Consider the following 170,168-nt stretch of genomic DNA (forward strand, 5'->3'; position numbering starts at 1 on the left):
GCCGTTTTCGGGCCTTTGCTACGTGCCGGTCGAATTTCAACAACACATCCCAGTGGATTCCGCACAATTTGCAACGAGCCAATCATGACTAACGCGGCACTCTCGGCTCTTATCGAGCGCGTCAAGGCGGAAGCGGCGACGCGCACGCCGGCACATCAACCCTTGTCGCGACCTGCGCTGCAGCTACCAGGCGATTCGGGCCGCGTGCGCGCGCGCGGCTTGCAGCAGACGTCCGCTTCTCCGGCAGACGTCGGTGTCGAGCGATTCATGCTTGGCGATAACGACGATTTTATCGACGAAGCGTACCGTTATCTGCTCGGCCGCGAATCCGACGATTCGGGCCGACGGCATTACAGGGCGCAACTGGCGAATGGCGTTAGCCGGCTTAGTATCGCAGCGAAATTGCGGCTGTCGCGCGAGGGACGCAACCGAGGTACAGGCACGGACGGGCTGAAATGGGCAATGGCGCTCACGGCCTTTGACAGCGCATTGCGTCCGCTGCGCATGAGCTTCGTGACGCGCTCGGCGATGCGGCGTCTCGAACGGCGCGTGTCGAAACGCGCAGCGCTACTCGAATGCTGGCGCGCAATTGAAGATATCGAGGCGCGGCTTGATGAGCACAAGGCGCACGTGGAGACTTCAATAGAAACCGCCGTGGCGACTGCAAGGGCAGCTGTTGCGAAGGCCGCGCAAGACGAGTCGCTCGTTTCGCAGCAAGTGCTCGACCGATACTACCTCGCATTCGAAGACGCTAACCGCGGCTCTCAGGAGAGCGTCTCGGCCAAGCTCGCCGTCTATAACGACTGGCTCGGCACCCGCGTACCGGGGCGCCGCGGCCTGCAACATGCAATAGTCGACATCGGGTCTGGGCGTGGCGAATGGCTCGCGTATGTATCGGCAAAACATTTCGACGCGGTGGGGGTCGACGCGAACCCCGTTATGGTCGACATGTGCACGGCGCGTGGGTTCGACGTGCAATGCATGGACGCGCTCGGCTATTTGCGCAGCCTTCCTTCCCGATCGGTCGGCGCGGTCACGGGCTTTCACATCATCGAACATTTGCCGTTCGACTATCTTTATGCGCTCGTTGCGGAATGCAATCGCGTGCTGGTGGACGGAGGGTCGGTGCTGTTCGAGACTCCGAACCCGGAAAACGTCCTGGTCGGCAGCCACACGTTCTATCACGACTTCACACACCGTAACCCGGTCACGCCGTCTGCCATCACGTTCCTGCTTCAGTATCACGGCTTTGACGACATCGACATCATCAGAAGCAGCCCGTATCCGGAAGAAGCGAAAGTTCCGGGCAACGACCCGCTTACGGAGCGTGTGAACGGCCATCTGTGCGGACCGCAGGATTTCGCCGTAACTGGACGCAAGGCACGCGCGGCGGGAGATCTGGTTTGAAGATACTTGTGACGGCCAATCTGGTGCCGTTCATCCACGGCGGTGCGACTTATCACGTCAACGGGGTCGTGGACGCATTGCGGCAAGCAGGACACTACGTCGAATTGCTGAAGCTGCCGTTTCGCTTCTCGCCGGAAGCCGACATTGCGCGCGCGATGAAGCATGCCTCGTCGCTCGATTTTGTGCAGCCCAACGGCGTGTCGATCGATCGCGTGATCAGCCTTCAGTTCCCGGGATATGGCATCGCCCATCCCAATCATTACGCGTGGGTCATGCATCAGCATCGCGCCGCGTACGAACTGTACGATCCCGCGCGGTCGACACCGGAATTCGACGCATTGCGCGAGCAGATCATCGCCTTCGATAACGCGTCGTTGACGCGCGCCCGAGCCGTGTTCGCGAATTCGGGGCGGGTCGCGGAGCGCTTGAAGCAGTTCAACGGCATTGGCGCGCAGCCGCTTTATCATCCGCCGGCGCATACCGGGCATTTCCGGTGCGACGACGCGTTGCCATACGTCTTCTTTCCCAGTCGGCTCGAGACGCTCAAGCGCCAGCACCTGGTGATCGAGGCGGCCCGACACATGCGCTCGTCGCTCAAGATCGTGCTTGCGGGTGACGGAGGCCAGCGCAAAGCGTACGCGGCATTGATCGAACGGCTCGGCGTGGGTGATCGCGTTGCGCTGATCGGCCACGTTACGGAAGAAGAGAAGCGTGCCTTTTATGCGCGTGCGCAAGCAGTCGTTTTTCCCGCTTTCGACGAAGACTACGGCTATATCACGCTCGAGGCGATGCTTTCCTCCAAGCCCGTGCTGACTTGTGCCGACGCGGGCGGCCCGCTCGAGTTCATTTGCCACGGCGACAACGGCTGGATCGAGGAACCCGCCGCCGAGGCGCTTGCCGCTCGTCTCGACTGGATCGCCGCGCATCCGCGCGAAACGGCTGAAGCGGGCGCGCGGGCGCTCGAGACGTGGTGCTCGGCTGACATTTCCTGGGAGCGAGTGGTCCAGGTACTGACCGCCGCATGAGCGAATCGAATCATGAAAATTGCAATTGTTGCACCCAGCCCGGTGCCCTTTGTCATCGGCGGTGCCGAGAATCTGTGGTGGGGCCTTGTCAACGCGTTCAATGCGCAGCCCGGCGTACAGGCCGATCTGCTGAAGGTGCCGAGCCCCGAACGGAACATGGGCGAACTCCTGTCGAGCTATCGTCATTTTTCTTCGCTCAATCTCGATCACTTCGACATGGTGATCAGCACGAAGTACCCGGCCTGGGCAATTCGTCATCGCAACCATGTCGTCTATCTGCAGCATACCCTTCGCGGCCTGTACGACTGCTATCCGGAGCGTATGCCGACCACATTCGATCGGCAGCTGCTGCTGTCGCTCGGCATGCCGGAGCGCATCGTTCGGGCGCTTGCGGAGTACCGCGCGCATGACGTCGAGTTCGATGAACTGCTGGAAGCGCTCGACAGCGCCTTCGCGCGCGCGCCCGAATCGATGTGCTGGGCGTTTCCGGGCCCTGTGACTCGTGCGGCGATCCGACTTCTCGATGCCGTTGCCATGCGTCCCGATAAGATCGGGCACTATGCGGCCATTTCGCGCGTCGTGGCAAAGCGGGACGGGTACTTTCCCGAGGGCGTCGACGTCGCCGTCCATCATCACCCGACGAATCTTCAAGGGCTTGTTGCAGGTCCGCAAGAGACGATCTTCAGCGCGAGCCGGCTCGATCCGCTGAAGCGAATCGACATCATCATCGAAGCGTACAAGGCGAGCCGGCTTGACGTGCCGCTGCACATTGCTGGCAGCGGGCCCGACGAGGCGCGATTGCGCGCGGCTGCGAGCGACCACCCCGGCATCCGGTTCCTGGGGCGCGTGCCTGATGCCGTATTGGCGCAGGAGTACGCTCGCGCGGTCTGCGTGCCATTCGTCCCGCGCGACGAGGACTACGGGCTGATCACACTGGAGGCAATGCTGGCAGCAAAACCGGTGATCGCGACGACCGATTCCGGCGGCCCGATGGAATTGATCGAACATGGCCACAGCGGGCTGATCGTCGAACCGGACGCGCGTGCGCTGGCTGATGCGATGCGGGTGCTATGCGGCGACCTGGCGCGTGCAAGGGAGATGGGGCTGGCGGCCCGATCGCATGCCGCGAGACTTGACTGGGATACGTTGTGCAAGGCACTGCTCGAAGGCGCTCATACAGCGGCAGCCAAAGCGGCAATGGCGGAACCTGCAGCTCAAATAAAGGTGAATGGGGCGACGGGCAGTACCGCGCCGGCGATTGTCGCGCGCCGCGCGAAGCCCGTGCTTGGCGTGCTCAATACCTATCCGATCGCTCCCGTCGTAAGCGGCGGCAAACTTCGCCTCCACGGCCTGTATTCGCACGTGGCGGACGACTTCGACGTGCGCTTCGTCAACCTCGCTTCGCCGGATACGAGACGCCACGTCCGTCACCTGAAGGATGGCTTCAGTGAGGAACTGGTGCCCAAATCAAGCGACTTCATCAAACTGGAGGGCGAGCTGGGAGAAACGCTCGGCGCATCGGTCGAAGATCTGACCGCGGCAATGCATCCCCGCAGCGCGCCGCAGTGGCTCGATGCCATCGACCGGCTGGCCCGGACAGCGGAATTGATGGTGTGTTCGCACCCGTATGCGCTGCCCGCACTGCGCGAGGTCTCGTCCACTGCGTTCGTTTACGAGGCGCACAACGTGGAGGCCGATCTGAAGCGCGACATTTTCGGCTCGCATCAGTGGGCAGTCGATCGTGTCGCAGCGCTGGAGAGACAGGCCGTACGTGAGGGGGTGCTCGTCACGGCGTGCTCCACGCAGGATCGAGACCGGTTGCATTCGCTCTATGAGCGCGTGGACGCCGCGAATCTGATTGTAGTGCCCAACGGCATCGACGTCGGTACAACGCCTTTCCGTCAGAGTGCTATAGCTCAGCGAAGCCGCGCGAAGCTCGGTATAGACGGCCCGCTCGCGCTCTTCATGGGAAGCGCTCATGGCCCGAATGCCGACGCCGCGCGTGTCATTTTCGAGGCCGCTGCCCACCTTCCGCATGTGCAATTCCTGCTGCTCGGCTCCGTGTGCGACATGGTTTCGCGCTGGGACCGACCGGGCAACATCGGGCTCGCCGGCGTTATTAGCGAGGTCGAAAAGCATTGCTGGCTGGAAGTGGCGGACATGGGTCTGAATCCGGTGGTGTCCGGCTCGGGTACCAACTTGAAGCTGATCGAGTACGCTGCGGCGGGCTTGCCGATCGTCAGCACCGCATTCGGAGCGCGCGGAGCGGGTTTTAGAGCGGGGCGGGACTATATTGATGCCGGAGAAGCCGCGTTTGCCGAAGGTATCGCCGAGATGCTGCGACTCGACGAAACGGCCCGCGATGCAATGATTCGCGAGGCGCGTTCCCACGTCGAAAAAGAAGCCAACTGGCCGCTGATAGCCCGAGCCTACGCGGGCAGGCTGAAGAATCTGGTCTGTTGAGTGACGAGGCGTGGCAGGAGCCACGCCCTCAACGATATAGAGCCGCGCGAGAAAAAGGTCTTAAAGGAACAGGTGGCCAACGGACGCGAGCCCGTCTGGCTGACCGGTCAGCGTAAGCTCCACTGTGCCCGTATGTACGGCAAGCTGCGCATGATCCGGTCCCGTCACTTCGCGGAGCAAGCCGTCAACCAGGTCATACGACTGGTCAAGAAAACCAAGTGCTTCATGGCACAGCGAACTCTCGGGGGCACCGGACGTCGTGTGCGCTTTTGTCGGGGGAGTTTGTTGGGACATGGCAGAGCCTGTAAAGTTCGAAGCCGCAGTGTAGCGCAATGAACGCATGTTGGAATCAGTATTTCCATGACAAACCCACCGATGCGCTGCGAACCGTGTACGAGAAAATCGGAATCGAATCCGCGACTCGCTGTACGGACAATTGCGCGTAGGCAGACCAGGCATGCGACAAAGGATATACATAGCGAAGCGACGCAGAGCGTAGCGTCTGTTGCCGGGCTTCGTCGCCAAAAAAGATGGGATCATACGACGACGCATCCGTTTGGGTGCGTTGCTGATAGATCGCCTCGAGGCGTCCCCGACGCCGCATGTCATAGTCGAGTTCGAAATAGGTCGAGTAGCCATGACGGCTACCACCGGGGCGGCCATTGTGCTCACGGTCCCACGAAGGACCGATCAGGAACAGCAGCGTCGTTCGCTCGCCAACCCGCGCATTGAGTGCCGCTCGCGGTTCAACGCGCAGCGCGTTATACATCGAGTTGCCCGGATAGACGGTATCGTCGACAGTCAGATCGATACCCGCACGGGCGATCAGGCCCGTTAGCGTGACCACTGGCGACCAGTTGTTGGCATGCCATACGATATCGCGCTGATAGAGCTGCGTGCCAAGCCACAACACATCTGCGATCACCTCGTTACCCACTTGCCAGTGACCCAGCGAAGTCTGATGGGCGACACCGAGTGTCGCAACGCGCTGGTCGTACGCATGGTCGCGGCGATATTGGCGGCTCGCGAAGCCTGCGATCAGGCTGCTGTTTGGAACGCCAGGAATCGGCAGCCCGCCCTGCAGCGACGATTCGAGATATTGGTCACCGCGCGCGAGGCTCGATGGAGCCAGCACCAGTGAATCGATCGGCGCACCCGATGCGAACGTCACGAGCGAGCTAGAGGGCCCGAAGTTCGCGTTCGACGTAACACCGACGCCGAGCGAGGCAGCCGCTTGCGGGCGCCTGACGTTCTGCACGCAAGGGTTGTCGCGATAGAACACGATCAGCTTCTGAATAGGTGCAGGCACGGCGAATCGCTCTTCGATGCGTGCAAGCGTTTGCCGCGTCAGGTCTCGCTCGCCGAGCTGGCAATAGAGGAGCGCGACGTCCAGCAGCGCACCGGCTTCGCGCGGGTCACGGCGGACGAGTTCGTTCAGCAATTCGATGGCCATCTCGCGGTCGCCGCTTTCGATTGCCGCTTGTGCTTGTGCGCGCAGATCGTCGTTGACGATCTGATCGAGCGACGCATCCGTCATTTGCGCATGCGCCGTGACCGAGAGCAGGGCCAGCGCGCCCGCCATACAGATGCCGCGGCACGACCGCGCGAAGAAACAAAGGAGAGAACGGATCATCTGTGTGAACAGGCTCTCTCAACCGTGTTTCGCGAGGACGGCCGTGTCCTCACTGAGTACATACAGCATTTCAGGGGCGACTCGTCCTCGCAGCGTCGCTTGCGCATACGGGCGCAAATTGTGGCGTGTCACGGCTTTCGCCGTTTCCTCTCCGACCAGCAGATCGGTGCCTGCAACCTTTGCGTAATCCTGCAGGCGGGACGCCACGTTGATCGCGTCGCCAATGGCCGTGTAGGACTGACGCGTCGTCGAGCCGAGTTCGCCCACCACCGCGCTGCCTGTGTTGATGCCGATGCGCGCGCGTACCATCTGGCCGGCGAGAAGCGGCTCTTGGGCGTTGTTGAGCGCTTTCAGCTCCTCGAGCATCGCGAGTGCGCAGTCCATTGCGCGGTCCGGGTGATCGGCCTGTTCGAGCGGCGCTCCCCAGAAAGCCATGATCGCGTCACCGATGTATTTGTCGAGCGTGCCTTCCGTGTCACGGACGCAGCAAGTCAACCGTGTGAGGACAAGTTCGGTCATCGCGACCAGTTGCTCAGGGGTCATCTGCTCGGCGAGCCTGGTATAGCCCTCGATGTCGACGAACAGTACGGAAATGTGCCGACGCTCGGGCTGGAACGCTGTGAGCCCATGACGGCGCACGATTTCGCGCACCACGGTCGGCGGCAAATAGCGACTGAAACGCTGCTCGAACGAGCGGAGCGTTGCCTGCGATGAAATCCACTCGACGGGCGCCTGAACGATGATGAACATCGCGACCGGCACGAGCGGCAGAGCAATCAGGTCCGCTGCGACGAGAGGCGTCAGCAGCGCGACGGCAAGCCATGCGGAGATGGTCATGACGAGTGCGAGCAACGTGGTCAGTGCGCGTGAGCGCCTGAAGAGCACCGCAAACAGCACGATCGTGACCGCCGTCCACGCGAGCGGCAGCAGCGCCGAGCCGCTTGCATATGTGCCGCCCATCTGCGCATCGAGAAGCCATGTCAGCATCTCGGCGTGCACAACGGCCGCCGGCAGCCATGCGTCGACGGGTGTCGCGATATGGTCGGTCAGGCCAAGCGCCGACGATCCGACTATCACATAGCGTTCGCGCAACAGATCGACGGGCGCAGCCCCCGTCAGCACCTGAAGTGCCGGGATGGCATCGAACGACTGGCTGCCGTGACGGAATGGGATGCGAACAGTACCTCGCGAATCGACAGGTAATGAGGCGACCGACTGGCCGTGCGACGGCACGTGATCGGCGCAATGCAACATCTGCCATCCGAACATCGGATAGAGGGTCCCCGCATAACGGATGACGGGCGGCATGGCACGCACGACGCCATCGAACTCCGCAATTGGCGTAACGTGTCCCGTGCAAACAGCGGGATCTTCAAAGAAGTTGCCGACGAAGCCCGTTGCGACGGGTGGGTTCCACGGAACGGTAACCGGATCGCGCGGCGCCCCCACATGTCCCGCTCGAGCGGCGACCCGATTGTGCGACAGGTCGAATGCCTGCGCGAATACGAGCGGATAATGCCTCGCGATCGTCAGCAGCGCCTCGTCGTCCTTTGGATTCGACGCTTCGGGAAACAGGATATCGAGTCCGACGGTCTTCGCGTGAAATCGATCGAACAGCGTCTGAGCGAGACGCGCAATGAGCGCGCGAGGCCACGGCCACGGACCGATGACATCGAGCGAATGCTCGTCGATATCGACCAGCGTGACCCTGGTGTCGGGACGTTGCGCCTTCGTATGTCCCTGACGCCAGTCGTCGAGCGTGAATGCGAGACGTTCGTATGGTTCAGGTTGCCAGCCCGTGGCTAGCAGCACCGAGAGCAGCGCTGTCAATCCGAAAATCGCAAGGCGAACACAGTCGAGTCTCGAGGGGCGTGCTATCGCGCCCACTGTGTTGCTCCAACTGCCATCGTCTTCGAATCGATGCTTTGCAGGAACAGATACCCCGCCTGAGTAGCCGTCTTTCCGGCGAGCGCGCCGTGGATGGATGCCGGAGAGCCGTAATCGCTCGTCAGGATCCCGTCATTGCCGATCGCGCCACGCCCCACGATCGAATGCGTGCTTTCACTGGCGTTCAGGTCGAGCCGGGTCGTGAAGGCGCGCTTCCCGAAGTCGATGGAAAGGCTTGCGTTCGAGATCGTGCCGGGCACGGCCGTGCCTGCCGCCGCATTCACAAGGTAGGCGGCGGATTTCTGCAGCCCGAATTCGAACACACCCTGGGCGGGCATGACCATGTCGGGCTGCGGCGTGCGCGTCATCGCGAACAGCATATTGATGTCAACCCGTTGACTGCCTTGCTGGAGCAAGGCGTCAAGCGTGGTATCGGCGGGTTGCGATGCGAGCGGTGCAAAGCGACCCCAAAAGACCTGTTGCGCTTCAGGCTTCGGCGGCGGTGCAGGTACAGACGGCGCCGGCGTAGGATCGGGCGCGGGCACGGGAGCAGGGGTGACTGTGCGCGGTGTCTGCTCAGGAATGGCATGCATGAACTGAAGTTCGAGCGGGGCGACGCCGACACCGCCTTGCGTTTGCTCAGTGGCCGAGCGGGCCGCATTGTCCTCGCTTTTCTGTGTCGCTGCTCCTTGCGGTGAAATGACTGGCAGCCGGTTTTCGACCAGCAACGGGTGCGTGCTGCCACGATCGACCTGCAGCATCGTATTCGCTTGATCGGCAAACAGCTGCGCGGCGGCTGGGCCTTCGCATGGTCCGCTGCCGGATGACAGACAACTGTCGCCGAGCGGCGTCATCACGATACCGCCGCTACGTACATCGGCGCGTGTCGTATCAGCCGTGGTGAAGACAGAAAAGTCCGTGCCGCGTACGCCGAGCGCTGCGACGGGTGTATTGAGCCGATAGTGATCGCGCGCGGCCTGTGCGCCTTGACCGGAAACCTCGCGCATCGTTCCCTTATGCAGCACGAGCTTGATCACAGACTGTTTCGGTGCGGCAGCGTCGTATTGAAAGCGCTCGAATGTCAGCGAAGAGTCGGGACGCACGCTGATGAAGCCGTGATCGACAGTCGCGATGTAGACGTAACCGTCCGCCCCCGTTTCGATCGTGTCTCCCTGGGAGATCGTTGCATCCTGCGCGATCGGGGAACTTTGTCGTGCGCTGAGAATGCGCGCGCTTCCCACCACTGCAACTGCGTGGCCAACGATGCTATCTATCTTTTCCGTGCCTTGAGCGATCCCGGTCGTGCATGCAACCGACAGCGCAAGTGCCACCACTCTCAGATCAAAGCGTGCGCGCATTTTGTTGTTGTGCTTTATATCGTGCCGGATAGCACGACTGGTCCTCTTCAAATATTAACCAGGTCAGGGTCGCGTTGTGTGATGGCCGTCACAGAATCGATCGGGTTCGTTGATTAATGTGATGGCCGTCACAGATGTTGCGGCGCTGTACCACTATCGTGACGACGTGTCAGAGACCAGGCGCACATACTATTAAATGTCGATCGAAGATAAAAAAACTGACGACGGAATGTTCAAGGCTATCGATCTCCTAAGGCGACAGAAGTTACTTCGCGATGTATCCGACGATGTAATTGAAGAAACCAGTCGCCATATTCGCTACCGGCGTTATAGCAAGCGGGATTTTGTCGTTCATAAGGGCGACGCAGGATCCGCACTGCTCCTGCTGATGTCGGGGCGACTCCAGGTTATCGCACTGTCCGAGGATGGACGTGAAGTCGGGCTCAATTTCGTCGAGCCCGGTGATTACTTCGGCGAGCTATCTATCATAGATGGTGGACCACGTTCGGCATCGATTATTGCGACGACGGAATCGGTGGTGGGGTTCTTGCCGAAACCACAGGCGCAGGCGCTCTTCTACCGCAATCCGGCCGTCGTCGAAGCGCTTTTGCAGCGGCTATGCAGGACGATTCGTCAGGCATCGAACTATCGATCGATGCTCGGCCTCACGCGCGCTTATGCACGCGTGTATTCCGTACTCGAAGCTTCGATGAAGAAGTCCACGGGCGACATGCTGACGATCGAAAACCTGCCGAATCAGCAGGCGATTGCAATCATGGCCAACGTCAGTCGCGAAACGGTGTCACGGGCAATCCGGTCGCTCGTCGATGGCCGCGTCGTCGATCGCGACTACCGCAGACTCATCGTCCGCAACGTCGATTTACTTCGCAAACTCGCGCGCGGCGAGGCGGAGCTGCAACTGCGCAAGGACACATTGGAAGGTGGTGTGTCACGGGAGCAGAGTGCCGCGTGAAGCCGACAACTCTCTCGATGGACGGCTCAGGCCGATTTTTAAGCACCGTACGCTCGCGCTGACCGATTGAACGATCTGTCAGCAACTGGAATCATGCGCGTCTTACATTTCTACCGAACCTATCTGCCCGATACCATCGGGGGCGCCGAGCAGTCGATATATCACTTGTGCCGCGCGGGCGCGGACATCGGTGTCAAGAACAAGATCTTTGCGCTCACACGCATCCGCGATGCCCAGCGGATCGTTCAACTGGAAGGACACGAGGTAGAACGGAGTTTCAACCGGATGACGTTTGCGTCCGTGGAGCTCTCATGGCGCGCGTTACGGGAATTTAGCAGGTTGGCGGCGCAGGCTGACGTCATCCACTACCATTTTCCCTGGCCGATGGCTGACATCGCGCATCTGGCTCGACGTATCAATCGCCCTTCAATCGTCACCTATCACGCGGACATCCAGAGGCAGAAACTGCTGCTCTCACTGTACAGACCATTGATGCGCCGCTTTCTCGCAAGCGTGGACAGGATCGTTGCAACTTCACCCAACTACGTCGCGACTAGTGACGTGCTTCGAAAGCATCTAGACAAGGTCGAAGTCGTGCCGCTAGGTCTCGGACGCGCTTACTACCCGTCGCCCGATGAAGCGTTGATGCAGACATGGCGTGAACGTATCGGTACGCCATTCTTTTTGTTCGTTGGCGTGTTCCGTTACTACAAAGGTCTTCCCGTGCTGATCGAAGCAATGAAGCGTACGGGTTATCCCGTCGTATTCGTTGGCGACGGCCCTTTGGGTTCGAAAATCCGATCGCTCGCCATCGCGAAAGGCGTGACCAATGCTCATTTCACCGGGATGATACCCGAGGCCGACAAGGTCGCACTGGTCAAGCTCAGTCGGGCAATGGTTTTCCCGTCCCCGAACCGGGCAGAAGCATTTGGCATGTCACTGCTGGAAAGTGCGATGCTGGGCAAGCCAATGATTTCATGCGAAATCGGAACAGGCACGAGCTACGTGAATCTGCACGACGAAACAGGGCTTGTTGTCCCACCGAATGATCCTGATGCACTCGCGGACGCAATGCGACGCCTGTGGGAAGACGATTGCGCTGTCGAACAGATGGGACGTCGCGCTGCATTGCGATTCGAGGACCAGTTCAGCGCACATCGTACCGCGCAAAGTTACCGGCGCATATATGAAGCCGTGCTCGCAGAGCGCGCGGTGACAAACTTTGCAGCAGTCCCGAACCAACGACAACTGACAAGACTTCATGCTACGCCATCCGACGTGGCAACCGAGAGGCAATAGCAATCATGAACCATCCGTCTGTTCCTGAAACGGTACGTTATGCCATTTCCGGCATGTCCGATCCTGTACCTGGTGCATCGCCGATCTTGCCAGTCGTGCTTGCAGGGGGAGCGGGTACGCGGTTGTGGCCACTCTCGCGCGAAGCACATCCCAAACAGTTGCTGGCGCTGCTCGGAGATCAATCGATGCTCGAAATGTCCGTCGCTCGTCTGGACGGAATCGTCACCACGCATGCCAATCGCGGCCTCGTGGTGTGCGCCGACGAGCATCGCTTCCAGGTGGCGAAACACCTTGAGGCGAGCACCAGGGAGTGGCAGACGATCGTCGAACCGGTCGCACGCAATACGGCACCTGCGCTGACTCTCTCCGCACTCTGTGCAACGGCCAATGGCGACGACCCCGTACTTGTCGTGATGCCCGCTGACCACGCAATCGACGATGTAACTGCTTTCGAGCACGCTGTGCAAGGCGCTGCATCGCTTGCACAAGAAGGGAAAATTGTGGCGCTAGGTATCGCGCCCACTCGTGCAGAAACGGGATATGGATATATCGAAACCGGCGTGGCGCTCGAAAGCGCGACTGGACACCGGGCGCGTGCACTGACTCGTTTCGTCGAAAAGCCGGCTCGCGAAGCGGCGGAAGCCTTCGTGGCGTGCGGCAGGTACTGGTGGAATAGCGGCATTTTTGTTGTGCGTGCATCGGTCTGGCTCGCCGCCATCGACTCCGCGCGGCCGGATATCGCACAATCGTGCAAAACGGCCTGGCTGCGCGCAAATGCGGAAGGCAGAGAGTGGCGACCGGACGCCCAGAGCATGGGTGCTTGCCCGAGCGATTCAATCGATTACGCGGTAATGGAGCGTCTTGCCGCCTGCGGGATCGAGGGCGCTGTCGTGCCGCTCGAAGCGGGATGGAATGACGTTGGCGCCTGGGATGCAGTCTGGGACATTCTTCCAAAGGACGAGGCAGGTAATGTCGTGCGTGGAGATGTTTTGCTCGCGAATGCATCCGGCACCTATGCGCATTCGGAAGAACGACTGATTGCGTGTGTCGGCACCACCGATCTAATTGTCGTCGAGACGGCTGACGCTGTACTCGTTGCCGACCGTCAGCATGCTCAAGAGGTCAAGACAATCGTCGGCCGTATTCGCAAGCGTGAACGGGCGGAGGCGGCCCATCACCGCAAGGTACAGCGTCCCTGGGGATACTACGATTCGATTGACAAGGGATCGCGTTATCAGGTCAAACGCATCGTAGTCATGCCGGGGGCAACGTTGTCGCTCCAGTTGCACCATCACCGGTCGGAGCACTGGATCGTTGTGAGCGGCACGGCGCGCGTCACGCGGGGCGACGAAACGTTTACGCTGACGGAGAATCAGTCTACGTATGTGCCAATCGGTGTGAAGCACAGGCTCGAAAACCCGGGGCGCGTGCCACTCGAGATGATCGAAGTTCAATGTGGGTCCTATCTTGGGGAAGACGACATCGTTCGCTTTGACGATCGATACGGGCGTCATTGACGCGATCGGCCCTCGACATGTGCCGCCGCCCGCAAAGAGCAGGTCGCCGACGTTCGATATGTGTGGATCTGCAATCATCCAGTCGGACATTGAGATGAACTCATACAAAGATCTGGCCGCCCGGATGGCACGACAGGAGGTGGAAATCGAAAAAGCGCGCAAGGCCGAAGTTGCCGTCTTGATTGGTGAAATCGTCCGAAGGAAGGCGGCATACGGCATCGCAGAGCGTCGATGGCGGTCGCGGGAACGGTGGAAGCCTGCATGTGAACTGAAGCATCTGCACGAGCCCTGGTGAGCCGCGCGGCGCCCTCGCGCCGTTGGACCAGGTTCGCCTGCACATCAACACATCAGTACGTTGACGGCATCTTCGAGCGCCTGCGCCACCTGCCTGAGATGGACGGACGACGCGGCCGACTCTTCGACGACGCTGTGTTCATCTGAGTGATTCTAGCAAGCTGCTCCACCGCAATCTGCGTCCCGATGATCCCGGCGCTTTGTCCGGTACTGGCCTGAGCGATACCCGGGATTGTCCGCGTGAGCTCCGAAACGGATTGCTCGACCATCACCGGACTCTCGAAAACGATGCTGCGACTCACCGGCGAGGACATTGAGCGCACTCGCCAGCAAACCCTTGCCGGGTGGACATCTGGTTTTTGCGAGATCTACGTAGCCGGTATGTCGTAAATCTTCGCGAACCGCAGCGGGCTTGCACCACCCGCCGCGAGTCTTTATGTGCCGATCAACCGCACATCAAACGATCTCAATCGCAAGCGCAATGCCCTGCCCACCGCCGATGCACAGCGTAACGATGCCGCGCTTCAACCCATCGCGGCGCATCGAATGGATGAGGCGCGTCGTGAGCACAGCGCCCGTCGCGCCGATCGGATGGCCATGCGCGATCGCGCCGCCTTCGACGTTGATGATGTCGTGCGCGAGCCCGAGCCTTTGCGCGACCGCGAGCGGCACAGCCGCAAACGCCTCGTTGATCTCGACGCGCTCGACATCGCCGAGCTTCCAGCCCGCGCGCTCCAGCGCGATCTGCACGGCGGGCACAGGGCCGAGTCCGAACATGCCTGGCTCGACGGCCGCGATGCCGAACGCAGCGAGCCGCGCCGACGCTTCGATGCCATGCGCGTCCGCATAGTCGCGCCCCGCGACGATCATCGCCGCCGCGCCGCTATTGAGGCCGGGCGCATTGCCAGCCGTGATCGTGCCGTCGGGACGAAACGCGGGGCGCAGCTTCGCGAGCGTTTGGACCGTCGTATCGGCGCGCGGCTGCTCGTCGCGTGCGAACTGCACGGCGCCCTTGCGTCCTTCGATTTCGACGGCCACGAGTTCCGCATCGAATGCGCCGCGTTCCTGCGCGGCCACGAAACGCTGTTGCGAACGCGCCGCCCATTCGTCCTGAGCGGCGCGCGTCAGCTCGGCTTTCGTCACGAGGTCTTCAGTGTGCCAGCCCGAGTGCTCGTTCGAGAATGCATCGACGAGCCCGTCGCGCAGCATGCTGTCGTGCACCTGCGCGTTGCCCATGCGGCTGCCCCAGCGGCCGCTTTCGAGCAGATACGGTGCACGGTCCATGTTCTCCATGCCGCCCGCAACGGCCACGTCGCCGAGCCCGAGCGCGATCTCCTGCGCGGCCGACACGATCGCCTGCGCGCCCGATCCGCACACGCGGTTCACCGTCAGCGCGGGCACCGAAACGGGCACGCCGCCGCCGATCGACGATTGCCGCGCGGGGTTCATCTTGTTGCCTGCCTGGATCACGTTGCCCATCACCACCGACGACAACGTTTTCGCGTCGATCCCGCCACGCCGCAGCGTCTCGCGCACGGCAACGGCGCCGAGCTGCGTCGCGGGCACATCTTTCAACGATCCGCCGAACGCGCCGATCGGCGTGCGGACGGGATGGGCAATCACTACATCGCGTGCATTCATCGCTATTCCTCAAGTTGAACTACAGCACTTCGATGCCTCGCGCGAACGAGGCGCTTCGTTGAAGGCTTCAGTTGGCGGCCACGTCCGTCGAAGGCCGCGTCTTCGCGACATCGCCATCGGCGGGCGCATCCCATCCGCCGCCCAGCGACCGGTACAGCGCGACGGCTGCCTGCGCATGCTCGCGCTTCGCCTGATTCAATGATTCAGCGTCGCGCAGATACGCCTCCTGCGCGTCGAGCACATCGAGGAAGCTCGACGCGCCGCCCTTGTACAGTTCATTCGACAGACGCAGCGCATGGCCCGATGCATCGAGCGCGCCGGCGAGCTTTGCGACCTGCGCATCGCCGTTGACGAGATCGCTGCGCGTGTCCTCGATTTCCTTCAGCGCGTTCAACATCGTCTGCTGCAAGCCGAGCTGCGATTCGCGCATGCGGCTTTCGTTCTGGTCGATGTGCGCGGTGATGCGGCCCGCGTTGAAGATCGGGCTCGTCGCGCTCAACGCGGCGCTGAAGAGGTTGTCCGTCAGCGTCGGCATGCCGAGATACGACGACGCGAGAATGCCGTCGCTCAGGCTCAAGCGGAACTTCGGATAGCGGTCCGCTCTCGCGACGCCCACTTCGGCCGCGCGCTGCTCGACGGTTGCATAAGCGGTGCGCACATCGGGACGGCGCAGCAGCGCTTCCGAAGGCAGCGTCTGCGGCACGCTTTGCGCGGGCACGGGAATCGGCCGCGCTTCGTCGATCAGCAGGCTGCCGACGCTCTCCGGCGTGCGTCCCGAGTACACCGCGATCAGGCTCATTTCGTGCTGAATGTCCGACCTGATCTTCGGAATCTGCGCCTGCAAATCCTGCAACTGGTTCTGTGCACGCGCGACGTCGAGTTGCGTGGAAAGCCCGTATTGCAGGCGCTCCTGCGTGAGCTTCAGCGCGCGGCTGCGAATCTGCTCGTTGTCGTTGATGATCTGCAATTGCGCCTGCGCCCAGCGCAAGTCGATATACGCAGCGGCCGTGTTCGCAGCCAGCGCGAGTCGCAATTCATTGAGCGACGACTGGCGTCCCGTCACCTGCGCCTGCGCGGCGAGCACCGCGAGCCGCTCGCCGCCGAATACGTCGGGCTGCCACGAGGCCGTCAAGCCGACGCCCGCCTGCTTCACATAGCCGAGCGGCGGCGGCGTGTTCTGCCGCTGATACGCGGCCGTTGCACCTGCATCGAGTTGCGGCGCAAGCGCCGCGCGCTGCTGCTTCGTGATGTCCTGCGCCTGCTTCACGCGCTCGACGGCCGCTTTCACGTCGAGGTTGTCGCCGAGCACGATATCGACGAGCCGGTGCATCGTGGGGTCGCCGAATTGCGACCACCATGCGTCGGCATCGACGGTGTCTTTGGGCGCATCGACGCTCCACGCGTCGGGCGCGACCGTCTTCACGGTCTGCGGCAAATCCGCGTGCGTCGCGGGCTGCACGGCGCACGCCGCGAGCGTCATCGCGGCAGCAACGGCAAGCGCTTTGGCTACGATCGATTTCATGTCGGGTTTTCCAGTCGGAATCGTTGAATGGGCAGCGCGCGTTCAGTGCGCGTCGGGCGGCGGCGCGGTATTGCCGAAAGGCCGCGAGAACAGCACGCTCGCGAGACCGACGACGAAGCACAGCGAAACCGCGAGGAACGTATCGGAGAACGTGAGCACGAGCGCTTCGCGCATCACGAGCGCGTGCAGCGCGCCGAGTCCCGCTGCCGCGCCGTTCAGCACATCGCCGCCGACAGCCGCGAAATGCGCGGCCTGATCGCGCAGCAGCGCTTCGATCACCGGGCGTCCCGCGCTCACGTGCTCGTCGAGCCGTTCGTAATGCAGGTTCAGGCGGTCGTTGAGCATCGTGCTGCATACGGCGATGCCGATTGCACCGCCCAGGTTGCGCATCAGATTGAAGAGCCCGCTCGCAGACTTGAGCCGCGACGGCGGCAGCGAACCGAGCGCCATCGTTACGATGGGCGGCACGCAGAACTGCTGGCCGATGCCGCGCAACGCCTGCGGAATCAGCAGTTCGTGCCAGCCCCATTGATTCGTCAGCGGCACATACAGATAACAGCCGACGCCGAAACAGATCAGCCCGAACACCATCAACAGACGCATGTCGACGAAGCGCGCGAGAAACGAATACGCGGCCAGCGCGATCAACTGGAAGCAGCCGACCGACAGCAGCGCGATACCGATCTGCAGCGAATCGAAACCGCGCACACGCGACAGGAACACGGGCGTGAGGAACACCGCGCAGAAAAGCCCGATGCCCGTGATGAACGACAGCAGACTGCCGATGCCGAAGTTGCGGATCGCGAGCGCCCGCAGATCGACGATCGGTTCCTTCGCGGTGAACGCATGCACGAGGAACAGGAAGCCGCAGATCGCGGAAATCCACGTGCAGAACAGAATCGCGTGATCGCCGAACCAGTTCTTGCGCGGACCTTCTTCGAGCACGTATTCGAGGCAGCCGAGAAAGCCCGACATCAACAGCATGCCGAGATAGTCGCCGCGCTTGAGGAGCGACAGATCGGCGTGGTCGACGTTGACGAAGCGCGGCACCAGCACCGTCACCAGCACGCCCGGCACGAGGTTCAGATAGAAGAGCCAGTGCCACGACCATTGATCGGTGATCCAGCCGCCGATCACCGGGCCGATCGTCGGCGCGAGCGACGCGAGCGCGCCGATCGTCGTCGACGCGATCAGACGCTGCTTGCCCGGAAACAGCATGAATGCCGTCGTGAACACGGTGGGAATCATCGCGGCGCCGAGCGCGCCTTGCAGCGCGCGAAACAGGATCATCGAATTGATGTCCCATGCGAGTCCGCACAGCATGCTCGTCAACGTGAAGCCGAATGCGGAGAACGCGAACACCCAGCGCGTCGAGAACACGCGCGTGAGCCAGCCCGACATCGGAATCACCAGAATCTCGGCGATCAGATACGAGGTCTGCACCCAGGAGAGTTCGTCCTGGCTCGCGGACAGCCCGCCGCCGATGTCCTTCAGCGACGACGCCACGATCTGGATATCGAGCGTCGCCATGAAGAAGCCGAGGCACAGCAGCGAGAACGCGAAGACTTTGGTGCCCGTCGGCAGATTGGCGGGATTCATCGGCACGGATGTCGTCTTGCTCATGATGGCCATTGCATCCGTCGGGTTACGAAGCCGCGCGGGCGGAGTCGCGCGTCGTCTCGCCGTCGCCGCGCAGGTGCACTTTCACCGTCGCGGAGAGGCCCGGTCGCAGCACGCCCTGCATCTCCTTCGGCACCGACAGGCGCACGCGCACGGGCACGCGCTGCACGATCTTCGTGAAGTTGCCGGTGGCGTTCTCGGCGGGCAGCACGCTGAACGTCGCGCCCGTCGCAGGCGCCAGGCTCTCGACGGTGCCTTCGATGCGATGGCTCGATGCATCGAGATCGACGTCGACGGTGTCGCCGACCTGCATCTTCTTCAACTGGTCTTCCTTGAAGTTCGCGTCGATCCACAGGCCGCTCGCGGGCACCACTGTCAGCAGCGACAGGCCGACATTCGCGAGCACGCCGACACGCGCCGTGCGATTGCCGACATAGCCGTCGATGGGGGAACGGATCGTCGTGTACTCGACGTTCAGCGCGGCCACGCGCTGCGCCGCTTCGGCTGTCGCGACATGCGCATGCGCATCGCCGATCTGCGCGTCGAGCACGCTCAACTGACGCTGCGCCGCGATCAGCGCCGCGCCGCTGCGATCCACCGCGGCGCGCGCTTTCAAGAGATCCGCGTCCGCGCGCTCGACGACCTGGTTCGACACGGCATCGTCCTTCACCAGCTGGCGATAGCGCGTCGAGTCCGACGCGCTGCGCGTGAGCTCGGCACTCGATGCACGCACCTCGGCGGATTGCTCGTTGATCGTCGCGAGTTGCAGCGACTTCTTCGCTTCGAGTTCCGTCACGGACGCCTGCGCACTCGCGACTTCGGCATTGGCTTGCGCGAGACGCGCATCGTAATCGCGCGCGTCGAGCCGGATCAGCACCTGCCCCGCCTTCACGTACTGGTTGTCCTGCACCAGCACATCGGTGACGAAGCCGTTCACCTTCGGCGCAAGCACAGTGACGTCGCCGCCCACATACGCATCGTCAGTTGTTTCGATAAACCGGCCCACGAAGAACCAGTGCGATCCCGCCGCCGCGATCACGGTTATCACGGCGATCACCGCTAACAGCATCCACGGAATGCTGCGGGTCTGTTTCGCGGCGCCCGCGACGCTTGGCGGTGCAACGGAAGGGGAAGTAGACATGTTTTGATGTGCGTATGCACTGAAAATCGTTGAAAAAAAGCGCGTGAAAGCGCCCGCTATAGTTCCTGCCGAGTGTTACCGCTTCGTCATATCGAACAGCTCTTCTCGCAGCGACGCGGCACGCTGCGTGCCGAAGCGTTCCTCGAATTCTTGCTGCGCCGCATGCCAATGCTCGCGAGCCTGCTTCAAACGTTCTTCGCCCGCCGACGTCAGCATCACGGTGAGCACGCGTCGATTGCTGCGCGACGCTTCCGTGAACACGAGCCCGTCGCGTTGCAGCGGCTGGATCGCGCGAACCAGCGACGTGCGCTCCATCACCATCGAATCGGCAAGCTCTTTCATCGTCATCCACTTGCGGCGACGCAGCCGGCACATGATCGAAAACTGTGTGGTCTTGAGGCCGACGCGCGCGAGATGCCGGTCGTAAAGCTGCGTCACGAAGCGCGCCGCCTGCCGGATCGCAAAGCAATCGTCGTCGGGCGATAACTGCACTTCAGGCGTTTCGGTCTCTACGTGCATACGCACACCAATGAATCGATTTGATCGAACGCGTCTTTCGACGCACCAAAAAACACAACGTGATTACGACGACGTGAGGTTGAACAGTTCCGCGCGCAACGCCTTGGCACGGCTGCGGCCGAACTTGCCTTCGAACTCGTCCTGCGCGGCGCGCCATGCGAGAGCGGCCTGCTCGAAGGTCTTCTTGCCGGCGTCCGACAGACTGAACTGGAACGTGCGCCCGTCATGCGGCGACGACTCGCTGATCACCAGACCATCGCGCTGCAACGGTTTCAGCGCGCGCACGAGCGTGGTGCGCTCCATCACCATCGTGTCGGCGAGTTCCACCATCGTCAGGCCCCGCTTGCGCGCTAGCTTGGCGAGAATCGTGAACTGCGCCGCCGTCACGCCGACCTGCCCCAGATGGCGCTCGTAAATTTGCGTCACGTAGCGCGCCGCCTGGCGCAGCGCGAAACAGTTGCAATCGTCGTGGGAAATGGGCTTGCTCATGAATTGCAGTCTATATGTGCGTATGCACGCTGTCAAATCGCGCAGCGGCGTATGGGTGAAATTCATTGTTGCTGTCGCTGGTCAGAGCGCGAGCACGCTGACGGCAACTTCGACGCGATGCGCGCCGCCGCCGAGTATCATGCCCCGCAGCAGCGACACGTCGCTGTAATCGCGGCCGATCGCGAGCGTCACGTGGTCCACGTCGGCGAGCACGTCGTTGGTCGGGTCGAGATCGATCCAGCCGCTCTCGGGACAATGCACCGACACCCACGCATGCGACGCGTCCGCGCCGATCAGACGCGGCTGCCCCGGCGGCGGATCGTTGCGCAAATAGCCGCTCACGTAGCGTGCTGGCAGGCCAAGCGCGCGCAAACAGCCGATCATCACCTGCGCGAAGTCCTGGCAGACGCCGCTTTTCATATCGAACGCACGTTCGGCGGGCGTATCGAACATCGTCGCCGACGGCCTGTAGTCGAAATCCGCGTGAATGCGGTGCATCACATCGATCGCGCCCGCGACGATGGGCATCCCCGGCTTGAAACTGCGCAGCGCATAATCGCGCAACGACGGCCGCAGCGCGATGTTCGGCGACGCAAAGCAGAACTCCACCTGCGGATGGCACACGCCGCCCGCGCGAAAACGCAGCGAATCCGCGACTGCTTCCCACGTGGGCGTCGCGTCGGGATCGAGACGTGTCCAGCGCGGCGCGAGTTCAACCGTCGTTTCGCTGATCATTTGCAAACGTTCGTGCGGCGCATCGAGCGCGAAATACAGCACGTCGTTGCCGAAGGCGTCGATGCGGCTATGCAGATACGAAGGCGCCGGCTCGATGCGCTCCGTGTGCGCGACCACGCGTTGCCATGCACATGCGAGCGGTCGGATCGTCGCGAGATGCTGCGCCGTTTCGACGAGCGTCGAATAGTGATACGTCGTGCGATGCGACACGGACAGCAAGGTCTCTTCGCCCTTCATGCCCTTCATGACGACACCTGCGGGGCGAACGTATTCGCGTGGCTGAAATAGCGCGCGCTGATTTCATTGGCGGCCGCCGTGACGCTCATCGCGAGACGGTCGCACAGCGAAACCAGTTCCGCGTACATGCCGTTGGCGTCCGTCGCGCACAGTCGTTCGAGCGACGGCAGCATGCCCGTAGGCGGCAGCAGATCGCTGAACGGCCGGTGACGCCCGCCGCCCGCCGCATTCGAAATATCGTCGAGCTTTGCGCACAGACGCGCATACACGCCGTACAGGCCGCGCGGATTGGTCGGCTCGATCACGAGCAGATCGAGCAGCGCGGGCACTTCGAAACGCCCCGGATACAGCGAGCGATACGTCAGCGTACTGTCGAACAGTTGCAGCAGCAGATCGAAGCCGGCAGGCGTCGCGATCTGACGCTGCATCGCGACGATGCGCAAGATCGACGTCATCGCCCACACGCGCTCGATATGGCGGCCCGCGAACATCAGGCGCCACGCTTCGTCGCGCGTCATGCGATCGCCTTGCGAGCCGCTGATCGCGGCGAGCTGCGTCGCGAGATGTTCGAGCGCGTCCATCAATGTGACGCGGTTGTAGCGCGCCTTGCCGCGCGAAGACGCATTCGACGACACCGCCGCAGCAGGCGTGAGCTCGTGCAGCGCATCGCGGAAATCGTTGCGCGCGGCGAGCGTGATGCGCCAGTGATCGTTCGACAGCCGCCCGCGAATCTCGCCGCTCGCGCGCGCCTGGCTCGCGAGGTTTTGCCCGATGCTGTAAGCGCCCGTGCTCTCGTGCAGATTCGCGACGAGCGTGCGCTCGAACGCCTGTAGCGACTGGCCCGCAACCATGTCGCCCGATTGCACGAGACCGAAATGCAGCGCGAGCTCGACGAGTGTCGAGAACATCGTGTCCGCGCCATTGCTTTCGAGCGAGCCGAGTATCAGCCGCAGAATCCGCACGTTGTTTTCCGCGCGTTCGCCGTAACGGCCGCTCCAGAACAGATTCTCCGCTGCGCGGCTCGACACCGTGCGATGCTTGCGCGCGAGATCGGCGGGCTTCAGCGGCGAAGGCAACAGCGTGAACGCGGAACCGGGATGGCTCGACAGCACCCATGTATCGACGCTGCTGCCGCCGAACTGCATCGACACCGACGACTGCCGCTCCGCTGCGAGACGCGTGAAGCCGCCGGGCAGCACATGCCAGCCGCCGTTCGCATCGGCGACGGCGATCGCGCGCAGCACGCACGGCCGGTTGCCGAGCGCGCCGTCCTCGTAGCGCGGCGTGCACGAATACGGCAACGGCTGCTGGATCGTGAACGCATCGGGCGACCGGTCGATGCGGCTGCGCCATTCTTCGAGCCGCTGCACGCCGCGCGCGATCCCAGGCGGTCCATCGGGTGCGCGCGCGGGCCACGTCGGCTGAAGAAACGCTTCGTCCATGTTCGCAAACGCATGCTCGCGCGCGGCGTCCTCGCCGCACCACCAGGTCGACACGCCGTTGAGCAGCAACGGCTCGTCAAGAAGCGCCTGCGCGATGCCGGGCAGAAAGCCGTGCATCGCAGGCGATTCGAGAAAGCCCGAGCCCGGCACATTCGACACGATCACATTGCCCGCGCGCATCACCTGCAAGAGGCCGGGCACGCCGATCGTCGAATCGGCGCGCAATTCGACGGGATCGCAGAACGCGTCGTCGAGGCGTCGCAGCACGACGTGCACGCGCTCGAGTCCCGTGAGCGTCTTCAGGTACAGCATGTCGTTGCGCACCGTCAGGTCTTTGCCTTCGACGAGCGTCACGCCCAGATAGCGCGCGAGAAACGCATGCTCGAAGTACGTCTCGGCGAACGGCCCCGCCGTGAGCAGCGCAATATGCGCGGCCCCGTCGGTCTTGCCCGGGCCGGTGTCCTTCGGCATCGTTGCGCGCGCCCATTCGGCGAGCGTCGCGACCAGCGTCGAGAACGTCGGCGCGAGCCGGCTCACGTGCAGCTCGCGGAACGCATCGGCGAAGACATTCGACACGATCAGCCGGTTTTCCAGCGCGTAGCCGAGACCCGACGGCACTTCGGTGCGATGCGACACCACCGTCCATTCGCCGTTCGGCGCGCGCGCCAGATCGACGCCGACCACCTGCAGGAACTGGCCGCCCAGCGGCGCGAAGCCCTTCACGGCGCGCAGATAGCCCGGATGCCCGTAGACGAGCGCGGGCGGCAGCTTGCTCTCGCGCAGCAGTGTCTGCGGGCCATACACATCGGCGACGATCGCATTGAGCAGTTGCGCGCGCTGCTTCACGCCGCGCTCGATATGCGCCCACTCGCTTTCGTCGATGATGAACGGCAGCAGATCGAGCGCCCACGGACGCGGCTCGCCCTTGTCCGCGTACACGTTGTATGTGATGTCGTTGTCGCGCACCTGCTGCGCGACCGACGCGCGGCCCGGCGCGAGACCCGCGATGCCTTCCTCGCCGAGCAGTTCGAAGAAGCGCCGCCACGGTTCGCGCAGCGCGCCCGACGCGTCGCGCAGCTCGTCCCAGTGGCCCTCGCGCACGTCGAGCAGCGGCATCGTGCGCAGCAGCGCCAGTGCATCGGGATGGCCCGCTGCCGCTTCGAACGGAAAGGTCGATTGAAAAGCCAAGGTGGTATCGCGATTCTGTTGTTGTGGGTTCGACCCGTTTGTTTACCCGTGCCGCAAATCGAGCGTAAACGGAAATTCCAGGCTGCGCGGCGGCGCTTCCACGACGAGCGGACCGGGCGTGTGGCCCATCGTGAAGAAGCGCGCGCGACGCCTGCTTTCCGCTTCGTAGGCGTTCACCGGGAACGTCTGGTAATTGCGCCCGCCCGGATGAGCGACATGATACTGACATCCGCCGATCGAACGCCCCGTCCACGTATCGACGATATCGAATGTCAGCGGCGCATGCACGCCTATCGTAGGATGCAGCGACGACGCCTGCTGCCATGCGCGAAAGCGCACGCCCGCGACGAATTCGCTGACGCGCCCCGTCGGCTGCAACGGCAGCGGCACGCCGTTCACGGCCACCCGATGACGGTTGTCGTTCAGACCCAGCACCTTCACTTCGAGCCGCTCCACCGACGAATCCACATAGCGCACCGTCGCGCCCGCCGAGCCCTCCTCGCCCATCACGTGCCACGGCTCCAGTGCGCCGCTGATCGTCAGCGCGATGCCGTTAGCGTGCATCTCGCCGATGGCCGGGAAGCGGAACGCAAAGTGCGGCGCGAACCATTCGCTCTCGAACGCATAGCCCGCGTCGCGCAGATCGTCGAGCACGTCGTCGAAGTCCATCTGCACGAACGTGCCGAGCAGAAAGCGGTCGTGCAGTTCGGTGCCCCAGCGCGTGAGCCGCGCCGTGTACGGCGTTTTCCAGAACCGCGCGACGAGCGCGCGCAGCAGCAGTTGCTGCACGAGACTCATGCGCGCATGCGGCGGCATCTCGAAGCCGCGCAGTTCGAGCAGGCCGAGGCGCCCCGCCGGGCCATCGGGCGAATAGAGCTTGTCGATGCAGAATTCCGCGCGGTGCGTATTGCCCGTCACGTCGATCAGGATGTTGCGCAGCGCGCGGTCGATCATCCACGGCGGCAGCCGCTCGCTACTTTGTCCGCCGAGCCGGTCGACCTGTCGTTGCAGTTCGTCGAACGCGAGTTCGAGCTCGTAGACCTGATCGTTGCGCGCTTCGTCGACGCGCGGCGCCTGGCTCGTCGGTCCGATGAAAAGCCCTGAGAACAGATACGACAGCGACGGATGGTTGTGCCAGTACGCGACGAGGCTCGCGAGCAGATCGGGGCGGCGCAGGAACGGACTGTCGGCGGGCGTCGCGCCGCCGAGCACGAAGTGATTGCCGCCACCCGTGCCCGCATGGCGGCCGTCGAGCATGAACTTCTCGGTGCTCAGATACGACTCGTGCGCGGCCTGATATAGAAACTCCGTGTGATCGACGAGTTCGTCCCAGTTCTTCGCCGGATGAATGTTCACTTCGATCACGCCCGGATCGGGCGTCACCTGCAACATGGACAGACGCGGATCGCGCGGCGGCGGATAGCCCTCGATGACGACTTGCATCTTCAGTTCGGCGGCCGTCGCTTCAACGGCGGCGAGCAGATCGAGATAGTCGTCGAGCGCCGTGAGCGGCGGCATGAAAACATGCAGCAGCGCGTGACCGTTGCCGGCGGCATCGGCTTCCGCTTTCGGTCCCGCCGCGCGCGCGGGATGGCGTGCCTCGACGCACAGCGCCGTGCGAATCACCGACGCCGCCGATTCGCCGCGCTCCGGCACGCGGTCTTCTCGCGCGGCGCCTGGCCCGAAGCCACTCGTGCCGTTCGTGCCGCTTGCACCGGCGCCTGCGCCCGCATCACCATTACGCGCCTGCGCATACGACACGCCCGCATACTGCATCCGCAGTTCCGCCGACGTGCGCAGCGGCACAGGCTCCGCGAACGGATCGTGCGCATGCTGATACGGATACTCCGCCTTCGTGACCCACGGCAGCGAATCGAGCGGCAATCTGAGGCCCATCGGCGAATCGCCGGGAATCAGGTACATGCGCCCGTCGCGGAAGAACCATGCGCCGCTCGTCCAGCCGCGCGCACCTGTGCCAGCATCGGCGCGCGCAAGCGGCAGCACATAGCCCGTTACGCTCGACAGCCCCGCATCGAACACGCGCCACAGACGCGCACGCTCCAGTTCGTCGTCGAGACGCGAATCGAACGGATCGACATTGACGGGCAACCGGCGCTCGCGCCACAGGTAGTACCACGTGTCCTCATGGCCCGCGCGGACGTGCTGGCCGTCGACGCCGAGCTTGTCGGCGAGCAGCGTAATGAAACGGCGCGCATCGTCCGATGTGTAGCGGCCGGGGCTGCGCTCGTCGGCGAAGAGCGATGGATCGTGCCAGCACGGCTCGCCGTCCGCGCGCCAGTACAGCGACAGCGCCCAGCGCGGCAACTGCTCGCCCGGATACCACTTGCCCTGGCCGATATGCAGAAAGCCGTTCGCGCCGTAGTACGCGCGCAGCTTGTCCATCAGCGCGACGGCATAGCCGCGCTTCGTCGGGCCGAGCGCATCGGTGTTCCATTCGGCGGCATCGCGGTCGCGCACCGCGACGAACGTCGGTTCGCCGCCCATCGTCAGACGCACGTCCATTGCGTCGAGCTGGCTGTCGACGTGCGCGCCCATCGTCAACACACCGTCCCACGCGGCCTCCGTATAGGGCTTCGTCACGCGCGGCGTTTCGAGCACGCGCGTGATCGACATCGCATGGGCGAATTCGACTTCGGACTCGTCGACAGAACCCGAGATCGGCGCGGCGCTGCCCGGCTCCGGCGTGCACGCGACGGGAATGTGGCCCTCGCCCGCGAGCAGCCCCGAAGTCGGATCGAAGCCGATCCAGCCCGCGCCCGGCAGGAACACTTCGCACCACGCGTGCAGATCGGTGAAGTCGTATTCGGTGCCGCTCGGGCCATCGAGCGACTTCACATCGGGCGCGAGTTGCAGCAGATAACCCGACACGAAGCGCGCGGCGAGCCCCAGCTGACGCAGCGTCTCGACCAGCAGCCAGCCGGAGTCGCGGCACGACCCCGATGCGTTGACGAGCGTTTCCTCGGGCGTCTGCACGCCCGGCTCCATCCGGATCAGATAGCGGATCTCGCGTTGCAGCCGCTGGTTCAGGTCGACGAGAAAGTCGCTCGTGCGGCGCGGCGAGCGGTCGATGCTCGCGACGAACGCCGCAAAGCGCGGCGTCATCTCGCGCTTGACGCGATACGGCGCAAGCTCCGCGGCCAGCTCGGGCGCGTACTCGAACGGGAATTCCTCGGCGGCGGGTTCGAGGAAGAAATCGAACGGGTTGTAGACGGCCATCTCCGCGACGAGATCGACCGTGATCTTGAACTCCGGTGTACGCTCGGGAAAGACGAGCCGCGCCTGATAGTTCGCGAACGCATCCTGCTGCCAGTTGATGAAGTGCTCTTCGGGCTCGACGCGCATCGAATACGACAGGATCGGCGTGCGGCAATGCGGCGCCGGGCGCAGCCGCACGACTTGCGGCGACAGTCCGACGAGCCGGTCATAGCGATAGTGCGTGACATGGTTCAACGCGACACGTATGGACACTCCGGACTCCTGGCGAGAAGGGGCAGCCGCAAAAAGCAAGCTTCATGCCGTTGACTGGTCGAAGCGCCGCCGCGAAGTGATGCCGGTACTGCGCTTGCATCGAACGCGTCGTCACATCATCGATGCAAGCTTCGACAGACGACGCGACTGCGTTGCATGCCCGTTCGCGCGCACCAAAGCAGCGCATGAGCGAAGCGAACACGCACGCAATGTGCGCAGGCTCATCGACGTTATAGCGAAGCGGCATGAACATTGCGCGTATGCTCGCGCCGCCATGCCGCGCGTTGCACAGCGGTCGGTCATCACGTTCACATCACAGGTTGAAGCGATGAAAGCGTTTCACTGCAATCGATGCGACCAGCGCGTGTTCTTCGAGAACGTGCTGTGCGAGCGCTGCGAAGCGCTGCTCGGCTACGTGCCCGAACTCGGCGAAATCAGCGCGTTCGAAGACGCGGGCGATGGCCAGTGGCGCAGCCTGCATCCCGACGCGAAAAGCGCGCTGTACCGCCGGTGCCACAACTACGCGGTCGAGAACGTCTGCAACTGGATGCTGCCCGCCGACGACCCCGACACGCTATGCCGCTCATGCCGCCTCACGCGCACGATTCCCAATCTCGCCGAGCCGAACAACCGGCTCTACTGGTATCGGCTCGAGACGGCGAAACGGCGGCTGCTCTACACGCTCGCCGCGCTCGGGCTTGCGATCGAATCGCGTCAGGCGGACCCGGAGAACGGACTCGAATTCGATTTCCTCGAAAACATCGACGAAGCCGCGCCCGTGATGACAGGCCACGACAACGGCCGCATCACATTGAACGTGGCCGAAGCCGACGATGCGCACCGCGAAAAAGTCCGCACCGACATGCGCGAGCCGTATCGGACGCTGCTCGGGCACTTTCGTCACGAGTCGGGGCATTACTACTTCGAGAAGCTGATTGTCGGCACGCGCTGGCTCAAGCCGTTTTGCGAACGCTTCGGCGACGAGCAGGCCGACTACGGCAAAGCGCTCGACGCGTACTATCGCGACGGCGCACCCGCCAAATGGGAGAACAGCTACATCAGCGCCTACGCGACGATGCATCCGTGGGAAGACTGGGCCGAAACGTGGGCGCACTATCTGCTGATCGTCGATGTGCTCGACACGTCGACGGCATACGGGCTCGCGCTCCTGCCGCCCGCGTCGAACGAGCCGCAGCTCACCGACCAGACGCCCGTCGAGGAAGCGAGCTTCGATAATCTGATGAAACGCTGGTTTCCATTGACGGACGCGCTGAACAGCCTGAACCGCAGCCTCGGCATGCCCGACGGCTATCCGTTCACGCTCGCGCCGCCCGTCGTCGACAAGCTGCGCTTCGTGCATCGCGTGATCGCGCAGGCGTCGGCGCGCAAGTAGCCGCGCCTGCGCCCGAACGATTGCGCGCCGTCACTCGCCGTCACTTCTTCTGCAACAGCGCCTTCAGTTCCTCGACGTTTTCTTCGACCCGCTTCGCGATCACCGCGTACGAGTCGGCCTGCGTGCGATACGCGGCCTGCGTCAGCTGCTGCATGTCGGCCAGCGCCTTGTGCAGCGCCTGCTGAACGAGCTCCGCCGTCTGCGCCGACGGCATGCCGCCCGCCGCCGCCTGCTTCTGCACGACCTCCTGGAGTTCCGTCAGCGTCGAACGCAGCATTTCGGCCTGCTTCTGCGCAAGCGACTGCATGCCTTGCACGGCCGTCTGATTCGCGGCGATCAGCGCCTCGACATCCTTGCGGCGTGCTTCCATCACGGCCGGCACGTCGAATCCGGGCAGCTTGAACTGTTCGAATAGCTTGTTGAATTCGGCGAACGGATTGGCGGCGTCAAAGGGTTCCATGCTCGATCTCCTTGGGGCGCGTCGGTGGGAAATGTGCCGCTCGGACTCGAGTGCGCACACGGCTCGATCATGCCCGTTAATACGGCGACGTGCCAGCGAAGGCACGTTTCGCCGTCTGCGGCAACACAGATGCGTCCGCGCCGCGTGCTGCTGCGATGCAAAAAGACGCGCGCGATTTTCTGCGCGGTCGCTGTGACCCAAGTACGTTCCGCCCCCGATTCGTATCACGTTGTGATGCAGTCTGATCAAGCGCTCGATGCGGGTTTTCCCTGCATTTACGGGCCCCGTCGAGGCCCGCCTGTATGGCGAAAGCGCGGATTTATATCACGTTGGCATATATCCATGACCACAAGTTGTTTCCTTTCTGAGGGGTTTTCCCTTAACGTACGCCTGCCTTGCTCCCAACCACGACCACAGAACAACATCTTGACCAGTTCCCCTTTTTTCCGCTGGCTGGCGCGTTTTTATCCGGCCGCGATGAACGTCAAATGGCCCGAACGCATGCGCTCGGCGCTCGGTGCGCTGATCGGCATCGCCTTCACGGGCGGCAGCATGCATCTGCTGCTGGGCCCGAACGCGAGCATTCCGATGCTGGTCGCGCCGATGGGCGCGTCCGCCGTGCTGCTGTTCGGCGTGCCCGCGAGTCCGCTGGCACAGCCGTGGTCGATCATCGGCGGGAACCTCGTGTCGGCGACGGTGGGCGTCGCGTGCGCGACGTTCATCTCCGATCCCGTCGCGGCAGGGGCATTGGCCGTGTGCGTGGCGATCGCGGCGATGTTCGCGCTGCGCTGCGTGCACCCGCCGTCAGGCGCCGTCGCGCTGACGGCCGTGCTCGGCGGCCCCGCGATTCACGCGCTCGGCTTTCGTTTCGTGCTCGAGCCGATCCTGATCCAGTCGGCGGCGCTGCTCGGAGCGGCGCTCGTCTATCACGCCGTAACGGGCCACCGTTATCCGCATGCGGCGTCGCGCGCGACGCCCGCCGCTCCGCAAGTGCCCGTGTCGGGCAACAACATCACGCGCGCCGACCTCGAAGCGGTGTTGAACCGGCGCGGCGAGCTGCTCGACATCGATCCCGACGACCTCGAAACGCTGTTCCGCGAAACGCAGTTGCAGGCCTATACGCGCACGTTCAGCGAGCTGGCGTGCCGCGACGTGATGTCGACGCCCGTCGTCAGCATCATGCCCGACACGACGCTGCGCGCGGCAGCCGACCTGTTGCAGCGCCATTCGATCAAGGCGCTGCCCGTTATCGACAAACGCCAGCACGTAGTCGGCATCGTCACGCGCGCGGATCTCGCGAACAAGGGCAAAACGGCGGACCTGCGCCTGATGGACACGATTGCGGCGCGTTTCTTCAAGCGCGACGCGACGCGCGCGCGGCTCGTGAGCACCGTGATGACGACGCACGTGCGCACGGTCGCGACCAGCACGCCCATCGTCGAACTGGTGCCGCTCTTCGCCGACGACGACCATCACCACATTCCCGTCATTGACACGCATGACAGGCTGGTCGGCATCATTACCCAATCCGATCTGATCGCAGGTCTCTACCGGCAGACCCAGATGCAGGCCGAGGTGCAACAGCGCCCCGCCGCCTGACGCAGTTCGCGCAGCGCTTTTAACGCAGCAGCAATGCATCTTTTGGTCCGGCGATGCGCAGGCATCGCCGGGTATATCATTTTGTGATAGATTTTTTGTTTCCCCCTTGGCGCGAGCAAGATGAAAGTACTCACACGCACATTGAATAAAGCGGACTACGAACAGCTATCGGAATTTCGCTATCAGATGCGGCGCTTCGAGCGCTTTTCCGAACAGGCCGCGCAGGGCGAAGGCATCACGCCGCTGCAATATCTGTTGCTGCTGCATATCAAGGGCTATCCCGACCGCGAATGGGCGACCATCGGCGAACTGGCGGAGCGGCTGCAGGCGCAGCATCACGGCGTCGTCGCGCTGGTCTCGCGCTGCGAAGCGCTCGAACTCGTCAAGCGCAAGATCAGCGAGACCGACCGGCGCCAGGTGGAAGTGCATCTGCTGAAAGCCGGAGAAAGGGTGCTCGCGCGCCTTGCCGAACTGCATCGCGCCGAACTGCGCTCGCTCAAGGGCGCGTTCACCATTCCGCAAATCGACTTTTGAAAACCGACCTTTAATCAGCTGAACGCAGCAGTAGACACATGAGCGACAACTCTCACAAGCGGGACTTTTCCAGCAACGCGCGATTGCCCGGCATTTCCGCGCTGGCGGCAGGCATCGGCTTTCTCAGCACGCTCGCGGCCTTCGTGCTGCTGAGCCTGATTCATCTGTTCACGAACCTCTTTTTCTTCGGCAGCTTTTCGGTCGCCGACCGCTCGCCGGCGACGAATACGCTCGGCGTCTGGGTCATCGCGATTCCCGTCGTCGGCGGACTGATCGTCGGCATGATGGCGCGCTTCGGTTCCGAGAAGATTCGTGGACACGGCATTCCCGAAGCCATTGAAGCGATTCTGTTCGGCAAGAGCCGCATGTCGCCGAAGGTCGCGATACTGAAGCCGCTGTCGTCGGGCATCGTGATCGGCAGCGGCGGCCCGTTCGGCGCGGAAGGCCCGATCATCATGACGGGCGGCGCGCTCGGCTCGCTGATCGCGCAGTGCGTGCGGCTGACCTCGGCGGAACGCAAGACGCTGCTCGTTGCGGGCGCCGCGGCGGGCATGACGGCCGTGTTCGGCACGCCCGTTGCCGCCGTGCTGCTCGCCGTCGAACTGCTGCTCTTCGAATGGCGGCCGCGCAGCTTCCTGCCCGTCGCCCTGGCCTGCGCAGTCGCGGGCTTCGCGCGCGCGATCTTCTTCGGCACGGGTCCGCTGTTTCCGCTCGAAACGGCTGCGCCCACGGCCATTTCGCTCGTCTCGTGCGTGATCGCGGGACTGTTGTCGGGCGCGCTCGCGTCGGGCTTGTCGGCGGCGCTCTACAAGACGGAAGACCTGTTTCACAAGCTGCCCGTGCACTGGATGTGGTGGCCCGCGATCGGCGGTCTCGTCGTCGGCATTGGCGGCTTCATCGAGCCGCGCGCGCTCGGCGTCGGCTACGACGTGATCGGCGATCTGCTGCATCAACACATCGTCTTCCAGGTCGCGATTGCGATTCTTATCGTGAAAGCGGTGATCTGGGTGGTCGCGCTCGGCTCGGGCACATCGGGTGGCGTGCTCGCGCCGCTGCTGATGCTGGGTGCAGGCCTCGGCACCGTGCTCGGCCACGTGCTGCCGGGCAACGAGCCCGCGCTGTGGCCGCTCGTCTGCATGGCCGCGACGCTCGGTGCGACGCTGGGCGCGCCGCTCACGGCCATCGTGTTCGCGTTCGGCCTCACGCACGACGCTAATGCGCTGCTGCCGCTGCTCGCCGCGACGCTGGTCGCGCATGGCTTCGCAACCGTCGTGATGAAGCGCTCGATCATGACGGAAAAGATCGCGCGTCGCGGTTATCACATCTATCGCGAGTACGGCGTCGATCCGCTCGAACGGCATTACGTCGATGAAGTGATGACGCAGAAGGTCGACGCGATAGACGGCGCGCTCACTGTGCGCGACGCGCTTACGCAGTACTTCGGCGCGACGCAGAAGCGCCGCGCGTACCCCGTCGTGCGCGGCAACGGCATCGTGCTCGGCGTCGTCGATCGCGCGTCGCTCGACGCGGTGCGCGAAGGCACCACGCGACACACACTCGATACGCCGCTTGCCGACGTGCTGCAAGACCAGTCGCTCGTCGTCGCGCTGCCCGATGAAACCTGCCGTCTCGTCGCCACGCGTCTTGCCGTGCACGATCTCGAACGGCTAGCCGTCGTTGCCGATCGCGATTCGATGCATCTGCTCGGCGTCGTGTCGCGCAGCGATCTCGTGAAGACTTCGTTCGCGCACTTCGAGGAAGAGCACAAGCGCGAGCGTTTTCGCCGCCTGACGTTCTCGTCCGGCAAGAAACATTTCCCGCCCGTGCGCAAGACGCCGACGCATACGCATAGCTGACGCTCCCCTCTCTGCCGCCGATATTGCACGGCAAGTCGCGCGGCACATCACGCCGCACATCGCACACGATTCGCGTGCCGGAACAGCCTTCCGGCACGTGACATCTAACTCCTCGCATCGCATTCAAACGCTTGCTCTTCGTCACGATGGGCAGGCGGCTCACCTTATCGAGGAGGCCTCAGATGAAATCGACACGCTGGTTACTCTCTGCGCTTGCACTGGCAAGCGCTTGTGCCTGGGCTCAGGGCTCGGGCCCGACCGATCCGCAGATCGCCGCGATCGTCGTCGCCGCGAATCAGGCCGATATCGACGCGGGCAAGCTCGCGGAATCGAAGACAAATTCGAAAGACGTCAAGGCATTCGCGCAGCAGATGGTCAAGGATCACACGGGCGTCAACAAGGCGGCCACCGATCTCGTGCAGAAGCTCGGCGTCAAGCCCGAAGCGAATCCCACCAGCGACAGCCTCAAACAGGGAGGCGAAACGAACATCGCGAACCTGAAGCCGCTGCAAGGCGCGAAGTTCGACCGCGCGTATATCGATCACGAAGTGACCTATCACCAGAACGTGATCGACGCGCTCGACAAGACGCTGATTCCGAGCGCGCAAAACGCCGAGCTGAAAGCGTTGCTGGTGAAGGTCAGGCCCGCATTCGTCGCGCATCTGGAGCACGCGAAGATGGTGCAGTCGTCGCTGCCGCAGGCGCAATGAGCCGCGTGCGCAACGCCGTGCGCTGCGCGTGCGGGCTGGCGTTATTTGCCTTCGCAATGCCGACGATGGCGAGCACCTATGTCGTGACGATCGAGCAGATGCGCTTCAATCCGCCGACACTGACGGTGCATCGCGGCGATGAAGTCGTGTGGGTCAACAAGGATCTCGTCGCGCACACGGCGAGCACCGACGCGAAGGGCTTCGATTCGAAGAGCATTGCACCCGACGCTTCATGGCGCTACAAGGTAGGAAAGCCCGGCCGCTATGCGTACCGCTGCATCTTTCATCCGACGATGCATGGGACACTGATCGTCGAGCCGGAACCATGACAGCATGTGAATACATGAGGAACGACACGATGCACGGCACCATCGCCGATATCCGGACGAAACAGCAGACCAATCCACTATCCGATGACGACGCGGACATCGTGCGCCGCATCGTAGCGGGCGAGCGCACCGCGTTCGAGCTGCTGATGCGGCGCTACAACCGGCGTCTGTATCGGCTCGCGCGCGCGACGCTGCGCAACGACGCCGAAGCGGAAGACGCATTGCAGGACGCGTACCTGAACGCGTACCGATCGATCGCGCAGTTTCGCGGCGATGCGCAACTCTTCACGTGGCTGTCGCGTCTCGTGCTGAACGAATGCTTCGCGAGAATGCGCCGCGATGCGCGCCGCCAGAACCTGCTTCCGATGCTGCACGATTGTCCCAAAGACGAGCAGATGTCCACCGCCATGCACACCATGAACGCCCATCACGACAGCGCCCCCGATCACGCGGCCGCCCGCGCGGAAATGCGCGCGCTGCTGGAACGCAAGCTCGATGCGCTGCCTGCAGGTTTTCGCACCGTATTCGTGTTGAGATCGGTCGAAGAGATGAGCGTCGAAGAAACGGCGCAGTGCCTCGACATTCCCGAAGCCACCGTGCGAAGCCGTCATTTCAGGGCTAAAGTGTTATTGCGTGAATCGCTCGCCGATGAAGTCGAGAAGATCGGTCCGGAGATCTTCGAATTCGGCGGCGCGCATTGCGATCGCATCGTCGCAACGGTGCTGGAGCGGTTGCGCGATTTGTAGCGACTGCTCTGCATGGGACCGGCGTAAGCGCTAAAGCGCTAACTCGGGTCGACAGGAGAAAGATCATGGCGCGAGGAAGCGGCTTGTTCGTGTGCGTCGTCATCGCGAGCGCGCTCGCCAGCATGAGCGCGCACGCGCAGCAACAGATACGCATCGAATCGGGCACCTACGGCGCGAATTGCGGCGCGGCGCCCGGCAATGTCACGCGTGACCTGGCGAGCCGTTGCAATTCACATGCGACCTGCCGCTACATCGTGAACGCGAAGCTCGACCTCAAGCCGCATCCGTCATGCGCCGCTGACTTCATCGCCGAATGGTCGTGCGACCATCGCGAGTTTCATCGCGCGATGCTGAGCGCCGGAGCAGGCAACGGCAGTTCGTTGATGATCACGTGCGTGCCTTCCACGGGCGCGGGCAAATAACACACAAACCAGCCCACAAGCGCTTCAGAGATCGAGCGTCAGGCTGGCGTTCTCCTCTTCGACGACGGGATGTGCCATGCAGATCAATGCGCAGCCGTTCTCGACTTCGGCTTCCACGGCGCCGTCATAAGCGAACTCGCCCGACAACACCTTCGTCGAGCACGTGCCGCACATGCCCGAGCGGCAACTCGACTGCGCTTCGATGCCGTTCTTCTCGGCGAATTCGAGCAGGCTGCCGTGTTTCGGAAGCCATTGGATTGTGCGTTGCGAGCGCGCGAACGTCACCGGCGCGCCGCCCTTTTCATCTTCCGTTGCAGCGTGCTCCACCGTCTGCGCGGCAGCAGGCGTGCGCTTCACGCTCGCGGGTCCGAACGCTTCGAAGCGAATGCGTTCGTCGGCGACATTCAATGCGCGCAGTCCTTCGTACAGATCGCGCATGAACTGCTCAGGGCCGCAAAGATAGAAGTCGTAGTCGTCGAAAGGCAGTGCGCGTTTCAGTTCGGCAATGCTCACGCGACCTCGCGTCACGCCATCGGCAGGCGCGCTCGCCGCGCTGTCGAACAGATGCATCGACACGGACGGATAGCGCGCCGCGATCTCTTTCAGATACGCACTGAACGGACGCTCGCGATCACTTCGCGCGCCATGAAAGAAGAACACGGGCTTCGCATGCGCTGCGTCGCCGGCGCGCGCTTGCAGTTCGTGATGCAGCATCGCGATCATCGGCGTGATGCCGATGCCGGCGGAAATGAGCACGGCCGGACGCGGGCTGGCCGCGTCGTAGACGAACGCGCCGCGCGGCGCCATCGCTTCGATCTCCATGCCCGCCGCGAGATGATCGTGCAACCAGTTCGACGCCACGCCCTCGCGCTTCACGCTGATCCTGTAACGACGCGGATCGTGCGCATCAGAGAGCGTGTAGGTGCGCGTCAACGGCGCGTCATGATCATCGGCGGGAATGCGGAGCGGCAAGTACTGTCCAGGCTGATACGCGGCCAACGGCGCGCTGTCCGTCGATTCGAAATAGAGCGATCGAATGGACGGCGTTTCTTCGACGACGGCCGCAACCTTCAGCTTGTGCCACGGCGACGCGGCCACCTGGTTGCTCTGCTTGCTGAGGGTGTTGAAGGCCGCCGCGAATTGCGGCGCGTATTCGACTTCGGACCAGCGAAACGGCAGCACGCCCTTGCTGCGCCGCACCTCTTGCACATGAAACCGCACGAGCCGCTCCGCGCCTTCGAACGCCGTCAGCTCGGGGGCTTGCCAGAGGATTTCGGCGAGCACCGCGAGATACAGCAGATCGCCCGTCGCGAAGTCGATGAAGAGTAGCCCCGCGCGCGGATCGTGCAGCAGATTGCCGATCGTATTGAAGAACTTGTTGCCGCTGAAGTCAGGCGTGGTCAGCGTCGCGGTATCGTCGACGCGCACGAAGCCCGGCGCGCCGCCGCGATGCGAGACGTCGACACCGCGCGCGAAACCCGCATCGTCGGCCGTGTTCGCACTCGCGATATAGAACGTGTCCGCGCGCGAGAGCAGCACGCGGTCCGCGTCGTTCAGTTGCGTCGCGATCTCTTGCGGCGCATGTGCCTCATTCGCGGCGCGTTCGATGAACGTCGGCTTGCGGCCCTGGATGTACTTCGCGCAATTGCCGAAGCTCTGGCTCACTTCGAGCGTGACGGCGCCGCCATCGACAGCCCTCACCACGCCGTTAATCCGGTTGCGCCGCCGCGTGTGCGGCTGAATGCCGAGCCCGCCGATCAGCGCGCCTGCCTGCCAGCGCCCGTCGAGCGGATCGCCGGGCAATGCACCGCCGTCGATGCGCAGCGTGCGTGCATCCGGCGACGACACGAAGCCCGGCTCGCCCACGCGGATGGTCGCCCACGGCTGCCCGCTCGCATCGACGCCGCCGAAAATCATGAAAGGCTGCTGCGCGTAAAACTCGCGATGCTGATCCGGCATGTAGCGGCGAATGCCGCGGCGGCCCGAGGAATCCGCCTGGCTGTCCACGCCTGCGAGCCGCTGCGCGGCCAGTTCGTCGGCATGAAACGGCGAGGCTTCGATGCCCCAGCCGTTCAGAGGGGTGAAATCGGACATGATGCGGCTCCCGCGACGCAAGACGTGAGGGCGACGTGAATCAGACGGGCCGTGCAGACATCACGCGGCAAGCAATCCTGCCTTCGTGACCGGCATCGCGACGAAGCGCGGCAGCGCCTCGACGCGGCGCAGCCATGCGCGGATGTGCGGATACGGATCGAGCGACACGCCACCCTCCGGCGCATGCGCGATGTACGTGTGCGCGGCGATATCGGCGATCGTCACGTGCTCGCCGGCGGCGAATGGCTTCGTCGCCAACTCGCGGTCGATCACATCGAACAGCCTCGCCGCGATGCCCTTCGCCGTCTCGTGATCGAGCGGCGCGCCGAACACGGTGACGAGACGCGCCGCGCACGGACCGTACGCGATCTGTCCCGCCGCCAGCGACAGCCAGCGCTGCACGGCAGCCACACCGGTCGGATCGTCGGGCAGCCACGATGCGTCGCCATAGCGCTTCGCCAGATACACGAGGATCGCGTTCGAATCGAACAGCGTCACGTCGCCGTCCTCGATGGCCGGCAACTGGCCGAACGGGTTCAGCGCCAGATACTCGGGCTTGCGGTTGTCGCCCGCGCGCATGTCGAGTTCGCTCACTTCGAACGGCAGGTCGAGCAGAGTCAGGAACAGCTTCACGCGATGGCCGTGACCCGATAGCAGGGTTGTGTAAAGACGGATCGGCTGGGCGGGCTTGGCAGCGGGCATCGATGGCTCCGGGTTCGGTCGCGATGGACAATGGATGGACAATGAACGTGCAGTGAAACGACAGCCTCAGGTTAGCGTGCGCCGCCCGCGCGCAGAAGACTGATAACCTTGAAAACATAATCCCCCGAAAGTGGACAATCGATCATGGCCGACGTGCGCGACGTAAATCTGAACCGGCTGGCCGTCTTCGTCGCCGTCGTCGAGGCAGGCTCGCTGACGGCGGCCGCCGCGCGCCTCGGGCTCGCGAAGACGATGGTCAGCACGCACATGCAGCGGCTCGAAGCGGAAGTCGGCGCGAGCCTGCTCGCGCGCACGACGCGGCGGCTCGGCGTCACCGAGGCGGGCCGCGCGTTCTACGACGCGTGCGTGAAGATCCTGCGCACCGCCGAAGAAGCACTCGCCGAAATCGGCGGCGAAGAAGCGCCCGTGCGGGGCACGTTGCGCGTCAGCTCGCCGATCGACTACGGCACGCTTGCCGTCGCGCCCGTGCTGGTCGAGCTGCGCCGCGCGCATCCGCAACTCGATATCGAACTGCTGTGCAGCGATCATTTCGTCGATCTGATCGCGGATGGCATCGACGTCGCGATCCGTCTCGGACGGCTCGCCGACTCCAACTATCGCGCGGTGAAGCTGGGCAGCTTCGAGAAGTGGGTCGTCGCGAGTCCGCAGTTCATCGAAACCTGGGGCGAGCCGCGCACGCCCGCCGAGCTGCCCGCGTTGCCGTTCGTCGCGCTCACCGTGTTGCCGCGCCCGCAGACGCTCGATTTGCGCCATACGGATGGCAGCGCGCAGAGCGTGCGCTGCGAGAACGCGTTTCTCGTCAACACGGCCGAAGCCGCGCGCGCCGCGACGCTCGCGGGCGGTGGCATCGGCCTGCTGACGGATTTTTCGATTGCCGCCGATGTCGGCGCGGGGCGGCTCGTGCGACTGTTGCCGGAGTGGTCGACGGAGCCCGCCGGCATTCAGGCCGTCTTTCCGCCGACGCAGCACACGCCGCCGAAAGTGCGCGCGCTGATCGACACGTTCAGGACGCATCTCGCGCGTAATGGATGACGATTGGCTGTTAGAGGCGCGGTGAGCGGCGCCCGCCGCCGCACGCGCCGTCAGGGCATCGGGTTGTCTGTCTGCGCGTACTGGCTGAGCGTCGCGAGGCGGGAAGTCGAGGCATCGTCAACGCGCGGCTGCTCAGGGTCGCGGCGCGCGAGCGCGCGGACAGTCGCGAGGAACGCGCGCGGAAAACGGCGGACGTCGAGCGCCACGCGTCCCCACCACGAATTGACACTCTGCACCGTCCAGCAATTTGACAGGTTGCCGCGCGACCAGAACGCCTTGAAGTGCTCGGAGCCCGTGCCGAAGTCGAAATCCAGTTGTCGCTCGAATGCCCATCTGGCGACATGCTCGACCCCGATCAGCCCCGGCGACCACTTCGAGCAGTCGGGATCGAAGCCCGAGATGATGCCCGACACGCCACGCGTATCCGTGCAGAAGATGTTGACGGCAACGGGTCGGTCGTCGAGCGTGACGACGAGGAGTCGCGCTAGCGTTGCCGTTGATGCTGCGGTTGGTGTTGTCGTGGTGCCCGAGGTCAGCCAGGCGACCAGAAAGTTGCGGTAATGCGCCGAGTCGAGCCAATGGCCGCGCTTGTTCACGCGCGAGCCCCAGCTATGCTTCCAGTCGAGCATCGCATCGACGGACTCGGCGATTCGCACGGTATCGAAGGGATCGACGAGCAGCACATCAACTTTGCCCGCCTTCGACATGCGCTGTTCCGCCTTGCCCGGCTTCTTCTTGTGCAGCGTGCCGAGCGAATCGCAGAAGCCCTGCCAGTCGTAGCGGCGGCTTTCCGTGCCGAGTTGCGCGGTGTACGCGTCGACGCGCTCACGTATCACGGGACGATTCGCGTTTGCGACGAGCCCGCAGAGCGCCGTGTCTTCGGGAACATAGGGCATGTGGATGAAATCGGCGCCGCAACGCGTGCGCGCGACACGCCACGCGTCTTCGACCCACGCCGCCGTGTGTGCGCCGTCTTCGACGAGCACGCGCGAGTAGTCTGCCGATTCGGGGCTGAGTGGAATCAGGTAGGTCCACAAGAACCAGCGGCGATACGTGACGAGCGGCCAAACCATCACGAGCCTGCCCGCGTCGCGGCGAACGATGCAGCGCAACGACCGGCCGTTGGGCTTCGCGATCTGCTCCCACGCAATCCAGCAAAAGTCGAACGACTGATTGTGGAAGCCTCTTGCGCGGACCCATAGCTCGTCCCAATCGGCTTGCAGCGCGCGCAACGCGTTTTCGTCGGTGATGATCTCGTACTGCGAATCCGTGTGCTTCATCGATGCCTCACGAGAGACAGCCGCACGCGCGTCGCGCAAAGGACGCCGAGGTTGCAGCGGCGCCGGGTGTTGGCAAGCATGCGCGTTTGGATCGACAGGGTGTGTGCGTGGGCGCACGGTTGCAGGCGATTGGAAAGGGGCGCGCCCGGACCTTCTTCCACGAGCCTTTGGGCAACCATCCGGCCCGCGCTTTTCCGTACCGGAAATCATCCATCGATCTGTACAGGTACTGTACCGGCTTCCGTCGCTACACTGTCGCAAACCGAAACACTCGCGGAGCCGTCCGATGTCCTTCGAAACCTTGAGCGCCCTGCCCGCCGGCATCCTGTTCGCGCTCGTCACGACCATCACGCCCGGACCGAACAACACGATGCTTCTCGCCTCGGGCGTCAACTTCGGATTCCGCCGCACGCTGCCGCATATTCTCGGCATCAGCGCGGGTGTCGCGCTGCTGATGCTGTCGGTGGGTTTCGGTCTCGGCGAAGCGTTCCGGCGCTTCGCGGTGTTGTACACAGTGCTCGAAGTGCTGAGCGTCGCGTATCTGCTGTATCTCGCGTGGAAGATCGCGACCTCCGGCGAGATGCAGGTGAAGAAAGGCGAGCGCCGGCCAATGCGCTTTCACGAAGCGATCGCCTTCCAGTGGGTCAATCCCAAAGCGTGGATGATGGTGCTCACGGCCGCGACCACGATCCATCTGAACGCCGACTTCGGCACGAATGCGCTGCTGATGGCCGTGCTGTTCTACGTGATCGGCTTGCCGTGCATCTCCCTATGGGCCGCGTTCGGCACGGCCATGCGGCGCGCGCTGTCAAAGCCCGCTTATCTGCGCACGTTCAATGTCTTCATGGCGCTGCTGCTGGTGGCCTCGCTGTATCCGATCGTGTTGCGCTTTTTCGCGTAACGCAACGCGCTCCGTCGCACTCGCCCGTGTTCGCCGCGCGCGGACACCGTGCAATTTTTTCCAGCCTGGTGTCGTTTCTTGTCTGACTGTCGCGCGCCTCACACGTCCCCGTTTCGTGACTGCTATCTTCGTGATTTGACAGTAAAATAGCCACGTCATAACCCCTGACGTCACGAGCGCGGGCCGCGCCATCCGAACCGATCCATTCAATGAGCATCGGCGTTCATCGGGCTCGCAAATTGCTCCGGGACGCAGGTTATCCGCAAGGCAAATTTCCCGGCGCTCGTGCGCGGCACGCAGCGCCGGATTCGCCATTGACGAACGCGGACCGCACAGGTCGGAGGCGTTGCACATGGACGCAAATGATTCGCCGGACCGCGAGAGCGGCCCTCGGCAACCGCACGACACAAGCTTTTTTCCGTATGACAGCGAAGACCCGCAAGCTCCGCATTACAACTGGGTGCAGATCTGCCTGATTTCGGCGATGGGTCTCGCCGTCGGCGTAATGGGCACGGCCGCCTATGTGATCTGGTTCAGCCGCGATCAGCAGACTTACAGCGATGCCGTGCAGGCGGCGAAACGCCCGCCGCCGTCGGCTGTCGCCGTCATACCCGACGACGAGTCGGCTGTCCCCGCGCGCGCCGCGCTGCCGACCAGCGCCGTGACGGGCCGCGTGATTCCCGCAACGCCGACATCGCAGCCGGGCTACGCTGAGGCCAATCGCGCGCTGGCTTCGGCGCAAGCCCCCGGCGATGCAGTCGATCCCGCCGACACCGCCGATGCCACCAATCCCGCCGATGCCGCCGACGATTCGCAGCCGGCCGCGCGTTCCGCGCAAGCCGCGGTGGCCGGTTCCGCTGCTCGCGCCGACCGTGGCAAGCAGACGGCCGTCGCGAGCCGCCACGCGCCGCAACGCGCGAAGCCCAAGCAAACGTTCGTCTCCCGGCTGACGGCGATGTTCCGCAAGGTCGCTTACCATCGCGGCCGCGAGCGGAACAACAACCTCGATCCGTATTCCCATCCCTGACCGGGCGGCGCGGAGGAGACCATCACGCCGCATCACCCTCCTCGCCCGCGCTGGCGTCCGCAGCCCATCGCGGTCGGCATGGCCGCGCTGGTGTGCCTCGTGATCGGGTTGGTCTTTATCGCGATTCAGGTCAGGGCGCTCTACTCCGATCACTTTCAGCAGCAATACGCTGCGCTCGTGCTCGAAACCGTCGAACGCGCGGAGAACGCGCGCAACGTCGCGGCCCTGCTGAAACGGACTGCGCCCGCGAATGCGCCGCCGGCCGCGAACCAACCCGACTATCAGCAGGCGCTGAACGAACTGCATGCGCGCGTCGCCGCCCTCGACGCGCTGATCGCCTCCAGTCCGATCCCCGCGCCCCGCTTGTGGCAATCGCCTGATCCGGCGAACAGCATCGACGACATGAAGCGCACGCTCGCCGCCACCGAGGACTATTGGCGCGCGCGCCGCGACAGCATCGGCGCCGACGTCCGCACGCGCACGCTGCGCGTGGCCAGCGTGCTCGCCGTGCTGATGATCGTGGTGGCCGGCGCGTTGCTCGCGGCGCTCGTCGTGTTCGCGCGGCGTCATCGGTATCTCGCGGGGCTGACGCATCAGTTGCAGCATGCGGCGCAGCACGACGCGATGACGGGTCTGCCGAACCGCCAGCAGTTGCTCGCGCGGCTCGAACAGCTCGCGGCCGACCGCACGCCTGACAAGTGCGCGGTGCTCTTCATCGACCTCGACGGCTTCAAGCAGGTCAACGACACGCTGGGCCACGGCGTCGGCGACGCTTTTCTGATCGCCGTCGCGCAGCGTTTTCGCCAGTCGCTGCGGCCAGGCGATCTCGTCGCGCGAATCGGCGGCGACGAATTCGCGGCGCTCGTGTCGGGCTTCGGCAGCGATAGCGAACTTGCGGGCATCGCCACGCGTCTGATGAACTGCGTCGGCGATACCGATACGCAGATGGGCCTCGCCCTCGTGCGCGCGAGCGTCGGCATCGCGACGTTTCCGGATCGCGTCGCCGATCACCGTCTGCTCGTCGCGGCCGCCGACGGCGCGATGTACGAAGTCAAGCGCAGCGGCAAGAACGGCTACGCGTTCGCCACCCGTTCGATTCCGGGCGCGTGATCCACGCGCGGGCCCGCCATGCAACGCCTGGCGCAGTACGCGCGTGCGCGATCATCAGAATTTGCACATCGCGATCAACTTCCGTGCGGCGCTGCCGTTATATGGAAGCAGCAGGGCGACGGGGTGCGCTGCGACTTTGCGAACGGATCGGCGGTGGCGGCAGCAACGCGCCACATGCGCTTCGTTCTGCCGAAGCACGAACGCACAATTTGACGAAATCGGCTCAAGCTTTTCATTTGGCTGTCGATAGCGCAGGGTATGGAAAAGAAACTCGCACAACGAATCGTCAGCTCCGCCCATCGCGCGGCTGAAGCGATTGCAAACGCCCGCATGGATCTTCCCGAAGTCCAGCAGGACCAGCTGTACAGCCGCGTCTTTATCGGGCTGCTGGAAGACAACGTTGGCGCGGAACACATCGTCGAGCTGATCGACGCGCTCGCGAGGCCCTGACGCCGCGCGCGTCTTTGGTCAAATCACGACGCGAAAGCTTCGCGCGATTTCACGCCGCGACATCGCGGCCGATCCGTTCGATGAAGCGCCACAACGCGTCGTCGGTGGAATGCGGGACGTTGAAGCGGAACCATGCGCTCGGCGCGTCGTCGGGACGGAAATAGGAGCCGGGTGCGAGCCAGATTCCGTCCGATAGAGCCGCCGTCGCGATCTCGCCGGCGCGTTCGGGCTCGATGGGCAGGCGCGCGAACAAAAAGAGCCCCGCGCGCGGCCGGTGAAACACGTCAAGGCCCAACGCATCGAGCCGCTCTTCGACGCTCGCGTGCGCGGCGCGCAGCCTGTCGTTGACCAGCTCGACGTGGCGCGCGTAACGGCCTTCGTGCAGCACCTTGTCGACGATCCGCTCGATCGCCTCCGACGACGTCAGCCCCACCGCCATCTTCGTGCGCGCCAGTTCGCGCAGCACGTCACGCTCCGCGACGACATAGCCGCAGCGCAGCGCGGGCGTCACGGTCTTCGAAAAGCCGCTGATGTACAGCACGCGCCGCAAGCCTTCCATCGCCGCGAAAACGGGCGCGCCGGGCGCGCACAGTTCGCGGCTCACGTCGTCCTCGATCACCCACATGCGGTTGCGCTCGGCGATCTGCAGCAGCCGGAACGCGGACGCCATCCCATAGGTCGCGCCCGTCGGGTTCTGCAAGGTCGTGTTGACGAAGATCGCTTTCGGATGATGCTGGTCGACGATTTTTTCCAGCGCGTCCGTATCGACGCCGGCAGGCGTGCGCGGCACGCCGACCACGGTGAGCCCCGCGAGCTTGAGGATCTGCAGCAGGTTGCAGTAGCCGGGATCTTCGACCACGACGGTGTCGCCCGCGCGCAGCAGCGTGCGCACGATCAGATCGAGCGCCTGCGTCGCGCCTTGAGTGAGGAGCACGTTCGACACGTCGACGGGCAGGCCGCGCCGGTCCATCTGCTCGGCGATCTTCGCGCGCAGCGGCGCGAAGCCGTACGGATGCCCGTAGTCGCCGAGACGCGCGGCGGGCACGCGGCTCATCGCGCGAAACGCGTGCTGCATGCCCGTTTCGTTGATCCACTCGTTCGGCAGCCAGCCGCCGCCCGCCTTGATCGGCACGGAATGATCGGCGAACACGTCGGACAGCAGCCACGTCGCGGTGAGGCTCGGCGGCTGCCAGTCGACGGTGTTCGGATGCGCGGCCCGCGAGTGCGGCGCGACGCGATAGCCGGAGCCGCGCCGCGCGATCACGAGCCCCATCGATACGAGCCGGTTGTACGCCTCCGTCACCGTGAACGTGCTCAGCGAATGCGACTGCGCAAGCTGGCGGACCGACGGCAGCAGCGCGCCCGCCCGCAGCGCCTGCGTATCGATCGCGTGCGCGAAGCCTTGCACGACCTGCTCGACGAGCGTCGGCGCGGAACGGCGGTCACGGTCCAGTTCGAGTTCGATCATCTTCAGCGTCAAGACAGGGCGGCGGTTCGTTGTCACGCGCGACCGGCAACAGCACAGTCCACGCGATTCGGCCAGCACAGTTAGCAGCGCAGTGAGTCAACTGTTTATGTCCGCCATTTAACCTCGGACGCTACAGTTTCGCTACCCATTCGAGGAGAAACCCATGACTTCGCGCCCCGTCATCGACGACCTGTCGAGCTTCTGGATGCCGTTCACCGCCAACCGCCAGTTCAAGGCCGCGCCGCGCCTGCTGGAATCGGCAAAAGGGATGTACTACCGCTCGACCGACGGGCGCGACGTGCTCGACGCATGCGCGGGCCTGTGGTGCGTGAACGCGGGCCATAGCCGCGACGAGATCGTCGCCGCCGTGCAGCAGCAGGCCGCAACGCTCGATTTCGCGCCGACGTTCCAGATGGGCCATCCGCTTGCGTTCGAAGCGGCGTCGAAGGTCGCGGAACTGATGCCCGAAGGGCTCGACCGCATCTTCTTCACGAACTCGGGCTCGGAGTCGGTGGATACCGCGCTGAAAATCGCGCTCGCCTACCACCGCGCGCGCGGCGAAGCGCAGCGCACGCGTCTGATCGGCCGCGAGCGCGGCTATCACGGCGTGGGCTTCGGCGGCATTTCTGTCGGCGGGATCGCGCCGAACCGCAAGACGTTCTCGGGCGCGCTGCTGCCGTCCGTCGATCATCTGCCGCACACGCACAACCTCGAACACAACGCATTCTCGAAGGGCCAGCCCGCGTGGGGCGCGCATCTCGCCGACGAACTCGAGCGCATCGTGACGCTGCACGATCCGTCGACGATCGCCGCTGTGATCGTCGAACCCGTCGCGGGCTCGACGGGCGTGCTGATTCCGCCGCAAGGCTACCTGCAGAAGCTGCGCGACATCTGCACGAAGCACGGCATCCTGCTGATTTTCGACGAAGTGATCACGGGCTTCGGCCGTCTGGGCGCGGCGACGGCGAGCGAATACTTCGTCGTGAAGCCCGACCTGCTGACGATGGCGAAGGCGATCAACAACGCGTCCGTGCCGATGGGCGCTGTCGCGGCGAGCCGCACGGTGCACGACACGATCGTCAACAGCGGCGCGCAAGGCGCGATCGAGCTGTTCCACGGCTACACATATTCGGCGCACCCGCTCGCAGCCGCCGCGTGCGTCGCGACGCTCGACCTGTATCGACGCGACGGGCTGTTCGAGCGCGCGGCGTCGCTGGCGCCGAAGTTCGAAGCCGCCGCCCACGCGCTGCGCGACGCGAAGCACGTGAAGGACGTCCGCAATCTCGGGATGGTCGCGGGCATCGAGCTGGAGCCGCGCGACGGCGCGCCGGGCGCGCGCGCGTACGAGGCGTTCGTCAAGTGCTTCGAAGCGGGCGTGCTGATCCGCTTCACGGGCGACATTCTGGCGTTCTCACCGCCGCTGATCATCGACGAAGCGCAGATCGACCAGGTCTTCCAGACGGTGCGCAACGCGCTGGCTTCGATCCAATAATCCCTTGCGCCGCGCCACCGCGTTCGTCCTCTTCGTCCGCTTCATGACGAACGCGGCGGCGCTTCAATACACACGTTAGCGATGCGCGCGTGCAGCCCGCGTATGCGCGGCCTTCTTGGCGGCGGCTGAACGGCCCGCCGCGCCCTTCGTCGCAGCAGCCTTTTTCGCGGTGGCCGAGCGGCTTGCGGCCGGACGCCTGGCCGCCGCCGTCTTCGTCTGCTTCGACAGCGCTTCCTTCGATGCACCACGTCCGCTTTCGCGCTTCAGCACGGACTCGGAGACGCGCGAGCGCTTCGCCGTCGATTCGCTGCTCGGGCGACGTGCCGCGGTCTTCTTGCCCGTCGTCCTGGCAACAGCCTTTTTGGCCGCCGTTCGCTTCGCCGCAGGCGACTTCTTCTGGCCCGCTGCCGTATCGGCGGCGGCCTTCTTGCGGGTGGCTTCGCTCGTCGTCCCCGCCTTTGGCTGCTTCAGCGCGACGCCCGCGCGGCGTGCCTTCGACAGGCCGATCGCGACCGCCTGCTTCGCCGATTTCACGCCGTGTTTGCCTTCGCGCACGTGGTCGATTTCTTCCTTCACGAACTCGCCGGCCTGGGTACTCGACGACTTGCCGGCGCGCTTGTCGGCGGCGGCTCGCTTGAGGGTTGCTTTTTCAGGCATGACAGTGCTCCCGTTTGACTGGTGGCCTATGCATGCCAGCAACGTGTGTGCCTCGCCGATCCGAAGCGGCGAATCCCCGCGTTTTCCGCTATTCCAGCGAATCTGCCCGGGAAAGCATGCGCAAATTGCAGGCTATGTTGAAGCAGGAACAGAGCAATGGACGTGGACTCGATGCGCAACAGAGGCTGCGCGATGCGCGCCGAGCGTCTATGGTTTACGTGAAGGTACGTGAAGGGCTGGCACGACGACCTGGCCCGCCGGGAGACGCCTCATGAATACGCAGACAGTCAGGGCAGGCACCCACATCGAAGGCATCCACTGGATCGCGGAGTATGTGGAGGACGTGCACGAGATCCGCATCTTCCGCGAGGGGCAGGAAGTGGACGTGCACGACGCGCCGACGACGCTCTTCGGCGACGAAGAAAACGCCGGCTCGAAGAGCTGCGCGGACCATCGCGCGGCGGAAGCGGCTGTGCTCGCGTATCTGCGGCACTTCGTGGCCGAGCACGATGCAGAGGAGTGACGCAGCCGAGTAGTGACGTCGTGCGCGCGCAAAGAAAAAGGCCAGCCGCGCAATGCGCGTAACTGGCCTTCGGGGTGCGCCTTCCGCAGCGCCTTTTATCCGGGTTTATCAGGCGCTATTCAACGTTATTCGGCGGGGCGCAGCTTCTTCACTTCCGCATCCGACGGCTGCACGCTCGCGCCGTCGATATAGCGATACGACGTCATCACGCCCTTGCCGTCCTTCAACGCGGTCACGCCGACGAACGCGCCCATCGTCGACTGGTTGTCCTGCGGCCGATAGGTGATCGGCCCAAACGGCGTATCGACATTCAAGCCCTTGAACGCGGCTGCAAGCTTGTCGGGATCGGTCGAGCCCGCCTTCTTGATGCCGTTCGCGATCGACATCAACGCCGCGTAGCCGACCACCGAGCCCAGACGCGGATAGTCGTGATACTTCGCCTGATAATCGGCGACGAACTTCTTGTTCGCAGCCGTATCGATCGAGTACCACGGGTAGCCCGTCACGATCCAGCCGGCGGGCGCTTCGGCGCCGAGCGGATCGAGATAATCGGGCTCGCCCGTCAGCAGCGACACGACGCTGCGATCCTTGAAGAGCCCGCGCGTATTGCCTTCACGCACAAACTTGCCGAGGTCCGCGCTGAACAGCACGTTGAAGATCGCGTCGGGCTTCGCATCGGCGAGCGCCTGCACGGTCGCGCCCGCATCGAGATTGCCAAGCGGCGTCGCCTGCTCGGTGACGAACTCGACGTCGGGCTGCGCGGCCTTCAACAGCTTCTTGAACGTCGCCACGGCCGACTGGCCATATTCATAGTTCGGATACACGAGCGCCCAGCGCTTCTTTTTCAGCTTCGCCGCTTCGGGCACGAGCATCGCGACCTGCATGTAAGTCGACGGACGCAGACGGTACGTGTATTTGTTGCCATCGGCCCAGACGATCTTGTCCGTCAGCGGCTCGGCGGCGAGAAAGAAAATGCGCTTCTGCTTCGCGAAGTCCGTCAGCGCGAGACCCGTGTTCGACAGATAGCCGCCGAACAGCAGTTGCACCTGCTCGCGCGCGATCAACTCCTGCGCGACGCGGATCGTGTCACCGGGATTCGCGTTGTCGTCGCGCGAGACCACTTCGAGCTTCTTGCCGAGCACGCCGCCCGCCGCGTTCACCTGATCGAGCGCGAGATTCCAGCCGTTCCTGTACGGCATCAGAAAAGCAGGCTGCGCCTTGTAGCTGTTGATTTCGCCGATCTTGACCGTCTGCTGCGCCGACGCGCCAGGTGCCGTCAGCGACAGTGTCAGCGAGACAGTCAGCGAAGCGGTCATGCGAGAGATCCAGGCTGCGCGCGAGGTCATGCGTAACTCCGTTTATTGTCAGTTGAGTGGTGCGGCGAGACGAGAGGAACCCAGGCCGCCGGACGGTGCATCGTACCGGAGTTTCGCGGATGCGCTTTCAGCGCGCGCCGCTCGATACGAGGCCGTCAACACATCAAACGCTCAGATACGCGCGCCGGACGACATCGTTTTGCGCCAGTTCGCGCATCGTGCCGCTAAAGCGTATCTGGCCTTTTTCCAGCACATAAGCGCGATCGCTGACGAGTTCCGCGAAATGCAGGTTCTGCTCCGATAGCAGGATCGACAGCCCTTCGCGCTTCAGTTCGAGAATCATGTTCGCCATCTGTTCGACGATCACGGGCGCGACGCCTTCGGACGGCTCGTCGAGCAGCACCAGCCACGGATTGCCCATCAGCGTGCGCGAGACCGTCAGCATCTGCTGCTCGCCGCCGCTCATCTGGCCGCCGAGGCGCTTCGGCATTTCGCCGAGATTCGGAAAGAGCCTGAAAAGCTTGTCGGGCGTCCACGTGGGCGCGCCTTCGCGCGGCGGCTGACGTCCCGTGTCGAGGTTCTCCATCACCGTCAGGTCCGCGAACACGCGGCGGTCTTCCGGCACGTAGCCGAGCCCCATGCGCGCGATCCTGTGCGATGGGAGCGCCGAGATAGTCGCGCCGTCGAATTGAATGAGGCCTTCGCGGCGCGGCACGAGGCCCATGATGGCTTTCATCGTCGTCGATTTGCCTGCGCCGTTGCGGCCCATCAGCGCGACGACTTCGCCGCGCCCCACTTCGAGGCTCACGTCGAAGAGGATATGCGCGCGCCCGTAGTACGCGTTCAGTTTCTCGACCTTCAGCATCGGTGCGTTCATGCGCGCGGCTCCGTTCGCGTTGCGCCGTCGCGCGACAGCGATGCGCGCGGCTGAAACGTCTTGCCCGTGCCGAAGTACACGGCCTGCACGTTCGCGTCGTTGCGTATGGTGTCCGCGTCGCCTTGCGCGATCAGCTTGCCGCGCGCGAGCACGATCACGCGGTCCGCATATGAGAACACCACGTCCATGCTGTGCTCGGTGAACAGCACGCCGATCCCGCGCTCGGCGACGAGACGCTTCGTCAGCGCCATCAGATCGTTGCGCTCCTTCGGTGCCATGCCCGCTGTCGGTTCGTCCATCAGCAGCAACTTCGGACGATTGGCAAGCGCGATGGCGAGATCGACGCGCTTCACGTCGCCATACGCGAGCACGCCGCACGCGCGCCGCGCATGCGCGGCCATGCCGACCTGATCGAGCAGCGCCATCGCTTCGTCTTCGAAGCACGACGCAGCCGGCTTCCATAAACCGTATAGACGCTTTTCGCACGACACGAGCGCCATCTGCACGTTTTCGAGCACGGTCATCGAATTGAAGGTCGCGGCCACCTGAAACGTGCGGCCGACGCCGCGCCGCCAGATATCGCGCGGCCGCATGCCGACGAGTTCATGGCCGTCGAGCACAACGGAGCCATGCGAAGGACGCAGCTGTCCGTTGACGATGTTGAAGCACGTCGATTTGCCCGCGCCGTTCGGGCCGATCAGCGCGAGCAGTTCGCCGGGCTGAACGTCGAACGACACATCGTCGACGGCTTTCACGCCGCCGAACGACATCGACAGATTCGACACGCGCAGAAGGCTCATCGTCCGCCTCCTGTTGCTTGCTGATGCTCGGCTTCGTTTGAATCGTCGCGTTCGAAGCGTTCTCGAACAAAGCCCACGATGCCTTGCGGAAACGCGATCACGAGCAGCAGGATCACGGCGCCGAGCAGCGCCTGCCAGTAGTCCGTCTGCCGCGCGACGGCATCCTGCAGCCACGTGAACAACGCGGCGCCCGCGACGGGCCCCGTCAACGTCTGAATGCCGCCGAGCAGCACCATCACAAGTCCATCGACGGAACGGCTCACGCTGATCACTTCCGGCGAGATCGTGCCTTTGGAAAACGCGTAAAGCGAGCCAGCGAGCCCGCAAAACAGCGACGCGATCACGAACGCGGCCCACTGCACGCGCTTCGTGTCGATGCCGATCGCTTCGGCGCGCAACGCCGAATCGCGCGATGCGCGCATCGCGTAACCGAGCGGCGAAAACAGCATGCGGCGCAACAGCCACACGCCCAACGCGGCACACGCGAGCGTCAGGTAGTAATACGCGACGGGCGACGACAGCCAGTTCGACGGCCACAAGCCGAGAATGCCGTTGCTGCCGCCCGTCACGTCATCCCATTGATAGACGACCGACCACACGATCTGCGCGAACGCGAGCGTGAGCATCGCCAGATATACGCCCGACAGCCGCACGCAGAACCAGCCGAACACGAGTGCGCCGAGCACGGCCAGCGACGGACCGAGGACGAGCGCCGCTTCCATCGGCAGATCGAGCACTTTCAGAAAGAGCGCCGCGCCATATGCGCCCAGGCCGAAATACGCGGCATGGCCGAACGAGTGCATGCCACCCGGTCCCATGATGAAGTGCAGGCTCGCGGCGAACAGAACGGCAATCAGGATTTCGACGAGCAGCACGGGCAGGTACGGAAACGCGTTGGCCGCGAGCGGCGCGAGCGCGAGCACGGCGAGCACGCACACGGCCAGCCACTTCAGATGCTTGCCTGCGGGCTTGAGCGGCGCTTCGGCAACGGACATCGCGCGCACGGCGGACGTGGCGCGCCCGAGCAAACCCCAGGGCCGCACGACGAGCACGACGGCCATCACGACGAACTCCGCCACGAGCGTAAAGCGGCTCAACGACAGATCGACGCCGAACAGCGAAACATGCCCGATGCCGATGCACAGCGCCTTGATTTCAGCGATCAACAGCGCCGCGATGAACGCACCCGGAATCGAACCCATTCCGCCGACCACCACCACAACGAACGCGTTGCCGATGGTCTCGAGATCGAGCGAGAGATTCGCGGACATGCGCGGCCCCTGCAACGCACCGCCAAGCCCCGCGAGAAACGCCCCGACGAAGAACACGCCCGTAAATAGCCACGCCTGATCGATGCCGAGAGCGCCGAGCATTTCGCGGTCCTGCGTCGCGGCGCGCACGAGCGTGCCCCAACGCGTGTGCGTCAACGCGTACCACAGCAGCAGAAGCACGAGCGGCCCGATGACGATCAGCGCGATGTCATACGTCGGCAGCCGGTGGCCAAGCAGCTCGACGGCGCCCGCCAGATGCGGCGCGCGCGGGCCGAACAGGTCCTGCGGTCCCCAGATCGCCAGCGCGGCATCGCGAATGATCAGCACGAGCGCGAAAGTCGCGAGCAGATGGAACAACTCGGGCGCCTGATAGACGCGCCTCAGCACGATCAGTTCGACGAGTGCGCCCAATATGCCCGTCACGACGGCGGCGGCGAGCATCGACAGCCAGAAGCCTGCGATGCTTGCGCCAAAGCGGCTCGCGAAGCTGTACGCAACGTAGATGCCTAGCATGTAGAGCGAGCCGTGCGCGAAGTTGACGATGCGAGTGACGCCGAAGATCAGCGACAGGCCCGCCGCGACGAGAAAGAGTGCGGAGGCGTCGGCGAGTCCGTTGACGAGTTGGACCAGCAGGTTGGGGAGCATTTTTTGCCTGGCGGCGGTCAGTTTTCCGATGGGCAGCAGATATACAGGAAATGGAAGGTGTTTGCAGCACGCGGAAAATTCTGTACACGCGATTGATCAATCTTTACACACTGCACGATGCCGATGGCTACTATGGGTTTAGTCAACTCACGGAAGCTGATATCGTGCAGACGAAGTTAACTGGCAGTGTCGACGGGCGGTGGCTCCTTACGGGAGTTCAGTGTTCTGGCTAAAACCTGAATACCTGGAGCCGCGGTGGTCATTCCGCGTAAAGATGCATTTTCTTTATTTCGAGTTTGATATTGAGCCGTCCCGCGAGCAATACGACGAGGTAAAGGAAGCGCTGAAACTCGCGCGTGCTGACTTTCTACAATGGTCGCAACCCCGTTCATGGATGGCCAATCGGGAGATGATGCCGCGCTTGCGTGGGCTGTTGCACGACGCCGGGCGCAATGCTCCGAACATGTGGGACGATGAATGGGTCGTGCATGCCGTTCATCATGAAGTACGCATGGGCAACCTGATCTTCGCACCTCCTAAGGACAGGTTGAAGGAATATATTCAACAGGTACGGAACGAACGGCAGCGCCGCGCGCGCACCCGCTCTTCTCCCGCACCGATCCAGCACGCGCAGCCATCGGACGCGATTACACCATCGCAGTTGTACCGGCAACGCGTGCCGCTGGACACGCCATCCAACTCTTCGGGAGAAAGCCGCTTCGATGTCTGGGATGCACCCGGCGATCCGTTCTCGACGCCGCTTAGTGATGCGCAGCCGTTCGAGTACTCCGGCGATAACCCGCTTAGCGATGTGCAGGACATTGCAGCGCGTGGTATCAGTGAGGGGCAGGAAGCGGAATGCTTCGCGGAGTACGAGCGCGCACTCGATCTGTGCAACGCATTGGGAGGGCCGATGGGCGCTGTGCGCGGAGTAACCCTATGTAGACAAAATGCCTTCGACAACTATCAGCAATGTAGGGGATTCTAATGGCTAAACATTCACCGTACTCCGTCGTTTTGACTTATCTTGAAGATCGCCAAATTCTTACGGCACACGCGATCGAACCCACCACAGTCGCTCCGTTGCTCGTGGGTAAGTTGGAAATGCCGATCCTTCTAGACGAATTCGAATTCAGGCTTGATGACGAATTTGCGCGACGTCTGGGTGTAGCAATGCTTAACCTTATCGCGCTCGGTCAACCAAGAATCAAGCAATACATGAGCGTAACGCCGGGACCACTACCGCGCGCAGGCGACGGCAATACACTAGCGAACGAGTAGCCCCCGAAACAAGCTCGGGTCATGCGAACATCTATGAAAAATCATCCATCGCAGATGCGGCTGTTTTGGCGGCGACGGGAAACCGGTTGTCGATTTTGATTTCGACCATGGCCACGGTCAGGGCATCCCTCACGCGCACAATTTGGGTATCGATCCACTATCGGGCGAACGCAAGCGCGGCCTTGGTTTGTCGATGCCTATCTGGCCTTGAGGACCACCATCACCATGAATACAGGTAACTTTATCGACCTTCGAAACATTCCTGAATTTCCGAGCTTCCATGACGCGGAGTTGATCGGGCTCGAGTACGATACGGAAACACGCACTCTTGAGCTTCGACTCCGTCGCGTTGGAAGCGAACTTGAAGTACTCCGCTTTTCCGGTGTTGTTTCGCAGCGCCTGATCGATTTTGCTAGCCAAAATGTAGCGTCCAGGCTCCTGATTTCGCCGCGGTACCCGTTTTCTCGGACTGAGGTTCGAACGTGGATGCAGTGGATCAATAGCCGGGACGACTCAATGGGAGCCGCGATTGGCGACCAGAAAAGTGACGAATACGTCCGAGATCTGGTAGCGGGCCGCCGAGTGCTGTTCGTGCTGGAGCCGTCATGCGGCGCAGAGATGGCGTGCTATGTGAGTCGCTTTCGTTGAAACATAGCACCGCATAGGCAACCGCCCAAAAGAAGCACCGCTCCTGGCAAGTTTGGAAGAGCCGAAAAAGCCGCGTGACACGAAGTCCACGCGGCTTTCATCAAAAGCGTCGACAGGCAAACTTACGCCTTCGCACTGCCCTCCTCATCCTGCTCACGAAAAACCTTATCAGCAAGATGAAACGCCGAATTCGCCGCCGGCACACCACAATAAATAGCCGTCTGCAACAACACTTCCTTCACCTGATCTCGCGTCACCCCATTATTCCGCGCGGCACGCAGATGCAACGCCAGTTCCTCGCTGCGATTCAACGCAACCATCATCGCGATCGTCAGCAGACTGCGCGTATGGCGTGGCAAGCCGTCACGCGTCCAGATCTCGCCCCACGCATAGCGCGTGATGAAGTTCTGAAACTCTTCCGTCACTTCCGTGCGGTTCGCAATCGACCGGTCGACGTGCGCATCGCCCAGCACCGCGCGGCGCACGCCCATGCCCGCTTCGTAACGTTGTTCGTCGTTCATCGCTGCCCCTTCAGGAAATCGAGCACGGTCTTCGTGAACGTGTCCGCTACTTCGATGTTCGAAATGTGCGACGCGTCCAGCTCGACGTAACGCGCACCCGCGATCGCCGCCGCCAGCTCGCGCCCCTGCGCGGGCGTCGCGGCCAGATCGTGCGTGCCTGAGATCACGAGCGCGGGCGCCTTGATGCCGTGCACTTCGGGACGCAGGTCGGTCGCGTTGATGGCTTCGCAGTTCAACGCGTAGCCTTCCTTGTCGGTATGCACGAACACATCGCGGATAAAGCCGAAGACGATCGGCTCGCGTGCGATGAATTCGGCCGTGAACCAGCGCGGCAGCACGGCATCCGACAGCGCGAGCATGCCTTCGCTGCGAGCCCGCGCCGCGCGCGGCACCCACACTTCCGGCGAGCCGATGCGCGCGGCCGTGTTGCTCAGCACGATGTGATCGATGCGATCCGCGTGGCGCGCCGCGAGGCCGATGCCCGTCAGCCCGCCCATCGACACGCCGCAAAAATTCGCGCGCGCGATCTTCAACGTGTCGAGCAGGCCGATCACGTCGCCCGTCAGATGTTCGATCGTGTACGGCCCCTTCGGCGCTTCCGAGTGGCCGTGGCCGCGCGTGTCGTAGCGCAGCACGCGGAAGTGCTTCGAGAATTCGGCGACTTGCGGCGTCCACATCGACAGGTCGCTGCCGAGCGAGTTCGACAGCACGAGCCACGGCGCGCTGCCGTGACGGTCGCCGTCGATCCGGTAATGAAGCTCGATGCCATTCACTGCGGCGTAGGGCATTCCTTTACTCCTGATGTTGTGTCGCGCGTTCTTTGCGCGCGGTATGAAGAGCCAGCACCGCATCCACGAAAGCGTGCGCGCTGCCGACGTAATGAGCGGGATCGAGCAGGCGTCGCAGTTGCTCGACGGGCAGGTGTCGAGTGACAGATGCATCGGCGGCCAGCACGTCGAAGAGCGTCTTGCCTGACTTCACTGCTTCCTTCGATGCCTGCTCGACGAGATGATGCGCATCGAGCCGGCCGATCTTGTCGCCGAGCGCGAGCATCACCGCTTCGCCGAGAATCAGGCCATGCGTCACGTCCAGATTCTCCGCGAGCCGCTCGGCGTTCACTTCGAGCCCCTTCGCGATCTGGTCGATATTCGCGAGCGCGCCGCCCGCGAGGCGCGCGAGATCGGGCAGCGCATCCCACTCGGCCTGCCAGCCGCCGAGCGCGCGCTCGTGCTCCTGCACCATGCCCGCGAACACCGTTGCGACGAGACCGGGCGCGCGCGTCGCCGCCGTCAGCACGGCCGCGCAGCCAACGGGGTTGCGCTTGTGCGGCATCGTCGACGAGCCGCCCTTGCCGGCCGCAACCGGCTCGCCGAGTTCGCCGAGCTCGGTCTGCATTTGCAGCGAGATGTCGCGCGCGATCTTGCCGAGCGTGCCGATGAGCATGCCGAAAAACGCTGCCGTTTCAGCGATACGGTCGCGCTGCGTGTGCCACGGCACGGCGGGCATATCCAGTTTCAACTCTTTCGCCAACGCTTCGGCAACCGCGCCGCCCTTGTCGCGCAGGCTCGCGAGCGTGCCCGCCGCGCCGCCGAATTGCAGCACGAGCACGCGTTCGCGTAGCGCGTCGAGCCGTTCGCAATGACGCAGCAGCGCATCGAGCCATTGCGCGAACTTCAGGCCGAGCGTGATCGGCAGCGCCTGTTGCAGCCACGTGCGGCCGATCATCGGCGTCGCGCGATGCTGCTGTGCGAGCGCAGCGATCGCGTCGCATGTCGACGATAAGACGCCGTCGAGCAGATCGAACGTATCGCGTAGTTGCAGCACGGTCGCCGTATCGATGATGTCCTGGCTCGTCGCGCCCCAATGGACAAACTTCGACGCTTCCGCGTCGGCATCTTTCACGCGCGCGGTCAGCTGCTTGACGAGGGGAATCGCGAGATTGCCGCCGAGCGCGGCATCGCGTGCAAGCGCATCGGCGTCGAGTTTTTCAGCGTGACACGTCGCTTCGATCGCGGCGACGGCCGATTGCGGAATCACGCCATGCGCAGCCGATGCGCGCGCGAGCGCGGCTTCGACATCGAGCATCCGTTGCAGCGTCGCGCGCGGCGACCAGATGTCGTTCATCGGCTGCGTGCCGCAGATCAGGATGGTCAGGCGGGCGCTGGCTTCTAGCATGATGGTCGGTGCTTCGGGATGAATGCGCGTCGATATGGCGCCTGAATGCAGCGCCTGAAAGCGCGCGGCGCCCGGCTTCATTGTCGCCGAACGCCGCGCGAAGGTCACGCGCGCGCTTGCGCGCGTTTTCCCGCGTTTTCCTTTACACGAGGGCCTGGCCTCGCGCGAGCCTCAAGCCGCGCGAGCCTGCTGCGTGCCGTCGATCAGCGCGACGCCCGTCAGCTTTTCCAGTTCCGCAAAGTCGATGTCGGAGAAGATCTCGCGCACGACGAGGCCGTCCTTCGTCACGTCGATCATCGCGAGGTCCGTATAGATGCGGTCGACGCAGCCGATGCCCGTCACGGGATACGAGCACTCCGCGACGATCTTGCTTTCGCCCTGCTTCGTCAGATGCTCCATCATCACGAACACCTGCTTCGCGCCGATGGCCAGATCCATCGCGCCGCCCACAGCGGGAATCGCATCGGGCGCGCCCGTGTGCCAGTTCGCGAGGTCGCCCTTCGCCGACACCTGAAACGCGCCGAGCACACAGTAGTCGAGATGGCCGCCGCGCATCATCGCGAACGAATCGGCGTGATGGAAGAACGCGCCGCCCGTCAGCAGCGTGACGTGCTGCTTGCCGGCGTTGATCAGTTCGTCGTCTTCGTCGCCTTTCGCGGGCGCCGGGCCCATGCCGAGCAGGCCGTTTTCGCTGTGCAGGAAGATTTCCTTGTTCGCGTCGAGGTGATTCGCCACCAGCGTCGGCACGCCGATGCCGAGGTTCACATAAGCGCCTTCAGGAATGTCCTGCGCGACGCGCTTCGCCATTTCATCGCGGGTCAGTCGTTTCATGTCGGGTCTCCTTCCTTCAGGCGGCTTGCTCAGGGCGCTGCGATTGATGCGCCGCTTGCGGCACTTCGACGATGCGCTGCACGAAGATGCCCGGTGTCACGATCACTTCGGGATCGAGCGCGCCGAGCGGCACCACTTCCGACACCTGCACGATCGCCGTCTTCGCGGCGCTCGCCATGATCGGCCCGAAGTTGCGCGCGGTCTTGCGATAGACGAGGTTGCCCCAGCGGTCGCCCTTATAAGCCTTGATCAGCGCGAAGTCGGCGTGCAGCGGCGATTCCAGCACGTAGTGCTTGCCGTCGATCACGCGCGTTTCCTTGCCTTCGGCGAGCTTCGTGCCGTAGCCCGTCGGCGTGAAGAAGCCGCCGATGCCCGCGCCCGCTGCGCGGATGCGCTCGGCCAGATTGCCTTGCGGCACGAGTTCCAGTTCGATTTCGCCGGCGCGATAGAGCGCGTCGAACACATACGAGTCGGTCTGACGCGGGAACGAGCAGATGATCTTGCGAACGCGCTTCGCGTTGAGCAGCGCCGCGAGGCCCGTGTCGCCGTTACCGGCATTGTTGTTGACGATCGTGAGTTCTTTCGCGCCCTGTTCGATGAGCGCGTCGATCAGCTCGGAAGGCATGCCCGCCGTCCCGAAGCCGCCGATCATGACGGTCGCGCCGTCATGCACGTCGGCGACCGCCGACTGGAGTGACTCGAAAATCTTGTTGATCATGTCGAATTTCCTCTGGAACGCGTCGTTCCGCGCGCCGCGTGATCCGCCGACCGCTCGACGGAAAAATTGCGCGCCGGACGGTCTCCACGTCCGCTTTCGCCCTTCATGGCCTGCTGACGGCATGCAGACCTGCCGCAGGCCGCATGAGTTTGGTTCGCCTTCCGTTTCTGCCCTCGTATTGAACTCTGAAAAGTTCTTTATACGAACACAGTTTCGTTTAGCGAACGTACCGGCGCATTATGGTTTGCGCCCGCGTCTCTTGTCAAGGCAACGGATTCGTGGTTTGCCCTACGCAGGCGTTGCGTGGACTTGGGGTGCCGGTGCGCCGCATCCATCGCGAAACGCGGAGCCCGCATCATTCTCCGCCAGCGGCCGCGAGGCCGCATCGGAACCCGCCGGGTCGCCGTCGGCGCTTTCCCTGATATGCGACAGCGCGATTGCCAGGCTAGGTTGTATACGTTTTATCGATAATATGCGGGCCATCGCAAAGCCCGCGCCCCAGCATGGCCGAACTCGATCTCAACCTGATTCCCTACCTCGTCGCGCTCGAAGACATGCGCAACGTAAGCCGCGCCGCCGAACGTCTCGGCGTGAGCCAGCCGCGCGTGAGCACGGCGCTCGGCCGGCTGCGCGAGTACTTCAACGATCCTTTGTTCGTACGCACATCGCGCGGCATGGAGCCGACGCCGCGCGCGCTCGCATTGATTCCCGCCGCTCGCGACGCGCTCGCGCGCATCGAAAAAGGCATGCTCGAAACGCAGGACTTCGATCCCGCGACGTCGACGCATACCTTCTCGCTCGCGCTGTCCGATGTCGGCGAGATCGTGTTTCTGCCGCGTCTGTTGCAGCTTTTCGCCGAGCGCGCGCCGCATGCGAATCTGCGCTCGGTGTCGCTGTCGCCCGCGCTGGTCGAACGCGGCCTGGAGTCAGGCGACATCGATCTGGCCGTCGGCTACTTTCCCGATCTGTCCGGCAACAACTTCTTCCAGCAGCGCCTCTTCACACACCGCTTCATCTGCCTGCTGCGCAGCGATCATCCGCTGGCGGGCGCGCCGCTCACGCTCGAGCAGTTCGTCAGCCTCGGGCACGCCGTTGTGCGCGCCGAAGGTCGCAGCCAGGAAGTGCTCGAACGGTATCTGGAGAAAAAGCGCATTCGCCGCCGCGCCGTGCTGGAGACGCCGCACTTCATGAGCCTGCCGTTCATCCTCGCGCGCAGCGATCTCGTCGCGACCGTGCCGCACGCAATCGGCTTCGCATACGTATCGGAACATGCGTCGATCACGCTGGTCGAACCGCCTTTGCCGTTGCCCCGTTTCGACTTGCGCCAGCATTGGCATCGCAAGTTCCACAACGATCCGCGCGCGGGCTGGCTGCGCGGCGTCGTCGCGGAGCTGTTCAACGATGCGAAGGACGAATGGCCGAAGTAGCGCGTCGAAGTGGCGCCCCCGATGACACGCGTATCCATGTCGGGCGTGGGGTCACGAAACATGGAACAATGCCCCAACGTGCGATGCGCGTTTTACTGGAACTGGAGCGAGGGATGACTACGAAGACAACAACACCCGCCGACACACCCACCCGTCCGTCCCGCGAGGAAGCCGAAGAAGCCGTGCGCGTGCTGCTGCGCTGGGCCGGCGACGATCCGCGGCGCGAAGGGCTGATCGATACGCCGGCGCGCGTCGTGCGTGCGTATGAGGAATTTTTCGCGGGCTACGACGTGGAGCCGCGCGACATTCTGGCCCGCACGTTTTCCGAAGTGGACGGCTACGACGAAATGATCGTGCTGAAGGACATCCGCTTCGAGAGCTATTGCGAGCATCACATGGTGCCCATCATCGGGCGCGCGCATGTCGCCTATTTGCCCGAGCATCGCGTGGTCGGCATTTCGAAGCTGGCGCGGCTCGTCGATGCATTCGCCAAGCGTCTGCAGATTCAGGAAAAGATGACCGTGCAGATCGCCGATACGCTCAACGAAGTATTGCAGCCGAAGGGCGTCGGCGTGATTCTCGAAGCGTCGCATCAATGCATGTCGACGCGCGGCGTGCACAAGGCGGGCGTTGAGATGGTCACGTCGCGCATGCTCGGCACGTTCCGCACGGACCCGTCGACACGCCGCGAGTTTCTGTCGATCGTCAATAGCCCGACTTCGATGAGCGTGGCGAATACCTGAGCGGCTTGCAGAGCCGTTCTTTCCAACTCGCATTCGGACGGGCCGCCGGGTCGAAACGCCGAAACGGCGTAACGCCGCATCGAAACGCCGAAACGGCGTAACGCCGCATCGAAACGCCGCGTCGCCAGCCTTAGCCCGCCGCGCGTCGCGCGCTCATCGGCCTGCCTTGCCCGAACGTCGCGAGCAACATGGCCACGAGCACGCACGCGACGCCCATCAACTGCGCTCGGCTGATCGGCTCGTGCAGCACGCCGGCCGCAAGCGCAAGCGTCGATACGGGCACGAGCGCCGTCACGAGTCCCGCCTCCGCGCCGCTCACGCGCGACGCACCCGCGTACCACAGCACGAAGCCCAGCACTGTCGGCACAAGCGCGTAGTAAACGACGCCCGCGAGAGCGGCCGTCAGGTTCGCGTCGAGCGGCAGACGCCACGGCGCTTCGAAGCATGCGGGCACGATGGCGACGAGAAAGCCGATCCCGCTCATCAGCGCCGACAGCGGCAGTGCGGCGACAGGCGTGCGTAGCTTGCGGTTGAGCAGAATGAAAAGCGCCTCGCAGACGACAGCCGCGAACACCAGCGCGTTGCCCGCCAGAGAATGCGCGCCGCGCGACGCCGTCAGATCGTCGAGCCGCACGGTGCAGGCGAGCACGCCGCCTGTCGCGAGCGCGATTGCGCCGAGCAGCGCGGGCGACGGCCGCTCGCCGAGCGCCAGTGCGGCAACGGCCGCCGACACGGCCGGCAGCGTGCCCGCGATCACGCCCGCATCGGCGGCCGAAGCGAGCCGCATCCCGCCGATCAGGCAAACCGTATAGCCGACGCTCCCGGCTCCCGCCTGTGCGATCGCGAGCCACCTGTCGTGTGCATCGAGCTTCGGCCACCGAAGCTTCCGCACGCGCATCATTGCGACGAAAACCGGGAACGCGATGGCGAAGCGCAGCGCGGTCGCCGAGAACGGCGGCAAGCCACCCGCGATCGCCTTGCTGACGACAACCGTGCTGCCCACGCCGACCATCGCGAGCGCGCAATAGAAGTAACCGACATAACGCGCATGCATGCCGCGCCTCCTCATATCGAACGATGCGAGGAGCGTATCGCGCACACGAATGCGCGGTCTTGAACGTTATTGCAGAGCCCTATGCAAAGCGACCGCGCGAGTCAGCGGACAGCGGCCGCATAGCTCGCAGGCGTGATGCCGAGAAGCCGCATGAAGGCGCGCGTCATGTGGCTCTGGTCCGAGAAACCGGCGCACGTCGCGGCATCCGCGAGCGCCGTCCCGCTGGCGATGAGCCGCCGCGCGAGCGCGACGCGCCGCTGCATCCGGTACGCGTGCGGCGGCAAGCCGACTTCGTGCGCGAAACTGCGCAGTAACTGGAAGCGGCTCATGCCCGCTTCGGCGGCGAGGTCCGCGAGCGTCGCGGACGACGCGGGATCGTCGTCGATGCGGCTTCTTGCCCGCACGATCGGACCGATGCGTTCGCGTTCAGGCGCGAGCGGCGTCGCGTGATGCCGGCCCACGTGTGAGAACAGCGCGAGCAGCGCTTCTTCGCACGCGAGATTATCGAAGCCCGCTCGTTCGTTAGCCGCGCTCACCGCAACCGAGTACAGGCGCGTAAAGCACCCGGACAGTCGCGGATCGTTCAGCACGGGCTGCGTCAGTTCCAATTCGCGCATGGACGCATGCGCGCATTCGGCGAGCGTCGCGTACACGAGCGACGGCTCGAAGTACAGCATGCGCCACGCGCGTCCGTGTTCGTCGAGCGGACTGCCGTCGTGCACTTCGCCGGGATTGACCGTGATGACGTCGTTCGCGCGCGCTTCGACAGGCCCCCGACCGCTTGCTGAACGCTGCCCGCCCGCGACCATGACACCGATGCCGAAGCGATCGTGCGAGTGACGCGCGAACGTATGCGTCGTGTGCGCGGCTGTCGCTTCGACGCCGTCGAGCGCACAACGCAGCATCTGGACGCGTCCACGCGGCTTCATCGTTTCATTCGCTCATATCAAAGCGGCTCGGTTCGAAGGCGCGATCAATCGTGCGATCGAACCTTGATCCATCAACGCCGCCCTTCGTCGTTGCGCGTGCGCTCGCCTTCGCGGATCTTGCCTTGCGACACGCTGCTGCCAGGCGGCACGCTATGCGTGAGCCACACGTTGCCGCCAATCACCGAGCCTCGTCCGATCGTCACGCGGCCCAGTATCGTCGCGCCCGCATAGATCACGACGTCGTCTTCGACGATCGGGTGGCGCGCGTTGCCCTTCACGAGCGTGCCGTCTTCATCTGCGGCGAAGCTTTTCGCGCCGAGCGTGACCGCCTGGTAGACGCGCACGCGTTCGCCGATGATCGCCGTTTCGCCGATCACGACGCCCGTGCCGTGATCGATGAAAAAGCTCGGGCCGATCCGCGCGCCGGGGTGAATGTCGATACCCGTCGACGAATGCGCGATCTCGTTGATGAAGCGCGCGAGCAGCGGCACGCCGAGCCGATGCAGCGCGTGCGCGAGCCGGTGATGCGTCATCGCCCAGACGCCCGGATAGCAGAGCAGGATCTCGGTGATGTGCTGCGCGGCGGGGTCGCCGATGTAGGCAGCCTGGATATCGCTGACGAGCAGCGCGCGGATGGCGGGCAACTGCTTGCCGAAATCGCGCGCGACATCGAAGGCGCGCGCGCTCAGTTCGGCGTCCGTGGTCTCGGCGTGCTCGGGCAGAAAACGCAGCGCGCGGCGGATCTGCTCGGCGAGCAGGCGCAACGTGCTTTCGAGCGTATGGCCGACGTAGTAATCGACGCTCTCGTCGGTCAGATCGGGCGCGCCGTAGTGCGTCGGGAAAAGCGCGGCACGCAATCCCCCGACAATGTTGATCACGGCATCGCGCGAAGGCAGCTCGCGAATGCCGCGCGGATGGCGCGTGCGATGCAGCTCTTCACGCGACGCACGCAAATCGGCGACGATCTGTTCGAGGCCCCAGTTATGAGAAGAAACATTTGACATGGCGAGGACATCGTTCGCGCACGAGGCGCGATGAGAGTGAACTGTCCCCAGAGATTACCGCGTTTCGCCGCGTGCCGTGCGGCCCTCGTGCGCCTTGCATAAGGCATGCGTGATGCTGCGCGCCTTGCGTTATGCGCGGCAGTGCGGGGCTAGTGATGTGCCAAACGGCGTGCAATGCAGCGTGCTATACGGTCAGGCTGCTCGCGTCGATCCAGCGCACGGCCCAGTCGCGCGCGTGCGCAATAGCAGCGGCTTCGTCGGTGAAACGGAGGTCGGTTGGGAAGAAACGGTTCGCGACCAGTTCGCCATCGCTGGAACGCGATACGACGACATACGGTTGCCATGTTCCATCGCCCGCGCGCGCCGGCGCGCAGTTAAGCAAGTAGCCACGATGTGTGAATGCAGCATCAACGTGCATGAGTCACCCGCCCCTGACTGCCCCATAGATGGTCCTTATGGTTCTCTCGCGAGTGCAGGTGCCGTGGGCTGAAACAGTCCGCGAGGTCGTCGCGATCGTGCTGGGTGTTGCTGCGCTCGTCGAACAAGAATCATACTCTGTAGAAAATGGACGTCCACGAAAAAAATTAGCAAAAATTTGCCGGTCGCCCGAAAGGCCGTCACGCGTGGTTCGACAGATAATCGTGCGCTCACGCGGAACGGGTTTTGCTCCTATCCTATGTTTGGGACCACAAGCAAAGGAGGACACAACATGAGCCTCAATACACGCCCGGTGCCCGCGACGCAGTCCGGAACCGCCATGGCGCGCAGCGCCGAAATGCATAACGATCGCACGCACGACAGCACCGTCGATACCGACAGCAAGAACCACGAAGCCGCGCGTATCGCGGGCGAGGCGCCCATCGGCCCCGACGAGATCACGACGAGCAATGCGACGCTCGTCAACAGCGTGCCCGACGATCCGTTCGCGGAGCTGGCGGGGTTCGATAGCCGTATCGGTGGCAACCATCTGCTGCTCGCGCTGGAGCCGGGCTATCACGTGATCGACAAGGGCATGATCGCGCCCGCGACGGTCGAGCGCTTCGACGACCGCTTCCACCCGTCGTATTCGCATACGGGCGATCAACTGCGCGGACGCGTGCACTTCGCGCTCAACCATCAACGGCCGACGCGGGTCATCGAACTCGAACGCGACGAGTAAATCGTTTCGGATGACGCGTCAACTCGTTGGCGCGTCATCACCGTTATGCAAGCTTTCGCGCGGCTGGCGCGGCGCGCATTTTTCGCGCTAGCGTTTCAATCGCGCGTTAGCCGCTCATGCAGCGTTCGTCCGTGCGATGGCGAACGTTTGTTTGCTCTGGCGTATTCATCGCGCTTTGCGATTTGCTTCGCCGCGCACTCACGGATGTGCGATTTGAAACTCCCAGTTTCATGACCTCGTCGCTGACGCGCCTTTTTCAACGGCGTTGCAGTCTGCATAATCGGTGCATCTCTTTGACATCACGGAGCAGCACATGGGCAAAGTCGTTGTGATCGGCGCAACGGGCACGCTGGGCCAGGCCGTCGCCGCCGCATTGAAAGCGCGTCACGAAGTGATCGAAGTGGGCGCGACGCGTGGCGTGCATCACGTCGACGGCACGGACCCGGCGAGCATCGAACGGCTGTTTCAGGAAATCGGCAACGTCGATGCCGTGGTCACGGCGACGGGCAAAGTGCATTTCGGGCCCTTGTCCGAGATGACGGTCGAGCAGTTCTGGATCGGCCTGCGCGACAAGCTGATGGGACAGATCAATTTCGTGCTCGCCGCGCAAAAGTACGTGAACGACGGCGGCTCGTTCACGCTGACGAGCGGCATTCTCGCCGACGAGCCGATCAGCCAGGGCGTCAGCGCGACCACGGTGAACCTCGCGCTCGAAGGCTTCGTGCGCGGCGCGGCGATCGAGCTGCCGCGCGGCATCCGCATCAACGTCGTCAGCCCGACCGTGCTGACGGAGTCGATGGAAGGCTATGCGCCGTTCTTCCGCGGCTTCGAACCCGTCGACGCAAGCAAGGCCGCGCTGGGCTATCTGCGCAGCGTCGAGGGTGCGCAGACGGGGCGGGTTTATCGCATCGGCTATTGAGCTTGGGCTATTGAACGCGGCCATCGCGTCTGGGCCATCAAAGTTCGGCAAACGCGTACAAGCAAGCGGGCGCGCCTACGCCCGCTGCTCCTTGACGCGCGACACGATCTGCGTCGGGCTCACGAACTGCAGCGCGATCAACACCCAGATCAGCGTGATCGCCATATAAATCATCGCCATCGCGTCGATCGATTGCGGCGCGCGCACACCCGTCGAAAACACGGCGTAATACAACGCGACGACGAGCGTTTGCGTCGACGGCCCCGCTGTGAAGAACGTCAACTCGAACATGCCGATCGTGCGCACCAGCACGAGCAGACCTGCGGCCAGCATGCCTGGCACCAGCAACGGCAGCAGCACGTAGCGGAAATAACGGAACGTGTTCGCGCCGAAAATGCGCGCCGCCGATTCCAGATTCGGGTCGATCTGCTCGATGAACGGCGTCATCACGAGAATGACGAACGGCAGCGCGGGCACGAGGTTCGCGAGGATCACACCGGCAAGCGTGCCCGCGAGCCCGACCTTGTACATCACGGTGGCCATCGGAATGCCGTATGTGACGGGCGGCACCATCAGCGGCAGCAGGAACACGAGCATCGCGAAACGCTTGCCGCGAAACTGCACGCGCGCAAGCGCATACGCGGCAGGCACGCCGAGCAGGATGGACAGCAGCACCACCGCGCCGACCACTTCGACCGTCACCCACAGCACAGCCGCCAGCTGAAAGTCGCTCCACGCCTGCGCGTACCAGTGCAGCGTGAAGCCTTGCGGCAGCAGCGTACCGAACCAGCGCGTCGCGATCGAATTGACGGCGACCGTCGCAATCAGCAATACGATGTTCAGCAGAAAGAAAATCATCGCGCCCCAGACGAGCGCCTTGTACACGCGGTCGCGCAGACTGACGTGCGGTTTCATCGACTTCACCGTTTGCCCTTGCGGCGCGGCGGGCCACGGATGCGCGACTTGACGATCGGTTGCCATCAGCCCTTACCTCCCGTCGCCGGTCCGCTGTAGAAGAAGCGGCGCGCGCCCAGCATCGCGGCGACGATCACCAGTTGCACGAATCCCATCACGATCGCAATCGCCGAAGCGAGCGAGTAATCGTAGTTTTCGAACGCGGCCTCGGCAGCGGCGATCGACATCACGCGCGTCGGCCCGGCCGGCGCACCGAGCAGCACCGCCGACGGAAACACCGAAAACGCCTGCACGAACGACAGGCACGCGGCCATCGTCAGCCCCGGCACGAGCAGCGGCAGATAGATCTGCCGGAACTGTTGCCACGGATTCGCGCCGAGCGTCGCGGCGGCGCTCGCGAGCGTCGGATCGATGCCCGTCACGTACGACAGCGTCAGCAGAAACGCGAACGGAAAGCCCGACACGATCAGCGAGATCAGCACGCCCCAGAAGTTGTGCGTGAGGCGCACTTCGTCGGCATAGAGATGCAGCCCTTGCAGCGCCTGCGGAAACCAGCCGTTCGGACCGAAGTATGTGAGCATGCCGTCGGCGATCAGCACAGTGCCGAGCGTGATGGGAATCACGAGCAGCGTCGTCACGAACTTCTGATACGGCGACGGACGGCGCAACGCGAACGCGACGGGCACCGATACGCCGACATTGATCAGCGTCGCGGGCACGGCGAGCTTCAACGTGACGAGGATGGTCGGCCACATCGACGTGTCGCTGAAGAACCTCGCGTAGTTCGCCCACATGCCGCCGCCTTCTATCGGACTGAACGACAGCGCAAGCCCATAGACGAACGGATAGACAAAGAGCGCAAGGATGAACAGCAAGGCCGGCGACACGAGCCACGCCTTGCCGTCGCGCGGCGCAGCGAGCGCTCGCGAGGCGGCGGACGTCACCGTGCTCATGACGGCTCTCCGTCGTAGACGAGCGTGCGCGCCGGCGGCACGCGCAGCGTGATGCGCTCGCCCTCGGTGAATTCGCCGGCGACGCGCGCCCACAGTTCGCCGAATGCACTCTTCACGCGAATCAGCGAATCGCGGCCGCCGTATTCGACGGTCGTCACCTGCGCATCGAACGCGTTCTCCGCGCCGGGCGCGGCGCGCTCCATGTCCTCGGGCCGCAGTGCAACGGCAACGCGCTTGCTGCTGAAACCGTCCATCGCCGTGCCAACGAGGCGCACGCCGTTTGCCTCCACGGCCACGCCTTCGCCCTGCGTGCCTTCGAGCGTGAACGGCAGTACGTTGCGAAAGCCCATGAAGCGCGCGACGTGCAGATTCTTCGGACGTCCGTAGACCTCCTTCGGCGTCGCGACCTGCTGCACGACGCCCTCTCTCATCACGACAATGCGGTCGGCCATCGACAGCGCTTCGTCCTGATCGTGCGTCACATAAATGGTCGCGCGATCCAGTTGCGTATGAATGCGGCGAATCTCGGCGCGCATTTCGATGCGCAGCTTCGTGTCGAGATTCGACAGCGGCTCGTCCATCAGGATGAGCGGCGGCTCGATCACGATCGCACGCGCAATCGCGACGCGCTGCTGCTGGCCGCCCGACAGCTGGCCGGGCAGCTTTTTCTCGTGACCGACCAGTTGCACGAGTTGCAGCGCTTCTCGTGCGCGCTTCACCGTTTCCGCCTTCGCGACGCCGCGCATTTTCAGGCCGAAGCCGACGTTGTCGAGCACCGACATGTGCGGAAACAGCGCGTAGTTCTGGAACACCATGCCGAAGCCGCGCCTTTCGGGCGGCAGCACGTCAATGCGCTTCTCGTCGAGCCAGATGCCGCCGCCCGAGAGCGGCTGCAAGCCCGCGATGCAGTTAAGCGCCGTCGACTTGCCGCAGCCCGACGGCCCCAGCAATGCGATGAATTCGCCGCGGCGGATATTCAGATCGAGCCCCTGTAACGCGGCTACCGGCTGTCCTTCGGTATTAACGAAATTGCGGCAGACGGACTCGAGACGCAATTGCTCAAATTGATGCTTCATGGTCGCTTCCCTACGATGTTGCATGGCGGTGCCGCGAAGCACCGTCTGCTCGCGGCCTGCCGTCACAATCGCCAATGCGCGCACGACGCGCACAACATGCACGATAGGCGCGCACCGGCTGTTCCGCCTGACGCGGTGACGGTTGCGCTTAGGGTCTTATTTCGTCTTCTGCGCGCCGACCTCTCGGTCCCACTTCTGGAACGCCGCCACCATCGCCGCCGCGCTCAACGGCAGAACGTGCGGACGATCGGCAAGCAGCTTCGCGTATTCCGGACGGCCGAATTTCTTGAGCACTTCCTGGCTGTGCTCCGGCGCCTGCGCTTCCGTCAAGCCCTTGATGGCCGGGCCCGGATAGAAGTAGCCGTCGTCATAGGTCATCGCCTGCTGCGCGGGCTCCAGCATGAAGTTCATCAGCTTGTAGAGCACGTCGAGCTTTTCCTTCGGCACGCCCTTGGGAATCACCATGTAGTGCGCGTCGTTCACCCACGTCATGTTGTCGAACGCCTGCACCTTGAACTCGGCCGGCACGATGCCGAGCGCGCGCGGGTTGATGTCCCAACCCGTCACCGTGACCGTCATGTCGCGCGTGCCCTCGCCCAGCTCCTTCATCACGGCCGACGTGCCGCCCGGATAGTAAGGAATGCAGTCGTTCAACTGCTTGAGGAACGCCCACGTCTTGTCCCAGCCGTTGACGGGATCTTTCGGGTCTTTATCGCCGAGCACATACGGCAAACCCATCAGGAACGTGCGGCCCGGGCCGGAATTTGCCGGACGCGCGTAGATCAGCTTGTTCGGATGCGCCTTGCACCACTGGAGCAGCTGCTCGGGCGTCTTCGGCGGATCGCTGACCTTCGCGGGGTTGTATTCGATCAGCGGGCCAGCCGGCATGTACGCGACTTCGACGCCGAAGCCTTGCGCGATGTCCTGCATCTTGCGCGGACCCGGCGCGTACTTGTCGAGCACACCGGGCAGCGCAGCGTTCTGGTTGGGCAGCAGCTTGATCCACAGGTTCTGTTCGATGCCGGCTGCGAGCGCATCGGTGCCCGTCAGCACGAGATCGATGTCCGAGCGGCCAGCTGCCTGCATCGCCTTGATCTTGCCGGGCAATTGCGGCGCGGGCGCGTTCGTGTATGTGATGTTGGAGACGAGATTCGGGTATTTGGCCTTGAAGGCTTCGAAACCTTTTTGCGTCAATTGAAGATCGCCGGCCACGTCGACGATGTTGAGCGTGACGGCATCGGCCGCTCGCGCCGTTTGTGTGAACCCTGCGACTGCCGCGCCGACAGCCACGCACAGACCTGCCAACCTCACTGACACCCTGCCAGAAAAAGTCATTTCGTCTCCTCGCCTCTTGGTATCGAACGTCCGCCGACCAGGATGCGGCGGTGACGCTACGGGCTGCTAGCCAGTGAAACATAACGAAGGCGCGGGCATGATGTCAAGCAAATTCTACCCAGACCCGTTCGTCGCAAAGCAGGCTTACAGAACCTTCAAATCCTTTTGTGGCAACGATTTCAGCGGGATTAGCAAGCCTGGCCGTTCGTCATAGGGAGAACACTGACACATTACTTGTTAGGCAACTTTGAACAATCGGCCAGTCGTCGTGCCGGACGCACCGGATGAGTCAGCCGCCGCGCACGCCTTGCGCGTTCACGTACAGCGAATAGAGACCGTGGCTTGCGGCCATGAAGAGCCGGTTGCGATGCCGGCCGCCGAAGCACACGTTCGCGCAGCGTTCCGGCAGTGCGATGTGCCCGAGCGCTTCGCCTTGCGGCGAGAACACGCGCACGCCGTCGAGTTCGTCGGTGCCCATGCCCCAGCCGCACCACAGGTTGCCGTGGATGTCGACGCGAAAGCCATCCGGCGTGCCTTGCTGCGCGTCGATCAGCACGCGGTTGTTCGCGAGCGAGCGGCCGTCGCCGGCGACATCGAACGCGCGGATCGTGCGCGGCTTCGAGCGCGACTCGACGATGTACAGCACCGATTCGTCTGGCGAGAACGCGAGCCCGTTCGGCCCGATCACTTCGTCGCAGACCATCGTCACTTCGCCCGTCTGGCCGTCGACGCGATACACGTTCTGCGGCAACTCGGCTTCCTGCTTTTCGCCTTCGTAGAAACTGTCGATGCCGAACGACGGATCGGTAAACCAGATCGAGCCGTCCGATTTCACGACCACATCGTTCGGCGAGTTGAAGCGCTTGCCCTGGTAGCGCTCGGCGATCACCGTGATCGAGCCGTCGTATTCGGTGCGCGTGACGCGGCGCGTCAGATGCTCGCAGGTGACGAGCCGCCCCTCGCGGTCGCGCGTGTTGCCGTTCGCGTTGTTCGACGGCCGGCGAAACGGCGTGACCGCGCCCGTCTCTTCGTCCCAGCGGAGGATGCGGTTGTTCGGAATGTCGCTCCACAGGACGTAACGGCCGTCGCCGAACCACACGGGCCCTTCCGACCAGCGCGCGCCCTGGTACAGGCACTCGACAGAAGCCGATGCGAGGCGCAACGCGTCGAAGCGGGGATCGAAACTGCGGATGGAAGGATCGGGATAGCGTCGGTGATTGGCGGGTTCGGTCATGGCGCTGTCGGTGCGAATACCGGGCGTCGAATGGAATCGACGCCCGGTATCCGGCGGTCTTTGCGAGTTGATTGTTGTTAGATGCGGCCGCGCTTGATCTTGCGCTTACGCTTGCGCAGGCTTGCCGTCGCGCAGACGCCAGAGCTTCAGCGGATTCTCATCGCGCAGCGATTGCGGCAGCAGATCGACGGGCAAGTCCTGGTAGCAGACGGGACGCAGGAAGCGCTCGATGGCCGTTGCACCAACCGACGTCGCGCGCGAATCGGACGTCGCCGGATAGGGGCCGCCATGCACCATCGCGTACGACACCTCGACGCCCGTCGGGAAGCCGTTCGCCAGAATGCGGCCGGCCTTGCGCTCGAGCGTCGGCAGCAGTTGACGCGCGATGTCGTAGTCGTCGGCTTCGAGGTGCAGCGTCGCCGTCAACTGCCCTTCCAGATATTCGGCCACCTTGACCATTTCTTCGATGTCCGTGCAGGTGACGATCAGCGATGTCGGCCCGAAGATCTCGTCCTCCAGTTCGGTGGACGCGAGGAAGTGCATCGCTTCCGTCTGGAACAGCGCGGGCAACGCCGCGCATGTCGCATCCGACGACGTGCCGCGCGCAATGCTCTGCACGCCGCGCTGCTCGGTGCGATGCGTGACACCGTCCTGGTACGCGTTCGCGATGCCCGGCGTCAGCATGGTCTGCGCGCTCTTCTGCGCGAGCGCCTTCGAGGCGGCGTCGATGAATCCCTTCTTGTGCGGGCCTTCGAGAAGCAGCACGAGACCGGGGTTCGTGCAGAACTGGCCGACGCCGAGCGTCACCGATTCGACGAAGCCCGTCGCGATCTGCTCCGCGCGCTTCGCGAGCGCGCCGGGCAGCACGAACATCGGATTGATGCTGCTCATCTCGGCGAACACGGGAATCGGCTCGCGGCGCTTCTGCGCGAGGTTCACGAGCGCGAGGCCGCCGCTTCGCGAGCCCGTGAAGCCGACCGACCTGATCGCGGGATGCTGGACGAGCGCCTCGCCGATCTCGTTGCCCGCGCCGATCACGAGCGAGAACACGCCTTCGTGCAGGCCGCAATCGGCGACAGCTTTCTGGATCGCGCGGCCGACCAGCTCGGACGTGCCGAGATGCGCCGGATGCGCCTTCACGACGACGGGGCAACCCGCCGCGAACGCCGACGCCGTGTCGCCGCCCGCCACGGAAAACGCGAGCGGAAAATTGCTCGCGCCGAATACGGCGACGGGGCCCACGGGAATCTTCTGCATGCGCAAGTCGGGGCGCGGCAGCGGCTTGCGATCCGGCTGCGCGGAATCGAGCGTCGCGGTCAGCCAGCGGCCCTCGCGCACCAGCGATGCGAACAGCTTCAGTTGCCCGACCGTGCGCGCGCGCTCGCCTTCGAGCCGCGCCTTCGGCAGCGCGGATTCGGCCTGCGCGCGCTCGATCAGCGCGTCGCCGAGCCCGAGAATGTTTTCCGCGATCGTCTCGATGAAATGGGCGCGCACTTCGAGCGACGTTTGACGATACGGGTCGAACGCAAGCGCGGCCAGCGCGCATGCGCGGTCTACGTCGACCGTGCCGCCCGCGCCGAACTCGGGTTCGATTTCCATGTTGCGCGCCGGGTCGAACGCGCGCAGCGTGCCTTTGGTGCCGCGCACCGCCGACCCGCCGATCAGCATGTCACCGGTAATCTGCATGTCCAGCTCCTGTCGATGGCCGCGCGACGCGGATCATGTCGCATCGCGCGGCCTGGAATCCAAATAGTGGGTGTGCGACGTCATGAATGGGCGGACGATTCCGCGAGTCGCCGCTCGAAGTCGAGCAAGGCCAGCGTCGCACCTTCGATCTTCGCATGATGTTCGGGCGGCGTCGAACTCAGCAACGGCAGAATTGGCCCCATGTCCGCGAGCTTCGACAACGTCACCGCGTCGTGCAGCGCGTATCAGCGAGATCTCGTCGCGCAGGGTTTCGAGCGGCATAAAAGCGTCGTAAAGACGCTGTGCTTCGCCGTCGTCATCTGCCGCTGTGTTGGTGTTGTTCGCCTTCGCCGCGCGCAGCAAGGCCATCACCGCATGCGGCGCGATGCAGCCCGAGCCCGTCGCCCATGCGGCGAGACCGAATTGCCGCACATGCGCGAGCGCCGGCCGCTCGCCCATTCCTGAAATCACCTTCGACGGACTCACGTTTTGCAGCAGCCGGCGAAGGTAGTCGTCACGTGATGGATCGTCGCGCACGGTCGCGTACTTCACAGCAATGAGCGTGCCGCGGTCGACGAGCCGCGCGAGCGTATCGACGCTCACGTAGTTCTCGCTCTTGATGTATAGCGTGAGCGGAATGCCAGCGGTGTCGGCGATACGCGTGAGCCCCGCCTCGACGCCTTCGGACGTCGTGAAGCCCGTCAAGGGCAAGACCATCGCGGTTCGGTACGGTGTCTGCGCGAGAATGCGCGCCTGGTCGAGCATCTTCCCGTAGTCGGGGCCGATGGCGGGAATTACACGTGTTGCGGGGCTAGCGAGCGCCGCGAGCATGTCCAGCAACTCGCGATACTCGCTGACGGCAACGTGATACAGGTTCGCATTGCCGCCGTAGAGAAGCGTGCGAACCCCGCCCGCCTCGATGTGACGGATCAGCTTTCGGTTTCCATCCGGATCGAGCGTCAGGTCGGCGCGGCGCGCAAGCGGCGGAACCGCCATGACACTGGCGGAGAACTCGCTTTCGGAAATAGGGGACACGTTCATGGGGCGGCTCGCAGCAGAGACGATCACCCGGGCAACTTAGCATTGCGTCGCCAATGTTGTCAAACAACTTTCGGCCGCGCGGCGCGCTGCGCATCGCGCCTGGAAACGAGTTTCATCGTACGATTAAAGGCTCGCACGCCGCGATCCATGCGTCGATTTCGAGAAATTCTGGTATGACAACGCCTCGAAAATCACGGCCCCGTTTGATTCAAACGTTTTGCAATCTATTCCGATTTAGAGATCCTGCGTATTTAGTACCGATTCGATAATGTGCAAACGCCTTTCAAATGACGCACTTTAAAGAACGGCTGTTTTCCACGCCAGGAGCGGATTCCGCCACTTAATGCACTATTTCGCCAAGCCGGTTTAATTGCCTGCCTCGACAAGTCGCTCTTTGAGCGGAAATAGAAAAAACTCGAAATCGGCTATCGCCATTTCGCATTAAAAAGCCAATAATGGTGATAAATTGATGTACACCAACATCATGAGTATCCGCAGCATCGGCATGGCCACAGCCCGCTCCGCTGCGAACCTCGAGAGAAAGCACCTTGCCGCAACATTTCATTGAGCAGATGTCGCCTTTGCTGCAAGCGGAGAACGACGTCGCCTGGTTCCGCGAAGTCGCCCGTCTCGCCGACGGGTGGGGCTTCGATCGCGTGCTGGTCGGGATTCTTCCGCGCCCGGGCATCCGCCTGGAGGACGCGTTCATTCGCAGCACGTACTCGCCGGCCTGGCGGCAGTTCTATAACGCGCACGGTTTCGCGCACATCGATCCGACCGTCGCGCACTGCATGTCGCGCTCGTCACCGCTGATCTGGTCGCCTGACCTCTTCGCGACGTATCCGCAGCAGACGATGTACGAGGAAGCCCGGGCATATGGTCTGCGCGCAGGGGTGAGTCTGCCCATTCACGGGCCTAGACAGGAATCGGGCTTGATCTGCTTCGTGAACGATCGGAACCCGACCGACGAATTCTGGAGCCATCTCGATGTCGTGCTGCCGAACCTCGTGCTATTGCGCGACCTGGTCATCGACACGAGCCAGCCCCATCTGGATGCTCACACGCAGGCGCTGGTGCCGAAGCTCACGCCGCGCGAGCAGGAATGCCTGAAATGGACCGCGCGCGGTAAGTCCACTTGGGAAATTTCACACATTCTCAATTGTTCGGAAGCGGTGGTGAACTTCCATCTCAAGAACATTCGCGCGAAATTCGGCGTGAACTCACGGCGCGCAGCCGCCGTGATTGCGACGCAACTCGGCCTTATTGATCCAGGTTGATCAGCTCACGGGCTTCCGGGTTGTGGAGCAACTTCTCTGCCCTGCCCAGATCGCCGTCCGTGACCGTTTTCGTGAAGTACAGGCCCAGCAGGATCGATACGGGAGCGGGAATCTCCGCGCCCGATTCGAAGCGGCTGCCGCGCGACTGTGTCACGCCGAAGCGCGCCCAGAACTGACGCTGGCTCTCTTTCTTTTTCTTGCGGTACGCGATGATCAGCACGCGATCCACAGTGGACGACGGCTCTGAACTACGGCTCTGGACGGTCGGTTGAACGTTTGCGTGAACACCCGATTGCCAATGATTTTGAAGTTCCATGATGTTTCCCCTGATGATTGGCTGCCTCGTCTCAATTTTGTGATCGCCGTGCCCACTTAACACCTATCCAGGTGAGTAGGTGTTTTTTTTATCCGAAATGCATACGTTTCCCTGCGTACCGCGACCACGTAAGGAGCACACCATGCATACCGCGATTCGGATTGGCACACGGCAAGAGTTCGACAACGACAACATCAACGAGATGTACCGGCTGCGCGCCCGCGTCTTCCGGGACAGGATGGGCTGGGATGTTCCGACCATCGCGGGCATGGAGATCGACGGCTACGACGCGCTCGGCCCGTACTACATGCTCATCCAGAACGGCGACCGGCACGTCTGCGGCTGCTGGCGGCTGATGCCGACGGAAGGGCCGAACATGCTGAAGGACACGTTCCCGCAATTACTGGATGGTCAGGCGGCTCCAATTGGACGGCATATATGGGAATTGAGCCGCTTCGCTATTGAAACGGACGGCGCGCAAACGTTTGGCTTCGCAGATTTGACGATGCACGCGATCCACGAACTGGTGACTTTCGCGGACCGGATGGGCATCACCCGTTATGTGACCGTGACGACCACGGCGATCGAGCGGCTGCTGCGCCGCGCGGGCATCGACGTCACGCGGCTCGGGCCGCCGGTGAAAATCGGCGTGGAGCGGACGGTCGCGCTCGACATCACCGTCGACGCGATTCGCGCGGCCGTCTGCAAGCCAATGCCCGTCGCGGCCTGACGGGCATACACCGTCGCGCCGCCTCATATCGAGCCCGATGCGACGGCGGGACGGTTGCGATGCGCGCAGGCTCACGGTACGCCTCGCGCAACGCGACGCGTTCGGCCGCTTCGCTTGAGCCCGTCGCACAGCACGCGGCGTGCCGGGCAGGCCTGGCTACCCGCGACGAAAGGTAATGTGCGAGATCCGGCGCACGACGAACGCGGCGGCCAGCGCGGCGCAGCCCATCAGCACGACGCCGATGTGGATCGACTGCACGAGCACGTGACGCGCCGCGTCGAGCAGCGCGGGACCTTCGAGCCCCGCGCGTTTCAGTTCCATCAGCAGCGAGTCGCGCAGACTCTCGTCGACGAGAATGCGCGGATCGGCCAGCCTCGGCCGCCAGACAGATGCGACCGGCTCGCCGAGCACGCGCAGCGAATCCTCCACGCCCGACGCGTAGCGCCGGTTCACGATCGTCGCGACGACGCTGGTGCCGAACATGCCGCCCACCATGCGTGTCGACTGAAGCAGCGCGGTCGTGATGCCGAAGCGCGCGCGTCCCGCGATCTCCTGGCCGAACACATTCAGGTTGTTAAGAATGAAGCCGAGGCCGATGCCGACGGCGCCCATCGACAGTTCGAGATACAGATGCGGCGTCGCCGGCGTGGCGAGCGCAATGCCGACCGATGCCGCCACGAGCAGGCCAAAGCCGATCGACAGGATCGCCGTGGGCCGCGACATGTGAATCACGATGCGCGTGTTGATCAGGCTGCCGAGCGCAATGCACGCGGCGATCGGCGTCGCGAGCAGGCCGGCCAGCTGCGGCGACAGTCCGAAGCCGCCCTGCAGCAGGAGCGGTGCGAAGAAGATCAGCGAAAACATCACGAAGCCCGACAGCACCGACAGCGTGAAGAGCGTCATGAGCTGCGGGTCCTTGAAGAGGTCGAGCGGCACGATGGGATGCGTGGCGCGCCGCTCGAAGGCGAGCAATGCCGCCGCGCATGCCGCCACCAGCGCGGCGAGGACCAGGTTGCCCGTCGTCAAGCCGTCCTTCGGCACGGCTTCGATGAAAGTCTGAAAGCCGCCCAGCACCAGCGCGACGAGCACGGCGCCCATCCAGTCGATGCGCACATCGCCCGCACGCTCGCGCCGATAATACGGCAGATGCGCCCAGATGAAGTACAGCGCGAGCGTGCCAACGGGCAGATTGACAAGGAACGTCGAACGCCAGCCGAAATGCTGGCTGAGCCAGCCGCCGAGCGACGGTCCCGCCGCCGTGCCGATCCCGTAGGCGGCCGCCATCACCACCTGCCAGCGCACGCGGGCGCGCGGATCGGGAAAAAGATCGGGAATCGATGCAAACGCGGTGCCGACCATCATCCCGCCGCCGACGCCCTGCAAGCCGCGGGCGAACACCAGAAACGGCATGCCGCCCGCAACGCCGCACAGCACTGACGCCAGCGCAAACACGACCACGGCGGCGATCACGAAACGCTTGCGGCCGAAGTAGTCGCCGAGGCGCCCGAACACGGGCACGGTCACGACGGAAGCGAGCAGATAGGCGCTCGCGATCCACGCGTAGAACTCGAAGCCGTGCAATTCAACGACGATCGACGGCAATGCCGTGCTGACCACCGTCTGATCGAGCGCAACGAGCATGTTCACAAGACCGATGCCGAGCATGGCCAGCAGCGCGTCACGAAAGGGCAGCATTTGCATGGGACCAGAGTGAGCCGCCGAAGCGCCAACTCTCGCCGACAAGGGACGGGAAGGATTCACTTCTTTGCGATACGGCGTGAGGCACGCCGCATTTTTCAGATGGGAAAGAAACAGGGCCGCGCTTCCGTACTTCACACGGCCCATCGAGGCGGAAAAGTCAGGAACCGAACATCCGGTCGCGCGCATGCTCGAGATGCAGGCGCATCGCCTCGCCTGCGCCCGCCGCGTCCTTGCGACGGATCGCGTCGAGCACGGCGAGGTGCTCGGCCTGCACGAGCCGCTGCCGCTCCAGCGTCTTCACCAGCGACAGATTGCGCGACAGATTCATGCTGAACACGATCTGCTCTTCGATGAATCCCATCATCGTGATGAAGAACTGGTTCTTCGACGCGCGCGCGACGGCCAGGTGAAACGCAAAGTCGTCCTTTGCGCCAATGCCCTGCGTCTCGATCACGCGCTCCAGTTCGTCCCACGCGTGCTGGATCGCGGCGATATCGTCGGCGTCAGCCATCTGCGCGGCGAGCCCGGCCGCGCCCGATTCCGTCACGATGCGAAATTCGTAGCAGCGCCGGATATCCGACAGCGTTTCCAGCGGCGCGAAACGGCGCACGTCGGGATCGGGCCGGCGCGCGACCGTCGTGCCGGAACCGTGACGCGTCACGATGATGCCGTCCGCGCGCAGACGGGCCAGCGCTTCCCGCACGGTCGGCCGCGACGTCTCGAAACGCTCCGCGAGCGCGTGCTCGGTCGGCAGACGCTCGCCTTCCTTGTATTCCCCTTCGAGAATCCGGTTGAGAATGTCGCTGTAGATCTTGTCCGGCAGACCTGTCGATTTACGCTCGTTCATCGTCGAAGGGCGGCTTGTCAGAGTAGCTTTGAATTGTAAGGCAAATAATGCGCGCCGCCCGATGAAATCGAGGCGCGACCGCTCTGGAAAGCGCGTCTCGGCGAGCATGCCGCCAGTATGACGGACCCAGCGCCTGACGGCAAAATTTGACAAATATCTGATTAACATCTGCGTTTTCCGGCGACGAAAGCGCGCATTTTTCGGCGATCGTTTAAGCTGCAAGCGAAATCGGGGCACAATTTCCACTCGAGGCAGGCGCCCGCGGAACATGGCGGCGCGCCGCTCTCCACGGCACGGAGGCTTCATGTACACACGCATCCTCGTTGCAGTCGACGGCAGCAATACTTCGCGCCGCGCGTTCGACAACGCGCTGAATCTGGCGGGCAAACTCGGTGCGACGCTGCGCGCGTTCTACGCGGTCGAAAACACGCCGATGTACTTCGACGCGCCCGGCTACGATCCGTCGATCCTGCGCAACCGGCTCGTCGAGCAGGGCAAGGAGCTGACGGCGGAACTGTCGGCGGCGATGCGCGAGCGCGGCGTGTCGGGCGATATCCTCGTCGGCGAAGCCTCGTCGCTGGACGACGTGCCGACGCTCGTGCTACGCGCTGCCGCCGAGTTCAACGCCGATCTGATCGTAATGGGCACGCACGGCCGGCGCGGCATGCAACGGCTGATTCTCGGCAGCGTGGCCGAGCGCTGCGTGCGCCAGTCGACGTTTCCCGTGCTGCTGATTCCGTCCGCCGCGAGCGGCGGCGAAGCGGGCCGGCCGACGCAGGCCTGAACAGGCGGCAGTGCTTCGGCACGCGTCGTCACGTGTGTGACCTCGCTCAACAGCGGAGCGCGCCATGACGCGTCATTTTGCCGCCTCGTTGCGCGCGCATCGAGTGGGACAATCAGCTATCACTCTTTTTTAGCCGGTTGGTCCCATGCTTACCCCTACCGCTCCCGCTTCCACTCGCGCAGTCCGCGTCCGTCACACCACTTCGGCGACCCGCACCAGCGCGCGCTGCTCGTCGTGCGCGATGCGGCAGCTCTGCATGCCGCAAGGCGTCGCCGCCAACGAACTGCCGCAACTCGAAGCGGTGATCTGCTCGGCGCGTTCCGTCCGGCGCGGCGAATCGCTCTACCGCGCGGGCGATTCTTTCGACAGCCTGTACGCGGTACGTTCGGGTTCGCTCAAAACGGTGATGGCGCATCGCGACGGCCGCGAGCAGGTCACCGGCCTGCGCCTCGCGGGCGAAGCGCTGGGGCTCGACGGCATCAGCAGCGATCAGCATGCGTGCAGCGCGGTCGCGCTCGAAGACAGTTCCGTGTGCATCATTCCGTACGCGGAGCTCAAGCATCTGTGCCGCGAAATCGGTTCTATGCAGGAGCGGCTGCACAAGCTGATGGGCGAGCAGATCGTCCGCGAAGCCGCACAGATGATGGTGCTCGGTTCGCTGAGCGCCGACGAGCGCGTCGCGGCGTTCCTGCTCGACATCTCCGAACGCAACGCGCAGCGCGGCTACTCACCGGCTGAATTCAATCTGCGGATGACGCGCGAAGACATGGGCAGCTATCTCGGCATGACGCTCGAAACCGTGAGCCGCACCCTGTCAAGATTTCAAAAGCGCGGACTGATCGACGCACAGGGCCGCTTCATTCACATCGTCGATCCAGAAGGCCTGCGCCACGTCGGCGCGCCGAGCGCCTGATAACACAGCGGTTCAGGCACATGGCGACGCATCGGGCGTCGTCATGTGCACTCGCCTGGCACGTCTCCTGCACCTGCGGTACAGTTCAAGACTGTCCGTTGCGACCCGAGTCGGCCCTTTAGCGCGTTGCTTGGGTCCCATGCAAATCTCCCCAACAAGGAGACCCGGCGAAATGAATCGCGAGCCTGTCCTGCAGCATCACCCACTGGTCCAACGTCTCATCGATGCCCGCAGCGTCACGGACGCCCTCTTCGCGGTCGTCAAACCCGAATACCTCTATGAACGCCCGATCCGCGAACGTCATCGGATCGTGTTCTACATCGGCCATCTCGAAGCCTTCGACCGCAATCTGTTCGATGAGCGGTTAACCGCACTGCCCGCCTTCGCGCCGGAACTCGACAAGCTGTTCGCGTTCGGCATCGATCCCGTCGATGGCGGCTTTCCCACCGATCAGCCTTCCGACTGGCCGACCATCGACATCGTCAGCGGCTACGGGAACAAGGCGCGCGAGCAGATCGACGGCAAGCTCGAGAGATTCGAGTTCGGGCATGGCGACATGGCGACGGGTTCGCCCGCACAACTGCTGCATGTCGCAATCGAACACCGGTTGATGCATGCGGAAACGCTCGCGTACATGCTGCATCAGTTGCCGCTCGAGATGAAGGCCGCGCCCGCGCGCAGCATGCAGGGCACGCAACAGCTGCGCAATGTCGAATCGTCGCCGATGCTGCGCGTGCCCGCTGGTGAGGCCGTGCTCGGCATGCTGAAAGAGGAAGGCTGCTTCGGTTGGGACAACGAATTCGGCGAGCAGCGCGTGCACGTCGATACGTTCGAGATAGACCGCTACATGGTGACGAACGCCCAGTACCGCGAATTCATCGATGCGGGCGGCTATCGCGATCGCTCTTTGTGGAGCGACAAGGATTGGGCGTGGAAGGAAGCCGAGCACATTTCGCATCCTGTGACGTGGTCGCAAAACGGCGACGGCGAGTGGACGTTGCGCGCGATGTTCGAGGACATTGCGCTGCCGCCCGACTGGCCCGTCTACGTGAGCCACGCGGAAGCGAGCGCGTACGCGCGCTGGGCCGGCAAGACGCTCCCCACGGAAGCGCAATGGCAGCGCGCGGCGCACGGCACGCCGCCCTCGGCTTCGGGCAACTTCGATTTCCGCAACTGGGACCCGCAAGCCGTCGATGCGTCGCCGGACAACGTCAGCGCGTTCGGCGTCGAAGGCCAGTATGGCAACGGATGGGAGTGGACGTCGTCGCTATTCGAGCCGCTGCCGGGTTTCGATGCGTTCCCGTTCTATCCCGGCTATTCGGCCAATTTCTTCGACGGACAGCACTACGTGCTTAAAGGCGGCTCGGCCCGCACTGCGCAATGCATGGTGCGGCCCACTTTCCGCAACTGGTTTCAGCCGCGCTATCAGCATGTGTATGCCGGGTTCAGGTGCGTGCGGAACTGACGATTTAAAGCGGAAGTTGAAAACAAATTTCAGCTTCCGCTCTAATCCAACTTTTTCCGGCAATTGCTTTAACTTTTCAGGAAATGCTTTAATTTATCTTCTGTAACGAAACCCACTTGCGGCATGCGCTAAAAATAATCTCGCACGAATGGAACAAGCGGACCTCGCGCCACAAGCCAATCGGCGCACACCGAGCATACGGCCGCATCTCATTGCCGCCCCGCCGTATCCGAAGTGCGGAATGCGTCCAGCCGCAGACAAGCGCAGCGTGACGGCCAGATATGTAAAACTAGGCGGCGGCCACGATCACGACCTCGATCAACTTCTCCCCCTGCGCCAAGGTAGCCCCCACCGTGGCGCGAGGCGGCGTGTGTCCTGGCGTCACCCACGCGTCCCATACTTCGTTCATCGCCGCGGCCTGTGACATGTCGGACAGAAAGATCTGGCATGACAGGATGCGGGATTTGTCCGATCCATGTTCAGCAAGCAGCGCATCTACTGACGCCAACACCTGACGCGTCTGACCAGCCATATCTTGCGTGATGTCTTTCGGTACCTGACCGGCAAGGTAGATCGTTCCCTGATGGATGGCGACCTCCGAAAGACGATTCCCCACATGGCTGCGCTTGATTTCGGGCATCTTCATTCATTCCTCTTCGAGTGACTTGGGCGGTGAAAGACTAGCGTTCAGGACCGGCGAGCGCGGACTGATACCTGATCGATGAAACGACGCCAATGCGCCTAATCGGCTCCGGAGGTAGCCAGCTCGGGCCTTCCAGACTGAGCGCATCGGACAGTTGCGAAGACTGGGAACCCATGGCCATCTCACCCAATAACTTGCCGTATGTCGTTCCTTTCAGCACGCCCGCCCCATTGCAGCCCAATGACGCGAACAGGCCGGGACGCAGTTCTCCAAAGAACGTGGCGCCATTGCGAGTCAACGCCGTTGTCCCTCCCCACACATACTCAAAATCATGAGATTTCATGTTCGGATAGCGGCGCTGATAGCAGCTCGTCAACTGAGCCAGCGTATCGGAGGGGGCTTGCTCCCGCTCATAGGAGTAGGCGCTGCGCACCATGAAACGACCGCCCTGGACACGGCGCAATGTCGTGCCCAGGCGATTGGCCGGGATGACGCCCCACTCCTGGGTATCGCCGAGCTTCTTCAGCTCGGACTCGGGCAGCTTGGGGGTGACGGCCGCATAGGTGAAGATCGTAATCAGTCTGTCGCGCAGAATGCCTAACGCTTTGGCGAATCCGTTGTTGGCCAAAATGACGCGATCAGCTGTGTATTCCGCCTCGGAGGTGGTGATCCGGAAAGGAGACGACTCGCTTAGCGCTATGACGGGTTCGCTCTCGACCAGAACGACGTTTGCGGGCTGACTGTCAGCCAGCCCCCGGATCAGTGCGGCAGGCTGGACGAAAACGTTATTGGGCGAATGAAACCCGTAACGGTAGTAGCTGGTGCCGAGCTTTTCCCGCAGCGCGTCGCGATCGAACTCTTCGAAGTTCACGCCCCATTCACGGTATTGAGCCAACGATGCGCTGAGATTCTCTACGCCCGAATCGCTCGCTGCGGCGTGGAATTTTCCGGCCGGGTTCCAGTTGCAGTCAATTCGATGTTCGCGAACGAGTTGCTCAAGCCAACGCAGGCCTGCGTCGTACAAGCGAATCTGCTTGCGAGCGACTTCCAGTGGACTGGTGTGCCCACCCATTTTGGTGTTGTGAGGCAGATTGATAACGAAACCCGAATTCCGACCGGATGAGCCTTCGCCGATGGTCGTGGCGTCAAGCACCAACACCGGCACGTCGGGCTGCATCTCTGCGATGCGGCGCGCGGCAGCAAGACCCGTGTATCCTCCGCCGATCACAATCGTTCCGAACCGCCGAATGCTCGTTCGAGAACTCTTCGGACGCTCGGGCAGCATCGCGTTCCAGCCCGAACCAAGTTGATAGGTTGGGTATTTCCCGGCGGTCACGTCGGAAGTAGGGAGACCTCGTTGGATATGCATGGAATCACCGCTACGATCGAAACATCATTGCGCTCGCGCCTCGAGCGCCTGCGAGCGAACAGCGGACCGTGTCAAAGCCTGCGCCTCTTCGTACAAGGAAAAGGAAACGGGCTTCCTCGATGGTTTAGTCTCTTCTCATGATGCCGAGGAAGCCGTGACATCCGCCTAATATCAGCAGCCCAAATGATGAGCTTCACTGCCGCTTGATTTTCTGGCGGGTACTACAGGCCGAAAGAAGATGCATTAATTACATGCATCGAACTGCCGCATACAGTGTGATCAGATGTCGTGGTCGTAGAACGTGATACAGAAGTGTGCGATCGACGGCGACATCATCACTTGGACTACCGTCGTCATTCCTCGCGCTCGGCATATCGGCCGGCTTCCGCAAGCAGCCAAAGCGCGAACGCCTGCAGTTGTGGCGAATTTTGCTTGGACTCAGGATAGACAAAGTAGTATCCCTTTTCGCTCTGTAGAGACATGCTGAACGGTAGCACCAGTTCCCCAGTCGCCACCTCGTGCGATACAAAGAACCGGGGAACAAGTGCAATGCCCAGTCCGGCACGCGCCGCTTCGACGAGCATCGAGAACAGTTCATAACGCTGCCCCCGCATGCAGTCGACGTCATCAGCAATGCCTGCCTGCGCGAGCCATTGCCGCCATGCATCCGGTCTTGCTGACTGGTGAAGCAACGTAAACTTCGTGACGTCCTGAGGCTCGAGCGAGTTTCTCCCCTGTAATAGCCGCGGACTGCAAACAGGCGTCATCTCCTCACCGAAGAGATAGGTCGTTATAGACCCGGGCCATACGGGGTCGCCGAAGTGAATAGCTGCGTCAAACGGCGTGTCTGTGAACAGGAATGGTTCGGCCCGTGTCGTCAGATTGACCGTAACGTGTTCATGCTCCGCGTAGAACTGTGGAAGCCGCGGAATCAGCCACCGCGTCGCGAACGTCGGAATGACGGCAAGCTCAAGAATCCCGCCGGCGTTCCGATGCGCCATTGCGGCCAGAGCATTGCGCTCTATCCGGTCAAGATCTTCGCGGACCTGCCTCGCATACACCTCACCTACCTCGGTCAGGCTGAGCCTCTTCTTCACACGGTTAAAAAGCGGTACACCCAGATAATCCTCCAGACTCGCTACCTGACGACCGACGGCGCTCTGTGTCAAAGCCAGCTCCGCGGCGCTACGGGTGAAGCTCAGATGGCGCGCTGCTGCCTCAAAAGCGATCAGCGCTTCGATACTCGGGATTCTTCGCCTCACGTTCATTCCTCAAACGCACAACGTTGCGAGTTTATATCGTTTGCTGCCCGCCGACCATGAAGTAACAATGATTTCCATGACATACGGGAAGTGCCCGGTCCCATTGCCTTCAATTGCTTCTGCCAGCTCTCTGGTCATCCGGATGAGTGGGGCCTCGCTATAGCGGTCGCTTCTGTCCACAAGGCCTCTAGCGCGTGCGAATGACATCGTTGATTTGCATTCCTATTTATACGACTCTCTACTTTACAAAGGATGCTTCATGACTTCCGATTTTCTTCCTGCAAAGTTCAAGCCTTATACCCGCCAAACGATCAGCCAGGCGCCTCAATGGCAGCTACTCCCGGAAGAACTTCGCGAAGCCGTACAGGTTGTCTCCCGGGTCATGCCGTTCCGAACCAACCAGTACGTGATGGACGAACTGATCGACTGGAACAATGTCCCCGACGATCCGATCTACCGTCTGACGTTCCCGCATCAGGACATGCTTTCTCCATCCGACTATGCGAACCTTAGAGAACTCGTACTGGTGAAGAAGGATAACGCCGCCATCGACGATGCAGTTCGTCGCATCCGGCTGGCGATGAATCCCCATCCCGCCGGCCAGATGACGCACAACGTGCCTTTTATGAACGGCCAGCCAGTGAGTGGTTTGCAGCACAAATACAGAGAGACGGTTCTCTTCTTTCCCAGTGCCGGGCAGACATGTCACGCATACTGCACCTTCTGTTTCCGCTGGCCGCAATTCGTCGGCATGGACGATCTGAAATTCGATGCGCGTGAATCGAGCGAACTGGTCGCCTATCTGAAGCTGCATCCCGAGGTTACCGACGTGCTGATCACCGGGGGCGACCCGCTCATCATGAACACTCGTTCGCTCGCTGGTTATATCGAGCCCCTGCTCGTCCCCGAGCTCGCGCACATCCAGAATATCCGTATCGGCACGAAGTCCGTTGCCTATTGGCCTCAGCGCTTCGTGACGGACAAGGATTCGGATGATCTGCTGCGGCTGTTCGAAAAGGTCGTCGCCGCCGGTAAAAACCTGGCGATCATGGGACACTACAATCACCCGGCCGAGCTTCGAACCGCTATCGCGCAGCGGGCCGTGAAGCGAATCGTATCGACGGGTGCGACGCTGCGCATGCAGGCCCCATTGATCCGCCATATCAACGAAGATCCGAAGGGCTGGGTAGAACTTTGGACAACGGGCGTAAGGCTGGGTGCCGTTCCTTACTACATGTTTGTCGAACGGGATACAGGCCCGAGCCACTACTTCCAGTTGCCGCTCGCGCGGGCATATGAGATCTTCCAGTCCGCCTACAGTTCCGTATCAGGCCTGGCTCGCACGGTCCGTGGACCTTCGATGAGCGCATTCCCGGGCAAGGTCGTGATAGACGGCATCGTCGAGATCGCTGGCGAAAAGGTGTTCGCGCTGCAGTTCCTGCAAGCGCGGAAGCCCGAGTGGGTCCGTCGTCCGTTCTATGCGAAGTTCGATCCCGATGCGACGTGGCTCCATGATCTCGTTCCTGCATTCGGAGAAAGGAAGTTCTTCTTTGAAACCGAAACGGATGCACCGCACAAAACCCTGCAGCTTGTCACGAGACACACGGGCCGATATGTGCCGGACGCGACGTCAGAGACGCCGCAGCCACTCGCGATTGAAGCGTAACTTCGCGGCCCGCCTGCGCGGGCCACAGCCCGATTCATTCCACGCCCGGAGGAGAAATGGCGTACGTTGTAACCGAGAGCTGCATCCAGTGCCGCTATACGGACTGTGTCGAGGTCTGTCCGACCGACTGCTTTCGCGAAGGTCCAAACTTTCTCGTCATCGATCCGGATGAATGCATCGATTGCGGCGTCTGTGCCCCCGAGTGCCCGGTCGATGCCATCGCGCCGGCCGAGGAGATCGTTGGCAGCGAGCAGCACGCTTTCATCGAACTCAACGCCTCGCTCGCAAAAGAATGGCCAGCGATCACAACCCGGCATTCCCCTCTACCCGACGCCGACGAGTGGAAGGACGTGCGCTCCAAGCTATCTCATCTCGCTCGCGACACGGTAATTTAACCGTCACGTTGCGTCAGCAGCGCCTGCGCCCCCCGTCGCATCACGACGATGTAGGCGCGGGCCGCCATGATGCAAACGCATTTAGTTCAACTCACCCTGCAGAACCAGCAACTCCCGTTTCGACGCCTGTAACGCAAATTTTGCGGCGTCCTGATAGGCCGCGTCTGCGTAGCACGCCTTCGCCTGTTCATAGGATGGAAATTCGACAACGACCACTCGCGTGGTCGTTTGCGCCTCTTTAAGCACGGCATGCGTATCAAGAACCCTAACCTTCGCGTCGTACTTTGTGGCAATAGGTGCCCATAGCTCACCATATCGCTTTTGCGCATCGGTATCTTTGATATCTTCGCCTAAAATGAGCCAATAGCCTTTCATCTGTTTTCCTCGAGTAGACGTCTGCCTGTTTCTATTCGTGACCAGAATCTCCAGGCGCTGGTCCAGCCACGCAACGCTTCGCGCATCATAGTTATCGTTCAGAGCACACTCAACTTTTCTCGTCGCATCGCTTCAAGTTATTGCCGTTGCTCCGCACTCGTGCGGTCATTCAGTGCCACGTGTATCCAGTCAGATCGGAGACGGATCTTCGTTCAGCCATTCGATGAGTCCGGTGATGGATGAAGTGATCGATCTGCCGTGTGGCACGACGATGTAATATCCGTCCCGCATCTTGCATGTACCCGTCTCCAGTCTCACCAACTCGCCTGATACCAGGAGATCATGGACCAGCCGCCCCCAGCCGAGCGCAATGCCCTGGCCGTACCGGGCGGCCTGCACGGCGTCGGTGTAAATGCTGCACCGGAGCGCATAGTTAAGCTTTGCAGGACGGTGTCCCACAGACGTAAACCACTCGTCCCATCCCATCCATCCCTCGGATGTCGAGTCTGATTCGACCAGTGGAAGTTGTGCCAGCGCGTCAAGGGACTGAGGCGCAGCGTTTTCCCGCAGCCAGCGCGGCGAACATACGGGAAAGACTTCTTCATCGAAGAGCAACGTCGATGAACCGTCTCCCCACGTGCCATCACCGAACCTGACGGCTACATCCACCTCGTTATGCCGTAGATCAGCGGTGAACATTTGGGTCGTCAACCGGAGCTTCAACCGTGGCTGTAGCTTCTTCAGATTCGCCAGCCGCGGGAGAAGACGAAGCTGAGAGAAGGCGGCGGTGGACGCAAGAACCAGTTCCTGCTGTTCGATCCCGGTAGACAGACGATCGAAGACGCCCGCGATCTTCTGCATCGACTCGGCGACGACGAGGTAAAGCGATTCCCCCTCGACAGTAAGCGATATCGACCGGTGCAATCGATGAAAGAGCTTTACGCCGAGCGTCTCTTCAAGAAACCTGACCTGCCGGCTCACCGCGGCTTGGCTCACCCCTAGTTCCGCTGCCGCATTTGTGAAGCTCGAGAGACGCGCAACCGCCTCGAATTCGACGAGCGCGGTCATTGACGGAATGATCCGTCGGTATCCCTTGGGACCTCGTGTAATTTTCATCTCTGACTGTCTCTGCTCGAGTAATGAAGCGCAATCCAACCCTCGCACATGTTGCGAGAATGCCCGGGTTTTCCCCGAAGCGGATCAGCTAATCGGCGCCGGTTCCCCAAACCGCGAGAGCGGATCTCGCGCCTCGCGCGCCGATCGAGAGACGGACATTCCGGCGACAGTGAAGCCGCCGCCGACCGCACGTGCCCGCTGGCTGGCGAGCGTAAAGTTTCGCATAACATAGAGTAATACCAACAGCACATTAAAGGCCGTTGACGCTCCAAATTTGCACTTCAATACTGGCATTGTGGCTTTACGCCTTCGCCCCGCCGAAATACAACGTGATTGGAGCAAAAACGTGTCTGTCATCCCCGTCAAAACCCATCGTGAACTGCTGGACAGCCGGGTGCCCGGCTGCGGATTCTTCGGCGAAATTTTCAGCCGCCAGGACGTCTTCGAAAACGATCTGGATGTCTTCTTCAACAAACTCTGGATTCTTGTTGGCGTCACCGCCGACGTACCCGAACCCGGTGACGTGTCGACCGTGGAGATCGGCAAAGCATCGATCATGATCGTTCGCGACGACGATGAGAACATCCGCACGTACCGGAACGTCTGCCGCCATCGCGGATCGCGCATCATGAAGCAGCCCGGAAAGGCGAGCGTGGGCATGCTGGTTTGTCCTTATCACCAGTGGACCTACGACCTCGATGGCAGCCTGAAGCACACCTCGCACATGGGCAAGGATTTCGACGCGAAATGCCGGAGCCTGATCCCGGTTCACACGAAGGTGGTCGGCGCGCATATTTTCGTGTGTCTGTCCGACGAGCCGCCGGCCGACATCGCAAAGCTGGAAGAAGTCATGACGCCCCGCTTCGCGCCGCATCAGATGCAACGCACGAAGATCGCTTTCGAGTCCGAGCTCATCGAGAATGGCAACTGGAAGCTGGTGATGGAGAACAATCGCGAGTGCTACCACTGCGAAGGAACTCACCCCGAGTTGACCAACTCGTTCCTCCCGGAAGATTTCGGCTTCTGTCCGGACGGTCTCGGAGAAGAAGAGATGGCTTCGTATCACGCCTATGTGGCGCGCAACGCGGCAAACAAGGAGAACTGGGAAAGCGAAGGCTATATCTGTTCGACCTTCGAGTCGCTCGACGAAAGCGTTCATACGAACTTCCGCACGCAGCGGCTCGTGATCGCCGGAAGCAACGAATCGCAAACGATGAGTACCAAAGTGGCCAGCACCAGGCTCATGGGAGACCTCACGCGCCGCGATCTCGGTGACGTTCATATGTGGAGCCACAACTCGTGGACCCATGTGATGAGTGACCATTCGATTGTCGCTTTCATTCTTCCGATCGCACCGGACAAGACGCTCGTTCGTACGAAATGGCTCGTTCACGAAGACGCCGTGGAGGGCGTCGATTACGACGTGAAGACCCTCACTGAAGTGTGGCTGGCAACCAACCAGCAGGATGCCGACCTTGTCCAAGGCACTCACAGTGGCACGCAGGACCCTGCTTACGTCCCCGGACCCTACTCGAAGTACACGGAGGCGGCGCTCGATCAGTTCTGCCGGTGGTATGACGCCAAACTGAAGGAACAAGGCATCTGACCGCCTGCCGGCGTCAGGTCGAACAGCACCTGACGCCAGCCAATCGCCCGGTGGCACAAACGCTATCAGGCCCGTCACCTACCTGGTGGCGCGCCCAAACGAACGCACCCTCTCCATGACGTCGTCCGGGACGTCGATCTCACGCACCTTGATGTGGCTGCCCGGAATGCGGACACCCGCTTGCGCCAGTCTGTCGATCTGTGTGGCGATGCGCGCTTCGAAGCCTTCCGCAAAGACGTCGGCCTTCAGGGCCACGAGGAAAAGCCCCACTCCGGGCGTCTCGCTTCCTTCCGCATAATGCGGCGCGTCCATTGACCAGTTGGCCCCGGTCATGCCTGCCGCAAGAATCTCCATCATCATCGCGATGTTGGCTCCCCGGGCACCACCGAATGCCAACAACAGGCCCTTGATGGCCGCTTTCGCGTCGGTGGTTGGCGCGCCCTGTTCATCTACCGCCCAGCCCTCAGCGAGGGTCTCTCCGGCTTCGGCAGCTCTTCGAACATTGACGAACGCAGTGGCACTCGACGCCTGGTCGATGACGAGAGGCCGATCGTTCGCGACTGGCGCAGCGAACGACACGGGATTGGTGCCGTAAATGGCCTTTCCGCTTTCGAGCGTGGTCATCTGGGCCGTCGCATTGCACGTCCCCAGCGCAACAAGACCTGCTTCCGCGAGCCGCCGCGTGTAGTAGCCAAGCTCACCGACTGTAAAGCTGTTGGATATGGCGAGCGCGACGACGCCGTATGTTTTCGCTCTTTCGACGACCTCATCGAAGACGCGATCGTATGCGAGCTGTGCAATTCCGCGCTGCGCGTCAACTCGCACGGCCGCCTGGGCCGGAAAGGTGACCTGCGGCTCGGCATTCAACGCAATTCTGCCCTTCACAAAGCCGTCCAGATAGTCCGGAAGGTGCGCAAAGCCAACGGCCTTGCTGCCGGCAAGCTCGGCCGATATCACTGCCTCGGTGAGCGAATGAGCGATCGCCTCATTTGCTCCGGCCGTCGTGATCGCCTCGTACGCTATCTGCCGCGCTACTTCACTCTCGTATCTCATAGTCTCATCACCCAAGTGCAAGCGGTGGACGAGCCGAGCCGCGGCACGGCGCGGCACTCGTATCGTCCAAATGCATGCTGGCGCCTCCCGCGGTCCGACATGACCGCGATGCGTCAGGCCCAGATGTCGCCCATCGTGAAGCCGTTCACGAAAGGATCGTCAGGGTCAAGCACATAGGTGTTGTAGCCATATATCCACGAACGGCCGGAGATCGTCGGCACAACCGCCTTGTAGTCACCGATGCTCGTCTGCTCGACGAGGTTTCCCGTGAACACGGTTCCCAACACACCCTCATGCCGGAAAGGCTGGTTCAGGTCGAGTTGACCCTTTGCATGAAGCGTGGCCATCTTCGCCGATGTGCCCGTTCCGCAAGGGCAGCGGTCGATAGCGCCCGTCCATGTTGCCGGGTTATCAAAGTCGATCTCCCCGCTTGCAACCGTGACAGCGTTCTTCCAGTCTGCATTCGGATTGTCGGTCGGGCCAGACAGTTGCGCGATCGTGATGCCGTATCCAGGATAGTGCGGATGTGCGACGGGCAGCTGCTCCTGGGCCGCCTTCAGGATCAGCGCTGAGACTCTGGTGATCTCACGACCGTGCTCCGGCTTGAGCTCGAGCCCCTTGAACTGCCGAACATCGGCAATGACGTAGAACATGCCGCCCCAGCCCACATCCACCGTGACCTTGCCGAAATGCGGCACGTCGATGACCTTCTCGATATGGGCCGCAAAAGCCGGCACGTTCCGGAACGTAACCGACGTGACCTTTCCGTTGCTGCACTCCGCCCTGATACCGATCAACCCTGCCGGCGCTTCCAGCTGAAACTCCGTGACCGGCTCCTGCATCGGAATCATCCCGGTTTCCAGAAGCACAGTTGCAACCGAGATCGTATTGCCGCCGCTCATCACCGGATACTCGACCTGCTCCATGATGATGTAGCCCGCTGCTGCATCCGGGTGTTTCGCCGGCACCACCAGATTGCAGCAAAGCGGCGGATAGCCGCGCGGCTCACGCAGCATCAGCATGCGGATCTGGTCATCGTTCTCTTCGAGCCACTTCATCTGCTCATAGACGGTGTTGCCCGGAATATGGGGAACGCCGCCCGTGATCACGCGCATCGGCTCACCGGAGTGAGTCTCGACGGCGTGGAAAGTGCGTTTGAAAGTCATGATCTTCCCGTTTCGTACATTGTTGCCAAAAAAACTGATCTTTCTCGACATCGCGCGAGGTGTCACCGCGTCCAGTAGAAGCGCCGCCGCGCGTCAGCCTTGCCAGATACTGATCCCGGCGCATTCTGGTTATATCGGGGCACTACGGCGTTCCGCGGCACGTCCGATCGGTTCTAGAAATCAGGTGTCCTCCCACCCACCCACGAATCAACATACTCCGATCAAACAGGCGCTCTGTCAGGTTTGGCCCATGTTGTATTGATCATAAGCGCCGCTTAGGTAACGGGCAGAACCGATGCCGCGAATCATCATCGGACTCGCCACATTTACCCTTTGGCTATTGCACCGCCTTCGATCACGAGGTACTAATGACAACCCGCCCCGACGTTGTGAACGAATTCATCCATGTCGCCCGGCAGCACTTTGCATCCGATCTTGTTCGCGTCGAGGCCCGCAAGATGGTCGAAGTGGCATTCTCAAGACTGGAGATCCCGTCGGACGATGGGCAGAGGTTGGGTACGCGCTATCCGGCCTGTGAATGGCTCGACGCATCGCTAACGGCGCTTTCTGGAGATGCGCGGTTCAGTGATATTGCAAAGGCGCTCAAGTCGGTTGAGCCACTTCTCGGGTGGCGCCGAAGAGCCTCCGGCGTCAACGGCAGTCAAGGCTACGTCGAACGACACGCGAATGGCTTCGTTTGCGGCCCCGGCGGAGCCGAGAGCCGAAGTGACGTTCAGCTTGGCATCACGATCATGCTTCCCAATACCCGCTATCCGGATCACAGCCACCCGCCGCAGGAGGCATACGTACTGCTGAGTCCTGGCGAGTTCCGGCAGGGCGATGGTGAATGGATCGATCCGGGTCCAGGCGGCGGCATCTACAACACGCCAAACTTGCTGCACGCGATGCGCTCCCGTACATCGCCATTTCTCGCCCTGTGGTGCCTTCTTGTCTGAACTGTCATATACGACGGAAGCATTCGCGTCGCTCCCAGGACTTTGACAACGGCAGTAGAACTGCAACGAGCGCCGCAGACTGTCTGCGACACTCGCCGCAACCGACATTGAACAAGCGCCACGCTCATTGCACTCACCGCAACCGGATGGGCGACCTCTCCGCGGTGAGTGCGCCCTCCCGCGTGATCGGTTACTTGGTGCCGAGCCACACTGCGAACTTCTGATTCAGGTCGTCGGAATGGTCTGCCCAGAAGGCTACGTCGACGTCGACTGCTGTCTTCTCGTTTGCCGGGTTGGTCGGCAGATACGGGCTGACTGAAGGATCGACCATGGAGATCGACGATTTGCGCATCGGTCCCAATGCAGTCGCGGAACCCAGCTTCGCGAGCTGTTCCGTCGATGTCGAGAAGTTAAGAAAGTCCTGAGCGGCCTTCAGGTTCCTGGTACCCTTCACGACCGCGAGGCCCTCGATGTTCTTCACTTCCCCATCCCACACGAATCCGAACGGCTTCTTGTCCTGAGCGATAGCGGTCCAGATGCGGTTGCAGTAAGCGCTCGTCATCGAGACCTCGCGGTCGGCCAGGAGCTGGGGCGGCTGAGCACCCGCTTCCCACCAGACGATCGAGGACTTGATCGTATCCAGTTTCTTGAACGCGCGGTTGACGCCCGCCGGCGTAGCCAGCACCTTGTACACGTCAGCCGGCTTTACGCCATCAGCGAGCAGCGCCCATTCAAGAGCCGCTTCGGGCGATTTCCGCAGGCCCCGCTTGCCGGGAAATTTCTTCAGGTCGAAAAAGTCCGCAACGGTCTTCGGCTCGCCGTTCTTGAAGGCTTCCTTGTTATAGGTAATGACAGTCGACCACGCTACGTTGCCGACCATGCAGTCCGTGACACCGCCGGGCAGGAAATCTGACTTCGCGGGCGTTCCGTTTTTGGCAGCAGGCAGCGCGGCGACATTGACCTTTTCCAGCAGTCCTTCATCGCACGCCCGGATAGCATCGGCCATCTGGATGTCGACTACGTCCCAGGTCACGTTGTTGGTTTGGACCTGGCTGCGAATCTGCGCGATGCCGCCGTTGTAGACGTCACTCTTCACGTTGGTGCCAACCTTTGCGGCGAATGGCTTCACCGCAGTTGCAATCTGGGCGTCCTGGTAAGAGCCGCCCCAGCTCGCAAATACGAGATCAGCCGCGCTCGCGGTGACACTCACAGCCGCCGTCGCGACCAGCAACGCAACCTTCGCTGAATGCTTGATTTCCAGTTTCATGCTTTTGTCCTTCCTATTGACGTCTAGTGGCACGGTGAAGCCAATCGTCTCGGTTAAAAAGAAAACACTCCTGATATGAACTGCCAACTTCAAACCATCACCTCGTCGTATCGCAAAGCAGAAAGAACCACGCGTCACGACGATGGGCATGCTTTGCCGCTGCCGTTTGCCCGATCATCCGCTCAAGCTGGACTCTCTCTCCTGCCCTCGACTACTGATAAGGTCTACTACTTATTACGTTGTGTACCGTGGCACCAGCGCGTCGACGGATTTTGCAAGATCAACGCTTCCCTGCCCGAACTCACCAAGACCCCGCGTTAGTGCCGCTGATGGCCTTCGACTACGCATCCGTGGACTCAATGCCCGACCGCAGCGCCAGAAAACTGAACCATCGACCAGCCAAAACGTGGATCAACAGCTACTATTAGCCGGCCTTAAGCTGAACATTCGTTCAACTTCATTCGCCTTGAGGCTCACTATATACGCGATTTTTCGACATCAAAAATAATTTTTCAACCGCAATTTTTCTGATACATGTCGAATTTCGATAAAAGCGAGGGTATTTACCTACGTCGCAAGCACCAACAATATGAACGATCGTTCAACGATATCTCTGATTTAGCATCCATGTATCATGAACATCTGTTCAGCCTAACAGCCAAGATAAATCCGTCCGCGAACCGGGCTACCAAGGCTTCGAGACGGATCGGGCAAATCAGGTCCCAATGCACGTTCAGGGTAAACTGGCGCACTTACGCAGTTCGCCGGGACGGGCGGGCACAGAAAAGACGAGGGAGCAATGCAAACAACGACGACGTCAGCCGCTGCGAAGGATGACCGGAAGGACGATCCGGGGCCCTACGAGGGAATGCGGCTGCGGCTTATCGATGCGACGCTGGCAGTCGTCGGTGATGTCGGCCTCGAGAATTTGACGATCCGACGAGTCAGCGAACATGCAAGCGTTTCGGTCGGCCTTGTTCACCATCATTTTGAAAACAAGAAAAGCCTCGTCTACAAAACGTTCGAACATATGATTCGCAGGGTGCGCGATCAGTTGACGAGCGGCCGGCGGGGCATCGAAGATCCCGTCGAGCGGATGAAGTTCACGGCGGACATGTGCTTCAGTGATGAGGTGATGAGCCCAGGTGCCGCCAACGTTTGGCCGCACATGTGGAGTTCATCGGCTCACGATCCGGAAGTACAGCGACTTTGCGCGGCATTTTCGAAGCGCTTGCGATCCAACTTCATCTTCGATCTGCGCCAGGCTGGGTGCGATCACACAATGGCGCGAATCCACGCCATTCAGGCGCTTGCGCTCGTTCACGGGCTCTGGATCGAGCACCGCGTTGCGGCAAGCGTCACGCTCAGCGAGGTCATCGGCATCTTCCACGGGATGATCGACGACGCGACCAGACAGATCTGGAAGATGAACATGTCCAAAGCAGCGACGTCAGCTCCCCTCAGCTGAACGCGTACAGTTCGCGCGCCGTCTACATGTTGGGGTAGTTGGGGCCGCCGCCTCCCTCTGGTGTAACCCACACGATGTTCTGCGTCGGGTCCTTGATGTCGCAGGTTTTGCAATGCACGCAGTTCTGCGCGTTGATTTGCAGGCGGGCTCCGTTTGTTTCGTCTTTGACGAATTCGTAGACGCCCGCCGGGCAGAAACGCGCTTCCGGGCCCGCGTACGTTTGCAGGTTCACCTTGACGGGCACCGACGGATCTTTCAGCGTCAGATGCGCGGGCTGGTTCTCTTCGTGATTCGTGTTCGAGATGAACACCGACGAGAGCCGGTCGAATGTGAGCTTGCCATCAGGTTTCGGATAGTCGATCGGCTTGCACTGCGAGGCCGGCTTCAGCATCTCGTGATCCCAGTGCTGGTGATGCAGCGTCCACGGCACGTTGCCGCCCAGCAGCTTCTGCTCGATGCCGACCATCAGCGTGCCGAGATACAGGCCCTTGCTCATCCATTGCTTGAAATTGCGTGCCCTGTGCAGTTCGGTGTGCAGCCACGACGTTTTGAACGACTCCGGATACGCGGTGAGTTCATCTGACTGACGGCCCGCCTGCACCGCATCGAATGCGGCATCGGCGGCCAGCATGCCCGTCTTGATCGCCGCGTGCGAGCCCTTGATCCGCGATGCGTTCAGGAACCCCGCATCATCGCCGACGAGCGCGCCGCCCGGAAATACGAGCCTCGGCAGCGACATCAGCCCGCCTGCCGTGATCGCGCGCGCACCATACGACACGCGCTTGCCGCCTTCGAGGAACTTGCGGATTTCCGGATGCGTCTTGTAGCGCTGGAATTCTTCGAACGGCGACAGATACGGGTTCGAATAGCCGAGGCCGACGACAAAGCCCACCATCACCTGGTTGTTGTCGATGTGATAGAGGAACGAACCGCCGTACGTCTGCGTGTCGAGCGGCCAGCCGGCCGTGTGAATCACGAGACCGGGCTTGTGCTTCGCAGGATCAATCTCCCACAGTTCCTTGATGCCGATACCGTAGACCTGCGGATCGGCGCCGTCGCGCAGTTTGAATTTGTCCGAGAGTTGACGGCCGAGATGCCCGCGCGCGCCTTCACAGAACAGCGTGTACTTCGCGTGCAGTTCCATGCCGAGCTGGAAGTTCTCGGTCGGCTCGCCGTCCTTGCCGATGCCGAGGTTGCCCGTCGCCACGCCCTTGACCGAGCCGTCGTCGTTGTACAGCACTTCCGCCGCTGCAAAGCCCGGGAAAATCTCGACGCCCTGCGCTTCGGCCTGCTGGCCCAGCCAGCGCGTCACGTTCGCGAGGCTGATCACGTAGTTGCCGTGATTCTTGAAGTTGTCGGGCAGCGCCCAGTTCGGCACGGACTTCGCACCGGTTTCGGAGAGGAACAGGAACCGGTCTTCCGTCACCTCGACGTCCAGCGGCGCGCCTTTTTCCTTCCAGTCGGGAATCAGTTCATTCAACGCGCGCGGGTCCATCACGGCACCCGAGAGGATATGCGCCCCGATTTCCGAGCCTTTTTCGAGCACGCAGACGCCAATCTCGACGCCTTTTTCCGCCGCGCGCTGCTTCAGACGAATGGCCGCCGACAGGCCCGCCGGGCCGCCGCCGACAATGACGACGTCATATTCCATTGCTTCTCGCGGACCGAATTGCTCGAGCAGACTTTGCGCGTTCATATTCAAAAATACTTGTGAGCATAGGGAGAAGGACATGCCCGTAGGGACATCGCCCGCACCAAGGTTCTGATCGCATATCGACGATCAACGGAGGCGGATCGTAGAACGGACGAATTTACCAGGCTGAAGACATAACGGCCGCTTATGCTAGTTTCAAGAATCGTTTGGATTAGCTCGACTCCGGTCAGTCTCGCGGCACCATTCACTCACGATGGAGATGGATATGCGAACTTCGACCGTTGGAGTGGACCTCCACGCACTTCAGGCATTCGTGGCAGTCTGCGAAACGCGATCCATGACCAAGGCCGCAAGGGTGCTCGGTGTCACGCAGAGCGCAGTCAGTCAATTGATCGCATCGCTGGAGCGAGAACAGGGCGTCGCGCTATTCGACAGGGAGTGTCGGCCAGTCAGGCCAAACGCTGCTGGCAAGATCCTGTTCTCGAGTGCCACGGGACTCCTTGAACACGCTCACGCAGTCGCATTGCATGTGCGGTCAGCTTCCGGCAGTCAAGCCCGAAGCCTGAGAATCGGCTGCGTCGAATCGTTCGCCGCGATCTTCGGACCGCGCCTCGTCCAGTTGTTGGGTCCTCGAGTCAGCGATCTGACGATTTCGTCGGGCTCCACTCACACGCTCAGTGCCAGACTGTCTGCTGGCGACCTGGAACTGGCAATATGCAGCGACGCAGCAGCGGACATAGAAAAGATTGAAGCACGTCCGCTGTTATCCGAGCAGTTCGTTGCTGTCGCTCCGAAGAGATTTGCAGACCATCGCCAGCTCGAACAGATCGTGCGCGAACTGCCTCTTCTACGCTACAGCGCTGACTCACGTATGGGAGCGCAGATCGAACGCTTCATGCGCCAGATAGGCGTGTTCGCACCGAAGCGATATGAACTCGACAGCACGGAAGCACTGCTGAGCCTCGTTGACGCCGGGTTCGGCTGCGCGATAACCACTCCGATATGCCTCTATCGGTACCGCGCCTTACTGGCGAGCACAACGGTGATTCCCTTGCCCAACATGCGGCTCGGTCAGCGTGACATGTTCATTCTGACCCGGCGCTCCGAATGGTCGACCATCGCCGAAACCGTCTCGCGTGAAGCTCTTTCGATCGCCCGGGACACCATCACACCAACTCTTCAGCGAACGTTCCCGGAAGCCGCATCGTCGGTTTTCGAGTTCTTCTACTGCACCAATCTGAACGCCCCGGAAAGTCGAAGCATCCAGGATTTTGCGTTGGGGTAAGCCATCCTGATCGTCCAGAGCTACAGCATTCCATTAGCCCCGCCCTCGCGACACTTAAATTAAAAATAGAGCGTGCTTATATTCCCGCGCGAAATTATTTCTGGTCGCACACTTGACTCACACCTTGCTCAATGAAGGACGCAAACTGTGAACAATTTCGATGTGGTTGTGATTGGCGCTGGCGTTATCGGCAGCTCTGTCGCTTTCCAGCTTTCCAGGCTCGGGGCGAAGAACGTTCTAGTCCTGGATCGCGGATTGATCGGCGCCGGAACGACCTCACAGTCGTCGGGCATCCTGCGCACCCATTACTCCGTCAAGGAAAACGTGGAGCTGGCGAGGAAATCGTGGGAAGTCTTCAACAACTTCTCGTCCTACCTGAGCGATGAAGAAGCGTCATGCGGTCTGGTGAAGTGCGGCTACATGATCGTCGCGAGCGAGGGCGACAAGCTCGAGCCTCTGCGCGCCTCGCTAAATCAGCAGAAAGAGCAAGGCATTCCGCTCGAACTGCTGAACCAGCAACAAGCCAGGGAGTTGATGCCGATCGCCCGGTTCGACGATGCAGCTCTTATTGGCTACGAGCCGGAAGCCGGGTTCGCGGATGCATACCTCGTCGCAACGAGCTTTGCACGCGCCGCACGCCGTGGCGGCGTGACGATCAAGGAAAACGTCAACGTCAACAAGATCCTGTTTGAACACGGCAAGGTCGTTGGCGTCTCGACGAGCATCGGCGACTTCAGCACGTCGACGGTGATCAGCACGCAGAACATCTGGACACCCGAGCTTGCGGGCTGGACGGGCCGTGACCTTCCGATCATGCCGGAGCGCCATGCCGTGCTCGCGCTCGAATGCGAAGCCGCAAAGTACACGTTCAAGATGCCCGTCTTCAAGGATCTCGCATCCCCCGGCATGCTCTACTACCGCAGCTACGGCGGCAGTCAGATGCTGGTCAGCGAAGGCGTTGTCGGCGAGAAGCTGAACACGGCCGACACCGAGCAGGGCGACATTCCGATGGACTACATCGTCGACGTCGGCGCCCAGGTCGCCGAGCGCTTCCCGGAGTACGAAACGGCGGGCATCGCTTCTTCGTGGACCGGCGTCTACGACGTCACGCCCGACTGGAACCCGGTTCTCGGCAAGCTGCCCGGCATCGAAGGTCTCATCGTCGGCTACGGCTTCTCGGGTCACGGCTTCAAGCTGTCGCCGACGGTGGGCCGCGTGCTCGCTCAGGAGGCACTGGGTATGCCGACAGATGTATCGCTCAAGCCGTACTCGATCGAACGTTTTGCAACAGGCGAGCTGTTGACGGGCAAGTATGGTCTGGGCGCCGTTTCCTGAGGACCAGCCGATGTCCCCGATGCAAGTGCGCGACATCGCCTCAATACCTTCCGGGAAATGGCGCAACGGCAAGGGCATAACGAGAACGCTGGCTTCGGAAGGTACTGACTGGCGCGTGAGCATTGCAGAGGTCGAACGCGACGGTCCGTATTCGACGTTCGAAGGGATGACGCGCTTATCCGTCGTTCTGCGAGGCAAGGGAGTCGTGCTACGCGCGGGCAGCCTGACAACGACTCTTACGCCGTTCACAGTCGCCGAATACGACGGCGCGACCGCATGGGATGCTTCGTTGATAGACGGGCCCGTGACTGCGCTCAATGTGATGTGCAGAAGGCACATCTACCAGCCGACCGTGCGTGCACTCACAGGTCCAACGGCCGTACCCGCAGGTGCCACGGCCATCGTGCTGGCCGTGGGTCGTGCATGCCATGCCGCAGCTTCGACAGAGGCAGCACCGCACCGGATCGCCGTAGACCAGTTTGCGGTCTTTCAGAATCTGGAACATCCGGTTCGGATCAGCCCCGACCCGGTCGGCGGAAAAGATCGAGGCTTTGGGCCCGTCCCACAACTGGTGATCATTGAACCGACGGCCGTCTGAACTTGAGGAACATGAAATGAAGGTACTGACTGCAGTAAAGCGCGTCGTCGACTACAACGTGAAAGTCCGCGTGAAGGCCGATCAAAGCGGTGTTGATATCGGCAACGTGAAAATGTCAATGAATCCGTTCGACGAGATTGCCACGGAAGCGGCTACCCGCCTCAAGGAAGCAGGGAAGGCGACCGAAGTGGTAGCCGTATCGTGCGGCGTGCCGCAATGCCAGGAAACGCTTCGCACCGCGCTGGCTATCGGTGCAGATCGTGGTGTGCTCGTCGAAACCGATGCCGAATTGCAGCCTCTGGCGATCGCCAAGCTGCTCAAAGCCGTCATCGACAAGGAACAGCCGCAGCTCGTCATCCTGGGCAAACAGGCAATCGACGACGACGCCGGCCAGACCGGTCAGCTGCTCGCGGCGCTGCTCGACTGGCCTCAGGCTACGTTTGCCAGCAACATTGAAATCGGCGACGGGTCGGCCACCGTTACGCGTGAAGTGGATGGCGGGCTTGAAGTCATTACGATCCGTCTTCCGGCAATCGTCACGACGGACCTGCGTCTGAACGAGCCGCGGTACGTGACGCTGCCCAACATCATGAAGGCGAAGAAGAAGCCTGTCGACACGCTGAAGCCTGCTGACCTGGGTGTGGATCCCTCGCCTCGCCTCAAGACGCTCAAGGTGGTCGAGCCTGCGGCGCGCAAAGCCGGTGCGATCGTCCCGGACGTTGCAACGCTGGTGCAGAAACTCAAATCCGAAGCAAAGGTGATTTAAATGACGACGCTTGTTATTGCGGAACACGACAACGCTCAGGTGAAGAGCTCGACGCTGCACACCGTCTCGGCAGCGCAGAAGATCGCGGGAGGCGTGCACGTACTGATCGCCGGCAGCGATGCCCGTCCCGCAGCCGAAGCCGCAAGCCGGATTGCGTGTGTCGAGAAGGTCATCTTGATCGATGCGCGTCATCTCGCCGACGGACTGGCCGAGAACGTCGCTGCGCAGATCGTCGGACTGGCCCGCGACTATACACACGTCTTCTTTCCCGCGACCGCGGCCGGCAAAAACACGGCGCCGCGCGTCGCTGCGAAGCTCGACGCGTCGCAGATTTCGGATGTGATCGCGATCGATGCACCCGATACCTTCCAGCGACCCATCTATGCGGGCAACGTCATCGCGACCGTGCAGACGAGCGATCCCGTGAAGGTCGCGACGATCCGCACCACCGCGTTCGATGCAGCCCCTGCGGAAGGCGGAAGCGCCAGCATCACCGAAGTGACCGCGGCGGCCGACACCGGCCTGTCGACATTCGTTCGCCGCGAGATCGCGAAATGCGACCGTCCGGACCCGACGGCTGCGCGCGTCGTGGTATCGGGCGGACGGGGCCTCGGCAGTGCCGAGAACTTCGCGATCCTCGACCCGCTCGCTGAAAAGCTCGGTGCGGCGATCGGCGCCTCGCGCGCCGCAGTCGATTCCGGCTATGCCGCCAACGATCTGCAGGTCGGTCAGACCGGAAAGATCGTGGCGCCGGAACTCTACCTCGCCGTCGGCATTTCCGGTGCTATCCAGCATCTGGCGGGCATGAAGGACTCGAAGATCATCGTTGCCGTCAACAAGGACGCTGAAGCGCCGATTTTCGGTGTTGCCGACTACGGCCTCGTCGCCGATCTGTTCGACGCTGTTCCGCAGATCACGCAGTCGCTGTAACGCTGTAACGCTGTAACGCTGCGACGCTGCAACGTCAGCCGCGCACGATTTCCCCATCTCCTTGGAAGACTCGCCGGCACCGCATGAAGCACGCGGCGCTGGCCTTTTTTAAGCAGGAGTCGAACGTATCGTATGGGTGAAACCTGGAGTCAAGCGCTCAGGTATCGATAGCGGGCGGGTCCGGTTCTTATTCTTCACCGGCACATGTTCTGGTGCTTGTGGTCAGGAAATTCGTGCGCGGAGTTTCAATGTCGCGGCAGTGGCTGCGGACATCATCTGCTCGATCACAGGCTGAACCCGTTCAGCAAGATCCGGCCGATAACCGAACGGGGCATCTTCGTTCATATAGATCGACTGGCACATCTCGAGCTGCACCGCGTGGATACCGTTCGACGGCTGACCGAATGCCCGCGTGATATAGCCACCCTTGAACCGGCCATTCGCGACCCATGTGAACGGCTGGCTCTTGACCAGTTCGGATGAGATTGCATCGAGGATGCTGGCATCGCAACTGGCGCCCGCATTCGTGCCGATGTTCAGGTCAGGAAGCTTGCCCTCGAACAGTCGCGGCAAAACACTGGCAATCGAATGGGCTTCCCACAGCAGCACCTGCCCGAATTGCTGCTTCATCCTGTCCAGCTCAGCGCGCAGCTTTTCATGATACGGCCGCCAGTATTGTTCGAGACGCTTTTGTACTTCGTCCTGCTCCGGCGCCTTCCCGTCCAGGTACAGTGGTTCGCCGCGAAATGTTTCCGTCGGACAAAGGCCTGTCGTCGTCTGCCCCGGGTACAGGCTTTCACCACCGGGCGGCCTGTTGAGATCAATGACATAACGCGAGAACCGGGCACCCAGGACCGAAGCGCCGGCAGCTTTCGCAAAGCTGTAAAGACGGTCGAGATGCCAGTCCGTATCGGCGACAGCACGAGCCGCGTCCGTCATCTGCGCAGAGATTCCTGCCGGAATCTCCGTGCCCAAATGCGGAATCGAAACCAGCAGCGGAATCCGCCCTTGATGGAAAGTGAACATCGCTTCTTGCACAGCAGAATCTCCTGATACCAGGTCATTTGAACGTCGCCGCCCGTGGTCGGACCTGCTGGCCTCTTCCTGCGAAACGCCCTCGCCGCCACGTCGATCGCCTCAAGTGCGAGACGCTCGTTTCGCTTGTCCGTCAGCGCATCGCCATCAGCGGCGACGAACGACTGACGAGACGTAAAGGCATGCAAAGCCTGAAACGGTTGGGATAAGCGATCAGGCCGGACAAGCTATCGACCGCACATCTGGCGGGGCGACTTGCAACCGCCCCGCTTTCCTGCCTAGACCACGTCCTCGCTCATTACCATCAGCTGCGTGTTGCCGCCCGCAGCGCTCGCATTGACAGTCGTGATGCGCTCGCGGACCAGTTGCGTCCAGTCGTAGGTGCCGTCGTCGTGCGTCACTGCGATGCCGATCATCCGCTGTGCCGCCATGCGACGCAGGTTGCCGACGTCCTGCTGGTCAGCCGTCGCGAGGACCACATCCGGGCGAACGCCGGGGACCTCGCCATCGAGCACCCGAGCGGCATCCGCGGCGTCGACGACACGGCAACCGGTACCGAGAGCGGCTGCAATTTCATCCGCAACCGACGATTTCAGCAGCAGCACTTCATTGCCGAACGCACACGCAGCCGTTGCCTGAACCAGCAGCGCCTCCACGGAGTCCGCAGCACAGAAGGCCTGTCCGCGAGGCAGAAGCTCGACAGTGTTCTCCTCACCTGTGAGGGCCGGCAGGCTCAGGGGCCGGAAGCTATCCGCGAGGCGAACGAGCTGCGCGCTGTACCGCGCGAGTCGCGCCTGTGCGTCGGCATTGAGACGCCGTACAGCGGATGTATTGGCAATCGCCTCGACGCGTTGAGTGAAGATGGCGCGGGCCTGAGCTTGAGCGCTCATCCGGGCAATGAAGCGCCCCTCCGCCGATGCAACCGGAAACTCGAAATACTTGTCGCTCACGGCCGCCTGCGATGGAGCGAACGGTCCCACGTCCGCTGCATACGCGTTGGCAGTAGAACGGGTGAGGCCGATCAGCGTCAACGGACCGGCAATCATCGAACCCGTACCCGACGCTCCGTTACCGCCCACGGGTTGCATACCTGGGAACGCACCCAGCATCGCCCGATTGACGCAGATACTGCTCGCCTGCGACAACGACAGCAGCGTACCCGCCGCTTCGTTGATGCGGGTGTGCAAGCCCTGCACGCCGCTGCCCAATCCGTTCAACGCCTTGATGAGCGCTTCCATATTGCCGGTTTCGTAGCGCACGACATGCAGGATGGGCCCCGTTATCGACGGGTCGATTGCGGTAAGCGATCCGATATCGCCGATATCCGCGATCGTGGGCGCGACGAAATTTCCATTGCCGGCGCCCGCGCCCAGCTTGCCCCGTGTAATCCGGAAGCCGCGACGCTTCAGCTGCTCGATGTATGTGTCAGCACTATCGCGCGCCTTGCGCGTGGCCATCGGCCCGATGTCTGTCGCACCGTTCAGCGGGTCGCCCGTGTTGCGCTCGCTGAGCATGCCGCTGAGCATGCGCAGCACCTTGTCTGCCGTCGAGTCCTGCAGGCACAGGATTCGTAGCGACGACGCCGCTTGTCCCGCCGATTTGAACGCGGAGACGATAGCGTCCGAGATGACCTGCTCTGGCAAAGCCGAACTGTCGACGATCATCGAGTTGACCGAACCATAGGTGGCAATGAACCTGGCCGGCCGTGCGGCAGCAGAGAGTTGCACAGCGATGGCACGGGCCACCTCACGCGAACCCGCACAAAGAACTGCAGCCACACGTTGATCGGATAAGAGCGCTTTACCCACCGTCGCGCGATCACCCAAGGCGAGCTGAAGCGCATCCTGAGGAACGCCCGCGCCGTGGAAGACTCTCGTGGCTTCGAATGCGATCAGCGAAGCGTCCGACGACGGCTTCGCGATAACAGCGTTGCCGGCCGCGAGGGCAGCCGATACATGCCCGACGAACGAGCTCAGCGGACACGCCGAAGGCGTGAGACTGATGACGGTTCCCAGCGGCTGTGCGTCTGACAAGGCCCTGTCGCTCGTCAGCTGGAACGCGTACAACCGGCACAGGTTGACGGCGGTGCGGACCTCTTCCACCGCCTCCGAAAGCGTTGCTCCGTTTTCGAGCGACAACAGTGCGCCAATTCTCGACGCGTTGGCTTCCAGGTCACTCGCAACCCGTTCGAGAACTTCAGCGCGGCTGGCCGCCGTTCTGAGACCCCAGGTGGAAACGGCCTGACCTGCAGCGTCCAGCGCTCGTGCCACACTGCTCAACTTGCAGCTGGCGAAAGTTCCAATAGCCTCGGCGAGATTACCCGCGCTATAGACCACGGCAGTCGATCCGGATTTGGCATCTCCTGCTTCCGCGAGCAACGAATGCGCGTTCACGCGGTTCGACCGGATTTCCGCCACCGCTCGCTCGAACTCCGGCGCCCCGGAAAAATTCAGGGCCGCCGCGTTGACACGGCCCGGCAACAGATTGCGCGGCGATGCGATGCCGGCGTGCGGCTTACCGCCCGTTCTCGCTGCCTTTGCGACAGGATCCTCGACGATGTCGGAAATGCTGACGGCGGGATCGACGATCTGATTGACGAACGAAGAGTTCGCGCCATTCTCCAGCAGACGGCGGACAAGGTAAGCAAGCAAGGTCGCGTGCGGCCCGACGGGCGCGTAGATGCGGCACGGACGGTTCAGTTTGGCGGCCCCTACTACCTGATCGTATACGGTCTCGCCCATCCCATGCAGACACTGGAACTCGTAGTCCTTGTCCCCGGCAAGCGTATGCACTGCCGCGACTGTGAACGCGTTATGCGACGCGAACTGCGGGAAGATGGCATCCGGTGCGTTGAGCAAGGCTTTTGCGCACGCGATGTAGCTGACATCCGAATGCACTTTACGCGTGAACACCGGGTAGCCCGCCGCGCCGGCATCCTGTGCGAGCTTGATTTCCGTATCCCAGTAAGCGCCCTTGACCAGACGGATATTGATCCGTCGCCCGTTGGCGCGAGCGAGCGCGATGATCCAGTCCGCCACTGCCCTGCCGCGCTTCTGATACGCCTGCAACGAAATCCCGATACCGTTCCAGCCCTTCAGGCCTGGCTCGGCGCACAGACGCTCCAGCATCTCCAGTGTCAGGTCGAATCGCGCTGACTCCTCCTGGTCGAGGTGGAAGCCAATGCCGTACTGCTTCGCGATCTGTGCGAGTTGCAGCAGTCGCGGATACATCTCGTCCAATACCCTGTCGCGTTGCGCCAGCTCATACCGGGGATGCAAGCCTGAGATCTTGACCGAAACGCCAGGCCCGTCAATCGGTCCCTTTCCCTTCGCTTCCTTCCCGATCGCTTCAATGGCATGGCGGTACGACTCGAAATACGCCTGTGCATCCTCATCCGTGAGCGCCGCTTCGCCGAGCATGTCGTAGGTGTACCGGTATCCGCCCGACTCGCGCCCCTTCGCCACGCCAATCGCCTCTTCAATCGTCTGGCCGGTGACGAACTGCTTGCCAAGCATCCGCATCGCGTACGCGACGCCAGCGCGCACCACCGCCTCCCCACCCTTGCGAACGACGCGCGAGAGCGCTTCCGCGAGCGCGTTCTCGTCAGGTTGCTTCAGGAGCTTCCCGGTGAAAAGCAGACCCCAGGCCGTGGCGTTGACGAACAGCGACGGGGATTTGCCGATATGCGCGCGCCAGTCCGCGTCGACGATCTTGTCCCGGATAAGCTGGTTGCGGGTCTCTGTGTCGGGAATCCGAAGCATCGCCTCGGCGAGGCACATCAGCGCGATGCCCTCGCGACTGTCGAGCGAGAACTCCTGCGTCAGGAGATCGACGCCGCCCGCGTTGATACGCGCGTCACGCACGCCCTGGGCGAGTCGTGCGGCAAGAGCCTGCGCCTTGGCGAGCGTCGGCGCATCCATGCGCGCCTCTTCGATCAGCCCGCGCACAACGACATCCTCGGCAAGCGCAGAGGCGTCGCGAATGCGCTGACGCAGTGTTTGAAGGTCTGCCGTGCCGCTTTGCATCGATTGGATTTCCGACAGCATGATGAAGTTACCTGATGAATGCTTGTTTGTTGACCGATTGATCAGAACTGGTTGGCCGTTCCACGCAGACGCTCTGTTCTGCGCCGCAGTAATTCGAGCGTGATGAGCAGCAGCGTCGAAATGACGACGAGTACGCTTGCCACGGCCAGGATGGTGGGACTGAGTTGCTCACGGATACCGGCCCACATTTGCCGCGGTACCGTTCGCTGGTCAGTGCCCGTCAGGAAGAGAGCGACGACAATCTCATCGAATGAGGTTGCGAACGCGAACAGCGCACCCGAGATCACGCCAGGCGCAATGATGGGAAGCTTCACCTGCATGAAAACGCGCAGCGGCGACGCACCCAGGCTGCGGCCTGCCCGCGACAGCGTTTCGTTAAAGCCTGCGAGCGTCGCCGTAACGGTGACGACGACAAACGGCACCCCAAGCGCGGCGTGCGCCAGGATCAGACCGGTCAGGCTGTTGACAAGACCGAAGGGACTGAAGGCAAAGTAGACGCCGACTGCCGTAATGATCAACGGAACGATCATCGGCGAAACAAGAATGCCCGTAATCAGCGCCCTTCCCTTCAGGCGTGGATGAGTCAACCCGAGGGACGCCGTAACGCCCAGCGTGGTCGCGAGCAGTGTCGAGACAACGCCCACAATCAGCGTATTTTTCAGCGCCAGCATCCATTCCGCGCTATTCAGAAAGTCCTGGTACCAGCGCAGGCTCACGCCCGGCATCGGATAGGTGAAGTACGGTTGCGAGTTGAACGACAGCGGCATCACAACCAGGATCGGGGAAATCAGAAACACCAGTACCGCCACCGACAGGACCACATGCGCCCACCGTCCCAGACGTCCCCAGATCGTTACATATGCTGGAAAACTGAACATTTTGATCACCCCAACTTGACGCCGGCGCCGCCGGTCATGCGGACAAACACGCCGTAAATCAGCAGCACCCCTGCAAGCAGAATGGACGCCAGCGCGCTTGCCAATCCCCAGTTCAACGTGTTGTTGACATGATTTGCGATGTAGTAGCTGGCCAGTTGATCATCCGGGCCGCCGACGATGGCTGGCGTGATGTAGTAGCCGACGGCGAGAATGAACGTCAGCATGCCTGCCGCGCCGACACCCGGAAGCGTCTGCGGGAAATACGCCTGGAAGAACGAGCGGATCGGACCCGCGCCAAGTGAACGTGCCGCTTTCATGTAGATGTTCGGCACGCCCTTCATCACCGAATAGAGCGACAGGATCGCGTACGGCAGCAGAATGTGGGTCATCGCAACGAGTACGCCGAAACGGTTGTAGATCAGCGGTAACTCGTGGTCCGTCAACCCCAGGTGCTTGAGCACGTCATTGATCACGCCGTGAGTCTGGAGTACCACCACCCAGGCAGTCGTCCGCACCAGGATCGACGTCCAGAAGGGCAACAGAACCATGATCATGAACAGGTTGCTGTAGCGTGCCGGTATGTTGGCGAGGAAAAATGCAACCGGGTATCCGAACAGCAGACAGAGCGCGCTGACCGCAATGCTCACCCAGGCGGTCCGAACGAAAACATCGACGTAGAGCCGCTCGCTCTCGCTCTGGCGCACGATCGCGCCGTGACTGTCGCGTTTGAAGTCGAATGCCTTCAGGTAGTAGCCCAACGTCCACGGCGACGAAGCGTATTTGAGCGTGGACCACGCAGCGATCTCATCCCAGCGGGCGTCGATCGCGGTGAGGCGCTGATGCCATGATCCTGTGCTTTCATCGCCGAGGCGACGAGCCGTCTTCATGAGCAGGCTCCGCATTCCGGCTTCATCGTAGTTCAGTCGCGATGCGATCCGGCTCACTCCCTCGCTTCCCTTTGCCGCAAGGAGATCATGAGCGAACGCGTCATACACCTGTTCCCCCGGCAGCTTGTCTCCGCTCGGTTCCCATTCCCGAAGCAGCGCGGATGCGTGCGGCATCTCCTGGGAGAGCGTCGGGTCCCTGAAGCTCTTCATCAGCAGGCTGCCGATGGGAACCAGGAAGGTGACAAGGAGGAAGACCAGCAGCGGCGCGACCAGAAGGAAAGCTTTCACGCGCTCGGTGCGTTCCGCGCTGCGCAGCTTTGCCTTGAGACTTTTCGAGTCCTTCACGGTCAGTTGCGGTGACGGGTCTGCGGGCACTGCCATATCGTGGGGAAGTATCATCATCGTCCAGCGGCTAGCGCCGCGTCCTCCTCGTCCTTTCAAACCAAACTTTCGTATCCGGATGGCACAACGGCCGCCATCCGATGCAATCTTTCAAGGAAAAGCCGGGTAGCCTGCTGTTCCTGCAAAAAGGCAGCCTTTGGTGGAAATGCGGCACGGGCGTCCGTTGAAACTCGTTCGCCTCGCATCGCCCCGACGCACACCGCCCGGGTTTCAGTCTCCACTAGTTGTACTAATTTTTTCCTTGTGTTCCCGCGTGCGTCATGTCGATTCGCTACGCGGTGTTCAGTCAGTTACTGCAACGCGCGGCAGCATTCCGCCATCCATCCGACGTGTACCGAGTCGCCAATACGCAACTGACGCGCGACGCCGTTGTTCGGCAGCTTCACGATGAAGTCGTTTCTGCCGCACACCTGCATGACCACGCGAAGATGATCGCCGTAGTAGATGAGATCCTTGACACCGCCCTGGAAGACGTTGTCACAGTTCTTTGCCTGATCGCCGACCGTCACCCGTTCCGGTCGCAAGGAGATGCTGGCGGAGCCAGTCCCGCGAACACTCGGGCCAGCGAATGCATGGATGTTCTGTCCGCTTTCCAGCTTGACCGTACAACGCTCGCGATCCACGGACGCAACCGTTCCAAGCAGTTCATTGCTTTCGCCGATGAAGCGGGCGACAAATGCGTTCTCAGGGTTCTCATACAGTGCAGGCGGCGGCGCGAGCTGCTGGATGATGCCGTTGTTGAAGACAGCAATCCGGTCGGACATGGTCATCGCCTCGCCCTGATCGTGAGTGACATACACGACGGTCAAACCGCTCTGCTCATGAATCTGCTTGATCTCGTATTGCATCTGCTCGCGAAGCTGTTTGTCGAGCGCGCCAAGCGGCTCGTCCATCAGCACCAGCGCCGGTTCGAACACAAGCGCCCGCGCGACAGCGATCCGTTGCTGCTGCCCGCCCGAGAGCTGCGCCGGCATGCGATTGGCGAACTTTTCCATGTTCACCATGTTGAGCGCGCGCTTCACCTTTCGCGCGATCTCGTCCTTCGACACTTTCCGCACCTTCAACGGAAAGGCGAGGTTCTCCGCCACTGACTTGTGCGGAAAGAGCGCGTAGCTCTGGAACACCATGCCAATGTTGCGGCGCTCCGGCGGAATACGGTTGATCGGCTTCCCCTGAAGCAGGATTTCGCCATGTGTTGCGGTCTCAAAGCCCGCGAGCATCATGAGACACGTTGTCTTTCCAGAGCCTGACGGCCCGAGCATCGTCAAGAACTCACCCTCCTGAATCTCGAGGTTGAGATTTTTGACGACAAGCGTCTCGCCGTCGTACGTCTTCTGAACATTCTTGAAAGAGACAATGGTAGACATGACATTTCCTCAGGAGAAGCCGGAATCAGAGTTAAGCGCCGAACTGCCAGTCGCGCGGGGGCAGATACGTTTCCTTGACCACGCGCGGGGATGCCCAGCGCAGAAGATTGAGGTAGGAGCCTGCCTTGTCGTTCGTTCCGCTGGCGCGACCGCCGCCGAACGGTTGCTGGCCGATCATCGCGCCCGTCGGCTTGTCATTCAGATAGAGGTTGCCCGCTGCGTTGATCAGAACCTGCTCTGCGCGATGCAGGGCGAAGCGGTCGGTGCAGAAGATCGAACCCGTCAATGCATACGGGCTGGTCGAATCGATCAGTTGCAGCGTCTCTTCCCAGTTCGCATCGTCATATACGAAGACTGAAAGAACGGGACCGAAGAGTTCTTCTTTCATCAGCGCGTGCTTCGGGTCGCTCACTTCCAATACCGTCGGCTCGACGAAATAGCCCGGCTCCGACCACGTCTTCCCGCCAGACACGATCTTGACGCTCGCGTCTTCCCTGGCCGCTGCCAGCACCCGGCTCAACTTCTGGTGCGAGGCCTGGGAGATCACAGCGCCCATGAAGGTATCGAACTGCGCGACATCGCCGACTTTCAGCTGCGCGAGCCGGTCGCGCATTTCCTGGCTCACCGCCGTCCAGAGACTGCGCGGGATATAGGCGCGCGACGCCGCGCTGCACTTCTGGCCTTGATACTCGAACGCGCCGCGAATCAATGCGATTGCGATTTCCGATGCATTCGCCGATGGGTGCGCCAGAACGAAGTCCTTACCGCCCGTCTCGCCCACGAGTCGCGGAATGGTGCGGAAGCTGTCCACTTTCGACGCAACGCCCTTCCAGAGCGACTGGAACACAGCCGACGACCCGGTAAAGTGAATGCCCGCCAGGTCCGGCGACGACAGAGCAACACGCGTGGTCAACTCGGCATCGCCGGGGACGAAGTTGATCACACCCGGCGGCAGCCCGGCTTCTTCCAGCGCTTCGTAGAAGATCCAGTTCGCGAGCGCCGACTTCTCCGACGGCTTCCAGAGAACCGTATTGCCCATGACGGCCGGTGCCGTCGTCAGGTTCGCGCCGATCGCCGTGAAATTGAAAGGCGACGCCGCGTAGACGAAGCCTTCCAACGGGCGCCAGTCCGCGCGATTGACAGCGGTGGGAACCGACATCGGCTGCTCCGCATACACGCGTTGCGCGTTATATGCGTTAAAGCGCAGGAAATCGATCAATTCGCATGCGCTGTCGGGCTCCGCCTGATCGATCGTCTTGCTTTGCCCGAGCATCGTGGCCGCATTGATCCGCATGCGCGAACGTGTCGCCACGATGTCGGCGGCCCGATGAAGGATCGTCGCGCGGCTCGCATGCGTCAAGCTTGCCCACTCCTTCGCGACAGACGCCGAACTCTTGATCGCTTCGCCGATCTGGCTTTCCGTTGGACGATGAATGCGCGCGAGTACACGCTGCGTGTCGTGCGGTGCGCGCACTTCGACGGTGTCGTTCGAGTAGTAGCGCTTACCACCAATTACTGTCGGAATATCGACTACTTCTCGTTGCTCCAGTGCTTTGGAAAGCTCTGCCGCAGCAGCGGTGCCGGGACGGAAACTCACTTCGGTTTCGTTTGCCGGCAACGGGAATTGTGGGCCTGAGATCACGCTAACTCCTTTACAAAAAAGCAATTGGGTCGGACTACGGGGAAGCGCAGGGCCTGCGGCTATCGACTTAAAGCGACACCTCTATTGGCCGTGTCACTCCTCAACGCTTTACCTCACTGCCGAGAGTAGTCTTTAAAGAAAATCCGGCTTACTGTTCAATCAAACGTTATGCTTTGGTTTCGCCCGTCGTTATGAAAGACATCTCGCCTTAACGACTGCACGACCGACGACATCAGGTTCTGTACGCCGATACGTGATTCACTCTGGTCGTAGACGGCATCTAACTTGAAGAACGAATGCCCTCGCTGCCAAAAGTGACGTGCGGGGCGATGGCCTCCTCGAACGCGATCCTCACGCCGTTCACCATGCCCAGGCCGATCGCGGCGTTCGTCGGCGGCGCGAATGCCCTGATCCTGGCTCCTGCTCAGCCGATGCCGACTGCCGCTTTCTGCGCAGACGGTCGCGGCGAGTGCAGACGATCAAGTCTCGAACATCTTGATCAGCGGTTCAGCAAAATAAGCGTCCAACGTGCAGGGCGTTCATCGGCGAAGATGCGGCGCTCCCGTCATCACGCTTTTTATATTGAACATACGTTCAACCCATACCTGTTGCGACAACTATATATCCGAACTCGATCCGATCAAAAATCCTTTTTTCGCCTATCTCATAGGGGAAAACACGATGACACAGACGATTTTGCGGGTTTTCACCTACTTGAATGCGCGCTGTTTTAGTGAACAATTGTTCAGCACGAAGGCGAGCGAGAGGGATATCGACTCGCATGCGGCGGAATGAACAAACGTTCAGATGCAGGTCGATGACTGACGCCCGTGCGCCGCCTGTCAGCGGCGCACGGGCGAGGCTACTCAATCAACTGTGGAATCGGGAAATGCAAGAACAGAAGTCGCGGGCTGCCGAGATTGAGAGCCGGAAGGACGACCCCAGTCAGTACGAAGGGATGCGTTATCGACTGATCGACTCGACGCTTGAAGTAGTCGGCCATGTCGGGCTCGAACACCTTACGATCAGGAAGGTCAGCGAGCACGCCGGCGTTTCCGTCGGTCTCGTGCATCATCACTTCGAGAACAAGAGCAACCTCGTCTATAAGACGTTCGTCTATCTGATTCGACGAGTGCGCGAACAGCTCACGGCGGGACGTCGTGGCATTGTCGATCCCGTCGAACGCATGAAATTTACGGCGGACATGTGCTTCAGTGACGAAGTGATGAGGCCTGGTGCCGCAAACGTATGGCCGCACATGTGGAGTTCGTCGGCATACGACAAGGATGTTCAACGGCTTTGCACCGCCTTCTCGCGTCGGCTGCGGTCCAACTTCATATGGGACCTGCGTAAAGCCGGCTGCGATCAGACGATGGCGACAATCTACGCAATGCAGGCGATGGCGCTGGTGCACGGGTTATGGATCGAACATCGCGTCGCCGGAACGATGAGCATCAGTGAAGTTCTCGGCGTTTTTCACGGTGTCATCGACCACGCGACCAATCGCGGATGGAAGACGGGCATGATGTGCTACGCCCGCCGCACCAATCACTGATTTCATGGTGCACGCATGATTCGCAATGAAAGCGCGCGTCAGGTCTTGCGCATCGGGATACGCTGAAACTGACGGGCGCAAGCCAGTCGGGCGAAGGACGAAGGATTTCCAGCAGGCAGAGAACATCATGGCGATCGTAAAAGAGAGTGCGCCCGAGCAGTTCCCGGATTGGGGGCTTCTCGCGAGTTGGGTAGCAGTTGTCGAAGCCGGATCTATTTCCGATGCGGCCAGTCGGCTTGCCATCTCCCAGGCGGGCGTCTCTCTTCGCATAAAGGCTCTGGAATCGATATTGGACACGAGCCTTCTTGACCGCACCACCCGGCCGGCAAGACCTACGGCCGCCGGGCAGCGTCTTTTCGAACACGCTACCGTTCTGTTGCAGGGCGCAGATCAGATGGTCGAGAGCGTGCGGAACGTCACCCGCGCAAAACGTGTCGTCGTCCGTCTTGGTTGCGTCGATTCGTTCGCTGCGACCATCGGCCCAATCATCATCAAGGCCCTGTCCGGCACATCGCATCAGATAAGATTGTGGTCCGGAATCACGCCGACTCTGGACGCACAACTGGAGGCCCGGCAGGTCGATATGGCGGTGACGACGACAAGCTTCTCAAACGCCGCGGGCATCAAGCGCCAGAAGCTTTTCACAGAGCCATACGTTGCCGTGCTACCCAAGAGCTTCGAAATCGATCGCATCACAACTCTCGCGGAACTGAGCCGTCACCTTCAGTTCATCCGATACAGCTCGCGCTCCGTCATCGGTCAACATGTCGACGCCTATCTTGCGTCACATGGCGAAGATATCGATCGTACGTGCGAGTTCGACGCGACAGATCCGATGCTGAGCCTGGTTGCCGCCGGACTCGGGTTCGCGCTCACGACACCGCTGTGCCTATGGCAATCGCGACACTATCTCCCGGAAATCCGTGTCGTGCCGCTCACCATGTTCTCCCGGCAAGGACGGCCATATCACCCTTTAAGCAGATCGTTCTTCCTCGCCCATCGCGAGAACGAACTGGGACATCTGCCTGCCGATCTCTATGACCTGCTCAAGCGCGCCTTCGAAAAGCAGGTCTCGCGAGACATCGCCAAGGCACTGGCGTTGCGACCGGAGGAAGTCTATATTCCGGACGACCAGTAAATCGAGGGCGTTTTCTTCGAACCACGCCTCAGAGCCGTGTTGCCGACACCGGTAAAGCTAATCCAGACATGCGTCGTGAAGTTCGCGAAACAGGTCTCCGGTAACACCTGGCGCAGCCAGGCCGTCAACTGCGCGTTCAGCGGCACACAGAATCTCCGCCATAAGCGCATCAGATTCAGCGTCGCTGTGCGCATTGCTCTGCGCAAGTTCAAGTTCTCTGCGCCACCGACCTGCAACTTCCAGTTCGATGACGTGAACACCACACTCCGGTCGACCATAGCGCTGCGCCGTGAACGCGTCGATTACTTTCCCGTTGACGACCCACGAGCGTTCCAGTGTCTGCGCGGCCCGGGTCATGGCACCGACGATCGCTCTGTCGCTCGACGCACCGTGGTTGGTGCTGAAGTTGCAATCGGCCGCGCCCGGCTGCGTCCGATACGGAGACAGCCACGCGCCCGCATGCGAGACCAGCATCACCACGTTATCGTGGGTTTCGCGAAGCCGGCTCAGTTCCGCCAGAATCGACGCATGGAACGGTTTCCAGTGCTCCTCCACCCGACGCTGCACATCCGCGTCGCTGGGCTCGGCCCCTGGCAAGTAGAGCGCTTCTCCTCGCGACGTGTGCGTACGGCAAAGGCCCAGCCGGTTCAATCGCTGGGACAAGGCGGTATTGTTCGCCGCAACGTTGAGGTCAATCACGCACGGGTGGAGTGCGGCGGGTATGCATGTGATCCCGCGTTTCCGCGCAGCTGCACTCAGGGCCTTTCCTCCCGGATCCGATAGTCGGCCACTGACGGCTTCCCAGGCAGGATGAGCAAGCAGATCCGGGGGAACCAATGTCCCAGTGTGCGGTGTTACGACCATCACCGCCGACTGACCGCGAACGATCGCGCTTTCGTTTCCCATCATTCCCTCTTCTCGATCTAGCGTTAGCGCTTCCAGACCCACGTGAAAAGCCATGGTCAAAATAGCCCAGTTGAAGCGGGGAAAACGATACTCCAAGCACTGCTTGCCCTATGTATAAGCGTCCCTGATGAGCCTGCACGCGGATGCGCGCAAGCGGAAAACTACCCTCCCGTTGGATATCGTTGTGCCGCATTCAGATGGGAAAGCGACTTGCCGCCTTTCGCCAAGGTGCGGACACTTCGCCTACCTCTGATTTCGGCAGGAACACCGTTCGATGCAGGCACGCAGATGCCGCAGGCCAGTGTTAAGGCAAAGCTTGAGGCTCAGCCATAGGCATGGCTGCACCCACGCAACCGTAACGGCGAACATCGGCGACGCCCCATCGATCAGCAATTCGTATCATGGGCTGTCCATTTGCAGGTCTTGGGTCGGGGACGCGACGTCGTCGTCCCTGATCGAGTAAGTACCTGGAAACCTTAGCAGCCGGGACGGCGAGCGGAAATTAATCAAGCATCGCTTCTGCTATCTATAAGCGTGGTTAAAAGACGAACCTCCGCTGATTGAATCTGGAACATTAACGCGGCATTGATCTCTGGGCGTTCTGTCAACACGTAGTAGCAAATGGAAACGCGCAGCGGTATGGTTCTTAAGAGAACCGCAACGATTGCTTGCTATCGAACGAGAACGCTCGGCGGACGATCCGCTCCCGGTCCGAACTGCTGTGTCCGGCGGCTCCATCGCAACGCACCCGGACTTCACACGCAATCGCTCTCCAACACCGTCTCTGCGACTGAGCGTTCGAAATCCATCAGTTCGTTCATTCCGACGTGCGGCGACGTCCTTCATTTCTCCGCACCGATGGTCGTCACCGGTTGCCATTTCATCGACTTGACCTGATAAAGCGTCGATGTCGGATTGTTCAGATCTCCGTATTTATCGAACGATATGTGTCCGGTAATGCCGTTGTATTCAATCGTGCGGAGCGTTTGCATAAAAACAGCAGGCTTCACGGAATTCGCCTGTTTCATGGCGGTGATGGCGAGCCACGCGCAGTCATAGGCGAACGGTGCATAGGTCAGCGTATCCGCGCCGAAGCGTTTCTTGAATTTATCCGCAAACGCGCGGCCTTCGGGCAATGAATCGACCGGCCGGCCGTATTCCCAGGCCATCGCCCCTTCGGCCGCGTTTCCCGCCGAACCGATGAACACGCTATCGGCAATCCCGCCGCTTCCGACGAACTGCGCGCGCAAGCCGAGCTGCTTCATGCGCTTGACGATCAGGCCCGCCTGACCATCGAGCCCGCCAAAGTAGAGAAGATCGGCGTTGGCCGCCTTTATGTTCGTCAGCTGCGCATTGAATTCGACGGCTTTGTCGTTCGTATATTCCTCAGCCGCGATCTGGCCACCGGCTGCTTTCACGGCCTTCTTGAATTCTTCGACCGCTCCTTGTCCGAAGGCTGTCCGGTCGTCCATCACCGCGATCCGCTTCGCTTTCGTGACCTTCACGGCATACGTGCCGGCGTTACCGGAGTTCTGCGTGTCGGTCGCGATGATGCGGAACACGTTGTTCAAGCCTTGGCGTGTGATCGCTGGATTCGTCGCCGCTGGATCGATCAGCGGGATACCCGCGCGCGCGAAGATCGGCGAGGATGGAAGCGCCACACCAGAGTTGTAATAGCCGACCACGGCCACAACGCCATCGTCGACGAGCTTCTGCGCCACCTGAACGCCGATGCGCGGATCGCCCTGATCATCGACGGATGCGAGTTCAAACTGAACCGGCTGTCCCCCGATGTTGAGGTGTTGCGCGTTCGCCTCTTCCACTGCCAGACGCACACCGTTTTCGATGTCCTTGCCATTGGATGCGCCCAGGCCGGTGAGCGGCGCCGACACGCCGATTCGAACGGTTTGCTGTGCGCTGGCAACGAGCGGGGCAATACATAACGCGGACGCCGCAACTAGGGAAAGGAGCGTTTTCATGACAGGGCAATCGATAAGAGGAATGTCACAGGATCGAGCCGACATCGCAAATCACAGATCAGGCATTTCTGAACATTCGTTCACAAGGTTCGCGATTCGACCCACCGTTCCGCATAAAAATGTTTCGGAAGTCATTTTCCGTCGAATCTCGCTCTTTTGTTTCTACGGGCAAATACTTACCCGTCGGGCCAGGAGTCTTGTGCACGCCGTTGCCGCCTCGTGCACCGAAAACGAAACCTGCGGAGGATGGGCAATGACCACTGCTCGAATATGTTGTCGCGAGGGGTCGGCCGTGAACATGGTCGTGGTGAGGCGAATGCGCAGGTTTGGCTCAAGCCGCTTGACCCTCGCGAGACTGGACATCAAGCGAAAATGCGAGAACGCCGCGGTCGTCGCAAGCACGAGTTCCTCGTGTTCGATACCGGTCGACAGGCGGTCAAAAACGTCTGCAATTTTTCCCATCGCCTCTGCAACGACCGCGTACAGGGCCTCGCCCTCGCTCGTAAGCGTGGTGATGCGATGCAACCGGTCGAGCAGGCGGACACCGCGCATATCCTCCAGGAGTCTTACCTGACGGCTAACCGCTGCCTGGGTGACGCCACGCTCGGCAGCAGCGAGCGTGAAGCTTCGCAGTCTCGCTACCGCCTCGAACTCGACCGGCGCCGTTAGCGACGGTATGAGTCGACGATATCGATACGTTGCGACTCGCGAGCAACGTAGGCGATACGAACAAACCAGAGCGTTGCTGGCCGGCTGCCTGAGGCGTTGCTCGCTCTTCTTCTTGAGGGCGAGAAGAACCTGGGCAAATTGAATCTGCCTGGTACAGGTGTTGTCGCCCCGTTCCTGTCCGCGCCGCCGGAGCCTCCGGGCGACGCATAACTTAATGTAATAGAGCCACGAAAATAAAGCGCATTGACGCTGATTTATCGCACACCAATACTCAAGGCACAGCGAAGGCAGTCCGAACGAAGAAAAGCAATATCAGAAGAATCGAGCCTGGCAGCGATGCTGAGCGGCATTCCGTCTTCGCGATTTACCACAACGCACGTTGAGCAGTTCACGCGCTGACAGGCAGCCGAATGAGCGCAAGGTGTCCCAACAGATTTGATGCTATGAACTCGGTAGAAAGAATGTTCGATCCTGCGCTGGAAGCTGAAGATAGACTGTCCAACGCCAGTACATGGGAAAGTGGCGGCAATCTTTGGGCGAGCAGTGAGCAGCAGACTTTGACATGTTGTCGTGTGGTTGACGAAACCCACGACGTCAAGAGCTTTGAATTCCGTGTGGGCGATGGTTCACCCGTGCGTTTCGAACCGGGTCAATTCATGACCGTGTCGGCGAATGTGCAAGGGCAATCGGTCGAGCGCTGCTACACGATTTCTTCTCCGCCTACGCGCCCCTTCCTGTTGTCCATCACTGTGAAGCGAGTGCCGGGCGGCACCATGTCGAACTGGCTTCACGACAACATGAAGCCCGGAAGCCAGTTGCGCGCGTACGGCCCATCGGGGAGCTTCACCCCGACTTCTGCTCCCGCCGCGAAGTCGTTGTACCTGTCCGCTGGCTCAGGGGTTACGCCGCTGATGTCGATGACGCGCGCGAGTATCGACCTTGGACTGGACCGGGACATCGTATTCGTTCATAGCGCCAGGACGCCCGGAGATATCGTTTTCCGGAAAGAGCTGCAAAGGCTTGTCGAGCTGTCTCCCCGGCTTCGCACGTTCTTTCTGTGCGAAGGCACGGGTGATGAGGGTTGGTCGGGACCGACAGGTCGACTCAGCCTGGAACTGCTTTCCGAATGGGTGCCCGACTATGCCGAGCGTGAAGTGTTCACGTGCGGTCCGGCTGGCTACATGACCGCCGTACGCACATTGCTCCACCAAGGTGGGCTCGATCCCGCACGCTACCACCAGGAAAGCTTTGATTTCACCGCTGCTGTCGTGCCAGAAGCCGCAGCACCGGAGAACGATACCGCTCAAGAAACCTTCAACGTGAAGCTCTCGCGTTCTTCGAAGACATTCACGATGAGTGCTTCGGAGACCGTACTCGCCGCCGCAAGAAAAGCCGGAGTCGCAATTCCGTCGTCTTGCAGTCAGGGGATATGCGGTACATGCAAGACCAAAGTGCTCGAAGGCACAGTCGACATGAATCATAAAGGCGGGATTCGCGACAGAGAAGTGCAGAAGGGATTTCGCCTGCTCTGCTGTAGCCGGCCGACATCAGACCTGGTACTGGAGCTTTGACCGTCGCCCGTATCTCTTTTGCCAAATGAAAGCGGCACCGGATACTGCGCGGTGGGCGAAACGCTCACCGACTGGGCCGCTGGTTACTTCGTGCAACCCCACACTCACAATAACGCCAGGAGCAACACAGGATGACGGATGACCAGCTCTTCGATGCAGGTACCACAGTCGAATCCGGCGGAAAGGAAAGCGTAGTCCGCGATGTTCGAGCTTATCGGCTCGCTCGCGTGCAGGAGCAATTGCGCAAGCACAAATGTCCCGCAATTCTGCTCTACGACCCAGTGAACATTCGATACGCCACCGACACGTCCAACATGCAAGTCTGGGCGGGCCGCAATCCTGCACGATACGTGATGGTCTTCGCTGACGGTCGCATCGTCGCATGGGAATTTCACAGCAGCGAGCATGTATGGGACGGACTGGACCTGAACGTCGAACTGCGCGGCGCGCTCAGCTGGACGTTCTTCAATGCAGGCCATGAAGCCGAGCGCCGCGCTGAAACCTGGGGAGCCGAGATAGTCGACGTGTTCCGGAAGCATGCTCCTGGTGACCGTCAGTTGGCGGTGGATCGGCTCGACCCGTTCGGCACCGCCTATCTGGAGAAGCATGGAATAACCCTGCTGGACGGCCAGGCCCTGATGGAGACCGCTCGCTTGACCAAGTCATCCGGCGAGCTGGTTCTAATCGGCGAATCTTTGCGCACGGCCGAAAAGGGAATCGAGCGCATGCGACGCGAGCTTGGTCCCGGACTCACCGAGAACGACATCTGGGCAAACCTTCACTACGAAAACATTCGAAACGGTGGCGAGTGGATTGAGACCAGGCTACTCGCCTCCGGGGACCGAACCAATCCCTGGATGCACGAATGCTCCAGCCGTGTTTTGCAAGCCGGCGACCTGCTGGCGTTCGATACGGATATGGTTGGGCCGAACGGTTACTGCTCGGATATTTCGCGCACCTGGCTGGTAGGTGACGGCCGTCCTTCCGACGAGCAGCGCAAGCTGTATGAGCTTGCCTACGCGCAGGTCCACTTCAATATGGACCTTCTGCGCCCAGGCATGACGTTCCGTGAGTTCTCAGAAAAGGCGTGGAAGATTCCGGACCCGTTCATCAAGAACAGGTATTGCTGTCTTGCACATGGCATCGGAATGGTCGACGAATACCCGTCGATTGCACACCAGAGCGATTGGGAGAGCGCGGGTTACGACGGCATGTTCGAAGTCGGCATGACGGTGTGCGTCGAAAGCTACATCGGTGCAGAAGGCGGTAGTCAAGGCGTCAAGCTCGAACAGCAGGTAGTGCTCACGGAGAACGGTTGCGTCTCTCTTACCGATTGCAGTTTCGAGACCGACTGGCTGTGACGTTCCGCGAGTAGGACCGCATTTGCATTCCATCTACACATGACATCAGGAGACAGCATGTCAGGCAATCGTGGCGTCGTATACATTGGACCTGGAAAGGTCGAGGTACAGAACATCGCCTTCCCGGAACTCGTTGACCCATCCGGCAGGAAAGCCAATCACGGCGTCATCCTTCGAGTCGTCGCAACGAACATCTGCGGCTCGGACCAGCACATGGTTCGTGGAAGGACAACGGCCCCTGCTGGGCTCGTCCTCGGACACGAGATAACTGGCGAAGTGATTGAAGTCGGCACTGACGTCATGACATTGAAGAAGGGCGACCTGGTCTCCGTCCCGTTCAACGTGGCCTGCGGCCGCTGCCCGATGTGCAAGGCGCAGAACACCGGCGTCTGTCTCAACGTCAATCCGGCGCGCGCCGGAGGCGCGTACGGCTACGTCGACATGGGCGGCTGGATTGGCGGTCAGGCCGAATACGTCATGGTGCCGTACGCGGACTTCAACCTCCTGAAGTTCCCGGATCGCGACCGCGCCATGGCCAGGATTCGCGACCTCACCTGCCTGTCCGACATTCTGCCGACCGGCTACCACGGTGCTGTGACTGCCGGGGTCGGACCTGGCTCGACCGTCTATATCGCTGGCGCCGGCCCTGTCGGAATGGCTGCTGCAGCGTCCGCACGACTGCTTGGCGCAGCCGTTACCATCATTGGCGACGTCAATCCGGTACGGCTCGAACACGCTCGACGAGTCGGGTTCGAAACCATCGACCTTTCGAAAGATGCCTCGCTTGCTGAACAGATTGCCGATCTGCTCGGCGAACCGGAAGTCGACTGTGCCATTGACTGCGTTGGCTTTGAAGCTCACGGCCATGGTCACTCGGGTTCGCAGATCGAGGCACCGGCCACTGTTCTGAATTCACTGATGGAAATCACACGGGCTGCCGGCAAAATCGGTATCCCGGGTCTCTATGTGACTGATGACCCCGGCGCTGTCGATTCGGCTGCAAAGCACGGGAGCCTCTCCGTGCGCTTCGGCCTGGGCTGGGCGAAGTCTCACTCCTTTTTCACCGGTCAAACCCCGGTGATGAAGTACAACAAGAATCTGATGCAAGCGATTCTGTGGGACAGATTGAACATCGCTGAGGTCGTCAACGTGACCGTCATCGAACTCGACCAGGCACCCAGCGGCTACGCGGAGTTTGATTCAGGTGTACCCAAGAAATTCGTCATCGACCCGCACGGTAGTCTGAAAGCCGCAGCCTGACACAGGTGGCGACAACGACGGGAAAGGCTGTGTGTATGTCTCCGAGGTGAACGCTTTGCGGCCGGTCGGAAGACCGGCTCCTTTTTTGGCGGTGGCACGCATCAATCGCCAGCGGCTCAAGGAACGCAATCGGTAATCCAATCTCCGAATTTCAGCGAGCAAAATGACCAACCGACGCGAGCACGTTGAGACGTTGATTCGAATAGCGGAGAATCGTTTCCAGTCCGAGATACTCGCTGCGGCGGGATGAGTCGTTGCGTTCCGTACGCAAGGCTTCCTTTATGCGCGGCATAGCAATCGTCGCTTCGCCGCATGTTCGACAATCGGACATAATCGCCCGGCCGTTTCGGAAGCAAAGCCAGAAGTCCCTTCCACTCGAAGAGCGCATTCTCGAATTCATTGCCCGCACATCCCGTACGAAGAAACGGCTTTACGCCCGTCGGAGACATGATGGTGCATGCCGAACTTTGTTTGCGATCCAATACGTCCGACAGTGAAATTGAACCGGCGAGACATTCTTGCACCGGCGTGAACGAATGCCGGCCAACCTTCGTGTACTCCGGTTGCACTTGTGGCGCCATCAAGAGCGTCGTAGGGCTGAAAAGAGAAGAAGCGCTCTTGACGTGGCGCGTGAAGTCTGTAACTGGCAGCGTCTGATGAGATCTCGAGCGAGAACTGGCGCGTGGGCCATTCGAACAACGCACGGCCGCCCCAACCCTTAAATACGTGATCAACCTGTGACCGAGGCAACGGATAGGTCACGCCAAATTGCCAGGCAGGTGGTGTCGGTACATACCGCGAGCGCGCGTCACCGTCCCCTGAAAGCCGCAAGGAACTGGCTGGTGCGCACACTAAGGTATCTGCATCACGGATCAGGAACGGACGAATGCCAATCGAAAACGGCACTGCTCTTTCCTTCCTGTTTTCGATCTGAATCTTCACGGTTAGCGTTGGACCGTCAAGCTGATATTCCAGAATTGCGTGATACGCTTTTTGTATGGCACTCACGGCAGTCAGCTTTACGCTTCTCGCATCTATCCGTTCGATTTGCCAGTCCTGCAAACCAACGACCTCCGCTAGATCACGCTCTTCCGCGCAATTCCGGATTGTCCCGCGCAGATCTTTCGGAAGATGCGACTGACGTCGACGAATCCATGGGCCCTGCAATAGGGGATAGCATGCCAATTGATTTTTTTCCACGCCCGATGTCGCCATCGAAGGCCGCACAAACACGGGTGTCCATATACCGCGATCATTCCAGTCGAAGCGGGAAATCCCTCCGCCCAGGCCTGGCAGAACTTCAAGCTTCAGGTAAGCGTTCGCAAGCGTCGCACGACTACTGAAATGACTTGCTCCATTTGTCTGTCCGATGACCGTCGGTGTGGTGTCCATGACGTCCGAACCTGTCGCGTCGATTTCGTGCGCTTGCGAGGTCGACATATCTTCCTTCCTGGAGGTGGGTCACACCGTTTTGACAAGCGCTGTCTCGTCGTGAACGCCCGCGTCCGGTCGCGGGGTGCCTGGCGGCGAATCGGGTTTCGCGCCCAGTCCAGTGCCACCCGATTGCCGTCGTGCCGCATGGCGCTCGATGATTCGTTGCAGCAGACAAAAGACACATAACAATGCGCCGATCACGATGCGCGTCCACCATGAACTGAGCGTGCCGTCGAACGTGATCAACGTCTGGATCGTGCCGAGTATGCCGACGCCGAACAAAGAACCGATCAGGTAGCCGACCCCGCCAGTCAACAATGTGCCGCCAATCACAGTGGCTGCGATCGCGTCGAGTTCCATACCCTGTGCCTGGAGCCCATAGCCGCTCAGCACATAAAGGGTGAATACGACCCCTCCCAGCGCAGAACACAGCCCGCTGAGCGCATAGACGCCCACCTTCGTGCGCGCGACGGGCAGCCCCATCAACAGCGCCGACCGCTCATTGCCTCCGACCGCATAGATATTCCGGCCAAAGCGCGTGAAGTGCGCGACATAGACCGAGAATGCGAGCATGGCGATCGCGATGAGCGCACCCGCGTTGAGTGACCCGCCGCCAATGGGGAAATTCAGGCCGGCAATCGCATGAAAGGTCGGCTCGTTGATCGTGATCGACTGCGTCGTAATGAGGAAGCACGCGCCGCGCGCGAGAAACATGCCGGCGAGCGTCACGATAAACGGCTGCAGCCTGAAGAAGTGGATCAGTGCGCCCATCGCCGCGCCGTACAGCGCACCAAAGGCCAGTACGAGCGGCACGATCACCCAGATCGGCCAATGCAGCCGTTCGGCGCCCATCGCACAGAGAACCGTCGTCAATGCAACGACTGCACCGACGGACAGATCGATACCGCCTGACAGGATCACAAACGTCATGCCGATCGCGACTATCAGAAGAAACGCATTGTCGACGAACAGACCCGTCAGCACCTGCATTGAGAAGAAGCCGGTGTACATGACCGAGCCGAATCCGAACAGCGCGGCAAACAGCAGGATCGTCACGACGATGGGCAGCGTACGAGGGTCGGCCACGCGGCCAATGAGCTTGTTCATGACGTCGTCGATCCTGTGGCTGCGCCACCCGGCTGCGCGGAAGGGAGGACCCGCCTGATCTGCCTGACCAGCAAGCGGCGAGTTGTTTCTGACTGGATCATGCTGACCACGATCACGACGACCGCCTTGACGACCAGTGTCGCTTCTGGCGGAACCCCGATCGAGTACGTCGTGTACGTAAGCGTCTGGATGATGAGTGCGCCGAGCACCGTGCCGGGGAGGCTGAAGCGGCCACCGAGCAGCGATGTACCACCGAGCGTCACCGCGAGGATCGCGTCGAGTTCGAGCAGCAAGCCCGCATTGTTGCCGTCCGCACTGCGCACGTTCGAGCTCGCGATGATTCCTGCGATCGCCGCCATCGCTCCGCAAAACACATAGACGCTAAACACGATGGCGCCAGAGCGCAGTCCGACGAGCCGGGTCGCGACGGGATTCACGCCGATCGAGCGGATGAAGAGACCGAGTGCCGTGCGATGGATAAGCAGCGCCGTCATCGCGGTCACTGCTATTGCGATCCACACTGAACAGGGCACCGTCGCGATATAACCGTCACCGAGTTTCAGGTAGCCCGGCGCGCCGATAGGGATGATCTGTCCACTTGTCAGCAGCTGCGCGACACCGCGCCCCGCGACCATCAGGATGAGCGTGGCAATGATCGGCTGCATGCCGACGAACGCGACGAGCACGCCGTTCCAGACGCCTGCGAGCACGCCGACGCCGAGCGCCGCGAGCAGTGCGCCGCCGACGCGCGAAGGGTCCTCCTGCAAAACGATAGCGGCCGCCGCACCCGCGATCGCAACGATGGCGCCGACGGAGATGTCGATGCCGCGTGTCGCGATGACGAGCGTCATACCGAGCGAGACGATCACGAGCGGCGCCGCGCGGTTCAGGATGTCGATTGGCGCGCCGAACAGATGACCGTCGAGCAGCGTGATCGAAAGAAAGCTGGCCCGATGCGCGAGGTCGAGCGCGAACAGCAGCACGAGCGTCAACGCAGGCCAGACCAGCTGATGGTGAAGCAACGTCCTGATCCGGTTCATGACTGCCCCCCTGCGATGAGCCGATACACCTGGTCTTCCGACACGCCTTCGCCAGAGATTTCCGCAACCTTGCGCCGGTCGCGCAGCACGGCTATCCGGTGACTCACGCGCACGACCTCGCTGACTTCCGATGAAATGAAAAGAATCGCGAGACCTTTCGCGCACAGTGAAAGCACGCGATCCATGATGTCGAACTTCGCCCCCACATCGATGCCACGCGTGGGTTCATCGAGGATCAACAGCCTTGGTTCGGTGGCGAGCCACCGTGCAAGCAGCACCTTCTGCTGGTTGCCGCCCGATAGCAGGCCGATGGGTTGCTCCGCATCGCGCGCCTTGATATCGAGCCGCGCGATGTACTCGTCCGCAATCTCGCGCTGGCGCGACGGCCTGATCATGCGCCACCAGCCGCGTCGTGCCTGGAGTGCGAGAACGATGTTCTCGCGAATCGACAGCGCGGCAACGATGCCCTCCTTCTTGCGATCCTCCGGACAATACGCAATGCCATGGCGCACGGCGTGATGCGGCGACGTCAGCTTCACGTTGGCGCCGTCCACTTGCATCGAGCCCGTGTCGGCGCGCTCGGCGCCGAACACGAGCCGCGCAGTCTCGGTACGCCCCGAGCCGAGCAGTCCAGCAAGGCCCACGATCTCCCCTGGCCGTACTTCGAGATCGACGGGATTCATCAGCCCGCGCCGGCCCACGCCGCTCATCGACAGGAGCGGCTCCGTGCGATTGTCTTCGCGCGCCGCTTCCGACGCGCCTTCCTTGAGCCGCTCGCTCATCCGTTCGTGGCCCGTCATCTTCGCGACCAGCACCTCGACGGGCAAGTCACTTGCCAGATACTCGCCCTCACGCTCGCCGTTACGCATCACGGTAATGCGATCGGAGACGGCATAGGTTTGTTCTAGAAAGTGCGTGACGAACAGTATCGCCATCCCCGATGCCTTGAGTCGCCGCAAGACGGAAAACAGTCGCGTGACCTCACCGTCATCGAGGCTCGACGTCGGTTCATCGAGAATCAACACGCGCGCGTCGACCGAGACCGCCCGCGCGATCGCGACCATCTGCTGCACGGCGATCGGATAGGCGTCGAGCGAGCGCGTGACGTCGACGGAAAGATCGAGGTCCGCAAGCACCTTGCGGGCGCGTATATGGATGGTTTTCCAGTCGATCGCGCCACGCTTCATCGGCTGCCGGCCGACGAAGATGTTCTCCGCTACCGACAGGTTCGGGCACAGGTTCACTTCCTGATAGATCGTCTGGATTCCCGCGGCTTCCGCGTCGAGCGGGGCCGCGAAGTGCACGGTCTTTCCGCCTAGCCGGATCTCGCCGCGATCATGTCCGAGCACGCCCGTCAGCACGTTGATGAGCGTCGATTTGCCCGCGCCGTTCTGGCCCATCAGCGTATGGATCTCGCCGGGAAAGAGCCGGAAATTCACCTGCTGCAATGCCTTCACGCCCGGGAACGTCTTGTCGATGCCGGACATTTCGAGGATGGGTGTTGGGTTCATGGCCGTTAAGCACCTGAAAAGCGCCCTGCCAGAATGATCGTGAATATGCGGCGGCGGTCTGGGTGGCAGCACCAGACCGCCTTGCGAAAGCCGTCAGCTTCGGGCGCCCGTCAGTACTTTCGACTCGGGAGAGTCTGCGCCGCGACGCTCATCGGGAAAACTGTCTCGTTCGTCACGATGCGCTTCGGCACCTGCTTGCCCGCGACGACGTCCTTCACGGCCGACATCAGCTGTGGTCCGAGAAGCGGGCTGCATTCGACGTCCACGTTGATCTTGCCGGCGATCATCGCCTCGAAGCCGCCTTTGGTCGCGTCGAACGATACGACGGTCACGTCCTTGCCCGGCTTGATGCCCGCTTCTTCCATGGCCTGGATCGCGCCGAGCGCCATGTCGTCGTTATGCGCGTACACGACGTTGATCTGCTTGCCGTAGGTCTTGGCGAACGCTTCCATGACCTGCTTGCCGCCAGCGAGCGTAAAGTCGCCGCTTTGCGAAGCGATGATCTTGAACTTCGGGTCGTTCTTGACCACTTCCATCAGGCCCGCGTGGCGATCGTTGGCGGGTGCCGATCCGACTGTACCTTGCAGTTCCGCAATGTTGATGGGGCCCGGCTCGTTCTTGTAGCGTTCTTCGAGCCACCGGCCGGCTCGTCGTCCTTCCTCCAGGAAATCGGAGCCGATCATCGTCACATAGAGCGAAGTATCTTTCACGTCGACGGCACGATCGGTGAGGATCACCGGAATGTGCGCTGCCTTTGCTTCGTTCAGCACCGGCTCCCAGCCGGATTCCACAACCGGCGAGAATGCAATGACATTGACCTTTTGCGCGATGAACGAACGGATTGCCCTGATCTGGTTTTCCTGTTTCTGTTGGGCATCGGAGAACTTCAGGTTAATTCCCGCATCCTTTGCGGCACTTTTCACCGACACGGTATTTGCCGTGCGCCACGCGCTTTCAGCGCCGACCTGTGAAAATCCAAGCGTAATCTGCTTTTCCTGAGCCGACGCGCTGGTAGCGGCCGCAAACATCAGTGCCGTACTGACGAGCGTGCCGAACGCAAGCCTGCTGATGAGTCTCATGTTCTGTCTCCTATGTACTAAATCTGTTAGTACTGCCTTCCCGCTTGATACGGGCCGACGTCTCGACGTGGCATAACGACCATCTGCGCGGTCAGAGCGCGTCTGCGAGGCCCTACTTCGCTCGTGTCCTCCTTTCCGGATGACTGATTACAAGTACCCGCGCACACTCGTCCGGAATCTTCGCCGCGCGGGCCCGGTTAAAATCAAACCGCCCGCTTGCTACGCCGGAACTGATCGAATAGCACTGCGAGCAGCAGAATGCCGCCGCGAATCAGGTATTGATAGAAAGTGGGCACGTTCATGAGGCTCATCGCGTCCTGTACCGCACCCATGATCAGCACGCCGACCAGCACGCCCGAAATCGTCGCCACGCCGCCCGTGAGCGACACGCCGCCGAGCACGCATGCGGAGATCACGCCGAGTTCGAGTCCCACCGATGTCTTCGGGTCCCCGAGGCTCATCCGCGATGCGAGCATGACGCCGGCAAAACCCGTCACCAGACCTTGCAGGACGAACACTGCAACCTTGATGCGCGTGACAGGCAGCCCCGCTAGCAGCGCTGCTTCGCTATTCCCGCCGACCGCGAGTACGTTTTTGCCGAATACGGTCTTCTTGAGCAGAAAGCCGAAAACGGCAAAGCCGATAATGTTGCTCCAGATAGGAAAGGAGATTCCGAGGAACGAGCCGCCGCCGAGATCGAAAAAGCGCTCCTCGGAAATCATCACGGCGTCGCCGTTCGAAGTCAGGAACGCGAGGCCGCGCACGGCTTCCATCATCGCAAGCGTGGCGATCAGCGAGTTGATCCTGAAGCGGGCGATCAGCACGCCGTTGACGAGCCCCACGGCTCCGCCCGCGAGCACGCCCGCGGCGACGCCGAGCAGCACGCTATGCGACTGCGTAATCACGGTCGACGCAACGACACCCGAAAACGCGACGATCGAAGCAACGGAAAGATCGACCTCGCCCAGCGCGAGCACGAACATCATCGTGACCGCGATCGAGCCGATCAGCGTAACCGAGAGCAGAAGACCCTGGATGTTGCGGGTCGTGAGGAAGTCGGGCACCGTTGCGGAAAGCACCGCAAACAGCACCACGAATACCACGACGATACCCGACCTGTTGATCATGTCCCATGCGCGTGCGCGCGAAGGCGTGATAGGCGCGGCGGACTGGTTGGCGGCGGAAGTGCCCTGTGATTGCATGGCTTGACTCATCTCTGGTTCATCATTCGAATCGTGAGCGCCGCAGATGCTGCGAGCACGCACGGCAAATCAGTTGCTTCAGTGCGGCAGCGCCATTCTGATCAGTTCATCAGGCGATGCCTGGGCCTTCGGCACGCAGCCCGCCATGCGCCCTTCGCGCATGACGATGATGCGATCCGCCACACCAATCACTTCGGCGAGATCGCTTGACACCATCACTACCGTGCGCCCCGCCTCGGCCAGCTCGTACAGCAGGTTGTAGATCTCGGCACGCGCGCCGACATCGATGCCGCGCGTGGGCTCATCCATCAGAAACACTTCAATGCGTTCGGCGAGCCAGCGCGAGAGGATGACCTTCTGCTGGTTGCCGCCCGACAGCGTGCCGATCGCTGTTTCGCCGTTGCGCGTCTTGATCGCGAGCTTCTGTATGTAGTCCTGCGCCAGTTCGCGCTCACGTCGCGGATCGAGCAGGAACCGCGCGGGACTGAAATGACGGCGCGCGCTGATATTCAGGTTGTCCGCCACCGAGGCGATTGCGACGATGCCTTCCTGCTTGCGGTCTTCGGGACACAGCGCGATGCCGGCGCGCACGGCATCGCGCGGGCTCGCGAAATTCACGCGCTTGCCGTCGAGTTCGACGTGCCCTGCACTCGCGCGCGTTGCCCCGTAGATCAACTTCATGAGCTCCGAGCGGCCCGCGCCTACGAGCCCGAAGAAACCCACGATCTCGCCGCGCCGTGCCGTGAACGAGATCGGTTCGGCAAGTCCCGGCCCAAGCAGCCCTTTCGCTTCGAGCAATACGTCTCCGGCGTCGCGCGGACGATAGCCGTACACATCGGAAATCGAACGGCCCACCATCGCGGCGATCAGCCGATTGCGGTCGAGTTCGGCCACGGATTCGAAGGTCTCGATGCGCTTGCCATCGCGAAACACCGTGACGCGGTCGCACAGCTCATCCACCTCGTCCATGCGGTGAGTGACGTAGATGATCGCGCGCCCTTCTGCACGCAGCGCGTTGATGATGCGAAAGAGGTTCTCGGTTTCGCGCGCCGACAGCGAACTCGTGGGTTCATCGAAGGCGATCACGCGCGCGTCGCGCATCAACGCCTTGCCGATCTCGATCATCTGCCGCTGGCCGATCGAGAGGTTCTTGACAGGCGTGCGTGGATCGATGCGCTCGCCGAGACGCTTGAGTTCATCCATCGCACGCTCGACGAGCGCGCGCTCGTCGAGCACGCCAAGGCGATTAGGGAGTTGTCCGAGCATCAGGTTTTCAGCGACCGTCAGCTCGGGCACGAGATGCAGTTCCTGATAGATGATTGCGATGCCAGCCTCGATCGCGGCCTTCGTCGTCGCGAACCTGTGTTCGACGCCGTTCAGACGCAACGTGCCTTCCTGCGGCTGATTCACACCCGACAGCACCTTGAGCAGCGTGGATTTACCCGCGCCGTTCTCTCCCATCAGGCCGTGCACTTCACCAGCGCGCACTTCAAGCGACACCCTGTCGAGCGCGCGCACGCCCGGAAAGCTCACGGTGATCCCGTGAAGTTCCAGATATGCGCGCTTGCCCTGTTGAGCATCAGCGTTCGCCGCTTCCGTCGCGCCTGCACAAGTCATGGTTTCAGTCATTGCATCCCTGCTCTTCTTTCGCCTTTACGCTCGACGCGATCGTCAGATACCCAGTTCCGTGCGCACCGCCTGCCAGTTGTCGCGCGTCATGAGCTTGCCGGTGGTCTGCGTGTCCGCGGCCGGCTCTTTGCCGCCGCGAATCCAGTCGATGAGGTTCTGCGCGCTTTGCTTGCCGTGGTTCGTCGAGCTGACAGCGATCGTGCCGAAGAAGCCCGTCGGTTCCTTTTTCTGGAATTCGGCGAACGCCTCACCTGCGCCGTTGATGCCGACGCCAATCACATCCGCTGAAGGAATGTGCAGCTGCTCGGTCGCACGCACGCCGCCCAGCACGCTTTCCTCGTTCAGCGCGAAAACCACCCACTTCTTGATGTTCGGATGCTTGGACAACACGGGCGATGCCGCATTGAAGCCGCCCTCGTCGTCAGTGGTTTTTTGCGGCGCGTCGAAGATGTTGTCCTTCTTGAAGCCGTTCGCGAGCAGCGTCTGCGTCGCGCCATCCGTGCGCAGCTTTGCAGTCGGCAGCTCATAGTCGGTGATGCGGATCGCACCCACTTCTTCCGGCTTCCAGCCGCGCTTCTTCATTTCATCGGAGATCGCCTGGCCGACCTGGTTGCCGATCTTGAACGCGGACATGCCCAGGTGCGGGACGTCCCCAAGCGGCTTGCCGGACGAGTCGACCAACTGGTCATCGACGGTGACGAACTTCATGCTGTAGCGCTTTGCGCGGGCCCGGATGGCCGGTCCGAGACGCACGTCGGGTGCGCAGATCACGAAGCCCTGTGCCCCTTGTGCGCCGAGGTTGTCGATCGCGGCGAGCACCTTCTCGCCGTCGGGCGTTCCGATGTTGACGACCGAGAAGTTCTCTTTCTGGCCGAGCGCCGTAGCAGCCTTCTGCTCGTTGATGAACCACGCCTGCTCGGGCATCTTGACGAGAAAGCCGATCTTGGTCGGCGAATCGGCGTGGGCCGCCATGTTCATGCCGAGCGGCGCGATGCACATTGCCGCAAACATCGCACGGAGCGTGAATCGGCGGATTTTGCTGGTCATGTTTCTAGTCTCCTCTGATGTGGTTGTTGCGAAGGGTCGAGAAAGCGTCTAGCGGCCAAAGGCCTCAACTTCAATCTGCTTGCCAAGCAGGAATGCATCGGCGACGAGGCGCAATGGCCGCACGTCCACGTCGTCGGTGCCGTGCGCGATGAGCCAGTGGAAGCGTTCATAGAGCGCCGCGTACTCGCGCTCCCGTCCGAGCTCGACAGGAACGCCCGCGATTGCGAGGTGCTTGCCGCCTTCGCTGATCGAAAGCAGGCCATCCGTCGTTTCGACATCGATTTGCCATTGCTCGACAGGGCCATGACGCCAGTCGAATTCGACACGCACGGGCACGCCGTCGGCGTCGATGCAGTCGAGTTCGGCAGCGATGGGCGTCGCGCAATCTGCCGGCACATGCAGCGTTGCGCCGCGCAGAAGTACTTCATGCGGCAGAATGCGCGTCACGATAGACAGCGCGTTGATGCCCGGATCAAACACGCCGAGGCCGCCCGGTTCCCAGATCCATTGCTGCCCCGGATGCCAGCGCCGCACATCTTCCTTCCAGCGCACGTGTACAGCGCGGATCGTGCGTTCGGCGAGCCAGTTGCGCGCGGGCTCGACAGCGCTGGCACAACGGGAATGCCAGGTGGCAAACAATGTCCGGTTCTGCTTGCGTGCAAATTCAGAAAGCGCTATGACCTCGCTCACGCTCGCACCAGGCGGCTTTTCGAGCATCACATGCTTGCCCGCTTCGAGCGCGGCGCGCGCCTGTTCATAGCGGACCTGCGGCGGCGCACACAGCGTGACAGCATCGAGGTCGGTTTCGGCGTCGAGCATTGCGCCAATGTGCGTGTAGTTGCGCACGCCGTCGACTTGCGCGTTGCGGCTCGCGGTCGCGACGAGCGCAAACCCCGGGTTGCCTGCGATCGCCGGCAGATGCTGGTCGCGTGCGATCTTGCCCACGCCGACGATGCCTAATCTGTAGGGTGCGTTCATGCTTTTTATTTGCCCCACTGCAGCACAAGCGGATTCAGACGACGCGCGATGTCAACCAGCTCGGCGCGCGTGTCCGGATGCATCGCGGGCAGTGGATGGCGCGGCAGTTCGCACGCAATCACGCCGCCCTCTTTCATCAGCGACTTGCACGCGAGCAGACCGGCCTGGCGGTTCTCGTGATTGATGAGGGGCAGCCACTTCTGATAAAGATTGAAGGCGTCGTCGATGCGGCCTTCGCGATGCGCCTCGATGATCGGGCGAATGCCGTCCGGAAACCCGCCGCCCGTCATCGAGCCCGTCGCGCCCGCGTTCAGGTCCGCCAGCAGCGTGATCCCTTCTTCGCCGTCCCACGGTCCTTCCACCGCATCGCCACCGAGCCGGATCAGCTCTCGCAGCTTGTTTGCCGCGCCCGGCGTTTCGATCTTGAAGTACGAGACCCGCTCGATCTCGCGCGCCATGCGTGCAAGGAATGCCGCCGAAAGCACAGTGCCGCTCGCGGGCGCGTCCTGAATCATGATCGGAATATCGATGGCGTCGGACACGCGCGCGTAGAACGCGAAGATCTGCGACTCGGGCACGCGAAAAGTGGCACCGTGATACGGTGGCATCAGCATGACCATTGCCGCGCCCTGCTCCTGTGCACGCCTGCTGCGCGCGGCGGCCACGTTGGTGCCGTAATGCGTGGTGGTGACGATCACAGGCACGCGGCCCGCGACGTGTTCGAGCACGGTGCGTGTGATGACTTCGCGTTCCTCGTCCGAAAGCGAGAACTGCTCGGAGAAGTTCGCGAGAATGCATAGGCCGTCCGAGCCCGCGTCGATCATGAAATCGACGGCGCGTTTCTGGCTGGCCAGATCGAGTTCGCCGGTTTCAGTGAAAGTGGTCGGCACGACGGGGAAGATGCCCCGGTAGCGGGGCGTACGGCTCATATTCATGTTGTCAGTCCTGCTTCAAAAGTTTCGTTGCCCCGCGCGATCGTTGCTCTCACCACATTCACGATTCCCAACGCGCACTGACGCGCGCGGACCGTCCTGGTCAGCACTTCACGGCGTGCGCTGCGTTTCCGGTTTGCCCGCATAGCGTCGGCGCAGGTCGAGTGGATTGGCGTCGCGCAGTGCGTCGGGCAGCAGGTTATCGGCGAGATTCTGATAGCAGACCGGGCGCAGGAAGCGCTCGATGGCCGCCGTTCCCACCGAGGTGCTGCGGCCGTCCGAGGTGGCCGGAAACGGGCCGCCGTGAACCATCGCGTCGCAGACTTCGACGCCAGTCGGGAACCCGTTCGCGAGCACACGGCCCGCCTTGCGCTCGATGAGCGGCAGCAGCGAGCGCACGAGTTCTCCGTCAGCGGGTGCTGCGTGCAGCGTGATCGTCAGCTGACCTTCAATCTTGCGCAGCACTGCGCGCAGCTCGAGCGCATCCGCACATTCCACGAGCACGCTGCTAGGCCCAAACACTTCTTCGCCGAGCGTCGGGTCCGCGAGCAGGTCCTTTGCGCTTACGCGCAACAGTGCTGCCCGCGCACGGCCGGGCGCTGCGTTACCGCGTGCGAGCGTTGTCACGCGCGGATGTCGTGTCAACCGTTCGATGCCGCGTTCGTAGTTGCGCTGGATGCCCGGCGTCAGCATCACGCCCGCGCTCGCACCGCTGAATTCCCGCGCGGCGTCGGCAGCGAAGGCGTCGAACTCAGTGCCCGCCAGCCCGAGCATCAGGCCGGGATTGGTGCAGAACTGGCCGCAGCCCAGCATCGCCGATGTGGCGAACTCGCGCGCCAGCGTCTCGCCGCGTGCGGCAAGCGCGCCGGGCAGCAGCACATTTGGATTCACGCTGCTCATTTCTGCATAAACGGGAATCGGCTCGGCGCGCGCCGCCGCGAGCTTGATTAACGCAAGACCGCCTGCGCGCGAGCCTGTGAACCCCACCGCGCGGATTGCCGGATGCTGGGCCAGCGCACTGCCCACTTCATGACCCGCGTCGAACAGCAGCGAAAACACGCCCGCAGGCAAGCCGGCTGCCGCGACCGCGTCCTGGATCGCGCGGCCCACGAGTTCCGATGTGCCGGGATGCGCGGGATGGGCCTTCACGACCACGGGACAACCGGCTGCCAGTGCCGAGGCGGTATCGCCGCCCGCAACCGAAAATGCCAGCGGAAAATTGCTCGCACCGAAGACCGCCACAGGACCGACTCCGATGCGCCAGAAGCGCAGATCGGTGCGCGGGGGCTGGCGCTCAGGCAATGCGGGTTCGATGCGCGCATCGAGTGCGTCGCCGCTGCGCACGACTTCTGCGAACATGCGCAACTGGTTCGCCGTGCGCGCGCGTTCGCCTTCGAGACGCGCACGCGGCAGACCACTTTCTGCCATCGCGCGCTCGATGAGTTGATCGCCGAGTGCTTCGATACGCGCCGCGCAATCGTCGAGGAATTGCGCGCGCTTTTCGGCGTGCAACGCGCGATAGATGTCGAACGCTTCGTCGGCAAGCTCGCAGGCTTTGTCGACGTCGGTGCTCAATGCGCTGTGGAATACAGGTTGTGCAATGGGTTCGCCCGTTGCCGCATCGAGCGCCTGGAACAGCGCGCCTTCGCCGCGCTTTGCGCGGCCCGCAATCAGCAGTTCACCCGTGAGTTGGATCGTCATGATCTGCCTTTGATGCGCGTCAGTGCGAATGGCGCGGCACGGCAGCGCCACGTTTCCCAACGAGGAAGTCGAGGTCGCAGCCTTCGTCTGCCTGCAGCACGTGATCGACATAGAGGCGCGCGTAACCGCCACCGCCCACCTGCTCGGCGGCGCCCGGTGCAGCAGCCGGATCGATGTCGGAGAGTCGGCGCTTGAGTTCTTCCTCGCTGATGTCGAGATGCAGGCGCCCCGCTTCGCAATCGAGCTCGATCCAGTCGCCGTTGCGCACGGCCGCAAGCGGGCCGCCCGCCGCCGCTTCCGGCGCGACGTGCAGCACCACCGTGCCGTACGCGGTGCCGCTCATGCGCGCGTCGGAGATGCGCACCATGTCCTTGACGCCCTGGCGCAGCAGCTTCGGCGGCAAGCCCATGTTGCCGACCTCGGCCATGCCCGGATAGCCTCGCGGTCCGCAATTCTTCATCACGAGGATCGAGTCCTTGTCGACGTCGAGCGATTCGTCTCCAATCGTTGCCTTGTAGTGATCGAAGTTTTCGAACACCACGGCACGGCCGCGATGCTTGAGCAGCTCCGGTGTCGCCGCCGACGGTTTGAGCACGGCGCCGCGCGGGGCGAGATTGCCGCGCAGGATGCAAATGCCGCCGTCCGCGATGAGCGGTTTGTCCAGCGGGCGAATCACCTCGTCGTTGTAGTTGGGCGCCTCGCGTACGTTGTCCCAGATCGACTTGCCGTTGACGGTCAGCGCGTCGGGATGCGGCAGCAGGTTCGCCTCGCCCAGGCGCCGCAGCACCGCCGGCAGGCCGCCAGCGTAATAGAACTCCTCCATCAGGAAGCGACCCGACGGTTGCAGATCGACGATGGTCGGCGTGTTGCGGCCGATGCGCATCCAGTCCTCAAGTTCGAGCGGCACGCCGACGCGTCCCGCGATCGCCTTCAGATGGATCACGGCATTGGTCGAGCCGCCGATCGCCGCATTCGTGCGGATCGCGTTCTCGAATGCCTCGCGCGTGAGGATCTTCGAGAGCTTCAGATCTTCGAGCGCCATGTGCACGATACGGAGGCCCGACATGTGCGCGAGCACGTAGCGGCGCGCGTCCACGGCCGGAATCGCCGCGTTGTGCGGCAGCGATACGCCGAGCGACTCGGCCATGCAGGCCATCGTCGAAGCCGTGCCCATCGTGTTGCACGTACCCGCCGAGCGGGACATGCCCGCTTCCGCCGACAGGAAATGGTGAAGATCGATCTCGCCCGCCTTGAGCGATTCGTGCAGTTGCCACACTGCGGTGCCCGAACCGATGTCCTTGCCTTCGAGCTTGCCGTTGAGCATCGGACCGCCCGTCACGACGATCGCGGGCACGTCGACGCTCGCCGCGCCCATCAGCAACGCGGGCGTTGTCTTGTCACAGCCGCACAGCAGCACGACAGCATCGATTGGATTGCCGCGGATCGCTTCTTCCACGTCCATTGACGCGAGATTGCGCGTGAGCATCGCTGAAGGACGCAGGTTCGATTCGCCGTTCGAGAACACGGGGAACTCGACGGGGAAACCGCCCGCTTCATAGATGCCGCGCTTGACGTGCTCCGCGAGCTTGCGGAAATGCGCATTGCAGGGCGTAAGTTCGGACCACGTGTTGCAGATGCCGATGATCGGACGGCCATCGAATTCGTGATCGGGAATGCCCTGATTCTTCATCCAGCTTCGATACATGAAGCCGTTCTTGTCAGTGGTGCCGAACCACTGCTGGGACCGCAATTTGGGTTTGGTTGCCGACATCGTCTGTCTTGTGGGAGGGTCAGATTTGCGTGCAGTGTATGAACAAAATTGATAACCTACTAATGAAAAGTTGGACGCTTCCCATATCAGTTCATATATCGGTATTAATACTTAGTCGATGCTGGATACGAACCCCTGGTACGTGCGCACACGCCTGAAAACACGGCAATTGCTGCTCGTCGTCGCGCTTGCAGAGGAAGGCAACATTCATCGCGCCGCGGCGGCGCTGAACATGACGCAGCCAGCCGCTTCCAAGTTGCTGCGTGAACTGGAAGAGATGGTTGGGGCAGTTCTGTTCGAACGCATGCCGCGCGGGGTGCGGCCAACGCTCTACGGCGATGCGCTGATCCGGCACGCACGTGTCGTGCTGGGCAGTCTCGAACAGGCCCAGGATGAACTCGCCGCTCTCAAGGCTGGACGCCTCGGTCATGTTGCGGTGGGCGCCATCACGTCGCCAGGTGTGCGTGTTCTTCCGGCGGCTGTCGCGGCTGTCAAGCGCATGCACGCGAACATACGTATTTCGGTCGAAATAGACACCAGCAATGTGCTGCTCGAGCGTCTGGGGCAAGACAAGCTCGACATAGTAATCGGGCGGCTGTCGGCCGAACACGACAAGCTTCAGTTGCGTTACGAGGCGCTCGCGGGCGAACCGGTCCGAGCCGTGGTTCGCCGAGGTCATCCGCTGCTGACCGGGGCGCCAATCGAGCTGTCCGACGTCCAGCGCAGCGCGTGGATCGTGCCACCAGCGGGCAGTGTGCTACGGCACCGTTTCGAGCTGATGTTTCAGCGTGCAAGCCTTCCTCCGCCGTCGAATGTCGTCGAAACGGCCGCTCTGCTCTTTGTCACGCGCGTGCTGGAAAAAAGCGACATGATTGCCGTGCTCGCAGAAGACGTTGCGCGCTACTACGCGGCTCACGGCATGGTTGAAATTCTGCCTCTACCGATGGAGTGCAGAATGGACGACTTCGGGCTGATCACCCACGGTGAAAAACTGCTCTCCCCCGCTGCTGCCCTGATGATCGACGCGCTGCGCGCAGCGAGCCGCGAGACGTATGACCTGCCCTATCCTGCTTGAACACGCGCGATCGATGCCTGTTCAATCAACTTGTGCAGAGAAGTGACAAGCACGCAGGGTCCACGACCGCACGCGCGATCTCCCGTTGTGGGCACGCCAATCGATTGATGACGACGTTCGGCGCATCGGCATCACGTGCGACCAGTTCCTTGAACGTCTCGTCCGGCATGACGGCATCATGCGCGCACCCCGCGCCGTTGAAGCCGATTATCCGGCCGCATCGCTCCATTGCGGCGTAGAGCCCCGCTTTGGCGCGGTCTCCCGTCCAGGTGTCCCTTCTACCAAACTTTGCTCCTCTGGCTGGCCCCATATCCCCGCCCGTTCTCGCGCGCCGACGCGTCCGTAGTTACCCGGGTCCCCGGCAAACGGGCTTGCCATTTTAGCTAGATATCTAATAGAATTTGGCAACACCTGTTGATGAAGGCGACCTCTCGCCGGGAGACAAACATGCTGACTCACGAAGAAAATGAACTGCTGTGCCGTGTTGAAGGCGATGCGCCGATGGGGCAGTTGATGCGCCGCCACTGGACCCCCGTCTGCCTGATCGAGGAAGTGAGCGAGCCGGATGGCGCGCCGGTGAAAGCGCGTGTGTTTGGCGAGGATCTGGTCGTGTTCCGCGATACCGAAGGCCGCGTTGGCGTGATGGACGAGTATTGCCCGCACCGCCGGGTGTCGCTGGTTTATGGCCGCAACGAAGACTGCGGCCTGCGCTGCCTGTACCACGGCTGGAAGTTCGACGTGCTCGGCAACGTGATCGAAATGGTGTCCGAGCCCGCCTCGAGCTGCATGACCGACAAGGTCAAGCACAAGGCCTTTCCGACTCACGAATGGGGCGGCATGGTGTGGGCATACATGGGTCCGCAGGACGCTGTACCCGAATTCGTTCCGCCCGCGTGGGCGCCAGGCGCGGACACCCTCGTGAGCATCGCAAAGGCGCTGCTGCCCTGCAACTGGGCACAGATTCTCGAAGGCGCGATCGATTCCGCGCACAGTTCGAGCCTTCATTCGTCAGACTTCGTGCCGGCGCGCGTTGGCGGCGCCGAGGCCACTTCGAAAAACTGGCTGCGTCCCTCCACCGACAAGGCGCCGCGCCTGCGGGTCGAGCGCACCGGTTACGGTTTTCGCTACGCCGCGCTGCGCCGCCCGATCTTCAACGCCAACACGCACGACTACGTGCGCTCCACGGTATTCGTTGCACCCGCAACCGTGCTGATTCCGCCGAACAATCTCTACAACGTCGCGAACATCAACGTGCCGATGGACGATACGAACACTGCGTTCTACTTCATCGCATGGGGCGATCCGGCGACCACGCCGGAAACCGAAACCTGGCGCAAATTCCTGCATCAGCAGGTCGGTGTTGATCTGGACGAACGCTACCGTCCGCTGCGCAATCACGAGAACCGCTTCTGGCAGGACCGCGCAGCGATGGCGACTGGAAACTTCACCGGCATCACGGGCTTCCCGAACCAGGACATCGCGATGTGGGTCACGATGGGCCCGATTGCGAACCGTTCGGACGAGCGTCTCGGCGCGAGCGATCTCGCCATCGTCGAATTCCGACGGCGCATGCTCGACGCGCTCGCCGAGTTCCAGCAAGGTGACGAAGCGATCGGCACGGGTGCGAAAGCGATCGCACATGACGTCTGCTCGTATCAGGCAGTCGTGCCGAAGGAGATCGACTGGCGCACCTATGAGGCCCGCTATGTCAGCGCGAAGCACGCGCTGCCCGAAGACCAGGCAGCCGTAGTCGCGACCGACTATCAGGTCTCGCAATAACGGAGGGCGCAAGGCCATGGAAGATCGCCGCTTGCGCATTGGGGTAGCAGGACTGGGGCGGGCGTTCTCGCTGATGCTGCCCACCTTCCTGCGCGACCCGAGAGTCCAGCTCGTTGCCGCGTGCGATCCGCGTGAAGGAGCGCGGCGGCAGTTCGCCGCCGACTTCGACGCGCGAACCTACGCCGACGTGTTGCAACTGGCCGACGATCCCAACGTGGAAGTCGTCTACGTGGCGAGCCCACATCAGTTCCACGCGCAGCACACGGAAATTGCCGCGGCGAAAGGCAAACACGTGCTGGTCGAAAAGCCGATGGCGCTCGACGCGGCCGACTGCGAACGCATGATCGCCGCGTGCCGCACCGCGAACGTGCATCTGATCGTCGGCCATTGCCACAGCTTCGACACGCCGTATCTGCGCGCACGCGAACTGATCCGGGAAGGGGATTTCGGCGCGGTGAAGATGATCCAGGCGGTCAACTACACCGACTACCTCTACCGGCCGCGCCGGCCCGAGGAACTGATGACGGCCGAAGGCGGCGGCGCCGTCTTCAGTCAGGCGGCTCACCAGGTCGATATCGTGCGCTTGCTCGCCGGCTCTCGCGCGGTTCGGCTACGCGCGAGCGTCGGCCGGTGGGACCCGGCACGCCCCACCGAAGGCGCGTATTCCGCGCTGCTCTGGTTCGAAAACGGAGCTTATGCATCCCTCTCCTATAACGGATACGGCCATTTCAACAGCGACGAGTGGACTGGCTGGATCGGCGAGATGGGCGACCAGACGAGCCCGGATGCGTACGGCAATGCCCGCAGGCGCCTGGCGACGCTCGCCTCGTCGAACGACGAAGCACAGCTGAAGGCTGCCGGCACGTACGGCGGATCGGCATACAAACCGCCTTGCGTCTGCGCAGACGAACCGCCGCGATTTCATCAGCATTTCGGTCCGGTCATCGTCTCGTGCGAACGCGCGGACCTGCGGCCCCTGCCCGACTCGATCGTCGTGTACGGCGACCACCGGCGCGAGACGCTGCCGCTTTCGCGCCCGGCTGTGCCGCGCGCCGAGGTCATCGACGAACTGTATAGCGCCGTTGTCGAGGGACGACCGCCTCTTCACGACGGAGAATGGGCAAAGGGCACGCTGGAAATTTGCCTCGCCATACTGAAGTCGAGCGAGGCGGGCGCAGACGTCCTGCTCTGATATCGATGTGCTGCTCCGCCAACCGGCGACAACGAAAAAGCCTTCGTACGCGAAGGCTTTTTTTACTTCTGTACGAATGTCACCGATCCACCGCTACGCGGCGCACTCGCGCGCCGGGTCGCGCTGCGCGACGTACGCCCCAAAGCGCAGCGAAAAATCGACCGCCCTCACGTGCTTCGTGAGCCCACCCACGGAAATGCGGTTCACGCCCGTCTCGGCAATCGCGCGCAGCGTTTCTGTCGTCACACCGCCCGACACCTCCAGACTGGCACGCCCCTCGTTGAGGCGCACGGCCTCGCGCATGGCATCGAGCGAGAAGTTGTCGAGCAGGATCGATCTGGCGCCCGATTCCAGCGCTCGCGCCAGCTCGTCGAGCGTTTCCACCTCGACCTGAAGCGGCACGCCAGCACCAAGTGCCTGGGCGGCGCGAATCGTCGGCGCAATGCCGCCGCCCGCTGCGATGTGGTTTTCCTTGATCAGGATGCCGTCGTAAAGTCCCCGCCGATGGTTCTCTCCGCCGCCCACGCGCACCGCGTACTTTTGCGCGAGGCGCAGTCCCGGCAGCGTTTTTCTCGTATCGAGAATGCGCGCCGCCGTGCCTTCGACAATGCACGCCATGGCGCGTGTTGCCGTGGCCACGCCCGAAAGCAGCTGCAGAAAGTTGAGCGCGGTGCGCTCGGCGATAAGCATGCTGCGCGCGGGCCCGGCGATCCTGCACACGGGCTGCCCTTCACGCATCCATTCGCCTTCGCCGACGAACCATTCGATCGTGATGCGCGGGTCCGTCTGCAGCGTTTCGTCGAACCATGGCCTGCCGCACAGGAGCGCGGCCTCGCGCACGGTGAGGACCGCCTCGGCAGAACCGGCAGGGTCGATCAGTTGTGAAGTCCAGTCGTTATCGCCGACATCTTCCGCGAGCGCTTCGCGGACGTTGCGCGTCATGGCCGCGCGGGTCATTGCATCCATTTCAGGGTCCGTATATTGAGCGGGAAAGCAGCTTGAAGCCACCTGCTGCCGCGCATGGGCGCGGCCGTCAATATTATTAGATATTTAATAAAATTGAACCCGGGGAACGACCTATGAAATCAGGAAACCGCCGGCCTCAGTTGCTTTCGTACTCCTCGCCGCGCGCCGCGATCAGGTTGCCCATTTCCCGCGTTGACGGAATGCGGCGCGCCGGGTCGCTCGACTCGGCTTCGTCGCGCGCCATGTTTTCGATAATCGTCAGCAGGACCTTGCGCGCGACGTTGATCTCGGTGGCTTTCAATCCGGCGACACTGATCTCGTTGACTTCTTCCGCAAGCGGAACAAGCTTTTTTTTCAGGCCCCGGCCGCGCGGCGTGAGATAGACGTGCGTGTTCTTGCGATTGCCGGGCGCATAGCGGCGCTCGACGTACCCGAGCTTTTCCATTGCCGACACTGCGCTGAACGTGGTGGGCGTAGTGGTGCCCGTCTCGTCGCTGAGCTCCTTCTGCGTGAGCCCATCGGTGACCCACAGCACACGCAGATACGCCCAGTGGCCGAACGAGACTTCATGCTGCGCCAGGCGCATTTGCAGACCGCGAATCATCGCGCGGCCCGCATCCTTCACCAGGTGAGCTAGACGATCATCGGGCACCGCCTCGCGCCAGTGCCGCAGGATGGGGTCCTCGCTCGCGACCCCGCCTTTTCCCGAAGTACCTGCTGCTGCCATACCTTCCTCGCTGTTATTGTGACCAGACTGGCGACAATCATAGCGCTTTAGTCGGCGCGAGAGGCACTGTTCCGCAGCGCCCCGCCGCTCAGAACGTGTGGCGAATGCCCACAGTCACGCCCGCCTGGTCCATGCCGGGAGCGATGTCCACGCCCGTGCCCCGAATGCCGACATCGGACCATGAGCGATTGGAGACATACGCGCCTTCCGCGTACACATCGGTGCGCTTCGAGAGCGAGTAATCGACCAGCAACGCCCCCATCGTCGGTCCGCCGTGCGGATTGCGAAACTGCGTGTGATAGACGCTGGCGGAAACGGAGAGCGGCGTATTCACCCGCCAGGTCACACCGCCCCAATAGAGCAGCGAACTGGGTGGCACGTCCGCGTTGCGCGTGTTCAGCCAACGCAGGCCCGCCAGCGCCCTGACCGGCCCGATGTCATACGAAAGGCCGAGCAGCGCGCGCTGCTGCGTGTTGCTCTGCGTGGCGATCGAAGTGCCCTGCAACTGGTCGTACGTCACGCCGATGCTGAACGGCCCACGGTCGTACAGCACCGCGGCGCTCATCTCGCGGCCCACTTTCGTGGCGCCGGGCACGTTCGCGCCGTTTGGAATCGTCGAGTCGAAGCCCGTGCTGTACAGCGCCGCGAACGTCACGTCGCCGAGATGCACGCCGTAGCGCGCCGAATTGTCCGCGCGGTTCACGAACTGGCTGTCCATGCTTTGCGCGGAATAGCTCGGATTGAACGTCAGCGCGTCGTACTTGTACATCAGCTCGTAGAGCAGGTTCTGGTGACGCCCGAGCGTGAGCGTGCCGTACGGTGTGGCGAGGCCAACGAACGCCTTACGGCCGAATAGCCGCCCACTCTGGCCGAGCGCTCCGGTGTTCACGTTGAATCCGCCCTCAAGTGTGAACACGGCCTTGTAGCCGCCGCCAAGATCCTCCGAACCCTTAAGCCCCCAGCGTGAGCCAGCGAGATTGCCGGACTGCTCCCGGATCGCCGAGCCCGTTTGACTGCCCTGGGCCACCCGGTTGACGTATTCGACGCCCGCATCGACGATGCCGTACAGCGTGATCGAACTTTGCGCGTGGGCTGCCGTGCAGGCGAGCGCCAGCAACCCGCCGCACGCGCGCGGGAATGTGTGTCCCTTCATGGTCATTTGTATTATGGATTCCTGATTATATTGTGTCGTTGTCCTCTTCCATGCATGCGTCGCGCAGCCGGCAACGGGCGGATACGCGACGCTACGACTGCCGCAGAAGGTCAGATCTTGAAGCTCTCCAGGCTGGCTGGGTGGAACAGCTCGGAGGGCTGAAGGCGCCGGCTCGACAAGCCCTCGGCATGGTGCTGCGCAAGGAAGCGGTCGATCACGTGCTCGTTGCTGGCGAATCCGTACGACCAGAAGTCAGAGCCCATCAAACGTCGCGCGTTGCGCAACTGGTCTTCGATGAACGGCAGTGTCACCTTGGTCGCCGAGGTGTCGCTCAAACGCGCGAGCGCCACCTGCTTCGCGTGCTCGAACGCTTTCGCGATCGCGCCGGGCAGCCACGGATGCTGCTCCGCCAGCGTCTTGCGGATGCCGAGCGTGTGCATGATCGGAAAGAGCTTCCTGCGCTCGTACCACTCGGCAGCGCGCTGTTGGGGGTCATCGAAGAGATACTTGACCTTGGGATGCCCGCGCTCGAAGCACGACGGCGCGCGCGGCCCGATCACGCCGTCGATCTCGCCGTCGGCCAGCAGGTTCGAGATCGTCTGGCCTTCGGGCGCGTTTTCCAGCACGACGCCTTCAGGCAGCTTGAGCGCGATCTTCTCCACGCGCGTCGGGTCCTCGTAGCCGCCGCGCACCCAGCGGATATCCGAAGCCTTCACGCCATATTCCTCTTCGAGAAAGAGCCGCACCCACACGTTGGCCGTGAGCTGGTATTCCGGCACGCCGATGCGTTTGCCCTTCAGGTCCTCGGGCCGGTCGATCCCACGGTCGGAACGCACGTAGATCGAGCTGTGCCGGAACGCGCGCGACGGAAACACCGGCACGGCGATGTAAGGCGAAGTGCCCGCGGCCGTCTTCACCGAATAGCTGCTGAGCGAAAGCTCGCAAATGTCGTAATCCGCGTGCCGGAACGCGCGAAAGAAAATTTCCTCCGGGTCCTGCAGCATGAACACAGGATCGACGCCGTCGATCTGGACGTCGCCGTCGATCAGCGGCCGCATCCGGTCGTAATTGCCCACGGCGATGGAAAGTTGAAGCTTGCTCATTCCTGCTCCTGTCTGACTGTCAAAGTGCAGTCCGTCACGTGCATCGTCACGCGCCGGACTGCGGCGCCTGCCGCTCGCGCGGCACGCCGAAGAAGACGGCAATGCCGCCAATGAACACGAGTGCCGCGACCAGCAGGATGCCGGCCGAGAAGCTGCCGGTCACGCTCTTCACCCAGCCAAGGACGATCGGCGCGAAGAAAGCGCCCACCTGCCCGAGACTGCTGATGACGCCGATTCCGCCCGCAGCCGCCTCGCCTTTGAGGTAGGTCGGCGGAATGGTCCAGATGATGGCGGCGGCCGCGAAATAGCTCACTGCGATGAGACTCAAGCACGCGATTGCGGCAGCCGAGTTGTGCGTGAGAATCGTGAGCAGTACCGCGCCCGTTGCGCCCGCTGTCGTCGACAACACGAAGTGCCAACGGCGCTCGAGCCGCAGGTCGGAGCTGCGCGCGATCAACAGCATGGCGACGGCGCCGACGATGTATGGCAGCGCGGACAGCAAGCCGATCTGCAACATGTTGGAAACGCCCGCCTGCTTGATGATGGTAGGTGTCCAGTAGTTGAGGATGGTCCCGCAAATGGGCACCGTGGCCCAGCCTGCGGCGATCACATACACGCGCGGATCGCGCAGCGCGACGAGCAGACGGCTCGGCGCATCGTGCGGCTTCTGCCGGTGTTCTTCCTCGAGCGCCCCGATGACGATGCGCTTTTGCTCATCCGTGAGCCACGCCGCATCCTGCGGCTTGTCCGTCAGGTAAAACCACGCGACCACGCCGGCAATCACAGCGGGCAAGCCTTCGAGAAAGAACAGCCATTGCCAGTTGCGAAAGCCCCATACGTCCATGAAGTTTTCGAGGATCAGCCCCGAAAGCGGGCCGCCAATAATGCCCGCGGCGGCAATCGCGAGCAGAAATCGCGACGTGATGCGGGCGCGGCGTTTCGAGGGATACCAGTACGAGAGATAGAGAATGATCCCCGGCCAGAAGCCCGCCTCCGCGGCGCCGAGCAGCGTTCGAGCGAGGTAGAACTGCCAGGGTGCGGTCATGAACGCCATTGCGGTGGAAATGGCGCCCCACAGCAGCATGATCCGCGTAACGGTCCGGCGAGCGCCGATGCGCCTGAGCAGCAGCGTGCTCGGAACTTCCAGCAGGATGTAGCCGATGAAGAACAGACTCACGCCGAGCCCGTACGCGGCATCGCTCAAGCCAAGGTCATGCTTCAACTGCAACTGCGCGAAGCTGACGTTGACGCGATCCAGATAGTTCAGGACCCAGCAAAAGAAAAGGAAGGTCATCAACCTTAGTGTGACCTTGCGATACGTCGCCTCGACGACCGCCGAATCGGCGACTCGAAGCGGGGGCGCATCCTCGTAGCTCAACGTTGAATCTGTCATGTCCGGGGCTCTCCTGGTTTCAGACTTTTTTGTCTACGGAAACGGACCAGCTTCCCTCCCAATGAGAGGTCCTGTGTCTGCGCTCCGCATAATTAGACGTCTAGCAATTAGGCTACGGGTCCTCGATTGCGCTGGCAAGTGGGGGTTTATACCGACCGAAAAATTGCGTTGGGTCAACTTGCGTAATTAGATATCTAGCAATAAGATACGGTCCGTGGTAGCGAAACGAATCGAGCAGAAGGAGACAGACATGACCACCCCCGAACGCGGTTTTCTGCATCTGAAGATTGCGGAAAAGGAGAAAATCGCGCGCGACATCTGGCGCTTCGAGCTAACAGACCCGCAGGACGCCCCGCTGCCGCCATTCGAAGCGGGGTCGAATTTGACCGTCGTTGTGCCTAACGGCGCGCGTCGCAGCTATTCGCTCTGCAACGACTCGCAGGAGCGAGATCGCTACGTCATTGCGGTGAAGCGGGACAGCCACGGACGAGGCGGGTCCATAAGCCTCGTCGACGAAACCTCCGCAGGGGACGTGATCGAGGTCTCGCTGCCGCGAAACGAATTCCCGCTCGACGAGCGGGCGAAATCGTTCATTCTTGTCGCGGGAGGCATCGGCATTACGCCCATGCTGTCGATGGCGCGCCAGCTCCGGGCGGAAGGCCTGAGACAGTTCAAGCTGTATTACCTGGCCCGCGATCCGGAGGGCACCGCGTTTCTTGACGAACTCAGCAACAATGAGTGGCGCCCGGCGGTAACGATTCACCATGACTTCGGCGACCCGGTGAAGTCGTTCGACTTCTGGAGTGTGTTCGAGCGGCCAAAAGCGGCGCACGTCTACTGCTGCGGGCCGCAGGCGCTGATGGACACCGTGCGCGACATGACGGGCCATTGGCCGTCCGGCACCGTGCACTTCGAGAGCTTCGGCGCGAGCAGCGCGAACGCACGGGAAAGTACGCCATTTACGGTTCGGCTCAAGCGCAGCGGCACGTCTTTGGAGATCCCCGCCGACCGCTCGATCCTCGATGTGCTGCGCGCCACGAACGTGCGGGTGCCAAGCTCGTGCGAAAGCGGCACCTGTGGGTCATGCCGCACGGGACTGTGCTCGGGAGAAGCCGATCATCGGGATCTCGTACTGCGCGATGACGAAAAGGAAACACAGATCATGGTCTGTGTTTCGCGCGCTAAATCTGCGGAGTTAGTGCTGGATCTCTGAGCACGCATCGTCGGAGTTACGTACGCCTCCGCACAGTTCGTGCGCTCACGTCGAACCTGCTCGCAGGTTGGACGATGCCCAGGGGTGTGCCATGTCTCCCACGGTGGTGGAGGGCTGTTACTGAACCTCACCGCTCTCGGCCCACAAGTTCCGCGAACCAGCGTGCCTCTCATCTCCTCGCACCTGAACACGCGATGACAGTCAGTAACGACAGCACGCTCTGAGCCAGGAAAAGATTCCTGACATTAGTTAAATGAGGGGCGATCGCGGCTAGCGCGACGCGACGCTCACCCCATCGGCTTCACGCCGATCAACCACCCGTGAAGGAAGAACGCGAACACGACCCACGCGACGACGCCGACCACGACGGGAATCACATCGCGCGAGAAGCTCCCGTTCGGATAGACGATGCCTTCGACGCGATCCCGCCTTCGCGCGGCGGCGACATCGGCGAGCGCCCAGACGAGAAACGCGCCGAACAGGATGACCGCGTTCAGCGTCCCGTTCGCCAGCAGATGTGCGAAGGCCCACAGCGCGACGCTGATCGTCATCGGATGCTTGACCAGCGCCTTGAAGTGATTGCCCGGCACGTACGCGGCCGGAAAGAGGATGAACGCGACGAGCGTGAGGATGCCTGCGAGATGCGGCGCCCACGCGGGCGCCGACCAGAGCATGACGGGCTCGCGCCGCGCGAGCCCATATCCCCAGACGATCAGCACGAGTCCGATGATGGACACGATGGAATACGCGCCTTTCCACGGCTTCTCGCCCATTTGCGCGATCCGCGCCTTGCGCCAGTCGTCCGCGAAGATGCGGACGGAATGCGCACCCAGGAACAACAGCAACCCCAATATCAATGCGAACATGGCGGGCTCCTCGCGTCGGATGTCGACAGGTTGCCGCGATTGTCCCCCATGATGTCGGCCGTGCCAATACGGGCGCCGATTGAAAGCGGGGTGCTCGTGCGCATGCAACGGATGTGCGTCGGCGACCAGCGGCAAACCGAGCGGGCCGCTCACGCCCCTTGCGTGCGCATCGCCCGATACTCCCGCCTGACGATGTCCATCAGCTCGGCAACCGACGTGCTAACCGTCTCGCGCTGATACGTCACGCGGCCGCGTTGCATCAGCATCACGCGATCGGCGATGTCGAGCGTCTGCGCGTAGTTGTGCATAATCATGATGATCGACAGGCCGCCCTTCGCCTTCAACCGCAAGATCAGATCGATGATGAGCCCCGCTTCGCGCGCGCCCATCGCCGCGAGCGGTTCGTCGAGCAGCAGGATCTTCGCGTTCGAATTGACCGCGCGCGCCACCGCGATGGCCTGCCGTTGTCCGCCCGAAAGCTGCTCGACAGCGAGGTCCACCGACGGCACATGCACGCCGATTTCTTCGAGACATTCCGCAGCGCGCTCACGCATCGCGCGGTGATTCAACAAGCGAAATGGCCCGGGCCGGAGAATCTCCCGGTTCAGAAACATGTTGTGATAGATGCTCAGCGAGTTCGCGAGCGCGAGATCCTGATACACGCATTCAATGCCGAGCGAACGCGCGTGATCGACGGAACGCAGCATCGTCTCCTGGCCGCCGAGAAACAGCTTGCCGCTCGTCTGCTGATGAAAGCCGGTGAGGATCTTGATGAGCGTCGATTTGCCCGCGCCGTTGTCGCCCAGAATGCCAAGGATTTCCCCTTGCCTGAGCGTCAACGACACGCCATCGAGCGCAGTCACGGCGCCGAAGCGCTTGACGATGTCTTCTCCGCGCAGCGCTTCTTCCGGCGACGAAGACATCACAGCTCTCCTTTGCGCGCGAGACGTACGACGTGGATGTTGAAGATCATCGCCGCGAGGATCGCCGCGCCGAGAATCATGTTGAACGTGAACGCGTTGATGCCGATCAGCGTGAAGCCGTCGCTCAGAATGCCGAGCACGGCCGCCCCGATCAGCCCGCCGATGATCGTACCCGACCCGCCTGCGAGCGGCGTGCCGCCGATCACGGCAGCGGCGACGGCAAGGAACATGATCTGGTTGCCGCCCGCTTGCGGATCGATCGACGAAATGCGGAAGCATTCGAGCGTGCCCGTCAATCCCGCGAGCACCGCGGCAAGCACGAAGTTGCCGAGCTTCAGGCGCCTGACATGAATACCCGCCTCGCTCGCCCCGAGCAGATTCGCCCCGGACGCGATCGTATGCAGGCCCCAGCGCGTGTGACGCAGCAACACGTGCATGATCACCGCGAGCGCGATCGCCCAGATGATCTCGCTGTAGCCCCACGCGCCCATGAACTCGGCAAAGAGACCGTCCTCGGGCGGCGAAACGGGCGTGCCTCTCGATATCGTCAGCGTGAAGCCGTTGACGAAGAAGAGCGTGCCGAGCGTCGTGACGAACGACGGAATCCGCAGATAGACCGTGACCGCGCCGTTGACGAACCCGACGAAGCCCGCCGCGACCAGCCCCGCGATCACCGAGAGCCATGCCGGCAAGCCCGCCTCGTGCGTGAAATGCATGATGAAAGGCGCGAACGCGAACACCATGCCGGCGGAAAGATCGATCTCTCCGCCGATCATCAACATGATTTCGCCGAACGCGATGATGGCGACGGGAGCAATGAATTGCGACAGGTTCTGCAAGCTCGCCGACGTCAGCAGAAAGTCGTGATTGGCCGTCTCGAAGTACGCGCACAGAATGACGGCGACCGCGAGGATGCGAAGCTCGCTCGAACGCAGGAACGACCGCGACGAGCGTCGCGGCCGTTGCGCTTTCTTGATGTCCGCTACAGGAGACGTCACCCTTTGATCGCTCCCGTGTGCGGAACGATTTGCGGCTTCGTGCTCTTGCCTTCGTAGCGTGTCGACGTGTTGAGGTAAGGATCGACGGAGGCCTTCGTCACGAACTTCAAACCGGTGTTGACGTTGGCCGGACCGACGAGCCCGCCCGATGCGAGGTACACGAACGCCTCGACCACGGTATAGAAGCCTTGCACGTAAGGCTGCTGATCGATCGTGAAGTCGAGGAAACCATCGTGGATCAGCTGCACGGTGCGCGGCAGCAGGTCGAAGCCGCCGCCGTGCACGCCCTTCGCCGGCAGGTTGTTCTCTTTCATCACTTCGGCGACGCCCTGCGTGCTGCCCGCATCGACTGCGAACATGCCTTTCAGGTCCTGGTGGCCCAGATAGAACGACTTGATCTTCGAAAGCTCTTCGTTGACGGTCGCGCCCGTCGCGATAGTTTGCACGTCGATCTTCTTGCCCGACTTCTTGATCGCGGCCACTGCCCCGTCCAGGCGCGGCTGAATGTTCAACTGGCCGGGCGTCGCGATGAAGAGCCCGACCAGACCGCTGTCGATCAGGCTCGCGATGCGTTCGCCCATCTGATAGCCGGACAGATACAGGTCCTGGCCGATGTACGACAGACGCGGATTCGACGAACCCTGGGGCGCGTCGGCGTTATACGCGAACACGGGAATGCCCGCGTCGAGCGCCGCCTGAATGGGCTTGTCGAAAGCCTTCGGATCGACGATCGGCACGGCAATCGCGTCGGCCTTCCCGGCGATCGCCGCGTTGACGGCATTCACCATCTCGGCGATGTCGGCGTTGGCCGAGCCCGTCCACTGGTAGTCCATGCCGAGCAAAGCGGTGGAGTCCTGAATGCCGTACTGTGTCGGGACAAAGAATGGGTTCGTCGTCACGTGATTGACGAATACGATCTTCCAGCGCTTGTGGGCCGGAAACGGCCCCGCGTCGGCAGCCTGTGCCGGCGTGATCGCACCGCCGAGCAATGCCAACGCCGCGCCGAGACCGGCGCCTTGCAACATTCCACGACGCATGCTCTGGACTTCGTCCTTGGGTTCCTGCTTACCGGCCATGTCATCCTCCAGTCTTTGAGTTATTGAATAACTTGCTGTGCATGACGGCGCAGGCGAGGGAAGCGCCGGTGCCGGAAGACACCACACTTCACGAACCCCGTGTGCATGCGTGTGCCCCTGACGACCCTGCCAAAAATCCTATATCACGTACTTTTGCCGATTAATCAACGTATACCCTAAAGTAGTCGGACTATTTAAAGGCGCCCTATAGAGTGGCGCTCCGAAGGCCATTTAAGGTGCCGCTTCACAACGACGAAAAGACCGCCTAGCGGTCTTTTCAAAGTGTGTCGTGCCAGATAGTGGGCCGGGAGCCAATGCAGTCGAGTTATGCAGTGAAGTCGTCTCGCCGATACGCGCGGCCTCGCGTTGTAGGCTTTTAGTATGACTTGCGACCCGCGCGGATCACGCCCGAATCTTTCCGCCGAGTTCGTCGTCGATAAACGCGCGGACGATATCCTTGAACGACGCATCGCCGGTAAAGCCGAGCTGCTGCGCGCGCGACGTGTCCCACTGCGCGGGCCAGCTGCCGACGATCTTCTCGACGTGCTCATCCGCCTTCCATTCGATCCGGGCCGCGACGGCATCGCCTGCCACTTCGCGCAGCGCCGCGATGATCTCGTCGACGCTCACCGACACGCCCGGCAGATTCACCGCGCGCCGGTTGCCGAACGCGGCCCCATCGATCTCGCATCCGGCCACGAGGCATTCGATCGCCTTGCGCGGCGACAGCAGCCACAGACGCGTCGCACCGTTCACGGGGCACACGGCCTTTTCGCCCGTCAGCGGCTCGCGGATGATGCCGCTCGCAAACGATGACGCCGCCGCATTCGGCTTGCCCGGCCGCACGCTGATGGTCGGCAGGCGCAGCACGCGGCCATCGACGAAGCCGCGCCGCGAATAGTCGTTCAGCAGCAGCTCGGCGCCCGCCTTCTGCGCGCCATACGACGACTGCGGGTTCAGCGCGGTATCGTCGAGCACGACCTCGGGCAGGTCGCCGCCATAGACGGCAACCGAACTCGTGAACACGACACGCGGCTTGTGCCCGCGCATCCGGCACACGTCGAGCAGCAGCCGCGACGCATCCAGATTGATGCGCATGCCCAGATCGAAATCGCTTTCGGCCTGGCCGCTGACGATGGCGGCGAGATGGAATATCGCCAAAGTCTTCTCGTCGATCAGCCGTTCGAGCACGCTGCGCTCGGCAATATCGCCGGTTTCGATCCGCACGCGCGTGTCGTCCGGGCCCGGCGCGGCCACGACGTCGAGCAACACCAGTTCGGTGATCGGCTGGCGCCGTCCGTCCGCGCCCTTCAGCTCGCCGCGCGCGAGCAGTTCGCGCGCGAGTCGCTGCCCGAGAAAACCCGCGCCGCCTGTGATCAGTACTTTCATGTGCCGTCGTTCCTCAATATGTGGGTCTGTCGTACGCGCTTGCGGATCGGCCTAGCCGCGTGCCTTCATATACGGCCTGATCCATCCGAGGCCCGCCGACGTACCCGCGCGCGGCCGGTACTCGCAGCCGATCCAGCCGTCGTAGCCGAGTTCGTCGATCAGCGAGAACAGATACGGATAGTTCACTTCGCCGATATCCGGTTCGTGTCGCTCGGGCACGCCCGCAATCTGGATGTGGCCGATGCCCGCCATGTCGCGTTTGAGCTTTACAGCGAGGTCGCCTTCGACGATCTGGCAGTGGTAAAGATCGAATTGCACGTTCAGGTTTGCCGCGCCGATTTCCGCGCAGATCGCCTGCGCGTCGTCCTGGCGATTCAGAAAGAAGCCGGGAATGTCGCGCGTGTTGATCGGCTCGATGACGACGGTGATGCCGTCCGACTGCGCGGTCTTCGCGGCATACGCGAGATTCTTCAGGTACACGTCGCGATGCGCGGCGCGCGACTGTTCCGGCCTGATCAGACCGGCCATCACGTGCAGCTTGTCGTTGCCGAGCACGCGCGCATACTCCAGCGCGGTATCGACGCCGCGGCGGAACTCGTCTTCGCGGCCCGGCAACGACGCGATGCCGCGCTCGCCCGCCGCCCAGTCGCCGGGCGGCGCGTTGAAGAGCGCCTGCGTGAGGCCGTGCTCGTCGAGACGCGCTTTCAGATCGGCGGCGGCGTATTCATAAGGGAACAGAAACTCGACGGCCTCGAAGCCGTCGCGCGCGGCAGCGGCGAAACGATCGAGGAACGCGTGTTCGTTGTACATCATCGTCAGATTGGCGGCGAAGCGAGGCATCGAAGCAACTCCTGTAGCTATCTCTATCGAACGTTAGCCGGATACGCGATACATCCGGCCTTCACGCAATGCGCGCGCCGCGTTACCAGCGCGCGCCGAATACGTCGCGCAATTCTCTCAGCGCGGCGTCGTCGAGCGGCGCGGGGCGCGGGTTCGTCATCAGCCACAGACGCGCCGTCTCTTCCAGCTCTTCGAGCGCGTACGAAGCCTGCGATACCGAGCGCTCCCACACGACAGGCCCGAGCCGCTCGAGCAGCACGCCGCGCACGCTGTCTGCAAGCGCCGCGATCTGCTGCGCGACCTGCGGATCGCCGGGCCGTTTGTATCGAATCAACGGAATGTGGCCGACCTTCATCACATAGTACGGCGTGATCGGCGGCAGCACGTCGGCGTCGCTCCATACGCCCGCGAGCGTCAGCGCGACGAGATGCGTCGAATGCGTGTGGACGATGCCGCGCGCGTCGCAATTGCGCTCGTAGACGCCGCGATGCAGCGCGAGCGTCTTCGACGGCTTGCCGCCCGATACCGCGTTGCCCGCAAGATCGACCTTCGCGATCTGCGCGGGATCGAGCCGTCCGAGACAGGCGTCCGTCGGCGTGATCAGCCAGCCATCGTCGAGGCGCGCGCTGATATTGCCCGCGCTGCCGACCGTGTAACCCCGCGCGTACAGGCTCGCGCCCGTCACGCAGATCTCTTCGCGGATTTTCGCTTCGTCGCCGATATGAACGGCAGGCGTCATCGCGCGCCTCCATTGAGTTGACGCAGCGCCTTCGCGAAGAAATCGACGGCGCCGAAGTTGCCGGACTTGAGCGCAAGCGCGAGCGGCGCCGCGCCGATGCTCGCCGTCGCCGGCACGCCCGGATCGATCTGCCTGCCGATGCGCAGCATCTCGACGCCGAGCGCCTGCACGACGGCCCCCGAGGTCTCGCCGCCCGCGACGACGAACTTGCGCACGCCGATATCATGCAGGCCGCGCGCGATCGAAGCCAGCGTACGTTCGACGAGATGCCCCGCTTCCGCCACACCGAGTTCGCGCTGCGTGGCCTTCACTTCTTCGGGCGTTGCCGTCGCGTAGATCAGCACGGGCTGCGGCTTCGCAGCGGTCATATGCTCGCGCGCGAAGTCCAGCGCCTGTTCGACGACAGGCTCGCCGCGCGCCGCCGCGAGCGGATCGATGCGGAATGCGGGGCGCGTCTCGCGCCACGCGGCCACCTGCGCGTTCGTCGCCTTCGATGCGCTGCCCGCCAGCACCGCCGACGCGCCTTCGACGCTCGGCAACTCGCCCGCATCGGCGACGTCATTGAGCAAGCCCGCGCGGCGGAAATTCGCGGGCAAACCAAGCGCGACGCCCGAGCCGCCCGTGATCAGCAGCAGGTCCGCGCACGCTTCGCCGAGCGTGTAGAGATCGGCATCCGAAATGGCATCGGCGATGGCCATGCGCACGCCGTCGCGCTTCAACGCATCGATCGAAGTGCGGACGGCATCGGCGCCTTGCGCAACGGCGTCATGGCGCACGAGCCCGACCTTCGATTGCGTCTGCCGCTGCAGCACGCGCACGAGGTTCGCGTCCGTCATCGGCGTGAGCGGATGATGCTCCATGCCCGACTCGTTCAGCAGCACGTCGCCGACGAACAGATGCCCGCGATACACCGTGCGGCCGTTCTCCGGAAACGCCGGGCACGCGATCGTGAACGGCGTATCGGCGCGCGAAGCATGCAGCGCATCGAGCAACGCATCGGCAACGGGTCCGATGTTGCCCGCATCGGTCGAATCGAACGTCGAGCAGTACTTGAAGAAGAACTGGCGGCAGCCTTGCGCACGCAGCCACTCGAACGCGGCCAGCGATTGCGCGACGGCATCGGCGGCGGGTATCGTGCGCGATTTCAGCGCGACCACCAGCGCGTCGGCTTCGATGCGCGTGTCGGCGGCAGGCACGCCGATGGTCTGAACAGTGCGCATGCCGCCGCGCACCAGCATGTTCGCGAGATCGGTCGCGCCCGTGAAGTCGTCGGCGATGCAGCCGAGCAGCGGCTTGTTGGCAGGGGTCGTCATGTCGTTCGGCTCCCCTTGCTCAGCGCTTCGCCGGCACATCGATGCCCGGGAAAATCTTGATCACGGCGGAATCGTCTTCGCCGCCGTGGCCCGCCGTCGACGCCATCATGAACATCTGATGCGCCGCCGCCGACAACGGCAGCGGAAACTTCGAACGCCGCGCGGTATCGAGCACGAGGCCGAGATCCTTCACGAAGATATCGACGGCCGACAGCGGCGTGTAGTCGCCGTCGAGGATGTGCGGCACGCGGTTCTCGAACATCCACGAATTGCCCGCGCTGTGCGTGATCACGTCGTAGAGCGCAGCGGGGTCCACGCCCTCGCGCAGGCCGAGCGCCATCGCCTCGGCAGCGGCCGCGATGTGCACGCCCGCGAGCAGCTGGTTGATGATCTTCACCTTCGAGCCCGCGCCGTGCCGCTCGCCCAGCCGATACACCTTGCCCGCCATCGCGGCGAGCACGTCTTCGCAGGCGGCATAGGCGGCTGCGGAGCCCGAGGTCATCATCGTCATTTCGCCGGATACCGCGCGCGCCGCGCCGCCGGAAACGGGCGCATCGAGCATCAGTAGGCCGGCCGCTTCGACGCGGCGTCCCAGGTCGATCGCGAAGTCGGGCGCGACGGTCGCGCATGCGATCACGACGCTGCCGGCCTTCATCGACTTCACGGCGCCGTGTTCACCGAACAGCACAGCATCCGTTTGCGCCGCGTTGACGACGAGCGTGACGACGACGTCGCATTGCGCGCCGAGCTCGGCGGGGCTTGCGCAGCGCGTGCCGCCCTCCGCGACGAACTGTTCGAGCACTTCGCGACGCACGTCGCATGCATGGACATCGAACCCGCCGCGCAGCAGCGAGCGGGCGACGCCCATGCCCATCGCGCCAAGACCGATCACTCCGACTTTTCTGGCCATAACTTTCCTCTACGAACGATGCTTCAGATGGCGGCTCTCGGATCAGCAGATACCCGCTTCGGCGAGTCGGCGCGCCGCGTTGTACATGTGCGTCTGCGCGGCGTTGCGCGCGGCCATCGGGTCGCCCGCACGAATCGCCGCGACGATCGCCGCGTGCTCGTCGCGCACCTGACGCGAGAAGTCCTCGCGCAGCGCCTCGTTGCGGCGCGTGACGAGGGTGCCCGCTTCGAGGTACTGGTTGAGGAACGCGAGGGTCTTCATGAAGTACGGATTGCCCGTGACGGCCGCGATCGCGCGATGAAACGCGACGTCTTCGGCCACGCCGTCGCGGCCTTCGGCGACGGCTTCGTCGATCTTGCCGAGCGCGGCGTCGATGGCCGTCATGTCGGCATCCGTGCGGCGCATTGCGGCCTCGGACGCCACCTCGGCTTCGATCGCGCGCCGCACCGCGAGAATCTGCAGGACTGAGCCGCCTTCCATCGCCTCGGCGTAGTCGATCCGCAGCGGCCGGATCGCGCCATGCACGGACACGTAGACGCCGCTGCCCTGGCGCGGCTCGACCACGCCTTCGTTCTTCAGGCGCGAGATGGCTTCGCGGATCACCGTGCGGCTCACGCCGAACTCCTGCGCGAGCACGGCTTCCGTCGGCAGCTTGCCGCCGCGCGCGAAGGCGCCCTTGTCGATTTGCGCGAGCAACTGCTGTGCGACCGTGTCGCTTAGCGCCTTGTTGGGGATCTTCTCGAACATGTTCCGCAAATTCGCGATGTCATAAGGTCATCATACAAATTTGCGAAAACGAAGGACCATCGGGGTGAACCCTTAGCCCAACGCGCCGCGAGGCATCGCCCCGCGGCGCGGTACATCGAAATCAGACCGCTTTCATCTGCTCCCGCGCCCAGGCCACGGCCGCGCGCGCCGGCGCGATGCCCGTCGCCTTCACGCGTTCCGCAAGCTCGAACACGCGCGAACCGATCTGTGCAACTTCCGCGAGCACGGCCTCTTCGTCGGCCGAGCCCAGATACTCGCGCACGCAGCTGATGATGCCGCCCGCGTTCACGAGGAAATCGGGCGCGTAAAAGATGCCGCGTTTGTGCAGCGTGTCGCCCTCGGCGAGCGACATCAGCTGATTGTTCGCGCCACCCGCGATCACCTTGAACTGGCACTGCGCGGCGACGGCTTCCGTGATCGAGCCGCCGAGCGCGCATGGCGCGAACACGTCCGCGTTGACGCCCGCGATGCGCGCCGTGTCCGCGATCTGAGCGCCGAACAATTGCTTCGCGCGCTCGGTCTTGCCCGCATCGATATCCGCGACGATCAGCTCCGCGCCCGCGCCATGCAGCCGCTCGCACAGATCCCAGCCGACGGAGCCGAGCCCCTGCACCGCAACCGACACGCCGTCGAGCGTGTCGCGCCCGAGCGCGACCTGCACGGCCGCCTTGAGGCCCACGAACACGCCATACGCGGTGCGGGGCGACGGGTTGCCGCCGTACACGTCGTTGTCGCGCGGAATGCCGCTCACATACGGCGTTTCGCTTTGCACGGCGCGCATGTCGTCGGCCGTGGTGCCCACGTCTTCGGCCGTCAGATAGACGCCGCCGAGCGATTGCACGAGCCGGCCAAACGCCTTGAACATCGCGGTGCGATCCATCTGCTCGGGACGCTTCAGGATCACGGCCTTGCCTCCGCCGAACGGCAGGCCAGCCAACGCGTTCTTGAACGCCATGCCTTGCGACAGACGCAGCGCGTCGTGATACGCCTCGTACTCCGACGCGTACTGCCAGTAGCGGCAGCCGCCGAACGCGGGGCCGCGCGCCGTGCTGTAGACGGCGATCACGGCCTGCAGGCCGGATTGCGCGTCGCTGGCCACGACAATGCGTTCGTGGGCGGGTTCGCCGTGAAGCCCGAAAAGCGTTCCGGCGAAATTCGTCGTCAGTCGGTCCATCTGTATTCCTTCCTTGTGGGCAGGCGGTTGAGTCGGCGCGAAGCGATGGCTTCGCGGCGGCGGGCCGCATGTCGTCCGGGTTGCGAACGCATGCGTGCGAAACGCGAGGGCGGCGGGTGCGCCGATCCCCCGATCGAAAAAGTGTAGGCGGCCAAATTCGGAGAATTGTTCTGTTTATCTGGAATTCGGTGGTCCGTGGCAGAATAATCGCCTACGTAAATCCGACCGTGAAGGCGATTCGTCTTCCGATTCATCAGCGAGCCTCTGCCGCACACATGAAACTCGACTCCACCGATCAGCGGATACTGCGCGAACTGCGCAACGACGGGCGTCTTTCCAACGCGAAGCTCGCCGAGCGCGTCGGCCTGTCGGCGACACCGTGCTGGAACCGCGTGCGCGCGCTCGAGGAAGCGGGCGTGATCGAAGGCTATGCGGCGCTGCTGAACCAGAAGGCGCTCGGCCTGCCCGACACGGTGATCATCGAAGTGAAGCTCGCGAAGCACGACGAGCGCACGCTGGAGCGTTTCGGCGAAGCGCTCGCCGATCTGTCCGAAGTGGTCGAGGCGTTTCTGGTGTCGGGGGAATACGACTATCTGATCAAGGTCGCGGTCGCGGGCACGGAAGGCTACGAGTCGTTCCTGCGACGCAAGCTGTATCGGCTGCCGGGGTTTCAGGACAGCCGCTCGATCTTCGCGTTGCGATGCCTGAAGCGCTCGGTATCGGTCGAGCCGTAATCGGCGTCATGCCGCCTTCGCCGATGCCGCGGCAAACGTGACCCGCGCCGTCAGGCCGCGCGCGTCGCTGATACCCGCCGCCTTCTCCCCCGTCTTCTCCCCTGTTTCGAGCGCGATCTCGCCGCGATGCGCCTGCACGATCTCGCGCACGATGGCGAGGCCGAGACCCGTGCCTTCCGTATCGGCGGATGCGCGGTAGAACGGCTCGAACACGCGGCTGCGCGCTTCGGCGGGAATGCCTGGGCCGTTGTCGGAGACCGTCAGCGTGATGCGCGCCGCGTCGCCATGCACGGCGACCGTCACATGTCCGCCGGGCTGCGTATAGCGAATCGCGTTTTCGGCGAGATTCGACACCAGCGCGGAAAGCAGGCCCTCGTGTCCGATCATCCACGCGGACGCGTCGAGTTCCGCGCCGAGATCGATGCTTCGATTCTGCGCGAAGAGCGCGAGATCTTCGACGACGTCTTTGGCGATTGCAGCGAGATCGACGGGCTCGTTCGCGAGCCGCGTGTAGTCGGCGGCTTCCGCTTGCGCGAGCAACAGCAGCTTGTTCGTGAGGCCGACCATCGAGCGGTTGCTTCGCTGCATCGCGGCCAGCGCTTCGCCCAGCGACGGCTCCAGTTCGCGATGCTGCCGCGCGTACTGCAACTGCGTGTCGAGCAGCGTGAGCGGCGTGCGCAACTGATGCGCGGCATCCGCGATGAAGCGCCGCTGCGCGGCCACCTGCAAGCCGAGCCGCGCGATGCACTGATTGATCGCATCGACGATGGGCCGCAGCTCCGTGTGCAGGCGATCGACGCGCAACGGTTCGAGCTGCATCGGATCGCGATCCATCACCTCGTCCTTCACCTTCAGCAGCGGGCGCAGCTCGAACGTCAGGCCGATGCACGCCAGCGCCACGGCGAGCAGCATCATCTCGATCTGGCGCACCAGTTGCGGCCGCCACAGATCGCGCACCATCGCATCGCGCGAAGCCTGCGTCTTGCCGACCGACACCAGCACGCGCCGCGTCGCGCCGTTGTCGTACATGCGCCGCACGTAGCCGATCGCGCGTATCGACGCGCCGTGCAGCTCGGCGTCGTAGTAGCTGGGCGTATCGTGCGTATCGTGCGTATCGTGCGTGGCGGAAGCGGATGAAGGCGCTGATGCGCCGAGCGGAAAATCCGGCACGCCGGCGAGCAGCCGATCGTCGTCGACGCTCACGTTGTAGAACACCTGATCGCCATACGGCGACGCGAAGATTTCCAGCGCGGCTGGCGGGATATCGACGCGCAGCATGCCGTCCGCCCATTCGACTTCGCCCGCGATCATTCGCGCCGACGACAGCAGCGTGTTGTCCTGCACGAGATCGGCGGTGCGGCGCGCGTTGTCGTATTCGGCCTTGCCCGTCACGAACACGTAGATCGCAAGCGGCACGAGCAGCCACCACAGCAGACGGATGCGCAGGCTGCTGGTCATCGCGCGTTGCGCCCCGGACCGTGATTCATTCGACGTCGTCCTTCTTGCGCAGCAGATAGCCGAGCCCGCGCAGCGTGACGATTGCAGCCGAACTGCCATCGAGCTTCTTGCGCAGCCGCGATACGTAGATTTCGAGCGCGTCTTCGCTGGGCTGATCATCGTGCGTGAAGATCGAGTCCATCAGCGCGGCCTTCGACACCGTCTTGCCCATGCGCAGAATCAGCGTTTCGAGCACGCTGCGCTCGCGCGGCGTGACGTTGAGCGGCGCGCCCTTCAGCGCGAACTGCCGCGTGTCGATGTCGAACAAGAGATCGCCGCACGCTACCTCGTTCGCGGTCGAAGCCGTCTGCCGGCGAATCATCACCTTCACGCGTGCGACCAGCTCGCGCACTTCGAACGGCTTGACCAGATAGTCGTCGGCGCCTGCACCCAGCAGCTCGACCTTTTCGTCGATCGAGCCGCTTGCCGTCAGGATCATCACGGGCGTCGCATCGCCGCGCTGACGCAGACGCCGCAGCACGTTCTTGCCCGACAGCCTCGGCAGATTCAGGTCCAGCAGCACGACGTCGTAACGGTTCGTGCGCAACAGTTGATCGGCGGCTTCGCCGTCCTGCACGGCATCGAGCGCGAACGCCTCCTGCTCGAGCATGCGTGCGAGCCAGTGGGACAGCGTCGGATTGTCTTCGATCAACAGCAGTTTCATCGGTCAACGGAATGCATGTAAAAGCAGCGCCGGGCTCGCCATCGCGTGTGTGCGGCACTGCCGCGCGATTGTATGTCGACGGAATGTCGGCGCTTGCATCGGGTTAACACCCATATTTCGGCGCGGCTCCCGAAAGCTGACAGAAGGTTTGAGCTTTCTATAATCGCCCCACTCATTCAAAAAGGCGCAATGCCGCAATGCCAAAAACGGCTGGCGCCTCACCAACAAGGAGACTGATGATGCGTACCTTCCGCCAGATCGCAGCCGTGTCCGGACTCGCTTTCGTCCTCGCCGCGGCTTCCGCCAGCGCCCACGCCGAGAAGATCTCGATCATGGTCGGCGGCGCCGCCAAGATCATCTATCTGCCCGCCAAGCTGACGGAGCAGCTCGGCTACTTCAAGGACGAAGGGCTCGATGTCGAGATTCTTTCGCAACCAGCGGGCGTCGATGCCGAAAACGAACTGCTCGCGGGCGCCGTGCAAGGCGTGGTCGGCTTCTATGATCACACGATCGACCTGCAGAGCAAGGGCAAGGAAGTGCAGGCGCTCGTGATCTTCGGCCAGGTGCCGGGCGAAGTCGAAATGGTGTCGACGAAGGCAGCGGGCGAGATCAAGAGCATGGCGGACGTGAAGGGCAAGACGCTCGGCGTGACGGGCCTCGGTTCGTCGACGAGCTTCCTCACGCAATACCTCGCGCAGCGCGCCGGCGTCCCTTCGACGCAATACACGCTGCTGCCCGTCGGCGCCGACAACAGCTTCATCGCGGCGATCAAGCAGGACCGCATCCAGGCGGGCATGACGACCGAGCCGACCGTCTCGCAGCTGCTGAAGATGGGCGACGCGAAGGTGCTGGTCGACATGCGCACGATCGAAGGCACGCGCGCGGCGCTCGGCGGCACGTATCCGGCTTCGAGCTTCTATGTGCAGCGCGCGTGGGCCGAAGCGCACAAGGCCGAGGCGACGAAGCTCTCGCACGCATTCGCGAAGACGCTGAACTTCATCGCGACGCATAGCGCCGACGAGATCGCTGCGAAGATGCCGAAGGACTATTACGGCGCCAACAAGGACCTGTACGTGGCCGCGCTGAAGGCCTCGCTGCCGATGTTCACGAAGGACGGCAAGATGCCCGCCGATGGTCCCGAGACGGTGCTGAAGGTGCTGTCGGCGTTCAATCCGTCGGTGAAGGGCAAGCATATCGATCTCGCGAAGACCTACTCGAACGACTACGTCGCGACGGTCGCGACGGCCGCGAAGTAAGCCGTATCGTCGTCCACCTATCACCCGCAAGGAAAGAGGCAGCACGCGATGAATCAATCCAGGCCACACGGCGCACCGGCCATCGAGCTGCGCAACGTATCGTGCCGGTTCATTTCACCCGACGGCAAGGCGACGGTCGCATTGCGCGACTTCAGCATGTCGGTGGCGAAGGGCGAGTTCGTCGCCGTCGTCGGTCCGACGGGCTGCGGCAAGTCCACGACGCTCAGCATGATCACGGGGCTGCTCAAGCCGACGACGGGCGAAGTGCGCGTGATGGGCGCGCCCGTCGACGGCATCGATCCGCGCATCGGCTTCGTGTTCCAGGCCGATGCCGTGTTTCCGTGGCGCTCGGTGCTCGACAACGTGGCGGCCGGCCCGCTCTATCGCGGCCGTTCGAAATCCGCCGCCTATGACGAGGCAAACGAATGGCTGCGCCGCGTCGGGCTCGACAAGTTCGGCAAGCACTATCCGCATCAGTTGTCGGGCGGCATGAGGAAGCGCGTCGCGCTCGCGCAGACGTTCATCAACAAGCCGGAAATCCTGCTGATGGACGAGCCGTTCTCCGCGCTCGACATGCAGACGCGCACGCTGATGCAGGACGAGCTGCTGCAGTTGTGGTCGGCGAATGCGGGCTCCGTCGTGTTCGTCACGCACGATCTCGAAGAAGCGATCGCGCTCGCGGACCGCGTGTTCGTGCTGACGGCGCGGCCCGCGACGCTGAAGAAGGTCTACGAGATCGATTTGCCGCGTCCGCGCATCACGTCGGAAGTCCGCTATGACCCGCGCTTTATCGAAATCTCGCGCGACATCTGGCACGACCTGCGCGAAGAAGTGCAGATCGGTTAATTCAATCAGGCTGGAGCTCGCTCAATGTCTACTACGCCTCAACAAATGATGCCCGCCGGCCTCGACGCCAGTTCGCTCGCGCAGGTCGAACGCATCGCGCAAAAGCGCATCCGTCAACGCAACGCGCTCGTGATCGGGCTGCGCATCGCCGTCCTCGTGATCGTGCTCGGCGGCTGGGAACTGTCGGCGCGCATGAAGTGGATCGATCCGTTCTTCTTCTCGATGCCGTCGGCGATCTTCGAGCAGATCGTCGACTGGTTCGTGAACGGTACGTCGCAAGGGCCGCTGCTCACGCAGGTATGGGTCACGCTCGAAGAGACGGGACTCGGCTTCATCATCGGCTCGGTGGCGGGTGTGTTCTGCGGCATCGTGCTGGGACGCAACAAGCTGCTCTCCGATGTGTTCAGCCTCTACATCAAGATCGCCAACTCGATTCCGCGCGTGGTGCTCGGTTCGGTGTTCGTGATTGCGCTGGGTCTGGGGATGGCGTCGAAGGTGGCGCTCGCCGTCGTGATGGTGTTCTTCGTCGTGTTCGCGAATGCGTTCCAGGGCGTGCGCGAAGCGGACCGCTACATGATTGCGAACGCGCAGATTCTTGGCGCGTCGCGGCGCCAGGTGACGACCTCCGTCGTGATTCCCTCGGCGCTGAGCTGGATTCTCGCGAGCCTGCACGTGAGCTTCGGCTTTGCGCTGGTCGGTGCGGTGGTCGGCGAGTTTCTTGGCTCGAAGCAGGGCATCGGACTGCTGATCTCGACGGCGCAAGGCGCGTTCAATGCAAGCGGCGTGTTCGCGGCGATGATCGTGCTGGCCGTCGTCGCATTGGCCGCCGATTATCTTTTGACGGCCGTCGAGCAGCGCTTGCTGAAGTGGCGGCCGAATATCAGTTGATTGAATTTCTCGCAGCGGTTGTGTTGCAATTGAGCGCCTCCTTTTGGAGGCGCTTTTTCTATTCGCATGGCTTGCCAACGCACTCGCATTCGCACATTACCGAAATGTAATCAGCCCTCATCCCCATGCCGGTATGATTAAAAAATCAATCCGCAGCGGAGCATGGCGATGCGCATCCTCGTGATCGAAGACGAGCCCAAAACGGCCGCGTATCTGAAGAAGGGGCTGGAAGAATCCGGCTATTCGGTCGAAGTGGCGAACGACGGTTCACACGGGCTGATCCTCGCGCAGGAGGAGGACTACGACGTCATCATTCTCGACGTGATGCTGCCGTGGATGGACGGCTGGACCGTCGTGAAGACGCTGCGCGCGACGCGTACCACGCCTGTTCTTTTTCTGACCGCGCGCGACGATGTCGACGACCGCGTGCGCGGCCTCGAACTCGGCGCCGACGATTATCTCGTCAAGCCCTTCGCATTCGTCGAACTGCTCGCGCGCGTGCGCACGCTCGCGCGACGCGGCCCGCCGCGCGAGAGCGAGCTGATCAGAATCGGCGACCTCGAAATGGATGTGAACCGGCGGCGCGTCAAGCGCGGCGGAATGCGCATCGATCTCACGCCGCGCGAGTTCTCGCTGCTGCAACTGCTCGCGCGCCGCCACGGCGAAGTGTTGAGCCGCACGCAGATTGCGTCGTACGTGTGGGACATGAATTTCGACAGCGACACGAATGTCGTCGAAGTCGCGATTCGCCGTTTGCGCAGCAAGGTCGACGACAACTTCCCCGTCAAGCTGATTCACACGGTGCGCGGCGTCGGCTATGTACTCGAAATCAAGGAACCGGCCTGATGCGCGGCCGCTCGATCACCGCCACGCTCGCGCTCGCTTTCGGCGCGACGACGCTCGCGGTGTTCGTGCTGGTCGGCAACTTTCTCTATCGCGCGCTGGAACGCGAAGTCAGCTCACAGGACGACATGAGCATCGTGCTCGCCGCGCGCCATGCTCGACGCCTCGCGGCGGAGATCGAAACGACGGCGGGCATCCGCGAGCATGGTGACCGCATCACGAGCATCGTGCTGGGCAATCCGGGCATGTCGATGGAAGTGTTCGATCCCGATGGGCAGCTCGCAATCGAACACAACGTGGTGAGCACGCTCGGCACGGCGATGCCCGTCGGCGACAGCTCGATTCTGTCCGCGGGGCGCTCCATTGCGCGCGTGCCCGAAACGGCGCGCATCACGGAAGCATCAATCGCCGGCTGGACGAACGGGACAGGCTCGCCAATACGCGGCATCGCCACCGATGCGAAGCTGCGCGACGGCGAAATGGTCAGCATCCTGATCGCGCGCAACATGAGCGACCGCTATGCGCTGCTCGATCACTATCGCGATACGCTGAAGATCTGCGGCATCATCGGCGTGATTCTGACGACGGTACTGAGCTATCTGCTGATACGCGCGGCAATGCGGCCCGTGCGCGATATCGCGGCGAGCGCGAGCGAAGTCACCGTCAACCGCCTGAATACGCGTATCGCCGTGGCCAGCGTGCCGCGAGAACTCGAAACGTTGGTGACGACGCTCAACGCGATGCTCGAACGCATGGACCATGGCTTCAAGCAGATGTCGCGCTTTACAGCCGATCTCGCACACGACATGCGTACGCCACTGAGCAACATGCGCGGCGCAACGGAAGTCGCGCTCGCGCGTCCGCGTTCCGCCGATGAGTATGAGGCTTTGCTTGCGTCCAACCTGGAGGAATGCGAGCGGCTGTCGCGGATGATCGAGAACGTGTTGTTCCTCGCGCGCGCCGAGCATCCGCAGTTCGTCAAGCACATGCGCGTATTCGATGCCGTGCAGGAGCTGACGCATATCGGCGAGTACTTCGAGGGCGTCGCCGAAGATGCCGACGTGCGCATACGCGTGACGGGCTCGGCAATGCTCACCGCCGATCTCGAACTGTTCCGACGCGCGGTCAGCAATCTGCTCGCCAACGCGCTGCGCTACACGCCGTGCGGCAAGGAGGTCGTGCTGGACGCGCATCAGATAGACGATCGCGTACGCGTAACGGTGTCGAACGAAGGCGAGCCGATCGCGCCCGAACACCTCGAGCGAATCTTCGATCGCTTCTATCGCGTCGATCCGTCGCGCAGTTCGTCGCCTTCGTCGCGCTCGCAGCAAGGATCGCCGGGATCAACGGGTCTCGGGCTCGCGATCGTGCGCACGATCATGGAGCTGCATGGCGGTACGGTGCACGCGGACAGCGATGCGAGCGGGACGCGGTTCGTGCTGGTGTTTCCGTGATGAGGTCGGTTCGCCCGGCCTTTCGCTAACGTCCAGAAAACCATGCAAGCCAAAGCCCCAGCCCCTACTCCCCCCG

The 170,168-nt window shown here is 62.5% G+C and carries 148 protein-coding genes and 2 pseudogenes (1 of these 150 only partly in view); 61 read left to right on the plus strand and 89 right to left on the minus strand.

Features of this window, described 5'->3' with window-relative positions; translation table 11 throughout:
* The 4 genes in view from GCT13_RS12095 to GCT13_RS12110 are tightly spaced (at most 12 nt apart) and all read left to right on the plus strand, a layout consistent with a single transcriptional unit that may run on beyond the window.
* Positions 1 to 88: the final stretch of an ABC transporter ATP-binding protein gene (locus GCT13_RS12095; RefSeq protein ID WP_193727645.1), read on the plus strand. The gene continues 1,166 nt to the left of window position 1, outside the view; the window shows 88 of its 1,254 coding nt (coding positions 1,167–1,254); its start codon lies beyond the left edge, outside the window; the stop codon is at positions 86 to 88.
* Complete coding sequence (locus GCT13_RS12100; protein ID WP_152758191.1) at positions 85 to 1,407, plus strand: methyltransferase domain-containing protein; 1,323 nt, start codon at positions 85 to 87, stop codon at positions 1,405 to 1,407. The genes GCT13_RS12095 and GCT13_RS12100 overlap by 4 nt, the downstream gene beginning before the upstream one ends.
* A complete protein-coding gene (locus GCT13_RS12105) occupies positions 1,404 to 2,432 on the plus strand; it encodes a glycosyltransferase family 4 protein (RefSeq protein ID WP_152758195.1) in 1,029 nt (342 codons plus the stop codon). Before GCT13_RS12100 ends, GCT13_RS12105 begins: the two co-directional genes overlap by 4 nt.
* 12 nt (positions 2,433 to 2,444) lie before the next feature.
* Entirely contained in the window at positions 2,445 to 4,895 is a 2,451-nt protein-coding gene (locus tag GCT13_RS12110; RefSeq protein WP_152758198.1) for a glycosyltransferase family 4 protein, read from the plus strand.
* Positions 4,896 to 5,244: 349 nt separating this feature from the next.
* Here the strand turns inward: GCT13_RS12110 and GCT13_RS12120 are convergent, their stop codons facing one another.
* From GCT13_RS12120 to GCT13_RS50545, 3 genes are all read right to left on the minus strand, one after another.
* Positions 5,245 to 6,477: a tetratricopeptide repeat protein gene (locus GCT13_RS12120; RefSeq protein ID WP_152758202.1), complete on the minus strand. Its 1,233-nt coding sequence runs from the start codon at positions 6,475 to 6,477 to the stop codon at positions 5,245 to 5,247.
* A 69-nt stretch (positions 6,478 to 6,546) separates the two neighbouring features.
* A complete protein-coding gene (locus GCT13_RS12125; protein ID WP_152758204.1) occupies positions 6,547 to 8,358 on the minus strand; it encodes a CHASE2 domain-containing protein in 1,812 nt (603 codons plus the stop codon).
* Between the two features lie 44 nt (positions 8,359 to 8,402).
* Positions 8,403 to 9,773: a FecR family protein gene (locus tag GCT13_RS50545; protein ID WP_152758206.1), complete on the minus strand. Its 1,371-nt coding sequence runs from the start codon at positions 9,771 to 9,773 to the stop codon at positions 8,403 to 8,405.
* A 196-nt stretch (positions 9,774 to 9,969) separates the two neighbouring features.
* Between GCT13_RS50545 and GCT13_RS12135 the strand changes: the two genes are divergently transcribed.
* The 4 genes from GCT13_RS12135 (at position 9,970) to GCT13_RS12150 (ending at position 13,857) form a co-directional block, all read left to right on the plus strand.
* Positions 9,970 to 10,746 (plus strand): Crp/Fnr family transcriptional regulator, encoded by a 777-nt coding sequence (locus GCT13_RS12135; RefSeq protein WP_152758208.1) that lies wholly within the window; start codon positions 9,970 to 9,972, stop codon positions 10,744 to 10,746.
* Between the two features lie 66 nt (positions 10,747 to 10,812).
* Positions 10,813 to 12,045 carry a glycosyltransferase gene (locus GCT13_RS12140; protein WP_227746796.1) on the plus strand — a complete coding sequence of 411 codons (1,233 nt, stop codon included), beginning with the start codon at positions 10,813 to 10,815 and terminating at the stop codon, positions 12,043 to 12,045.
* Positions 12,046 to 12,050: 5 nt separating this feature from the next.
* Entirely contained in the window at positions 12,051 to 13,562 is a 1,512-nt protein-coding gene (locus tag GCT13_RS12145; protein WP_407670778.1) for a mannose-1-phosphate guanylyltransferase/mannose-6-phosphate isomerase, read from the plus strand.
* A gap of 94 nt (positions 13,563 to 13,656) precedes the next feature.
* Positions 13,657 to 13,857, plus strand: coding sequence for a hypothetical protein (locus tag GCT13_RS12150; RefSeq protein WP_152758210.1), 201 nt, complete (start codon positions 13,657 to 13,659; stop codon positions 13,855 to 13,857).
* A gap of 455 nt (positions 13,858 to 14,312) precedes the next feature.
* On the opposite strand, the gene GCT13_RS12155 is transcribed toward GCT13_RS12150, so the two are convergent.
* From GCT13_RS12155 to GCT13_RS12195, 9 genes are all read right to left on the minus strand, one after another.
* On the minus strand, positions 14,313 to 15,497 hold the full coding sequence (locus GCT13_RS12155) for a thiolase family protein (protein WP_152758212.1): 1,185 nt from the start codon (positions 15,495 to 15,497) through the stop codon (positions 14,313 to 14,315).
* A 67-nt stretch (positions 15,498 to 15,564) separates the two neighbouring features.
* Positions 15,565 to 17,019 carry an efflux transporter outer membrane subunit gene (locus GCT13_RS12160; protein WP_152758214.1) on the minus strand — a complete coding sequence of 485 codons (1,455 nt, stop codon included), beginning with the start codon at positions 17,017 to 17,019 and terminating at the stop codon, positions 15,565 to 15,567.
* A 42-nt stretch (positions 17,020 to 17,061) separates the two neighbouring features.
* Positions 17,062 to 18,642 carry a DHA2 family efflux MFS transporter permease subunit gene (locus GCT13_RS12165; protein WP_152758216.1) on the minus strand — a complete coding sequence of 527 codons (1,581 nt, stop codon included), beginning with the start codon at positions 18,640 to 18,642 and terminating at the stop codon, positions 17,062 to 17,064.
* A gap of 22 nt (positions 18,643 to 18,664) precedes the next feature.
* A complete protein-coding gene (locus GCT13_RS12170; protein ID WP_152758218.1) occupies positions 18,665 to 19,780 on the minus strand; it encodes an HlyD family secretion protein in 1,116 nt (371 codons plus the stop codon).
* Positions 19,781 to 19,855: 75 nt separating this feature from the next.
* Positions 19,856 to 20,299 carry a MarR family winged helix-turn-helix transcriptional regulator gene (locus GCT13_RS12175; RefSeq protein WP_152758220.1) on the minus strand — a complete coding sequence of 148 codons (444 nt, stop codon included), beginning with the start codon at positions 20,297 to 20,299 and terminating at the stop codon, positions 19,856 to 19,858.
* A 63-nt stretch (positions 20,300 to 20,362) separates the two neighbouring features.
* Complete coding sequence (locus tag GCT13_RS12180; protein WP_152758223.1) at positions 20,363 to 20,788, minus strand: MarR family winged helix-turn-helix transcriptional regulator; 426 nt, start codon at positions 20,786 to 20,788, stop codon at positions 20,363 to 20,365.
* A gap of 81 nt (positions 20,789 to 20,869) precedes the next feature.
* A complete protein-coding gene (locus GCT13_RS12185) occupies positions 20,870 to 21,760 on the minus strand; it encodes a transglutaminase family protein (RefSeq protein ID WP_152758454.1) in 891 nt (296 codons plus the stop codon).
* A gap of 5 nt (positions 21,761 to 21,765) precedes the next feature.
* On the minus strand, positions 21,766 to 24,390 hold the full coding sequence (locus GCT13_RS12190; protein ID WP_152758225.1) for a circularly permuted type 2 ATP-grasp protein: 2,625 nt from the start codon (positions 24,388 to 24,390) through the stop codon (positions 21,766 to 21,768).
* A 42-nt stretch (positions 24,391 to 24,432) separates the two neighbouring features.
* Positions 24,433 to 27,879, minus strand: coding sequence for a transglutaminase family protein (locus GCT13_RS12195; protein WP_321574303.1), 3,447 nt, complete (start codon positions 27,877 to 27,879; stop codon positions 24,433 to 24,435).
* A gap of 328 nt (positions 27,880 to 28,207) precedes the next feature.
* Here GCT13_RS12195 and GCT13_RS12200 point away from each other — a divergent pair, with 328 nt between their 5' ends.
* Positions 28,208 to 29,272, plus strand: a complete 1,065-nt coding sequence (locus GCT13_RS12200; protein WP_152758229.1) for a zinc-binding metallopeptidase family protein — start codon at positions 28,208 to 28,210, stop codon at positions 29,270 to 29,272.
* 40 nt (positions 29,273 to 29,312) lie between these two features.
* On the opposite strand, the gene phaP is transcribed toward GCT13_RS12200, so the two are convergent.
* Complete coding sequence (gene phaP, locus GCT13_RS12205; protein WP_152758231.1) at positions 29,313 to 29,732, minus strand: phasin family protein; 420 nt, start codon at positions 29,730 to 29,732, stop codon at positions 29,313 to 29,315.
* Between the two features lie 426 nt (positions 29,733 to 30,158).
* Here phaP and GCT13_RS12210 point away from each other — a divergent pair, with 426 nt between their 5' ends.
* The 7 genes from GCT13_RS12210 to GCT13_RS12240 all read left to right on the plus strand — a co-directional run bounded on the left by GCT13_RS12210 (position 30,159) and on the right by GCT13_RS12240 (position 35,928).
* Positions 30,159 to 31,331: an HPP family protein gene (locus tag GCT13_RS12210; RefSeq protein ID WP_407670779.1), complete on the plus strand. Its 1,173-nt coding sequence runs from the start codon at positions 30,159 to 30,161 to the stop codon at positions 31,329 to 31,331.
* 120 nt (positions 31,332 to 31,451) lie between these two features.
* On the plus strand, positions 31,452 to 31,865 hold the full coding sequence (locus tag GCT13_RS12215) for a MarR family winged helix-turn-helix transcriptional regulator (RefSeq protein ID WP_152758233.1): 414 nt from the start codon (positions 31,452 to 31,454) through the stop codon (positions 31,863 to 31,865).
* 38 nt (positions 31,866 to 31,903) lie between these two features.
* On the plus strand, positions 31,904 to 33,721 hold the full coding sequence (locus tag GCT13_RS12220; protein WP_152758235.1) for a chloride channel protein: 1,818 nt from the start codon (positions 31,904 to 31,906) through the stop codon (positions 33,719 to 33,721).
* Positions 33,722 to 33,903: 182 nt separating this feature from the next.
* Positions 33,904 to 34,431 carry a DUF4142 domain-containing protein gene (locus GCT13_RS12225; RefSeq protein ID WP_152758237.1) on the plus strand — a complete coding sequence of 176 codons (528 nt, stop codon included), beginning with the start codon at positions 33,904 to 33,906 and terminating at the stop codon, positions 34,429 to 34,431.
* Positions 34,428 to 34,760: a cupredoxin domain-containing protein gene (locus GCT13_RS12230; RefSeq protein WP_152758239.1), complete on the plus strand. Its 333-nt coding sequence runs from the start codon at positions 34,428 to 34,430 to the stop codon at positions 34,758 to 34,760. The genes GCT13_RS12225 and GCT13_RS12230 overlap by 4 nt, the downstream gene beginning before the upstream one ends.
* A gap of 29 nt (positions 34,761 to 34,789) precedes the next feature.
* Positions 34,790 to 35,506 carry an RNA polymerase sigma factor gene (locus tag GCT13_RS12235; RefSeq protein WP_227746807.1) on the plus strand — a complete coding sequence of 239 codons (717 nt, stop codon included), beginning with the start codon at positions 34,790 to 34,792 and terminating at the stop codon, positions 35,504 to 35,506.
* A gap of 65 nt (positions 35,507 to 35,571) precedes the next feature.
* Positions 35,572 to 35,928: a hypothetical protein gene (locus GCT13_RS12240; RefSeq protein ID WP_152758241.1), complete on the plus strand. Its 357-nt coding sequence runs from the start codon at positions 35,572 to 35,574 to the stop codon at positions 35,926 to 35,928.
* A gap of 24 nt (positions 35,929 to 35,952) precedes the next feature.
* Here GCT13_RS12240 and GCT13_RS12245 read toward each other — a convergent pair whose 3' ends face one another.
* Both GCT13_RS12245 and GCT13_RS12250 read right to left on the minus strand, forming a co-directional pair.
* Positions 35,953 to 38,022 (minus strand): 2Fe-2S iron-sulfur cluster-binding protein, encoded by a 2,070-nt coding sequence (locus GCT13_RS12245; protein ID WP_152758243.1) that lies wholly within the window; start codon positions 38,020 to 38,022, stop codon positions 35,953 to 35,955.
* Between the two features lie 60 nt (positions 38,023 to 38,082).
* Entirely contained in the window at positions 38,083 to 38,724 is a 642-nt protein-coding gene (locus tag GCT13_RS12250; protein WP_152758245.1) for a glutathione S-transferase family protein, read from the minus strand.
* A gap of 144 nt (positions 38,725 to 38,868) precedes the next feature.
* Between GCT13_RS12250 and GCT13_RS12255 the strand changes: the two genes are divergently transcribed.
* Positions 38,869 to 39,777 (plus strand): LysR family transcriptional regulator, encoded by a 909-nt coding sequence (locus GCT13_RS12255; protein ID WP_152758247.1) that lies wholly within the window; start codon positions 38,869 to 38,871, stop codon positions 39,775 to 39,777.
* Between the two features lie 50 nt (positions 39,778 to 39,827).
* On the opposite strand, the gene GCT13_RS12260 is transcribed toward GCT13_RS12255, so the two are convergent.
* Positions 39,828 to 41,057, minus strand: a complete 1,230-nt coding sequence (locus tag GCT13_RS12260; RefSeq protein ID WP_193727639.1) for a GNAT family N-acetyltransferase — start codon at positions 41,055 to 41,057, stop codon at positions 39,828 to 39,830.
* 286 nt (positions 41,058 to 41,343) lie between these two features.
* Between GCT13_RS12260 and GCT13_RS12265 the strand changes: the two genes are divergently transcribed.
* The 4 genes from GCT13_RS12265 (at position 41,344) to GCT13_RS12280 (ending at position 44,545) form a co-directional block, all read left to right on the plus strand.
* Complete coding sequence (locus GCT13_RS12265) at positions 41,344 to 41,958, plus strand: LysE family translocator (RefSeq protein ID WP_152758251.1); 615 nt, start codon at positions 41,344 to 41,346, stop codon at positions 41,956 to 41,958.
* A gap of 352 nt (positions 41,959 to 42,310) precedes the next feature.
* The gene (locus GCT13_RS12270) at positions 42,311 to 42,985 is read left to right on the plus strand and encodes a RodZ family helix-turn-helix domain-containing protein (RefSeq protein ID WP_152758253.1); all 675 of its coding nucleotides are present in this window, start codon (positions 42,311 to 42,313) and stop codon (positions 42,983 to 42,985) included.
* Positions 42,986 to 43,063: 78 nt separating this feature from the next.
* The gene (locus GCT13_RS12275; protein WP_152758255.1) at positions 43,064 to 44,095 is read left to right on the plus strand and encodes a GGDEF domain-containing protein; all 1,032 of its coding nucleotides are present in this window, start codon (positions 43,064 to 43,066) and stop codon (positions 44,093 to 44,095) included.
* Between the two features lie 258 nt (positions 44,096 to 44,353).
* Positions 44,354 to 44,545 (plus strand): hypothetical protein, encoded by a 192-nt coding sequence (locus GCT13_RS12280; RefSeq protein WP_152758257.1) that lies wholly within the window; start codon positions 44,354 to 44,356, stop codon positions 44,543 to 44,545.
* A 49-nt stretch (positions 44,546 to 44,594) separates the two neighbouring features.
* On the opposite strand, the gene GCT13_RS12285 is transcribed toward GCT13_RS12280, so the two are convergent.
* A complete protein-coding gene (locus GCT13_RS12285; protein ID WP_152758460.1) occupies positions 44,595 to 46,013 on the minus strand; it encodes an aminotransferase-like domain-containing protein in 1,419 nt (472 codons plus the stop codon).
* A 163-nt stretch (positions 46,014 to 46,176) separates the two neighbouring features.
* On the opposite strand from GCT13_RS12285, the gene GCT13_RS12290 reads away from it, so the two are divergent.
* Positions 46,177 to 47,505: an aspartate aminotransferase family protein gene (locus GCT13_RS12290; protein WP_152758259.1), complete on the plus strand. Its 1,329-nt coding sequence runs from the start codon at positions 46,177 to 46,179 to the stop codon at positions 47,503 to 47,505.
* A gap of 75 nt (positions 47,506 to 47,580) precedes the next feature.
* On the opposite strand, the gene GCT13_RS12295 is transcribed toward GCT13_RS12290, so the two are convergent.
* Positions 47,581 to 48,162 carry a DUF6496 domain-containing protein gene (locus GCT13_RS12295; RefSeq protein WP_152758261.1) on the minus strand — a complete coding sequence of 194 codons (582 nt, stop codon included), beginning with the start codon at positions 48,160 to 48,162 and terminating at the stop codon, positions 47,581 to 47,583.
* Positions 48,163 to 48,433: 271 nt separating this feature from the next.
* Between GCT13_RS12295 and GCT13_RS12300 the strand changes: the two genes are divergently transcribed.
* Positions 48,434 to 48,685 (plus strand): hypothetical protein, encoded by a 252-nt coding sequence (locus GCT13_RS12300; protein WP_152758263.1) that lies wholly within the window; start codon positions 48,434 to 48,436, stop codon positions 48,683 to 48,685.
* Positions 48,686 to 48,810: 125 nt separating this feature from the next.
* Here the strand turns inward: GCT13_RS12300 and GCT13_RS12305 are convergent, their stop codons facing one another.
* The 4 genes from GCT13_RS12305 to GCT13_RS12320 form a co-directional block, all read right to left on the minus strand.
* Positions 48,811 to 50,031, minus strand: coding sequence for an ABC transporter substrate-binding protein (locus GCT13_RS12305; RefSeq protein ID WP_152758265.1), 1,221 nt, complete (start codon positions 50,029 to 50,031; stop codon positions 48,811 to 48,813).
* A 133-nt stretch (positions 50,032 to 50,164) separates the two neighbouring features.
* Entirely contained in the window at positions 50,165 to 50,878 is a 714-nt protein-coding gene (locus tag GCT13_RS12310; protein WP_152758267.1) for an ABC transporter ATP-binding protein, read from the minus strand.
* The gene (locus GCT13_RS12315) at positions 50,875 to 51,678 is read right to left on the minus strand and encodes an ABC transporter ATP-binding protein (protein ID WP_152758269.1); all 804 of its coding nucleotides are present in this window, start codon (positions 51,676 to 51,678) and stop codon (positions 50,875 to 50,877) included. Before GCT13_RS12315 ends, GCT13_RS12310 begins: the two co-directional genes overlap by 4 nt.
* Positions 51,675 to 53,594, minus strand: coding sequence for an ABC transporter permease (locus tag GCT13_RS12320; RefSeq protein ID WP_152758271.1), 1,920 nt, complete (start codon positions 53,592 to 53,594; stop codon positions 51,675 to 51,677). Before GCT13_RS12320 ends, GCT13_RS12315 begins: the two co-directional genes overlap by 4 nt.
* Positions 53,595 to 53,814: 220 nt before the next feature.
* On the opposite strand from GCT13_RS12320, the gene GCT13_RS12325 reads away from it, so the two are divergent.
* The 3 genes from GCT13_RS12325 (at position 53,815) to GCT13_RS12335 (ending at position 55,523) form a co-directional block, all read left to right on the plus strand.
* A complete protein-coding gene (locus GCT13_RS12325; RefSeq protein ID WP_152758273.1) occupies positions 53,815 to 54,582 on the plus strand; it encodes a hypothetical protein in 768 nt (255 codons plus the stop codon).
* A complete protein-coding gene (locus GCT13_RS12330; RefSeq protein WP_152758275.1) occupies positions 54,582 to 54,875 on the plus strand; it encodes a hypothetical protein in 294 nt (97 codons plus the stop codon). Before GCT13_RS12325 ends, GCT13_RS12330 begins: the two co-directional genes overlap by 1 nt.
* 225 nt (positions 54,876 to 55,100) lie before the next feature.
* Positions 55,101 to 55,523 (plus strand): hypothetical protein, encoded by a 423-nt coding sequence (locus GCT13_RS12335; RefSeq protein ID WP_152758277.1) that lies wholly within the window; start codon positions 55,101 to 55,103, stop codon positions 55,521 to 55,523.
* Positions 55,524 to 55,645: 122 nt separating this feature from the next.
* Here GCT13_RS12335 and pcaC read toward each other — a convergent pair whose 3' ends face one another.
* The 5 genes from pcaC to GCT13_RS12360 form a co-directional block, all read right to left on the minus strand.
* A complete protein-coding gene (gene pcaC / locus GCT13_RS12340) occupies positions 55,646 to 56,044 on the minus strand; it encodes a 4-carboxymuconolactone decarboxylase (RefSeq protein ID WP_152758279.1) in 399 nt (132 codons plus the stop codon).
* Positions 56,041 to 56,832, minus strand: coding sequence for a 3-oxoadipate enol-lactonase (gene pcaD / locus GCT13_RS12345; RefSeq protein ID WP_152758281.1), 792 nt, complete (start codon positions 56,830 to 56,832; stop codon positions 56,041 to 56,043). Before pcaD ends, pcaC begins: the two co-directional genes overlap by 4 nt.
* Before the next feature lie 4 nt (positions 56,833 to 56,836).
* On the minus strand, positions 56,837 to 58,219 hold the full coding sequence (locus tag GCT13_RS12350) for a 3-carboxy-cis,cis-muconate cycloisomerase (RefSeq protein ID WP_152758462.1): 1,383 nt from the start codon (positions 58,217 to 58,219) through the stop codon (positions 56,837 to 56,839).
* A 171-nt stretch (positions 58,220 to 58,390) separates the two neighbouring features.
* Complete coding sequence (locus tag GCT13_RS12355) at positions 58,391 to 59,050, minus strand: 3-oxoacid CoA-transferase subunit B (RefSeq protein WP_152758283.1); 660 nt, start codon at positions 59,048 to 59,050, stop codon at positions 58,391 to 58,393.
* Between the two features lie 16 nt (positions 59,051 to 59,066).
* Positions 59,067 to 59,768, minus strand: coding sequence for a 3-oxoacid CoA-transferase subunit A (locus GCT13_RS12360; protein WP_152758285.1), 702 nt, complete (start codon positions 59,766 to 59,768; stop codon positions 59,067 to 59,069).
* A 503-nt stretch (positions 59,769 to 60,271) separates the two neighbouring features.
* Between GCT13_RS12360 and GCT13_RS12365 the strand changes: the two genes are divergently transcribed.
* Together GCT13_RS12365 and folE are read left to right on the plus strand one after the other, a co-directional pair.
* Positions 60,272 to 61,195, plus strand: coding sequence for a LysR family transcriptional regulator (locus GCT13_RS12365; protein WP_152758287.1), 924 nt, complete (start codon positions 60,272 to 60,274; stop codon positions 61,193 to 61,195).
* A 113-nt stretch (positions 61,196 to 61,308) separates the two neighbouring features.
* On the plus strand, positions 61,309 to 61,938 hold the full coding sequence (folE, locus tag GCT13_RS12370; protein WP_152758289.1) for a GTP cyclohydrolase I FolE: 630 nt from the start codon (positions 61,309 to 61,311) through the stop codon (positions 61,936 to 61,938).
* Positions 61,939 to 62,068: 130 nt separating this feature from the next.
* Here folE and GCT13_RS12375 read toward each other — a convergent pair whose 3' ends face one another.
* The 4 genes from GCT13_RS12375 to GCT13_RS12390 form a co-directional block, all read right to left on the minus strand.
* Positions 62,069 to 62,992 carry a DMT family transporter gene (locus GCT13_RS12375; protein WP_152758291.1) on the minus strand — a complete coding sequence of 308 codons (924 nt, stop codon included), beginning with the start codon at positions 62,990 to 62,992 and terminating at the stop codon, positions 62,069 to 62,071.
* A 101-nt stretch (positions 62,993 to 63,093) separates the two neighbouring features.
* Positions 63,094 to 63,921, minus strand: coding sequence for an AraC family transcriptional regulator (locus GCT13_RS12380; protein ID WP_152758293.1), 828 nt, complete (start codon positions 63,919 to 63,921; stop codon positions 63,094 to 63,096).
* 71 nt (positions 63,922 to 63,992) lie between these two features.
* Complete coding sequence (epsC, locus tag GCT13_RS12385) at positions 63,993 to 64,925, minus strand: serine O-acetyltransferase EpsC (protein WP_152758295.1); 933 nt, start codon at positions 64,923 to 64,925, stop codon at positions 63,993 to 63,995.
* A 184-nt stretch (positions 64,926 to 65,109) separates the two neighbouring features.
* Entirely contained in the window at positions 65,110 to 65,343 is a 234-nt protein-coding gene (locus GCT13_RS12390) for a hypothetical protein (protein WP_090864124.1), read from the minus strand.
* A gap of 291 nt (positions 65,344 to 65,634) precedes the next feature.
* Here GCT13_RS12390 and GCT13_RS12395 point away from each other — a divergent pair, with 291 nt between their 5' ends.
* Together GCT13_RS12395 and GCT13_RS12400 are read left to right on the plus strand one after the other, a co-directional pair.
* The gene (locus GCT13_RS12395) at positions 65,635 to 66,084 is read left to right on the plus strand and encodes a DUF3005 domain-containing protein (protein WP_152758297.1); all 450 of its coding nucleotides are present in this window, start codon (positions 65,635 to 65,637) and stop codon (positions 66,082 to 66,084) included.
* A 313-nt stretch (positions 66,085 to 66,397) separates the two neighbouring features.
* Positions 66,398 to 67,003 carry a short chain dehydrogenase gene (locus tag GCT13_RS12400; RefSeq protein ID WP_152758300.1) on the plus strand — a complete coding sequence of 202 codons (606 nt, stop codon included), beginning with the start codon at positions 66,398 to 66,400 and terminating at the stop codon, positions 67,001 to 67,003.
* A 75-nt stretch (positions 67,004 to 67,078) separates the two neighbouring features.
* Here the strand turns inward: GCT13_RS12400 and GCT13_RS12405 are convergent, their stop codons facing one another.
* The 7 genes and pseudogenes from GCT13_RS12405 to GCT13_RS12435 form a co-directional block, all read right to left on the minus strand.
* A complete protein-coding gene (locus tag GCT13_RS12405; RefSeq protein WP_152758302.1) occupies positions 67,079 to 67,984 on the minus strand; it encodes an ABC transporter permease in 906 nt (301 codons plus the stop codon).
* The gene (locus GCT13_RS12410) at positions 67,984 to 68,871 is read right to left on the minus strand and encodes an ABC transporter permease (protein WP_152758304.1); all 888 of its coding nucleotides are present in this window, start codon (positions 68,869 to 68,871) and stop codon (positions 67,984 to 67,986) included. Before GCT13_RS12410 ends, GCT13_RS12405 begins: the two co-directional genes overlap by 1 nt.
* Complete coding sequence (locus GCT13_RS12415) at positions 68,868 to 69,947, minus strand: ABC transporter ATP-binding protein (RefSeq protein ID WP_152758306.1); 1,080 nt, start codon at positions 69,945 to 69,947, stop codon at positions 68,868 to 68,870. Before GCT13_RS12415 ends, GCT13_RS12410 begins: the two co-directional genes overlap by 4 nt.
* Before the next feature lie 156 nt (positions 69,948 to 70,103).
* Complete coding sequence (locus GCT13_RS12420; RefSeq protein WP_152758308.1) at positions 70,104 to 71,282, minus strand: extracellular solute-binding protein; 1,179 nt, start codon at positions 71,280 to 71,282, stop codon at positions 70,104 to 70,106.
* Positions 71,283 to 71,571: 289 nt separating this feature from the next.
* Positions 71,572 to 72,516, minus strand: a complete 945-nt coding sequence (locus tag GCT13_RS12425) for an SMP-30/gluconolactonase/LRE family protein (RefSeq protein ID WP_152758310.1) — start codon at positions 72,514 to 72,516, stop codon at positions 71,572 to 71,574.
* Between the two features lie 105 nt (positions 72,517 to 72,621).
* Complete coding sequence (locus GCT13_RS12430) at positions 72,622 to 74,202, minus strand: aldehyde dehydrogenase (NADP(+)) (protein ID WP_152758312.1); 1,581 nt, start codon at positions 74,200 to 74,202, stop codon at positions 72,622 to 72,624.
* Between the two features lie 80 nt (positions 74,203 to 74,282).
* A pseudogene (locus GCT13_RS12435) lies at positions 74,283 to 75,243 on the minus strand (dihydrodipicolinate synthase family protein).
* Between the two features lie 572 nt (positions 75,244 to 75,815).
* On the opposite strand from GCT13_RS12435, the gene GCT13_RS12440 reads away from it, so the two are divergent.
* A complete protein-coding gene (locus tag GCT13_RS12440) occupies positions 75,816 to 76,520 on the plus strand; it encodes a helix-turn-helix transcriptional regulator (protein WP_193727642.1) in 705 nt (234 codons plus the stop codon).
* Here the strand turns inward: GCT13_RS12440 and GCT13_RS12445 are convergent.
* Positions 76,504 to 76,836, minus strand: a complete 333-nt coding sequence (locus GCT13_RS12445) for a helix-turn-helix domain-containing protein (RefSeq protein WP_152758316.1) — start codon at positions 76,834 to 76,836, stop codon at positions 76,504 to 76,506. The genes GCT13_RS12440 and GCT13_RS12445 overlap by 17 nt on opposite strands.
* Positions 76,837 to 76,978: 142 nt before the next feature.
* On the opposite strand from GCT13_RS12445, the gene GCT13_RS12450 reads away from it, so the two are divergent.
* Positions 76,979 to 77,566 carry an acyl-homoserine-lactone synthase gene (locus GCT13_RS12450; protein WP_152758318.1) on the plus strand — a complete coding sequence of 196 codons (588 nt, stop codon included), beginning with the start codon at positions 76,979 to 76,981 and terminating at the stop codon, positions 77,564 to 77,566.
* A 156-nt stretch (positions 77,567 to 77,722) separates the two neighbouring features.
* Here GCT13_RS12450 and GCT13_RS12455 read toward each other — a convergent pair whose 3' ends face one another.
* On the minus strand, positions 77,723 to 79,231 hold the full coding sequence (locus tag GCT13_RS12455) for an MFS transporter (RefSeq protein ID WP_152758464.1): 1,509 nt from the start codon (positions 79,229 to 79,231) through the stop codon (positions 77,723 to 77,725).
* A 193-nt stretch (positions 79,232 to 79,424) separates the two neighbouring features.
* Positions 79,425 to 80,114, minus strand: a complete 690-nt coding sequence (locus GCT13_RS12460; protein WP_152758320.1) for a FadR/GntR family transcriptional regulator — start codon at positions 80,112 to 80,114, stop codon at positions 79,425 to 79,427.
* A 304-nt stretch (positions 80,115 to 80,418) separates the two neighbouring features.
* Between GCT13_RS12460 and GCT13_RS12465 the strand changes: the two genes are divergently transcribed.
* The 3 genes from GCT13_RS12465 (at position 80,419) to GCT13_RS12475 (ending at position 83,276) form a co-directional block, all read left to right on the plus strand.
* A complete protein-coding gene (locus GCT13_RS12465) occupies positions 80,419 to 80,898 on the plus strand; it encodes a universal stress protein (protein ID WP_152758322.1) in 480 nt (159 codons plus the stop codon).
* 145 nt (positions 80,899 to 81,043) lie between these two features.
* Entirely contained in the window at positions 81,044 to 81,811 is a 768-nt protein-coding gene (gene fnr, locus GCT13_RS12470) for a fumarate/nitrate reduction transcriptional regulator Fnr (protein ID WP_152758325.1), read from the plus strand.
* 172 nt (positions 81,812 to 81,983) lie between these two features.
* Complete coding sequence (locus GCT13_RS12475) at positions 81,984 to 83,276, plus strand: SUMF1/EgtB/PvdO family nonheme iron enzyme (RefSeq protein WP_152758327.1); 1,293 nt, start codon at positions 81,984 to 81,986, stop codon at positions 83,274 to 83,276.
* Between the two features lie 289 nt (positions 83,277 to 83,565).
* Here GCT13_RS12475 and GCT13_RS12480 read toward each other — a convergent pair whose 3' ends face one another.
* The 3 genes from GCT13_RS12480 to gcvA all read right to left on the minus strand — a co-directional run bounded on the left by GCT13_RS12480 (position 83,566) and on the right by gcvA (position 86,550).
* Positions 83,566 to 83,916 (minus strand): RidA family protein, encoded by a 351-nt coding sequence (locus GCT13_RS12480; RefSeq protein ID WP_152758466.1) that lies wholly within the window; start codon positions 83,914 to 83,916, stop codon positions 83,566 to 83,568.
* 40 nt (positions 83,917 to 83,956) lie between these two features.
* Positions 83,957 to 85,288, minus strand: a complete 1,332-nt coding sequence (locus tag GCT13_RS12485; protein WP_227746797.1) for an NAD(P)/FAD-dependent oxidoreductase — start codon at positions 85,286 to 85,288, stop codon at positions 83,957 to 83,959.
* A 353-nt stretch (positions 85,289 to 85,641) separates the two neighbouring features.
* Positions 85,642 to 86,550: a transcriptional regulator GcvA gene (gcvA, locus tag GCT13_RS12490; protein ID WP_321574307.1), complete on the minus strand. Its 909-nt coding sequence runs from the start codon at positions 86,548 to 86,550 to the stop codon at positions 85,642 to 85,644.
* Between the two features lie 259 nt (positions 86,551 to 86,809).
* Here gcvA and GCT13_RS12495 point away from each other — a divergent pair, with 259 nt between their 5' ends.
* Positions 86,810 to 88,216 (plus strand): KamA family radical SAM protein, encoded by a 1,407-nt coding sequence (locus GCT13_RS12495; protein WP_152758470.1) that lies wholly within the window; start codon positions 86,810 to 86,812, stop codon positions 88,214 to 88,216.
* A 56-nt stretch (positions 88,217 to 88,272) separates the two neighbouring features.
* Positions 88,273 to 88,611, plus strand: a complete 339-nt coding sequence (fdxA, locus tag GCT13_RS12500) for a ferredoxin FdxA (protein ID WP_152758332.1) — start codon at positions 88,273 to 88,275, stop codon at positions 88,609 to 88,611.
* 81 nt (positions 88,612 to 88,692) lie between these two features.
* On the opposite strand, the gene GCT13_RS12505 is transcribed toward fdxA, so the two are convergent.
* Complete coding sequence (locus tag GCT13_RS12505; RefSeq protein WP_152758334.1) at positions 88,693 to 88,986, minus strand: DUF1330 domain-containing protein; 294 nt, start codon at positions 88,984 to 88,986, stop codon at positions 88,693 to 88,695.
* A gap of 189 nt (positions 88,987 to 89,175) precedes the next feature.
* On the minus strand, positions 89,176 to 90,054 hold the full coding sequence (locus tag GCT13_RS12510) for a LysR substrate-binding domain-containing protein (protein WP_227746798.1): 879 nt from the start codon (positions 90,052 to 90,054) through the stop codon (positions 89,176 to 89,178).
* A 394-nt stretch (positions 90,055 to 90,448) separates the two neighbouring features.
* On the opposite strand from GCT13_RS12510, the gene GCT13_RS12515 reads away from it, so the two are divergent.
* Complete coding sequence (locus tag GCT13_RS12515) at positions 90,449 to 91,708, plus strand: aromatic ring-hydroxylating oxygenase subunit alpha (protein WP_321574308.1); 1,260 nt, start codon at positions 90,449 to 90,451, stop codon at positions 91,706 to 91,708.
* Positions 91,709 to 91,786: 78 nt separating this feature from the next.
* Here GCT13_RS12515 and GCT13_RS12520 read toward each other — a convergent pair whose 3' ends face one another.
* Together GCT13_RS12520 and GCT13_RS12525 are read right to left on the minus strand one after the other, a co-directional pair.
* On the minus strand, positions 91,787 to 92,818 hold the full coding sequence (locus tag GCT13_RS12520) for an Ldh family oxidoreductase (protein ID WP_321574310.1): 1,032 nt from the start codon (positions 92,816 to 92,818) through the stop codon (positions 91,787 to 91,789).
* 56 nt (positions 92,819 to 92,874) lie between these two features.
* Complete coding sequence (locus GCT13_RS12525; protein WP_152758340.1) at positions 92,875 to 93,927, minus strand: proline racemase family protein; 1,053 nt, start codon at positions 93,925 to 93,927, stop codon at positions 92,875 to 92,877.
* Between the two features lie 368 nt (positions 93,928 to 94,295).
* Between GCT13_RS12525 and GCT13_RS12530 the strand changes: the two genes are divergently transcribed.
* On the plus strand, positions 94,296 to 94,883 hold the full coding sequence (locus tag GCT13_RS12530; RefSeq protein WP_152758342.1) for a dimethylsulfonioproprionate lyase family protein: 588 nt from the start codon (positions 94,296 to 94,298) through the stop codon (positions 94,881 to 94,883).
* A gap of 190 nt (positions 94,884 to 95,073) precedes the next feature.
* On the opposite strand, the gene GCT13_RS12535 is transcribed toward GCT13_RS12530, so the two are convergent.
* Positions 95,074 to 96,300, minus strand: coding sequence for an ABC transporter substrate-binding protein (locus tag GCT13_RS12535; protein ID WP_227746799.1), 1,227 nt, complete (start codon positions 96,298 to 96,300; stop codon positions 95,074 to 95,076).
* Between the two features lie 649 nt (positions 96,301 to 96,949).
* On the opposite strand from GCT13_RS12535, the gene betI reads away from it, so the two are divergent.
* A complete protein-coding gene (betI, locus tag GCT13_RS12540) occupies positions 96,950 to 97,618 on the plus strand; it encodes a transcriptional regulator BetI (protein ID WP_152758344.1) in 669 nt (222 codons plus the stop codon).
* A gap of 22 nt (positions 97,619 to 97,640) precedes the next feature.
* On the opposite strand, the gene GCT13_RS12545 is transcribed toward betI, so the two are convergent.
* Positions 97,641 to 99,314 (minus strand): electron transfer flavoprotein-ubiquinone oxidoreductase, encoded by a 1,674-nt coding sequence (locus tag GCT13_RS12545; protein ID WP_152758346.1) that lies wholly within the window; start codon positions 99,312 to 99,314, stop codon positions 97,641 to 97,643.
* Positions 99,315 to 99,537: 223 nt separating this feature from the next.
* Between GCT13_RS12545 and GCT13_RS12550 the strand changes: the two genes are divergently transcribed.
* The 5 genes from GCT13_RS12550 to GCT13_RS12570 all read left to right on the plus strand — a co-directional run bounded on the left by GCT13_RS12550 (position 99,538) and on the right by GCT13_RS12570 (position 104,186).
* Positions 99,538 to 100,557 (plus strand): LysR family transcriptional regulator, encoded by a 1,020-nt coding sequence (locus tag GCT13_RS12550; RefSeq protein ID WP_193727640.1) that lies wholly within the window; start codon positions 99,538 to 99,540, stop codon positions 100,555 to 100,557.
* A 147-nt stretch (positions 100,558 to 100,704) separates the two neighbouring features.
* Complete coding sequence (locus tag GCT13_RS12555) at positions 100,705 to 101,892, plus strand: NAD(P)/FAD-dependent oxidoreductase (RefSeq protein WP_321574311.1); 1,188 nt, start codon at positions 100,705 to 100,707, stop codon at positions 101,890 to 101,892.
* 10 nt (positions 101,893 to 101,902) lie between these two features.
* Positions 101,903 to 102,490 carry a HutD/Ves family protein gene (locus tag GCT13_RS12560; RefSeq protein WP_193727641.1) on the plus strand — a complete coding sequence of 196 codons (588 nt, stop codon included), beginning with the start codon at positions 101,903 to 101,905 and terminating at the stop codon, positions 102,488 to 102,490.
* Positions 102,491 to 102,506: 16 nt separating this feature from the next.
* Positions 102,507 to 103,256 (plus strand): electron transfer flavoprotein subunit beta/FixA family protein, encoded by a 750-nt coding sequence (locus GCT13_RS12565; protein ID WP_152758477.1) that lies wholly within the window; start codon positions 102,507 to 102,509, stop codon positions 103,254 to 103,256.
* Positions 103,257 to 104,186 (plus strand): electron transfer flavoprotein subunit alpha/FixB family protein, encoded by a 930-nt coding sequence (locus GCT13_RS12570; RefSeq protein ID WP_152758352.1) that lies wholly within the window; start codon positions 103,257 to 103,259, stop codon positions 104,184 to 104,186.
* Positions 104,187 to 104,408: 222 nt separating this feature from the next.
* On the opposite strand, the gene hutG is transcribed toward GCT13_RS12570, so the two are convergent.
* From hutG to pruA, 6 genes are all read right to left on the minus strand, one after another.
* Positions 104,409 to 105,224 (minus strand): N-formylglutamate deformylase, encoded by an 816-nt coding sequence (hutG, locus tag GCT13_RS12575; RefSeq protein ID WP_321574312.1) that lies wholly within the window; start codon positions 105,222 to 105,224, stop codon positions 104,409 to 104,411.
* Between the two features lie 275 nt (positions 105,225 to 105,499).
* Complete coding sequence (gene putA / locus GCT13_RS12580) at positions 105,500 to 109,267, minus strand: bifunctional proline dehydrogenase/L-glutamate gamma-semialdehyde dehydrogenase PutA (RefSeq protein ID WP_227746800.1); 3,768 nt, start codon at positions 109,265 to 109,267, stop codon at positions 105,500 to 105,502.
* A gap of 41 nt (positions 109,268 to 109,308) precedes the next feature.
* Positions 109,309 to 110,145 carry an ABC transporter permease gene (locus GCT13_RS12585; RefSeq protein ID WP_152758484.1) on the minus strand — a complete coding sequence of 279 codons (837 nt, stop codon included), beginning with the start codon at positions 110,143 to 110,145 and terminating at the stop codon, positions 109,309 to 109,311.
* Between the two features lie 5 nt (positions 110,146 to 110,150).
* Positions 110,151 to 111,413 carry an ABC transporter permease gene (locus tag GCT13_RS12590; protein ID WP_152758354.1) on the minus strand — a complete coding sequence of 421 codons (1,263 nt, stop codon included), beginning with the start codon at positions 111,411 to 111,413 and terminating at the stop codon, positions 110,151 to 110,153.
* Between the two features lie 311 nt (positions 111,414 to 111,724).
* Positions 111,725 to 112,801, minus strand: coding sequence for an ABC transporter ATP-binding protein (locus GCT13_RS12595; RefSeq protein WP_152758356.1), 1,077 nt, complete (start codon positions 112,799 to 112,801; stop codon positions 111,725 to 111,727).
* A gap of 31 nt (positions 112,802 to 112,832) precedes the next feature.
* Complete coding sequence (gene pruA, locus GCT13_RS12600) at positions 112,833 to 114,443, minus strand: L-glutamate gamma-semialdehyde dehydrogenase (RefSeq protein ID WP_321574313.1); 1,611 nt, start codon at positions 114,441 to 114,443, stop codon at positions 112,833 to 112,835.
* Positions 114,444 to 114,772: 329 nt separating this feature from the next.
* On the opposite strand from pruA, the gene GCT13_RS12605 reads away from it, so the two are divergent.
* From GCT13_RS12605 to GCT13_RS12615, 3 genes are all read left to right on the plus strand, one after another.
* A complete protein-coding gene (locus tag GCT13_RS12605; RefSeq protein ID WP_152758360.1) occupies positions 114,773 to 115,177 on the plus strand; it encodes a hypothetical protein in 405 nt (134 codons plus the stop codon).
* Between the two features lie 155 nt (positions 115,178 to 115,332).
* Positions 115,333 to 115,998 (plus strand): TetR family transcriptional regulator C-terminal domain-containing protein, encoded by a 666-nt coding sequence (locus tag GCT13_RS12610; RefSeq protein ID WP_152758362.1) that lies wholly within the window; start codon positions 115,333 to 115,335, stop codon positions 115,996 to 115,998.
* A gap of 127 nt (positions 115,999 to 116,125) precedes the next feature.
* Positions 116,126 to 117,136 (plus strand): LysR family transcriptional regulator, encoded by a 1,011-nt coding sequence (locus GCT13_RS12615; protein WP_152758364.1) that lies wholly within the window; start codon positions 116,126 to 116,128, stop codon positions 117,134 to 117,136.
* A gap of 57 nt (positions 117,137 to 117,193) precedes the next feature.
* Here the strand turns inward: GCT13_RS12615 and GCT13_RS12620 are convergent, their stop codons facing one another.
* The 3 genes and pseudogenes from GCT13_RS12620 to GCT13_RS12630 form a co-directional block, all read right to left on the minus strand.
* Positions 117,194 to 118,096 carry an N-formylglutamate amidohydrolase gene (locus GCT13_RS12620; protein ID WP_321574317.1) on the minus strand — a complete coding sequence of 301 codons (903 nt, stop codon included), beginning with the start codon at positions 118,094 to 118,096 and terminating at the stop codon, positions 117,194 to 117,196.
* 788 nt (positions 118,097 to 118,884) lie between these two features.
* Positions 118,885 to 120,021, minus strand: coding sequence for a branched-chain amino acid ABC transporter substrate-binding protein (locus GCT13_RS12625; RefSeq protein WP_152758368.1), 1,137 nt, complete (start codon positions 120,019 to 120,021; stop codon positions 118,885 to 118,887).
* A gap of 255 nt (positions 120,022 to 120,276) precedes the next feature.
* A pseudogene (locus tag GCT13_RS12630) lies at positions 120,277 to 120,759 on the minus strand (LysR family transcriptional regulator); the annotation flags it as partial.
* A 374-nt stretch (positions 120,760 to 121,133) separates the two neighbouring features.
* Here GCT13_RS12630 and GCT13_RS12635 point away from each other — a divergent pair.
* From GCT13_RS12635 to fdhA, 3 genes are all read left to right on the plus strand, one after another.
* Positions 121,134 to 122,261: a hybrid-cluster NAD(P)-dependent oxidoreductase gene (locus tag GCT13_RS12635; RefSeq protein WP_152758371.1), complete on the plus strand. Its 1,128-nt coding sequence runs from the start codon at positions 121,134 to 121,136 to the stop codon at positions 122,259 to 122,261.
* Positions 122,262 to 122,392: 131 nt separating this feature from the next.
* Positions 122,393 to 123,622: a M24 family metallopeptidase gene (locus GCT13_RS12640; protein WP_152758373.1), complete on the plus strand. Its 1,230-nt coding sequence runs from the start codon at positions 122,393 to 122,395 to the stop codon at positions 123,620 to 123,622.
* A gap of 57 nt (positions 123,623 to 123,679) precedes the next feature.
* Positions 123,680 to 124,882 carry a formaldehyde dehydrogenase, glutathione-independent gene (fdhA, locus tag GCT13_RS12645; protein WP_152758375.1) on the plus strand — a complete coding sequence of 401 codons (1,203 nt, stop codon included), beginning with the start codon at positions 123,680 to 123,682 and terminating at the stop codon, positions 124,880 to 124,882.
* Between the two features lie 396 nt (positions 124,883 to 125,278).
* On the opposite strand, the gene GCT13_RS12650 is transcribed toward fdhA, so the two are convergent.
* The 12 genes from GCT13_RS12650 to GCT13_RS12705 all read right to left on the minus strand — a co-directional run bounded on the left by GCT13_RS12650 (position 125,279) and on the right by GCT13_RS12705 (position 140,313).
* A complete protein-coding gene (locus GCT13_RS12650) occupies positions 125,279 to 126,322 on the minus strand; it encodes an aldose epimerase family protein (RefSeq protein ID WP_152758377.1) in 1,044 nt (347 codons plus the stop codon).
* A 21-nt stretch (positions 126,323 to 126,343) separates the two neighbouring features.
* Complete coding sequence (yjfF, locus tag GCT13_RS12655; protein WP_152758379.1) at positions 126,344 to 127,423, minus strand: galactofuranose ABC transporter, permease protein YjfF; 1,080 nt, start codon at positions 127,421 to 127,423, stop codon at positions 126,344 to 126,346.
* Positions 127,420 to 128,463: an ABC transporter permease gene (locus GCT13_RS12660; RefSeq protein ID WP_152758381.1), complete on the minus strand. Its 1,044-nt coding sequence runs from the start codon at positions 128,461 to 128,463 to the stop codon at positions 127,420 to 127,422. The genes yjfF and GCT13_RS12660 overlap by 4 nt, the downstream gene beginning before the upstream one ends.
* Positions 128,460 to 129,974, minus strand: a complete 1,515-nt coding sequence (locus GCT13_RS12665) for a sugar ABC transporter ATP-binding protein (RefSeq protein WP_152758383.1) — start codon at positions 129,972 to 129,974, stop codon at positions 128,460 to 128,462. Before GCT13_RS12665 ends, GCT13_RS12660 begins: the two co-directional genes overlap by 4 nt.
* Positions 129,975 to 130,084: 110 nt before the next feature.
* Positions 130,085 to 131,053, minus strand: a complete 969-nt coding sequence (locus GCT13_RS12670; RefSeq protein WP_152758385.1) for an ABC transporter substrate-binding protein — start codon at positions 131,051 to 131,053, stop codon at positions 130,085 to 130,087.
* A 203-nt stretch (positions 131,054 to 131,256) separates the two neighbouring features.
* On the minus strand, positions 131,257 to 132,267 hold the full coding sequence (gene araH / locus GCT13_RS12675) for an L-arabinose ABC transporter permease AraH (RefSeq protein WP_087732829.1): 1,011 nt from the start codon (positions 132,265 to 132,267) through the stop codon (positions 131,257 to 131,259).
* A 66-nt stretch (positions 132,268 to 132,333) separates the two neighbouring features.
* Positions 132,334 to 133,884 (minus strand): L-arabinose ABC transporter ATP-binding protein AraG, encoded by a 1,551-nt coding sequence (gene araG / locus GCT13_RS12680; protein WP_152758387.1) that lies wholly within the window; start codon positions 133,882 to 133,884, stop codon positions 132,334 to 132,336.
* A gap of 42 nt (positions 133,885 to 133,926) precedes the next feature.
* Complete coding sequence (locus GCT13_RS12685; protein WP_152758389.1) at positions 133,927 to 134,931, minus strand: arabinose ABC transporter substrate-binding protein; 1,005 nt, start codon at positions 134,929 to 134,931, stop codon at positions 133,927 to 133,929.
* Positions 134,932 to 134,979: 48 nt separating this feature from the next.
* Positions 134,980 to 135,909: a Gfo/Idh/MocA family protein gene (locus GCT13_RS12690; RefSeq protein ID WP_152758391.1), complete on the minus strand. Its 930-nt coding sequence runs from the start codon at positions 135,907 to 135,909 to the stop codon at positions 134,980 to 134,982.
* A 5-nt stretch (positions 135,910 to 135,914) separates the two neighbouring features.
* The gene (locus GCT13_RS12695; protein WP_152758393.1) at positions 135,915 to 136,844 is read right to left on the minus strand and encodes a dihydrodipicolinate synthase family protein; all 930 of its coding nucleotides are present in this window, start codon (positions 136,842 to 136,844) and stop codon (positions 135,915 to 135,917) included.
* A 108-nt stretch (positions 136,845 to 136,952) separates the two neighbouring features.
* Positions 136,953 to 138,536, minus strand: coding sequence for an aldehyde dehydrogenase (NADP(+)) (locus GCT13_RS12700; RefSeq protein ID WP_321574318.1), 1,584 nt, complete (start codon positions 138,534 to 138,536; stop codon positions 136,953 to 136,955).
* Positions 138,537 to 138,561: 25 nt separating this feature from the next.
* Entirely contained in the window at positions 138,562 to 140,313 is a 1,752-nt protein-coding gene (locus GCT13_RS12705) for an IlvD/Edd family dehydratase (protein ID WP_152758397.1), read from the minus strand.
* A gap of 118 nt (positions 140,314 to 140,431) precedes the next feature.
* Here GCT13_RS12705 and GCT13_RS12710 point away from each other — a divergent pair, with 118 nt between their 5' ends.
* The 3 genes from GCT13_RS12710 (at position 140,432) to GCT13_RS12720 (ending at position 144,359) form a co-directional block, all read left to right on the plus strand.
* Positions 140,432 to 141,388, plus strand: coding sequence for a LysR substrate-binding domain-containing protein (locus GCT13_RS12710; RefSeq protein ID WP_152758399.1), 957 nt, complete (start codon positions 140,432 to 140,434; stop codon positions 141,386 to 141,388).
* Between the two features lie 447 nt (positions 141,389 to 141,835).
* Positions 141,836 to 143,167: a Rieske 2Fe-2S domain-containing protein gene (locus tag GCT13_RS12715; protein WP_152758401.1), complete on the plus strand. Its 1,332-nt coding sequence runs from the start codon at positions 141,836 to 141,838 to the stop codon at positions 143,165 to 143,167.
* 16 nt (positions 143,168 to 143,183) lie between these two features.
* Positions 143,184 to 144,359, plus strand: coding sequence for a Gfo/Idh/MocA family protein (locus GCT13_RS12720; RefSeq protein WP_152758404.1), 1,176 nt, complete (start codon positions 143,184 to 143,186; stop codon positions 144,357 to 144,359).
* Between the two features lie 93 nt (positions 144,360 to 144,452).
* Here the strand turns inward: GCT13_RS12720 and nadC are convergent, their stop codons facing one another.
* From nadC to GCT13_RS12745, 5 genes are all read right to left on the minus strand, one after another.
* Entirely contained in the window at positions 144,453 to 145,325 is an 873-nt protein-coding gene (nadC, locus tag GCT13_RS12725; RefSeq protein ID WP_152758406.1) for a carboxylating nicotinate-nucleotide diphosphorylase, read from the minus strand.
* Between the two features lie 136 nt (positions 145,326 to 145,461).
* On the minus strand, positions 145,462 to 146,052 hold the full coding sequence (locus GCT13_RS12730; protein WP_152758408.1) for a MarR family winged helix-turn-helix transcriptional regulator: 591 nt from the start codon (positions 146,050 to 146,052) through the stop codon (positions 145,462 to 145,464).
* 88 nt (positions 146,053 to 146,140) lie between these two features.
* Positions 146,141 to 147,211: a porin gene (locus tag GCT13_RS12735; RefSeq protein WP_152758410.1), complete on the minus strand. Its 1,071-nt coding sequence runs from the start codon at positions 147,209 to 147,211 to the stop codon at positions 146,141 to 146,143.
* Positions 147,212 to 147,315: 104 nt separating this feature from the next.
* Positions 147,316 to 148,308, minus strand: a complete 993-nt coding sequence (locus GCT13_RS12740) for an ABC transporter substrate-binding protein (RefSeq protein ID WP_152758412.1) — start codon at positions 148,306 to 148,308, stop codon at positions 147,316 to 147,318.
* Between the two features lie 46 nt (positions 148,309 to 148,354).
* Entirely contained in the window at positions 148,355 to 149,701 is a 1,347-nt protein-coding gene (locus GCT13_RS12745) for an MFS transporter (RefSeq protein ID WP_152758414.1), read from the minus strand.
* Between the two features lie 250 nt (positions 149,702 to 149,951).
* Here GCT13_RS12745 and GCT13_RS12750 point away from each other — a divergent pair, with 250 nt between their 5' ends.
* Positions 149,952 to 150,914: a PDR/VanB family oxidoreductase gene (locus tag GCT13_RS12750; RefSeq protein WP_152758416.1), complete on the plus strand. Its 963-nt coding sequence runs from the start codon at positions 149,952 to 149,954 to the stop codon at positions 150,912 to 150,914.
* Positions 150,915 to 151,201: 287 nt separating this feature from the next.
* Here GCT13_RS12750 and GCT13_RS12755 read toward each other — a convergent pair whose 3' ends face one another.
* From GCT13_RS12755 to GCT13_RS12805, 11 genes are all read right to left on the minus strand, one after another.
* Positions 151,202 to 151,780: an NnrU family protein gene (locus GCT13_RS12755; protein WP_152758418.1), complete on the minus strand. Its 579-nt coding sequence runs from the start codon at positions 151,778 to 151,780 to the stop codon at positions 151,202 to 151,204.
* A gap of 149 nt (positions 151,781 to 151,929) precedes the next feature.
* On the minus strand, positions 151,930 to 152,703 hold the full coding sequence (locus GCT13_RS12760) for an ATP-binding cassette domain-containing protein (protein ID WP_152758420.1): 774 nt from the start codon (positions 152,701 to 152,703) through the stop codon (positions 151,930 to 151,932).
* Positions 152,703 to 153,701, minus strand: a complete 999-nt coding sequence (locus GCT13_RS12765) for an ABC transporter permease (protein WP_321574316.1) — start codon at positions 153,699 to 153,701, stop codon at positions 152,703 to 152,705. Before GCT13_RS12765 ends, GCT13_RS12760 begins: the two co-directional genes overlap by 1 nt.
* Complete coding sequence (locus tag GCT13_RS12770) at positions 153,698 to 154,777, minus strand: sugar ABC transporter substrate-binding protein (protein ID WP_152758422.1); 1,080 nt, start codon at positions 154,775 to 154,777, stop codon at positions 153,698 to 153,700. The genes GCT13_RS12765 and GCT13_RS12770 overlap by 4 nt, the downstream gene beginning before the upstream one ends.
* 402 nt (positions 154,778 to 155,179) lie before the next feature.
* The gene (denD, locus tag GCT13_RS12775; RefSeq protein WP_152758424.1) at positions 155,180 to 156,166 is read right to left on the minus strand and encodes a D-erythronate dehydrogenase; all 987 of its coding nucleotides are present in this window, start codon (positions 156,164 to 156,166) and stop codon (positions 155,180 to 155,182) included.
* 51 nt (positions 156,167 to 156,217) lie between these two features.
* Positions 156,218 to 157,006 (minus strand): 2-oxo-tetronate isomerase, encoded by a 789-nt coding sequence (otnI, locus tag GCT13_RS12780; protein ID WP_152758426.1) that lies wholly within the window; start codon positions 157,004 to 157,006, stop codon positions 156,218 to 156,220.
* 82 nt (positions 157,007 to 157,088) lie between these two features.
* Positions 157,089 to 157,745, minus strand: coding sequence for a 3-oxo-tetronate 4-phosphate decarboxylase (gene otnC / locus GCT13_RS12785; protein WP_152758428.1), 657 nt, complete (start codon positions 157,743 to 157,745; stop codon positions 157,089 to 157,091).
* Positions 157,742 to 159,058 (minus strand): 3-oxo-tetronate kinase, encoded by a 1,317-nt coding sequence (gene otnK / locus GCT13_RS12790; RefSeq protein WP_152758430.1) that lies wholly within the window; start codon positions 159,056 to 159,058, stop codon positions 157,742 to 157,744. The genes otnC and otnK overlap by 4 nt, the downstream gene beginning before the upstream one ends.
* A gap of 19 nt (positions 159,059 to 159,077) precedes the next feature.
* Positions 159,078 to 159,968 carry an L-threonate dehydrogenase gene (gene ltnD / locus GCT13_RS12795; RefSeq protein ID WP_152758432.1) on the minus strand — a complete coding sequence of 297 codons (891 nt, stop codon included), beginning with the start codon at positions 159,966 to 159,968 and terminating at the stop codon, positions 159,078 to 159,080.
* 42 nt (positions 159,969 to 160,010) lie between these two features.
* On the minus strand, positions 160,011 to 160,715 hold the full coding sequence (locus tag GCT13_RS12800; RefSeq protein ID WP_152758434.1) for a FadR/GntR family transcriptional regulator: 705 nt from the start codon (positions 160,713 to 160,715) through the stop codon (positions 160,011 to 160,013).
* A gap of 121 nt (positions 160,716 to 160,836) precedes the next feature.
* Positions 160,837 to 161,910 carry a Leu/Phe/Val dehydrogenase gene (locus GCT13_RS12805; RefSeq protein WP_152758436.1) on the minus strand — a complete coding sequence of 358 codons (1,074 nt, stop codon included), beginning with the start codon at positions 161,908 to 161,910 and terminating at the stop codon, positions 160,837 to 160,839.
* A 275-nt stretch (positions 161,911 to 162,185) separates the two neighbouring features.
* Here GCT13_RS12805 and GCT13_RS12810 point away from each other — a divergent pair, with 275 nt between their 5' ends.
* On the plus strand, positions 162,186 to 162,644 hold the full coding sequence (locus GCT13_RS12810; RefSeq protein WP_152758438.1) for an Lrp/AsnC family transcriptional regulator: 459 nt from the start codon (positions 162,186 to 162,188) through the stop codon (positions 162,642 to 162,644).
* 6 nt (positions 162,645 to 162,650) lie between these two features.
* Here the strand turns inward: GCT13_RS12810 and GCT13_RS12815 are convergent, their stop codons facing one another.
* Together GCT13_RS12815 and GCT13_RS12820 are read right to left on the minus strand one after the other, a co-directional pair.
* Positions 162,651 to 164,102, minus strand: a complete 1,452-nt coding sequence (locus GCT13_RS12815; RefSeq protein WP_152758440.1) for a sensor histidine kinase — start codon at positions 164,100 to 164,102, stop codon at positions 162,651 to 162,653.
* A gap of 25 nt (positions 164,103 to 164,127) precedes the next feature.
* Positions 164,128 to 164,805, minus strand: a complete 678-nt coding sequence (locus GCT13_RS12820) for a response regulator (protein WP_152758442.1) — start codon at positions 164,803 to 164,805, stop codon at positions 164,128 to 164,130.
* A 239-nt stretch (positions 164,806 to 165,044) separates the two neighbouring features.
* Between GCT13_RS12820 and GCT13_RS12825 the strand changes: the two genes are divergently transcribed.
* From GCT13_RS12825 to GCT13_RS12845, 5 genes are all read left to right on the plus strand, one after another.
* Positions 165,045 to 166,061 carry an ABC transporter substrate-binding protein gene (locus GCT13_RS12825; protein WP_152758488.1) on the plus strand — a complete coding sequence of 339 codons (1,017 nt, stop codon included), beginning with the start codon at positions 165,045 to 165,047 and terminating at the stop codon, positions 166,059 to 166,061.
* Positions 166,062 to 166,109: 48 nt separating this feature from the next.
* Positions 166,110 to 166,907 (plus strand): ABC transporter ATP-binding protein, encoded by a 798-nt coding sequence (locus GCT13_RS12830; RefSeq protein ID WP_087732859.1) that lies wholly within the window; start codon positions 166,110 to 166,112, stop codon positions 166,905 to 166,907.
* A gap of 24 nt (positions 166,908 to 166,931) precedes the next feature.
* Positions 166,932 to 167,795, plus strand: coding sequence for an ABC transporter permease (locus GCT13_RS12835; protein WP_087732860.1), 864 nt, complete (start codon positions 166,932 to 166,934; stop codon positions 167,793 to 167,795).
* 168 nt (positions 167,796 to 167,963) lie between these two features.
* Positions 167,964 to 168,641, plus strand: coding sequence for a heavy metal response regulator transcription factor (locus GCT13_RS12840; RefSeq protein ID WP_090864347.1), 678 nt, complete (start codon positions 167,964 to 167,966; stop codon positions 168,639 to 168,641).
* Complete coding sequence (locus GCT13_RS12845; protein ID WP_152758444.1) at positions 168,641 to 170,092, plus strand: heavy metal sensor histidine kinase; 1,452 nt, start codon at positions 168,641 to 168,643, stop codon at positions 170,090 to 170,092. The genes GCT13_RS12840 and GCT13_RS12845 overlap by 1 nt, the downstream gene beginning before the upstream one ends.
* The last annotated feature ends 76 nt before the right edge of the window (positions 170,093 to 170,168 follow it).

Origin of the sequence: Paraburkholderia franconis (assembly GCF_009362735.1) — a bacterium.
GTDB lineage: Bacteria > Pseudomonadota > Gammaproteobacteria > Burkholderiales > Burkholderiaceae > Paraburkholderia > Paraburkholderia franconis.

Bases quoted from the DNA above. Each gene is read 5' to 3' on its own strand.
- GCT13_RS12100 (WP_152758191.1), top strand. From the start codon at position 85: ATGACTAACGCGGCACTCTCGGCTCTTATCGAGCGCGTCAAGGCGGAA.
- GCT13_RS12110 (WP_152758198.1), top strand. From the start codon at position 2,445: ATGAAAATTGCAATTGTTGCACCCAGCCCGGTGCCCTTTGTCATCGGC.
- GCT13_RS12120 (WP_152758202.1), bottom strand. From the start codon at position 6,477: ATGGCGGGCGCGCTGGCCCTGCTCTCGGTCACGGCGCATGCGCAAATG.
- GCT13_RS50545 (WP_152758206.1), bottom strand. From the start codon at position 9,773: ATGCGCGCACGCTTTGATCTGAGAGTGGTGGCACTTGCGCTGTCGGTT.
- GCT13_RS12135 (WP_152758208.1), top strand. From the start codon at position 9,970: ATGTCGATCGAAGATAAAAAAACTGACGACGGAATGTTCAAGGCTATC.
- GCT13_RS12145 (WP_407670778.1), top strand. From the start codon at position 12,051: ATGAACCATCCGTCTGTTCCTGAAACGGTACGTTATGCCATTTCCGGC.
- GCT13_RS12150 (WP_152758210.1), top strand. From the start codon at position 13,657: ATGAACTCATACAAAGATCTGGCCGCCCGGATGGCACGACAGGAGGTG.
- GCT13_RS12155 (WP_152758212.1), bottom strand. From the start codon at position 15,497: ATGAATGCACGCGATGTAGTGATTGCCCATCCCGTCCGCACGCCGATC.
- GCT13_RS12160 (WP_152758214.1), bottom strand. From the start codon at position 17,019: ATGAAATCGATCGTAGCCAAAGCGCTTGCCGTTGCTGCCGCGATGACG.
- GCT13_RS12165 (WP_152758216.1), bottom strand. From the start codon at position 18,642: ATGAGCAAGACGACATCCGTGCCGATGAATCCCGCCAATCTGCCGACG.
- GCT13_RS12170 (WP_152758218.1), bottom strand. From the start codon at position 19,780: ATGTCTACTTCCCCTTCCGTTGCACCGCCAAGCGTCGCGGGCGCCGCG.
- GCT13_RS12175 (WP_152758220.1), bottom strand. From the start codon at position 20,299: ATGCACGTAGAGACCGAAACGCCTGAAGTGCAGTTATCGCCCGACGAC.
- GCT13_RS12180 (WP_152758223.1), bottom strand. From the start codon at position 20,788: ATGAGCAAGCCCATTTCCCACGACGATTGCAACTGTTTCGCGCTGCGC.
- GCT13_RS12185 (WP_152758454.1), bottom strand. From the start codon at position 21,760: ATGAAGGGCGAAGAGACCTTGCTGTCCGTGTCGCATCGCACGACGTAT.
- GCT13_RS12200 (WP_152758229.1), top strand. From the start codon at position 28,208: ATGAAAGCGTTTCACTGCAATCGATGCGACCAGCGCGTGTTCTTCGAG.
- phaP (WP_152758231.1), bottom strand. From the start codon at position 29,732: ATGGAACCCTTTGACGCCGCCAATCCGTTCGCCGAATTCAACAAGCTA.
- GCT13_RS12215 (WP_152758233.1), top strand. From the start codon at position 31,452: ATGAAAGTACTCACACGCACATTGAATAAAGCGGACTACGAACAGCTA.
- GCT13_RS12220 (WP_152758235.1), top strand. From the start codon at position 31,904: ATGAGCGACAACTCTCACAAGCGGGACTTTTCCAGCAACGCGCGATTG.
- GCT13_RS12225 (WP_152758237.1), top strand. From the start codon at position 33,904: ATGAAATCGACACGCTGGTTACTCTCTGCGCTTGCACTGGCAAGCGCT.
- GCT13_RS12230 (WP_152758239.1), top strand. From the start codon at position 34,428: ATGAGCCGCGTGCGCAACGCCGTGCGCTGCGCGTGCGGGCTGGCGTTA.
- GCT13_RS12235 (WP_227746807.1), top strand. From the start codon at position 34,790: ATGCACGGCACCATCGCCGATATCCGGACGAAACAGCAGACCAATCCA.
- GCT13_RS12240 (WP_152758241.1), top strand. From the start codon at position 35,572: ATGGCGCGAGGAAGCGGCTTGTTCGTGTGCGTCGTCATCGCGAGCGCG.
- GCT13_RS12245 (WP_152758243.1), bottom strand. From the start codon at position 38,022: ATGTCCGATTTCACCCCTCTGAACGGCTGGGGCATCGAAGCCTCGCCG.
- GCT13_RS12250 (WP_152758245.1), bottom strand. From the start codon at position 38,724: ATGCCCGCTGCCAAGCCCGCCCAGCCGATCCGTCTTTACACAACCCTG.
- GCT13_RS12255 (WP_152758247.1), top strand. From the start codon at position 38,869: ATGGCCGACGTGCGCGACGTAAATCTGAACCGGCTGGCCGTCTTCGTC.
- GCT13_RS12260 (WP_193727639.1), bottom strand. From the start codon at position 41,057: ATGAAGCACACGGATTCGCAGTACGAGATCATCACCGACGAAAACGCG.
- GCT13_RS12265 (WP_152758251.1), top strand. From the start codon at position 41,344: ATGTCCTTCGAAACCTTGAGCGCCCTGCCCGCCGGCATCCTGTTCGCG.
- GCT13_RS12270 (WP_152758253.1), top strand. From the start codon at position 42,311: ATGGACGCAAATGATTCGCCGGACCGCGAGAGCGGCCCTCGGCAACCG.
- GCT13_RS12275 (WP_152758255.1), top strand. From the start codon at position 43,064: ATGGCCGCGCTGGTGTGCCTCGTGATCGGGTTGGTCTTTATCGCGATT.
- GCT13_RS12280 (WP_152758257.1), top strand. From the start codon at position 44,354: ATGGAAAAGAAACTCGCACAACGAATCGTCAGCTCCGCCCATCGCGCG.
- GCT13_RS12285 (WP_152758460.1), bottom strand. From the start codon at position 46,013: ATGATCGAACTCGAACTGGACCGTGACCGCCGTTCCGCGCCGACGCTC.
- GCT13_RS12290 (WP_152758259.1), top strand. From the start codon at position 46,177: ATGACTTCGCGCCCCGTCATCGACGACCTGTCGAGCTTCTGGATGCCG.
- GCT13_RS12295 (WP_152758261.1), bottom strand. From the start codon at position 48,162: ATGCCTGAAAAAGCAACCCTCAAGCGAGCCGCCGCCGACAAGCGCGCC.
- GCT13_RS12300 (WP_152758263.1), top strand. From the start codon at position 48,434: ATGAATACGCAGACAGTCAGGGCAGGCACCCACATCGAAGGCATCCAC.
- GCT13_RS12305 (WP_152758265.1), bottom strand. From the start codon at position 50,031: ATGACCTCGCGCGCAGCCTGGATCTCTCGCATGACCGCTTCGCTGACT.
- GCT13_RS12310 (WP_152758267.1), bottom strand. From the start codon at position 50,878: ATGAACGCACCGATGCTGAAGGTCGAGAAACTGAACGCGTACTACGGG.
- GCT13_RS12315 (WP_152758269.1), bottom strand. From the start codon at position 51,678: ATGAGCCTTCTGCGCGTGTCGAATCTGTCGATGTCGTTCGGCGGCGTG.
- GCT13_RS12320 (WP_152758271.1), bottom strand. From the start codon at position 53,594: ATGCTCCCCAACCTGCTGGTCCAACTCGTCAACGGACTCGCCGACGCC.
- GCT13_RS12330 (WP_152758275.1), top strand. From the start codon at position 54,582: ATGGCTAAACATTCACCGTACTCCGTCGTTTTGACTTATCTTGAAGAT.
- GCT13_RS12335 (WP_152758277.1), top strand. From the start codon at position 55,101: ATGAATACAGGTAACTTTATCGACCTTCGAAACATTCCTGAATTTCCG.
- pcaC (WP_152758279.1), bottom strand. From the start codon at position 56,044: ATGAACGACGAACAACGTTACGAAGCGGGCATGGGCGTGCGCCGCGCG.
- pcaD (WP_152758281.1), bottom strand. From the start codon at position 56,832: ATGCCCTACGCCGCAGTGAATGGCATCGAGCTTCATTACCGGATCGAC.
- GCT13_RS12350 (WP_152758462.1), bottom strand. From the start codon at position 58,219: ATGCTAGAAGCCAGCGCCCGCCTGACCATCCTGATCTGCGGCACGCAG.
- GCT13_RS12355 (WP_152758283.1), bottom strand. From the start codon at position 59,050: ATGAAACGACTGACCCGCGATGAAATGGCGAAGCGCGTCGCGCAGGAC.
- GCT13_RS12360 (WP_152758285.1), bottom strand. From the start codon at position 59,768: ATGATCAACAAGATTTTCGAGTCACTCCAGTCGGCGGTCGCCGACGTG.
- GCT13_RS12365 (WP_152758287.1), top strand. From the start codon at position 60,272: ATGGCCGAACTCGATCTCAACCTGATTCCCTACCTCGTCGCGCTCGAA.
- folE (WP_152758289.1), top strand. From the start codon at position 61,309: ATGACTACGAAGACAACAACACCCGCCGACACACCCACCCGTCCGTCC.
- GCT13_RS12375 (WP_152758291.1), bottom strand. From the start codon at position 62,992: ATGCATGCGCGTTATGTCGGTTACTTCTATTGCGCGCTCGCGATGGTC.
- GCT13_RS12380 (WP_152758293.1), bottom strand. From the start codon at position 63,921: ATGAAGCCGCGTGGACGCGTCCAGATGCTGCGTTGTGCGCTCGACGGC.
- epsC (WP_152758295.1), bottom strand. From the start codon at position 64,925: ATGTCAAATGTTTCTTCTCATAACTGGGGCCTCGAACAGATCGTCGCC.
- GCT13_RS12390 (WP_090864124.1), bottom strand. From the start codon at position 65,343: ATGCACGTTGATGCTGCATTCACACATCGTGGCTACTTGCTTAACTGC.
- GCT13_RS12395 (WP_152758297.1), top strand. From the start codon at position 65,635: ATGAGCCTCAATACACGCCCGGTGCCCGCGACGCAGTCCGGAACCGCC.
- GCT13_RS12400 (WP_152758300.1), top strand. From the start codon at position 66,398: ATGGGCAAAGTCGTTGTGATCGGCGCAACGGGCACGCTGGGCCAGGCC.
- GCT13_RS12405 (WP_152758302.1), bottom strand. From the start codon at position 67,984: ATGGCAACCGATCGTCAAGTCGCGCATCCGTGGCCCGCCGCGCCGCAA.
- GCT13_RS12410 (WP_152758304.1), bottom strand. From the start codon at position 68,871: ATGAGCACGGTGACGTCCGCCGCCTCGCGAGCGCTCGCTGCGCCGCGC.
- GCT13_RS12415 (WP_152758306.1), bottom strand. From the start codon at position 69,947: ATGAAGCATCAATTTGAGCAATTGCGTCTCGAGTCCGTCTGCCGCAAT.
- GCT13_RS12420 (WP_152758308.1), bottom strand. From the start codon at position 71,282: ATGACTTTTTCTGGCAGGGTGTCAGTGAGGTTGGCAGGTCTGTGCGTG.
- GCT13_RS12425 (WP_152758310.1), bottom strand. From the start codon at position 72,516: ATGACCGAACCCGCCAATCACCGACGCTATCCCGATCCTTCCATCCGC.
- GCT13_RS12430 (WP_152758312.1), bottom strand. From the start codon at position 74,202: ATGCAGATTACCGGTGACATGCTGATCGGCGGGTCGGCGGTGCGCGGC.
- GCT13_RS12440 (WP_193727642.1), top strand. From the start codon at position 75,816: ATGTCGCCTTTGCTGCAAGCGGAGAACGACGTCGCCTGGTTCCGCGAA.
- GCT13_RS12445 (WP_152758316.1), bottom strand. From the start codon at position 76,836: ATGGAACTTCAAAATCATTGGCAATCGGGTGTTCACGCAAACGTTCAA.
- GCT13_RS12450 (WP_152758318.1), top strand. From the start codon at position 76,979: ATGCATACCGCGATTCGGATTGGCACACGGCAAGAGTTCGACAACGAC.
- GCT13_RS12455 (WP_152758464.1), bottom strand. From the start codon at position 79,231: ATGCTCGGCATCGGTCTTGTGAACATGCTCGTTGCGCTCGATCAGACG.
- GCT13_RS12460 (WP_152758320.1), bottom strand. From the start codon at position 80,114: ATGAACGAGCGTAAATCGACAGGTCTGCCGGACAAGATCTACAGCGAC.
- GCT13_RS12465 (WP_152758322.1), top strand. From the start codon at position 80,419: ATGTACACACGCATCCTCGTTGCAGTCGACGGCAGCAATACTTCGCGC.
- fnr (WP_152758325.1), top strand. From the start codon at position 81,044: ATGCTTACCCCTACCGCTCCCGCTTCCACTCGCGCAGTCCGCGTCCGT.
- GCT13_RS12475 (WP_152758327.1), top strand. From the start codon at position 81,984: ATGAATCGCGAGCCTGTCCTGCAGCATCACCCACTGGTCCAACGTCTC.
- GCT13_RS12480 (WP_152758466.1), bottom strand. From the start codon at position 83,916: ATGCCCGAAATCAAGCGCAGCCATGTGGGGAATCGTCTTTCGGAGGTC.
- GCT13_RS12485 (WP_227746797.1), bottom strand. From the start codon at position 85,288: ATGCATATCCAACGAGGTCTCCCTACTTCCGACGTGACCGCCGGGAAA.
- GCT13_RS12495 (WP_152758470.1), top strand. From the start codon at position 86,810: ATGACTTCCGATTTTCTTCCTGCAAAGTTCAAGCCTTATACCCGCCAA.
- fdxA (WP_152758332.1), top strand. From the start codon at position 88,273: ATGGCGTACGTTGTAACCGAGAGCTGCATCCAGTGCCGCTATACGGAC.
- GCT13_RS12505 (WP_152758334.1), bottom strand. From the start codon at position 88,986: ATGAAAGGCTATTGGCTCATTTTAGGCGAAGATATCAAAGATACCGAT.
- GCT13_RS12510 (WP_227746798.1), bottom strand. From the start codon at position 90,054: ATGACCGCGCTCGTCGAATTCGAGGCGGTTGCGCGTCTCTCGAGCTTC.
- GCT13_RS12525 (WP_152758340.1), bottom strand. From the start codon at position 93,927: ATGACTTTCAAACGCACTTTCCACGCCGTCGAGACTCACTCCGGTGAG.
- GCT13_RS12530 (WP_152758342.1), top strand. From the start codon at position 94,296: ATGACAACCCGCCCCGACGTTGTGAACGAATTCATCCATGTCGCCCGG.
- GCT13_RS12535 (WP_227746799.1), bottom strand. From the start codon at position 96,300: ATGCCCATCGTCGTGACGCGTGGTTCTTTCTGCTTTGCGATACGACGA.
- betI (WP_152758344.1), top strand. From the start codon at position 96,950: ATGCAAACAACGACGACGTCAGCCGCTGCGAAGGATGACCGGAAGGAC.
- GCT13_RS12545 (WP_152758346.1), bottom strand. From the start codon at position 99,314: ATGAACGCGCAAAGTCTGCTCGAGCAATTCGGTCCGCGAGAAGCAATG.
- GCT13_RS12550 (WP_193727640.1), top strand. From the start codon at position 99,538: ATGCGAACTTCGACCGTTGGAGTGGACCTCCACGCACTTCAGGCATTC.
- GCT13_RS12560 (WP_193727641.1), top strand. From the start codon at position 101,903: ATGTCCCCGATGCAAGTGCGCGACATCGCCTCAATACCTTCCGGGAAA.
- GCT13_RS12565 (WP_152758477.1), top strand. From the start codon at position 102,507: ATGAAGGTACTGACTGCAGTAAAGCGCGTCGTCGACTACAACGTGAAA.
- GCT13_RS12570 (WP_152758352.1), top strand. From the start codon at position 103,257: ATGACGACGCTTGTTATTGCGGAACACGACAACGCTCAGGTGAAGAGC.
- putA (WP_227746800.1), bottom strand. From the start codon at position 109,267: ATGCTGTCGGAAATCCAATCGATGCAAAGCGGCACGGCAGACCTTCAA.
- GCT13_RS12585 (WP_152758484.1), bottom strand. From the start codon at position 110,145: ATGTTCAGTTTTCCAGCATATGTAACGATCTGGGGACGTCTGGGACGG.
- GCT13_RS12590 (WP_152758354.1), bottom strand. From the start codon at position 111,413: ATGGCAGTGCCCGCAGACCCGTCACCGCAACTGACCGTGAAGGACTCG.
- GCT13_RS12595 (WP_152758356.1), bottom strand. From the start codon at position 112,801: ATGTCTACCATTGTCTCTTTCAAGAATGTTCAGAAGACGTACGACGGC.
- GCT13_RS12605 (WP_152758360.1), top strand. From the start codon at position 114,773: ATGGCCTCCTCGAACGCGATCCTCACGCCGTTCACCATGCCCAGGCCG.
- GCT13_RS12610 (WP_152758362.1), top strand. From the start codon at position 115,333: ATGCAAGAACAGAAGTCGCGGGCTGCCGAGATTGAGAGCCGGAAGGAC.
- GCT13_RS12615 (WP_152758364.1), top strand. From the start codon at position 116,126: ATGGCGATCGTAAAAGAGAGTGCGCCCGAGCAGTTCCCGGATTGGGGG.
- GCT13_RS12620 (WP_321574317.1), bottom strand. From the start codon at position 118,096: ATGGCTTTTCACGTGGGTCTGGAAGCGCTAACGCTAGATCGAGAAGAG.
- GCT13_RS12625 (WP_152758368.1), bottom strand. From the start codon at position 120,021: ATGAAAACGCTCCTTTCCCTAGTTGCGGCGTCCGCGTTATGTATTGCC.
- GCT13_RS12635 (WP_152758371.1), top strand. From the start codon at position 121,134: ATGAACTCGGTAGAAAGAATGTTCGATCCTGCGCTGGAAGCTGAAGAT.
- GCT13_RS12640 (WP_152758373.1), top strand. From the start codon at position 122,393: ATGACGGATGACCAGCTCTTCGATGCAGGTACCACAGTCGAATCCGGC.
- fdhA (WP_152758375.1), top strand. From the start codon at position 123,680: ATGTCAGGCAATCGTGGCGTCGTATACATTGGACCTGGAAAGGTCGAG.
- GCT13_RS12650 (WP_152758377.1), bottom strand. From the start codon at position 126,322: ATGTCGACCTCGCAAGCGCACGAAATCGACGCGACAGGTTCGGACGTC.
- yjfF (WP_152758379.1), bottom strand. From the start codon at position 127,423: ATGAACAAGCTCATTGGCCGCGTGGCCGACCCTCGTACGCTGCCCATC.
- GCT13_RS12660 (WP_152758381.1), bottom strand. From the start codon at position 128,463: ATGAACCGGATCAGGACGTTGCTTCACCATCAGCTGGTCTGGCCTGCG.
- GCT13_RS12665 (WP_152758383.1), bottom strand. From the start codon at position 129,974: ATGAACCCAACACCCATCCTCGAAATGTCCGGCATCGACAAGACGTTC.
- GCT13_RS12670 (WP_152758385.1), bottom strand. From the start codon at position 131,053: ATGAGACTCATCAGCAGGCTTGCGTTCGGCACGCTCGTCAGTACGGCA.
- araH (WP_087732829.1), bottom strand. From the start codon at position 132,267: ATGAGTCAAGCCATGCAATCACAGGGCACTTCCGCCGCCAACCAGTCC.
- araG (WP_152758387.1), bottom strand. From the start codon at position 133,884: ATGACTGAAACCATGACTTGTGCAGGCGCGACGGAAGCGGCGAACGCT.
- GCT13_RS12685 (WP_152758389.1), bottom strand. From the start codon at position 134,931: ATGACCAGCAAAATCCGCCGATTCACGCTCCGTGCGATGTTTGCGGCA.
- GCT13_RS12690 (WP_152758391.1), bottom strand. From the start codon at position 135,909: ATGAACGCACCCTACAGATTAGGCATCGTCGGCGTGGGCAAGATCGCA.
- GCT13_RS12695 (WP_152758393.1), bottom strand. From the start codon at position 136,844: ATGAATATGAGCCGTACGCCCCGCTACCGGGGCATCTTCCCCGTCGTG.
- GCT13_RS12705 (WP_152758397.1), bottom strand. From the start codon at position 140,313: ATGTCGGCAACCAAACCCAAATTGCGGTCCCAGCAGTGGTTCGGCACC.
- GCT13_RS12710 (WP_152758399.1), top strand. From the start codon at position 140,432: ATGCTGGATACGAACCCCTGGTACGTGCGCACACGCCTGAAAACACGG.
- GCT13_RS12715 (WP_152758401.1), top strand. From the start codon at position 141,836: ATGCTGACTCACGAAGAAAATGAACTGCTGTGCCGTGTTGAAGGCGAT.
- GCT13_RS12720 (WP_152758404.1), top strand. From the start codon at position 143,184: ATGGAAGATCGCCGCTTGCGCATTGGGGTAGCAGGACTGGGGCGGGCG.
- nadC (WP_152758406.1), bottom strand. From the start codon at position 145,325: ATGGATGCAATGACCCGCGCGGCCATGACGCGCAACGTCCGCGAAGCG.
- GCT13_RS12730 (WP_152758408.1), bottom strand. From the start codon at position 146,052: ATGGCAGCAGCAGGTACTTCGGGAAAAGGCGGGGTCGCGAGCGAGGAC.
- GCT13_RS12735 (WP_152758410.1), bottom strand. From the start codon at position 147,211: ATGACCATGAAGGGACACACATTCCCGCGCGCGTGCGGCGGGTTGCTG.
- GCT13_RS12740 (WP_152758412.1), bottom strand. From the start codon at position 148,308: ATGAGCAAGCTTCAACTTTCCATCGCCGTGGGCAATTACGACCGGATG.
- GCT13_RS12745 (WP_152758414.1), bottom strand. From the start codon at position 149,701: ATGACAGATTCAACGTTGAGCTACGAGGATGCGCCCCCGCTTCGAGTC.
- GCT13_RS12750 (WP_152758416.1), top strand. From the start codon at position 149,952: ATGACCACCCCCGAACGCGGTTTTCTGCATCTGAAGATTGCGGAAAAG.
- GCT13_RS12755 (WP_152758418.1), bottom strand. From the start codon at position 151,780: ATGTTCGCATTGATATTGGGGTTGCTGTTGTTCCTGGGTGCGCATTCC.
- GCT13_RS12760 (WP_152758420.1), bottom strand. From the start codon at position 152,703: ATGTCTTCGTCGCCGGAAGAAGCGCTGCGCGGAGAAGACATCGTCAAG.
- GCT13_RS12770 (WP_152758422.1), bottom strand. From the start codon at position 154,777: ATGGCCGGTAAGCAGGAACCCAAGGACGAAGTCCAGAGCATGCGTCGT.
- denD (WP_152758424.1), bottom strand. From the start codon at position 156,166: ATGAAAGTACTGATCACAGGCGGCGCGGGTTTTCTCGGGCAGCGACTC.
- otnI (WP_152758426.1), bottom strand. From the start codon at position 157,006: ATGCCTCGCTTCGCCGCCAATCTGACGATGATGTACAACGAACACGCG.
- otnC (WP_152758428.1), bottom strand. From the start codon at position 157,745: ATGACGCCTGCCGTTCATATCGGCGACGAAGCGAAAATCCGCGAAGAG.
- otnK (WP_152758430.1), bottom strand. From the start codon at position 159,058: ATGACGACCCCTGCCAACAAGCCGCTGCTCGGCTGCATCGCCGACGAC.
- ltnD (WP_152758432.1), bottom strand. From the start codon at position 159,968: ATGGCCAGAAAAGTCGGAGTGATCGGTCTTGGCGCGATGGGCATGGGC.
- GCT13_RS12800 (WP_152758434.1), bottom strand. From the start codon at position 160,715: ATGTTCGAGAAGATCCCCAACAAGGCGCTAAGCGACACGGTCGCACAG.
- GCT13_RS12805 (WP_152758436.1), bottom strand. From the start codon at position 161,910: ATGGACCGACTGACGACGAATTTCGCCGGAACGCTTTTCGGGCTTCAC.
- GCT13_RS12810 (WP_152758438.1), top strand. From the start codon at position 162,186: ATGAAACTCGACTCCACCGATCAGCGGATACTGCGCGAACTGCGCAAC.
- GCT13_RS12815 (WP_152758440.1), bottom strand. From the start codon at position 164,102: ATGACCAGCAGCCTGCGCATCCGTCTGCTGTGGTGGCTGCTCGTGCCG.
- GCT13_RS12820 (WP_152758442.1), bottom strand. From the start codon at position 164,805: ATGAAACTGCTGTTGATCGAAGACAATCCGACGCTGTCCCACTGGCTC.
- GCT13_RS12825 (WP_152758488.1), top strand. From the start codon at position 165,045: ATGCGTACCTTCCGCCAGATCGCAGCCGTGTCCGGACTCGCTTTCGTC.
- GCT13_RS12830 (WP_087732859.1), top strand. From the start codon at position 166,110: ATGAATCAATCCAGGCCACACGGCGCACCGGCCATCGAGCTGCGCAAC.
- GCT13_RS12835 (WP_087732860.1), top strand. From the start codon at position 166,932: ATGTCTACTACGCCTCAACAAATGATGCCCGCCGGCCTCGACGCCAGT.
- GCT13_RS12840 (WP_090864347.1), top strand. From the start codon at position 167,964: ATGCGCATCCTCGTGATCGAAGACGAGCCCAAAACGGCCGCGTATCTG.
- GCT13_RS12845 (WP_152758444.1), top strand. From the start codon at position 168,641: ATGCGCGGCCGCTCGATCACCGCCACGCTCGCGCTCGCTTTCGGCGCG.